This is a genomic window from Allorhizobium ampelinum S4, from assembly GCF_000016285.1.
GTDB lineage: Bacteria > Pseudomonadota > Alphaproteobacteria > Rhizobiales > Rhizobiaceae > Allorhizobium > Allorhizobium ampelinum.
Window position 1 is genome coordinate 172,102 of sequence record NC_011988.1, and the last position, 230,686, is coordinate 402,787.

The following is a 230,686-nucleotide window of genomic DNA, read 5'->3' on the forward strand; positions in this document are numbered from 1 at the left end:
AAGGGCGATGGGATGGCCCAGATTGGTTGGAACACGGTCATGGGCGAAATGGTTGAAGGCTGCTTGTGCCGCTTCAGCAACCCCAAGATAGATCGCCGTCAGCGCAAGTGTAATCGCCGCGTGGCCGCGATTATCCTGCTGGGCGATTTCTGTACCGGTCAGATCCAGAACATTTTCGAGAGGGATTTCGACATCGCTATAGTCAACATCATGCGAGCCTGTCGCCCGCATGCCGAGGCTGTTCCAGTTTTCGATGACGCTTATGCCGGGCAGTCCATTCGGCACAATAAAGGTTCCGACGCGGGTTGGCGTTTCGTCCGTATGCGCCCAGACCAGGAAATGCGTGAGGCCATGCGCACCCGTTACGAAACGCTTACGACCAGTTATCGACCAGCCTGTCGAGGTGCGGCGGGCACGTGTTGCCGGCAGGCCGCCACGGGCTGGCGATCCAAGCTCTGGCTCGACCCGGGCTGCGTTGAGCAGCAAGGGGCGCTGTTTTGCCTCGGCAAGGAGCCGTTGATAGAGATCTTCAGGCCAATGGTTTCTTGAGGCTTGGCCGAGGTGATTGAAGATCGTCATGGCGCTGATCAGAGCAACCGATGGATCGCCACGGCCAAGAGCCGCCAGAATATGTGCGGCATCGTAGAGCGTCCCACCCTGGCCGCCATATCGCGTCGCAACGGTGCTTTCGAGAAGTCCGCTTTCGTGAACGGCACGAATGCCTGCCCACGGAAACTGTCCGCTGCGGTCGGCATCCGGCGCGGCCTCTGCAACGATCCGTACGGTTGCGTCCAGCAGGGTTTGATCATGGGCCATGGTTTTGAAGCCTTTTGAATGTCTGTCTATAAAGCCGCCGGGTGAGGCTTGAGCATCGTGCAGAAATTGGAACCAGCACGATGCTCTCAGTTTTTGTTTGCGCATCGGATTTATCCGAAAACCGGTTTCCACTTTTCGGTCCGATGCTTTAATCAGGCAGCGGCCTTCTTCTTGTTCTCTTCGCGTTCACGGATGCCTTCGCGGACCAGCGGTAGGACATAGCGACCATAATCCACGGCATCATTGTAGTTGTCGTACCCACGGATCGAGATCAGATCGGCGCCGAGGTCGATATAATCAAGTATGGAATCGGCGATGGTGCGAGGCGAACCGACCAAAGCGGTGGTTGCGCCGCTGGCGTTTGTCGCCGTCACTGTCGGATACCAGAGAGCCCTGTCGTGAACATCGCCGCGTTTGGCAATATCCAGAAGACGCTGTGAGCCGACATTGGCTGGAGGAGGCGCGGACAAGGGTGTTCTGCTAAGGCCTTTCTCACGATTTTCGTTCAGCGTGTCGAGAATGCGATGCGCTTTCTGCCAGGCCAGTTCGTCCGTTTCGGCAATGATCGGACGGAATGTGACCCAGATTCGCGGACGATCCTTGCGTCCGGCCTTGGCCGCCTCGGCATAGATGCGGTCGATCTGTTGTTTGGTTTCTGCCAAAGGCTCGCCCCAAAGGCCAAAAATATCGCATAACGAGCCGCCGATCCGATAGGCCGCATCCGACGAGCCACCCAGCGAGATCGGGATCAGGCCGTTGGTCGGGCGCACGGCACTGCGGAACTGTTTGAACTGGTAGTATTTCCCATCGAAATCGAAGGGTTCTGTCGAGGTCCAGGCCAGACGCAGAATGCGGATATATTCTTCCTGACGCTCGTAGCGTTGCTCCTTGGTCAGAAAATCACCCTCGCGGGCCTGCTCCTCATCACTGCCGCCGGCGATGAAATGGACGACAACACGGCCGCCGCTCAACTGGTCCAGTGTTGCCAGCGATTTCGCCGCAACGGTCGGGTAGATGGTGTTCGGGCGCAGGGCGACAATGATCTTGATTTGCTTGGTATGGGCCAGAATGGTCGCACCCAGCGTGAAAGGATCAAAGGAAGCGGAAGAATAGGGGATCAGTGTGTAGTTGAAACCGTAATCGTCCAGCGCACGTGCGTAGCGTTGCAGGAAATCGGGGTCCACCGGCGCATCGGGGATGGGGCGAAGATCATTCGATCCGTTGGCGAAACTTGCGCTAATGAATTCGGCAGCCATTCTGGGTGGTCTCCATTTCGGTTCTGAGCCTTTGGTACAACCTATGAGGATGTTTATCCGGGAGAAAGAAAATCCATTCTTTTTCTATGTATTTAATAGAATATTTTAATACGTCGTGATGCAGCCGGTTTGCTGCCGGCAACCTACAATAGCCAATAGGGGCAGGTCATTGGTCTGGTCGCCAGCCAAAATTCGGCGCGACCGTCTGGGCAAGATCGGTCAAAAGCCTGACATTTTCCGCAAGACCGAAGGCAGGCGGCAGAAACAGGATGACTTCATCGGCGCTGGCAAGGCCCGGATCGTTGAAGACCGCCTCGGTGACCTGATCGGGTGTTCCCTGAAAGACAGGCGAGATCTGGCTTCCCGATGGTTGCCGGAAAGCGGGTTGCAGGGCGCCCTTGGGCCTTGATGCCGCGATGCCCTGGGTTCGGCGTTCCAGATCGTAGGCTGCATATTTCTCTCTCAGTTCGGATGTCGTTCCAACCAGAATAGAGGCTGCGGCTGCGACCGGGGGTGGCTCGGTTGACCACGTCTTGCGCCATGTCGTGCGGTAAGCTTCGATGATACGCGCCTGGTATGCGCCGAAACTTTCGCCTTCAGCTTGGTCATGCTGGACGGTGCCGGTGATCAGCCCAATGCCAAGTTCTGCGGCCTGCACGGCAGAGGCAAGGCTTGCCGCGCCCTGCCTGATCCGTGAGCGTAGGGTTGGGCTATGCGGCGTCACTCGAAGTTCGGTACCCTCTGGCGCGCCTTGTCCGGGGCCGTCCACCGTATGAAGGACGTCGCCGGCAATGGCTGCCAGAAACCGGGCTTGTCGCCGTTTTGCCTCAGTACGGGCGTCCGTGTCACTTGTCCCGAAGATTGCGTCGAATGTGGCGTTCGCACCCGTCGAAATGGCCAGTTCCAGCCGTCCGCCGACCAGCAGGTCAGTGGTTCCTGCGGCCTCTGCCAGCAGGATAGGGTCCTGATAGCGCATCGGGATGACCGCCGACCCCAATGTGATGCGCTTGGTGTGTTGACCGGCTGCCGCAAAGAAGGGCAACGGGGAAGACAGGTAATGATCGAAGTGCCGCTGGTAGGCCCAGCCCGATTGATAGCCGAGTTGCTCGGCAATCTGATAGAGTTCAATTCCCTCGCGCAAACCGTGTGCCGGTCCGTCGATATCGTTGAAAGACACGCGGGTATTAAAGCCAAGCCGATGCTTTGTGCGGAAGGGCTGCGCCGACGTCTTGCTTTGCGCGATTACGGTCATGCGATCTCTTCTTTTTGGGAAACGGGCTCTTTGAAGTCGAGACTTGAATCCAACTGCGTCGCGTAGTTGCCACCCGACGGGATCGAAGCCAGCAGCGACCGGGTATAGGATTGGCGGGGAGTGTCGAAGACGGCTTTGACGGTGCCGTGCTCGACGATGCGCCCGCGATGCATGACCGAGACGGTATGGGCCAGCTGGCGCACCAGGGCGAGATCGTGGGAAACGAACACATAGGTCAGACCCAGATTGGCCTGTAGCGTCAAAAGCACGTCAACAATATCGGCCTGGACACTGACATCGAGCGCTGAGGTCGGCTCATCCAGCACGATAACATCCGGCTTTAAAACCAGCGATCGGGCAATGGCGACGCGCTGACGCTGGCCACCGGACAGTGCGCCCGGCTTGCGGCCAAGCAGATGCTCGCCCAGTCCGACATTGGACAAGGCTTCGCGCACCCGCTCGCTTCGCTCCCGCGCAGTGCCAATCTTGAACCGGTCCAGCGGCTCGCGTACCAGATTCTCGATTTTCCAGGTGGGATCGAGTGAGGTGAACGGGTTCTGGTAGACGAGTTGAAGATGGCGCCAGACGGCTCGTCTGGACTGGGGATTACGGCTTGAAAACTGCTCACCGGCAACCGAGATCTGGCCGGTATCGGGTTCCTCAAGGCCCAGAAGCAGCCGGATCGTCGTTGTCTTGCCAGAGCCGGATTCGCCAACCAGCGCGTGTGTGGTGCCTGATGGTACGGAGAATGTCACATTATCGACAGCTGTCAGGGATTTGCCATCGACCGTGAAGGTCTTTGTCACACATTTGACCTCGATCTTGGCATCAACGCCCGCAGTATTCTCGATGTTACGAAACCCGCTATCACGCAGCTTGGCATAGCGGTCAGGATTGAGGGCGGGAACATCGGCATGCAGCTTTCTGGCATAGGCCGAAGCCGGTGCGGCAAAGACAGCCTGGGTATTGCCCGCCTCCTGCACAACGCCATCCTTCAGCACGACCAGTTGATCTGCCCGCTCGGAAGCGATTGCGAGGTCGTGGGTGATCAGCAGGAGGCTGATATCCAGATCCTGCTGAAGTCGTGTCAGAAGGTCGAGGATGCGCTTCTGGATCGTCACATCCAGCGCGGAGGTCGGCTCGTCCGCCACCAGAAGGGCCGGGCGCGGCAGTACGGCAAGGCCGATCAGCACCCGTTGAAGCATGCCGCCTGACAGTTGATGCGGATAGGAATCGTAGACGCGACCCGGGTTGTCGAGGCCGACCTCCGCGAATGTGTCCAGGATCAGCGCTTTGCGGATGGCTTTGTCTTGTTCACCGAGAAGGGCTGCCGCTTCCATGGCTTGCGCGCCGATGGTGCGCACCGGGTTGAGCGCGTTGCCGGGATCTTGCGGAACAAAGCCGATAGCGCGCCCCCGCAGAGGCCGGAACTGACGTTCGGCAAGGCTCAAGATGTTCTGATCGTTGAACTCGATTTTTCCCGTCGCATGTCCGCCTTGAGGTAATAGCCTCAGAATGGCCCGCGCGATGGTTGATTTGCCCGAGCCGGATTCTCCAATCAACGCAAGGCTCTTGCCTCGGTCCAGCTCAAACCCGACAGTCGTCACGACTTGGCGAGCCCCGTAGGATACCGACAGGTCTTCAACTCTCAGCAGCGGAGCGGATGGCTGGAGCGCTGGAGCAGCGGTTGCAAACCAGGGGAGTGTGGAGGTCAGTCTGTCTTGCGGAGCCATCGGCTGATCCTGTTGACGGAGAGGACGGTTGCGATCACGGCGAACGCAGGCGCGTAAACCAGCCACGGCCATTTGAGATAATCCTTGCCGATTGAAATCAGCAGACCCCAGTCCGAGGCGGGTGGCGGATCGCCGTAGCCGAGGAAGGCAAGACCGGCGATCACCAGAATGGAAAGACCAAATTGCAGGACGGCGAGGGTGAGAAGGGAGCGTGAAGCATTTGGGAGCACGTGCCAAAGAAGGATATACCAACGTGACCCTCCCAGCAGAAACGACGCCTCGACGAAGGTCGCTTGCCGGGTTTTGATCACCTCTGCCCGCATCACCCGGGCAAAGACCGCCACGGCGGAGACGCCGGTCGCGATGGCGGCATTGGTGGTGGTGAAGCCGAGTGCGGTGACGACGATAATCGCCAGCAGGAAGCTGGGGATCGCCAGCAGCATATCGACCAGGCGCGCCAGCACGATATCGACCCAGCCACCGAGAAAGCCGGCCAGAAGGCCAATGAGGCCACCGACGATAACGCCAATGACAACCGCGATCAGCGCACTGGTCACCGAAGACGCCGTGCCATAGACGACGCGCGCGTAAAGGTCGCGCCCGAGCTGGTCTGTGCCGAACCAATGCTGTGCGCTGGGTGCCAGCAGTTTTTGAGCGGGAACGCCGATGACGGGGCTATGGCTTGTGAACAAGCCGGGGGCGAGCGCCCAGGCGATCACCAGGGCAATGATGGCAAATGAGATGAACACCGTTGGCGGCATGTGGACTGCCGACCATTTTTTGGCTGCCTGCAAACCACCATTCGAGGAGGAAAAAGCGATCGTCATATCGTCACCGCACGGGAGGTTTCGGTAGAGCTTGTGTCCTCAGCGGACGTGCGAGGCCGTTGGACGCCAAGCAGTTTCACACGCGGGTCAAGCAGGGGATAGACGAGGTCTGCGATCAGGTTGACGAGAACGAAGGCCACTGCTGCCAGCGATACGACCGCCTGAAGAACAGGCAGATCCTGTGTTGTGACCGAGCGCTGCACCAGGCTGCCGATGCCCGTTCGCCCAAAAACCGTTTCGGTTATCAGCGAACCACCCAGCAACTCGCCGACGGTCAGGGCGATCACTGTGACCACCGGCAATGATGAGGGCTTCAACAGGTGTTTGAAAAACATCTGCGCCTGGGAAAGACCTCGACCCCGCGCTACAGTGGCATAGTCCTGGCTTGCTTCATGGTCGAGGTTGGCAATCAGGACTTCCGCTATCTGGGCGGAGACGGGAATGCCGAGTGCAATTGACGCAAACAGGGTTGCCCAGACACTATCCGGTTCAATGACCCGGAAAACGCCCAGCTGGAAGCCGAAAATATGGATCAGGGCCAGCCCGATGACGAAATTCGGGACCGATAGGAACAGGGAGGGAAAACCCCGCAGCAGGCCCTGTCCGAACCGTTTTGGCAGAAACTGCGTGCCGTAGGCAATCACCAGCGCCAGGGCAAGCGCGAAGGCAAGGGCCGTCGATGCAAGGATCAGCGTTGAGGGCAGGACTTCGGCAATCAGCGCCGCCACCGGGCGGCTGGAGCGCATCGACAGGCCGAAATCGCCGGTGACGAAGTGAGAGAGTGACGTCCACAATTGGACCGAAATCGGCTTGTCCAATCCCTGGGCGGCGATGATCTCGGCAATCTCCGCCTCGGTGAAGCCGTTTTGCGGATCACGCAGGACGGAGGTGACCGGGTCGCCCGGCAGAATGCTGACCACCACGAATGTAAAGACATAGGCCATCAGGATGACCACAAAAGCTTGGGCCAGTCGTTTTGCAGCATATGTCAAGTAGGCGTTGCGCATACCGAGGCCTCCTTACATTGCTGGTTATTGGCTGATTTTTGCGGTGTAGTAGCTGGCATAGGCAATGCCGTTATAGACTTCGCCTGAAAGCTTCGGGGACTGGACATAAATGCGCTGAACGATCTGGGTGCGAGGGATGAAATACCCTTGCTCGATGACGTATTTCTGTAGTTCGTTCAGCAGCGGATCACGCACCTCTAACGAAGGGGCACCTGCAATTCTATCGCGTAGCTCATTGATCTTCTGGTCGCTCTGGTCCAGCGCGAACCAGTTTTCGCCATTATTGGCATCGGTCAGAATGCTGGCCACGGTGCCGGCATCGATAAAGCTGCGGGTAACTTCGTAGGCTGGTACGGCTGGGCCTGCGAACTTGACCTTTTCGGTGAAGGTCACCACGTCATAGGTGCGGATATTGACCTTCCAGCCGATCTTGCCGAGCTGTTGGGCGATCAGTTCATCCACCGCCTTCGACGTGGCAAGATAGGGGTTGGAGTAAAGCGTCAGCAGAAGCGGCTTTCCATCCTTGGCGCGGATGCCGTCGGCGCCTTTCGTCCAGCCTGCGTCATCCAGCAGCTTTTCCGCCCTCGCGGAGTCGTAGGCCAAAAGCGTGCTCTGGTCGGTTGCGCCCGGCACATTGCTCTGGATGAACGAGGTCGCCAGCTTCCAATCCGATGTATAGACCGTATCGATGATTTCCTGGCGATCGATGCCAGACTGAAGGGCTTGGCGCACCCTGACATCGTTATAGGGCTCGAGCTTGGTATTCACCGCCCAGCCATTGACGAACCCGAGATAACGCGGCGTGGCAACGGTAAAGCCCTCGTCCTTGAGCGACTTCAACTCCTGGGGCGAGGCATTATAGGCAATATCGGCCTGCCCGGATTGAACTGCCGCAACCCGAAGCGATGGTTCGGAGACCAGCTTGTAGGTGATGCTATCCAGAAACGCTGGTCCGGTATGGCCCACAGCTGCCGGTCCCCAATTGTAATCCTTGCGCTTCACCAGTTTGACGAAATCGCCTTCCTTCCAGGATTCAACCACATAAGGGCCGCTGCCAGAGGTCTTGCCGAGATCTGCCTGCTGGGTCGCCGGTTGGCTGATGGTCTTGGGGGAAATCAGGATCGAGCCGTGATAGCCGAGGGTTGGAATGAAGCCGAGCGTCGGCTTTTTGAAGACGACTTTCACCGTGGACGGATCAATCGCCTCTGCATGATCGTAGGTCTTGGGAAAAAGGCCGATCGGGTTGATGCCTTCGCTCTTGCGGCCTGCATACCAGATATCGAGATTTGCAACGACAGCGGCCGCGTCGAGTGGCGTGCCGTCAGAAAAGGTCACGCCGGTCTTGAGATGGAGGGTGAACTCGGTTGCGCCTTCATTCTGGTCCCAGCGCTCAGCAATCCACGGGCTCACTTTGCCATCGGCATCGACATAGACGAGCTTGTCGGCCACGTGGCCCCAGACATGCCCCTGAAAGCTGGAGATCGCGCTGTTGTTGGGTATCCAAGTATTGCCCAACGAGTCGATCAGGAACGTAATATCGCCGCCGTCTTTCGCGTTGCCCGCGCTATGAGCGGGCTTCAAGCCAGTTGATGCGACAAGAGCGACAGAGAGGATTGCAGAACCGGCAAGCAGCAACCTGCGTCGAGAAAGAGCCATAGAATCGGAATGTTTGATCATGAGATAGGTCCTGGTCGGGTGGCGTCTTATGTCGGGACGGACGGACAGCCTCGTTTGCGGAGGTTATTTTGATTGCGAGCGCAAACAGGTGGCACGCTTTGTCGCTGCGATGGTCACGGTGCATTCCTGCCTTGATTGGTGAGAAGCTGTGACAACAAGCTAGACGAGCATGGAAATCAGGGAAAGATTTATCATTCTTAATCTATCGATTTTATAGATTTTAATTATTCAATTGATGCGCCTGTAGCTTGGTTTTTTTCCTCTCTCAATGTGGTGAAGAGAAATGCGGACATCCGCTAAAGCGCATCGAGCGCGTACGATGGCCGTTTATCAGCGCGTGGCTCAAGGCCTGTCGCGGTCTTTCGGGTTCTTCTTTAAGGCCTAAAACCGACCCATTTCCAGCGGCCCAAACCTCAAAAATACGGCTCCGGCGCAGGCCCGGACATGCAAAGGTCGATCATTCTGCCGGGTTCGATGTCGCGTATAGCACATCTGCACTAATGGCCTCGGTCCCGTTTCTGTGCTGAATGCGACATAGACATGTCGACAAATAATATAGGCAATATTGTTATTGTGGAAAACAATGTTGCTTGCAAATGTTCACTGGAATACGGGGCGACGTAATGAGCAAGACATCCAGCAAGAATTTTGGCGGTACACTCTTAAAACATAAGAACATCTTTCCTGGCATCGTTAAATACCTCTCAAAATCCCTTGTTTTTCCATCTATTACTGTAACGGCCGTGGTTTCCTGTTCAGGCGTCAGTCTTGCTCAAGATGTCGTGCTTGATAGCGGTAACACGACCTGGACGAGTGATACGCTGGTCGATGGTGATCTCTATGTCGGATACAACAACAAAGACATCGGCCTGACGATTGCCAATGGCGCGAAAGTGTACAGCACAAATGGTTATGTAGGCTACCGGGTTGGTAGTTCAGGGACTGTCATTGTCAGCGGTCCCGGTTCTTCCTGGATCATTCCCAGGGTCAATTACGTCCTGGCAAATAATATTACGGTCAATCAAAACGGCACTCTCAATATCGAGAATGGCGGTACTGTCGACGCAAAATATTTTACGTTCGCGAGCACGTCGCAGCTGAATGTGACTGGAAGTGGCTCGACCTTGACTGCGGACCGCATTTCCAATTCCGGAACGGTCCTCATCGCGAATGGGGGCTCGATCAATGCGATCGACGCAGAGTTCAGTGGCCTCCCGGCGGACGGCACGGATAACAGCCTTGCAAATTTTGTTGTCCGCGGCGCTGGCTCGAAGGTGACAAGTACCGGAACGTTGACGGTTGGCGCCAATGCAAGCATCGAAGACGGCGGTGCTATCGTCGCCCAGGATGTTGGAATCGGCACAAGCGGTAGCTTTCAGAATTTCGTGGTCACAGGCGCCCAATCCCGCATGGACGTCAATGGCACACTGACGGTCAATGGTGGGTATGCCCCTAACTCGAATATATCCATTGCCGATAGCGCCAACTTGAATGTCAAGAACGGCATCACAATGGCAACGGGCGGTCACCTGACCATTGGCGGCAAGATCGATCTGGGAAATCTGGCCCTTGGAGGCGAGCCCAAAGGCCAAGCCGCCGCTGCTGCCGGCTATATCAATCCTGACGCGGTTATTTCCTTCGGTTCATCCGAGAGGGCATACCTGAATTTTAACCACACCCAAACCGGCTATATCTTTGCCAATGCATTGACCGGTGACGGAAACATCAAGTCCATGTCGGGCGAAACAATTCTGACGGGGGATCTCAGCAAGTTCGAGGCCACCGATAATCTCGGCGGAATCATTGTCGACGGTGGCAGTACATTGGTTCTGGCCAGCAATCTGGGAACAGCCGTTACCAATTACGACAATGTCTTCGCATGGCAGACGAATATTGATGTCAAGAACGGCACCTTCAACGTCAAGGCGGACACGGGCGCTATCAGGAAGAACTTCCTTGGAAGCGAATATTTTTCATCGAATATCGATGTCTGGGGCGATCGGAATGCTGGTACGGCATTCGGACGGCTGATCGGGTCTGGAGCCGTCGGCAATGTCACGCTGGAAAAGGGTGCGCTGATTTCACCCGGAAATTCCGACAATGCCATCGGCACCTTCACGGTGAACGGCAACATTTCTTTCGGGGAAGGCTCGGCTTATGATGTCGATATTGCCGGAAATGGCACCAGCGACAAAATCGTCGTTCAAACCCTGAAGGCATGGACCGGAACCGATGCCCAGAATAATCCGACCTATGTGGATAGCGCGGGTAAAACCTCAATCGCTAACAATGTGTCCGTGCAGGTGACAGCTCTCGATGCTGCAACCAGTTATCAAACCGGCCAGACCTATACGATTCTGTCATCGGCTGGCGGTATCCAGGGGCAATTCGCTCAAGCCATTTCGAAGTCGGCCTTTCTGGATGTGGCATTGGCTCAAACGTCAAACCAGGTCGATCTGACCATCGCTGTCAAGGATACAGGTACGCCTAACCCCGGAACACCTAATCCCGGCAATCCTGATCCTGGAACCCCAAATCCAGGTACGCCAAATCCTGGTAATCCCGATCCAGGAACACCCAATCCGGGCAATCCCGATCCGGGAACCCCAAACCCCGGAACACCCAACCCTGGCACGCCATCGCCCGGCCTGTTCGATTCTGTCGCCGTAACCGGCAACCAGCGCAATGTCGCTCGGGCTCTCAATACCTTGCAGCAGAGCGGGCAGTCGCTTGCGCTCTATAACAGCCTGTTGCCGTTAAGTGCAGAAGAAGCGCAGCATGCCTTCGAAGCGCTTTCCGGCGAGGTCCACGCATCTGCCATGAATACGCTGGTCACCAGCAGCACGTTGCTGCGCAATTCGGTCAATGACCGGATGCGGGCATCGTTCAACACGGTGGGCGCACGTCCGACACCGGTCATGGCCTATGCGGAGGGTGATAGTAAGTTCGATACGGCTTACAAGGACATCCCCCTATTTACGGCCTGGGGCCAGGGCTTCGGCACATGGAACAGCATCGACGGCAATGGCAATGCTGCGGACCTGAGTTCGTCCACCGGCGGTTTCGTGGCGGGTCTCGACGTTCCGGTCTCCGCCGATTGGAGATTGGGTGCCGTTGGCGGCTATAGCCGGTCCAGCTTCGATGCCAATGACCGCTCATCCTTTGGCCATAGCGATAACTATCATCTCGGCATGTATGCCGGAGCGCAATACGGAGAATTGTCCTTCCGCTCAGGCCTTACCTATACCTGGCATCAGGTGTCGACCAATCGATCCGTGGCATTCTCCGGTTTCAACGACCATCTGAAGGCTGATTACGACGCTGGCAGCTTCCAGGCCTTTGGTGAACTCGGTTATCGCATCGATGTCAGCACCGTGGCTTTCGAGCCCTTCGCCAACCTCACCCATGTCAATGTTCAGAGAGACGGCTTTAATGAGCGTGGTGGCATTGCAGCCTTGTCGAGCCCGAGCGACAGCCTGGACACGACACTGACGACCCTTGGCTTGCGCGCCTCTTCCGATTTCATGCTGGGCGGCTATATCGCAAAGGCCAGAGGCATGCTTGGTTGGCAGCACGCCTTCGGTGATACCGACCCAACTTCACGCCTGGCATTTGTCGGTAGCCAGAGCTACGTTGTGTCCGGTACACCTTTGACCAAGGATGCGGCCGTTGTCGAACTCGGGCTCGATGTCGGGCTCAGCGATACCGCCACGATCGGCATTGGCTATTCCGGTGAATTCGGTAGCAATGAAACCTCAAACAGCATCAACGCAAAGCTGGATGTCCGTTTCTGATGAAGATCGCCAAAATTGTTGCGATCATGGTGGCCGCGAATGCCGCGTCCACCGTCGCTTTTTCACAAGACAGCAATGGTCGCCCCAATGCTCCGTCTTCGCTTTCCGAAACCTATGAGGACTGGACGGTTGCCTGCTCGAAGCGCAACGAAAGCCGTGTCTGCTCGACATTTCAACGACAGGTGCAGCAAAATGGGCAGCAGGTTCTTGGCATCGAACTCACGCCTGCCGCCGACAAGAGCATAAAGGGTTCGCTCGTTCTGCCTTTTGGGCTCGACCTGGATAAGGGGGTCGCATTTGCGATAGACGATACGCCACCTGGCAAGTCCTCTCGGTTCTCGACATGCGTTCCCTCCGGCTGCCTCGTATCCCTGACCTTTACAGATAAGGGGGCTAACGCATTGAAAAGTGGTAAATCGTTAAAACTCATTGCTTACGCATATGGTGGCGGTGCAGAGGTTCCGTTCACGATTTCCTTGAAAGGTCTGGCAAGCGGGCTCGACAGGATCGCTGTCCTGTCGAAGTGAAGGTGTCGCATATGATACAAAGGACACGCCCGGCTGTTTTCATCCGACAGGAATGGACATTCAGCGAGACGCGTTGTGTAATGCGAAGAGTCATTGAAAGCACACTTCGTATTCCCTTTGTAAATATCTCAAGTACCTGATGCATTTGAGATATTTGCAATGCCTTTAAGGCGAGGATGCGCAAGCATCTTCAAGCCCTGGTGTACATGGAGATGAAGCGGATCATAAATTTATATGACTGACGAATTCATTATTATCGCTGATGATCACCCGATATTCCGGGAGGGCATTTTCGCTTTGGTTCGGCAGCTTTTGCCGCATTCAAAAATTGCGTCCACCGATACTCTCGACGCCGCTCTTGAAATTGCAAGAGCCAATCCTTTCCCGCCCAGCATGTTCATCCTGGACCTGTTTTTTGAGGGAAACAACATCGTATCGAATTTGCGCGCGCTTCGCGAAGAATTTCGCCTGGCGTCGATTGTCGTGGTCACCATGGCCAGCGACAAAGCTTTGGTCGATACCGTCATGAATGCCGGGATCAACGGGTTCATCAATAAAGCAGCCCTGCCGGATGAGATAAAGGAAATCCTGCGGGCGGTTCGCGAAGGTGACGTCGTTGTTCAGGTGCCGGTATCGACGAATGCCATTGCCAGTTATGCCAGCCCGGCGCTAAGCCAACGCCAGCTCGACGTTTTGCATCTCCTTGCCGAGGGCCGGACCAATAAGGAGATCGCTATCATTCTTGGTATTTCCCCGTTCACGGTTCGCATCCATGTCTCTGCTATTTTCCGTGCACTTGGCGTGGCGACCCGCGCCGGTGCCGTAACCAAGGGGATTGCCATGGGATTGGTGCCGACCTCTCCTGGCTCATCGGAGCGGAGCTCCAATTCCAGGTAGCAGGATTGCTGAACGAAGCTCGGCGGGGCGAACCGGCTTCGAGAGGATCGGTATGTCACTGTCGGCGATATCCTCGATCACTCTTGACGGAGCGTGTCCCGTCATCACCACGGCCGGAACCTTCCAACCGGCAAGCTGGCGCACCTTTGCGATACATTCCGTGCCTGTCATGCGTCCGCCGAGGTCAAAATCCGTTATCAGCAGATCGCAATGGTGCAGCACGGAGGGTATCGCTGTTTCTGCCTGAACCGTACACCCCCATTTGCGCAGCAGACTGGCTGTGGCAAGCAGCACTGCCTCATCGTCTTCAACCAGCAGCACGCGCAGGCCATGAGCCGGATTGGCAACGGGCGAGATTATCTGCTCCGCGCTCAAAACTTTCATGGGGACGGCAATCTTTAATCCCGACACGGAGATTGCCGTTCCGGCCCCGACAACCGACCGTAATGAGACCTGCAACCCCATCAGGGTGCCGAGGCGCTTGACGATTGCCAAGCCCAGGCCGACCCCGTCGACATCCTTGTCGCCACGCTCACGGACCTGATAAAACTCCTCAAATATGCGAAGGTGATGCTCTGGCGCAATGCCGGGGCCTTGGTCATAGACCTGAATGGTCAGGCTGCCGCCCCTGCGGCGGCAGCCGATCAGGATTTTACGGCCCCCGGCATATTTAATCGCGTTGCTCAGGATATTTTGCAGAATCGTATTCAGCAGAGACCGATCAACCGCAACAAAATGCGTGCAATTGACGAGCCGTATTTGTGAGCCGGCTTTTTGTGCGGCCTCCATATTCTGATCGACAACCTCGTTGAGGATATCGGCAATTGGCACCGTTTCCATCTGCGGGATCAGTTTTCCACTATCCAGGGTGGAAATATCGAGCAAGGATTTGAAGAGCCGTGACACGCTTTGCAGCGATCGATCGATATTGTCGACCATCGCCAGTTCTTCCTGTTTCAGCCCTGCGTCGCGCAGGCAAGCCGTAAACAGGCTGATGGCATGGATAGGCTGACGAAGGTCATGGCTTGCATGGGCAAGGAACCGCGATTTCGACAGGTTTGCTTCCTGCTCGGCGGCATAGGCACTTTGAAGTCGCAGCAAGAATGCCAATGTGTAGGACGGGGCGAGGATTGCCATCATTATGAATGTCAGCACGACATAAGGGTTCTGCTGCCAATAGACATTGAAATAGGTGGCGATTGCGAATGAACTCAACGCTAATGCCGTCGCTGGGAGCAAATGCCTGGGGCCGAAACGTAAGCCGCTGACAACCGTGTGCCAGACGACCAGCGCTGCAATCGGGAAAAGTGGCGCCCCGCCGACGGACATCGCAAACGTCGTGAACGTGTAGTCGAGCAGCGTCACGAGGGTTCGCCGCAGCATGTTGACGCCTGGCCGCAGAACGATCCACAGGAGCAGCAAGAAGGAATAGGGGATGTAGATCGCAAACAGCCAATAGAAACTTTGCCCTTCTGGAGGCGTCGCACCATTTGCAACCAGAGGCATGACATAGGCGGCGGTTATGAAAATAACGGCAATGCGCATGATTGCCTGCGCCCGCTCGGTATCGAATGAAGCATCGTTGCGCATGCCGAAAAGCCGAATAAAACCGTTGGATTTCAAATCATTTTTCCGTTTGGTTGACTCTACAATATCCGCTTTGGTGTCGTCTCTTGCCCAACATGCATGGCGCTATTCCTGTTTAACCCTTTGTGCAATCAGGATTCAATGGCGACGTAACCTGCTGCGTTGCTGTACCGCTAAAGTGTAGCTTATCAAGGATGGTGTGCCCGGTTTGCCAGTGCGTCTTCAAACGCTGATGCTCAATTGTGGGTAACTGGAGAAAATTGCTGCAAACACCTTTCCGGCTCAGCAATGCGCGTCCACTCGGCGCGGCAGTAAACGGTGCGCTTGGCTTTGAATGTGAGGGGGGATGCAAAAGGGGAGGGATGCGATAAGGCGCTGCATTTTTCAAAGGCGGCATTACCGCGACGTTTGACAGGTCTGCCGGCAATCTGATGGGACGCGGCATCTGCCGCGTCCCATCGATGTCATCGATCAGACCAGATCGAAACGATCGGCGTTCATCACTTTCGTCCAGGCCGCAACGAAGTCTTTGACGAATTTTTCCTTGATATCCGACTGCGCATAGACTTCCGCCAAGGCGCGAAGCTGCGAGTGCGATCCGAAGATCAGATCCACGCGCGTCCCGGTCCAAAGCAGTTCGCCGCTCTTGCGATCTCGACCTTCATAGACGCCCTCTTTGCCTGCAACTGGCGCCCACTGCGTGCGCATGTCGAGCAGGTTGACGAAGAAATCATTCGTCAGCGCCTCGGGATTGCGGGTGAGGACACCATGTTCCGGCTGGCCGGCCTTCAACACGCGCAGACCACCGATGAGAACGGTCATTTCAGGTGCCGTCAGGGTCAGAAGTCGTGCACGGTCGACAAGCGCTTCTTCCGGCTTCATGAATTGATGCCCGCTCAGATAGTTGCGGAAAGCATCGGCGCGTGGCTTCAATGCATTGAAGGAGGCGACATCGGTCTGTTCCTGCGACGCATCTGTCCGGCCTGGGGTAAACGGAACGGTGACATCGTGACCGCCAGCCTTTGCTGCTTTCTCGACACCGGCTGCACCGGCAAGCACGATCAGATCAGCCAGGGAAATCTTTTTACCCGCAGATTGGCCGGCATTGAATTCCTGCTGGAACCCTTCGAGAACGCTCAGGACCTTGGCAAGCTGCGCCGGGTGGTTGACGTCCCAGTCCTTCTGCGGAGCAAGACGGATGCGAGCGCCATTGGCACCGCCGCGCTTGTCGGAACCCCGGAAGGTCGAAGCCGATGCCCACGCTGTCGAAACCAGTTCCTGCACCGAAAGACCGGACGCGATAACCTTGGCTTTCAGATCGGCCACATCCCTATCGTCGACAAGCGGATGATCGACAGGAGGAATAACATCCTGCCAGATCAGATCTTCAGACGGCACTTCCGGACCGACATAACGAACCTTTGGCCCCATGTCGCGGTGGGTCAACTTAAACCAGGCGCGGGCGAAAGCATCAGCGAACTGATCAGGGTTTTCCAGGAAGCGGCGAGAAATCTTTTCGTAAGCCGGATCGAAACGCAGCGACAGGTCCGTCGTCAGCATGGTTGGAAGGTGCTTCTTGGACGGATCATGGGCATCCGGGATGGAGGGTTCGGCGTTCTTTGCCTTCCATTGATGGGCGCCAGCCGGGCTTTTTGTCAGTTCCCATTCGAAGTTGAAGAGGTTTTCGAAGAAGAAATTGCTCCAACGGGTCGGGGTCTGCGTCCAGGTGACTTCAGGGCCGCCGGTGATCGTGTCTGCGCCGAAACCAGTGCCGAACTTGCTTTTCCAGCCAAGGCCCTGGTCTTCGAGTGCGCCGCCTTCCGGTTCTGCCCCGATTAGCGACGGATCGCCCGCGCCGTGCGTCTTGCCGAAAGTATGACCGCCGGCGATCAATGCGACGGTTTCCTCGTCGTTCATTGCCATGCGGCTAAACGTCTCGCGGATATCACGCGCCGCAGCAATCGGATCAGGATTGCCATTGGGGCCTTCCGGATTGACGTAGATAAGGCCCATCTGCACGGCGCCAAGCGGTTCAGACAGCTGGCGTTCCCCACTGTAGCGTTCATCGCCCAACCAGGTGCCTTCTGGACCCCAGAACAGTTCTTCCGGTTCCCATGTGTCGGCGCGTCCGCCAGCGAAACCGAAGGTCTTGAAGCCCATGGATTCCAAGGCAACGTTGCCGGTCAGAATGAAGAGATCGGCCCAGGAAATCTTGTTGCCGTATTTCTGCTTGATCGGCCAGAGCAGACGGCGTGCCTTGTCCAGATTTGCATTGTCCGGCCAGCTGTTGAGCGGCGCAAAACGCTGCTGCCCGGCGCCTGCTCCGCCGCGGCCATCGGTGATGCGATAGGTGCCGGCGCTGTGCCATGCCATGCGGACGAAGAGGCCGCCGTAATGGCCGAAGTCGGCTGGCCACCAATCCTGAGAATCGGTCATCAGCGCATGAAGATCGCTCTTCAGGGCTTCATAGTCGAGCTTCCTGAATTCTTCGGCATAATCGAAGTCAGGGCCCATTGGATCGGCGATTTTGTTCTTTTGGTGAAGGATCTGCACATCGAGCTGTTCAGGCCACCAATCGCGGTTGCCCCGACCCTTCGCGCCAGCTGGCCCGTGCGCAACCGGACATTTTCCACCAGTTTCAACCTTGGTATCCATAGGATTCTCCCTTGATATCCTCATACTTTATTCAATCAGGGGCATCTTCCGTCGACCATTCAATTTCGTAGTGTCGACAATGTGCTCTCGTATGACGGCTCGCCCGATTTTAACCGGGAAATGGCATAAAGGGCCTGACGGAAATTATCCCTAGCCTCTTCATAGAGGAGGTCGATGTTAAATTTAAGTTGGATTTATTGATAGGCACGATAAGCAAAACCTATCAGCGGCGTTATGTTAAAACTGCTCCATTCTTTTGCAACCAGCGTGATCAGAATTGGTTGTTCGTACCGAGATGCGTTCGGCTGAAATTTCCGTTTGCCGCTTTCCACCCACCGCGTTATTGCGCACGACAGGGGGTATCGGGGGACTTCACACCTATGGACAGATAGCTTCCGCAAGTCGGCATTCTGCAGGCTGCGGACAGCATGCGCCAGTAAGTTGGTTTGTGCACTGAATAAAACCAAACCGGTGCTAGAAATGAAGAAAGATGATGAAAATGCTGTCACTCCCCGCCATTCTTGGTATCTCACTCGGCGCTGCTGGTTTTGCAGCTTTCAGCCGAAAGAACAAACCTTGGAGTGCTCTTAAAAGGATCGGTTATTTTATTGTGGTGGCGATCGGAATTTTGCTGGTCATGCTGGCGTTGAATTTCGGACTCTACTACTCCAATCGCGTTTCCTGATCCGGCAAGTAATTGGTAAGGCCGCTTTAATTAACCAGTAGAGCCTGTCTGGTTCAGCGCGAACCTGACAGGCGTCTAAGACGCTGTCGCACAAGCGGTGCCTTGTGCGACGAAATTATGGCCTGCGCGCTATGGCTCTATCATCCGCTTGGATCATTGAAAAAGTTAATGAGACGCCAGCAGCCTGGCATCGATCTTGATGACTGCTTTGCGGATCGCTAAGGGGGCTCCGATCTCGCAGCAGGGACGGTGAAACTCTCCCGGGAAGAACACGATGAAATCGTCGGCGCTAAGCTCCACAGAATACTCACTGGGTCGTGCGGGATAAAAGGCGATATCCTGCGTCTCCAGGCGGTCGTCAATCGGAACAAGGTGTGGGTCGGGAAAGGCCACGCCATAGGCTTCCCGTCCCTCAAGCAGGATCTGGATATCGATATAGCGGCGATGAGCCTCTGGCCGAAGCTGGTTGGCCGGTTTGGTCGACAGTTCCTGGATCAGCAGGAAAATGTCCTCGCCGTCGATCTCATGTCGTCCCGTGGGCAGGTTGGGCAGATCGAGAGCCGTGACGGCCTCTATGGCGCTGATGATACAGGCCGGCAAAGTGGCGCGGTAAAATTGCCAATGATGAAGAGAGCCGGTGATCATGGGAAATCTCCTGAAATAATAGGGAATGCGGGTTGGGGCCGAGATCAGAACGCAGTTGGCGCTTCTGATCCCGATCACGGCACTCGCCTCAGAGTTTGGCGATCCGGTTGCGGAAATGCTCGGTACCGTCGATGATTTTGTCCAGCACGGCGTCCAGTGCCCAGAAGCGCTCCCGAATGTCATAATCGATCACCCGGCAGCGAATACTGTCAAAGGTGCCAATCCGCTGATGATAGAGTTTGGCGAGTGCCGGATAGCCGAGAGCTTCCGAAACAGCCGACAGTACCAGGAAGGTGGCCAGCTCTTCAGCGAGCTGTGGATGCTTTTCACCCTCACGCCACAGCCAGTTGTAAAGATCGGGGTGGAAATTGGTGAAAACGCCGTTGAAGCCCGGCACGCCAGCCTTCATCGCATCCCAGGCAATGGCCGCATTGGCATTGAGGATTTTCAGCGGTGTGCCTTTGGTCAGTTCGAGGCGACGCTTGACCGTGTCAAGATCGCAGCTCACATCCTTGAGCATGATGAAACGACCGGTGTGGGCGCAATAGGTCAGTTCCTCATCGCTCAGCAAACGGCGATAAGGGGCCGGGCACTCGTAAAGACCAAGCGGCAGGTCCTCCGGCAGCACGGACAGCAGCTTATCCAGCGTTGCCTTGAAGACAGCTGTGCCTTCTTTCTTAGGGTCGAGATGGTTGGTCACGAGGATTAGCCCATCTGCGCCAACCCGGCTCATGGCCTGTAATTCCTCAATCTGCTTGTCCAGATCGTCGCTGATATGGCCGGACACAACGACTGGAAGGCGACCCGCTGCCTTTTCCACCACGAAACGACCCAGCGCCATACGCTCATCCAGCGACAAGAACATCATCTCGCTGGACTGGCACACTGCGAACAAGGCCCCGGAGCCGTTGGCGACATACCATTCGATGAGGCGTTCCAGACCGGGGTAATCGATCTGCCCATCCTCAAGAAAAGGCGTGAGCATGACGGGAATAATACCTTGGATAGATTGAGCTTTGCTGGTCATCATCAATGTCCGTTATTGGATTTCGAATGCGCTTTCCGGTACAATCCGGAAAGCGGTATGTCAGGGAAAGGCGTTGGGCCTCTTCACTGGTCCATCGGTTCACGAACCAGGAAGAAGTAGCTGGCGGCACCAACGAATGCGATGGCAGCTCCGGTGAGCAAGGCGGGTACGAAAGACGAGTATTCGGCAATAAACCCGGTTGCGATCGGAGCCAGGGAGCCACCCAGGAATCCGCCGAAATTCTGCAGGGAACCGAGTGACGCCACCCGGTTTTTCGGAGCAACGGCTGTCACCAGCGCCCAAGAGCAGGCAGAGGCGGCATTGGTGAGGAAAATCACCACGGAAATGCAGAAAATCGCAATGTTATTGTCGGCAACCAGCGCCGCAGGCACGGTGAAGGCGGCCATGCCGAGCATGGCGATGACAACAGGAATGCGACGACCACGGACCGGTGAAGCCTCGGTTTTCTTAATGATCTTGTCCGACAGCCAGCCAGCCACGAGGCAGCCGATAAAGCCGCAGAAGAACGGGACGGAGGCCATGAAACCGGTGCGGGCAAGGCTCATGTGCCGTTCATTGACCAGATAGGATGGCAACCAGCTGAGATAAACCCAGTTAAGGTAAACATTGCCGAAGTAGCCAAGGATCATGCCCCAGGTGGCGCGATAGGAAAACAGCTGGCCCCAATCGGCAAGCGTCACCTTCTGCTGCTTTTCTTCCGTCTCCGAAGAGAGGTACGAGCGTTCCTCAGCGGTCAGCCCCATATCCTTTGGGTCACGATACAGCATGAACCAGAATGCGGCCATGACCAGGCCAGCAGCACCGGTGATGATGAAGACCCAGCGCCAATCCAGAACGATCAGAAGCTGTGTCAGGAGCAGAGGCGCGATAGCTGTGCCCAGTGGAGAGGCTGAATTGAAGATGCCTGTTGGCACGCCGCGCTTACTCACCGGGAACCAGTTGCTGACAACCCGGGCAGCCGACGGAAATTGCGGCGCTTCACCAATGCCCAGACCGATACGGCTCAGGATAAACTGGGTAAAGGACGTGACAAAACCTCCGGCGGCCTGGGCCAGCGACCAGAACACCAGACCGAAACCCAAAAGGCGACGCGGTCCGAGACGGTCCACCATTGCTCCAACCGGAAGCTGCGCCAGCGCATAGCTCCAGGAAAATGCCGAGAGCAGCAGGCCCATTTCACCGAGGGTCAAACCCATGTCTTCGGTGATCCGATGATTGGCAACCGCCAGCGTCCCACGATCCATGTAATTGATGACGCCAGCCACCACCAGCAGGCAAAGCGAGGTGATCTGCATGCGCCGGATACGCGGCGGTGCCTTGGCTTGGGTTGACCCCAGCGGGGCCGAGGGCTCGGAACTGACAATGGTGCTCATGACGTCTCTCCTCCTTGGATGTCCGTTGCGGTTGGAGTATCCCGCGTCGCCTTTGGATTACCGTGCTGTTGGGATTGAAAGATCTCCCCCATGGCAATCGCAAGCTCCTCCCCGCGACTGAATGTAAGCGCTTACATGAAATTATTTCAGAAATCTGTCAACGGACTTTTTGGTCCAAAAGACCGGCGTTCGACTTTAAATCGGTTAGCATTGTGCCACCTTCAGATGCGGTGGCATTTCAGGCGGATGTTTTTCAAGCTAGAGTTTCCAAAGGAAAAGTGGAAACCGGCTTTCCCGAAACGATATACGGTAATGCCTTCAAGGCGAGGATGCGGGAGCATCTTCGACGCTTGGTATAAGTGGAAGACGTAATGACTGGAACGCCCGAGCAGCCTGGATCGCCTGTGAAACGCACCCGTGAAGGCAGCGGCAGGGCAAGGCTGGAGGAGGTTGCGCGACGGGCTTGCGTTTCGACAGCCACGGTTTCTCGTGCGTTCAACACGCCCGAAAGGGTTTCTCCTGAAACACGCGAGCGGATTTTCTCAACCGCCAAGGCCCTGGGTTGGGTTCCCAATGCTGCGGGCCGGGCGTTGGCATCGAACCGCACCCATATTGCCGGTGTCATCATTCCAACGCTGGACAATGAAATCTTCTCCCATCAGGTCGGTGCAATGCAGCGGGTGTTTGCCGAACACGGATTGAACCTGCTGATCGCCTGTTCGAATTACGATCCTGAACTGGGTTTCCAACAGGCAAAAGCCATGATCGAGCGCGGCGTGGAAGCGCTGGCGCTGGCTGGCGAATCCCATCCTCAGGCGCTCTATGACAATCTGGACAATCTCGACATTCCCTATGTGCTGACCTATGCCTATCGACAGGGCGCCTCGCATGCCATGGTGGGCTTCGACAATGCCGCAGCCTTTGCCCGGATGACCGATTATCTTCTCGGCCTTGGCCATCGACGCATCGCTGTCGTCATGCAGCCCAAAGACAATAATGACCGCGTGGTAGCGCGCCTCAGTGGCATCACAGCCGCTCTTAGCGCAGCAGGATTGGAACTTTCGCCCGATCATTTGATCAGCGACAAGGCTAGTCTGGATTTTGGCATCGAAAGCGCCAAGCGGCTCGCGCAAGAGCCAACGGACATCCGTCCGACTGCGATCATTTGCGGAAACGATACTCTGGCACTCGGCGTGCTGATGGGCTTGGCACAGATGGGAGCAAGCGTTCCGGGCGATTTTTCGGTGACGGGTTTCGACGATCTGGAACTCTCGTCCCGACTGTCTCCGGCACTCACCACGATGTTTGTCGATAATAAGGAAATCGGTCGCATTGCCGCAGAACAACTCGTTCTGTGTCTTGGAGGCGAGATAGCCTCGCCTCAATCCCGGGAAATATCGGTCAGCTTGCATATTCGGGAAAGTACAGCGGCCCCGCAAACGAGATAGACTGTATCAGGGGGCCGGGTGACAGACTTGCCAATCGATGGTGATTGCCCGGAGCGGCCAACGATACAAAGAGGAATGGCCGGTCAATCTAAACCTGACAGACTCTCGTGCACCCACGCATTCACTTCGTTCATGCTTTCGTGCACTCATTTTTTGTTTATGCATCGATTTTTCCAAACTCGGCTGAAGCCTCCGTTTGGATCGATGCACGAGCAGCAGAATTGCCGTTATGGGAATGGGTGACAATTTGTTTGCCCTGTAGACCGGTCTGATTGCTAATCACGATTGTACTGTGCCGATTGAATTCTGTTCCAGCCGATGCCAGTATCTGATGCCCAGTGATTTGGCCCACCGCTCGTGCTCATATCGGTAACCAGCGAGCCAACTTGATCGGTTCTCTGTTGAGTTTGGACACTTGCCGGCGGCTTCTACCATGCAACTCCATGGCACAGCTCTGGCCGTCAACACATTCAATGCCGCCTGTCGTCTCTCTTGAACGGTTTTCCACACCCTCCTTTTCCCTTGCAATTTTCCACCATCACGGGAAAAAATGAAAAACCATTTCTTATAAAACATTAAATCTACCTATTTAATGGATAAATAAGAATTGGAGCTGACGATCTACCATGAGCTATGCCCTTAGCCTGCTTGACAAAAGCCCGGTCGAACCGGGTGCTGTTGCCGCCGATGCCTTGAAAGCCACGGTCGCTCTTGCCTTGCGCGCCGAAGACCTTGGCTATCGGCGCTTCTGGCTTGCGGAACATCACAACCTGCCGGCGCTTGCCAGTTCGGCGCCAGAGGCGCTGATTGCCTATCTCCTTGCCAGGACGTCGCGGCTCAGAATCGGTTCCGGCGGCATCATGCTTCAGCATTACAGCGCCTATAAGGTTGCAGAAACCTTCAACCTGCTGGCAGCGCTGGCGCCGGGCCGGGTTGATCTGGGTGTCGGCAAGGCACCGGGTGGATTTCCCTACGCCACCCATGCCCTGCAAGCCGGTCGGAAAGCGGCTGCCCCTGCCGATTTCGAGGAACAGCTTGAGGATTTGAACCGCTATCTGCTGACGGATGCCGCTGCTGCCAATGCCTTGCTGGCAACGCCGGTGCCGCCCGTTCCGGCAGAGCGTTTCCTGCTTGGTGCCAGTGTCGCGAGCGCAAAGCTGGCGGCGGCAAAAGGCTGGACGCTGGTTTTCGCGGGCCATTTGAATGGTGACCAGCATAATCTGCAGGAGACCTTTGATGTTTACCGTCGTGAAACCGGTGGCAAAGTTCCCGTTCTGGCTCTGGCCGCTTTGGCGACCGACGCGGAAGAGACGGCGAGAAGCCTCGTGGCTGACATCAAGATCTTCAAGGTGATTCTGGCCAATGGTCAAAGCGTCAATGTCGGTAATGCCGAACAGGCCGCCGAGTTTGCTCGTCAGTCCGGTGTGTCGGATTACCGGGTTGAAGAAAAGACCCCGCATGTTCTGGCAGGCACGGGCGAGCAAGTCCGCAAGGAGCTCGATGCCCTTCATGCCACGCTTGGAGTGAGCGAATTCATCATCGACATCCCCGTTCCGCAGTCGGCTCTTCGGCTGAATGCCATTGAGTTGATTGCTGGTTCGCGCCTGTCTCTTGCCGCCTGATTTTAGAGAAAGATGTTCCCATGAGCAAGAAATCCATCAATTTTGGCGTGATGTTGCACGGTCCGGGCGGTCACATGAATGCTTGGAAACATCCAAGCGTTCCCGCTGACGCCAGCGTCAACTTTTCCTTTTATGTGGAGACGGCCCGCAAGGCGGAAGCCGCAGGCCTCGCCTTCGCCTTTGTCGCCGACGGACTGTATATCAACGAGCATTCCATTCCGCATTTTCTCAACCGGTTCGAACCGATTGCCATTCTCTCGGCGCTGGCCGCCTCCACCTCGAAAATCGGGCTGGTCGGGACGATTTCCACGTCCTATTCGGACCCATTCACCGTCGCCCGGCAATTTGCCTCTATCGATCATATCAGCGGCGGACGGGCCGGATGGAATGCGGTGACAACGCCGCTGGAAGGCTCTGGCCGCAATTACAGCCGCGAACATCCCGAGCATTCGCTGCGCTACCAGATTGCCGAGGAATATCTGGATGTGGTCAAGGGATTGTGGGACAGCTGGGACGATGACGCCTTCGTGCGCGACCGCGATACGGGTGCGTTCTTTGACCGGGAAAAGCTGCATCGGCTGGATCATAAGGGCCGCTTCTTCCGCGTCGAGGGTCCGCTCAATATTGGTCGCTCCCGGCAGGGTCAACCGGTGGTGTTTCAGGCTGGGTCTTCGGATTCAGGCATTCATCTGGCAGGCAAACATGCCGATGCCGTCTTTACCAATGGCGCGAGTTTCGAAGAAGGGCAGGCCTTTGCCAAGCAAGTCAAGCAGAGCGCCATTGCCCAAGGCCGTAGCGCCAGCGATGTGCTGATTTTCCCCGGCATCGGGCCGATTGTCGGCGCAACGCAGGAAGAAGCGGATGAAAAATATCGGGCAATCAGCGCCTTGGTAACGATTGAAGAAGCATTGCTGTTTTTGGGCCGGTTCTTCGATCATCATGATTTCCGCCGGTATCCGCTGGATGAGCCTTTCCCGGAGCTTGGTGATCTCGGCAAGAACAGTTTCCGCTCCACCACCGACAAGATCAAGAAAAACGCCAGAGAAAAGGGCCAGACCTTGCGCGAAGTGGCGCTGGAGGCCGCAACGCCGCGCAGCACCTTTGTCGGCACACCCGACCGGATTGCTGACGAGATCATCCGCTGGGTCGATGGCGGTGCTGCCGATGGTTTCATTCTGGGCTTTCCGGTCATCACGGAAGGACTGGATGACTTTGTCGCCCATGTGCTGCCACGTCTTGAAGCGCGGGGCTATTTTGATCGCACTCTACAGGGTGACACGTTGCGCGATCATCTCGGCCTGCCTTTCCGTGAAAGCCGCTATGCGGCGACATCAGCTGACAAGGCCACAACAAGGGCAGCCAGCTAGAGCATTTCCGCGTTTCCTGGAAACGCATGAATACTCTAACTGTTTTTTTAACGCATTTCTGGACGCAAAACCGCACCGCATTTTTGCTGGAAATGCTCTAAGCGCATCGGCTGAAAGCAACCATGAACATCGCCATTGACAGTCACCTGGGGCAAGACCGGGTGGCAAAGAAAATTCGTGCCTATCTGGATGAGATCATCGCCTTTCGGCGGGAACTCCATCAAAATCCGGAATTGGCCTTTCAGGAAAAGCGCACCAGCAATCTGGTCGTCTCCTATCTGGCCTCTTTTGGCTATCAGGTGGAGCATGGCATCGCTGGAACGGGTATCGTCGCCAGCCTGAAAAAGGGGAGTGGTAGCCGTATTATCGGTCTTCGCGCTGATATGGACGCCTTGCCCATTCACGAAGCGACAGGGCTTGCCCATGCCAGCCGCACCAAGGGTGTGATGCATGCCTGCGGCCATGACGGACATACCGCCATCCTGGTTGCGGCGGCCCGCTATCTGGCCGAGACAAGTAAATTCGATGGCACGGTACGGCTGATTTTTCAGCCCGCCGAAGAGATCGGCGCGGGCGCGAAGAAATTACTGGCCGAGGGGTTGTTCGAGCGCTTTCCCGTTGATGCGGTGTTTGGCCTGCACAATTGGCCGGATGTTCCCGCCGGTCATTTCGGCTTCGTGCCGGGTCCGGCCATGGCCTCCGTCGATCAGGCCCATATCACCGTGGTCGGCAAGGGTGGCCATGGGGCGGAACCGCATCGGGGCGTCGATCCAGTGCTGGCGTCGGCCTCTTTGATCACCGCCCTGCAAAGCATCGTATCGCGCAATGTCGATCCGCGTGAAATGGCGGTAATTACCGTCGGCTCGATCCATGGCGGTTCGGCGTCCAATGTCATTCCCGAAAGTGTCGATTTGAAGCTGACGGTGCGCACGTTCAGCGAAGATGTCAGGCAACAGCTCAGCGAACGCATCCCGGCACTGGCGCGTGCCCAGGCCGAAAGCTTCGGGGCGAGGGCAGAGGTCGATTATCGCTTCGGTTTTCCGCCCGTTCTCAATCATGCCGATGAAACCGCCTTTGCCCGCCAGGTGGCGGTGCAAACCTTCGGTGATGACAGGGTGATTGCCCATTTCAAACCGCGCACCGCAAGCGAGGACTTTGCTTTTCTGCTGCAGGCGCGGCCCGGCAGCTATCTGTTTGTCGGCAATGGCGACAGCGCTCCGCTGCACAGCGCGTCCTATGACTTCAACGACGAGATCATTCTGCCCGCCGCTCACTACTGGGTGCGGCTGGTGGAGAGCTACCTGTCATCCCCGGTTTCGACCGCCACTCTCTAGAGGATGTGCACCGCCATGACCGATACATTCGTTTACACCTCGCCGCTCGATCCCTTGGCAAAGCCGCTGATCGACGATCTGATCCGTGAATATGACAGCCGCTACGGGACGTTTTTCAGCGCGGAGGGCGCGGTAGAGGAAATCAACCGCTATCCTGCGGAAGCTTTTCAGCCGCCGTTCGGCACTTTCCTGTTGCTGCTGCGCGATGGCCAGCCGATCAGCGGGGGTGCCTTCAAGTTTTATGACGAGACCACCGCCGAATTCAAACGCATCTGGACCCATCCCGATTATCGGCGCCAGGGGCTTGCACGCATCGTACTGGAAGAACTGGAAGCCCAGGCAGCGCGGCAGGGCTATGAACGCATCTACCTCACCACCGGTTTTCGCCAACCGGAGGCGGTTGGGCTCTACCTGAAGAATGGCTATAGCGCCCTGTTCGATCCGGCGGTCGATCCCGAAATCCATCGGACACTGCCCTTCGAGAAGGACATCCGCCATCTCGCCGTAGGCGATGAAAAGCCGCAGCTTCGCCCGGAGCGCCGTGCGGTCTCCGTATAGTTCTTCTCAACCTTTCAGCCCACCCTCTTCAGAAAGGATGGCGTCATGGCTCTCACTTCGGACTTTCCAGGCATCCGGCATGTGGATGTCGCCAGCGATCAACCCCATGATCTTTCACGGTTGAAGATCGTTCCTGCCCGCTACCCTGCCAGGATCATCGGCACGGTGTTTGCGGCTGTTGTCATCATTGCCGGGCTCTATTCCACCTTCACCAATCCGCGCTGGGGCTGGAGCGTGTTTGCGCAGTGGTTCTTCGCGGAGCCGGTTTTGGCCGGGCTGGGTCGGACCCTGTTGCTGACTGTGCTCGCCACCATCAGCGGCTCGGTCCTGGGGACGGCGCTGGCACTGGCGCGGGTATCGCGCTCACCGCTGCTGTCTGGCCTATCCTGGGGCTATATCTGGCTGCTGCGCTCCATCCCGATGATCGTACTGTTGCTGGTGCTCAACAATCTCGGCTATCTCTATGAAACCATTCACATTGCCGTACCCTTTACCGGCTAGGTGCTGGTGGATTACCCGACCGTACAATTGCTGACACCGTTTGCCGCCGCCTTTATCGGGTTGACGCTCAATCAGTCGGCTTTCTTTGCCGAGATCGTTCGCGGCGGCATTCTCTCGGTCGATCAGGGGCAGTTGGAGGCCGCTGCTGCCCTAGGGCTGCCGCGCCGTCGTCAGGCCTTCAGGATTGTGCTGCCCCAGGCGATGCGCACCATCCTGCCGACCGGTTTCAATGAGATCATTGGCCTGGCCAAGGCCACCTCCATTGTCTATGTGCTGGCGCTGCCGGAATTGTTCTATACCGTGCAGGTCATCTATCGCCGCAATCTGGAAGTCATTCCGTTGCTGATGGTCGCTACGGCCTGGTATCTGGTGATCATGACGGTGCTTTCGGTCGCCCAGCACTATATCGAGCGGCATTTTTCCAAGGGCGCCCTGCGCAATCCGAAGCCCCTGCCATTCCGGTCTTTTTTCGGGCGTAGGGTATCGACGGTGCCAGCGGTGACGGCCAATCGCCGGTCTGCCCTCAAGGATCTGACAGCGCTTCGCCAGGGCGGTGTGGTGCGCATCCAGAATGTGTCGAAAAGTTTTGGCCATCTCAAGGTTCTGGATGGTGTCGATCTGACGCTGAAAGCCGGAAGCGTCACGGCAATTCTTGGCCCTTCAGGCTCTGGCAAATCGACGCTTTTGCGCAGCATCAACCATCTGGAGCGTGTCGATCACGGCTTCATCTCGGTCGATGGCGAACTGGTCGGTTATAACAGACGCGGCAATATGCTTTACGAGTTGAAGGAGAAGGACATCCTGAAACGCCGCGTTGAGATCGGCATGGTGTTCCAGAGCTTTAATCTCTTTCCGCATCTGACGGTGCTTGAAAACCTGATCGAAGCACCGATTGCCGTGCTTGGCCTGCCACGCGACGAGGCCATTCTGCTGGCCCAGGACCTGTTGGCCCGTGTCGGCCTTAGCGACAAGATCCATGCCTATCCCCGGCAATTGTCCGGCGGCCAGCAGCAGCGTGTGGCGATTGCCCGGGCGCTGGCGTTGAAGCCCAAGGTTCTGCTGTTCGACGAGCCGACCTCAGCACTTGACCCTGAATTGGTGGGAGAAGTGCTTGACGTGATCAAGGAACTGGCGCGCACCGGTACGACGCTGGTGATCGTCACGCATGAAATCGGCTTTGCCCGTGAAGTCGCCGATACGGTCGTCTTCATGGAAGGCGGACGTGTGCTGGAAGTCGATACCCCGGAACGGATCTTTAGCCATGCCGCTCACCCGCGCACCCAGGAATTCCTGGCCAAGGTGCTGTGAGCGTTCGCACTGAAACTCAAACTCATCAACCTCATTTCTGACTGGAGAGCAGCATGACATTTCGGAAAATCCTGCCGGGCCTGGCACTGGCGGCATTCACGGCATTTGCGGCAAACAGCGCCTTTGCCGCCGATAAATTCGATCTGAGCCCTGACATATCGAACCGGGTGCGGGCCGAGAAAAATCAGGCGGCGATTGCAGCGATCAAGCCCGGGTTCAAATTCACCACACCAGGCAAATTCACGGTGGCTGTCAGCCCTTTCGATCCGCCGGTCGTCACGTATGCTTCCGATGCCAAAACGATCCTTGGGGCTGACCCGGATCTTGCCCAATTGCTGGCGGATTCGTTGGGATTAGAGCTTGAAATTGTCCCGGTCGCCTGGGCGGATTGGCCGCTCGGCATCGCTTCTGGCAAATATGATGCTGTCATCAGCAACGTCACCGTGACGGAGCAGCGCAAGGAGAAATATGATTTTTCCACCTATCGTCGTGACTTGCTGGGCTTTTACGTCGCGAAGAACAGCCCGATTACCGACATCAAGGAGCCGAAGGATGTCGCGGGCCTGAAGCTGATTACCTCATCCGGCACCAACCAGGAAAAAATCATTCTGGACTGGGATCGCCAGAATGTCGCCGCCGGTCTGAAGCCAATCGAGGTGCAATATTACGAGGATAGCGCCGCGAGCGATCTGGCGCTCCAGTCGGGACGTGCCGATGTGCGGTTCAACACCAATGCCAGCCAGGCCTACGGTTCGCTGATCAAGGGCAACACGCGGCTGGTCGGCAATGTCAATGGCGGCTGGCCGTTGACGGCGGATATCGCCACCGTGACCCGCAAGGATGCGGGACTTGCCGATGCCTTGACCATTGCCACAAACGCTCTGATCAAAGACGGCAAATACGCCGAAGTTTTGAAGCGCTGGAACCTGACGGCGGAAGCCATTCCGGAAAGCCGCACCAACCCGCCTGGCCTGCCGAAGAGCGGTTCGTAACCTGTACAGCTTTGGGGCGGTCATCAGCTCCGCCCCATATTTTTTCAGGAGGTTTCCATGAACCATGCCACGCGGCGGATAAGCCGGGCTCTTGCCGCCTTGATGCTCTTACTGCAAGCGATTTCGCCAGTCTTGGCCGAACCCTTCGATCTGTCGCCGCAGCAGCCGGGCCGCCTGCATGTAGAACGGGATGCAAAGGCCGTAGCCGCTCTTCCGGCGAATTATAAATTCGTCTCCCCTGGAACCTTGACGGTTGCCGTTGCAGTTGGTTCGCCGCCGATTGCGGCCTATGCAACCGACGCCAGCACGGTGGTTGGCTTCGATCCAGATCTTGCCCTTCTGTTGGCGGAAAGCCTTGGTCTGAAGCTGGACCTTGTTTCGGTCGCCTGGGCGGATTGGCCGCTGGGACTAGCGTCTGGCAAATATGATGCGGTTATCTCCAATGTCGGTGTCACCGAGCAGCGCAAACAGAAATTCGACTTCTCCACCTACCGGTACGGGTTGCATGGCTTTTACGTCAAGAACGACAGCCCGATCACAGCGCTGAAAGAGCAGAAGGATGTTGCCGGTTTGCGGATCATCGTCGCCTCCGGCACGATCCAGGAGCGCATTCTTCTGGAATGGGACAAGCAGAACAGGGCAAACGGTTTGAAACCGCTGGAACTGCAATATTACGATGACGAGGCTGCCGCCGATCTGGCACTGCAATCGGGCCGGGCCGATGCCAATTTCGGACCCAATGCCATGCAGGCCTGGCAGGCGGCAACGCTGCACCGCAAGCGGCTGGTAGGCACCGTCAATGCTGGCTGGCCGTTGACAGCAGATGTCGGCGTAACCACCCGCAAGGGCAGCGGTCTGGCGGAACCGATCGCCGTTGCCATCAACGACTTGATTGCTGGCGGGACATATCAGGCAGCATTGTCGCGCTGGGGTCTTTCCCAGGAAGGACTGACGCAATCGCAGGTCAATCCGCCTGGCCTGCCAAGCTATTGAAGCGCCTGCGGCGCTCATTTCTCTCGCGTAAAAGGACCGCTCCATGGCCATTGCGATCAATCATATCGGTTTCCTGATCCCGGGTAATTATCCGGAAAGGGACCCATTGTCCGGTCTGGAAACCACGCTGAACCTGTTTGAATTCGGCGAGCATCTCGGCTTCGACTCGGCCTGGGTGCGCCATCGCCATCTGGAGCCGGGTATTTCCTCTGCTGCGGTTTTCCTGGCTGCCGCCAGTCAGCGGACCCGCCGGATCGAGATTGGTACGGCGGTCATTCCGCTGGGCTATGAAAGTCCTTTTCGGCTGGCGGAAGATCTGGCGCTTGCTGATGTGCTCTCCGCTGGCCGGTTGAATATCGGCGTCAGCGCTGGCCTGCCCGCCCATCTTGAACTGATCGGCAAAAAGGTGTTCGATGGCGATTGGACGACCTATGATTTTTCCCATAACCGTGTTTTGCGATTGATCGACAATCTGCGTAGCGACTATCTTGGCGGCGAAGATACAAGGCTGAAAACGCCGTTCGGTCCGCAGCGCCCCCGGCTGCAACCGCATGCGAAAGGGTTGATCGACCGGATCTGGTATGGCGGCGGTTCCATCGCTTCGGCCAGATGGGCAGGCAGCAACGGTCTCAACCTGCTGATCGGCAATGTCACGTCCGGTGAGGACACCGACAATTTCTATGAGGCGCAGGCCCGGCAACTCAGTCTTTACCGTGCAGCAGGCGGGAGTGCTAGCCGGGTGGCGCTAGGCCGGGTGATCGTGCCGCTCGACAGTGCCGATGCACCGACCCGGCGCAAATATCTCGATTTTGCCGCTGGGCGCCTGGAGCGAACGCTGCACCCGAATGGGGAGCGCCGTACGCTTTTCCCGCGTGATCTGGTTGGCAGTTCCGACGATATTCTCGAATGGCTCCATGCCGACCCGATCCTGAGCGAGGTGACGGAGCTGCGTCTTGAACTGCCTTATGAGTTCGAGCAGGACGAATACCGGCAGATTCTACAGGATTTTGTCACCAAAATTGCGCCGGGACTGGGATGGCAGGCCCGTAATGTAGATGGCACGCAAGCGCTTGGGTCTGCGCTGGATCACAGCCATACGCGGAGCGCACGCCAGACCCATTGAGGAAAAGCCCTTCACCATACGGTAAGAAGGGACATTTCCAATGCCATTCCGTATCACGCATCTCACGGCGTCCCTAAAGCGCGAGCTGTGGTATGTCGATCCGTACAATAAGGCCCGTCGGGTGATTGGACAGCAGGGTAATTTTGCTCTGATGGGCATGTGCTATATCTGCGACAATCGACAGGCCGAGGCCAAAACCGGCGCGTTTGCTGCGGGAAGCATCTCCTTTGAAAAACGGTTCGAAAACTTTTTCTCTGAGATCTTTGGGAATGCCTGGTCCGTCATCGATCACCAAGATCGAAAAAACCGTTCCACTGACCTGTAGTTTGACGAGGATGGTCTTTCCAAACTTGGTTGCATTGTCGCAAAGGTTGGTGACTGCCCGCATGATTGAGAGCGGTCGGCAGTTGGCGATCAGCTTGTTCGGCCCCTGATATTCGACATCGAAGCCTATGTCTGAAAAGTCACTGCAAACGGTTTGCAGGATGCTCGCAACATCAACGCGTTCAATGCCCTCGGTTGCAAAATCGTCCCGGAGATAGTTCAGGCTTTCGGTCAGAAGATCATCGATATGATCGATATCCGTCAGCAGGGCTTCCCGCAAGGCACCGGCCTCCATGCGCTCCGAGCGCAATCTGAGCCGCGTCAAGGGAGTGCGAACATCATGGCTAATCCCCCGCAGCATTCGGGTCCGGCCGTCCACCATGATGCGAATACGGTTTCGCATACCGTTTAGGGCACGGGCCAGCGACAGGATCTCAACCGTGCCGCGTTCTTCGAAGATCTGGGAGCTATTGTTGATATCCGATTTTATTGCAGCCTCGGATATTCTCTTGATCGGTTCGGTTACCGCCCTGATCGCAAAGGCAAAGAAAAAAGCGATCAAGACGACCACGGCGATAAAGTAATATGTCGTTTGACTGAGAAACGAAGTCGTCAGAATCGTATCGGGAAGACCGAAAAATACAAGCATTGTCCGGTCATCCACTTTCTCGGCAAACACACGACGGCCATCCAAAAAAGCGCGCCAGCCGCCAAGGGGCGGCTCTCCATCAGGCGGAAACAGAAAATCGACCAATGTCTCGGCAAAGCCCTGGAACTCCGGGGAGGTCTTGAACTTGTCAGCCAGCGATATCGGTTGAAGCGAAACCTCCAAGCCTGCGCGTTGCGCATTGGTTAGAATGGAGGTGCGTTCTTCAGGAGAGGCCTGTGCCAAAAGAAGGGCGAGGGTCCTGACCTGTGTGGCGGTGCTTTCCAGATTGGGAATGGCGTAATCATTCTGCGCAACATTTTCCAATGCCCTGCCGGTCGCGATGACGGTGACCAATGCCAAGAGAATGATAACGGTGATTTGGCCACGAAGGGTTCTTGGTACCGCACGGAGATTCCTAAACATGAACCTCTTCCACAGTGGCAGTGAAGACATAACCACCCAAGCGAACGGTTTTCAAAAGCGCTGGATCACGCGGGTCTTTTTCGATCTTCTGTCGCAAGCGACTGATATGGACATCAATGCTGCGTTCGATCGGGCCTGCCAGGCCCGCATGGGTCGCGCTCAGCAACTGCTCCCTGGTCAGCACCCGTCCAGGATTTTGGCAGAAGGCCAGCAGCAGATCGAATTCATGGGTCGTCATCGCAACGCGCGCATGGCTTGGATCATGAAGCTGCCGCCGAGCCGGATCGACCTGCCATCCATCGAAGCGGAAAAAGCTTTTCCGTAAACTGTCTGGCCGCTGAGAGGTCACTCTGGAGCGCCTGAGAAGGCCTTTGATCCGTGCCGTCAGCTCCCGGAGAACGAATGGCTTTGTGACATAGTCGTCTGCGCCGATTTCCAGACCGACGACACGGTCGATATCGCTGCTCACCGAGGTCAACATCAGGATGGGAATATCGCCGCTGCCTCGAAGCCGGCGGCAGATGCTAAACCCGTCTTCTCCAGGCAGCATCACATCGAGGACGACGAGATCGAATTCCAGTGCGCGCATCTTGGCGTCCATGGCGGCGCCATCCGCTGCGACCTCGACAAGCATTCCTTGCTCGTTGAGGCTATCGCGGACCATGCCGGCGATCTGCTCGTCATCTTCTACAATCAGGATCTTGGGCGCATCTGACATCGCTTATCCACTGTCGCTTGTAAAAAGGGTCGCTTCCCCTCCAAGACCTTCTCTTACCATAATCGTTTCCGGCTTCGGACGTCTTATATATTAAGATTTGTTGTAATCGACCGGAGCTGACAGCAGGTCTTTAACAAAACTTAACAGAATGAAACACCCAACCGATCATCCATGTGGGAGAGAACGGCACTCAATCTGCTGCCTCTTTTACCGGAGGCACGCCAGCAAACACTGGAGTGCTCATGCTGAGACGAATGATCCTATGTACCACAGGCGTTCTTGCCGTGTTTCTAACCGCCTGTTCGGATGAAGCCAGCACGCCAAAGACACCTCGCGCCATTAAAGGGGTCACAGTCAAATCGGAGCTTATCGGGGAAGTCTTTCGCCAGACCGGCGAGATCCGCCCACGTTATGAAACGCCGATGAGCTTCAGGATCGATGGACTGGTGGCTTTTCGCGTCGAGACGGGATCATCCGTCAAAAAAGACGATGTGCTTGCAACAGTAGAAAAGACACCGGCCTTGATCAATGTCGCGTCCGCATCCGCGCAAGTCGATGCGGCAAAATCGGATTTGGCGCTGGCGGATGTTAACGCGGCTCGCAACTGGAACCTCATCGCCAAGAATGCGGTGTCGCGCGCCCAGGTCCAGCAGAGCGATGCCAATCTGCAAGCGGCGAAGTCAAAGCTTGAAGTCGCCAACGCGACTTTGGCGAGCGCACAACAGAACCTCTCCTATACGGATCTGAAAGCGGGACGAGACGGTATCGTATCCGGCGTTTCCATCAATGTGGGTCAGGTCGTCACCACGGGGCAAACGGTCCTGACCCTCAGTTCTGATACCGAACTTGATGCCGTCTTCGATGTGCCTGAACAGATGCTAACCCAGAACCTTGGCGATAGCGAGGTTGACGTCAGCCTGATGTCCAATCCGGCCGTTGTCGCCAAGGGCAAGGTTCGCGAGGTCACGCCTTCCGCTGATACTGCAACGCGGACCTACCGTGTCAAGGTTACGTTGAATGGCACGTTGGACGGGGCGCCGTTGGGCGCTGTGGTCACGGGTAAGGTAACCCTTTCGCCAAAGCCTGTCTTCAAGGTTCCCGCGTCTGCATTAACCAGTCAGGGGCAGAACCAAGCCGTTTTCGTCTACTTACCGACCTCCAAAATGCTCCAGCTTCGCCCGGTCAAAATAGAACGATACGGCGAAAACGACATGCTCATCTCCGAAGGCCTGGCCGATGGCGATATCGTCGCGATCGCCGGTGTTAGCAAGTTGCGCGACGGCGAGGCGGTCACTCTTGAGAAAGGGGTGCAATCGTGAGCGAACAATCATCCCAGTCGCGTCCCCGTTTCAATTTGTCGAAATGGGCGCTCGACCATCAATCGCTTGTCATCTTCCTGATGCTTGCCGCAGTCCTCAGTGGCATCCTCAGCTATCAAAAGCTTTCGCGCAACGAAGATCCACCCTTCACCATCAAGACGATGGTTGTCGGTGCCCGCTGGCCAGGCGCCAGTGCAGCCGACACCGTCAATCTGCTGACCGACAAGCTTGAAAAGAAGCTCTCGGAGACGCCACATCTCGATTACACGCAAAGCTATACCAGGCCCGGCCAGTCGGTCATCATGGTCAACCTGCGTGACGACACCCCGCCCAGTGAGGTCGAGGGCGTCTGGTACACGGTTCGCAAAAAAATGGCGGACATTTCCTCGATATTGCCGGAGGGGGTCGAAGGACCAGCTTTCGACGATGAATTCGGCGATACGTATGGAAGCATTTATGCGTTTCGTGCGGAGGGCTTTAGTCAACGCGAACTGCGTGACCGCGTGGAGGCAATCCGCAGTGAAATCCTCTCCCTGCCTGACATCGGCAAAGTCAACATTCTCGGTGCGCAGGACGAACAGATCGTCATCGAATTCTCGCAGAGCAAGCTTGCCAGCCTGGACATCGATCCGTCCAGCGCAATCGAAGCCATCCGTGCCCAGAATTCCGTCAATCCGATTGGAACAGTCCAGACCAGTGAAGAGAATATCTCGGTTCGCGTCACCGGAGCGTTTGCCTCCGAAGACAGCCTGAAAGACATCACGTTAAAGCTTGGCAGCCGATATTTCCGGCTCGACTCCATCGCGACGATCTCCCGCACGATCACCGATCCGCCCGCCGCCTCGGTGCGCGTCAACGGAAAGGAGGTCATTGCTCTGGCCGTTTCGATGGCAAAGGATGGAAACCTTCTCTCTTTCGGCGAGGCCCTGAAAGATCGCATGCACGCGATTGCCTCAAAGCTTCCCTACGGGATCGAGATGATCCAGGTCGCGGATCAATCGACGGTCGTGAGGGATGCCGTCAACGGTTTCATGAAAGTTCTGGTGGAGGCGATCATTATCGTACTGGCCGTTTCCTTTATATCCTTGGGGGCAAGGGCCGGGTTGGTTATCACCGCGTCCATTCCTCTCGTTCTTGCCCTGACATTCCTTGGCATGGAGTTGACCGGCGTTGGACTTCAGCGAATTTCGCTGGGTGCTTTGATCATTGCGTTGGGCCTGCTGGTGGATGATGCGATGATCACCGTCGAAAGCATGGTCTCCTGCCTTGAAAAGGGCAGGTCGCGTCTGGTCGCGGCAACCCATGCCTATGAGACGACCGCATTTCCAATGCTGACCGGCACATTGGTGATGATCGCTGGCTTCATTCCGGTGGGTTTTGCCGCCTCAAGTGCTGGAGAATATACCTTCTCTCTGTTCATGGTGATCCTGATTGCTCTGTCATCGTCCTGGATCGTTGCCGTGCTGTTTTCGCCGATCCTTGGCACCTGGATATTGCCCCGCAGCCTCGCGCATACCCATAAGAAGACGGGTATCGTCATGGCCACCTATCGCAAAATACTGGGCTGGAACCTTCAGCATCGGTGGTTGACGATCCTGTTTGCGGTTGCCGCTTTTGCCCTGTCCCTTGCTGGGCTCGGGCAATTGAAGCAGCAGTTCTTCCCGGCTTCCGATAGACCGGAACTGCTGGTCGGTCTTACGCTTCCGCAAAATGCATCGCGGGCCGCGACAGACATCCGTGCGCGCGAATTGGAAGCGGTCTTGCGAACCGACCGCGACATCGATCATTTCATCACCTATGTCGGCTCAGGCTCCATTCGCTTTTATCTGCCAATGGATCTGCAACTCGACAACGATAATGTTACGGAAACCGTGGTCGTCGCCAAAAGCGTCGAAAAACGGGAGGCCGTCCGCCGCAAGATCGAAGCTGTGCTCAATGAGCGTTTTTCGGATCTCGTCACGCGCGTTTCGCCTCTTGAACTCGGTCCTCCCGTCGGATGGCCGCTGAAGTTTCGGGTTTCGGGGCCGGACTATCAGCAGGTCCGTGCCCTGTCGGCAAAAGTCGCTGCGATCATCGGTCAAAATCCAGATACCCGTGACGTCAATCTCACGGCGGGTGAACCGCAGAAAAGCGTGACGATCAAGGTGAACCAGATCGAGGCCCGTGCCTTGGGCATGAGTTCGGAATCGATCGCCAGTGAGATTGCGGCGGTCTTCTCGGGGTCGAAAGTCACCACGGTTCGTGACAAAGACAAACTCGTTGATGTCATGGTCAAAGGGGTTGAGGCTGACCGTAACTCGGTATCGACCACAGGCAATCTGGAACTGCGCACCGGCGATGGAAACTATGTGCCGCTTCGGCAAGTCGCTTCGGTCGCCTATGGGATGGAAGACCCGATCATCTGGCGCCAGCAAGGAAAGCCGATGATTATTGTTCAGGCTGATGTTCAAAAGAATGCCTTGGCCGCCACGGTCGCCATGCAGGCCGATGCCCAGCTTAATGCTCTGCGCTCAGAGCTTCCCATGGGGTACTCCATTATTGCGGGCGGCATCACGGAAGAATCCGAGAAAGGCAATTCGTCAATCTATGCCGTTATTCCTGTGATGCTGTTTGCCATTGCAGTTCTGTTGATGGTCCAGATGCAGAGCTTTTCCAGAATGGCCTTGGCTGTGTTCATGGCGCCTTTTGGTCTCATTGGCGTGGTTGCAGCTATGTGGCCGACCGGCACGCCCATGGGCTTTGTTGCGCAACTCGGTGTCATCGCCTTGTCCGGGATGATCATTCGCAACGCTGTCATCCTCATTCAGGAGATTGACCAGAACGTCGCGCTTGGCCAATCGCCAAAAGACGCCATCATCGCCGCCTCGATCCATCGCGCCCGTCCGATTGTTCTGACCGCCTGTGCCGCAATTCTCGGCATGATCCCGATTGCAGCCGAGATTTTCTGGGGCCCCATGGCCTTTGCGATCATTGGCGGGCTTGCGGTGGCAACCATGCTGACCCTGACGCTGCTGCCTTGTGCGATGTCGTTGTTGCTGAATGCCGAACACAAGGCGCGATCGAAAACTGACTCGGACGGCAAAGCGGAGGTTCAACCGTGAAGACGAGCGCTCGACACCTGCCGGAAACACAATTTCGAAAAACCATCCATTCCCCTGCTATCCATTCCATGAAAGTCACGAAAATGCAGACATACCTTGCCGATAGCAAAGCTCCCAACTCACCCGTTTGCCATGGTCATTCAGCAAAGGGGACGGTGGCAGGTCTCCTTCTTGTGCTGGCATTGGCTGGATGTAGCTCCGTTCCGCTCACTCAGTCCGGTACGCTGTCCTCCTATAAAGGCTTGGGGCCTGTTGAAGGTCGCTTCAGCAAATCGCGCAGTTTCGCGGATACCCCGGCTATAGTGGCGGCGCAAACGGTTTCCATTGCTCCCACACGGCTGTCGCCGCTGGCCTCTTCGAGGCTCCATGACGCCGGGAATGACAGGCTGGTCTCCAATGCTCTGGATCGCGCTATGTGTATCGATCTCAGTGATAAATACCGGATTGTCGGTCCCGGAGAGGCGGCTGATCTCATTGTTCACGCTGTAATAACCGACATAGTCCCGACCAGCAAAGCCGTGGCGGGCCTGTCGACCGCAGTCACATTGGGAACCTCCTTTGTTCTTCCCGTGGGTGTCCCGCGTCTGCCGATCGGACTAGGAGGCCTGGCTGTCGAGGCGGAAGCGGTTGATGCAAAAGGGGAACAACGAGCGGCCATCGTCTGGTCGCGCGGTGCAAATTCCATCACCAATACTGCACGTGTTTCAGAAGTCGGTGACGCCTATGGCCTTGCATCTTCATTTGCCAGCCAGTTCTCAGAGATACTCGTAAAAGGCCGGAAGTCCTCTGGTTTGGACCTTTCCTTGCCCTCAGGCCAAAAAATGAAGTCACAGCTGGGTGGAAAGCCTAAAAATGCGGCGTGTGAGGTGTTCGGGCGGGCGCCGGGTCTCGGTGGTGTTCTGTCTGGTGTCGTTGGTGCTCCACCGTCCTGGACAGATCATCCAACCAAGTGATGTCTGCTTTTGGTTGAGTGAACCAGAGGGGCGCCATTGTCGATTGTTTCGGCCAGTAGGCGGTGCCGCAAGCGCCGCCTACTGGCCCCGATAGTCGCGAGGAGCCACTCCGAAATGGTGCCTGAAGGTTTTACTGAAGTGTGAAAGGTCGTTGAATCCCCACCGGAACGCGATTTCACTGATTGAAATTGCGGCCTCAGCACGGAGATCGTCGGCACATCGCTCCAAACGCCGCTTGAGCAGCAGGCGGCTGAAGGTCTCCCCGCTCTCCTCAAGAAGACGGTGGACGTAGCGGACCGATATTTTGAAGTGCTGTGCCGCTTTGGCGGGGGTCAGTGTGGGGTCTGCGGCATGCGCGCCGATAAACTGAATAACCGACCGTGAAAGTTGCGATCTGAGTGTTCCACGGGCGCGGTCTTCTTCGGTCGTGGACACGCCTGCCGCCATGGCGACGAGATCGACGATGTGATTTGCAATCGGCGTCGAGGCAGTCCCGATGTGTTCCGCATTCTGCGCGACGGATTTCAGATAGTCGATGGCAACGGACGCTATGGGATGCGCACTGGTAAAGCGGATTGCCGTTTGCTTGTCTGCCTGTTTCAGCAATGGTTTCAGCATGGCTCGCGGGATGCGGAAGGAATATTGGGTCCAGTCATCGCTACAGTAATCGTTGAGATAAGGCTCGGTTGAATCCACAAGCGAAAAATCACCCGGCTCCAGCAGCGCTTCCCGCGATCCTTGCATCATCCGGCACTGTCCCTTTACCTGAAGATTGAGGAAGTAGACTTCGTGCGGCATACGGCTGATATCCAGACGTCTGCGATGTATCTTCTGCCGGCTTGACGAAATGGTTGTCACGTTGATGCAATCGAGCAGATTGGCCTTAACCTCTCCCTTGAAGCGCTGCTCGCCCTCAAGAATGGGATTGAGGGCAATATAGGCTTCGCACAGAACCTCCCTCCAATAGGGAAAGCGGTCCCGTTCCGGCATTTCGTTCGCGTTCCAGACTGCCATGTCATCGCCTCCGGGGCACTATCCCCGAATTTAAAGCAATTATCATGCCAATCATATCGCGGAGCGCTCAAGAGAGGCGACGGTGAATTTTGGCCACGCGCAGGCAAACGGCAGTGCTGCGAATTCTAAAGGCTGGCGGCCTCCCTGCACGGTCAGCATAGTCGGTGTTCACTGTCAGCCAAGACGCAACGCGACCTGTCTCATAGTCTTTGTCCTGGGAGGAGCAACAAAGATCAACAGGAGCAGCAGACATGCGCAAACGGCTTATATTCAATTGCTTCACGATGAATGTTCCCTCGCATATCTACCACGGGACATGGCGACATCCGAACAATCAACTTGCTCACTTCAATGAGTTCGAGACCTGGTCAAAGCTGGCAACAAAACTGGAAGAGGGGCGGTTCGACGCGATGTTCTTCGCGGATATTCTTGGCATCGATCCGGCCTATGATGGCAAGTGGGATGCTTATTTCGAGCAAGGCCTCCATATGCCTTGCAACGATACCTTCACCTTGTGCGCGGCCCTTGCAGGGGTGACGAAAAACCTTGGTCTCGTTTTCACTAGTTCGATCCTGTCCGAGCATCCTTTCGCGTTTGCAAAGAAGGCCTCGACCCTCGACCATATCAGCGGCGGCCGTATCGGTTGGAACATTGTCACAAGCGTGACGGACAATGCCGCCCGCAACTTCGGTTACGACAAGATCGTCCCGCATGACCAGCGCTACGACTGGGCGGACGAATATATGTCCGTTCTCTACAAGCTCTGGGAAGGGTCCTGGGAGGACGGCGCGATGATCGCGGACCGTGAAAGCGGCGTGTTCAGCGATCACACCAAAGTGCATCGGATCAACCATGTCGGAGAGCGTTACAAGGTGCAGGGGCCGCATCTGGTCAGCCCCTCTCCGCAACGGACGCCGATGCTCTATCAGGCCGGTGCCTCCAAGCGTGGCAGCCAGTTCGCGGCGCAGCATGCAGAAGGAACTTTCGTTCTCTATCCGAATGTCGACGGTGCCCGGATCGGGATTGCTGGCACCAAGGCGGTGGCGGCGCAGGTGGGACGCGGTGCCGAAGACCTCAAGTTCATTCAGGGCCTGTCCTTTGTCGTCGGCAGCACGATGGAAGAGGCGGAGCGGAAGGCTGCGGAGATCGACGAATGGGTCAGCTATGAAGGCCTTGCCGCGCATGTCAGCCGCGACATGGGTGTCGATCTCTCCAATCTCGACCCGGACAAGCCGGTCGATGAGTCCGGTCTCGATGGCCTGCAAGGTTACGCACGCATGATCGAGATGGGCAAGCCCAATGGCGAGAAGGCCACTGTCAAGGAGGTCGCAAACGCGCTTTCCTACAATTGCCGCATTGTCGGCACGCCGGACAGTATCGCCGACGAATTGGCGCTTTGGCAGGATGCAGGTGTTGATGGCATCAACATGATCTGCCAATTGCATCCCGACACCTATATCGATTTCATCGATCACGTCACGCCGGTCTTGCAGGACCGTGGCCTTGCCCAGCGCGACTATGCCGAAGGTCCTTTACGGCAAAAACTGTTCGGTCACGGCCCGCGCCTTCCAGACAACCATCCGGGTGCCGCACATCGCGGTGCGTTTTCCCAATCCACTCAGGTTGCTGCTGAATAATGTCGCAGGGGAGCCTGACCAAGCCGGGCTCCCCGCTTTGTCAGATCTGGAGGGATAGAATGTGTGAAACAATCCATAGGGTGACTGCGGACGACGCGCAGTTTAAGGACGCAATGGCTATGATGGCCGCAGCCGTAAAAGTGGTCACAACCAGCGGTCCCGCCGGTCGGGCCGGTTTGACCGTAACCGCCGCCTGTTCGGTATGCCAGGATCCGCCACGATTGCTGGTCTGCGTGAACGGGACCGCCTCGGCACATCCGTTTTTGCTACAAAATGCGAGGCTAACGCTGAACATCCTTGCCACCGATCAGCAGGAGATCGCAATGGCTTTTGCTGGCAAGGTCACTCAGGAAAAGCGCTTCGACATTGGAGAATGGACAGAGGATGAATGTGGGCAACCATCGCTTCGCGGTGCCTGTGCGCATTTCACCTGTTCTGTGCATGAAACGATGCAGTCAGGCACGCACACGATCTTCATCTGCAATGTCCATGTCGCATCCGGTGATAAGGACAAGCTGCCGCTGATCTATTTCGACCGCAACATGATGCCCCTTGCAAAAGTAGCGTGATACCAAAGCATTGAAGACCCTACCGCATTTTCAGTCATGAAGAGATTGAAAATAGCTCAATTCTATCAGCTGTTTGAGACCTTTTCAAAGGAATACCTGGAGTCATTTTCAATGACTCCAGGTATTATGTAAATAAGCGTGCTGCTGGGTTGGCCCGGATTTAACGAATGATGCGGGAGAAAGATACTCGTTCTTCAGGCAAATCGAGCCACCCATCCCGTTTCAACAACGCCCTTTCGGGTCAAGCCACAAATGCTAGGGTTATGAGGTCGTCGTTGTCGCCCGATCGGGCAGGGCGTCACCTGAGGGTTGATGGAGCACCCATGGTTTCGGGTATCTCGGCAGCATGGCGGCGAGAATGACCGCGACCAGGGCGATTGCAGTTAGCATCAGCAGTGGACCGACGTAGCTGCCCGAACTTGTCTTGACCACACTGACGAGGAATGGGGCCAGTGCCAGGGCCGGGGAGGTGATTGCGAGGCTGAGACCTTGCAAGGCGGCGAAGGACTTCAGTCCGAAATACCTGGCGATCAATGTCGGACCGAGAGTGGATTCTGCGCCGGTTGCGAAACCGAGAAGCGCCATGGAAAGGTAGAGAAGCGCAGGATTGCCGCTGTTGACAAGGGCAAGTGCCAGACCGATCGGCACTGTCGCCAGGAGAACCGCGACCACCCATGGATGGTTTGCCCGATCCAGAACTGCTCCGGCGGCGAGCAAACCGATAACCGATGTACTGAAGCATAAGGACAGCGCGAGAGACACGGTCGCCGGATCGATGCCGGTCTGGCCATAGAAGTCCACTGCGTTCTGGCGCATGGCAATCGGCCCGGCGGCGGCGAATGCGATGAACAACGTGATCGAGATCCAGGCGCGCGTCGGAATTGCCTCCTTGAACGGGACGCCGGGCAGATTGACATCCACGGTCTTCGGCACTTCCGCAGTCGTACTCACCTTCGGTTCGGAGATAAGCCAAAAGGCAGCGGGGATCCCGATGACGGCGATCGCGATTGCGATCACGTAATAGGCGCCATTCCAGCCAAGCCCGGCATATATTCCGGGGTCGATGGCCGCAACCACCGCGGCGGATTTGGATGGGGCTTCAGTACTCATGCCCGGCATCATTGGTAGTGACACCGGCGCATTGCCGTTTACGAGCCATTGGAACAGGGGAGAAAAAATTGCGCTGAACAGACTGGATGCGACCCCGATAAGACCGAAACCGACGCCCCGATGCTTGGGGAACCACTCGGAAATCACCTTGAACGCTATACCCAAACTGGACCCGAATCCAAAAATCGACGCGAGAACGAGAAGTATTCCCATCAGCCAGAGCTTGCCGGCAGCAAGTGGTATGATCGCCGTGACAAGTGCATAGAGGATGATCCCGGGAAGAGCGACGCGTCGGGCACCCAACCGATCGACCCATTGTCCGGCGAAAGGCAGGACGAGCGGACCGATAATCAGCGGCAAAGCGACAAACATCAGCATAGCTTCCGGCAGCGGTGTCCCGGTTTTCATCGCGAAGGCGGGCACCACGAACGGAGTGAGTGCCGAGAGGCCAGCCGGCCCCATGGCCACAAGAAGAAGACTGCCGGCAAGTGCGGCCTTGGCCCGGCTGGGGGCCTTTACGAAGTCGGCGATATACTGTTTCCAGCTGACTTTCGGCGGAGCGCCATCGCGCGCCGGCATTGTTCCACTTGAATAGGGCGTAGTGGGAATCCCCTTCGCCATAGATAGATCCGTTTGAGACATCGGAACTCCTTGAACTCAGTGAAGGCGGACGCCGACGGTGATGACCGCGCTATCCGAAATTGATGATGGCGACCCTCAGGGAGGCTTAACCTCGCACGGGTGTCATACCTGGTGGGGGCGCCATACCTGGTGGTGGGGCCATGCCTGCTGGAGGTGTCATGCCCGGAGGAGGCATATGCGATGGACCCTTACCAGCAGGAGGTGAGCCCGGAGGAGGTGAACTCAGGGCGGCAATCATCGGGAAAGGTTCGAGACCGAACATGTCGCGTCCGTTGATTTCTGCCATTGGATCGATCCGGAAGGCACCATGCGTCGCCAGCACATGGATATCGCGCAAGGCGCGTTGCAACGGATTGCTGAGGACGACAGCCGAAGACCCAAGTGCAAGCAAGAGGCCATCGACCACGCGCAGGCATTCGTGGATCTGGTGGACGAGGTCCATGGTGATCTCGGGTTCGTTCCAGGGGAAGAAGTCTTCACCTGCAATCGCACGCCGGTCGATTTCGTCGGCGTGGCGCCAGAGCACGGCGTTCGCCCCATTGATGACGGCCCGCGCTTTACCGGCAACCATTTGGATCGAGGCCATTTCCGACATCGTCTTATAGGGAAGGTTGAAGGGCGGTCGCTTCTTTGCCTGTTCGAGGAAAGAGTCGAGGGCGCCTTGCGCGATACCGACTGCAAGGGCCGCAAAGGTGCATGTCATGGCGACCATACCGCCAATCGGGCTGTGCTTGAAAGCCAGTCCAGAATATTTGCCCTTCAATGAGTCCATTATCCGCGGCAGGTCATTGGTGTGTACGACGCGGTAGTCGGGAACAAAAATCTCCTGGTCGGCCCGGACGCTGTTTGAATTTGTCGCTTGCAGGCCCATCACATGCCAGTCATCGACGATTTCATATTGATCGCGTGACAGGATACCCATGGCGCGCAACCGTGCGCCGCTTGCCGGGTCGTCATATTCGAAACCGACTGCTCCCCAGGCAGCATGTTTGCAACCACTGCCGAAGGACCATTTGCCCTTCACCATGTAGCCTCCGTCGACCTTGCGGCCATCGCCAACCTTTGGCGCAAAGACGGTGGCACCAAACATGATTGGCCCAACCCAGTCCTGGATGCCGGCGAAGACTTCGTCGCGAGCCTTTGGATCGAAGCCCAGAGCGTTTCTGGCTGCGCTCGAGACGATCACCAGCCAACCGGCGGAAGCATCGCCCTGGCCGAGCGCTTTGACGATTTCCGCAGCATCGCGTGCGCCCAGTGCATAGCCTCCAAGCTCGACCGGGATGGTGATCTTGAAGGCACCAGAGCGATCGACGGCCGCTAGCGTCGCTGGCGCAAGCGCGCCGAGCTGTTCGCTCTCAGCCGCATGTTTGCGCAACAGCGGCAGCATATCGAGGATGTCGTCGCGTATCCGACGCCCAACGTCGCTGAGATACGGCGAGTCCGGGAACTTCGGCTGGTGAGGAGGGCCGCCTGCCTGCGGTGGAAACTCCGGAGGAAGACCCCCTACAGGTGGTTTGTTTTGCAAGGTCATCGGTTGCTCCACTTTACGAGTGTCTGTCAAGTTCATATTGAACCGAACAAACTCTCGGTTCTCTTGTTTTCGTTTGTCTTTTCGGAAAAATCGGGTTTCACTTTTCCTAAGGCAAACTCTCATCGGCGATGTCTGCGACCCCCGGTAAAAGGCGTCCCTAGATCCCGGCTGCGATCGGTTTCGACATTCTCAATTCCCCATCGGGTTTTGACCGGGGGCGACCTTGCGGAAGGTGCTCCAATGTTCCGCAATCTTGCCGTTATGGACACGGAAGACAGTCAGGATGTTCCACTCGTAAACCGCACCCGGCACGACCGGATCCGGCGCGAGTTCGCGCATCATGAGGCAACCGACCTCGCCGTCGAGAATGACGCTGACCACGGGTGGCGGAGTCGAGCCGGCTATCGGCACCAGTCGGAACTGCTCGATGAGTTTTTCACGGCCATGGCCGAATGCATTCGGGTCGTGCTGGATGTAGTCCTCGGCGATGTACTTCGTCATCACCTCAACGACCCGCTCTTTCACGACATTGTCGCGGACGATCCGGGAAAGATCGGCTTCAAACTCGATCAGCAAGCGCTTGATCGCTGTGCGCTCTGGCGATGGATCCGCCGCGACCGCGGCTTTGAACTCTTCGTTGTCAAGCCAGTTCGTGTAGATAGCAGGATCGCTGATCTCAGCGATGCCGTTGACAATTGTGAATCCGCTCACTGTCTTGGGTCCTTTATTTCTGGTATTGTAAGGCGCTAAAGCGCAATGACGACATCTAAGTCGGCGCACAAATCCGCTCACCGTGACACGGCGTCGGCATAGTGGGTCATGATTTGTCCTAGGCTTTTCGCGGACGTCGCGATTCAATCCGGTCAATTATATTGACTGGCATTTCAGCTGAAGGGCATCGCCGGACAACGCACGGCTTACCAAGCATAGGGCGCATATTGCGCGACTGTGTGGACATTTGAACTCCTCCTTTGATTGATCGCACCCAAAGGCGCTTTTTAGATCAATCCCTCCGAAACTGATCTAAACGGTACAGTACAGAAATGTCAAGCGCTTTTTGCCGGCGTTGGCCCTCGTGAAAACAGCGCCGTGCCGAGCGTTTACTGGTGAGGCTATGGGCGCGCCGACATAGACATTGTCCACCTTTTGGTGTTCGTCAGTTTGCTGTCAAAACACAGAAGGGTCGACCTATTCCAGATCTTATAGCTGTTCGAATTGGCTGAACCGGCCACGAATAAGACGTCGATAATCATCAATGATCACGGCGCCTTTTTCTTCACTCTCATGCAAAGCCAAACGAATTGCAGCGCTGGCGAGCTGGAACAGCAAATAGACGGCGCGCGCATATTCCTGCCTGCAACTTTCCGCCAGAAAGACCTGTGTGCTCCGACTGAACTGATCGGCTTGCCTATGGGTTTCCTCGATATCGAGATCATGAAGCGCTTTGTCGGCATGAATGGCATCCAGCAGGTCCTGCACGGCTGGATCGCCCCGAAGGCGGTTATAGTAAAAATCAACGATCATTTCGGCAGCATCCCCAATACCAGACGCATCCTTGATATCCTGAAGAGCCGTATCGATGACTTCGCGCGTTCCCTTTGAATATCGCTCGAAAAGCGTCGCGATGACTGCGGTTCTGTTTGGAAAGTAATGATAGACCGTCGCCAGAGACATGTCGCTTGCGGTGGCAATGCCGCGCATGGTGACAGCAGCGCTGCCTTTTTGACCAATGAGCTGCATTGCTGCCGAAAGGATATCGTCAATACGGTCTCTGCTGCGCTCCTGGCGGGGCTGCCTCCGCAATGCCTTTTGGTCGCTCGTCATAGCGTGCTCCGCTTTCGAGTTGACAAATTTGTGACATACGCCAAAGTAAAAATTGACACAGTGTCAGCTTTTCTCAATTACCATAATAAATGGCATGCCGATGCATAGCGAGAAAGCGAAAATGATTGGAGTTGCATGACTATGGCCTCAAGGCTTGCCTGTCGGCGTGGCCAAAGAGGACTCTTATAAACAGGGGAGGTTACGATGATTCCAGGCGACAATCTGTCTTGGAGTAATTGGTCGGGCAGCGTGGAGACCAAACTGAAAGCAATTCTTCGTCCCAGGACCAAGGAAGAGCTACAGGACGTGATCCGATCAGCGCCGGGACCGCTAAGGCTCGTTGGCTCGGGCCATTCATTTACGCCGCTTGTCTCGACCCCTGGAACAATTGTCGATCTGTCGGCTCTATCCGGTTTGATCGATTATGACAGTGATGCTCTGACAGCAACGATTGCAGCGGGTACCAAGCTGAGCGATCTGACGGAATTGCTCGCCGGGATCGGCCAAGCACTGCCCAACATGGGCGATATCGACAAACAGTCTGTCGCTGGCGCCCTCGGTACGGCAACGCATGGCTCGGGCCTTGGCCTGGGGGCTTATCACACCCTGCTGAAAGGCATGCAGTTCATCGATGGTCGCGGCACGCACCGGGAATTTACAGCCGGACGTGATGACGAGATGATCCATGCGACCGGCGTGACGCTTGGTAGTTTCGGAGCCTTGACTGCCGTTACCTTTCAGAATGTCCCGGCTTATAATCTACGCCGCAAGCGGACAATGCTGTCGATTGGTAATACGCTTGAAAACTTCGAAACCCTGATGTCAGCCCATCGATCGGCGGAGATTTTCTTTGTTCCCTTTGCCAATCATGCGCTTTTTCAGACACTGGATATCACTGACGAAACGGGTGATTTTCAAGTGACCTCGGAGGACGAAGACGGTCTTGCGACGCTGAAGAAACTCAGAACCTTTCTGCGGTGGTTTCCCGGCTTGCGGCGCAAATTGATCGGCAATGCCATGGCGAAGCTGTCTGACGAGGAAGCCGTGGGTGAATGGATGAAGGTCTATGTCACCGACCGCCAGACCAAGTTCAATGAAATGGAATATCATCTGCCGTTTGAAGAGGGAGCCGGAGCTCTGGCGGAGATCATCGAACTGATTGAGAAGCGCTTTCCGGAAATCTACTTTCCCATTGAAGTCCGCAGTGTCAAAGGGGACGAATTCTGGCTCAGTCCCTTCTACAAGCGTGACACGTGTTCCATAGCCATTCATCACGGCATCGGTGAAAATCCGGCAGCGTTCTTCCTTGCTGCGGAGGCTGTGTTCCGCAAGCGGGGTGGGCGACCGCATTGGGGTAAATTGCATAACCTCAGGGCTGCCGATCTGGTCGGCATCTATCCGCGATTTAAGGATGCAATGGAGATCAGATCAGAAATAGATCCCGAAAATCGCTTTATCTCGCCTTACATGGCGACGCTGCTTGGGGTTCGATAATGGTTGATGCCGATTATTTTCGGATGCTCTCCGAAGCGCTTTCTCAAGCCGAATTGTTTCGTCCTGTGCTTGTTGTCGACCGAGATCGGCTTGATGCAAATATTGCCACGATTGCGGGCGGTCTCGCGCCGGGTCTTGGCTTACGGGTCGTTGATAAATCTCTGTCATCAATCCCATTGCTCGAGCGCATTCTGACACAAGCCGGAACGATGAGCCTCATGAGCTTCCATCTGCCGATGACCTGTGCCGTATTGGAAGCCTTCCCGAAGGCAGAAATTCTTTACGGCAAACCGCTCCCTACAAGAGCGCTTGCGGCATGGATGCGGCTCGCTTCTCCGCATCTGGTCGAGGATCTTCTGCGACGCACGGTGTTTCTGATCGATAGCCCGGACCGGCTCGACCAATATGCGGCACTGGCGCGCGAAGCTGGACAAACAATCAGAATAGCTTTTGAGACGGATACCGGCATGCATCGCGGTGGGTTCGAAACGCCAGATGCGCTGGCTGCCATCTGCGCACGTGCCATTCAGCAAAAGGAGTTGAGAATAGAGGGTCTTGTCGGCTATGAGGCGCATATCCCGGAGGTTGCTCGTCTCATCGGAGGCGCTGCGGAAAGGGAGAAAGTCATATCCCGCGTCAAGGCATTTGTTTCGGTATTTCCGCATGGCACGTGCGCCATCGCCAATACGGGCGGCAGTAAAACTGCGCTTTCCTATCATGATGCCGGTGCCGCGAATGAAGTTTCCGTGGGCTCGGCTTTCCTGAAGCCGACGGATTTCGATATGCCGTCTCTTGAGGCTGTGCAGCCTGCCGTCTTTATTGCCACGCCTGTGTTGAAAGTGGAGGAGGTTCGCCTGCCGGGGCCTCCGTTGCTGACAAGTCTAATGCAGGCTATCGGCCTTTTCCCGCGCAAGGGGTGTTTTCTCTATGGCGGCAAGTGGATGGCCAAACCGGTTTTTCCCAAAGGCATGCGGGAAAACAAGATCTGGGGGCTTTCATCCAATCAGCAAATGATGGCTCTGCCTTACGAAAGCACCTTGAAACCTGATGATTTTGCTTTCTTTCGCCCGACGCAGAGCGAGGCGGTGCTGCAACATTTCGATGGAATTCACGTTCTTTCCAAAGGCCGGATTATCGAAACCTGGCCCACTCTTCCGCCGGGTTGACGGAAGAGGTTTGTGATCCTTTTAGACTTGGGTTTTATTCCAAGCGACCATTGACATGCTCAGAATTCGATCAGATACCCCAATCCAACGGCGACCGCCCAATCATGCTTGGCGGTTGCGTCATAAGTCGCTCCGGCGCTGACGCTCTGTGAACCGGCAGTGAGGTAAGAGACGGAGGTTCCGAGATCGAATTTACCGAATTTGGTTTTGTACTCGGCGCCTAGTCCAAGCGACCATGTATCGGTCGTAATGTCTGCTCCTGTCCCTACGCCTTCATCCCAGGTCACGTTGACCGTTCCAGACAGTTTTTCTGTAAATTCATGACCAACACCAATCTGCACCGTGTAGCCGTCCTTATAGTTGAAGGCCTTGTTGCTTGTGCCAAGCCCGGTGACGTCATATCTGAAGTTTTGAAGAACGCTCCAGTCTGTCCAGGTCAAGGAACCGTAAACCAGCCAACCCGGCGCGACGCCGGTCTGGGCAGAGAGCTTGATCGACTGCGGTAGGGTTCCGGTTCCGTTAGCAGGTGCTGTGTCTGTCACACCGGCAGCAGCGGCCAGCGCTGAGGGCGTGAATGTCCCTTCCGCATCATGCGAGACTTGCGATCGGTACATGAGCTGGAAGCGCATGGCATATTCGGGAATGTCGTAAGCGGCGCCCACTCGGTAGCCTAAGGCACCGTCATCCTTCAACCGAATGTTACCGTAAAGGGTGTTTTCTTTGTATTCGAAGCTTTCCAGAAAGACGCCGCCGATCACGTAAAAGCGGCCCGGCCCGGCGTCCACCCGCACATCGCAGGTTGCACCATATTCATCCGTCGAAAACTGCATTTTTGAGGTTGGATTGACGAGAGGCAATCCCTGGCTCACAGCTGTGGTATATTCGGCGTTCTGCGCCTGGCTTCCATACGTTGCAGATGCGCCAAATGGTTGCGTATATGTCAAAGCGCAGGCGATACCGGAACCAAGCGTTGCCTTGACGGCGACGCTTGGTATCCAAAACTCATCCGAATAGGCTTTATCAGAAGCACGGGCGCCGTTCAGGGTTGAAAATGAGCGGCTTGGTGAGACATATATTGCTCCGGTGCGTAAACTATAGTTTCCATCCGTAAACAGAATATCAGTGTCTGCCTCGCCTCTGCTGAAGCCGCCCGCGATTGCAACGCAAGGCGCAAACGATAGTGCGCCCACCCATATTGCCAGCGCAAATTGAGGCGCTCGCCAAGAATATTGACTGCTCATTTCGTTCCCTTTTTTTATGTAGCATCGACGACATCGAGTTCCCGAAATTATTTTTCCCAGTTTTCGGTTTGATGCTTTCCTGCATTCTCAGTATCGATCACCCCCGGGTATTGTTTAGGGTGATATTCATTCGGTGCCTGTCTCGATTCATGTCTTTAAACAGGTCGCGTCCTCCAGCGGAGGGATGGCCGAACTGCAACATATCAAAGACCGGTAATTCGTTGCTTTCTCCCTCGTCAAAGCGAACTGAAATTGCTCAGCATATGGCGGTTCCCCAATTTAACCACGATAAATTGGACCTCGTTTCCATCAAGGGAAAACCTGGTCATATTGGTGTCATATGAGGCCAAGTCTTACCTAACGGGCAGGACGATGCTGCTTGTGTGGTATTGGGTTCAGACGCTTGCTCCAACCAATGACGCGGCAAGGTCATCATCAGTCTTCAAGGAAACCGATAGCTTACGCAGAAGTGTGCCGCAGTGGACCCTATACTCACCGGCATGACACGAAAAATGATGGAAAATGACTCTTCATATTAGTCACGCATCATAAACCTGGCCAGAACTTGTGCCAGCCATCCGTAAGGAGGCATGGCGAGGCGTGCGGGATTGAAAAGACGGACTTTCGCAATGCCGCGGGCGTGCGAAAAACGCTTGAAGCCCTCATGACCATGATAGGCCCCCATGCCGCTTGGCCCGATACCGCCAAAGGGCAGGTCGTTTTGAGCGATATGCAGAAGGGTACCGTTGATAGTGACATTGCCGGAAATCGTGTTCGACAGTGCTTTTTTCTCGGTCGCCCGGTTTCCCGTGAAGATATAGAGCGCCAGAGGGCGCGGGCGCTCGCGGACAAATTTCAACGCTGTGTCAAAATCCTCATAGGGAATAAGGGGCAGGATTGGCCCGAAGATTTCTTCCTCCATCAGCAAGCAGTCCGCAGGCGGGTCGATTACCAGCGTGGGTGCGATCACGTGTCCTTGAGAGGGCATGGCGATATCAGCAGTGATGAGTTTGGCCCCACGGGCGCGGCATTCCTCAATGCCTTTCAGCAACCGTTCATGCGCTCGAGCGCCGACAAGGCTTGAATACTGTTCTTGCCCTGCGTGTTGTGGCCCCGCATGTTGTGGTCCCGCCTGTCGTGGATAAAAAGCCTCTGCCTGAGAGATCAGGGCGGATGCAAGGTCTCCAAGTTTTGATTTCTCGACCAGAACATAGTCAGGTGCAATGCAAGTCTGGCCCGCGTTCATCAGCTTTCCAAAGGCGATGTCACGGGCTGCATCGGCAATGGGATAATCCGGGGCGATGAGTGCGGGCGACTTGCCACCCAGTTCCAGGGTGAGCGGTGTCAGGTTAGCAGCTGCTGACGCCATAACCTTGCGACCGACTGCCGTTGAGCCGGTGAAAATCAGATGATCGAACGGCAGGGCAGAAAAGGCTGCGGCAATCTCCACCCCTCCTTCGATAACGGCAACCTCCTCCGGGGAGAAATAAGCCTCGACGAGCTTTGAAAGAAGAGCCGAGGTTTCCGGCAGCAATTCCGACGGTTTGATGATCGCCCGGTTTCCCGCAGCCAAAATGTCAATCAGCGGTCCGAGTGCCAGTAGAAGCGGATAGTTCCACGGCACCATAATACCAATCACCCCGAGCGGCTGGTATTGGACCCAATTTGCAAGCTGCAGAAACTCAATCGAGCGTCCACGGCGTTCGCGTTTCATCCATCGGCGTAGATGAGACCGTGTATGGCGAAGCGCGCTCATGAGCGGAGCAATCTCCAATTGCACCGTTTCATGATCGGATCTATGACCAAAATCCCGAGAAACCACATCGCACAGCGCTTGCCGGTTCTCCTTCAGCAATCGGCCGATCCGGTTCAGGCGGTCCCGACGCAAGGACAGTGACGGATAACTGTCATGCTGGAAGGATTGTCGCTGGCGTTCCAGAATAGACTGGAGAGTTTCAATGGCCATATCGAACAAGTTTCACTCCGCTATTTTGTTTATTACAGTCGCTGGAAAGCTACGGTGCAGATGGCCAAAGATGATTGCTGCACAGACCGCCGCGATTGCCAGGGGCAAGAGACAGGACCAGGCGAAGAGGCTCGAATCGTAGCCTTCAAAGATTGGCCCGGCAATTGCGGTTCCCAGCGTGCCCCCCACGACGGCAACCACTAAGGTTCGTGACATCACTGACCCGTCGGGGTCGTTTTCGGTCAGTATACCTGTGATAAACGGGGTCACGATATAGAAACCGATATTGACCAGAACCTGTGTCGTGACGAAAATCAGGGGTGTCAGCATGGTGAACAGGAAATAGATCGACATCGCCATGATCAGGAAACCCAGCAGCACGGCTGGCAGTCTTTTGGCCTTGTCATGGGTGAAAGAAGGAATGATCGCTCCCAGGAAGCCCACCAGCGATGATAGGGCGAGATAGAATCCAACTTCACCATTGCTCAGCCCCACTTTTTCCCCCACATAACCGCAGACTGCCCATTGCGCCGCCTGCACCCCATAAACGAGAAATACAACCATCATTGCAAGCAGCATTTTCCCATTGTTGAGTTTGGTGTGACGGCTTGCCACAGGGAGCCGGGACGAGCGCCTGGCAACGAAAACCAGGAGCGGCGCCATGATGGCGGTAAACGCGCCCAACATGAGAAAGACAGGCGCTCCCGCTTCTTCCGGTGGCACGAGTGATACCACGAAGAGCAGCAACCCCATGGCGGTTCCGCCAATCAGGCTAAGCGCGCCCCAGTATCTTTCGGCATTGGCAAGCGAGGCAAGGCTCATCGAAACCAGACTGAACAAGGCGCCCTCGCCAAGTCCGGTCGCAAATCTTGCAGTGGCAAGGCTGTAAGGGTTTTGAAGCCAGAAACTCAGCGCTTCGCCGGCCATGACCGCGACAATGCCGCCAATCGCCACTGCTTTCCACGATCTGAGCGCCAGTTTGGGTAAGAATATTCCATAAAACGCAATGCCCGCGAGTTCCGCGCTGGCGACGATTGTCGCCATTGCTTCGTTATAGCCGGTCAGTTTGCTCATCGATAGAACGACGACGGGCATGACCATTGTCCCATTCAGCGCGACCGCATAGGCAGCACTCAAGCCGAGTATCCACAAAAGCATCGTCATTCTCCCAGAGAAGTGCGCCCCCGGAGAGGTTGGTCCCCAGAGAGGCCGGGCAGCTTTTCGCATACCCATTGTTCCGCCTGTTATTATTGTCCGGCCCTTAAAGAACGCGGTGAAGTTCAGAATAGGAGGACGACACTGCATCACAAGGGAGTTCGGGGACACTGTGGTGTCATCTCCGGCCAATCTATCTCCCAGGACCTCCCTGGCATTGACTGTCGTCATGGAGGTGTCTTTGTATCTCATGCTCCGCGCAGCGGATATACTCGGCCCGAATGGACAACAGTATGCGGAGGAATATTGTACGGTTGGGGCAAATGCCGCATAATCCCTGATATTTCCGGTCATAACCGGCTCTGTTGGAGGAGAATGGAGCAGGATGCCGACATGGCTGTCGCAGCAGAAATGGACGTGAAGGTTAAGTCATAAGGGGGGTCTGATGAAGACAGTCGATGCGCGTTACGTGACTGCCAATATCCCGGCGTTTCTCATTCGCAGCCTCGTGATGACGCTCACGGATTTTGGTCTCGACGCCTCGCGATTAACGGCTGGCCTCGGCATTCCCATGGAGGATCTTGCCGACCCAGCCTGTCGGGTTTCTTTTCGCCAGGGACGTGAGGCGATCCTGCGGGCCATGAAAATGACCAGGGGCAAGGCGCTTGGATTGGAGACCGGGATTCGCGAAAAGATTACCTCTGTGGGCCTCGTCGGTTATGTGATGGTAACGGCAGCGACTGTGGGTGACGCGGTCAAGCTTGGCCTTGATCTGCAAAAAGATACCGGCAGCATGCTGGAATTCGACACCAGGGAAAGCCCGGAGGGCGTCGTCGTCACGGCGGCGAGCCGTTTTCACGATCCCGACATCTATGTTTTCCTGGTGGAAGAGGCTTTTGCCAGTTTCATGGGGGTCGCCCACGGCCTTGTCGGTGAGGGCTTCAAGCCTGTCCGGGTCGATTTTGCTTACCCTGCGCCAGCGCATACGGAAGCATATCAACGGGTTTTCGGCTGCCCGGTCCGATTTGGCCAGATGGAAAACGCCTTCATCTATGATGCCGCCTGGTACAAGCAACCGCTGCTGACATCCGATCCTCTTAGCCATCGCCAGCTTCTTGAATTCATGGCCTATAACCGGGCCCGAAGCCGCGAGGCGGCTGAAATCATCGAATCCGTCGAAAGGGTCCTGCGACAGAAGCTGCACAGCCGCATGCATATTTCCAAGGTGGCCCGTGCGCTTGGCATGAGCGAGCGCACCTTGCGTCGCAGACTTGCCGAGAGCGGGGTTTCCTTCCAATCGCTTCTGGATGATCTTCGCAAGAACCGCACGCTCGAACTGTTGGGCAACAGGAACATGTCTGTCGAGCAGATCGCATTTGCGGTCGGATTTTCGGACCCTCATAATTTCCGGCGCGCCTTCCGCCGTTGGACTGGCACCACGCCTGGCGCGCTTCGTGCGGATCTATCGCCTATTTGACCGGTAAAGACCCCTCAAAGGACAGCTTCACCGCTACGCAAATGGCGGTTTTTTCCCCTATTATAGGTGCAATATCCAATAAAAATGGGGAGCGACCTGGAAGCTATCCAGGCTGCATGCACGGCGATAGATGGCCAATTCTGACCAATATGTTTTATCGATCGATCTTGGCACCAGTGGCTGCAAAGTTGGATTGGTGTCGATTACCGGACACGTGGTTGCCTGGGCATTCCGGTCGGTGCCGCTCCAGGTAATCGATACGATCGGGGCAGAGCAGGATCCCTCTCAGTGGTGGAACGCCTTCATCGAAGCAAGCCAGGATGTGCTCAGCCAGAGTGCCGCGCTGCGTGAGAATATCGTCGCCATCTGCTCATCTACCCAAGGCGAGGGAACTGTTGCCGTTGACCGTGACGGCAATGTGTTGATGAACGCGATTATCTGGCTCGATATGCGCGGCGCCCGCTATCTGAAGAAGGAAATGCGCGGTGCAATGAAGGTCGCGGGCTATGACGCGATCAAGTTGCAGAAATGGTTGAGGCTATGTGGCGGTGCCCCGGCTCTGTCCGGCAAGGACCCAGCGGGCCACATGCTGCTGATCCGCGATGCTTTCCCTGATATCTACGAGAAGACCTACAAGTTTCTCAACGTTCTCGATTTCTTCAATCTGCGTCTGACAGGCCGGTTTTGCGCCACGCAGGATTCCATTCTCACCTCCTGGGTGACTGACAATCGCGATGTCAACCATATCCGCTATGATGACGGGTTGATCGGTGCCAGCGGTATCGACAAGGCGAAATTTCCCGATCTCGTCAGGTGTACGGATATCGTTGGAACTCTGCTTCCTTCCGTTGCCGATCTGTTGGGCCTGTCACCGAAAACGCCGGTCGTTGCCGGTGCCATCGACAATTCAGCCGCCGCGATTGGCGCTGGAACGCTGGCCGATTATGATACCCATCTTTACATGGGATCATCTTCCTGGATCTCGGCCCATGTGCCTTTCAAGAAAACCAGTGTGATGGACCAGATCACATCGGTTCCTTGTCCGGTACCATCGAAATACCTGATGATCGCCATGCAATCGAGCGGGGCGAGCAATATCGCTTTCCTGAAGGACCGTATTGTCTTCCATGACGATGGCCTGATCGATTCCGAACCGACGCCTGATACTTACAGGCTTCTCGATGAGATTGCCGCCCGCACACCTGCCGGAGCGGCTGGCATGATGTACCTGCCCTGGCTTTTCGGCGAACGCTGCCCGGTGGATGACCCGACTCTTCGGGCCGGGATCTTCAACATGAGCATGGAGCATAACCGCGAGACACTGGTGAGGGCGGTCTTCGAAGGCGTGGCGCTCAATACACGCTGGATGATGAAGCCGGTCTCCCGCTTTCTTGGCCGAAGGCCTGAGGCAATCACCATGATCGGCGGCGGTGCGATGTCGCCCGCCTGGTGCCAGATCTTCGCGGATGTTCTGGGCGTCCAGATCCGCCAGCCACATGATCCGATGAAAGCCAATGCACGCGGTGCGGCCTTCATCGGGGCTGTGGGGCTCGGCCTCATCCAGTTTGACGAGGTCGCGCGCCATGTGGTGATCGATAGGGTTTACGATCCTGATCCGGCAACGCAGCGGCTCTATGACGAGCGCTTCGGTATCTTCACGGAACTCCATCGGCGCCTGGCGCCGCTTTACAAACGTCTGAACGGATCGAAGGGCAAGATTCATGGCTAAATTCATGGCCCAGCGGCAGGAGATTGCCGATATGTGCCGCTATTTCGCGGATAATGGCTATTTTGCCGGAACCGGCGGCAATATCGGCGTCCGCGTCGATAAGCAATTGATGGCGGTCACCCCCTCGGCCTCCGACTATTACACGGTCGAGGCGAAAGACGTGGTGATCCTCGATATCGAGACCCTCGACATTGTCGAGGGCGACAAGACGCCGACCATTGAAAAGGGACTGCATGCCAGGATGCTCCTTATGCATCCTACCCGCCATGCCAGTGTTCATACACACCAGCCTATCGCAAGCGCTGTCGCCCTGCTGCATGAAATCCTGCCCTGGCCAAGGGGAAGCGATCTTGGGGCACTGGGTCCCCACGTCGCGCTTATTCCCTACAGGCCGTCAGGCACGGGAATGCTGGCAAAGATTTTTGCGAAGTCCCTGCGGCCCGACATCTTTGCATATCTTCTGGCCAGTCACGGCGTCATCTGCGCGGGGGCCGATCTCAAGACCGCCGCGGGCATGATCCGCAAGATCGAAGCCGCCGCCGCCGCCCACCTGCGCGAACGCATCAACAAACACGTCAATCTGGATCGGCAACTCCAGGCGTTCATTCTGAACGTTCTGGACAAGGCTGAGACCAAGGGAGCTTGAAATGAACATGGCAGCTCGTAACTCTGAACTTTCCTACAGCATCAGTGCCTGGCCGGATAACAAAGACCTCATGGATCGGCTGAACGCTCTGCTCAAGCAGCCGCCCAAAGGCATCTCCAAGACCAATATGCCCAAGGTGCTCGATTATTTCGAACAGAAATGCCAGACCTCCAAGGCCTGGGCCGCACGGGCGGCGGAGGTTATTCCGGGCGGGGTCCAGCATAATCTCGCCTTCAATTATCCGTTTCCCATTGCAGCCACCAAGGTCGATGGCGCTTATATGTGGGATGCGGACGGCAATCGCTATACTGACTTTCTGCAGGCGGGCGGACCGACATTGCTTGGCTCCAACTATCTGCCGGTGCGCGAAAAAGTGCATCATCTGATCGACGAATGTGGTCCGGTGACGGGCCTCCTTCACGAATACGAATTCAAGCTCGCCGAGATCATCCGCAAATTTATGCCGGGTATCGAAATGTTCCGCATGCTCGGTTCCGGTACGGAAGCCTGCATGGGGGCCATCCGCTTAGCCCGTGCCCATACCGGCAAGAAATGGGTGATCAAGGTCGGCGGCGACTATCATGGCTGGAGCGACCAGATGGTCTACGGCATGCGTGTGCCCGGTACCGGTCGGCGCGAAGCTACGGGCATTCCGAAAGGTGTCACGGGTTATACTCAGGAAGTCTTCCCCAATGAGATTGGCACGCTCCGGCGCAAGCTGATGCTGAACCGTATTCGCGGTGGCACGGCAGCGGTTATTCTCGAGCCTCTGGGGCCGGAAAGCGGCACGCGGCCTGTGACGCCCGAATACAACCGCGAAGTTCGCAAACTCTGCGACGAATTCGGCGCTTTGCTGATCTTCGATGAGGTCGTCACCGGTTTTCGTGTCGGCATGGGTGGCGCACAAGGCTATTTCAACGTGACGCCCGATATCACCGTGTTCGGCAAGTGCCTCACCGGTGGTTATCTGATGGCTGGCGGGATCGGCGGCCGCAAGGACATCATGATGACCCTGGTCGGGGGTATCGGCACCTCGAGCAAGCGGGCCTTCGTTGGCGGCACGCTTTCGGCCAATCCGCTGTCCTGCGTTGCCGGTTACTATGCAATCGAGGAAATGGCGCGCACCAATGCGCCGGTTGTTGCCGGACGAGCTGGCGACCGTCTGGCCAAGGGCTTGAAGGAGATCCTCAACCGGCTCGGCCTTCCCTATGTGGTCTATAATATGGGCTCCATCGTTCATCTGCAGACGTCCGCCGTGCTGTTGATGAGCATGCGCAACCCGATCAAGCTGATGCGCGAGGCCAATCCCCGTAAACACCTGATGGAAGAGATGGGTGCAGCCTATATGGCCCATGGCATTCTAACCCTGGCGGGCAGCCGCATCTATACCAGCATGGCGGACACCGATGAGGTGATCGACGATGCCCTTGAGCGTTTTGAAACCGTTTTCCGTTTGGTGTGACATGCTTATGAAAGTCAATAATGCCTATATCGAAGAGGTTCTTGGCCGGGCGGCGGCACGCCTGGCGGGAAAAGGGCTTCTCAAACCGGGTGATGTGCTGTCGCAGCGTATTCCCGAACAAAATGCCTTTGTGAGTGTCCGGATCAACTCCGGACAGGACGTGCCCGATGAATTCGAATGGACAAGTCTTTCCGCGACGCCGGGCCTGACCGCGACACCGGGCCTTTCCGCGATACCGGGGGACTTGCATCATCGCATATACCGGGCACGGCCGGATGTGGGTGCCATTGCCTCGGGCGGCTTGACCTGGACATCAGCACTGGCGCGCCTCGATCTTTCCCTGCCGGCGGTGTTCGATGAGCAGATCCGTCACCTCGGCCTTGAGGCAAAACGTTTAGGCATGTGCTCGACCGATGACCCGACAAAGGCCTTGTCGAACGGCGCCAACGCCTATTGCCTTGATGACATGGCGCTGTGCTTCGGCATGGGGCTTGAGCGCCTGCTGCTCAATATCGAGATCCTGGAAAAATGCGCTGAATGTTTCATTCTTGCGCAAAGTGCCACAGTCAAGGTCAAGCAGATCCCATGGCTCATCAGGTTCATTGCCAATGGGCGTCTGAAGAAAGATCAGAAGGAGGCCGCAGCCCGGCATCTTCGCGGGGAACGATCGATCATGAAGGCCGGATACTGACTAAAGCGCGACAGCGCCTTTCCAACCTTGGTGGGCGGCAGGCCAATGGTGCGATTGCTGCGTGGAAGCTATCTTTTTGCATCGCCGGACACCCGCAGAGGATCTTTTGCGGTCATTTTTTGATCAGCTAAGGCCAAGCCGGTATCCGCATATTTCGAACCGTTTCTTCCATCTGTTACGATCATTCCCATAAGAAAAACAGGGGTTCAGAATGCAAGAGACCATGCTCGTCACGGGCGGGAGCGGATTTGTCGCCAGCCATCTCATTCTTCAACTTCTTGAAATGGATGCCACTGTGCACACCACGGTCAGAAGCCTGCGCAATGTGGCCAAGATCAAGCCTTTGACCGATATGCAGGCCCGCTTTCCGGGGAAGTTGACGCTCTATGAGGCCGACCTTCTGACCCCTGGTTCTTTCGATGCCGCAATGGCTGGCTGCGCGATTGTTTTCCACGTCGCATCGCCTTTCAAGCTGCCGGAAAAAATCAAGGATGGGCAGCGCGAAATGGTGGAACCTGCCCTTCAAGGCACCCGTAATGTTCTTGGCAGCGTCAACAGGACTGAAAGTGTCCGGCGCGTGGTGATGACATCGACGATTGGCGCGATTTTTGGCGATTATATCGATATCCGGTCGATGAAGAATAACACGGTTGCCGAGGACTATTTCAATACGTCAAGCAATGTTCAAAACAATCCATACCATTATTCCAAGGTTCTGGCGGAAAAGGAAGCCTGGAAAATCCAGGGTGAGCAAAGCCGCTGGAGCCTGACAACCATCAATCCAGGCATGATCCTCGGCCCTTCCTTGACGCCTGCTTCTGAATCCGGCTCGCTTTTTCTGCTGGACGAGATGTTCAAGGGATATTTTTTCTACGGCATGCCGGACCTCAGTCTCGCATGTGTGGATGTTCGCGACGTGGCGCAGGCGCATATCCGGGCGGCGCTGAATCCGGACGCAAAGGGGCGTTATATTCTCGCGGAAAACCGCACCCGGACCTTCCTGGAAATCGCCGGTTACGCACGCCGGGTTCACCCCAAGCCCTATCTGTTGCCCTCCTGGCAGATTCCCAATCTGGTGGTTCGGCTGATCGGGCCGCTGTTTGGCCTGACGCAGGCATATATGACGAACCATCTCGGCATTCGCTTTGCTCTGGATAACAGGCGCAGCCAGTCTGAGTTGGGCATCGCCTACCGGCCATTCGAGCAGACGATGGCGGATCATTATCGCGGTTGGGCGCAACAGCGTCGCGCGACTGCGTAATGCCAAGCCGAAGCCGATTTAAGGAATGATGCAGTCATCAGGCAGGAGATCAATCATGCATTTTTCAGGAAAAATTATTTTGATTGTCGGCGCTTCTTCCGGCATGGGGCGAGTGCTTGCCCAGCGGCTTGCAGGCGAGGGTGCCAAGGTGATCGTTACGGCGCGGCGCGAGCCGATGCTCATCGAAGTGTCCGAGGATATCAGCAGCGCAGGTGGCGATTGCCTCGCCATCGCGGCTGATGCAACTGATGCGGCGGCCGCCGCCGAGGTGGTGAAAACCGTGATCGATCACTATGGCCGGATCGACATGATCTATCTGAATGCAGGCGGTGCGCCAGCCCTGGATATGCGGCTGATGAGCGCCAGTGACGTCAATGCCTGCATGCGTTTGAATTACGATGTCGTGGTCAATTATCTCTTCCCGGTTTTGAAGCAGATGATGCGACAGGGTGGGGGGTATGTTGCGCATACGAATTCGCTCGCAGGCTTCCTCGGCGTGCCGCTTCAAGGCCCTTATTCCGCAGCCAAGGGAGCGGCTATGCTGCTCATCGACACCTGCCGCGTCGAATTTGCCCGCTATGGCATCAAGTTCACCACCGTTTATCCGGGGTTTGTCGCCACCGAGGCAACGGCTGGTGATGGGATGCCTGCGCCTCTTGAGATTTCAGCGGACAAGGCCGTTGACCACATTCTGTATGCGCTCAGGAATGAGAAGGCGGATTATCTATTCCCTTTCACGATGCGCTGGTTAATCCGGCTGGCCCATATTCTGCCCAAGCCTCTAACGCTCTGGATTTTGGGCAAGTCGATGCCGGTATTGCCGGAGATTGGCCACACGCAAACGATATCGACCTGATAGGCGATTTTTGAACGCCTCACCACGGGACAGATACCGCATCCACCATCAAAGCCGACAGATCAACAGTGAGGTAAGGCATCCTGATGCAAGACATCGAGTCTGCTGTTTTTGATCTTGATGAAACATTGCTCAACTGGGATTCAACCGCCGCCTGGATTCTGGAGCGGGTGGGTCAATCAGGCTGGCGCTTTGTGCTTGCGGCATTGGCATTGCCTTTCGCCGGTCCATTGATTGTGTTTCCGCCGCTGCGGCGCTGGGGAACCTCGGTCTTTCTCTGGATCGCCACGTTCGGACTTTCCGAACATGCCTTGAAAGTCTCTTTCGTGCGTTTTGCCGACAGGGTTAACGCAGGCAAACAGCCAAGGCTAGCCTGGCATGAGAAAGGCCTGGCCGAGCTTCGGCATTATTTGAACCAAGGCAGTCGGGTGGCCGTCGCAACCGGAGCGCCGCTGTGGATTGCTGCGCCGTTTGCAGCGTGCATAGACAGTCGTATTCAGGTGGTTGGATCGGGATTACACCGCGTTCTCGGTGGCTGGGTTCTCAGCGATCATTGTCGCCATGAAAGAAAATGCACAGCGCTTGGCGGCATAGGATTTCAGGGGAGATGGACTGCGGCCTACACGGACAGCTTAGATGATCTGCCGATTTTAATGCGGGCGACACGGGCGTTTGCCATTAATAGTTCCTCCAGGAAAAGAAAGAAATTCGACGCCAACGGATTGAATATTCAGTATTTGAACTGGTGAGCCGTTGTTTTGATGACGGAATGAGGACTAGGAAGATTCATTGAAAATGAATCCTCCTATCGAAACGTCAAGAGGTTCCTGCCACACTCTCGTGCCTGACATCTCTGCCGTTAGACGATTAAGCCCTTCATCGGCTGAACACTGTCCGAGCCTGGAAACACAACACTGGCCAGATGACCGGCACTGGCGCCAAGAAGATCGACCGCCATGCCTTTGATCACGGCGCGAATGTCGGTGGTGGCGGCCAGATCCCGGCCTTCGAACAGCTGGTTCTGCTTCAGCCCCGGCCAGTCGGTGATGATGCGGCCACCCCGCACGGCACCGCCAGCGAGGAAGGCGGTCGTGCCGGTGCCGTGGTCGGTTCCATCAGTGCCGTTGATCCGTGCCGTGCGACCGAACTCCGTTGCAACGATGATCGCCGTATCCTTCCATGCGGGTCCAAGTTCCTGTTCGAAGGCGGCAATAGACTTGTCGAGGCCAGCCAGAAGCTTTGCCAACCGGTCGATTTCCTGCGCGTGCGTGTCCCAACCCTCGAAGGCAAGTGCTGCGACACGCGGGCCATCCGGTTGGGCTAGCAACCGGGCAGCGCCGCGGGCCATTTGCTCCATGCCGTTCGGGTCGCCGGGGCCGCCTTTCGACTTCATGTCGAGGCCGGATGCGATCTTGCCGGTCTGGATGCCTTCAATCAAAAGTTTCGACAGCATCGGGTCCGTGCGGCCATAAAGGTCCATCAGGCGTGGCGCAAGGTCGCCATCGGCGGGTCGCAGTACGGACGGTGCCCAGCCGAGCACAGGTGCCTTGCCGCGAATGACCAAGGGCGCGGTTGCTCCTACGGAAAGCCCCTGCACGCGCTCTGCCGCACCGGGAGCAATCTTGTCCCCAGCTGGCAATCCCTCCAGCATTCGGTTCATCCAGCCGGTTTCGACATGTCCGGGCGTCGGAAAGCCGGATTCCAGCACATCCTGTCCATCGAAATGCGAGCGCTCACGGTAGGCGGTGGCACTGGCATGGACTACGGCGGCCTGATTGGCGCGGAACAGGCGTTGGAAATTCGGCATCGAGGGATGCAATCCGAAAAAGCCGTCGAGCGGCAGCACCGGCTTGTCGCCATCCAGCCTCAGCGCGATTGACTGGCGCAGGCCCTCATAATCGGGATCACCGATGGGCGGTACGGCGGTCAGCCCATCCAGCGCGCCGCGCAGGATGATGGTGACAAAGCGGGGATCGCGTCCGCCAGCCGCATGGGCAAAGCGGGGCATGAAGGCCCAGGCAAACAAGGCACCGGATGTGCCGAGAACGGCGCGGCGGGTGGGGGAGAGGTTTTCGCAAAGCATGGTTCAGCGCCTCTGAAATTCGGGGGAAAGGAAAGCAATCGACAGGCCCTGTGGTCTGGTTTCGGCCCGGGAAATCGCCTGCAATGTATCGGCGGTGAGAAGCGGTCCCAGCCGGTCGCCAGCGAAGGAACGGGGGTCGATCTGGCCCTGGATCTGATGGGCAAACAGGTTGGCCGCATCGATGCGGGTCGCCAGAGATTCCGACGATGCCCAGGCATCGGTGACGTCGGAAAAACCGTTGGGTCCGGCGGGGTTCCACAGCGGTTGGCCAAGCGCGTTCAGCATGGAAATGATCTGCTCCGGTTTCGGCCTGATCCCGCTGCTGCGCAACATCGCCGCCACATAATCCTGTGGCATGCGCATTTTCGTCAGCGTCGGGTTCCAGGCTTCGTCGGCATCGATAAGGGCAGTGTAGACAGCCGAGAGATCGCCCTGCGACTTGGTATAGGCGGCAGCCAGTTTCGTCACCAGGGCCGGGGGCGGCTGGTCGGCGACAAAATACCGGACAAGTTTCGTGGCTATATGTCTGGCGGTTGCCGGGTGGCGAGCCAGATCGCGCAAGGCGGTGCGGCCCTGTTCCACACTGCCCTCGGCATAGGTCATGCCCATCACCGTGTGGTCGCCCGGTTCATGGGCATTGGCGTTAAAGATGAATTTGCCCTGTGGGCCTGGGCGCTTTTCATCGCGGTAGAATGTCCAGCCGGTAATGATCCGCGCCAGCGACGTCACATCTGCCTGGCTATAGCCACCATCAACGCCGAGCGTGTGCAGTTCCATGATCTCGCGGGCAAGATTTTCATTCAGGCCGCGCTTGCCATTCTTGTTGGCGGGCGAGGTCGGGCCGATCGATTGCTGGTTATCGAGGAAAACCAGCATGGCCGGATGGGTTTCGACCGCCAGCAGCATGTCTTCGAACCTCCCAAAGACATGGGGACGGATGGCCTCCCGCTCGAAGGCGCCAGCCAGAATATGCACTTCGCCACCCTTGCTGATCGCCACCGAAAAATGGTTGGCCCAGAACATCGCCAGCCGTTCGCCAAAGCCGATCAACGGTTGGTGGATCGTGCCGTTGAAACGGGCGTCGGCCTCCGCAAGCAGGATCTGCTGCGGAAAATAGGGACGCTTGGAGACCGGCATATCCGGCTTTTTGTCCATGGACTGGGGTTGGGCCTGGGCCTGAGCTTGGGCCTGCGGTTGGGGTTGCGACTGGGGCGGCATGGCACCCACCTGCATGCCATTGCCCTGCATAGCATTGCCTTGCATGCCGGCAGCTTGGGGCGGGCCGCCTGCGCCTTGCATCGCATTCGCGCCAGCCATGGCCGCGCCGGCCATGGCACCGGCTGCGGGTTGCTTGTCGCGTTCGGCTTTAACCTGTTTTTGGTATTCGTAAAGCGCCACCAGCAGATCGGAACTGGAGCGCAATTGCGCGCCGACGGGCGTTGGCACAGCACGCTCTGTGATCTCTTCCTTTAAGAGATCGCGGGGGGCATCCTTGATAGCGGTGATCCCGCCATCCGCAGCGCCAAGGCCGAAGCGCCAGAGCGCCAATGCGGCATCGACATCGTTGGAATTGGACATGGCCGATATGAACTCCGTTTCATCATCGGCCTTTCAACGTCGCTATAGGTTCAAATCCGTCGCTTTTGAAATATGATCATTTCGTGGCAGGCCGGGGTGCCTCCCGCTGGATCAATCCATCCGCCAGACGGCGTCGTTCATCGACCGACAGGCTGGCTACAAAATCGATCGCCTTCTGCTCGGTGGCGGCTCGCACCGCATATTCGGCCTCGCGAGCGCGTTTTAACGCATCGGCCAGCGCCACACCGTCGAGTTCAGGTTTGCCCATCAGGGCTGCGGCTTCGACACGCGCTTGGCGCGCTTCAAGCCCGGTGGAGCGCACATCACGGCGCGCATCGTTCAGGGCCTTCTGAAACTCACCGCGCAATTTTGAAGGCAGCTGCTCGCCCGCCAGCGGCAGACGCGAAGGCGGGATCGTGGCAGTGTCATAGAGATAGAAAAACCCGGCACCGGCAAGGGCGCAGATCAGGAAGGTGTTGAGCACCAGAAGGCCGATGGCCAGCCGCTTGAAACCGTGTTCCGTCATTGTATCTCCTGAGCAATCTCGCCTTCGGTCATGATATTGCCAAACGCCGTCGCGGTATCGGTCATCGGGATCTGGGTGGGCGGTGCAACTATTGCAACCGCCAGCGCACCGGTCAGGCCACCCGCAAGGCCGACGCCGAGAAGCCCCGCTCCGACCAGCCAGCGATGCAGCCTGCGGCGCAGTGTAACGCGCTTGTCAGCCGATTGCAGGATGCGGCCCGTCAGGGCAGCGGACGGAGACGGTGGGGCTGACAGGGCGAGAAACGCATCCAGGCGGGAAGCCTCCTCCACCATGGCGCGACCGGCTTCGGTTGCGGCAAAAATGTCAGCCGCCCTGCGCCGGTCTTCGGGCCAGCGTTTGCGGTCGCCGCCATAGGCTTCGGCAAGCGCGCGAAACCGTTCCGCATCCATGCTTTGCTTGCTGTCGTCACTCATTCCCATCTCCGTTCATCCCGTCGCTGGTCAGGCCTTCTGCGGTCAGCGTCTTCTGCAAAGACCGTCGTCCACGCGCCAAAAGGCTTTCCAGCGCATCGACGCTGATCTGCATCACGCTGGCTGCCTCCAGGTTCGACATGTCCTGATAGTAAACCAGGACGATTGCTTCCCGTTGCCGGGGTGCGAGCGCCTGCAAGGCCGCATTGACCCGCTGGCTGTCTGCTTCGCCTCCCGTCAACCCGGCATCCGGCAGAGGCGCGTCGTCCATCCGATCCGGCGGCTCGGCCATCAGCACGTCGCGCCGCTTGCGCAGCCGGTCGTAGCAAAGGTTGATTGCCACGCGGTGCGCCCAGGTATCGAAGCGGGCACGGCCTTGTCGCCAGCCACCGGCATGTTTCCAGATGCGCAGAAAGGTTTCCTGCGCCACATCCTCCGCCTCCGCCGGGTCGGCGAGCATGCGATTGGCAAGCGCCAGAAATCGGGGCAGCTTGCGCGCCACCATGGTCCGCATCGCAGCCTGATCGCCCGTCGCAACTTGCCTGACCAGTTCTTCATCGGGATCGTCGGTCATGTCCTCTTCACCGCAACCCATCCACCGCAACCCCGGCAGCTCCGCAGACACGGTTGCTCTGTTTTGCCTCGTTGGAGGTCAAAATGCGCAAGGACCTGGGAAGCATCAAGGTGAGGCGGATCAAATTTTCTCCCGAAGATGAGATAGGACAGCTAGGCCAATGGATCTTCAACGCGGGGAGGCTGGAATTCCGTCGCTCATTCAGGCATTTTTTTGGCGAATATCCGGCGCTTGGCCCGGCGTCCAGGGCTGCTGCCCCGGGAATACAGGCCGGGTTTTCGCCCGGCCTGCCGATCATCAACGCTTCTTGACGAATTCCGTCCGCAGCACCAGTCCCTTGATCGCGTCGTGACGGCAATCGATCTCTTCCGGGTTGTCGGTGAGGCGGATCGACTTGATGACGGTACCCTGTTTCAGCGTCTGGCCAGCGCCCTTGACCTTCAGATCCTTGATGAGGGTGACGGAATCGCCATCCTGCAAGATGTTGCCGGACGCATCACGGACCTCCGATGCCTGAGCGGCTGCGGCCGCCACTTCGGAGGCGGGGCGCCATTCGCCGGTCGCTTCATCATAAATGTAATCGTCGTTATCGCCAGCCACGGACCCTGCTCCTGAAGTGAATGTTATCTGATCTCCGTCGCTTACAGGAGCAAGGCCCGGTGTTGCAACGAGAACATCCGTTAATTCGAACATGAGGAACGGTTTCGTCCGCTATAGCGATGACTTTTCCATGCGAGTTCGTTGTCTCTTGTCAAAAAGGCGCGGACGAAGGATAAGCGGGACAGGCAGACATGCCTCCGGCGAACCCTGTGACGGGAGGGCAGTGTCCCCGGAAATCCAACCATAGAAGGCGTTCGGGCTCGTGTCGATCTGGCGAAACCTCATGCGATCCGTTGACTGTCGATCCGACCAACCTTTCAAGGAGCTAAAATACGATGGTTCAACAAAAAGGCGCCCTCTCGGCGGTTGCCAAACTCTGGCTGATCCTGCTGGGTACGGTGCTCGTTCTCGCCGGTTTATTTCTTGCCATCGGTGGCTACCGATTGATCACGCTCGGCGGTAGCTGGTATTTCATCATCACCGGTATTGCCGTGGTCCTGTCCGGCCTGCTGGTTTTGATGAGGCGCCCGCTTGGCGCGGTGCTGTTCGTCATCGTCACGCTGTTGACCGCCGTCTGGGCGATCTGGGATGCCGGTCTTGATTTCTGGCCGCTGATCTCGCGCCTATTGGCCTTCGGCATCGGCTCCACCGTGGTGCTGCTTTCGCTGCCGCTTCTGCGCAAGGCGCGCGGCCTGGCACCCGGCTACGCCGGTTCACTCACGCTTGCGGCAGTTCTGGCCTTGGCGTCCGCAGGCGGTGTGGCCGGCATGTTCATGCCCCATCCTTCTGTGCCGTTTACCGGCACTCCGATTGCCCGTGTGCCGGTCGATCCGGCAAGCGAACAGAAGAACTGGGAACATTACGGCAATACATCAGGCGGTAGCCGCTTTGCCGCGCTGGACCAGATCAATGTCGATAATGTCAAAGCTCTGACGGTCGCCTGGACCTATCATACCGGCGATACCCCGATCAGCCCCGGCAACAACGGCGCGGAAGATCAGGAAACCCCGTTGCAGGTCGGCGAAAAGCTGTTTCTCTGCACCCCCCATAACAACGTCATCGCCGTCGATATCGATAGCGGCAAGCAGTTGTGGAAGGCCGAGATCAACGCCAAGTCGTCGGTGTGGATGCGGTGCCGCGGTCTTGCCTATTTCGACGCGACCCGTCCGCTGGATCAGCCAACGGTTCCCGGCTCGACGCCGGTCTCTGCGGTGACTGTTGCACCGGGTGCGCTTTGCGAACGCCGCATCCTGATGAACACGATCCAGGCTCAGTTGATTGCACTCGATGCGGATACCGGCGCGTTTTGCCCTGATTTCGGCACCAATGGCCGCGTCGACCTGAAGATCGGCATGGGCGATGCGCCCGATCCGCAATATGTTCTGACATCGGCACCCACGCTTGCCGGAACCACTGTCGTGGTCGGTGGCCGTATTGCCGATAACGTCCAGGTCGATATGCCAGGCGGTGTCATGCGCGGTTTCGATGCCGTCACCGGTGAATTGCGCTGGGCGTTTGATCCCGGCAATCCTGAGATCACCAAGCTGCCGCCTCCGGGCCAGACCTATACGCGCTCGACTCCGAATGTCTGGGCGGCGATGTCCTACGATCCGGCCTCCAATACGGTGTTCATGCCGGTTGGTAGCCCTTCGGTGGATCTTTACGGCACGACCCGGACACCGCTCGATCACAAATATGGTGCCTCCATGCTGGCACTCGATGCCACCACGGGCCGTGAAAAATGGGTCTACCAGACCGTTCACAACGACCTCTGGGATTTCGACGTGCCGATGCAGCCGTCCTTTATCGACTTTCCGAAGGCGGATGGCACCAAGGTTCCAGCCCTGGTTTTCGGCACCAAGGCCGGTCAGCTCTACGTTCTCGACCGGCAAACCGGCCGGGCGCTGACGGAGGTCAAGGAGATCCCGGTCAAGCCGGCCAATATTCCGAACGAGCCTTACTCTCTCACCCAGCCTTTATCGGTTGGCATGCCGCAGATCGGTACCGGTCCCTTCACCGAGTCCGACATGTGGGGTGCAACACCCTTCGACCAGCTGATGTGCCGTATCGCCTTCAAATCCATGCGCTATGAAGGCCTCTATACGGCTCCCGGCACAGATACCTCGCTGGCATTCCCCGGCTCGCTCGGTGGCATGAACTGGGGCGGTCTTTCCACTGATCCGGTCCATAACCTGATTTTCGTGAACGACATGCGCGTCGGTCTTTGGGTGAAGATGCAGGAAGCGGCACCCACGACCAAGACGTCAAATGGCGGCGAAAGCGTCAATACCGGCATGGGCCTCGTGCCGATGAAGGGGACGCCCTATGCGGTTCTCAAGGATCGCTTCCTGTCCGCCGCAGGCATTCCATGCCAGAAGCCGCCGTTTGGTACGCTGACAGCGGTGGATATGAAAACCCAGAAGATCGTCTGGCAGGTGCCGGTTGGCACTGTGATGGACCAGGGGCCGCTTGGCATCAAGATGGGCCTGCCCATTCCGATCGGCATGCCAACACTCGGCGGCACGCTTGCCACGCAGGGTGGTCTGGTCTTCATTGCAGGCACCCAGGACTATTATCTGCGTGCCTATAGTGCAGCGACTGGTGAAGAAGTCTGGAAAGCCCGGTTGCCGGTCGGTAGCCAGGGTGGTCCGATGACCTTCAAATCGCCAAAGACCGGCAAGCAATATGTGGTGATCTCGGCAGGCGGCGCGCGCCAGTCGACCGATCGTGGCGACTACGTCATCGCTTACGCCTTGCCGAACTGAAAATAATCCAATGACAGCAATCCGCCCGGAGGCAGCTCCGGGCGGTTTCTATTTTCCCATCGCCTTGGGCCTCGATGCCTTCTGGGCTTTCTCCAAATTTGGAAAGAGATCAGAGACCCGGATTGCCCGGCACGCTATGAAGGATCATAGCTGCGGCGCCAAACGCGACGGCATCGACCGCTGAGATTTGCGGGATGAGGATATCAGGTTGAATGACCCGCGCTCCATCGAACGGATTCGATGTTGAGAAATCAAGCCATGGTGCTAGCTTTTCCCTTACCAGTCTGGGCAGTGTTCCACCGATATAGATCGCCGATGGCGCAAGAACGGCTGTCACCATAAAGGCGAGCGTGGCTAATTCCGGCCCGGCTCTCCTCAGCCATGCATCAAGAACTGTCGGGTTTGCTTGCAGATATGCTGTCCATTGGTCGGAAGACCGGCCTTTCGGGATGTGTCCCTGATGCTCTTTGCACCAGGCTGCCAAGTCGTCAAAAGAGGGGCGCGATAATCCGCGCGCGCGAAGCGCGCCCACTTCGCCAGCATTTCCCAGATTGCCGCGATAAAGTTCCTTGCCAATGATGATGCCGCTGCCAATGCCCTCGGACAGGTAAAGATAGGCAAAATTATCGTGTCCGCTGGCATTGCCCAAGGCAAGCTCGCCCATGGCCGCAGCATTGGCATCGTTTTCAATCATCACCGGACAGTCAAGTGTCTCGCGCAGGGTCGAGGCCAGATCCGAGCCTGCCCAGGAAACGACTTCCTCCGCGAGATCGAGGAAGGCAGTGCCGTGACGGAAACGGGTTGGCATGGCCACAGCGGCGCCGATCAGCAGGCCTTCATCAATGCCGTTTGATGTCAGCAAGTCGGTTCTGAGCGATTTGATCGCCGTCTGAATGTCGGAAAATCTGTCGTAAGGCCCTTCAAGCTGCTGTTCGCCAATCCGGTTGCCGCAAAAATCGAGCAGCGTCACTGTCAGCGAATAGCTGTTGGCATGCACCCCAAGCGCATATCCGATGTTTCCGGCGAGCATGAGGTCGATGTGAGGCGCGCCGCGCTGGCTTTGCCGTCTGGCTCCCTGGATAACGATGCCGCGCGCGATCAAGTCACGGGTCATCATGCTGACGGCAGCCTGGGTCACGCCGCACAATTCCGCGAGTTCTGCACGCGACGCAATGCCGTTTCGCCGCAAGTGTTTCAGCACCGCCGCTTGCGTGGTGCCGATGCCGTGCAAAGGCCGTTGTCTTGTCAGCACCGGATTCGGTCCCTCTCCATCACTGATCCGGCGATGTCATAAATCAGTTACTTAAGCAAGTTAATTAAATAATCCTCACCAACTGGATCAATAGCCATGACCAAATGCCTCGCCCTTCTCGCCACCGTGGCGATTTCTGCGCTTGCCACCGGATGGGCGCATGCAGAAGACATCAAGATCAAGCTTTCGACGCTTGCCGATAAGACGGCTCCGGCGCGCATCACCAATATCGAAGCCGCCGCAGACATCATGAACAAGCAGTTCAAGGCGGCGGGCGTCGATAAACATATTGTCATCGAAGCCAATAACAGCACCGTTAAAGGCTGGGACGACCTCGCCCTCGATACGCTGAAGGCATTTGCAGTCGGTCAGGGGCCGGACATCTATGTCGTGCCGCATGAATGGATCAGCAAATTCGCCGAGGATGGCGATGCACTGCCGATGGACGAGCGGATTGCCGCTGCCCCTTGGGTCTATGGCGACATCCTGCCGGTGCTGTGGAAGGCCGCCAAGGGTAATGATGGCAAGATTTACGGCATACCGCAGGATGCCGAGATCCGTATGTTCTTCTATAACAAGGACATGCTGCGCAAGATCGGCAAGGATGAGGCCTTTATCGAAGGCTTGCCCGCCAAGGTCGAGGCTGGCGAATTCACGCTTGATGATCTGACGGCGCTCTCCAAGGAAGTGGTCGATGCCAAGGCTGCTCAATACGGCATGTTGCATCGCCCCAATGTCGGCATCGATTATCTGATGGTCTTCCAGTCCTATGGCGTCAAATTCCTGGATGAGAAAACCGGCAAGCTGGTGTTTCCGAAAGCGGAAATGACCAAGGCTCTCGGCTGGTACGAGCGCAATGCCAAGCAAGGTGTTACCCCTGTCGATAACACAGCAATGAGCTGGGATGCGATCCAGGGCGCCTTCAAGCAGGAAAAGGCATTCATCTTCCATCAAGGCGTCTGGGCGGTTGCCTGGCAGCTTGGCGAGATGAACGGTGCCACCTGGCCGACGGATCGCGACGGCTATTTCCACAAAATCGGCTGGATTCCGGCCCCGGCTGCAGAAAAGGGCGGCAAGCCCGCCAATCTTTCCCACCCGCTGCTTTATACCGTCAATGCCAAGAGCAAGAATGCAGAGATTGCCGCTGATCTCGTAGCACTTGCGACATTGCCGTATTTCAACAACCAGCACGCGGTCACATCCTACCATACAGCAATCAGCAACGCTCAGACGGCAATGCCGAAATACAAGGACAATTGGGTTCTGTCGGCGGCATCGCCGATGATGGCTCACGCTGGGTTCGTGCCGAACCACACCCAATTCGGCAGCTACAACAAGATTCTGTTCAGCGGCTTGCAGGCCGTGGAAACCGGAAAGATGAAGGCGGCCGATGCCGTTGAGTTCATTGCCGACGAATTTGAAACGCAATTCGGCTCGGACGTTGAAATCCGCGATACCGCCAGCAACTAAACTCGGCCCTGCTGCGTGCCGCCCGTCTCTTGGTCGGGCGGCACCTTTCATTCTCATTGGTAGTCCATAATGTCCCAATTCCAGATTCGAGCGCATCGACCGGCCCGGCCAATTCTTTACCTCGCGCCGGCAATCGCGCTGCTTGCCGTGTTTTTTCTGGCGCCGATCTTGGTCAACGCGGTGATCGCCTTTACGGACATGGGGTCGAACCTTCGGGTTGGCCATTTCACTTTGCAGAACTTCGAGCGGATCGTCCAGCGTGACGCGCGGATCCCCATGGTGCTGCTGACGACGCTGATCTACGTCACGGCGACACTCTTCATCTTCAATGTCGGCCTCGGCGCGCTTTTGGCGATGACCTCGACCGCTATCCCCGACCGGCTAGGTAATTTCTTTCGCGGACTATGGCTTTTGCCGCGCATGAGCCCGGCTGTGCTCTATGGGATCTTGTGGATATGGATCGCCGATCCAACGCCCTTAGGGCTGCTCAACCAGGTGACGGGCGCATTTGGCCTGCCGCCGGTCAATTTGCGCAACGATTTTCCGCTGCTGCTGGTCATTCTGGCAAATGGCGTTGTCGGGGCTTCTTTTGCGATGGTCATCCTGACCTCGTCGATCCGCTCGATCCCTTCGCATCTCGCCCATGCGGCACGTGTCGATGGTGCCAGCGAATGGGGTGTTTTGCGTCATGTCGTGGTGCCTGCGCTCGCGCAGCCGATCCGCTTCATTACCATTTACCAGGCACTCTCCCTGATGACGACCTATGAATATATCCTGCTGATCACCGGCGGCGGCCCGCTCTACGATTCCACACCCTACGCGCTCTATATCTACCGGCGCGCGTTCGAAAGCGGCGCCTATGCCTATGGTGCGGCGCTGGCACTCGGCCTGATGGTCATCGGCATTGCCGTGACCTTGGTGCAATGGCGTGTCTCCAACATGCGCTCCACCTTTGCCGCTCCAAAGATTGAGGTGTTGTGATGTCGATGCTCCAGGCCGATACCGTTCCGTCCCCCGATTGGACCCGCCTCGAACGCCGGGGCATTGTCAATCGTGCTGGCTTCCTGTCGGCGCTTATCCTCTTCCTGACGATTGTCTCTATTCCTATTCTCCTGCCTTATCTCTGGCTGTTGGTGAAATCGCTCACCTCGTCCGATGGCGCTGTTAGCCGGCTGGTTCTTTGGCACAGTACGGCCATCGCCGGGGTCGGTTATCTCGGTGCAATCGGATTGGCGTTGTTGGCAGATCGGCTGCGTAGGCCCGCCGTCAGCTGGGCTGTGCTTGCCATGGTGATCGTCATTCTGTCGGCTATTTTCCTCGTCCCGCATCTGAGCTTCGACAATTACCGCTTTCTGTGGAACCCTGACATTGCCAAAATCGGCACCAACCGCATGGACCTGATGCCATCGATCTGGTCGGCGCTTGGCACGTCACTGGTGTTTGCGATTTCCCAGACGGCAATCGTCACACTCGTCGCCACCCCAGCCGCCTATGCGCTGTCGCGGTTCGCTTTCGCGGGCCGTGAAAACATTCTGCGCGGTCTGCTTCTGCTGCACGCTTTTCCGGCGCTGGCGCTTACCGTCGCTATCTTCATCCAGCTTTACTATATGGGCCTGCTCAACAATTTGGTGGGTGTCGTGCTGGTGTTGAGTGCGCTTGAACTGCCGTTTGCGATCTTCGTTCTCAAAGGCTTTTTCGACGGCGTGCCGTGGGACATCGAGATGAGCGCGGTGACGGATGGCGCAACGCGCTTCCAGGCCTTTCGCATGGTGATCCTGCCACAGATCCGCAGCGGCCTGATTGCTGTTGCCACATTTACCTTTTTGCGTGGCTGGGAGGAATATGTCTTCGTTCAGACGCTGTTGATCGAAAAGAACCAGATGACGATGAGCCTCTACCTGTTCTTCGTCGCGCAGGACCATATGGGAGCGGATTACGGCATGATCGCTGCCGTCGGCATCGTCTATCTGTTGCCCGTGCTGGTCCTCTACATCTTCACGCAGAAGTACATCACGCAAATGAGCTTCGGCGGGATCAAAGGATAACCGACATGGCCAAGATCACTCTCGATAATATCACCAAAAGCTGGGGCGAGACCCAGGTCCTGAAGCCGATGAGCCTGACGATCGAGGATGGCGAACTCGTCGCCATTCTCGGGCCTTCCGGCTGCGGAAAATCGACCACGCTGTTTCTGCTCGCCGGTCTCTATGCGCCGACGTCTGGACAGATCGGTTTCGACGGACACAATGTCAACCGCGTCGACGCGCGCGACCGCAATGTCGGCATCGTCTTTCAGTCCTACGCGCTCTATCCGAACTTGACGGTGCGCGACAATATCGCCTTTCCGCTTCGCTTCAAAACCATGCGCAAGGACGAGATTGCCCGACGTGTCGAAGAAGCAGCCAACCTGGTGCAGATCAGCGCGCTGCTTGACCGCCGCCCCTCACAGCTTTCCGGCGGTCAGCAGCAGCGTGTCGCCTTGGCGCGTGCGCTGGTGAAGGAGCCGAATATCCTTTTGCTGGATGAACCGCTTTCCAATCTTGACGCCACCCTGCGCATCACCATGCGGGCTGAGTTGAAAAGCATACAGAAGCGGCTCGGTTTCACCACGCTGATCGTCACCCATGACCAGATCGAGGCGATCACCATGGCCGACCGGATCATCTGCATGAACAATGGCGAGATCGCCCAGGTTGGTACGCCGGATGATCTTTATCGGCGTCCGAGCAATCTGTTCGTGGCAGGCTTTATCGGCACGCCGCCGATGAACCTTCTCAAGGGACATGCCACGGGGTTCAAATTGCGTATCGGCGAGACATCCGTCGCCCTGACTGGAGAGCGTGAGGGAGAGGTGACGCTTGGCTTGCGACCCGAAGACATCACCCTTGTTTCACACGCGGATGCACCGCTCAGTGGGGAGATTATCAGCGTGGAGCCGATGGGTCGCGAAGTGTTCTACATGATCGACACGCCCGCAGGCGTCATCCATGCGCTGGAATATGGAGAAGCCGTGCGCCATGCACCCGGCGCCAGGGTTGGCATTGTCTGCAAGCCGGAACACACGCTGTTGTTCGACGCCTCCGGCAACCGCATTGTTGATCTCTACGCCAAGCTTTTGCAACATTCCGATAGGCTCGTGAAAACGTTAGAACCAGCAAACTGACAGGATTTTTCAATGACCAAGATCGTATCCCATCGCGGGGCCAACCAGTTTGCGCCGGAAAATACCTTTGCGGCTGCTGACCTCGCCCTTCAGCAGGGGGCAGACTACATCGAGCTTGATGTGCGAGAGAGTGCGGACGGTGTGCTCTACGTCTTTCACGATGAAACCTTGGACCGCACCACCAATGGCACCGGCCCCATCGGCCATGCGACATCGGAGGAAATCGATGCGCTGGACGCCGGAAGCTGGTTCTCCCCAGCCTTCAAAGGTGCTGCCGTGCCCAGGCTCGACGCCTATCTCCAGCACCTGCGTGGCCGCGCCGGTGTCTATATCGAGCTGAAATATTGCGATCCGGCCAAAGTGGTCGCACTGGTGCGAAGCCTTGGCATGGTGGGCGATACATTCTATTTTTCATTTTCCGAAGACATGCGCCGCGATCTGCAATTGATCGCGCCGGAATTCCGTAAGATGATGACGCTTGATATTGCCAAGTCGCCGTCTCTGGTCGGTGCCGTGCATCACGCCACGATCATCGAGATGACTGTTGAACACATGCGGCGGCCAGGTTTACTCGAAGCGTGCCGCAAAGCCGGGCTTGAGGTGATGATCTATTACGCAGGGGACGAGATGGCCATTCACCGCGAAATCGCCAAAGCCGGTGTCGATTACATCAATCTCGACCGTCCGGATCTGTTTAATGCTGCCCGGTGCGACCATGTGGAAGCCGCCGCCTGATGCAGATCGCAGTTGTCGCCGATGTCCATCTGCATGATCTGTACGGCGGGTATGGCATGGTGGAGGAGGGCGGTGGACTTGCCCTTCGCACGCTGGGGGACACCATGGCGTCCACCCGCGTGTTCAACGAGAGCCATGCCGCCTTTCTTGCCGTGCTTGACGATATCGTCCGGCGCGGTATCAGCGATGTCGTACTTCTTGGCGATTATTCCGATGACGGCCAGATTGGTGCGGTTGCAGCCGTCAAACGGATTCTTTCCGACTACGAAGACAGACATGGCCTGCGGTTTTTCGCCACCTTCGGCAATCATGATTGCTACGGACCAGCGCCGCGTCATCTCGCCAAGCTGCTGACACAGGCCGATGGGCTGGAACCACTAATGGTGACGAGTGACGATCGTGCGCCTGCACCCGCAATCGTTTGTCCAGGAATGCGTGGCATGTCGACAGCTGAGGCCATGGAGGCCATGGCACCCTACGGTGTCACGCGTCCCGAGACCATTCTCCATTGGGAAACCCCTCATGACACTCTGGAAGACGGTGCGTCCCGACACTTAACAACCGATGAACGCTTACATCTTGACGCATCTTATCTTGTCGAGCCGCAGGAAGGGCTCTGGCTTTTGATGCTGGACGCCAATGTGTTCCAAAAGACCGGTGAGGGCTGGAAGGTCAGGGCCGATGCTGCCTGGGATCATGTGTTGGCAGAACGCCCCTATCTGCTGGCCTGGATCAAGCAGGTGGCTGATCGCGCCAACCGTTTGGGCAAGACCTTGTTGGCCTTTTCTCACTACCCGGCCTTGCCTTTGGCATTGACAGGAGAAGGCAGCGATGTGCGGGCGGTGAGCACGCCGGACTGGTCGAAGCGCATGCCATCGCTAGAAACCAGCCGCCGCCTTGCATGCGCCGGGATTCGATGGCATTTCAGCGGCCACATGCATGTCGCCGGGCGGGTTGAACTGGATGGTCTCGTCAACATCGCCGTCCCTTCGCCCGTCGCCTATCCTGGAGGCTGCGTTGTCGTCACTGCCAAAGCCAAGCAGATTGACATCGAGACCGTTCAGATGAACGTGGCCAAAGGTTTCGATATTGCGTTCCCCGCCTATCAAGTGCAGTCCGGCGGTAACAATCGCCCCTGGTTTCCCAAGCTGCTTTCCTATGCGACCTATGCAGAGTTTCTGCGGGCCCATTTGCAAAATCTGATCGAAACGAAACATATTCCCGATGATTGGTCGCCTGAGCTTCTGGCATATCTCGACGTGACGATGGGGCATCTATTCTGTGAGGATAGCCGTTTGGCGGGGCTTACGGTCGGATACTCGGACGTTATGTCTCAGCCGTTTCGGCAGATGATCGAGGATTACTACCTGTTGCGGGCTGCCGGACGACATGCCTTGGGAGAGATTCCAGCAGAGAGGGTGGTGTTCTACCGTGATCTCGCCACGCACCTAAGATCACAAGATCGCGTAGGGATGGGAGTGTCGCGAGATGTTGCCAGGTTTTTGGAATTATTCGCCGCTTGCACAGATTTTGATGGTTGGCTGAATGATTGATTGCATCGTCTACAAGAAAAATCAGATCATGGCCGGTTCACGCTGAACTTGACCGACCTCAGCCGCCGAGGCCATTGCCTCCCGACATTTCCCTTCGATCGGGATGACCAGGAGGAAACCATGCCATGTGAATCATTGGCGGCTGAGCCTGGACGACCTGAAAACCGAGCCGCTGGTAAATCGGAAAACCGTTCGAACCGAAGACCGGCGTTGAAAGCGTCAACGGAATGTTGCCTTTTATGGCTGCCGCCTGCAATCCTCTGATGACATTGGAGCCTATTCCGCTACCTCGGGCTTGCTTTAAAACCTGTAATTCGGAAATCCGCCAATCGGCATACCCTAGGTCGATAATGGCGCGTCCGACTGCGGAACCAAGCCGCTCGATGATGAAGTCGAGATGATCGGGATAGACGCTTTCAGCACCAGCCCGCATGGTCTTGAACTGCTGCTCATAGAGATCACGAATAAAATCTGGTTTCCCCTCCGCCCATGCAAGCCATGGGCGGGTTTCGATAAACAGTTTGAAAATCAGATCCTGATCACTCGCCCGGACAAGGCGCAAATTCAAACCGTTTCCGAATGCGAAAGAGCCGGTAAAACCATTCATATATGTCTCATCCAACTCAACGCGACCATCAATTGAATGCAACTTCCAAACGGATGACGTCGGGCTGCGGGCTGAGGATACGCTCAATATACGCAAGCCCGATCTTATCCAGACTGCGATGCTCGATAGCGTAGTCTCCGCTTTGAATGTCAGGAAACGCGTTGTGCTGGACGCAGAGAAAAAGGCTGAAGGCCGTTCGCGCTGCTCCCGGTGCGGTGCTGGCTGGATATTCGACAACCTTGGCCAACACCGCGTTGATCACTGTCTCCTGCGCGGTCAGTGTGAAATCGTCCCCGATATAGGGCGTGAATTTTGCTGCATCCAGAATGAGACCAATCATGGACGAACCGGGTAGAGGCCTTGAACGCAGAAAATGAAATTGATCGCCAGGTAAGGAGGCTTGGCGTCGATAGCAGCACCGGTACCAAATGGCTGCACCGTCACAGCTCCGCCTGTGATCGCATTGGTGGCAATGCTCTGAGCCGCCGTCGGCGCATTTCCGGAAATGGTAACGCTGCTACTATCGAGAGTGACTGGTGTCGTTGAAGCAGCGCCGTAGATCCTTGTGGCTGCCGTATTTCCACCAGCAAGGGCAGAGCCCGCCGTTGGCAACTGGGAAGTTCCCGCAGCTGGGCTTGCCTTCATGGTTGCAGTCTGCGTTCCTGTCTGCGCTGGTATATTCACCGTGGCATTGCCAGTGGGCGTAAAGACAGCCGCATGGGTATGGGCCGGAATTTGGGTTGAATTCAACGAAACGGTATCATTTCCGCCTTTGTTGCCGATCGCATAATTCGGGCTGGTGGGCGTACGTTGTCCATATCCGATGGGCATTTGACCGCGCAGGTCCGGCAGGTTGAAATAGGTTTGCTGGTCCCCGCCGTAGAAATTTGAAACAAGTGAATAGACGGCATTGTATTGATTTATCGTTAGTTTTTGACCCCAGCACATGAGCCAGCCATCAGGTGCATAATTGAAGCCGACCGGTAAGATAGTCGCAAGAAACGCATCCATAATAATCCTCCACGGGGCTCGGGACATTGCGAATCGACAACTGATTCGGGTTCATGAGGTCAGAACATATTTCTCAACCATAACTTAGTAAATTATATTGTTTCAATTTTTTGGGAAGGCCTGGCGGGGTAAATTTCAGATTTTTCATGATGCCTGCCTGTACTGAACGTTCTACCCAGGCGTTTAGAGCGAGGTGTTTTAGTCACAGTTGAAAGAAAACAATGGGTGACAGCGACGCTTTCCATCTGCGGATATTGTTATTCAACCATGGCTCGAATAATGCTCGAATGACGGGCGCCTTGTGGTGGGCGCTCGTTTCAAGGGCAGCGTATTTTCGGTCGGCAAAACGACACGATCGATTATCGATGCCTTGGGCGAGCAGGGGTTTAGAGAAGAATGCAATTCGGTAAATCGTTTCGTGTCGCGCATGTTCTGGCAGATCCAAAGACGTTGGCATGGACCCGGCTCAAGCGATCGGCTGGTGCCGCCTTTCGGGCTTTCATTGGCGTCCTCACCATCCTGATTACCGGCTTGAGTTTTGCGACAACAGCCAATGCCGCACTTTCAGCGTCATGCAGCCAAGTCAATTCAGACTTCAGTTCGCCACGCTATCTCACCAACACCGACAACTTTTCCCCTGATTATCAAAATTTGACCGCAGGCGAGTATATCTCCTGGAGTTTTTCGACCACTGGAACAGCAGCTGGCGGCACCTCATCAGCAATTGTGATATACAGCGACAACTATAATAATCTTCTAGTTAATGAGAGTAATCTTGGTGGAAATATTAATAAATCTGGCAATTTTACAGCCAGCGCTTCGGTAGATAATCTACAGATGATCCTTGATGTCACTCAAGATAACTCGGCTAGCCCTTCCAACTACAACACGCTCACATTCAGTGCCGCGTGTTACGCTAGTGCGCCGACGTCTCCCGGTGCCCCGACAATCGGAACCGCCACACCTGGCAACAGCCAGGCCACGGTGTCCTTCACTGCCCCTGCCAGCGATGGCGGTGCGGCGATCACCAGCTATACCGTGACGGCAAGTCCGGGTGGCGCGACGGCAACCGGCTCGGCAAGCCCGATCACCGTGACAGGCCTGACCAATGGTACGGCCTATACATTCACAGTCACCGCCACCAACAGTGTTGGAACCGGGACGGCTTCGGCAGCAACGAGCGCGGTCACGCCGACAGTGCCAACCTTTACCTTTTCCCCTGCCTCAGGCGCGTTGACTGCGGCAACTGTTGGAACAGCCTATAGCCAGACAGTCACTGCTTCGGGCGGAACGTCGCCCTATACCTATGCTGTTTCATCAGGAACACTTCCTGCTGGCATGAGCCTAAACACATCGACCGGAGAGATCTCCGGCACGCCGTCAAGCGTGGAAAGCGCTAGCTTCACCATCTCAGCCACGGATGCCAATAGCGCGACGAGCTCGGCAAGTTATTCCCTCGCCGTGGCCGCAGGCCTTCCTGGTGCGCCGACGATTGGATCGGCTACAGCTGGAAACGGCCAGGCCACGGTGTCCTTCACCGCTCCGGTCAGCAATGGCGGTGCGGCGATCACCAGCTATACCGTGACGGCAAGTCCGGGTGGCGCGACGGCAACCGGCTCGGCAAGCCCGATCAATGTGACGGGTCTCGCCAATGGTACAGCCTATACCTTCACGGTCACCGCGACCAACAGTGTTGGAACCGGTGCGGCTTCGGCAGCAACGAGCTCGGTCACCCCGACAGCGCCAACCTTTACCTTCTCCCCCGCCTCAGGCGCGTTGACAGCAGCAACTGTTGGTACGGCCTATAGCGAGACGGTCACGGTTTCGGGCGGAACGTCGCCCTATACCTATGCGGTTACATCAGGGACACTTCCTGCTGGAATGAGCCTCAACACATCGACCGGGGCAATTTCCGGCACGCCGACGACCGCCGGAAGCGCTAGCTTTACCATCACCGCTACCGATGCCAATAGCGCGACGGGATCGGCGAACTATTCGCTTGCCGTGGCAGCAGACGTTCCAGGCGCGCCGACGATTGGGACGGCATCCGCCGGTGATAGCCAGGCGACCGTTTCGTTTACTGCCCCGGCCAGCGATGGTGGCGCGTCCATTACAAGCTATACCGTGACGGCAAGCCCGGGTGGAGCGACGGGGACCGGATCGGCAAGCCCGATCACCGTGACTGGCCTCACCAATGGCACGGCCTATACGTTTACCGTGACCGCGACCAACAGTGCCGGAACCGGGACGGCTTCAACGGCATCGAATTCGGTCACGCCGGGAGCATCACTCCAGGCTCCCATTGCTAACGCGGTCAGCGACACGGTCAGTGCGAACTCGTCGAATAACCCGATCACACTGAACATGACCGGCGGTGCGGCCTCGTCCGTTGCCATTGCCACGGCCGCGTCGCATGGTACGGCCTCGGCCTCCGGCACGTCGATCACCTATACACCGACGGCTGGCTATTCCGGTTCCGACAGTTTTACCTACACTGCCACCAATGCCACCGGAACATCCTCTCCGGCCACGGTGACCATAACGGTAACGGCCCCGGCGTTCACCCTGTCACCCGCCTCCGGCACTTTGACAGCAGCAACTGTTGGTACGGCCTATAGCGAGACGGTCACGGTTTCGGGCGGAACGTCGCCCTATACCTATGCGGTTACATCAGGGACACTTCCTGCTGGAATGAGCCTCAACACAACGACCGGGGCGATTTCCGGCACACCAACGACCGCTGCCAATACCAGCTTCACCATTACCGCTACCGATGCCAATAGCGCGACGGGATCGGCGAGCTATTCGCTTGCCGTGGCAGCAGACGTTCCCGGCGCGCCGACAATTGGGACGGCGTCTGCCGGTGATAGCCAGGCGACCGTTTCGTTTACCGCCCCGGCCAGCGATGGTGGCGCGTCCATTACAAGCTATACCGTGACGGCAAGCCCGGGTGGAGCGACGGGAACCGGATCGGCAAGCCCGATCACCGTGACTGGCCTCACCAATGGCACGGCCTATACGTTTACCGTCACCGCGACCAATAGTGCCGGAACCGGGACGGTTTCGGTCGCTTCGAACTCGGTCACCCCGTCTGCCGTTCTCCAGGCCCCGGTTGTCAACGCCGTCTCCGAAACAGTTGCGGCCAATTCGTCGGCCAACGTGATCACTCTCAACATGACCGGCGGCACGGCTTCGTCCGTTGCGGTCGCTTCAGTGGCATCGCATGGAACGGCCACAGCCTCCGGCACGTCGATCACCTACACGCCCACAACTGGCTATTCCGGTTCCGACAGTTTTACCTATACTGCCACCAATGCCACCGGAACATCCTCGCCAGCTACGGTGACCATCACGGTGACGGCGCCAACCTTGGTCCTCTCGCCCTCGGCTGGTACCCTTGCAGCAGGCACGGTGGGTGCTGCCTACAGCCAAACCGTCGCAGTATCCGGTGGCGCAGAGCCGTATGACTACGAATTCCTGTCGGGATCTTTGCCAGCTGGCCTGTCCATAACGTCAAGCGGTGGCGCCTCTGCCAGGATTCTTTCCGGCACGCCGTCGGCTGCCGGAACGAGTAACTTCACGGTTAAAGTTACCGATGCATATGGTGCAACGGTCACGGCATCTTATTCCATCACCATCAATGCAGCAGCGCCGATCGCCAACGCGCTGACGGCAACGGTGACGGCAAACTCTTCGGATAACGTTCTGGCCCCCTCCATTACCGGCGGTGCTGCAACGGCGGTCACCATTGCCTCCTCGCCAAGCCATGGGGCAGCAACGGTATCCGGCACCAATTTTATCTATACGCCGACGGCTGGCTATTCCGGCGCCGACAGTTTTACCTACACCGCCACCAATTCCACGGGAACATCCTCACCAGCCACGGTGACCATAACGGTGACGGCCCCGGCCTTCACCCTGTCACCAGCCTCCGGCACTTTGACAGCGGCAACTGTTGGAACTGCCTATAGCGAGACGGTCACCGCTTCGGGCGGAACATCGCCCTATACCTATGCTGTTACCTCAGGGACGCTTCCTGCTGGCATGAGCCTCAGCACATCGACCGGGGCGATTTCCGGCACACCAACGACAGCTGCCAACACCAGCTTCACCATCACCGCCACCGATGCCAACGGCGCCTCGGGATCGGCAAGCTATTCGCTTGCCGTCACGGAGCCATCGGTAACGCTTACTCTTTCTCCGTCGTCAGGGGCTCTCACCACAGCAACGGTGGGCACTGCCTATAGCCAGTCCGTGACGACAACGAGTGGTACCGCTCCTTATACCTACGCTGGAACCGGCCTGCCGGATGGCCTTGTCCTCGATACGAGTACCGGAACCATCAGCGGAACGCCGACGACGGCTGGAAGCTATGCTATCGCGGTGACGGTCACCGATAGTGCGTCACCCGCCAATCATGGCTCGGGCAACTATACGCTGACGGTGAACGCCGCCGCGTCCATCGCGTTCTCGCCAGCTGGTGGAGCGCTAAAAGAAGCTATGGCGGGCGAGGCTTATAGCCAGCAGATATCTGCAACAGGGGGAACAGGATCGCTGATCTACAGCCTTTCCTCTGGAAGCCTGCCGAAAGGCATGGTGCTGAATATCTCGACCGGTGCGCTCAATGGACCGCTCGATGCGGGTACGGAAGGCGATTATTCCTTTGCCATCCAGGCCCGTGACAGCAATGGTACGACTGGCACTGCAAGCTATACCGTCAAAGTGACCACGCGCGCGGTGACCGTGGCGGATCATGTGGTCGACGTTCCCGCAGGCGCCACGCCGAATAATGTCTATCTCAACAAAGACGCTACCGGAGGTCCGTTTACCGAGGCCGATATTGTCTCCGTCGAGCCACCCGAGGCAGGGACGGCAACCCTTATTCAAGGTGAGCTTGCAGCCGTCTCGTCAGCTTCACCTGTCGGCTGGTATTTGAAATTCACTCCGAATCCGGCCTATTCGGGACAGGCCCGTATCGCCTATCGCCTTGGCAGTTCGCTTGGAAATTCCAACACGGGCACCGTCATCTACAACATCAACTATAATGCAGAGCAAGTCGCGACGGATATCGACAACCTCGTACACAGCTTTGTTCAGACCCGTCAAAACATGATCTCCTCCGCGATCAAAGTGCCCGGTCTGATGGAACGAGGCCGGATGGCCAGGGCGACGACCCCGGTGACAACCAGGATGTCTCCGTCTACGCAAGGAATGACGTTCGGTTTTTCCACCAGTCTTGCACAGATGGAATCGGCCCGTGACAGTGCCGACGGCGTTGCTGGCGGCTATTCCTCGCCATTCAACATCTGGATTGATGGTGCCGTTCTGGCTCATAACGACAAGGACACCAATGGCAGCAAGTGGGGCAGCTTTGCCATGATCAACATGGGGGCCGACTATCTGCTAACCGACAAGGCGCTGCTGGGTCTTTCGTTTCACTACGACCGGATGACAGACCCGACGGATGAGGATGCGATGCTGACCGGCAATGGCTGGCTGGCTGGCCCCTATACCTCTTTCGAAGTCACCAAAGGCGTGTTCTGGGATGCGAGCCTGCTGTATGGCGGGTCCTCAAACACCATCGATACCCAGCTCTGGGACGGCAATTTCGATACCCAGCGCTGGATGTTGGATACGTCCATCAAGGGAAAATGGTCTTTGGACGAAGCGACCGTGGTGACGCCGAAGCTAAGAGCGGTTTATTTTTCCGAAACCGTCGATGATTACGCCGTGAAAAACAGCTCGGGCGACACGATCGATCTCGACGGGTTTACCTCGGAGCAGTTCAGGGTGAGCCTCGGCGCTGAAATTGCCCGTTCCTTTACACTTGCAAGCGGCTCAACCATGACGCCAAAACTTGGTATCACCACCGGCTTTTCTGGCCTCGACGGGTCCGGTTTGTTCGGATCGGTCACGGCTGGCGCGTCACTGCAAACCACTGAGGCTTGGGCGATTGAAGGCAGCCTTCTATTCAACATCGAAGGCGAGGGCGAAAAATCGGTCGGTGCGAAGGTTGGATTGTCGCGGAAGTTTTGACGCTAGTCGGAGAGGCAGAATTGTGAGCTGAGTCTGGCTGCGGATGGTCAGCCTCGGTTCACTATATGCTCTCTGGTCTGTTTTGAAACAGCACCGGTTTGCCGGGTCAGGCATTAATTTACAGGCCGTAGAGAGCTGTTATTTGGCTGGCTCTGTGATCCTCTGAGATGACAGATGGGTGTCAGCACTTTTTACTAGAGTCCGTCAGGTTCAGATTGAACAAGACAGACTTTAGCCTCTCTTGTTTTCGTTTGTCTTTTCGGGAAAACCAGATTCCACTTCCTAAGGCAAACTCAAGGGAGTTGAGGTGAACTGACGGAGGTCAGCCATTCGCAGTAATGATAACTTTGAGTTGATTATTTTTGAAATATTCTTCTTATGGATGTAATTTATTGGCAATTGAGGAGGAAAGCGCCATGGATCACATGAAAGCATCTACGGAGAGTACTGCGCCAAATGGCACAGACACGGTCATCGTGCGCGCCGCAATCCATCCAGCCATCGGCATTGCCCGTATTGGTGATGCCAAAACCGAATATTTCATCGGTCCCGAAGTCACCGATGCGCCGCCTGAAAATGCACCGCCGCCATCATTTTACCGAGACAAGACGGGCGCCATCAAGCGGCAGGCCGCTCGGTTCCGTATCTATGGCTATAATGCTGCCGGCGACGTCGTGAGCGAACTGACCAGCGACAATGCCGATATCCATTGGACCGTGCATGTCGCCAATCGCAAAGCGCAATGGTACCAGTTCCAGTATGCTCTGGATATTCCAGAGGCAATCAATGCGCCTGACAATGCCTTTCCCCTGCGTAATCCCAAAGTCATGGATCGTTCGACACTCGCCATTGATCCCGGCCCCCGCAGTATTTCAGGCCGCGGTGTGTCTGGCCCGGCCTATGCTTTCGACACTGGCACCTTCAAGGCGGCAGCTGCCGAGCCGGTTGTCGTACCGCTGGGTGAACTCCAGACAGATGCAGGAGGGCGGCTGATCTTCCTGGGCGGGCATGGTAAATCGGCCTCGCCAACCAATGCCCCGGTTTATGACCCGGATAACCCGCCAAGCTTTAACAATGCCAATGATTGGTATGACGATACGTCCGACGGCCCTGTGATGGCGGAGATTTCCATCAATGGTCAATCGATCCCTGTGGAATCGGCCTGGGTGGTGGTCGCACCGCCGAATTACGCGCCCGATATCATCAGCTGGCGCACGATGTATGATCTGATGTGCGATGTGTCGGTTCAGGCGGGCTGGATGCCGATGCCGCGTGAACCGTCCTTCTCGACGGACATCCTGCCGATATTGCAGCGTCTCAGCAATCTGCAATGGGTCAATAAGGGCTTTGCCGCTTATTTCGGCAAAGGCTGCCCGCTGGATTTCAATAATCCTGATCTGCTTGCCAAGCTGTCGCAGAAACCGGCAGGATTGAGGGAGGGCGATGACCCCTACGGCGAGTTGCGCCGCACGCTTTTCAACGGCTTCCGCCCGTCCGCGCCTATTGTGGCCGAGCCTGTGCAATGGTCGCATGTGCAGCCTTGGATCTATGGCGACGCCTTCGGCAGTTTCTCGGAAACTGGCCCCGGCAACATGCTGACTATGACGGGACTGCAAGAAGCCATTCTGCGCAAATGGGTGGAAGGCAGCTTCATTGACGATTGGCCGGAGGCAATAAAGCCGGTCTCGAAGATTGAAGAGGTCCCTCTTCCGGGGCAACCGCATATGCTGGATAAGGCCGCCTTGCATTATTGCCTCTCCGATACATTCCACCCGGGCTGCGAGATGACCTGGCCAATGCGCCACGCCAGCCTGTATTCTGCGCCCTTCCGCATCCGTCTGCGTCCAGCCGGTACTCCGGAGCCGGATTATGGAACGACCATGACGCCCATTCTGGTGGAAAAGGTCGGCGGGCCGCTCTACGATCAGCCGCCGGGCGGCATTACCCGGTGGATGGCAATCCCCTGGCAGGGCGATACGGCTTTCTGCCGCTCGGGCTATGATCCTGAATTTGATCCTTATTTGCCAACGTTCTGGGCGGCGCGCGTACCCAATCAGGTGTTGAGCGAGGAGGATTACAACAAGGTCATCGATGAAACTTTGCCGCGCGCGGAGCGTATTGCGGCCTATAGCCGCCGTGTCAACTGGCTGCGTGCGATCATGAACCACGATACAGCGCAGGTCATGATGGATATGATCGCTGAATTCGGGCAGCTTGGCATTGTCGAGGCACGGCCGGGCGTCAAGGGTGATCCTGATTTTCCTGAATATATCTATGTCGAGACATTGGCCGCCAGCAAACTCAAGCGTGCAGCCGATCATGCGGTTCGCTTGCTTGCAGAGACACCGCAGCCGCTGACCAAGCTGGAGAAGGCCGGTTGGGCAAGCCGCGAGCAACTCGAAGCATTTCGAGCTGTGCGTGTTCAAAAGCGTTAAAGACCAGACTCTCACAGCCTCGCCGCAGGGCGACGGGGCTGTGTTTGACGTCGTTGTGGCAGGGGCGGGACCGGCAGGGGCCATTGCCGCCCGTCACCTCGCCCGAGCGGGCCGATCCGTGGTCATGCTCGACCGGCTGCGTTCTCATGCGCCCCGTCTGGGCGAAACATTGCCGGGGGCTGCGCAAAGGCTTTTGGTTCAGCAGGGGCTTGCAGATCTTGCCGTGCCGGGGCCGCAGCATGCACGGGTTGGCGGTGGGCTGACGGTCTGGGGCGATGAGCACGTGGTGGCAAGCGACGCTTTGCGTGATCCTTACGGGTCTGGACTGCGCCTGGACCGCGCCCAATTCGACGCCGATCTTCGGCAGGCGAGCCTTGAAGCCAGTTGCTTCTGGTGGAAGGTGAATGTCAGCGGCGTTAAAAGGCAAGACGGGTTGTGGGTGATCGGGCTGGATGACGGCCGCATCCTCCGCGCTTCCTATATTATCGATGCGACGGGGCGCTCGGCGCGGATTGTCCGCCTGCTGGGTGTTGCGCAGCACCGCGGTACGGCGCTGGTCTCGCTGTATCAAGTCGCAAAGCCTCAGAAAAATGCTGATCTGGAGCGGACGCTGATTGAGGCCACGCCGGATGGCTGGATCTATGCGGGCCGACTTGCCGATGGCTTTTGGGCCGTTGGCTATCACACGTCGCCCCAGCAGGCTGTGCGGCTGCGGCGATCTCCCGATTACCGGGCTGCACTTTTCACCGAAGCGCCTCATCTGACCTCATGCCTTGGCGCGTTGGAATGGGCGGGGCCGGTCTTTGCCCGTGATGCCCGTAGTCTTAACGCCATCACCCCATGCGGTGAAGGTTGGTATGCTGTCGGGGATGCGGCATTGGCCTTTGATCCGATTGCAGGTCAAGGCCTGTTCAATGCCCTGCGCACTGGAATAGCCGCCGCCGAGGGCATTCTTGCTTCTCCAGCGTCTGGCTTGTCATCTTATGCCGAGGAACTAGCGCGTGTTCGCGCAATCTATAACACCCGGCGGCAAAGCCTCTATCGCTCCGAAAGCCGTTGGCTGGATCGTGATTTCTGGAAAATGCAGCAAGATCAGGTGGCTGTACCCGTTGATGTGGGTCGCCAACTTGCCGCCATATGAGGGCCGGAAAGCGGGGTCTCACTCCGCTTGAGACTTTGCAATCTGTTTGGGCGGCACATTTCCATTTCTCTCGACCCGATCACGGTGAAGGGCCGCACGGGCCAGCATCATCAGCGTCACTGGCGTTGTGACCGTGACGAGAATGCCGATCAGAATTTCATGGATCGCTAAGCGCGACGATGCCACTGAAAAAAAGATCATCGATCCAAGCATGATCCCGCCAACGCCCCAGCTGGTTCCAAGCGTGGGCGCGTGGATGCGTTCATAGAATGTTGGCAGGCGCAGAAATCCGATGGCGCCAATCAGCGCCAGCGTTGCGCCAGCCAGCAGGAAAAAGGCTACGCATATGGCGGCCCAAACGGGAATATCTGTTGCGGAATAGATCATTCGATCACCTCCCCACGCATCAGAAATTTACCCAGGGCAACGGAGGCGACAAATCCCAACATACCGATCACCAGGGCGGCTTCAAAATAAATTTGCCGGCCCGTGCCGACACCGAAAGTCACCAGCAGCAACATGGCATTGATGTAGAACGTATCAAGGCCGATGATCCGGTCCTGAGCGCGGGGTCCGATGAACATTCGCACTGACACGATGGCCATGGAGGCCACGAGCATCAATTGGGCGAGCGAGACAGCGCTGAAGAGAATAATTGCGCTCATGCGAATATCTCCAATAGCAGTTTTTCGTAGCGGTTCTTGATCGTATCGCGCCAGATGGTTTCGTCTTTGATATCGAGCACATGAAGAAGCACGGAATTGTCGTTGGAATCATATTCAAGCCAGGCCGAACCCGGGGTGCTTGTCAGGATGACCGCCAGCACAGCCAGTGCGAACTGGCTTTTGATCTCCAGTTGAATAATGACAAATCCCGGATCATGCTGTCGCGACCCGCTCCTGATGATGATAGCGGCGACGGCAATGTTTGACTTGGCAATGTCATAAAGCACGACAAGAAACAGCTTGGGGAGAAGATACCATTTTTTCAGGTGCGGCTTTTCAGGACGCAGCGACGCCATGGCCCAGCCTGCGAAGACAGCGACGAATATGCCCAGGATCAAATGGCCAAGGGTAAAACCATTCAGCAGCAGCCACATGACAACAAGTGACAGGGTGAGAACCGGATAGGGCAACATTACTCGCTCTCCTTTCCGGTGCTGGACAGGCTTTTGAAGCCGGGAATTTGCGTCGCCTTGCGGACCGCGTCGATGTAATTTGCCGGGTTGCTCAATGCGCGGATCGTGGTGTCCATATAGTGCATCGCTGGCCCAGCCTGGACAGTGAGAGCGAGCGTGAGCGCCAGCAGAAACATCACGGGAACGATTTCGATGACGAGGACAGGCGGAACAGTGCCTTCGATCGAGCTCCAGAACGTGCGGATGCCAGCGCGCGTCATGGAAATCAGCGCGGCGATGCCCGACAGGATGACCAGCACGATCAACGCCCAGATAGCCATGGTTGGCGGCGAACCGATGGCACCGGTGCCCATCATCGCCGACAGCATCGCGAATTTGGCGATGAAGCCGGACAGTGGCGGCAGGCCGGAGAGCAGTATTCCGCAGGCAGCAAAACAAATGCCAAGGATCGCCATGGTGCCGGGCATCGTGACGCCTTCTTCCTCATAGGGCGCCTGCTCATCCGCATCGCCATAGGCATCCATCGTTACCGCAAGGACATTGGCACCAGCATCCTGTCCGCGCTCGACAAGCTCGATCAGCATGAAGAATGCGCTGATGGTCAGTGTCGAACTGACAAGATAAAGCAGAGCTCCTGAGGAGACGGCCCCGTCATTGATGCCGACCACCATCAAAAGCGTCCCCGAAGACACCAGAACCGAAAACCCGGCCAGCCGCCCAAGCGCCTGCGAGGCGAGGACACCAATCGTCCCGAAAACAAGCGTTGCCATGCCGCCATAGAGCAGCACGCCCGCGCCGAAGCCAGCTGACGGGCCTTCTGCGAACAACAGCATGGTTAGCCGCAGGATGACATAGATCCCGAGCTTGCTCATGATGGCGAAAATTCCGGCCACGGGAGCCGACGCTGCACTATAGGCGGTTGGCAGCCAGAAGCAGAGCGGCCACATGCCCGCCTTGATGAGGAAGACGACACCCAATATGCCAGCGCCTGCCTCCATCAACATGCGACGGTCCGGCTCCATTTCCGGAATGCGGGCCGCAAGATCAGCCATATTGAGGGTGCCAGCCGTGCCGTAAATCAAGCTGACGCCGATCAGGAACAGCAGGGCGGCCACCAGGTTGACGGCAATGTAATGCAACCCTGCCTTAACCCGAAGGGGGCCGGACCCATGCAGCAGGAGACCATAGGAAGCGGCCAGCATCACCTCGAAAAACACGAAGAGATTGAAAAGGTCACCGGTCAGGAAAGCCCCATTGACCCCCATTAGCAGCAGTTGGAACATGCTGTGAAAATGCGCGCCGACCGCATGCCAGCGGGCGAAGGAAAATACCAAGGCCGGGATGGCGAGCAAGGCCGTCAGCAGCAGCATCAAGGCCGATAGACCATCCAGAACCAGCACGATGCCGAACGGCGCCGCCCAGTTGCCGACCAGATAGACATTCTCAAAACTGTTCGGCCCGCTCTCGATGCGAAACAGAATGATGGCGATGGCTGCCAGTGCGACTGCGGATGCAAGGCTGATCATCGCCTTGGTCAGTCTCTGCCGCTCATCGACAAGCAGAAGCACGGCACTGGCAACCAACGGCACCAGCACGGGCGCAATGATCAGATGGTGTGCCCAACCATTCATTTTGGTTCGTTCCTCCCATCGACATGGTCGCTTCCCGTCAGACCGCGCGAGGCCAGCAGCACCACCAGAAACAAGGCGGTGGTGGCAAAGCCGATGACGATAGCTGTGAGAACGAGAGCTTGCGGCACAGGGTCCGCCAGATGGCCAGCGCCGTCATCGCCAAGAATGGGTGGCACATTCGCCTTGACGCCGCCGACACCGAAGATGAACAAATTGACGGCATAGGACAGCAGCGAAAGCCCGACGATCACCTGATAGGTGCGAGGCCGCAGGATGAGCCAGACGCCGCAGCCGGTCATAACGCCGATGGCGATCGATAGAACAAGCTCCATCACCCTTCCTCCGATTTCGAGGCATCAATCATGCGCAGGCGATTGATGCGCAAGGACTGATGCGCGAGAGCGACGAGAATAAGAACCGTGGAGCCGACCACCAGGGCGAACACGCCGAGATCAAATAGCAGCGCCGTTGCCGCCGGGATCTTGCCGATCAACGGCAGATCGATATAGCGGGAATGCGAGGTGAGGAACGGATATCCGAGCAACCAGGCACCGATGCCAGTGGCGACGGCGGTCAACAGGCCAATACCCATCCAGCGCAGCGGCAGGATACGGATACGATCTTCCGCCCAGCGCGTGCCACCCGCCAGGTATTGCAGCAGAAACGCAATCGACAGCGTCAACCCCGCAGAAAAACCACCGCCCGGCAGGTCATGTCCACGCATGAACAGGTAAACCGACAACGTGACGATAACTGGAAACAGCCATTGCATGATGACCGAGGGGATCAGAAGATAATCGCGCACCGTATCGCCCGCTGACCGCTCTGGCCGCTCCTCATCGAAGCGGTTTTGCGCCTGCTGCTGTTCCGGCATGCCCATGCTGTCTTCGGCAGGGCGGAAGCGGCGCAAAAGCCCGTAGACTGTCAGTGCGACAACCCCGAGAACGGCAATCTCGCCCAGCGTATCGAAACCACGGAAATCCACCAGTATGACATTGACCACATTGCGGCCACCGCCCTGCGAATAGGCGTTTTCCAGGAAATAGCTGGCGATGGCATCGGGAACCGGCATGGTCATCACCGCATAGGCGGTGAACGACATGGCGACCCCGCAAAGAACTGCAAGAGCGAAATCCCGAAACCGGCGAAAGCGCGCGCTCAAGGTCATTGTTTCGCCAAGTCCTTCGGATCGCTTGGGAAGCCAGCGCAGGCCGAGAAGGATGAGGACTGTGGTGACGATTTCGACCAACAATTGCGTGATGGCCAGATCGGGTGCCGAGAGCCAGACGAAGGTGAGGCAGACGATAAGACCGACGCCACCGAGCATCACCAATGATGCGAGACGGTGGTATTTCGCCAGATAGGCGGTGCCGATGGCAAGGCAGATGCCGATGGCCCAAAGGGCTGCAAACACCGGATCGGCGCCGGAATAGACAAGCGGGCGAACCTCGAAGCCTCTGATATAAAGAGGCAGCATGCCCGCCGCAAAACCCACTGTCACCAGCCAGCGAAGTTGCGGCTGTAGCTTGCGGGTGCCGAGGCGACGTTCGGCGATACGCGCCCAGTGCCAGGACACTTCAACGATAACGCGCTCGAAAATACGCTGGCCTTTGAACTTGTGAAAAAACGGCGGACCATCGTGGCACCGGGCGAGATAGTCCTTCAACAGGAAATAGATCAGTCCGCCGCCGACAAGGGCGATCATGCTCATCACCAATGGCAGATTGACGCCATGCCAGATTGCCAGACTGTATTCCGGCGTATCGGCCCTGAGAACACTGACGACGGCGACGTGAAGAAAGGGACCGATTGAGATTGCCGGGATGATGCCGACAATCAGGCAGGCCAGCACAAGAAACTCCACGGGAAACCGCATCCAGCGCGGCGGCTCGTGCGGACGGGCAACGGGCAAGTCCTGAGGCGGCGGGCCAAAGAACACAGTGTGGATGAACCGCAGCGAATAGGCGACGCTGAAGGCACTGGCAAGCGTTGCGACATAGGGCAGGATGGTGTCCAGGATCGAATCCGCATGGGTTTCAACGGCTTCGGCAAAGAACATTTCCTTGGACAGAAAGCCGTTGAGAAGCGGAACGCCAGCCATGGCGGCGCTGGCGACGATGGCAAGCGTTGCGGTGAACGGCATGAACCGGAACAGGCCGCTCAGCCGTCGCATATCGCGGGTTCCGGTCTCGTGATCGATAATCCCTGCTGCCATGAACAGCGATGCCTTGAAGGTCGCATGGTTCAGCATGTGGAAAATCGCCGCCACCGTTGCCAATGGACTTCCCAGGCTGAGCAATGTTGTGATCAGTCCGAGATGACTGATAGTCGAATAGGCCAGCAGCCCTTTGAGATCCTGCTGGAACATCGCAAAATAGGCGCCGAGCAACAAGGTTGTGATCCCAGCCGCTCCGACAATCCAGAACCATTCATCGGTGCCTGATAGCACAGGCCAGAACCGCACCAGCAGAAACACCCCGGCTTTGACCATGGTCGCTGAATGGAGAAAGGCCGAAACCGGGGTTGGAGCGGCCATGGCGTTCGGTAGCCAGAAATGAAACGGAAACTGCGCGCTTTTCGTCAGTGCGCCAAGCAATATGAACACCAGGGCGGGGACATAAAGGGAATGTTCGCGAATGACATTGCCGGAGTCGAGAATGGTGTCGAGATCATAGCTGCCGACGATATTGCCGAGCAGAATAAGGCCGATCAACAGGCAGAAGCCGCCGATCCCGGTAATGGTCAGCGCCATTCGGGCACCGTCGCGCGCGTTGGGATTATTATGCCAATAGCTGATCAGCAGGAATGAAAAGATGCTTGTCAGCTCCCAGAAGACCGACAGCAGGATGACATTGCCCGAAAGCACGATGCCAAGCATCGCGCCCATGAAGGCGAGCAGGAAGGAGAAGAACCGTGGAACCGGATCTTCTTCCGACATATAATAACGGGCATAGAGCACGACCAGAAAGCCGATGGCTGCGATCAGCATGGTGAAGATCCAGGCCAGGCCATCCATCCGCAGCGTAAAATCCAGACCAAGCTGCGGTAGCCATGGCATGTTGAACCTTACGACGCCGCCATCGGCGACCGCCGGATAGAGACTTGCCGTCAGCGCCAGCGAAATGAGCATGACAATAGCGGCCGAGCCTGCCGGAAGGCGGCGAGACGGCGTATTCAGCAAAAATACAGATAAGAGACTTCCGACGAAAGGCAGAAGCAGGAGAACAACGAGCAGAGACGGTCCAGCTGTTATCCCAATGCTGTGTTCCTTTTTGATTCGAGCCCGGAATGCCTATGCCGCACAACGGATTGGCATCTAGCGACCCGCGCTTTATTGCGCTATATGATGGATATCAATCAATATGGGTGATACTTGGCGATGGGTCAAGGAAACGAGTCCAAGTTTTTAACACCAGCGTTGTGTCGCGCGGCACGCGGCCTTCTGGATTGGACCCAACAGGACCTTGCCGAGCGAGCGGGTGTCTCACGTAGCACCATTAAAGATTACGAAAACTGTCGTCACGATCTCCATCGTGCCACCGCAGCCCAGTTGAGCCTTGCATTGGAAGGGGGAGGCGTCGTCTTCCTTCACCTTGATGATGGCAAAGTTGGGCTATGCTCCAAATGATAATGACATTGATGCGACCAGAAGGTTTTCTTCCCGGCGGAAGTTAGAATTATTCCCCAAGTTTCTGGCTGAAGTTTCGTTGTCCCGTGGTCTTGCGCAGTATATCTTTCCGGTTGCAGAGCTACGAATCTGCTTATTTTATAATCGCTCAACGTGCTTGACACATTTTTAGGCCACCCTTAACAATTTCTACCAAATGGTAAAAAAAAGGGGTTCAGAATGGGTAAGCAGTTTTTGATGTCGCGTCGATCCGTACTGGCGTCGGGCATGGCTCTGGGTGTCAGCGCCTTTGCGCCATCTTTGCGGGCAGCAGCGCCGATTAAGGTGGCGGGCATTCATGGTTCTCCGGTGGAAAATGCCTGGAACTCGGTATTACACAAGGCTTTGCAGGATGCCGCCAAGGAAGGCATGATTGAATACGTGTTTTCCGAGGGCGTATCCGGCACGGATTATCCGCGCGCGATGCGCGAATATGCCGAGCAGAATGCCAAATTGATCATTGGCGAAACCTTCCCCGTCGAAAAACAGGCCCGCGAAGTCGCCGCCGATTATCCGAAGACGGCCTTTGTTATGGGCTCCAGCGGCAAGCTGTCTGGCGATAATTTTGGTGTTTTCGGCACCTGGAATTTCGATGGCGCCTATCTGGCCGGGATGCTGGCTGGCAAGATGACCAAATCCAACATCGTCGGCTCTGTCGGTGCCATGCCGATCCCGGAAGTCAATATGCTGATCAATGCATTTGGCGCAGGCGTAAAAGCCGTTAACCCCAATGCCAAGCATCTTGTGACCTTCATCGGCACGTTCTTCGATCCGCCAAAAGCACGCGAAGCGGGCCTTGCCCAGATTGATGCAGGCGCAGACATCCTGTTTGGCGAACGCATTGGCACGGCAGATGCGGCCAAGGAACGCGGCATCAAATCCGTTGGCTCGTTGATCGATTACACCCCTCGTTATCCCAATACGGTGTTTGCCAACGCGCTGTGGAACTTCCGCCCGATCCTCAATGCTGCTCTGGCCGATGTTGCAGCAGGCAAACCCACTGGGCGCGATTACACCGCCTATGGCCTGATGAAAGAAGGCGGCAGCGACATTGTTTTCGTCAAGGGTGTAGCACCCGCTGATGCCGAAGCGGCGATGGAAGCCAAGCGCGCCGAGATCAAGGCCGGAACGTTTGAAGTGCCAAAGATCATGACTGAGCCAAAGTAAGCCAACCATGCAAGCTGATGCTACTGCTCTGGCCCAAGCGATCGCACACGGTCGCTTGTCTGCCACCGAGGCAATGAAGGCCTCAATTTCTGCCGCTGAGACGCTCAACGATCTGGGTGCCATTGCCTATATGGATGCTGAAAAAGGCCTTGAGGCGGCGCGGGCACTCGATGCCCTGCCGCTGGATGCCAAGCCGCGCTCTGCCATGGCCTTTGCAGGCGTGCCAACGCTTGCAAAGGATCTGGGCGGGCCGTTTGCGGGTTTTCCGGTGGTGGCGGGATCAAGGCTCATGGCGCGCCGTGGCGGGCTGGTTGATTCCGATCTGGCAGAGCGGTTCCGCAGCAAAGGCTTTTGCGTTTTCGGCCTGACCACCAGCCCAGAATTCGGCCTTTCGCTGGCAAGCGAGCCGCAGATCGGACCCATCTGCCGCAATCCGCTGGATAGTGCCCGCACGGCTGGCGGGTCTTCTGGGGGTGCTGCGGCGGCCGTTGCTGCTGGCATTGTGGCCATTGCCCATGCCACCGATGCGGGCGGCTCCATCCGTGTGCCCGCTGCCTGCTGCGGCCTTGTTGGCCTGAAACCCAGCCGAGGGGCCATGCCGTCTGGCCCCAGCTTTGGCAATCATCTGGGCGGTATTGCCAGCGAGTTGGTCGTTTCCCGATCCGTGCGCGACACGGCAACCAGCTTTTCTGTGCTCAGTGGCAATGTGAAAGGTCCATTCCCGCCATTTTCTCCCACGCTGCCAAAGGCTGGCCGCTTGCGCATCGGCATTCTCACCGACACTGGCGATCAATATGCCACCGACAGTGAACGCTTGGTGGCCATTGATGAGGCAGGGCGGGCATTGGAAGCCGATGGTCATCAGCTTGTGCCCATTGTCTTTTCACAAATCGCCCAGCCAGCGGCGGCAAGCAACGATGCCTTTGTCAATATTGTCTGCGCCAATCTTGCCGAGACGTTTTCGAAATTCAACCTTGATGCATCCAAGACGGAAACACTGACACAGGCGACCATTGAGCGTGGGCTGGCACTGCCCGCCGCCCTCCTTTGGCGCAGCCTCAATGCCATGGTGCTTGTCAGCCGCGATCTCTGGCGGTTGTTCGACGATGTCGATTGTCTGTTGTGCCCAATGCTATCATCGGCACCCTTGCCGATTGGCTCTTTCCCCAGCGATCATCGTGATACCGATCTGCATTTCGACCGCATGGCCCGCTTTGCACCACTCGCAGCCCTTGCCAATGCTTCAGGATGCCCGGCCATCACCCTGCCCTATGGAAGCGATGCGTCCGGCTTGCCGCTTCCGGTGCAAATGCTGGCCCCGATGGGCAGTGAGCCGCTGCTTTTGCAACTGGCCGCCCGCCTTGAGAGTGACCAACGGTTCCAGCAAAGATTTCCGATTGCTGGATTTGCACCATGATGGTGCCCGTGCTGGACATTCTGGGTGTCAGCAAACGATTTGGCAGCAATCTTGCCAATGATGATATTTCGCTATCGCTGGCAAAGGGCGAAATTCTGGCGCTACTGGGGGAAAACGGTGCTGGAAAAACCACCCTGATGAGCATCCTGTTTGGCCATTATGTGCCAGATTCCGGCAAGGTTCTGGTCGAGGGCAAGGAATTGCCGCCCGGCAAGCCGCGTGCCGCCATTCGGGCAGGCATCGGCATGGTGCATCAGCATTTTTCACTGGCTCCAAACCTGACCGTTTTGGAAAACGTCACAACGGGCACGGAAAGCCTGTGGTCCGTGCGGTCGCGGCGTGCGCAGGCGCGGGAAAAGCTGATGGCCATTTCCAGCCGCTTCGGTCTGAAAGTTCATCCAGATGCGCGTCTTGGTGATCTCTCGGTGGGTGAGCAGCAGCGGGTCGAAATTCTCAAGGCGCTATACAATGATGCCCGCATTCTGGTGCTGGACGAACCGACCGCTGTTCTGACCCAGATTGAAGCAGAAATGCTGTTTACGACCTTGAAAGATATGGCGGCACAGGGCCTGTCGCTGATTTTCATTTCCCACAAACTCGATGAGGTCATGTCTGCCGCCGACCGGATCGTGGTGCTGCGCGGTGGACGGCGGGTGGCGGAGCGCAAGGCAGCGGAGACCAGCAAGGCAGAGCTTGCCGAGCTTATGGTGGGACGCACAGTGACCCGACCCGTTCGAGAGTCCTCTACACCCGGTGATATTGTTCTGGAAACGGCACACCTGAGCGTCCGCAAAGACGGCGTCAATGTGCTGAAGGCCATCGATTTCCGGCTGCGGGCTGGCGAGGTTCTTGGTATCATTGGTGTTTCCGGCAATGGTCAGGGCGTTTTGGCGCAAGTGCTCTCCGGCACTATGCCGCATACGGCTGGCGACATTCTGTTGTTTGGCACCCCGGTGGAGAACCTGTCGGTGGCGGACGTCGTGACGGCAGGCATCGGCCGCATTCCCGAAGACCGCAACAAGGAAGGAGCAATCGGCGAGATGGCGATTTGGGAAAATGCCATTCTTGAGCGGCTCCCGGCCTTTTCACGGCACGGCCTTGTCAACCGCAAGGCAGGCATGGAATTTGCCCGCACCATCATCGAGCAATTCGATGTGCGCGGCGGCACCCCCGCCAGCCGCATCCGGCTGCTGTCCGGCGGCAACATGCAAAAACTCATTCTGGGCAGAAACCTAATCAATCGCCCCCGTATTCTTCTGGCCGCCCAACCCGCGCGGGGTCTGGACGAAGGAGCCGTGGCGGCGGTACACGAGCGCATTCTCGAAGCACGCCGGGCCGGAACTGCCGTGCTGCTGATTTCCGAGGATCTGGACGAGGTCATGGCGCTTGCCGACCGCATTCAAGCCATTGTCGGTGGCAGGCTGTCGCCGCCGATCAATGCCGAAGATGCCAATGCCCGCAAACTCGGCCTGATGATGGCAGGCGAATGGCAGGCGGAGGTGTCCCATGCGGTTTGAGCGACGCGAACATCGACCTCTTGTGCTTGTCATCGCCACGCCCATCATGGCCATTGTCGCCGCGCTGGCGATCTCAGGCATTCTCATTGCCATTGCGGGTGCGCCAGTTCTGGAAGCCTATTGGCGTATCCTGATCGGCGCTTTCGGCTCGCGGCTCTCGACCACAGAAACACTGACCCGCGCAACACCTCTAATGCTGACAGGTCTTTCTGCGGCAGTGGCGTTTCGGGCGCGGCTGTGGAACATCGGGGCCGAGGGCCAGCTTTATCTCGGTGCCATCACCGTTGCGGCGGCAAGTTCGCATCTTTTGAGCGATTTTCCCCCAGTCATCCAAATTCCCGCCCTGCTGATCCTCGGTGCGCTCGCGGGCATGGTTTTGCTGCTCGTACCGCTTTGGCTGCGCCTGCGTTTTTCCGTGGACGAGGTGGTGACGACCTTGCTGCTCAATTTCGTTGCCGTGCTGTTTGTCTCAATGCTGATTGATACCGGGTTGAAAGATCCGATGGCTTTCGGTTGGCCGCAGTCGCAATCGGTGGCTGATGCTGCCATGCTGCCAAAGCTGTTGGCGCGTTCACGCCTGCATTTGGGCCTCGTTATTGCTGTGGTGCTGGCGCTTGTGCTGCATTTTGTTCAACAGCGCACGGTGTTTGGTATTCGCTCACGTGCGGCTGGCCTCAATCCGGCAGGTGCCGTTTTTGCAGGCGTCCCGCTTGGCCGCACGCTGGTCATGGTTGCTTGCATTTCCGGTGGTCTTGCGGGGCTTGCAGGGGCTGTGGAAGTCATGGGCGTTAAGGGCTATGTGACGACGGATCTCTCTCCCGGCTATGGCTATTCCGGCATAGTGGTGGCCATGCTGGCCAATCTTAATCCGCTGGGCGTTGTGCTGGCGGCGCTGTTTACCGCCACCATGTTCGTCGGTGCCGACAGCATGAGCCGCGCCATGGGCATTCCCAGCTATATTGCCGATGTGACGGTAGCTCTATCGCTGCTGACCATGTTGATCGCGCTGTTTTTCACCCAATACAGGATTGTCCGATGAGCGCTATGATGGACATCCTCGCTTCAACCGGCCTGTGGGCCGCAGTCCTCAGAATTGCGACGCCCTTGATTTTCGGCACACTCGGCGCGCTGCTGTGCGAACGGGCGGGCGTGCTTAATCTTGGCATCGAAGGCATCATGACGTTCGGTGCCATGATCGGCTGGTTATCGGTTTATCACGGTGCTGATCTATGGACTGGCCTGCTGATTGCGGCTCTGGCAGGTGGAGTTTTCGGCGCTTTACATGCGCTTTTGACGGTAACCCTCGGACTATCCCAGCATGTCTGTGGCCTCGGAATCACGCTGTTTGCCTCCAGTTTCAGCTATTACACCTTCCGTCTGGCGGTTCCAGTCGCAGGCTCCCCGCCAACCATCGTTCCGTTCAAGCCAATTGCCATTCCGGGCCTCAGCGATCTGCCCTTTGTCGGACCTGCCTTTTTCGTGCAGACCCCGCCAACCTATCTCGCCATTCTGCTGGCGATCATTCTGGCTTACGTGATCTTTCGCACGCCGCTTGGCCTTGCCATCCGCATGACCGGCGAAAACCCCCATGCGGCGGAAGCGCAAGGGATCAATCCAATGGCGGTGCGCTATGGTGCCGTGATTGCTGGCTCTGCCCTGATGGGCATGGCAGGCGCTTTCCTGACACTGTCGGCCTTCAACAGCTTTTTCCCCACCATGGTGCAGGGACGCGGCTGGATCTGTATCGCACTCGTGGTGTTTTCCTCATGGCGTCCGGGCCGGGCACTGCTGGGTGCGCTGCTTTTTGCATTTTTCGATGGCTTTCAACTGCGCCTGCAAACCGCTCTCGGTGGGGCCGTGCCCTACCAACTGTTTTTGATGACCCCCTACATCCTGTCCATCGCAGCCCTTGCAGTGATGGCGCGCCGCGCCCGCGTACCGCAAGCGTTGATGCAACCCTATCGGCGCGGCGAGCGCTGAACCAAGGAAACTCACCATGTTCGATCTCATCATCCGCAATGCCAACCTGCCAGATGGTCGCCAGGGTTTCGATATTGGCCTCTCTGGCGGAAAGATCACCGCCATCGAAAAGCGGCTGGATGCCGTGTGCGGCGAGGAGATTGATGCAACGGGCCGTCTCGTCAGCCCACCCTTTTGCGATCCGCATTTTCACATGGATGCAACGCTGTCACTTGGCATGCCGCGCATGAATGTGTCCGGCACATTGTTGGAAGGTATCGCGCTCTGGGGTGAGCTGCGACCGCTGCTGACCAAGGAAGCGCTGGTTGAACGCGCCCTGCGCTACTGCGATCTCGCCGTCTCCCAAGGCCTGCTGTTTATCCGCAGCCATGTCGATACGTCGGATCCAAGACTGGTCACAGCAGAAGCCCTGATTGAGGTGCGCGAACGGGTGGCTCCCTATATTCAATTGCAGCTCGTGGCCTTTCCGCAGGATGGCTATTACCGCGCTGAAGGCGGCGTTTCCTCGCTCAACCGCGCACTCGATATGGGCATCGACATCGTTGGCGGCATTCCGCATTTCGAGCGGACAATGGATGAGGGAAGACTTTCACTGGAGGCTCTCTGCCGCATTGCGGCCGAACGGGGCCTGCCGGTCGATATCCATTGCGACGAAACCGACGATCCGATGTCACGCCATATCGAGACGCTGGCGGCAGAAACCATTCGCCATGGGCTGCAAGGCCGCGTGGCGGGATCGCATCTCACCTCCATGCATTCCATGGATAATTATTACGTCTCCAAGCTCATTCCGCTGATGGCAGAAGCCCAGATCAACGTCATTCCCAACCCGCTGATCAACATCATGCTGCAAGGCCGCCACGACACCTATCCGAAACGCCGTGGCATGACGCGGGTGCGCGAACTGATGGCAGCAGGCCTGAACGTCTCTTTCGGTCAGGATTGCACCATGGACCCATGGTATTCAATGGGATCGGCCGACATGCTGGAGGTTGGTCACATGGCCATCCACGTCGCGCAGATGGGCGGGCTGGATGACAAGAGACAGATTTTTGACGCGCTTACCGTCAATTCGGCAAAAACCATGGGTCTCGAAGGCTATGGTCTGGAGATCGGCTGCAAGGCAGACCTTATCGTGTTGCAGGCGGCAGACGTATTTGAGGCGCTGCGCCTCAAGCCATCACGCCTGTTTGTGGTCAAGGGCGGTAAGGTAATTTCCCGCACCGCACCCCGCATTGGAGAACTGTTTCTGGAAGGCCGCCCTGCGGCTGTCGATAGCGGGCGCGATTACGTACCCGTTTACTGATCCGACATTGAATTGTAGCGGTAACGACGATAACCAGCCCCAAGGCCCAACTGTTGCAGGCTGGATTCGAGATGCGGCAGCAGGGTTTCTACCGCCTGCCAAGCATACCGTTCCGCATCCGTTTCCGGGCGTGATAGAATAGCCTCGATTTCCGCCATGACAGCATCGCGGTCCACGGTTGTCACGCGACCGCCATCGACGACCAGCCGCCCACCGACGAAGACCTGTTCTATGGCGTGACGCCCACCGCGATGCAGCAGCGCTTCCACGGGTGGCGTTCGTGAATTGATAGCCGGGCGGGCAATGCGGTCCTTGTCCATCAACACGATATCGGCCTGCCAGCCGGGCTCCAGACGTCCCGTAAATCCACCAAATCCGGCGGAGGCCGCGCCATGTTCGCTGGCCATTTGCAGCACCGCGCCCGCATCCGGTCTGTCGTTCCAAAGGCCGGTTTCCCGGTGCAGCGCCCAGACCAGTTTCATTTCCAGTGTCATGTCGCGGTCGTCGGCAATATTCGACTGGTCTATGCCGAGGGCAACCGGAATGCCGCGCCGTCGCATCTCGTTGACGGGCGCAATACCGCTGCCGAGCCTGAGGCCGGAAGAGGCATTGTGGCAGATTGTGCAGCCGCAGGAGGCGATAATGTCGAGATCCTCGCCGCTCATCCAGTTGCCGTGGCCAAGCGTTACATTGGCGTCAAGGCATTGCAGTTTTTGCAGATGCTGAACCGCGCTGCGGCCATAGGTGCGCCGGGCAAATTCCGCCTGCCGTTCGGTTTCGAGTAGATGCATGTGGACATTTCCACCTGCCGCCTTGGCCGTCTCGAAAATCGTCTGCAAGGCATTATCGCTGCACCAGTGCAGATTGGCGGGCGCAAGATTCATGCGGATATGCTGTGGGCTACCCTTCATGAAACGGGCGCGCAGATCGGTATAGAATTCCATCAGCCGGGGAACCGGAATATCGGCAGCGGCCAGTTGCGGCGCAATCCAGTCGCGCAGTTTGGCGGGCAGGCGGCTTAAGATATCCGCATCCGGCTCGTAGGACAGAATATTGCGGTCGCGGATCATGAAGCAATAGCCGAGCCGCATGCCGATTTCGCCATAGGCCGAGATTGTTGCTTCTGCCGTCTGCATCCAGCTGTCCGGCGTGCCGGAAAAGCCGCTATGGATGTGTTGCACGGTCGTCGTGCCGCTTTCCAGCATTTCGATGGCCGAATAAAGCGTATCCAGCCGCTGGTCGATCCGGCGCATGGCGCGAAATTGCGGCAGCCACAGTTCCAGCGGCGCGAAAGGCACGCCTTGCATCAGTGGTGTCACACCGAAATGGTGATGCGCGTTGACCAGGCCCGGCATGGCGATCATCCGGCGCGAGCCAAAGCGTGGCAGGTGGTCGTTGCCATAGCCGACCGCTTCCATCGGACCGATCTGTGCAATCATGCCCTTCTCGACGCGGATGCCGACATCGTGGCGCATGGTCATTTTGCCATCCGCGCCAAGGCCGGTCAGCCCGCTGCCGGCATCAAGGCCGGTCAGCACGATGCCGGCCTCGATGATGCAATCTGCGCCGGGATTGTCCGGCATCGTAATGGCCTGCGTCATATCCGATAGTCTCCAATCAGGCCGAGACGCCGCGCCGCGGCAACGCGATAGAGCGGGTCTGCATAGATCGTCATTTCCTGGGCTGCCGAATAGGCAAGGCTGATATCATGTTCGTCATAGCTCGAAGCAGCTGCTGCAAAAATCACCGGCCAATCCGGGGCAGCCAGCGCGCGCCAGCGCGAGATCTCCTCCTCTGGCGGTAGGGTTGGAAAGTCCAGTTCCCGCATCAGCGCCGCAATCGCTTGCCAGAACACGCGCAGCATTGTGTCGCGGGTTTGTCGGTCGCAAGTGGGGGTGAGCAGGCGTATCCAATGCAGGCCCGTGACCACATGCAAAGCGGCAAAATGCTGGGTGGCCGCAAATAAGCGGATGGCAACAGCGGCCATCTTTTCCATCGTATCGGGGCCAATTTCCAGCCAGTCTACAACAGGAACAAAATCCGGCAGGGCGGCGGCGTCACGCATGTTCTGCCACAGAAGATCATGAAGCGTCAGCGTGTGCATGGGGGCGATCAGCGTGACCCGGCGCAGCACTTCGGCAGGATCGTCTGTAACAGGGCTTGCGCCGGTCGCAGGCGGCAGCGCCAGATAGGTCGCCGCCCAATAGGCAAGCGCAATGGCGATATCGCCTTGGTTTTGGCGCAACACGCCATAGGCCGTGCGCATCAGGGCGTGAAAGGCGCTTGCCGCCACGCCCGGTGCCAGATCCGGCAGATAGTGCTTGAGCGCTGCCTCTATTCCAATCCGGGAGACTTCAGCGGAAAAAAACAGCCGCAGATCCGGCTCCCGTTCCCGTTGGCCGAGAACGGAGCGCCATGTTGTTGCATCGAGCGGCGTGGATGGCTGGCCGAAAGGCAGCAGTTTTTTTATACCCTTATAATGATCGAAAAAGCGGCGCATCTGGGCAGGTGTGCCGCCAATTTCGGCCAGGGCGTAGAGCACCATGGGCGCGTGGTTGGCGAAGGTGCCGGTAAATTCGGATCCCCAGGCGGGCATTTCGGCGAGCAGTGCTTCGACCTCCGCCGCTTTGGTTGGCTCCATCATGGTATTCTCCTCGCTCGGCACAGGTTCGAAAAGCGCGTCTGCGATGTCAGTTGCGAAAGGTCGAAGGCCTGTGTCGCGGCAATCAGGCTGACAAGTCCATCGGCGGCGCGATCAAGCACGATCTGGCCCTTCTGCGCGGTTGCATTGCTGGCATTGCCGCAGACGCCTGCTGGATGAAGATCCTGCGCCTGCCAGCCGAAACCCACGGCACCTTCTGCTGTCAGCATGCTGCCGGATTTCTCAATTGCCACCGTCAGGGGGACGAAATTCTCGGCTTTGTCCATGGCCACCCGCTCAGGCGCGATTGCCAGCATCATGCTGGTTTCGATGTCGCCGCCATGGATGCCGTGGTCGATTTCCGCGCGCGAAAACAGATCCTCCACCGGCGCGATGCGAAACCAGGAACAGGAAACCGCCAACATGCCAAGTTCGATGCGGATATCCCTGCAAACGATGTCCATCAGCGCCATCTGGCCGCCATGGGAATTGAACAGGATCAATTTCGCCGCACCCGCGCGCTTGACGCTGCGGGCCAGATCCAGCCACACATGGCGCAGGGTCTCGCCGGAGATCGCCAGCGTGCCGGGGAAGGCGATGTGCTCGTCGGATTTCCCGACCATCATGGGCGGCAGGAACAGGACGTCGGTGTCCGGCTGCAAGCGCGCCACCGTGCGCCGGATGATCTCCGCGTTGATGGCCGCATCGACATCGACGGGCAGATGCGGGCCGTGCTGCTCGACAGCGGCGATAGGAAGCACCACCACCGTTTTTGAGAGATCACGCTCGGCAAAGGTTTGGGTTGAATGATCCACCCAGTAGAAAGACCTAGTCATGATGCTTTTTCCATCATCCGTGCTGCATTTCGGGCAGCAATAACAGCTTCGAAATCATCACTGACCGGCAGGTCCTGCGAGCTATAAGCCTCCAGCCCCGGCAGGATTGCGTTTTCCTGATCCAGCAGCAGCCGGCGCTCAATGCCGCGCACCACCCTTGGCAGGGCATAGCGATGGCCGCTGATTGAGGTGGAATGCGGGCCATGGCTGACGAAACTCGCGCTGTTGAAGGCAAAGACCCGGCTGACCCAGCCGTCTTCCGGCACCTTCGGCAGGAATGCGTAATAGGGGTCGAGATAGGGCAATTGCGACAGCCGGGCGTCTTCCTCTCCGGCTGAAGGCGTGAAATGCTCACCCCAAACCGCGATCCTCGGGGCCAGGGTTTTCAATTCCGGGCGCGCTGAGAGATCGACATCCATGCCTGTTGCCAGCAACAGATGATCGAAGACCAGCACGCCATCGGGCGTTTTCACCGAGACTGCGCCGTCCTTTTCACACACTTCCAGCCAAGGCGTTGCGGGGCGCAGGGTAAAGCCTGGCAGGGCCATTGCTGTCTCAAAGGCGCGCACCGGTGGCGGCTGGTCGGTGCTGCGGAAAAACCGGGCGATTTGCCAGCGGGTTTGGTCGGACAGCGCCCCGAAACCACTGAGAAGCGGTGGTGCTTCCAGTGCACGGTGCGGATTGGTGCGGGGCAGTTGTTTCCGGCGAAAGCAGAGATCGACCGAGGCAGCACCGCTGTTCAGCGCGGTGACGGCATTGTCGAAGGCCGAGGCACCGTGACCGAGAATGCCGATCCGCTTGCCCTTCAAACGCTTAAAATCCACCTGTCCATTGGTATGGTCATAGCGCTGCGATGGCAAAGCGTCGGAAATGAAACGCGGCACCCGCCAGGCACCGGCACCGTCAAAGCCGGTGGCCAGAACCACGGCCCGCGCCAGATGGCGCTCGACATGGCCCTGCCGCAGAGTGGTGACGGCCATCAGGTCGCCTTCCGGCGAGACGTCCGTCACGCGGGTCTCATTGGTGATGGCAATGTCGAAAACCTCGGCATACCAGTCCAGATAGGCCTTCCAGTCGGTGCGGGGGATGCGGCCCAGCGTCTGCCAGGCCTCAATGCCATAGCGGGTTTCGAACCAGCGACGCACCGAGAGATTGGCGACGTTGAATTCGTTGCCGACCGCCGTTTTAGGGGTGCGCAATTCTTCCATGCGGGCAAAGGTGGTCCACGGCCCTTCCGAGCCGGCCGGGGCGCTGTCGAACAGGCGGATCTGCTGGACCCCATCCCATTTCAGCGCCGCCGCTATGGTGATCGCCGACTGTCCCCCGCCAACGATGGCGACATCGCAGACGGATGGTGCGGAGATGGACAGTGGCGCAAGCCAGGGAGCCGCCGGATAGGCGAGGGCGGCAAGATCGGCCCTTGCCGCGTCCTTTAAACGAGCAAGTGCGGCCACGGCATCGGGGAGAGGATCAAGCATGGTCTGAGGGTCCTGAAATACTGTGTTTGTGCCGGTTGCGGCGATAAAGCTCGCTGACAATGACGATCACGGCTGTCAGCAAAAGCACCACGACCTGCATGGCATTGAGGTCGGGCTTCAGCTCGCGCCGGAATTGCGAGGCGATAATCAACGAGAGCGGCTGGGTGCGACCGGCGAGAAACATCGAGATGGTCAGATCGGCCAGCGATAGAATAACGCCAATGGAATAGGCAGCACCGATGGCGCCCTTCAACTGCGGCAGCACGATCCGGCGAAAGCTTTGCCAAGGTGTGGCCCCCAGATCGCGGGCGGCATCTTCCAGCCGTTTGTCGAGGCGGATGACGGTGGCGGCAATGATGGTGGTGGCAAACGGGATGGCGATCAAGGTTTGCGCAGCGATAAGAGCGGCTGCTCCGCGCCCCAGTCCTATCCAGTTCATCAGCATGGCCTGGGCAATTGACAGCACCGTTTTCGGCACCAGAAATGGCAGGACAATCAGAAAGATAAAGACCGGGCGAAAGGCCAGCCTGGGCGAGGCAAGTGCCAGGGCCGCGCAAAGTCCGATCAAGGCCGCCAGGATGCCGACCGGCTGGGAGATCAGGAAACTGGTCAGGAAGCCGTTGATAAAGGTCGTATTGCTGAACAGGTCTTTGTACCAGGACAGCGTGAAGCCGCTTAAGGGAAAGGCCATCAGGCTGGAGGCATTGAAGGAAAACAGCGCCAATACGATGATCGGCAGATAGAAGAAGCCGACAGCGAGGCCAAGAGTCAGGGTGATCCGCCGGTTCATTTCAAGCCCCCCTGCAGGACGGCCCGCGCGCCTTTCAGCCGCAGCAGGAGCCAGGCCATAGCGCTTGCCGTTGCAAACAGCGCGATCAACAGGCTCAACGCCAAGGCAGAGGCAAGCGGCCAGTCGAAGGCGGTGCCGAACAGGTTGTCGATCATCGCCATCGGGGTTGCGCCGGAGGTGCCGCCCAGCATGCTTGGTGTCAGCATGTCACCGGCGGCGAGCGCAAAGACCGCCAGCAGGCCGACAGCAAGGCCCGGCACCGTCAGCGGAAAGATCACCCTTGTGAAGGCATCGAACGGGCGGGCACCGAGGTCGCGGGCCGCTTCGATCAACCGCCGATCGATCAATTCCGCCGAAATCCAGATCGGTAACACCATAAAGGGCAGGCAATTGTAGAGAAGGACGAGATGGGTGGTGAAGGGCGAAAACAGCAGGAACTTGACCGGCTGATCGACCAGGCCAAGCCCCTTCAGCACCGCATTGACCAGCCCTTCGGAGCCGAGAACCACCCGCCAGGCATAGATGCGGACGATTTCGCCGGTATAAAGCGGCGTCAGCAATACGATCTGGGCAATGCCCTTCCAGGCGGTTGGTAGGCGGGCAATGGAAAGAGCGATGGGATAGCCGAGAATCGCGGCCAGAAATGCCGTTGCCAGCCCGGACAGGACCACCTTGCCGATCAACAGGGCAAAGACCGGATTGGACATCATCTGGCCCCAGCTGTGCAGGGAGAGATCCGGCACCATGACGAAAGCATCCAGATCCACTGTGAAGAGACTGAAGGCCAACAACAGTAGAAGCGGCAAGAGACAGCCCAGAACCAGCAGCATTGAGACGGGAAGCGCCAGATGCGCGCGGCTGAGAACGAGCGTCATGATGCAAGCCTCGTGATGAAGCATGAAGCAGTGTCGAGCGCCATCGCGATTGTCGATCCTGGTTCCGCTGGCCGGTCGGCCATCAGCCGTACCGTTACGCCGGAAATATCTGCTTCGATCAGGTAGCGGTCGCCCTTGAAGACGACATGCCGAACCTTGGCGGAAAGAACAAGGCCGTGACCGTCCGCGTTGCCAAGCCGTAAATGCTCAGGCCGGATCACCAGGGCGGCGCGTTCGCCTTTCGCAAGACCATGGATGGCGGGAGCGGTGATGGTTCCAAGCGGCGTCCCGATGGTTGCCGTCTCCGTGTCTAGCGCCAGAACCTCACCCTCCACCAGGCTGGCCGAGCCGATGAAATCTGCCACGAACGTGTCGGCGGGTCGTGCATAAAGCGTGACCGGGTCGGCTTTCTGGGCGATGCGGCCCTTGTTCATCACCACGACGATATCCGACAGCGCAAAGGCTTCTTCCTGGTCATGGGTGACATAGACGAAAGCAATGCCGAGGCGGCGTTGCAGGTCTTTCAGCTCGATCTGCAGATGCCCGCGCATCTTGCGATCCAGTGCCGAAAGCGGCTCATCGAGCAGCAGCAGATGCGGCTCGGCGATGATGGCGCGGGCCACTGCCACCCTCTGCTGCTGGCCACCGGATAGCTGATGCGGATAGCGGCTGGTGAATTCGCCCATGTGAACGGCGTCCAACGCCCGCTTCACACGCGGTGCCGGGTCCTGCGCACCACGGCGCAGGGTGAGCGAAAAAGCGACATTCTCGAACACGGTCAGATGCGGAAACAGGGCGTAATTCTGGAACACCGTGTTCACCGGTCGCCGCTCCGGTGGCACGCCGGTGAGCGAGCGCCCGTCGAGCACCAGCGACCCGGCATCGGGAGTTTCAAACCCGCCGATCATCCGCAGGATCGTCGTTTTGCCGCAGCCCGAAGGTCCGAGAAAGGTGGTGAAGGCGCGTTCTGGAATGTCCAGATCCACGCCATCGACCGCACGGTTGCGGCCATAGGACTTGACGAGGCCCCTTGCGGACAAGAGCATCGGCAAACCGGTTCCGACATTTTTGTCCGTTGCTGTCGTATCCCATGCCTGCGTCATGCCTCAGCTCGCCTTGACTTCGTTCCAGATTTTCAGCCAGTCGGAATAATTGGGCGGCGCCACCGGCCACATGAAGGATTTCATCACGTCCATATCGTCAACGAAGATCGTTGCCTGTTCCTCATGCGAAAGCTTGTCTCTGATGACGGAGGAGGTGGTGGCGTAATGGCCGATCCGTGCCACATCGGTGGAATAGCTCGGTCCAAGCAGATAATTGATGAATTTATAGCCGATCTCGGTCTTTTCCGGTGAAAGATTGGCAGGCATGCCGAAGCAATCGCACCAGCCCATCACGCCAGCCTTCGGCTTGGCCATGCCCATTGGCAGCTTGGCCTGTAGCTCGTCATAAGGTACGCGCCAGGAGAAGGCGCAGGACACTTCGCCTGTGGCGAAGAGATTGGTGAGGTCGCCGATGGTCTGCCAATAGGTGCGCAGCAGCGGCTTCTGGGTAATCAGCAGTTTCTTCGCCTCGGCCAGTTCCTTGGCCTCCATCACGAACACTTTGTCACGCGGCACACCGGCAACCAGCCCGGCGATGGCGATGGATTCCAGGGCGTAATCGCGCATGGCGAGCTGGCCGGAATATTTCGCATCGAAGAGCGTGGTATAGTCCGGCTCCTTGTCGAACTTGTCCTTGCGGTAGACAATCGGGTTCAGGCCCCAGAGATAGGGAATGGCAAAGGTCTTGCCGGCCTCATCCATCACCTTCGGCGTGGATTTGAACACATCATACATCAGGCTGGCATTGGGAATTTTCGACAGGTCCAGCTCCTTCAGCAGGCCTGCCTTGATATAGCGCCAGCTGCCGTTCAGCGATGGGTTGATCATGTCCCAATCGGCGGCGGCCCCGGTTTTCAGCGCGGCAAACTGTGCATCTTCGCTGGAGAGATAGGAGAGTTTGACCTTGACGCCGGTTTCCTTTTCGAAGGCGGCGACATATTCGGGATGGCCGTTGGAGTCCCAGGTTGCCCAGACCATGTCGGAGACCGCAGCGCGTGCGATGCCCGCGTTTGAAACCACTCCTGCGGCAGCACCCGCCGCCATTCCCGCCAGCACGTCACGCCGTGTGATACCTGTCCGTTTCATGGAGCCCCATCCGGTTCTTGTTGCGATGAGGATAGTGTGCGGACTTTCGATCCAAACGGCCATAAGGCAAAGGCTATAGTGTCTATTGCCTTTGTTTGTGATGGGGCGGGTATCAGCTTGGCTGCCAACTGGGCTGCATGTGGTGCATCGGTGGAAGAGGCAAGGGACCGGGGCGGTCGAGTGTTTGCATCTCGGCTGAGGCGTGTTTGATCATCCGGCGTAGCCACGCCTGGTCTGGCGCGTGATGTTTGCGGTCGTGCCAGAGCGTATAGAAATGCATCTGCCCCAATTCCACCGGAGCGTCCAGAACCGCAAAGGGGAAGGTTTGCGCCACCTGTTCGGCAAAGTGCCGTCCGGTGGTGAAGACGAGGTCAGAGCGGGCAAGGACGTAGGGCGCGATGGAATATTCCGGCACCGTGGCGCGGATATGCCGCTTGACGCCGAGATCACGCAATCGTCCGTCAATGGGGCTGAATTGCGCGTCACGCTCTGACGTCGGTGACAGATGGCTTTCCTCAAGATATTCATCAAGCCGGATGCGATCCCGGCCCCGGCGGGCAAAACGGTGCGTGGATCTGACCATGCAGACGATATCGGTCTTCAGCATTGGCGCGATGCGCAGGTGTTCCGGCGGGTGGGGCCAATTGCCGATCACCGCATCGATCCGGCCCTCCGATAGTCCCGACAGCAGGTCATCCTGGGATGGCATTGGCGAGGCGTCGATGGAAATACCGGGGGCCATATCGGTGATCGCGCCGATCAATTGCGGCATGAACACGGTGCCGAGACAATTGCTGGCAACAATGCGAAAATGTCGAACGGATACGGCGGGATCAAAAGCAGTCGGAGAGATCAGGTGGGTATCGATCCGACCGAGAATATCATTCATCGCCGAGCGCAGCGCTAGCCCTCGCTCGGTTGGCACAAGCGCGCTGCCGGACCGCACCAGCAGCGGATCCTGGAAAATATCGCGTAGCCGCTTCAGCGAAAGGCTGACGGTCGGCTGCGCCTGGCCCAGCAGATCGGCAGTGCGCGATACGCTGCATTCCGTCAACAGCAAGCGCAGAGTGCGCATCAGACGGATATCAAGATTTGCATAGGCCTGCTCCGACATGCTCGTACTCCTTTGGGGGTGAGTAACTTGATGAAAAGCATTTTCTATGCCAGTTGCTGACCTGGAAACTGGAGCGTTTTGGCTTTTGAGCTATTGTTTATGCGCGACACAGCCGTCGCGAGCAAAGCTTCTAAAGGACACTTCGCGGCAATCTCACCCACTATTCGAGGGTCTTCAGAACGGCTTGGGTTCGGCTTTTCACACCGAGCTTGGCAAAAATGTTCTTGGCGTGCGATTTCACGGTATTCAAATTGATATCGAGCCTGGTGGCGATTTCGCTGTTGGAAAGCCCCCACCGCATCAATTGCAGCACGTCGTCTTCCCGCTGCGTCAACTCGGTGAGGGAGCCACGCAGACTGAGCCGGGCCTCCTGCCTTTGCCCTCCGCCGGGGTTCGGAGACGCGGCAACGGGTGAAATGAAATCGCGCAAGATGCGCCGGGTGGCCATGGTGTCATCCTCAAGATCCGCAGGCTGCGTCTCCTCGGCCTCATGGGCGGGCGCAATAACCTTGGCGAGCGCTTCTGCCTGTCGCGCCATCAGAATACGGCCTTCCTGCCGCGCCCCTGCGGCAAGCGTCCGAAGCTTTTCTGCTGCGGCATCGATCTGTCCGGCATTGCGCAGGATTCTGGCCTCGACAATGCGAAATGGGTCCCATATCTGCCAGGCGGAAGAGGGAAACCGGTTGCGTGCCTCGGGCAATTGCAGCGACAGCCGTTCCCATTCGCGGCGGCCCTCTGCGGGGCTGTTGAGACGAAAGGCCCTGTCGGCCCGCTCTATACCGAGCTGGAATTCGAGGCGAAAATCTTCCGCCTCATAGGCTCTCCTGCTGGCACGAACGAGAAGTGCCGTTGCCTCCTCGACCCGGCCAGTTATATCGAGAAGCCGCACGAGACCGGTTGTGGCAATCAGGATCCGTTCGCACAGCCCGGAAACATCCGTTGCCTTTTCAGCCGGGATCGCCCGTCGCCACAGGCGCTCGGCCTTTTCAAGATCATTGTCGTCATAGGCAATCAGTCCCAAAAGCGCCGATGGCAGGGCGACCATGTAGGAGTGTTCCCCGAAATTCTGCTCGGCAATCGCCAGGGCTTCGACAATCACATGCCGGGCTTCCTGAAACAGCGCACGGGCGAGGTAGGACATGGCGGCAATGCAGCGGGAATGAATCCCGCCCCAATGGCAGGCCATGTCGTCATAGACACCATTTGCCCGCCATGTCAGCCGTTCCGCCAGATCCAGCTTGCCCAGATTGAAGGCGAAATAGCTGTGAATGGAGTCGAGGTCGACCTGTCCGAAGGCCAGCCGGTCAAGCTCTTTTCCGGCCAGTTGGGAGAGGTGAAAGCTTCCGACTGTGAAATCGCCGCCATAGGCACCGATAAGCGCCCGCATGAGATGGAGCCGTCCGCTGATATCGAGACCCGTTCGGGCCGCGATGAGGGATACAGGACTATTCGGGTCGCTGGCTGCCGCCTCTATCGTCTGAAGGGTTTGTTCGGCTTGCAAGAAGCGGCGCATGTTGATGGACCGCCACACGTGCAGGAAAAGCAGCAGCGGCCTTTCCTCGCGGGCCTCTCGGGGCAGTTGCTGCATCCAGCGGGAATAGGTGTCGAAACGGCCATGGCTGAGATAGTCGTACAGGCAATAGGTTTCGATCAATTCTGCCGCCCATTTGGACTGGCGCGCGAGAAAGGCATGACGGACGGCATCGACGGGCGAACCATTGTCGATGAACCATTGCGCGGCGCGGGCGTGAATGTCTTCGACAGCAGGCCGGTCGTCGCCATAAAGGCGGGTTTGCAGAAACTCCTGAAACAGATGGTGATACTTGTACCACCGCTGCGTTCCCGGAAGCTCAACGACAAACAATTGGCTTTGCTCCAGGAAGGCCAGCATCCGGTCTCCGTCACGCTGACCGGTCACGGCGTTGCAGAGGTCGGCATTCAGCGTTTCCAAGAGGGAGGTCTTGGCGAGGAAGTCGCAAACCTCGGCAGGCAGTCCGGCAATGACTTCCTCCAGGAAATAGTCGGCAAATGCGCGATGGCTTCCAGATGGCGCAGCGGCGACGAAATTGCCCGTCGCCCGCCCTGTAACCAGGGCTGCCAGCCGCAAGCCGACCGCCCAACCCTCGGTATGATCATGCATCTGGCGGCTTTCGTCTGCCGTCAAGGCGACATTGGAGGCGGTGCGAAAAAACGCCTCGGTCTCTTCCTCGCTGAAATGCAGGTCTTCCACGGCAATGTCGATCATCTCGCCGTTGGCCCGGTACCGGCCAACGGGTATGGCAGGCCGGTTGCGGCTGGCGAGCACGACGGTCAGGCTCGGCAAGCGGCTGGCGAGGATCGTATTGATCGCCTCGCCACCATCGCCGCCTTCGGCCAGATGGTAATCGTCGATAAACAAGGCCAGCGGCTGGCGGATGGATTGATCGGTGAGCAGAGCCGTCAAGCGTTGCAGCGCGTCGGCGCGATCAAGGGAGGGCAGATGATCGCGATTATCAGCGATCGATTGCTGAAGTGCCTGGAGCAGGCCCTCGGCGAAATTGAACGGATCTTTGTCGTCTTCGCTTGCCGAATACCAGACGGTCGAAAACCCGGCATCCGACAGGCTCCGATGCCATTGGGCGAGAAGCGTGGTCTTGCCGGAGCCAGCCGGGGCATGGACGAGCGCCAGCCGGTGTTTGCTGAGAAGCTGCGACAGTCGCGTCAGGCGCGGACGGTCGATCAGGCCTGTCGAAGCGCTGGGCGGCACAGATCGTCTGTTTAAAAGGCGCGTTCGTTGCACAGGTCCCCCCTGAAAATCATTGAGTTCGCTGAGCCTATCACTCTTTAGGGTGAGATTGAAAAATTTTAGCATCTCACCCTTCGGGATCATGCCAAAAATAAGTGCTGGCCGTATTTTTAGGCAACTTCGCCATTGGAGACCGGAAAATTGCAGTTAAGCGAATATCGAACCTATGATGCAACTGGATTGGCAGAGCTTGTTGCCAAGGGTGAGGTTCAGCCAACCGAACTGCTGGAAACCGCGCTTGCCGGCGTAGCGGCGACCAATCCTGCATTGAATGCCATTGTCGCAACATTCGAAGACGAGGCTCGCCGCTTCATAAAGGAAGAGCTGAAGGATGGCCCGTTCAAAGGCGTCCCTTTCGTTCTGAAGGACCTCACCGCGCATTATGCTGGACAGCCAACGGGTGCTGGATGGCCGCCTCGCGCCTCTGTTACGCCGCAGCAAGACAGCGAATTGGTGCGTCGCTTCAAGAAGGCCGGGCTTGTCACCTTTGCCAAGACAGCCGTGCCGGAGCTGGCCATGGACTGGACGACCCGTTCGCGGGCGCATGGCGTCACCAATAATCCATGGAATCCGGGTCGCACGGCGGGGACGTCCAGCGGTGGCACCGCAGCGGCAGTTGCGGCGGGCATCGTGCCGATGGGTCACGGCAATGACGGCGGCGGTTCGATCCGTGTGCCATCCTCCGTCTGTGGATGTTTCGGCATGAAGCCAAGCCGGGGCCGCAATCCGGTTGCGCCTGCGGGAAGCACCTGGCAGGGCATGCTGGTGGAACATGCGCTAACGCGGTCCGTCCGCGATAGCGCCGCCCTTCTGGATGCGACCGCCGGACCGCATAGAGGGCAATTCTTCAACAGTCCCGCAGGGGGGCAATTCGCTGCCGAGGTGGGACGCGATCCGGGCAAGCTGAGAATTGCCGTTTCGACCAGGGCACCCTATGGCGCAGAAACCCATGCCGATTGCAAGGCCGCGGTCGCTGAGACCGTCAAGCTGCTTGAGAGCCTGGGTCATCATTGCGAGCCTTTCGATATCGACTTGCCTGATGACGGCTGGGATGCTTTTGAGACTTATATTCTCGCCGAATACGCAACCGACATGCGCCTTGAGGAAGGTGTCCTCGGGCGCAAGCTGACACAGGGTGATTTTCCGCAGATGCTGTGGGACATGATCGAGGCTGGAAACCGCATCAGCGCGGTCGGTGTCAATATCGCCACAACGCGCCTGCATGAGGTGGCCTCAGCCGTTTCCTCGACGTTTAAAACCTTCGATCTCTTCCTGTCGCCAACGCTTGCTCAACCCCCACTTCCGCATGAGGCTTTTCCGGCTTCGACTTCGATGCGCGGACACTATGCGTTTTATCTGTCGTGGATGCCTTATACGCATATCTTCAACGTCAATGGATCACCGGCCATGTCGGTGCCGCTCGTCTGGAACGACGAAGGCCTGCCGATCGGCGTTCAGTTTGCGGCTGCACCGACCGGCGAAGGTCTGTTGTTCAGGCTTGCCGCGCAGCTGGAGGCCGCTCGTCCATGGAGCAATCGGCGACCGCAGATTTCGGTCGCATGAAACTGAAACGCATAAAAATACAAAACAAAGGGAACGACGCATGAACCACAAACCAGACAAATCCCCGCTTGCCCGCAGCTGCGCAGTCGCGGTGGCGCTTGCCGCAGCTCTCACCGGGTTTTCAGCCAGCGCTGCCGAGCTGACCGTTGCGCGCTCTGTCGATGCCGACGGACTCGATCCGCAAAAGGCAAGCACGACACAGTCCTTGCAGATTACCAACCTGATCTTCGATACCTTGCTGACGATGGCCAAGGACGGCTCCGTCCATCCGGGCCTGGCCAGTGCCTGGACGATGGCGCCGGATGGCAAATCCTATGATTTCACCATCCGCGATGGCATTAAATGCCACGATGGCAGCACCTTCGATGCGGCGGCGGCCAAGGCCAGCCTCGACCGGGCGCTTGATCCCGCCACCGTCAATCCGAACCTCTCGGCCTGGGGTCCGATCACCAAAAGCAGCGTCGAGGGCAAGGTGCTGAAAGTCACTCTGTCCGAACCCTATGGTCCCTTCACGTCGTTCCTCACTAGCATCCAGGCCGGTTTTATCTGCCCGTCCTCGGCATCTGCCAAGGAATTCAAGCCGATTGGCACCGGCCCGTTCAAATTCGTCAACTGGACCCGCAATGACAGCATCCAGCTGGAGGCGAATGCCGATTACCAGAACGCCAACCCACTGATCGAAAATCCCGGCAAGCCACATATCGACAAGCTGACCTTTAAGGTCATCCCGGAAGCCGTGGCCAGGATGGCCGCCCTGCGCTCAGGCGAAGTCGATATGGTCGAGCCGTCTCTGGAAGAAGCCGCCGACCTGAAGGCTGACAGCAATTTCAAGGTCTACGCAGCAGACCTGTCCGGCCAGCAAATGCTGGCCGCCTTCACCTGGAAGATCAAGCCGCTCGACAATCCAGATATCCGCAAGGCGATCGGCATGGCCATGAACCGCGACGCCTATGCGTCGATTGCCTTTGAAGGCCTGGTCAACACCGCCAATTGCCCTGTGGCACCGAACCTGTTCTCGACCGATGAGGCGCTTTGCGCCAGCTGGGGCGTCAAATATGACCCCGAAGCCGCCAAGGCTTTGATGGCCAAGGCGGGCTACACACCGGAAAAGCCGCTGAAGGTGAAGCTTCTCGTTCACAAGCTGCCGGGCTGGGACCAGATGCATCAGATCATGCAACAGGATCTGGCTGCCATCGGCGTTCAGGCCGAGATCGAGACCCGCGAAGTGGCCGCTTATTTTGACTATATGAAGGGCGTCAACGAACGCACCGATGGCGAACCTGCCGTCTGGACCATGGGCATGTCAGGTGTCGATCCGGACTACCTCACTTTCCTTTGGAAACGTCCCGGCTTTGTCAATATGGGCATCAATGCCGACCTCGATGGCATGTTGGACGAGCAGCGCAAGCTTTCAGGTGATGCTCGCGCCGCCAAGATCCATGATATTGAAAAATATCTGATGGAGAATGCCTATGCGATCCCGCTGCTGTCACCTGGTTGGGGCTGGCTGATGGCATCGACATCGAAAGTCGATGGCTTCAAGATGGGCTTCATGGTGTCGCTGCTGTTCAACGACGTGAGCGTTAAGCCATAATGGGAGCCGCTGCTCCGGCCTGGCCGGGGCAGCCTTCCGATACAGACGGGTTCCAATGCTTGTTCTCATTTTCAAACGGCTGCTCATTGCCCTGGCGACGATTGTGTCTGTCATTATCCTGTCGGGCATTCTCATCCATATCGTCCCTGGCGATCCGGTCACTGCGATGATGGCGCAATCCGTAACCGCAAGTCCGCAAGCGATGGCGCAAATGCGGGCCAAGCTGGGGCTCGACCTGCCCGTATGGCAGCAGGTGGGGCTCTATACCTGGCACGTTTTCCAGGGTGATCTTGGCATGACAATCCGCGGCAACGAACCTGTCGCAAGATTGCTGCTCCAGCGGTTGCCAAACACCTTTGCTCTGGCGGTTTCAGGGCTCGGCGTTGCCCTTGCCATTGGCATACCGCTCGGTTTTCTGGCGGCAATCCACCGTGGAAAACTGACCGATACGGCCGTCATGGTGATTGCGGTTCTGGGTGTCTCCATCCCCGGCTTCTGGTTTGGGCTGATCATGATCCAGGTGTTTTCGCTGAAGCTCGGCTGGTTCCCAGTCGCAGGTTCGGGTTTTCGCAACATCATCCTGCCAGCCCTGACACTGGGTCTGACCTATTGCGCCTTGGTGGCGCGCATGACGCGCTCGGCCCTCGTTGAGGTCCTGGCCGAGGATTATATCCGCACGGCCCGCGCGCGCGGGCTTCGTGAGTATCAGGTGCTTTTGGTTCATGCCCTGAAGCCGGCGCTGATCAGCATCGTCACGGTTGTCGGGCTGGTCTTTGCCTATCTCCTCGGCGGTCAGGTGATCATCGAGAACGTCTTTTCGTGGAATGGCATCGGCCGGCTGGCCGTCCAGGCCATGCTGGAGCGTGACTATCCGATGATCCAGGGCTTCATTGTTGTCTTCGCCAGTTCGGTTGTCATCGTCTCGATGCTGATCGACATTCTCTACGGCTTTCTGGATCCCCGGATGAGGCAAAGATGACCAGCATCGCAAAACGCAGCATGTTCTCTCTCAGATTGCCCCTTAGTGTTTCGATAGGGCTGGCGCTTGCACTTGTCATCGTGCTGCTTTCTCTGCTGTCATCCTATATTGCTCCGTTTGATCCGATGAGGATGGCGTCAGGCCCCCGGTTGGCGGCGCCATCGGCAGCGCATCTTTTCGGAACCGACGAATTTGGCCGCGACCTTTTCAGCCGCGTGCTGCTCGGCGGACGGTTGTCGCTTGGCATCGGCCTCAGCGCCGTCGTCAGCGGTCTGGTAATCGGCGGTCTCATTGGTCTGATTGCCGCTTTCGGTGGCCGGGTTGTCGAGGCTCTGCTGTTGCGGCTTATCGATGTGCTCTATTCGTTTCCCGATACGTTGATCGCCCTTGCGCTGGTCGCTTTCCTCGGGCCAGGAATAGAGAACGCAACACTGGCAATCGCCATCAGTCTCGTTCCCTTTTATGCGCGGGTGGCCTATGGCCTTGCGGCTGCCGAGCGGGCAAAACCCTATATCGAAGCCGCCAGACTTGCAGGCACACGGTCCGCCCGGCTGGTCCGCGTCCATGTCATGCCGAATATTGTGCAAAGCCTGATCGTCATGGCAACACTCGGATTTTCGTCCGCCATCCTGTCCGCCGCCGGGCTTTCGTTTCTGGGGCTTGGGGTCCAGCCGCCATCGCCGGAATGGGGCGCTATCCTTGCCTCGGGGCGCAATTATATCACCAAAGCCCCATGGATATTGATCTTTCCCGGATTGGCGATCTGCCTCACCGTGCTTTCCTTCAATCTGATCGGTGACAGTCTCAGGGACCTCATCGACCCCCGCCGAAAGGCAAGACCATGACGGAACCTTATCTGCGCGTCCGCGATCTTAAGGTTGCCTTCCCCACCAGGCAAGGGTCGTTCGCCGCTGTCGATGGTGTTGGGTTCGACCTTGCCAGAGGTGAAATCCTCGCCCTTGTTGGCGAATCCGGCAGCGGCAAGAGCATGACGTCGCTGTCGATCATGCGTCTTCTGCCCGAGGCGGGGACAATGTCAGGCACGATCCAGATCGATGGGCAGAATATTGCCGGGCTTCAGCGCCGTGACATGGAAGATGTGCGCGGCGCCAAAATTGGCATGATCTTCCAGGAGCCGATGACGTCGCTCAATCCGGTCCTGACCATTGGTCGCCAGATGAGCGAAGGCTTGATCCGCCATAAGGGCATGGCGCGTCGTCTGGCGCTGGAGCACGCCATTGCCGCGCTTGAGGATGTCCGCATTCCCGATCCCCGGCGTATTCTCGGCCAGTATCCGCATCAACTGTCCGGCGGGATGCGCCAGCGCGTGATGATTGCTGCTGCCCTGACCCTGAAACCCGGCGTGCTGATTGCCGATGAGCCGACCACGGCGCTCGACGTGACAGTCCAGGCGCAGGTGCTGGATCTGCTTGTTGATCTCAAACTGCGCCACCGGTCAGGCATTCTGTTGATCACCCATGACATCGGTGTGGTTGCCGAAACGGCGGATCGTGTCGCGGTCATGCGCGGCGGGCGCATCGTTGAAACCGGCTCGGTCGCGCAAATTCTGTCTGCGCCGCAGCATGACTATACCAAAGCGTTGCTGGCCTCGCATCTGACCGTAGAACGGGCCATGCAGCAGCGCCGCGACAAGACAAAGGCCAATGCCAAATGACCACAGAACCAATCCTGGCCCTTGAGACTATCCGCAAGGTATTTTCCGCGAACGGGCGAGAGGTGAGGGCGCTCAACGGCGTGTCTCTCAGTCTTGGGCGCGGCGAAACGCTCGGGGTAATCGGCGAAAGCGGCTCCGGTAAATCGACGCTGGGCCGTATCGCCGTCGGGCTTGAAACCGCTGATAAAGGCACGATCCGCATCGGTGGGACCGATATTGCCGGTCTTTCAGCGCCCTTGCGCCGTGAGGCGTTTCGCCATTGTCAGATGATCTTTCAGGATCCGTATTCCTCCCTCAATCCCAGACTGAAGATCGGTCGCCAGATCGGGGAGGGGATCTACGCCACTGGCGTCGCCAATTGGAAAGAAATCGGCGAGAGCGTTGCCGATCTTCTAGAGAAAGTCGGGCTCAAGCGGGATTATGCGGATCGCTATCCGCATGAGTTTTCCGGCGGCCAGCGTCAACGTATCGCCATTGCCCGTGCACTTGCGCCAGGGCCGCAGGTGGTGATTGCCGATGAACCCGTTTCTGCCCTTGATGTCAGTATTCAGGCCCAGATTCTCGACCTTCTGGCCGATTTGCAGAAAGAGAATTTTCTCTCCTACCTGTTCATCTCGCATGACATGGCAGTCGTTGCCCATCTCTGCGACCGGGTCGCCGTGATGCATCATGGTCGCATCGTGGAATATGGCCCGGTCGAAGCGATTGTTGAACATGCCCGGCATCCTTATACGAAGAGCCTGCTGGAAGCCGTTCCGCGCCTTGGCCGCCGCCGTAGCGGCGAGAGACGTGTGCCCGTCGCGCTGCCCACCCATGGGGATGATGATCCCTATGAGGCGGTTTCGCCCGGCCATTGGGTCTTGGCGCATAGCCCTATGTAATGGATTGGGGACCCTGCGGCGTTACGGCACCTTTCTTGCATCTGTCTTTTCAAAAGAACGTGACGCGCAACAATAAGGGGTAACTCATGCCGAAATCTGTTCAAGACGATGCAATCGAGGCAGGTACGCTGCTGTCCGTGCAAGGATTGACTGTCGGCTTGCCGCCGGGCATGGATCGCCGATATGCGGTGGAAGATATGTCCTTCGACCTGAAGGCTGGAGAAATTCTCTGCATTATCGGCGAGTCCGGCTCGGGCAAATCCGTGACGGCCAATGCCACGATGGGGCTTCTGGCGCAGTCTCTCCACATTGTATCCGGCAGCATCATGCTGGAGGGCCAGGAACTGGTCGGTGCCGATGCCGCCACCTTGCGTGCGTTGCGTGGCCGGATCGTTTCGATGATTTTCCAGGACCCGTTGTCGGCGCTCAACCCTTTGATGACCGTCGGCGATCAGATCGCCGAGGTCATGGAAGCCCACGGCATTGGCACGCAGCAGGAGCGCCGGGCGCGTGTTCTCGACCTGATCACCGAAGTGGGGCTGCCGGACCCGGAACTGATGCAGCATCAATATCCCTTCCGATTGTCCGGCGGTCAACGACAGCGCGTGATGATTGCCATGGCGCTGGCGCTTGAACCGAAGGTGTTGATCGCTGATGAGCCGACCACCGCCCTCGACGTGACGACACAGGCGCAGATTCTTGAGTTGATCGCGTCTATCCAGCGCCGCAAGCAGATGAGCGTGATGTTCATCACTCATGATTTCGGCGTGGTGGCCGAGATTGCCGACCGTGTGATTGTCATGGAAAAGGGGCATGTCGTCGAACAAGGGTCGGCTTCCGTGGTGCTGAAAAGCCCTGATCATCCCTATACGCAACGGCTGATCGCCGCCGTGCCGCGGATGCGCGCAAGCGACCGTGAGAATGAGGCGGATACGCCTGTTGTTCTGGAGGCCCGCAATCTCTGCAAGACCTATGGGACTGGTTCAGGTTTCCTGTCGAAGGGCCGGGTGATCAAGGCGGTCGATGATGTCTCCTTCACGATCGCCAAAGGCCGGACGCTGGGTATTGTCGGGGAATCCGGGTCGGGGAAATCATCGCTCGGCCGTCTTCTCGTCAAACTGATGAACAGCGATTCCGGCGAAATCCTCTTCGGTGGCCGTGATATTGCACCCCTGTCGGAAGAGGCTTTCCGCTCGATGCGGCCCTATATCCAGATGATCTTTCAAGATCCTTTCGCCTCCCTCAATCCGCGCCAGACCATCGGTCGCATCTTGACCGTCGGGCCGGTGGCACAGGCGACGCCCATTCACGAGGCGCGAACACGCGCGATGCGGCTTCTGGAGCGGGTCGGCCTCGATGCAGGCGCCTATGATCGGTATCCACATGAGTTTTCAGGCGGCCAGCGCCAGCGTATCGGTATAGCCCGCGCATTGATGTTCAATCCCATGCTGATCGTAGCGGATGAAGCCGTTTCGGCGCTCGATGTTTCGATCCAGGCGCAGATCCTTCAGCTGCTGACGGAAGTGCAGCAGGAAATGAAACTGGCCATGGCCTTTATCACCCATGATCTGCGCGTCGCCAGCCAGATCTGCGATGAGATCGCGGTGATGTATAAGGGCCGTATTGTCGAATACGGACCACCCTCGCAGATCTTCCGCAACCCTACCCATGATTATACCCGCCAACTCGTTTCCGCTATTCCCGGAACCGAATGGGAGCCTGCCGTGATGGTGTAATTCCTACATTGGCTTGGCCTGGCTTCAGCTCGAAATGACCTTGAATGCCTGTCTTTGAACGAGGCGCGTCTGCTTGCCAATCGTGCAAGAAAGGGCATGCCTTCTGGCTGGGCGGCTATATTTTAGGCGGTATTGTCGGATGCGTAAATTTGCATCTTCAATGTCAAAAAAATAGTTGCAAATGTCCATTAATGGGCGTTCAATCCTCTCAAGCAAAGAATAGGCGATAGAATGGCCCTCACGCTCTTTCGTCCATATCCGGCGTTCAACGCGCTGACAAAATTGTGTTTTCGGGAGTTAACTGGAAATCGATTAATTGTGTCTTTCGCTTAAATAGCTCTGCGGCGGGGTGTTTTTGGCGATGACAATGGGACAGGGCGACCAGATGGCGGCGGTGGAACTGGATGTTCTGGAAAATGTCCTCAGCTATTACATCCGTACGATCAACATGGCGGTTTCCCGCGATCTCGATCAGAAACTTGGTAAGCTCGAGGTTGCCAAGGGGACCGGCAAGATCACCACGCTGTTGTTGGTCGATAGCCATCCAGGCATCCGGTCCTCCGCCATCGCGCAACTTATCCTGAAGGATCGTTCGGCCATGGTACGGTTGGTTGATCAGATGGAAGAGCAGGAGCTCCTGCGGCGCGAGGTGGATGACGACGACAACCGTGCCCAAGGCCTGTTCATCACGCCCAAGGGTGCTGCTCTGGCAAAGCGTGTTCGTCCCCTTGTCGTGAAACAATCGCGGGATTTCTTTCCCGATATTACCGACGAAGAACATCAGATGCTGATCTCGGTACTCGGGCGTACCTATCGGCGCATTATTGGTCTTTAGAGTTTGCCTTAGGAAAAGTGGAAGCCGGTTTTCCTGAAAAGACAAACAACAACTGCCAGCTTGAGGAGCTTTTTGACATGCCAGGTCCCTATGTTGTTCCCGTCCATGGGGATGCGGAACTACCGAGCCACGTGGATGTCGTTGTTATCGGCGGCGGCATTATCGGTACATCCACCGCACTTGAACTCGCCGATCAGGGATTGAGAGTGGCGCTCTGCGAAAAAGGCGGCATCGGCCACGAACAGTCCAGCCGCAACTGGGGTTGGGTTCGGATTTCGAGACGCGATCCGCGCGAAGTGCCGTTGATGGCCGAGTCGCTGCGCATCTGGACCGATCTTAACCGCCGCACGGGCCGGGAAACCGGCTTCAAGCGTTCAGGCATCGTGTTTACCTGCGCCACCGAGAAGGAATTTGCCGAACACGAGCGCTGGAACAGCAATCTGGACGGCTATCAGATCGAAAGCCGGATGCTGAGCGCCAAGGAGTTCCGGGAGAAATATCCAGGCTCCGACATGAATATTGCCGGTGCGCTTTACACAGCGGGTGACTGCCGCGCCGAACCGCAGAAGGCCGCACCCGCCATTGCCGAGGCGGCCCGCGACCGGGGCGCCTTCATCCTCACCGAATGCGCGGTGCGCGGTCTCCAGCTTTCCGGCGGCAAAGTGTCAGGTGTGGTGACGGAGCGCGGGGAGATCGCCTGCCAGTCCGTCGTCCTGGCGGGCGGTGCCTGGTCCAACCTGTTCTGCGGCAATAACGGCCTCGACCTTCCGCAGTTGAAGGTGATGAATTCCGTGCTGCGCACCAAGCCGCTGGAGGGTGGCCCGGAGGAGGCGATCTGGTCAAATGGATTTGCCATTCGCAAGCGGTCGGATGGCGGCTACACGATTGCCAACGGCTTTCAGAATATCGTCGATATCGTGCCAGCCTCTTTCCGGTATGCGCGCAATTTCCTGCCCGCGCTGCGCCATGAATGGCGTTCTCTCGATCTGCGGCTGACGGGCCGGTTCTTCGATGAATGGCGCATTCCGCGCCGCTGGTCGCTCGATGAGGCGTCTCCGTTCGAATACAACCGCGTGCTGGACCCTGTGCCGTCAAAGGCGATGACCGACGGTGCGCTGGCCCAGCTCAAGAAGGCTTTCCCCATCTTCGAAAAGGCGGAGATTTCGCAGCGCTGGGCCGGCATGATCGATGTGACGCCCGATGCCATTCCGGTTATCGATGCCATCGACGCCATTCCCGGCTTTCACGTCGCCACTGGCTTTTCCGGCCATGGTTTCGGCATCGGACCGGCTGCCGGTCGGCTGATGGCCGATATCGTCACGGGACGCAATCCGATTGTTGACCGCAAGGATTTCCGGTTCAGCCGCTTTAGCGATGGCTCGAAAATCGAACTGATCAGCGGCTTTTGAATGCGACATGGCTTATGCGAAGGCTTCGAAGATGCTCACGCATCCTCGCCTTCATAGTTCGAATATCTCAAATGCATCAGAGGCTTGAGATATTCGAAAATGCAATACGGCCCACCATTTTCAATGGTTTGCCATATTAAATCGCTCCGGCAGAGAGCGAGCAGGATGAAGGTCGATAACCACCAGAAAAAAGGGAACATGCAATGTCCGATAAGGAACGCAATTCGATACCGCATCCCACGCGTCGCCAGACGCTTGGCCTCATGGCGCTTGGAGCGTCCGGCGTGCTTCTCTCGGGGCTGCCAATCTCGGAGATTCGCGCGGCCAGTGCCGCGACCAAATCGATCAAGGGACAGCTGACTGTCGGCTTTTCCCAGGAGCCGACGGTTTTCAATCCGCATATGCCTCATATCGAAGTGGATGAAGGCATTCATTTCAGCATATTCGATACGCTGTTCAGCGTTGATGCCGCCGGCAAATTCGTTCCGGGGCTGGCCGTGGACGTCCCGAGCGTCGAAAACGGCGGCATCTCAGCCGATGGCCTGAAGTGGAAGATCAAGCTGCGCGATGGCGTGACATGGCATGACGGCAAGCCGTTCACCGCTGAAGACGTCAAGGCAACGCTCGAACTGCTGGTCGATGCCAATTTCCGCAGCTGGCGTAAAACCGGCCATGAATTCGTCCGTGACCTGACCGTTGTTTCTCCCACGGAAATCACCTGGCGGATGGACAAGCCCTTCGCGCCCTATCCTTCCATTCTGGCCTCGACCTTCATCACGCCGAAACATCTTCTGTCGGCCAGCGCCGATCCGAACAATGCGCCGTTCAACACCGCGCCGGTTGGCACCGGTCCGTTCAAATGGGCTGAGCGGGTCGCCGGAGACCATATCCTGCTGGCTGCCAACCCGGATTATTTTGGTGACGGCCCCTATGTCGAAAAGCTGATTTACAAATACGTTCCCGATCTGAATGTCATGTACACCCAGTTCAAGACGGGCGATATTGATGTGGTCGGGTTGCAGTGGATCACGCCCGATCACTACGAGGAAGCCAAGGGGCTGGACGGCAAGGTGGTCAATGTGGTGCCGGGTTCGACGGTTGAATCCTTCACCTTCAACATGGAGCGCCCACAGTTCAAGGAAGCGGCGGTGCGCGAGGCTCTGTATGCCGCCATCGACAAGCAGTCGATTATCGAAGCGCTCTATTACGGCCTGCCGACCCCCACCGAAAGCTATGTGCCGCAGCAATCCTTCTACTTCAATCCTGACCTGCCGAAGCATGAATATGACATCGCCAAGGCCAAGAAGCTGCTGGATGATGCCGGCTGGGTGGCTGGTAGCGACGGCATTCGCGCCAAGGGTGGGGTTAAACTGTCCTTCACCTGCTCAACGACGGCGGGCAACCATATCCGCGAACAGGTCCAGCAATTCCTGCAACAGTCCTTCAAGGATATCGGGGTGGAAATGACCATTTCCAACCTGCCGCCAGCGGTGATGTGGGGCGATTATTGGACGCTGTCGAAGTTCGACGCCGTCATCGTTGGCCTGGATTTCCTGACGGGGTCCGATCCCGACACTTCCAATTTCTTCCGTTCTACGGCGATCCCGGCCAAGGGCGGTTCCGGCCAGAACACCTGGCAGTTTTCCAACCAGCAAGTAGACGAGCTGCTCACCAAGGGCGGCGAGCTGTTCGTACCGGAGGAGCGCAAGGCCGTCTACCTGAAGATCCAGGAGATCATGCGCAAGGAACTGCCGCTCCTGCCAATGTTCCAGTATGCGACCGTGCGCGGCCACAAGCAGGGCGTCGAGAACGTGACGCCCAACGTGAATGTGCGTATCGACACCTGGAACGTCGCCACCTGGCGCTGGGCCTGACGACATAGTGTATCATTCTTTAAATCGGAATCGGTTTAAAGAGAAAATTATGCAACAAATATAAGGAGCTACAGCGATGCTTTGTGCGCATATATGGCGCACGGCGCTGTAGTGCGCCGGACGCCTCGGCGTCCGGCATGCCTGAGCCCGTTCACCCATGAAGCGGAGCCTGCCTATGCTCTCTTATCTTTTCAACCGGCTGATGCAGAGCCTTGTTCTGCTGCTGCTCGTTTCGATCATCGGATTTGCCATCCTCAATCTCGCGCCCGGCGGCCCGCTGTCGCAATATGCGCTGACTCCGGGCATGACGCGCGAGGCAATGGACCGGATCGCCCATCAGATGGGCCTCGACCGGCCATTACCCATCCAGTATCTCGACTGGGTCTGGCGGCTGCTGCAAGGCGACTGGGGAAAATCCTACCGCGACCAGCAGCCGGTGCTGTCGATCATATCAAGCCATTTCTTCGCCACCCTGCTCTTGATGGGAACATCGACCGTCATTGCCGTCATTCTCGGTGTCTGGATCGGCATCAAGGGCGCCACCCGTCGCTATTCCCTTTTCGACTATGCGGCAACTGTCGGCGCCATGGTGGCACTGTCCATTCCGACGTTCTGGTTTGGTCTCGTGGCAATCTATGTTTTCGCGTTGAAGCTGAAATGGTTGCCAGCCGGTAATATGTATACGATCGGCAATGGCTCCTTTTCCGATTATGCCATCCATCTGGTCATGCCGAGCCTTGTGCTGGCGCTGGTCGATATCGCCGTGTGGAGCCGCTATATGCGGTCTGCCACACTGGAGGTGATCAACCAGGATTTTGTGCGCACCGCTAAGGCCAAGGGCGTGTCCCCCCGCCGGGTGCTGATGAAACATGTCGTTGGCAATGCGTTGCTGCCGATGATCACGCTTGCCGGTATGCAGCTTCCCATCGTGCTCGGCGGCGCGCTTGTGACCGAGACGGTGTTTACCTGGCCGGGTATGGGACGGCTGTTTCTCGACAGCCTCGGTTATCATGACTATCCGGTCGTGATGGGCCTGCTGATGTTTACAGCCGTCTTCGCACTGATCGGCAGCCTTGTCGCCGATCTTCTTGTCGCATTCGTCGATCCCCGTATTCGGCTCGGTTGACGAAACCCTGTCGCGAACCGAAGGAGAAGCCCATGTCCATTGCTATTCCGTCTCCGGTCCCGCCCGCGCGGCCTTCGCGCTGGTGGCGGAGCCGCGTCGCACGCCGGTTCTTCCGTCACAAACTCGCCCTTGTCGGCCTGGTGATGATCACGCTGTTGGTCTTTGCCTGTGTGGCTGGTCCCTCTCTTTTGCCCTATGACGAGTTGTTTATCGATCTGCGCGCCCGCTTTGCGCCGCCCCTGACTGGCGCCCACATCTTCGGCACCGATCCGCTGGGGCGTGACATCGCCGCAAGGTTGTTCAATGCCGGGCGTATTTCGCTGTTGATTGGTTTCTTCGCCATGCTGATGTCCACCGCTATCGGTGCCGTCGTTGGCGTTGTCGCGGGATATCGCGGCGGATTGATTGGCACGGTGCTGATGCGCTTCGTCGATGCCTTCCTGTCCTTTCCGTCGATCTTTCTGCTGCTGGCACTTGCCGCCTTTATCAGGCCAAGCCCGTTGATGATCACGGTCATCATCGCGGTGACATGCTGGATGGAAGTCGCCCGGATTGTGGAAGCGGAGGTGCGTTCGCTGCGCGAGCGCGATTTCGTTATGGCCGCCCGAATGCTGGGGCTGCGCAACAGCCATATCATGATCCACGAACTCCTGCCCAATGCGGTCGGTCCGATCATCGTTGCCGCTACGCTGACGGTGGCCCGCGCCATCCTGCTCGAAGCCTATGTCAGCTTCCTCGGCTATGGTATCCAGCCACCCTTGCCGAGCTGGGGTAATATGCTCAACAGTGCGCAGCAATATCTGGGAAGTGCGCCTTGGCTCGCCATCGTGCCGGGTGTCGCCATCACGCTTGCCGTCACCAGCTTCAACTTCATTGGCGATGGTTTGCGTGATGCGCTCGACGCGCGCAGCGATAACCCATGAGCTAGCTTTCTTTTTTTGATACTCCCGCAAAGACAAACGAAAACAAGAAAAGCGAGAGTCTGTCAGGTCCAATCCGAACCTGACAGACTCTAGCTTCTTTTTTGAAAACCATTTGACTAAATAAAAGACCGGTGTCACTCTTCTGTCATCCAGGGGGCTTTCGACATGGCTTTGCGTGGCACCAATCAAGAATCAGGAAGGCCGTATAATCGGCGGATCGTTTTGGAATCGATCCGGCTGCATGGGCCGACAACACGCGGCGATATCGCCGAACGGGTGGGCCTGACGGTCCAGACTGTCTCCACCATTGTGCGCGAACTTGAGGATCAGGGGCTTCTCCTTTCGGTACGGGAAAAACCAAAGGGGCGCGGGATTCCGCCGTCGGCACTGACCATCAACCCGGAAGGCGGGCATGCTGTCGGCATTCACCTCACACCGCTCGGCATTGAAGCGGCACTCGTCAATCTTCGTGGCGAAGTGGTCGAAAGCCGCCAGCGCTCGGCGCCGAATGCCATGCCGGACGAGGCTTTTGCCTTGATCGGGGAGATGGTCGCAGACCTGAAGGCAAGCTCGCGCCGGGGCCGGTTGCTCGGTGCCGGTCTGGCCCTGCCTGGCCCGTTCGATGTGGACTCCATGAGCTTCGTTGGGCCGACCACCATGGCGGGCTGGAAGAATGTCTATATCCGTCAGCGGCTTGCCGATGCGACGGGTCTGCCAGCCTTCATGGAAAACGACATGGCAGCGGCGGCTTTGGGCGAGCAGTTGTATGGTCTCGGACAACAGTTTTCGGATTATTTCTATCTGTTTTTCAGCGTTGGTCTCGGGGGTGCCATGATGCATGACGGCGTCGTGATGCGGGGAGCCTGGGGCAATGCCGGTGAAATCGGCCATATCGCCGCCGTTCCCGATGGTGAGTTGTGTCATTGCGGAAACTGCGGCTGCCTGGAGCGCTATCTGTCGCTTGATGCATTCAAGAGAAGTGGTTTGTCTGAGGAGGATTGGGTCGATGTGATTGCGCCGATTTTCCGCAGCGCGATCCGCACGATCGAAAACCTGTTCGACCCGGAAACCATCGTGCTGGGCGGACTCGCGCCGCAATCCCTGATCGAGCGGCTGGCGACGCTTGGTGAGGGTCTCACCAACTCGATTTCCGCCCGCACTAACCGCACCGTTCCACGGGTTGTGGTTGCCAGCGACTGTCAGCGCTCGGCGCTGCGGGGGGCTGCTGCACTCGCGGTCTTCGGTGTTCTGTCGCCGCGCTTCGGTCAGATGTTTGAAACCTCAGAGAAAGGGATTGCCGTATGACCGAAAACCTCCTCGTCCTCGACGATATCCGCATGAATTTCGGCGCAATCGAAGCCCTGAAGGGCATCAGTTTCTCAATCGGCAAGGGCGAAGTCGTAGCCCTGCTCGGGGATAATGGTGCGGGAAAATCGACGCTGGTGAAAATCATTTCGGGCGGCTTGCAGCCGACCTCGGGACGCATGCTGTTCGAAGGCGAGCCTTTTCAGGCAAAGACGCCTGCCGAGGCCAAGGGTGCCGGTATCGAAACCGTCTATCAGGACCTGTCGCTCTGCACCAATGTCGATGTGGTCGGCAATTTCTTCATGGGCCGCGAGCTGACCCGCAAGGTGGCGGGCATTCCCTTTCTGGATGAACGCGCCATGGAAGACATTACAGCCAAGGCGCTGGCCAGCGCGGGAACCCGTATTCCTTCCATGCGCACCAAGGTCGAGCACCTGTCCGGCGGCCAGCGCCAGGCCATCGAGCTCAACCGCTTCGTGCATTGGGGTGGCAAGCTGGTCTTGCTCGACGAACCCTTTGCAGCGCTTGGCGTCGAACAGACCCGGCGCGGACTGGAGATGATCCGTCATGTCGCCAGCCAGGGCATCGGCGTCGTCATCATCACCCATATCATGCAGCAGGCCTTTCAGGTCGCAGATCGCATTGTCGTCATCCGCCACGGTGTTGTCGCCGGTGATGTAGAGCGAAGCCAGACAAGCCCGGATGCAGTGATCGAAATGATCACAGGGCAAACCCTCGCCGGAGCCGGACCGGTGAGCCAATAAAAATGAAAAGGGGTCCGGTGAACTGGAGAGAAACCAATGAAACGACTATTGACAGTCTTGCTGGGCATTCTGATGCTCAACCTCGCGGCGTGGACATCGGCTGCCGCCCAAACAAAAGGGATGGTTTATTACCTCGTTCCGACCTTGCTGGATGAATTCCAGACCGGCTCGGTGAACGCGCTGAGCATGTTCCTGGGGCAGGTCGGCTATGAGATGAAAACACTCAATGCCGACAACAAGACAGATGCCCAACAATCGCAGATGAATGACGTAATTGCGTTGAAGCCCGCGGCGATCATCCTGGCCGCAGTAGACTTCAACGCGCTCAAGCCGTCGATTGAGGCCGCGCGCGCCGCAGGCATTCCTGTCGTTGAATTCGACCGGCAGATCACATCGACACCCTCGGATTTCACCTCGGTTGCGGGCACGGTCGAGATTGGCCATATCGCCGGTGACCACGCGATCAGCTTGCTCAAGGGCAAAAATGGGGATGTAAAAGGGAAGATCCTTCAGGTTCCCGGCGATCCCGGCGATCCCTACACGCTCGATATCCAGAAGGGTTTTGAGGAGAAAATCAAGGCCTTTCCCGGCGTCAAAATCATCTCGGTCCCCGCCGTGCAGTGGGAAGCCAGTGCCGCCGGAACAATCGTTTCCGACCAGATGCTTGCCAATCCTGACATCGATCTGATCTTCCTGCATGCTGCCCATCTTTCGGTCGCTGCCGTTGCCTCGCTTGAGGCTGCCGGCAAGAAGCCGGGCGACGTGATGTTGATGAGTTCCAACGGTGCGCCCGTTGGCCTCGACCTGATCCGCAAGGGCTGGCTGAATGTCGAAGTCGAGCAACCGCTCTATGCACAGGCAGCAGCCATTGCGATGTTCATGGACAAGGTCGTCGGCAAAAAGCCGATCAAGGCTGGAGACTATGATGTACTTGGGCTGAAGAGCGTTGTGACCATGGAAACCTGGGGACCGAACATCAAGATCCCTGGCTCTGCCATCACCAAGGAGAATGTCGATAACCCATCCTTCTGGGGCAATCTGAAGCCGCCGACAGCTGCGATCAAATCCGTCGAGTGAACGGCCTTCATTCCGGGGCCTGATGGCCCCGGATTTCCCTTCTCCAATCCGGATGCGCCGCATGACGTCTCATACCCGTAAAACTCTTGAATTCGTCCTCGACAATCTCGTCTGGTTCATGCTCATCCTCGTGCTGGCCATGTTCTCAGTGCTGATCCCGAACTATTTCCAGATCGGTATCTTCACCAATATCATCGAAGCATCGAGCGTGCTTGGTGTGATGTCGATTGGTCTCGCTCTGGTGATCATCACCGGCCATATGGATCTTTCTGTTGAATCCGTCGCAGCTCTGTCGGCCATGGCGGTCGGCATTCTGTTCTGCTCGGCAGGCATAGGGCTTGGTATCAAGCTTTCCCCCGAATGGCTGATGATACCCGTCTCGCTGCTGGTGGCTTGCGCCATCGGTGGGCTGATCGGGCTTATCAACGGCGTTCTCGTCGTCAAACTGAAGATGAGCGCTTTCATCATCACGCTCGCCTCCTTTATCTGGGTGCGCGGTATCGTGTTGGCCGTGTCCGGCGGACGCTCGGCCCAGGATCTGGCCCCTGCCATCCGCTGGTTTGCCATCGAACGCTTTATCGGCATTCCGCTGACAGCCTGGATCGCTATTGCCTGCTTCCTGATCTTCTCGGTGATGATGGCAAAGACGCCGTTCGGTCGTCATCTGGTGATGATCGGCGGCAATGAGACGGCAACCTTTCGGGCTGGCATTCGCGTCACCCGCAATCTGATTATCGCCTTCGTCATGGCCGGTGCCATTGCCGGTCTTGCTGGCTGGCTGCTGGCCGTTCGCACATCGGGTGCGACCGCCAATCTCGGTGTTGGCCTGCTGTTCAATGCTTTTGCAGCGGTGGTGATTGGCGGTGTCAGCCTCAAGGGCGGCGTCGGCGCTCTGCCGGGCGTCTATGCCGGGGTGCTGCTGCTCTCTTCCATCAATACAGCCATCAACCTGATGGGGCTGCCGGCGAATTATACCCAGGTCATTCACGGTTTCCTGGTGCTCGCAGCCGTTCTTCTCGATACCTTCAAACAAAGGCTCCGCCAGAGGCTCGCATGACAGACAGATTGAAAGACAAGGTCGCACTGGTGATCGGTGCATCTCGCGGCATCGGCAAAGCGATTGCCGTGCGGTTCAAGGAGGAGGGCGCGAAACTCGTGCTCGCCGATTTCAATGCGGAGGAAGGCAAGGCCGCAGCCGACGAACTCGGCATCGATTTTATCCGCACCGATATCGCTAGCATGCAGGATGCGGTTGCTGCCGTGGAATTCACTGTTGAACGCCATGGTCGGATCGATATCATCGTACAGAATGCTGGCATCTATCCCTGGCAATTGATCGAGCATACCAGTCCGGATGATTGGGATCAGGTGATGGCGGTCAATCTGCGGGGCTGTTTCAATGCCGCGCGGGCGGCACTTGCGCCGATGAAGACGCAAGGATCGGGGCGCATTCTCTTTACGTCATCGATCACCGGTCCACATGTCACCAGTCCGGGCCATGGCCATTATGCGGCAAGCAAGGCTGGTATCAACGGGTTCATTCGTTCGGCCGCACTGGAATTTTCGTCCTATGGCATCAATGTGAATGGGGTCGAGCCGGGCAACATCATGACGGAGGCCATCCAACTGCATCGAAGCGCCGCCTTCATCAAGAATATGGAGGATGCGATTCCACTCGCGCGTCTTGGGTCCCCTCGGGATGTGGCCAATGCCTTCCTGTTCCTCGCCTCTGATGATGCGAGCTACGTGACCGGCACGACCATCGTTGTCGATGGGGGACAACTTCTGCCTGAGGGTGCCGACTTCAGGATCTTGCCATCCTGATCGTATTTCCGGCTGCGCTGATGCCTACTATTCAAGGCGTGAGGATGCGTTGATAGCTCCGAGCTTTGCTTTTCGCCCATTCTGACAGGATGGGCGTCACAAAACCTGGATCAATTTGGCAAGAAGCCGGTCCAAGCGGGTGCGTTCAGGCGCGGAAAGGCTGCGAATGCCGTCCAGAAAATGCGAGGACCTGGCCACCTGTACCCGCGTCTCACGCAACAGCTTTTCACCGCTTTCGGTCATTTGTACATAGACCGTGCGTTTATCTGAGAGAGACGGGACGCGCTCGACGAACCCTTTGTCTTCCAATCTGGTGATACGGCCAGTTATCGCCCCGGTCGTGACCATGCAAAGTTCGGCAAGATCGCTTGGTCGCAACCGGTAGGGTGGGGATTGATGCCGAAGATGGGTGAGAACATCGACTTCGCCGATGCCGATATCGAATGCCACCAGCACCTCCTCCAGGGAGGCCTGGTCCAGGAGGTAAAGATGCCGAAGCCTCATGGCAATCGCGATGGGACTGCTGTCTTCCCCCGGGAAATCCTCTTCCCACTGACTAATAAGGTCCGAAAATAATCCTTCGGCTTGTGGCATTGCGCTTCACTTTTATCTCATGGCTAAAACACGTCATTTTGTGACGTCCTAAACTTCTTAATGTTTTCGGGCGCTTCACGCAATGCGCCATAAGAACGCGACCCCTCCAAACATTTTCAATTGACGAAAGTTATCTTAGTGCTAAGATACTTCTAAGGAATATGGAGGAGATATTCGATGGTTTCAAGTTCGGCGAAGCTGCATGATCCGGAGGAGGGATCAGCAGCAAATTTTCCTGATATTGATAATTTGAAGATCGCGTTTGGCCAGCTTCCATCTGGCGTTGTCATCGTGACGAGCCAAGGTTGTGGCGGTGAAATGGTTGGTGCAACTGTGAGCAGTTTCGCCTCTTTGTCATTCACACCCCCTCTCGTCATGCTTGGTTTGGCGCAAAGTTCCACAACGCTTTCTGCCATCCTCGACCATGGGCATTTCGCGGTCCATGTCGTTGCTGAGCCGCAGCAGGATATTGCTATGCGCTTTGCGTCCAGCCGCGCAGACAAGTTCAGCGATATCGATTTTAAATTGTCGCCATCTGGCGTGCCAATTCTGAGTGAATTCGACACGTGTTTTCACTGTGCCCTTGAGCGGGCCCAGTCGGCAGGCGATCATCAATTGCTGATCGGCCGTATTGTCGATGTATCGACAGTTGAGCGGGACACAACACCCGTCGCATGGTTTAATCGGCGTTTTCACATCTGCGAGCCGCGCGCCCTCGTCTAGTTTTGGCGCTTAGATTTGGCACCTAGATCTGCCGCCTCGACTTGCTTCAGGAAAAGTGCAGCCAAACTTTCCTGAAAAGACAAACGAAAACAACAGACTTTAGTGCATTGATCCGAACCCGGCTGTCGCCGCGCTTGGAGACATTCGCTCAAAAACATCCGGTACACGATGGTATGGATGGCGTGCTTGCGCCAGTGCCATGGTCGTGCGCACTCGAAAATTCCTGTTTTAAAGTGAGGAAATCCCATGGAAATGAACGCAAAGCAGTTTGACTATGTACTGCCCAATCCACCCATCTCTCCTTATAGCACTGAGGTTGGCCGTGAGATCCGTGCCAAAGCTGCGGCATTGGTGCCGCTGTTGCGTAAACACGCCCAGGAAGGCGAGGAATTGGGTGCCCTGGCGCCTGAAAGCTTGAAAGCCTTGAGCGATATTGGTGCGTTCAAACTTACATTGCCAACGGATTTTGGCGGGCATGCGCTTGGAGCGCGCGATGTGGTTGAGATCGTCACCGAATTTGGCCGAGGCGATGGCGCGGCGGGCTGGATGGCATTTGTCGCCGGTGGCCTGCGCAATATCCTGGCGTTTCCCGATCAGGCTGTGAATGAAATCTTTGCGGATGGGCGTGACTGGGTTGGCCCACTGGCCGCCGGAGCGTCGATTTTTGCCACCAAGGTTGGCTCGGCGCGGCGGGTCGAGGGCGGCTGGATGGTCAGCGGCTCCTGGCATTTCGGTAGCGGTTGCAAACATGCCAAATGGATTGCCGTGGGCGTCGATTATGAGGTTGCGCCGGGCCATATGGGCCGCGCCATGGCGGTTTTGAAGGCCGAGCAGGTCAAGATCATCGATAACTGGCATGTCATGGGCATGAAGGCCACGTCCTCCAATAGCCTGACGGTGACCGAAGAGCAGTTCGTTCCCGATCACCGATTTATGGATATGGCTGATTTCCCGGTTCGCATGGATGGAACACGCAAGCGTTTCCAGGGCTTTGCCAGCAAGTTCGATGGCCGTGGTCTGATGATCATGACCAATCTCACCCATATGGCGATCGTGCTGGGGATGGCTCGTGGCGCGCTGGAATCCTACATCGACATGGCGAGAAAGCAGCAGCCCTTCAATCTGCCTTATCCCCGGGTGGCCGAAATGGCATCGACGCAGGTCTGTGCTGCAAAAGCCTATGCGATGATCAAGATGGCGGAAACCACCGCCCTTTGCGCCGCCGATCTTCTGGATCGCCACGCAACGGAAGGACGCGAGGTCTCAGAGGAGCTGGAACAGGCGACGATGATGGAAAACGTCTACGCCGCGCACACCTTGGACAATGCCGTCAGCATCCTGCAACTCAATATTGGCTCCGCAACCGCGCATGAAAGCAATCCGTTCCAACGGTTCGTGCGCGATATCCGGGTGGCAATGCTGCATGGGGCGGTCAGGCTGGAGCCAACAGCCGAGATTTTCGGGCGCCGGATGATGGGACTTGCGCCATTTTCGATGTTTGCAGGCGGATTGCCTGATCGCGCCGCTTAGCCCGCGACGGATTTGAGCTGTAGGCGGGCTGTGGAGGCGGCCCGTCGACGGTTAACAAGAGGAGGATTTTTTATGCAGTCGAATAAGACGCATGCCCCTGCCAATTTTCGGGCAAATAAAGGTTTCGAATACAGTTTTCAGGCTGCCAAGGTGTTGGGCGCGCTATGGGCAATCGTGCTGCTGGTCGTGGCGGTGCCAAGTATCGGTACCGCCGTCGTCAACGCCCGAATGATCACCGATCTCAATATGGATCGAGCGGTCTTCGGTATGGGCTTTGGCCTTTTCGTGATGATGATGGGCTTTCAGGCCCCTGTCGTCGCGGTGTTGATCCGCAAATTCGGTTATCGGTCAACAGTTGCTTTCGGATGCCTTGTGCTGTTCCTGGGATCGGTTGCCATGGCGACTGTCGTGCACAATGGCTGGCAATATGCCGTGGCATTTGGTTTGTTGGCCGGTTCCGGCGTCTGCATTGCCGGCATGCTGCCAGCCCAGACAATCGTAACGAGATGGTTTCACGCACGCCGGGCCTTGGCTGTCTCCATCGTATTTTCAGCAGTCGAAATTGGCGGTTTCTTTTCTCCACCTGCGCTTGAAAGACTGATGGCGATATCAGGCGATTGGCGCACAGCTTGGTGGCTCATTGCCGGATCGGCGATCATTGCGATGATAACGGCCTATATAGCGCTCGATGAGCGGCGGGTCGAAAATTACATTTCCCGAAATCCTGCTCCTTCCTTCGCACGCGAAAACAGCAAGGTATTCAAAAGCACGACCCACTGGACACTTCGGGAAGCACTGGGAACCAAGGCTTACTGGCTTATTCTGATTTACATGAGCATTGCCGGGGTCGCCTGGATTTTCCTGATGGCTCATGGCGTGGTGCATCTGCGTGATATCGGCTATTCGCCTGCTGAAGCCGCTAACGCCGTCGCGGTCATTATCGTCGCCTCGTTCATTGGCAATATGACCGCTGGTTTCCTGGGCGATCGTATTTCACCATCGCTCATCTCAGCCGCCAGCATGGCCTTGATCATTTTCGGCTTTTGCATGGTCATCAAGCCCGTTGGCTTTACCGGCATCCTGCTCTACGCGCTTCCTGCCGGCATTGGCTACGGTGCCTCGCAGGTCTGCCTGATGGCTCTTCTGGGCAATTATTTTGGCAAGGCATCGTTTTCCGCCATTCTGGGTTCGATGATGCCGGTATCGACGCTCTGCGCGGCGATTGGCGCGGGGTCGGCAGGGGCGGTTTTCGATCAAACCGGCACATATGAATGGGTGTTTATCACGATCATCACCCTGTGCGTGGTCGCGTTCTTTGCCATTCTTGCAGCATCACCACCGCAAAACCGGGGAAACAAAGAGGAGGTCTCCGGCAGTCCAATCGCAGCGGAATAACAAATGATAAAAATGGGAGGGTGACAATGCGAACTTTAAATCTGCTGGCAGTGCCTTTGCTGCTTGCATCCTTGCTGCCGGCCGCAGCAGCCGATACGGCGCTGCCGTCAAGCGACACACCACCTGGCGAGGGAGGCATGCCCGGTCCGGTCTATTCCGGCCCCTTGGCCAGCGTGGGTAGAACGCTGCATGACAACGGTATCGACCTTCAACTCGATTTTGTCGATTTCTATCAGAATGCGCCGTCTTTTGGGGCTGCGGGTGGCTCATCAGCCAATTACGGCATGTTCATCTTGGGCGTTACCGGTAATCTGACACCGGATCTTCGGGTCAATCTGGTTGAGACAATCAACGCCCCGACTCAAAATGTCGACAATTATCTGTTTGATCTTTCGAATGCCTTTTTCCCTGTCCCGATCGTGAATTCGGACACCGATCTGACCCGTTTCACCATTGAAGGCGACCTTTTCAACGATCGGCTGACTGTTGAAGCGGGACGGATGGGCCTTAATCGCGACTTCATGAAAAAAGGCTTCTGCGGCGGCATTGGCTGCGTGCCCTCAACGCCGGCAATCACCCTCAACATGCCAGGCGAAGCACTGTCTGTCTGGGGTGGGAGACTGGCCTATCGACTGGATCAAACAACCACGCTGGGATTTGGAGCCATCGAGGACAATTCTGACAATTGGCAGAATGGCGATGGATGGGATTGGGGAACCGGCGATGCCAAAGGCTATATCGCCATTGCCAATATCAGCCATGACGAAACCTTCATGCAGAATGCCAACCCTTTGAAATACGAGGTCGGCGCTTACCACCGTTCCACCTCCTATGAAGACGCACTTTACAATAGCGGTTGGGGCAACCCGACCTTTGGAGCCAATACAAAAATTGTTAATCATGATGGCGGAACGAGCGGCGTTTACGGGCAGGTTCGCAAGGTCGTGTGGAGTGAGGCGTCCGGTAGCCCGATTCCCGAAAACCTCGCCGTCTATGGTGGCTTGTTCCATACGTTCGGCGATGGTCAGGCTTATCCCTGGGAGGCCTATGCCGGTGTCGAGTATTCAGGCTTCTGGAAGGAAAACCCGCTCGCAACAGTCGGTGCCTCCGTTCACTACATCCGCTTGAGTGAAGAGCGCGCGCAGTATGAACAGAATGCCCGGCGGTTCTTTTCGGGCGTCAACGAGAAACAGCCGCAGGACACGTTCATGGTCGACGTGCATGCAAGTACAGGCTTCTTTGGCAACGGGATTCTCGATTTCGGCGCTGCCTATATCATCAATCCAAACAATTCCATTCTGGCTGATTACTCAACCGGAAGAGAAAAGAACGGTGTCGTCATTTACGCGGCATTGGCTTTCGACCTGGGCGGCAGCCTCGGTCTTTCCCCCCGCAAGGGGCCCTGAGCCTGGTTCGATCTGAACCGGCGGCACTTTCACAATCACTTTATCGACAGGAGATCGACGTCATGCACGACACGAAGACCCATGACCATGCGAAACTTGAACGCCACAAACATCTGGTCCGGGAATTTTACCGCCGGGTGTTCGATGGCCAGAACCCCGCAGCCGTCAAGGATTTCGTCACAGAGGATTATAAGCAGCACAGCCGCCATATTCCGACCGGCCGCGAAGGCTTGGAACGGTTTGTGCAATCGGTGTTTCCAAATGGACCAGTCCCCGAACCGGCCGAGATGCGCATCCCTCCCGCCTTCATGGTGGCGGAAGGCGACATGGTGGTGGTCGCCGCCTATCTGCCGCAGCCAGACCCCGATAAGCCGGGCGAAACCTACGACTATTTCGTTTTTGACGCCTATCGGCTTCGAGACGAGCGTCTGGCGGAGCATTGGAGCGGCGTGAACAAGATCGCGCCACCAAAACAGCCCTGACGGCACAGCGGTATGCTGTCATCGCAGGCAGCATACCGGCAACCATCGACCACCATTCATCAGGATTAAAGCATGCAACTCTACCATACGCCCGGCACCTGCTCCACGGCATCCCGCATCGTTCTGCAGGAAACCAGCATCGCTGCCTCGTCCATTCCGGTCAATCTCAGGGAGAAAACGCTTCCGGATGGAACGAGCTATCTTCAGGTGAACCCGAAGGGCCAGGTTCCCGCCCTTGTGCTCGATGATGGCAACGTGCTGACGGAAGGCGCGATCATCCTGCAATATCTGGCCGATCAGGCCCCGGAAAGCGGCCTTTTGCCACCGCCCGGCGATCTTGCCCGCTACCGCGTGCTGGAATGGACCAATTACGTGGCAACCGAATTGCACAAGACCTTCACCCCCCTGATGCGGCCCAATACGCCACCGGACTTTGCCGAAATCACCAAAACCGCCTTGTTGCCGCGGGTTTTCGGCACTCTCGATCGCCGTCTGGGGCTAAGTGATTATCTTGCCGGGGCAACATTTTCGATCGCGGATGCCTATGCGTTCGTCATTCTCGGATGGGCAAAGCTACAGGCCATCGATCTGGCTGCCTGGCCGAACATCCAGGCCTATCTCAAGCGGATAGAGAGCCGTCCATCCGTCCAATCGCTACAGTAAGTGGAGAAAGCCATGACCTATCTTATCAGACAAATGGGCCACGTGATCATCTCCTCGCCGGATCCTCTGGGCGCGGCACAGGATCTTTGCGATGTCGTTGGCTTGAGGATCACGGAAGTCGACGGCGAGACCGTCTATCTTTCCAGCAACGACCGCCACCACGAAGTCACCTATATCAAGGGCGACGGAAAAGCAGTTGCCTGCGGGCTGGAGGCTGTCAATGCGGATGCCGTAGACGAGGTCTATCGCCGCGCAAAATCCGATGGACTGGAGATATTGTCGGACAGGCCTCTGGGCAAACATTATGACCGCGCCGTTCGCCTTGTTGCGCCCGGCGGGACGATTTTCGAAGTCCATACGCCAATCGCCCGCAATCAGCCCCGTCACTACAGTTATTCGACACCGGGCGCCCGTCCGCGCCGGATCGAGCACATCAATTCCTTCGCGCCTGATACTGCGGCCTACGGGGATTTCTGCGTCAAAGTTCTGGGTCTGAAGCTGTCTGACATGACGGAAGACGGTGCCTTGCGCTGGTACCGCGCCGAGGATGGCTACCATCACACCATCGCCATGGGGCCGGGCGAAAGCGGATTGCATCACTATGCTTTTGATCTGCACTCACTTCAGGATCTTCAGACGATCGCCGACAATCTTGCCGGAAAAGAGCGCGCTCTGGTCTGGGGTCCTGGCCGTCACGGGGCGGGTGGCAATGTCTTCACCTATTATGCCGATCCGCATGGATGCCTGGTCGAGAACTCCATCGAACTCGATCGGATCGACAATGATGCAACCTATGAACCGCGCAGCTGGGATATTTCGGAGGGGTTGGCGGGTCGCTGGCTCAATCTCTGGGGCACGCCACCCACTCCCTCGTTCCTGCGTCCGGGGATCGCTTTCGATCCGACCATCTAGATTTTTTCAGGGAAGGCCGTTTCGGCGTTTTCTGGCTGAGATTTATGCGAAGTATCACTGAAAATGGTAGTTCGTATTCCGCTCTTGAATATCTCAAGGCTTTGATAGATTTGAGATATTCGAAGTTTTCCCAGGGTCTGGATGTGGTCAATCTCGTCGAGACTTGGTATTTAACGGTCGTGCCGGCGTCCTGGCTGGCTGGGAGAGGTTAAAAAATGAGTTTTACATTAAATCCTGCATTCCGATATCGAATGCCACTGTCCTTCGGACCAGCTCCTGGACCGCGCCAAAAGCCCGGCGGCGGCATGTGGGCGGCCGAGGAGACAGGTCGAATGAACGCCGAGTGGATGGCCGTTACCTACAGAACCTTGCCTGAAAAGCTGGAGGCATTGCTTCCGCCAGGCATGGAACTGCGCGGCGAGCCTCTGGTGACGGTTTCTTGCGCCTGGTTCAAAAATCTCTACTGGCTTGCGGGCCGCGGCTACGGGATTGTCGTTGTGGATTTTCCCGTCACCTATCGCGGCAAGACCGAGACGCTTGAAGGCACCTTCTGCCCCGTCCTGTGGGAAGGCGCGCCTGACGCCATCATGACCGGGCGCGATGAGCTTGGTTTTCCCAAAATGTTTGCCGACATTCCGGAAATCGAGCACGACAAGGCACAAGGCACCGCCGCCTGCTCTGCGTCCTGGATGGGCTTCAAATTCTTCGATATCGCCCTGACGGATCTGGTTGAGGCTGGCAATGAGCCAGCACTTCCCGGTGCCGATAATGGCCCGTCGATGTATTATAAATATGTACCACGCACCAGTCCCGGCGGACGCGAGGGTGCCGATATTGCTTATGTCACCACCGCAGCAGCACCGCCCGAGACTGGCGGCAGGGTCAGCAATATTAATTTCGATGGCTTTGATTTCAAACGCTGGACGGCAAAAGGCAGCGTGGCGTGGCACCGGGCGACATTCGAACAATTGCCGCTCAGCGCCCATGTCGTCAATGGAATGGCCGATCTGGATATTCTTGAGGTCACGAAAGTACAGATGGTAGCCTTTTCCGGCCCCGGTATCGCAGTTTCAGTCAATTCAATGCGCGCAGTCGATCCGTCTTAGACAGGGAATATTTTTATGAAATTGGCAAGATTCACAATCGACGGCGTCACCCGTCTGGGCAAAGTTGATAATCAGCGGATCGTCGATCTGACTGCCGTTGTTCCAGAATATGGCCATTCAATGCGCCTGCTGTTGGAGGCCTATCCCACACTGCGGCCAGCGCTGGAAGCGGTCACAGAGCCGTCTTACCTGCTTGCGGATGTGCGGCTGGAAGCGCCGATCGCCGATCCACAAAAATTCCTGGCCATCGGCATGAATTATCAGGCCCATGCCGAAGAAGCGGCTGCGGCGGGTATCAAGACCCCTGAAAGCCAATTGTGGTTCAACAAACAGGTCAGTTGCATAAACGGACCTTACGGTGACGTCGTCGTGCCTGGTGTTTCTAACATGGTGGATTACGAGGCAGAACTTGGTTTCGTGATCGGTAAACGTTGCCGCCATGTGAGCCGTGAAGATGCTCGGAGCGTGATTGCCGGCTATCTTGTCGCAAACGATGTGACCGCCCGCGACTGGCAATTCCGTTCGCCCACCTACACATTGGGCAAATCATTCGATACCCATGGCCCAATCGGCCCCTGGATCACCACGGATGACGAAATTGCCGATCCGCATGACCTGACGTTGACCTTGTCGTTGAATGGACAGGAGCGCCAGCGCTCATCGACAGGCGACATGATTTACGACATCTATGACCAGATCGTCTATTTATCGACGGTCATGACATTGGAGCCTGGTGACGTCATTATCACAGGGACACCATCAAACGTCGGAATTGTGACGCAGACATTTCTGAAGCCCGGTGACGTCGTCCGCGTTGAAGTGCAGGGCTTAGGGGGCATTGAAAACCGTTGCGTCGCGGAAAACTAGGACCCTTCTGGTTTAATCCAAACCATAACGCACTACATCCTACGAAGAGTCATTAAGATGGCATTTCGTGTTCCTTATGCACATATCTCAGGCTTCTGCCGCATCTGAGATATGTGCAATGCCTTCTTCAAGGCGAGGATGCGTTGACATCTTCGTTTTTGTATGGGGAGGAGATATGAAGTTTCTATCTGTGATGATCGTCTGGGCGGCTCTGATCACCTCGGCTCACGCACAAAGCATCAATGCTGGCAATCATCCTGTCTCCTCGACCAAGCCCTTCAGTGCTAAAGAGGTCGCACGCTTCGACACCCCATGGGCGATTGCCTTTTTGCCGGACGGTCGAATGCTGGTAACAGAAAAGCCGGGCCTGATCTTTCTTGTGCTTCAAAACGGGCGGAAAACCCCGGTTGCCAATGTCCCCGCCGTGGCCGCCGAAGGCCAGAACGGTCTTCTCGACATCGCCAGTTCACCCGGCTTTCAAAAGAACCGCGAGGTCTATTTTACGTATTCGGAACCGGGAGCGTCCGGCAGCAGTCTTGTTCTCTCCCGCGCCAAGCTGGCCGCATCCGGTACAAGCGCATCGCTGGAAGACATGACGGTGATCTGGCGCCAGACGCCAGCCGGCGGTGGCGGACAATCCGGCGGCATTATCGCTTTCGATCCTGATGGCACGCATCTTTACCTGACGGTTGGCGACCGGATGCGCCCGGATACGGCACAGGACCCCAACCAGGCGCGGGGTAAGCTTCTGCGGCTCAATCTGGATGGCTCGACGCCTGCGGATAACCCACAAGCGGATCAAGGCGGCGTGAAAGCCCAAACCTTTACGACCGGTCATCGCAATCCCTACGGTCTTGCTTTCGGGCTCGATGGAAAACTGTGGCTGCATGAAATGGGACCGCGGGGCGGCGACGAGCTTAATCTGATAAAAGCCAAGGGCAATTATGGCTGGCCGTTGGTGTCAAATGGCGACAATTACAGCGGCACACGGATACCGCGCCATTCGACGAGACCGGAGTTTATTGCCCCGGCTCTTTACTGGAACCCGGTGATCGCTCCGGCTGGGCTTGCGATCTACAATGGTCAGATGTTTCCGCAATGGCGCGGTTCGGCCCTGATTGGCGGCCTTGCATCCATGGCTTTGATTAGGGTAACATTCGACGCCTCTGGTGGAGCAGAAGAGGCGGATCGCTTCGATATGGAGGCGCGCATCCGCGATGTCGCGGTCGCCCCTGATGGGGCGGTGTGGGTTATCGAAGACGATAGTGAGGGGCGCCTATTGCGTTTGACGCCCGTCAAAGGGTGAAGAATTATTGGTGATCGTCACCCAGTTTGCCCGGCGGGGTGCATTGAGCTTAACAGCGCGCTGATCTGCACGGTGCTGAAGTTTGAATAGGTATCGGACACCGCATAGGGCAGGGCGATGAGATCGCCGTGGCGCATGGCGCCGCAGGAATAGACGACATTGGGCACATAGCCTTCACGCTCGGTTGGCTCCGGTTGCAACAAAGGCTCGACCGTGCGCGCCAGGATGATGCTGGGGTCCTCCTTGTCGAGAAGGGTGACGCCAATCGAATAGCGCCGCATCGGGCCGACCCCATGGGTGAAGAGCAGCCATCCCTCGTCAATTTCGACGGGCGATCCGCAATTGCCGATCTGAACGAACTGCCAGGCGAATTCCGGTTTCATCAGAACAAGACCCTCGTCCCAGTGATGCAGGTCGTCTGAATACAGCAGAAAAAGATTTTCGCTGTCCTGGCGCGCAATCATCGCAAAGCGCCCGTTGATGCGCCGTGGAAAAAGCGCCATGCCCTTGTTGCGGGCTGCCGGACCCCGCAGCGGCGTCAGTGTGAAACTCAGAAAATCCTGGGTTTCCAGAAGCTCCGAGCGGATCGATGAGCCGCTATACGCTGTATAGGTGGCAAAATAGACGGTCTTGCCATCGTCATCGAAAGCCACGAACCGGGCATCCTCTATCCCGTTCGATTGAGCTTCCGTGACCGGAAAGATCACACGTTCGCTGAGATCGCTTTCACTATCGAAGCTGATGCCGATGCAACCTGCCGGTGACAGGCCATCACTGGCATGGATGTGCGGCAGACCCGCGAGGCGAACCGGCGGATCGATGGTGACGGCTCCCTCGGCATCGATCATGCCGGTTCGGAAAGTCATGGAGGAAATGTGTCCTTCCCCAACCGCGCGCAGGCTGATGATCAACCGGCAGCACCCTTGCGCCATACCGGTCTGGTCGGGATGTGCTACGATGCTCGGATTGAAGAGGGCCGCGGATTCGAACGAATATTCGTTCATGAAATACGCCCCGACCAATTGTCTCTGCTGCTGACTGAAGCTTTGATGTTGGGAGAAGGCATCCTCCATCGCATCGGCCCGCAATTCGAACTGGCGCAGCAGGTTGCGATGCCGGCCTTCGAAATTGTCGAGAATGTCTCGCAGCTGGTTAGTCGTGCCGGCTGGATCGAGAGACAGGACACGGTCAACAATTTCATTGGCCCGGTTTTTGTCGCGTGGGTTCAGATGGCGTGGTTCCGTCGATGGCTTGAAGGGCCGGACGATGACACGGGTGGGATCAGGCCGGAGATAGAGGGCCTGCCGATTGAGGAGGCTTGAATTGGGCAAGGCTGATCCTTTTTTGATTGGCGCTGGAAGAGTGCTTAAGAAAGCTGCTGGAGCTCCGCCAGCTTCGGTGCGGCCTGCGTCAGGCGGGATGCCCGGCCAACTTCAAAGCAGGAGATCAAATAGCAGAGCACGGATTCCGCTCCGCGGTTTTCGTTGGCTCGATCCGGATGCAGTCCGTCCCGGCAACTGCCGGTTTCCGGATCGACAAGGGAAACCCCGTGATCATTGCTGCCGGTAAACCAGGTAAAGGTACGTGTGGCGGCCTCTAGCCATGTTTTGTCGCGGGTAGCATCATAGGCGGCAAGGCAGGCCGAAATTGTGGCTGTCGCTTCCACCGGCTGCTGGTCGAAGAGCTTGGGCGCTTCGCCCACATCGAAAAAGCCATCGGTGCCGACCGGCCTGAACTGGCCACCGGAAGCCGTCTGCTGCTGCATGAGCCAGCCTAGCGTTCTGAGGCCGGTATCCATGAGTTCGTCCGAGCCGGTTGCCATGCCTGTGGCGATCAGGGCTTGCGGAATGCGGGCGTTTTCATAGGAAAGCCCCTCTTCAAACCAATGGCGGTCGGCTGTCGATACCTGGTGCTCTAGCTTCATCAGACGCTCAGCAAGTACTGTGCGCAGCTGTGCTGCCGCGTCGTCCTCTGGCGTGACCCTGCAATAGGCATCGAGGCCGATCAGAGTGAAGGCCCAGGCCCGTGGCGAATGGAAATGTTCGACCACAGGGGCCGCCTTGGCAAACAGGGCCGCAGCCCAGCGGCGGCGCGGCCGGTCGCTGTCGGAGGACGCGCAGATGCCGAGCGACCAGAGCGTTCGGCCATGGCTGTCTTCGGAGCCTTTGTCTTCCAGCCACCGGCGGTCAAAGCTCATGAAGTTGCGAAACTGTTTCAGGTCGGGGTTCCAGGCATGCTGGATGAAGCTGGCGAAAGAGGCGGTTCTGCCGTCATGGATGCCGGTTTCTCCGGCGCCAGCCAGATGGCAAGCAAGGATCAGCGCGCGCGCATTGTCATCGACGCAGTAGCCATGCGCACGGTCCGGCACGGAGAAGACCGCATGCTGAAAGATGCCAGTGTCGTCGCACATGGTATTGAAATGACCGAGTTTCAAACTGGTGCCGTGCTGCGGGCGGGTCATGCTTTGCGTTATGAGATCGCGGATCAGGCGCGGCCGGTAGGCTGCGCGGGCCGTCTCGATGCTTTTCAGATAGAGCGATGCGATATGCGGCCAGATCATCGACCGGCCCGTCTCATAAGCGGCCTTGCGCATCGCCTGACGCGCCTGATCGTCACCCAGCAATCGTGCAATCGCCTCGCCAGTCGCCTGCGCATCGCTGAACGGGACAAGGATGCCGCGATGGTCGTCTAGAAGCTCACGGGCGTGCCAATAAGGGGTCGATACCACGGCGCTGCCCATGCCGAAACTGTAGGCGAGCGTCCCGGATGTCATTTGCGCCTCGTCACGATAGGGCGTCACATACACATCGCACATGGCGATGAAATCGAGGAGTGTCGGCACATCGACGAATTGGTTGAGAAAGACGACGGATCGTTCGACGCCGAGTTGTTCAGCGCGGATGCGCAGGCTGTCGCGATACGCTTCCTTCTCCCGGCGCAGCAGAGTGGGATGTGTCGCTCCAAGCACAATATACAGCGTGTCGGGCTGTACCTTCAGAATGGCCGGCATGGCATCGATGACCACCTCGATACCCTTGTTGGGGGAGAGAAGTCCAAAGGTCAGAATGATCTGCCGTCCGCTATAGCCCATCTTGCCTTTGGCAAGCTCCGGGTCGTGGAAGGCTTTGTCGGGAATGCCGTGGGCGATGACATCAATCTTGCCGGGATCCACGCCATAGACATTTTCGAGAAACTCTCGTCCCTTGTCTGCCATGACCACGACACGGCTCGATGCCCCAGCCACCTGTTGCAACACCCGTTTCTGGGATGGTGTCGGCTCGGCAAGGATGGTGTGAAATGTCGTGATGACGGGAATTCGCAGGTGTGACAGCAGGGTAAGAATGAACTCGCCGTCCGGGCCACCGAAGATGCCGAACTCGTGCTGCAATGAGACGGCCCTGTAATCCCCATTATTCAGGATACGGGCAGCGGTCACATAGTCCTCAATCTCACCATCGCGGACGTCAAACACCACGTTGGCCGGATAGGCGTAGTTCAGTTTGTCATCGGTCATCGCGATGATGCTGGTCTCGATACCCAGCGCCGGATTGGACATGGCGTGGCTGAGGTCGGTGGTGAACGTGGCGATCCCGCACTGCCTTGGAAGCGAATTACCGATAAATGCGATACGCTTGGTCTTGATCATCAAAGGTTCCCTTCAGAACGCCGTCGCCGGTGGGTTGACTGCCGGCTCGTCCCTGGACTGGGAGCCTGCGATGGTGTGAACAGTGAGTGTCTTTCCGGTTCCTCTTGAACCTGGCGTGGCTATCCAGTTGCGGTGATGGATGTCCCCCGATCCTTCTCGATGGCGGCGTCCAGATCCAAATTGTCGATGGCGACAAGGCTTGTTGTCGATCCCTTGGCAATTTCGATCAGCGTTGCCACCCGCCGATAGGCGAGCCAGGAAATGCCAGTAATCTGTTCCTCATCATCCTTGACCTGATAGTCACCGGCGGGCTGCGTACCCTCAAGGCCCGGAAGGGTGAAAGGGCATTCGAAATGCACGATGCGTGTCTTGGTTCTGGTAAACATCGATCTGGCTTCCTTGAACTGGCATGACAGGATAGCAAGCTGGCACAGCGGGTTCGGCACGGCATGAACCGTGTTGCGCAATTTAAAAAATGGAGGCGCCGCATCTATAGACTGTGAGCTGAAACCCGGCCGTTCCGTAGCGAGGCTGAAACTGTTTTATCGAAAGCCATCATGACCGACAAAGCGAATGTCTTGCGCAGATGGAGCCATCATAAAACGGGTGACGTTTCGGCGCAGACCCGGTTTAGTCGTGAGAGATTTCAGGCAAACGCTTTGTGAAGCCGTTGGTGTCAGGCCGAGGCGCATGTTGCAAATTGACTTGAAAGGGTCGATTGACTCGAAAAGACTGTCGGAAGACATGTTGTCCTCCTTTATTGGGGCCAGGGTGCGTGCCGCCCAGAAAATGACAGCGCCCTTACAATGGCTGACATCAGGATAGAAGTGGGGTTCTGCGTCGAGATTGCAAGGCGCGATTGTGATTTATCTCGTGGCACATCCCTCAATCATGGGTTTCCAAGTTATTCTAACCGTTTCTCGCTTGGCGTAACCGCTGACATCAGCGGTTACGCTCATTTTGGGAGCGGAGATGGGACTTTTTCCGATCAATCGTCCAGAGGCACGGATGCTTTCCCGAGTTTTACAGAAGGCTCCCGCGCCCAGACGCGCAGTTTGCCCAGCTTCTCGATGAAATCGGCAATACCATCTTCTCCGGGAAGTCCAATAGTACCTTCATCGAGATCTTCGGTTATGCCAGCCTTCTCGAAAAGGGGCATGGCGCTTTGGGTATAACCGATGAACTTGCAGTGCTGAAAGGCGTCGGCAACGAAATCCCGGGCCGTTGCTTCCTTCACAAGATCTGCCATGCCAGCATCTGAGGTCAGAACCGCCACGGCGTCAAACAGGACGGATGGTCCTCCATCGATCATATGATGCGCTTCGATCCAGGTGCCGTCGGAACCCGTCACTCCGCCAACCTTTGGGGCAATCAACTCGAATTCGGCTTTTGCCGCGGTGACAGCGTCCGTCAGCGCCTTGAGAAGCTTCACGTCGACGCCATCGGTGATCAGGATGCCGAGTTTGCGGCCTTCGAAGCGCTTGGGGCCTCGCTTGATGATGCTGAGTGCAGGGGACGGCTCAAGGTCGTCGCGTGTCGGCACAGCAGCATCAGCCGGCTTGGGCATGCTTTTAAAGCCCAGTTTTTCCGCGACGGTCGTGGCCAGCGTTTCATCGATATTCATCAGATGCGCCACCATCCGCTCCCGGATGACAGGCATTTCCACTTTGCTTAGCTCGAACGTCAGAGCGGCTGCAATGTGGCGCTGTTCCAGGGGCGTTTGGCTGATATAGAATTGCCGGGCCTGGCTGTAGTGATCGGCGAAGCTTTCCGGGCGCAGGCGGACCTTGGTACCCTGTTCCTCCGCAGGAAAGTGACGATAGCCGCGCGTTGGCGATTCCCGGGGTCCCTCGCCAAATGAGTTCGGCTGATAATTCGCTCGACCCACCGGATTGCGCATCGCCATATGGCCATCCTGCTGGAAATTCGCGAAGGGACACTTTGGTGCATTGATCGGCAGATGGGTGAAATTCGGTCCGCCCAGACGTTTCAGCTGGGTGTCGAGATAGGAGAAATTGCGGCCTTGCAGCAGAGGGTCGTTGCTGAAATCGATCCCCGGCGGAACATTCTGCGTCATGAATGCCACTTGCTCGGTCTCTGCAAAGAAGTTGTCCGGCATCCGATCCAGCACCAGCCGACCGATTGCCTTCGGTGGCAGGATTTCTTCCGGGATGATTTTTGTCGGATCGAGCACGTCGAAATCAAAGCTGTCGGCAAATTCCTGATCGAACAGCTGGACCTGCAATTCCCATTCGGGAAAGTTTCCAGACTTGATTGCATGCCACAGATCGCGTCGATGGAAATCCGGATCGGCGCCATTGATTTTGACCGCTTCGTTCCAGGCCACCGATTGAAGGCCGAGCTTCGGTTTCCAATGGAACTTGACGAAGGTGGATTCGTCATTGGCATTGACGAAGCGGAACGTATGGACGCCGAAACCTTCCATAAAGCGCAATGATCTCGGGATTGTCCGATCCGACATGATCCACATGATCATGTTCATGCTCTCGGGCGTCAGAGAAATGAAATCCCAGAAATTGTCATGGGCGGTCTGTGCCTGGGGGAATGCCCGGTCTGGCTCCTGTTTCGCGGCGTGGATAAGATCGGGAAACTTGATGGCATCCTGTATGAAAAAGACGGGAATGTTGTTGCCAACCAGATCCCAATTGCCTTCCTTCGTGTACATTTTCACCGCAAAGCCGCGTACGTCGCGGGCAAGGTCGGCTGAGCCCTTGTTTCCCGCCACCGTCGAAAACCGAACGAAAACAGGGGTTTTCTCACCGGGCCGCTGGAACACGTCGGCGCGCGTATACTCCGCAAAGGATTCGTAGGTTTCAAAGAAGCCGTGGGCACCGTAGCCTCGGGCATGAACGACGCGCTCTGGAATGCGCTCATGGTCGAAGTGGAAAATCTTTTCTCTGAAATGGAAGTCGTCAACGACAAGCGGACCACGATCCCCAATGCGAAGGGAGTTCTGATCGTCTGCGACAGGCCCTCCCTGGGCTGTGGTCAAAACCTGATCATTTTCAGCGATCTGGTGAAGTTCGCCGCCCTTGCCGCGCACAAGTTTCTGATCGTGGATGGTGGCCTCATTCGAGATTGCAGCCGCATTCTTGCCTTGGTTTTGGGACCGTTGCTTTGGCATATTCTCTCCGCGATTTTGTTGATGTACAAAAGCGAACTGAATACGCAGCTGTTGGTTCCATTCTTTTCACGCGCAACCGGTCACAATGCGACGCGGACATCTGCCGCGTCGCATTCCGTCACCATCAGAAACGGTGCCAGGCTCTCTCTGTTTGGGGTGGCTTCAAAACACTTGGCGCAGGACCACGTAAAGCACAAAGGCGATGGCAATCGAGGCAGGCAGCGTCAAGACCCAGGCCATCAGCATATTGCGGACGGTGGACCATTGCAGGCCGGACCCGTTGGCGGTCATCGTGCCGGCAACACCCGATGACAGGACATGGGTTGTCGATACCGGCAGGCCGAAATGGTCGGCGGCCCCAATCGTCACCATGGCGACGATTTCAGCGGCAGCACCCTGGCCATAGGTGAGATGGGTCTTGCCGATCTTTTCACCGACCGTGACAACGATGCGCCGCCAGCCGATCATCGTTCCCAGACCGAGCGCCAGCGCCACAGCAACCTTCACCCAGGTCGGAATGAACTTCGTCGCATTGTCGACCGCCTTGTGATAGGCGCTGACAGCAGCAAGGTCGCTTGCCTCCATCGGCAGCAGCTTCTGCTTGTCGATCAGCTTCAAAGCTTCACCGATCAGGTAAATATCGTTTCTGATATTTTGCACCAGATGGTTTGGAACGGCTTCCAGCGTTGGGAAAGCGGCGACTTCCGCGCTTGTCGCGTGGATATATTGCTGGAGGGCGAGTGTCGTGGTGTCGCTCCAGGTCTTGGTCTTGACGGCATCCGCCACGGTGGCTTTTGCATCTGCGACGGTCACGCCCGGCTTGATATATTTGCCGAGCGCGGTCTCAACCTGCGCCGAGGAAGATTTATAGGCTTCGAGATAATTCACATCCGGCGTGCGATTGAGCGCGAAAGCCGTCGGCACCAGGCCGATCAGGATCAGCATGATCAGGCCCATGCCTTTCTGGCCGTCGTTCGATCCATGCGCAAAACTGACACCGGTACAGGTGAAGATCAGCAGGCCCCGTATCCAGAGCGGCGGCGGCTGATTGGTTTTCGGCTCCTGGTAGAGCGCCTTGTTCTTCACGAACAGCTTCATGGCCAAAAGCAGGATCGCGGAAAAGCCAAAGCCAATCAGCGGTGAGATCAGCAGGGACAGGCCGATATTTGTCGCCTGCGACCAGTCTACCCCGCTCGTTGCCGAACCGGCTGGTGCCAGAAACTGATTGGCGAGACCGACGCCGATAATCGAGCCGACCAGGGTGTGTGAGCTGGAGGAGGGCAGGCCCAGATACCAGGTGCCAAGGTTCCAGACGATGGCAGCGATCAACAGGGCAAACACCATGGCAAGGCCGGAGCCGGAGCCGACCTGAAGGATCAGTTCCACCGGGAGAAGGGAAAGGATGCCAAAGGCAACGGCGCCGCTGGATGTTAGAACACCGAGGAAATTGAAAAATCCCGACCACATGACCGCGAATTCAGCGGGCATCGAGCGTGTGTAGATCACGGTGGCGACTGCATTGGCCGTATCGTGGAAGCCGTTGACGAACTCAAACCCGAGCGCGATCAGAAGCGCAAGCCCCAAAAATATCCAGGGAACCGCGACGGTGCTGGTCAGATCCTGGCCAAGAGCGTAGCCGATATAGCCTAGTCCGACCAACAGGACCACGCCGAACACCGGCATGAACCACTTGCCCGATCCATGCGCCCGGTCAAGGGGATGGCCCGCGCTGTTGAGCGGCGAATTCGAAGGCGCTAATTCAGCCATTCAAGGTCCTCACATTTGATATTTGTTAAGGAGTTTTGGCGGCTTTGAGTGAACCTTTCATGACACCCACCTCGCCACAGGCTTTCTCTTCAATGAAAGAGGTGACTACAAAAGCGCATTTATGCTAGGCGCTGGATGAGCAAAAACCTTTCCGGAAATTTGAGTAGTTGAGATGGATACAATTTAAGCGATTATTTAATTTGTGGTTGCCCAAAGTCATACAGGCGGCTTGTTTCTTCTGTTTCAAAGCGTGAGTGAGCAATAAGTATATTTATTGTCATTGTACCGTGACCTTTCACTAAACATTCGCAGATCCGTTGTTTGGCTGTCATAATGCCGCCCCATTACACGCTCCGTCGAAGGAGCGCATAATGATGCAACATTCTCTAAAACTGGCTGGAATTGGAAAAAGCTTCGCGGCTGATGATATTCTGAAGAATATTGATCTCGAGGTGCATCCCGGCGAGTTCTTGTCGCTTGTTGGCATGTCCGGCTGTGGCAAGTCGACCCTGTTGCGGATCATCGCTGGGTTGGAGCGGCCCGATCGCGGTCAGGTTCTGATCGATAATTCGGATGTGACCGACATGGATCCGAGCGACCGCAATCTGGCGATGGTGTTCCAGTCCTATGCGCTCTATCCCCATATGACCGTGCGGCAGAACATCGCCACACCGCTGCGGATGCGGCGTTTGTCGCTTGCGGGTCGATTGCCGCTGATCGGGCGTCTGGTCGCGCCTTCCGAGATTGTCAAGGACATCAAGCGCAGCGTTGAAGAGGCTGCGGAGACATTGCAGATTGCGCATCTTCTGGACCGGAGACCTGCTCAGCTTTCAGGTGGCCAGCGGCAGCGTGTGGCGCTGGCGCGGGCGCTGGTGCGTTCGCCTGCTGCCTTCTTGATGGATGAGCCACTTTCCAATCTCGATGCCAAGCTTCGCGCCCATATGCGCGATGAGCTTGTCGGCCTGCATCGCCGCCTTGGCGCTACCTTCATCTATGTCACCCATGATCAGATCGAGGCCATGACCATGTCGGATCGTGTCGCGCTGATGCATGAGGGCCGCATCGAGCAATTGGGCACACCCGATGAACTGTACCACCGGCCAGCGACATTGACGGTGGCGCGCTTCATAGGCACCCCATCAATCAACCTTCTGCCTGTCATGATCGGCATGCAGGGACAGGTTACCGCTTTCGGAAAAGACCTCGACCTGCGGGCATTAGACCAGGATGGCGGACCGGCAACGCTTGGGCTTCGGGCAGAAGACCTGCGCGTCCAAGATCTTAGGGCCCAAGATCTGCGTGCAAGCGGCAACGGCTTTGCCGTGCGCGTCCAGCGCAGCGAGACCCATGGCGCCGACCGGTTCGTAACCTGCCGCCTTATCGATGATGAAACGGTCGTGGTGACCATGCGGCAAGGCGCGCGCGACGCCCTCGGTGCTGATGCACATGGTCTGATGACCATTGGCTTTGCACCTGAGCGTGCTCATCTGTTTGGCGCAGATGGCACGCGCTGCGCCGTTTCTATTCGTGAACGGGTGGCGGCATGACTGCTGGCTCGTCCTCAATGGCGCTTACGGCTAAGCCTCGTGCAAGCTGGCAAACAGCCGAGCGCCGGATGGTTCGCCGTGGTCTGTTGTTTGCGGCCCCGGCCGTTTTGCTGTTGCTGGCGATTTATATCGTTCCAATGCTTGTGCTGGCCGCCTTTTCTGTCACGGATTACCAACTCGGTGCTCTCACCATTCACTTTGTCGGGCTCGGCAATTTCATCAAGGCGTTTCACGATCCCGTCTTTATTCGGGCAGTAATCAATACGGCGATCTATGCCGTGATCGTCATTCCTCTCGGCGTGTTCCTGGCGCTCGGCGTCGCGCTGTTGGTTCACAATCGCAAGCGCAGCCGGGCCTTCTGGGAAGTCGCCTATTTCCTTCCGGTCACCGCTACGCTTGTGGCGATGGCAACCGTCTGGCAATTCCTGCTGCACCCCTCACTCGGGCCGGTGAATGCGGCAATCAAATGGCTGGGATTCGAGCCCGTCGCCTTCCTGTCCAATCCGATGCTGCTCATTCCAACCATGGCATGGATTGGTGTCTGGCAGGTTCTCGGTTTCAACATGGTGCTGTTTCTTGCCGGGCTGACGGCCATTCCTAAAGATCTACATGAGGCGGTGCGGTTGGATGGCGCCAAAAATTCCATCGACCGGTTTTTCACCGTCACCTGGCCAATGCTGGGACCAACGACCCTGTTCGTGGTTGTCACAACATCGATCTCGGCTTTCAAGGTTTTCGAGACGGTGGCGGTACTGACCAAGGGCCGGTCCGGCTCGGAAACCTTGTTGTTCGATCTCTATCTCGAAGGGTTCGAGTATTCGAATACTGGCTACGCCGCAGCTTTGACACTGCTCTTTCTGGCCATCGTCCTGATCCTGTCGATTGGCCAGACTCTGCATATGGACCGGAAGGTACATTATTGATGACCCGGTTTCGTACCTATCTTCCGCATATCCTCCTGGCCGCTGGCGCTTTCGTCATGCTCTTGCCGTTCTACTGGATGGTTTTGACCTCGATCCGTTCGCCATCGGAAATATTCAATGTTTCCCTCTGGCCGATCCCGGAAAAATTCGAGGGCGTGGAAAACTACGCAAGGGCCGCCAGTCAGGTGCCGATGGCCCGCTTCATGCTGAATGGGGTCATCGTCTGTTTTGGCATCCTGTTCGTCCAGGTCGTGACCGCGGTTCCCGCAGCCTATGCTTTGGCTAAACTTCGCTTTCCGGGGCGAAAACTGTTGTTGACGCTGGTGATTGCCGCGCTCTGCGTGCCGATCCAGGCGCTGGCTCTGCCGCTGTTTGTCGGACTGGCGAAGGCGCAGCTCCTCAATACCTATTTCGCCATGATGGCGCCCTTCTTCCTGTCGGTTTTCGCAATCTTCCTGTTCCACCAATCCTTCCGCAGCTATCCCGATGAAATCATCGAGGCGGCGCGGATGGATGGTTTTTCCGAGATGGAAATCTGCTGGGGCCTGGTCTTGCGCGGCTCGTTGCCGTCGCTCGCAGCGTTTGCGGTCTTTTCGCTGGTTGCCCATTGGAACGATCTCTATTGGCCGATGATCGTGATTTCCGACACCAATCTGGCTCCGCCGCCTCTGGGTATGCTGTTGTTCGCGGATGTTGAATCCGGCGCGAATTACGGTGCGCTGATGGCTGGCGCTACACTGATTACCGCGCCGATGGTGCTGTGCTTCCTCCTGGCACGGCGGCACTTCATCGCGGGTATCACCATGACCGGCGTTAAGTGACGTCGTTCACATGCTCCTCCTCCCAACCTTTTCGGAGACGACAATGAAAATCAACCGACGCACCGTGGTGAGCGGTCTGGCTTTGGGCCTCGCTGCTGCCGGGCTTTCCACGCCCGTGCTGGCTGCCGACGAAGTCACGCTCAACGTGCTTTACAATCTGCCGGGCTTCACGAAATTCCATCAGCCGCTGGCCGATGCGTTCATGAAGAACAATCCGAATGTAAAGATCAATTTTCTGGCGCCCGCTCCAGGCTATAACGAGGGTCAGCAGCAGGTCCTGCGCGCTGCCGTGACCGGCAATCTGCCGGATGTTTATTTCTCAGGCTTCAACCTGACCGCGGAGCTGGTTCACACACTGGCACCCCGCAACCAGATCACCGATCTGGCGCCCTTCATCGCGGCGGAAGGCGGCCAGGCCTTCCTCGACAAAAATTACAACCCGAAAATGGCGGCCCTCGGCCAGATCGATGGCAAGCAATACGGCCTCCCCGTCAATGCCTCCTCGCCAATCATCTATATCAATGCTGATCTGGTAAAGAAGGCTGGCGGCGATCCGGACAATATGCCGAAAACCTTTCCCGGACTGATCTCGCTGGCCAAGAATATCCACGCGCTCGATCCGAAAATCTCCGGCATGGGTTACGACATCAATGGTTGGCCGGATGACTGGCTTTGGCAGGCATTGGTTCTCGAGCAGGGCGGCACATTGGTCAACGAAAAGACCAAGACTGTGGCTTTTGACAACGAGATTGGCCTCAATGCTCTGAAAATGGTTCGCCAGTTCGTGACCGAGGGTGGTCAGACCCTGCTCGACTGGGACCAGTCCCGTCAGCAATTTGGTGCTGGTCTCACTGGTTTCATATTCTCGACACCGGCCCATGTTCAGACGATCGAGGGACTGGTGGGCGACCGTTTCAAGCTGAAGACGGCAACCTTCCCGCTGGACAACCCGGAAAAGGGTGGCGTACCGACGGGCGGCAACTCAGCCGTGATCCTGACGCAGGACAAGGCCAAGCAGGACGCCGCCTGGAAATATCTGAAATGGATCACCGGGCCTGAGGCGCAGAACACCATCGTGCGGATCACCGGCTATCTGCCGACCAACAAGCTTGCCACCGGTGCCGACTATCTTGCGCCTTATTATGCCGAGCATCCGAATGTAAAGACCGCCTCGCTCCAGGCAGACCGGTCCTTGCCTTGGGCCGGTTACCCAGGCGGCGATTCCGTTCGCGTCTGGCGCACCCAGCGCGACATTATCGGCACGGTCATGCGCGGTGAAGTGACGCCGGAGGTTGGCCTGAAGCAGATGGTCGACCAGACCAACGCCTTGTTGAAATAGGCCAATCGTTAGGACATTGACGATGGTGGCGCATCGTCCTCTTTGAAGACCGGCAAGGCTGCGGGGAATGTTCTCCGCAGCCATTTTCCAGAAAGACGGATAATGAAGATCATCCAGATCACCGATACCCATCTTATGCCGCCGGGCATGGTGGTGAACGGAGTCGATCCCGAAAAACAGCTGCGTGCGGCGGTGGGCGACATTGTTAAAAAACATGCCGATGCAGATCTTCTGGTGATGACCGGTGATCTGTGTAACTACGGCGACCCCGAAGCCTACGCGATATTCTGGCGCCAATACCGTTCGACATCCGCCTGATGCTGGGCAACCATGACCGCAGGCCGGAATTCCAGGCTGCTTTTCCGGGGCAGCCATCCGATAGAAATGGTTATGTCCAGTCCTTTTTGGATACAGAATTCGGACGGCTGCTGTTCCTGGACAGTCACGAAGCGGGCGTCATCGGCGGCATGTACGGTGCCGACCGCCTTGCATGGCTCGATGCTACCTTGGAAAGCGCTGGCGATTTGCCCGTCACGGTTTTCATCCATCATCCCCCGATGGACTGCGGTATCCGGCATTTCGAAAAGATCGGCCTGCATGACGATGGCGCGCTGATGAGCCACCTCAGCGCCCACAGCGCAGGGATCCGTCATATTGTGTTCGGCCATATTCACGTGCCGCTTGCCGGCACGAGCGCCGAAGGCATCAGCTACAGTTCAGGCCAGGCCTGCGCGCACCGGTTCATCACCGATCTCGATGCGCCCGACCCGCTCTGGACCGGCGGCAATCCCTGCTATCGGATCATCTGCCTCGATAATCACGGGCTGCGTGCCTATAGCGCCGAAGTGGGTGAGGCTATCCTCGGACAAGCATCCATTTGCGAAGGGCCGTGATCGAATTCCTGCCACTCATTCCAGGATAAATCACGGGCCAGGATAAATCGCCGGTCGTCGTTTTTCTCTGCTTGCATTTTTCTAAATCCAAAAACCGCACCGCTGTCTCCAGCGGTGCGGTTTCCGGTATCGTCTTATCGCTGGACCGAGATGAAATGATCCGTTGTGAACTCTTCAACGGCCCATTTGCCATTAAAGCGTCCGAGACCGGAGTTTTTCTCTCCACCAAACATCACATGCGGATAGTCATGGATGGTGATGTCGTTGATATGGGACATTCCAGCTTCAATCTGCTGAGCAAAGGCCAATCCACGGGCCTCGTCACGGGTGAAGACGGCGCTGGAAAGGCCAAATTCGGTGTCATTGGCGAAGGCCAAAGCCTGGGCTTCATCTTGAGCGCGGATGATCGGTGCGACCGGGCCAAAGATCTCATTGCGGGCGAAGTCGGAATCGTTGGTCACATCGGCAAAGACATGTGGTGCCACCACCCGTCCCTCAATGGGGCCGGATACGCATTCGCGGAAGCCGCTGTCGCGCGCCCGCGCAATGCTTGCGGTCACGCTGCGCAGCTGGCTGTCGTTGCAAAGCGGGCCGATCAAGGTATCCGGCTCGTTCGGATTTCCGAATTTGATCGTCTTTACCGCAGCAGTAAAAGCCTCGACGAAATTGTCATAAATCGAGGCGTCGACGATGATGCGGTTCGTGCTCATGCAGATTTGGCCTTGATGCATGAAACGACCGATCAGGGCCGCTCCAACAGCCTTTTCCAGATCGGCATCATCGAGAACCACCAGCGGTGCATTGCCGCCAAGCTCAAGGCCGACACGCTTCAGCAGGGAGGATTCACCCGCCACCTGGGCGATATGGCGTCCGACGGGCGTGGAGCCGGTAAAGGTGAGGACGCGAGGAACCGGATGACGCGAGAAAGCGTCGCCGATGACGCTCGAGCTACCGACCACGACATTGAGCAAGCCTGCTGGCAGGCCAGCTTCCTCATAGATCTTGGCCAAGAGAAGGCCGCCTGTGACCGGCGTGTCGTTCGACGGTTTCAAAACGACGGCGTTTCCAAGCGCAAGCGCCGGCGCGACAGAGCGGTTCGACAGATGCAGCGGAAAATTCCACGGGCTGATAACACCGACGACGCCGACGGGCTTCTTGTAAACCCGCGCTTCCTTGCCTGGCTTGTCGACCGGAATGATATGTCCCTGGGCGGCCGCGGGCAAGGTGACGGCTTCCAGCATGCCAGCGCGCACCGCGCCCCATTCTATGCCAGCCTTGATGCGTGTACTGCCGGATTCACGGATAATCCAGCTAATGATTTCTTCCTTGCGGGCGTCAAGAATCGAGACCGCTCTCAGAAACACCGCTGCGCGCTCGCTCGGCAATACCCGCGCCCATTCGGTTTGGGCAGCCTTGGCTGCACCGAAGGCACGATTAAGGTCGTCAAGGCTTGCCTGGGATATTTCCGCCACAACCGTATCATCGTAAGGATTGCGATCAAGGGCCGTCTTTCCCTCGGTGCCTTCCACCCAGCGACCGGCAATATACTGTCCGGAAAACCCTTCATAGGCCTGTGGTTGGAATGCGGACTGACCAATATTCTGTTGCAAGACGTCTCCTCCTCTTGCCGGTTTTACGCGCCTTCGCCACGCCAATGCCGCCAGCATAGGATGGCGGTAAACGAAGGCGGTCTATCTCTTTGCGGCGGGAAGAATACGGCGAAAGCTTCAGTCAATCAATATGAATTATTGATTTATGATAAAAATGGTAATTCATAATTTTTATTGTATCAATAAATGAGTTTATAAGGCGCTTAAGCCAGAGGCTTTTGACGTCCTTAGTTTTCAAAGGCCTTCACCATCCAATCCAGGATGGCTTTGGCGTCCTTTGGTTGTGTCGTGTCGATATTCAAAACCGGAGCAAGCCCGATGGGTTCCGCACGCTGCGCGAGTTCGATAAGTTCCGGGATATAGGATGCGCCGGGATGTCCGGGAAGGCGGTTTTCAAGCCTTGATCTATAGCGCTCGCCTATCGTTTCGGCTGGGGCGTGGCACCAGAGTTCAACGATCTGTGTGATGCCAGCCATCGCGATATGCTCTTTCAGAACATCTGCTGGCTGAAATCCAAACCAGGCATCGACGATGAAGGTGGTTCCCGGTGCGGCATCGCGGATGATGGAGAAAATCGACTTATAGCTCGCGCGTCCCAGGAGGCGATTGAAGGGGCGGTCGACATCGTCAATCAATTCCAGAAAAGGGTTTTTGATCTCATCCAGGCTCAACACCTGCCAGCCGGTTTCACCGGCGATTTTATGGGAGATCGCGCTTTTGCCGGAGGCGGGTACGCCGTTTACCATGACCAGTCTCTTGCCATGGGCAGGTTTGCCAGGATGATCGGCGTTGAGGAGATCGAAGGCCGCCAGCCCGCAACCGATGACACCGGCATCGTCATCGAGGCGCGCTCCCCTGATATCCGCTTCATACCAGGTCTCGCTACGAGGCAGAAAATTGAGGGCGGCTAACGCTGCCTTGCCCATGCCTCCACCCAGCAGAACCACGTCCGGGTCGAAGGCGGCGGAGAGCGTGTTGATGGCTGACTTCAGAGGCGCGGCCCATGCTGTCATCACCTGCAATGCAACCTTATCTCCTGATTCCGCCAGAGCCAGGATGGCTTCAAATCGTGTTTCAGGTGCGTAGCCTGCCTCGCGGAGATGACGTTGCAGGGCGGTTCCTGAGGATTCCGTTTCAATACAGCCGCGTTGACCGCAGGGACATGGCTGGCCATGGAGATTGACGACAAGATGGCCCAATTGGCCAGCGCATCGTCTGCCATTGACGATCCGGCCATTTTCCATGACGGCGCCGCCAATCCCGGTTCCGATGGTCAGCATGACAGAACTGTTCATGCCCCGCGCAGCACCCACGCGGGCCTCGCCAATCAGGGCCATGCTGCAATCATTTGCAACGGTCACCGGACGACCTGATGTTGCTGACATCTCAGACTGGAGATCGCAGCCGGATAAATTCAGAAATCCACCCGATATGATCTCTCCTGTCCATCCATCGACACGGCCGGGTATTCCTATTCCAATCGCCGTGGCGCGCTCCCCATCCATCTCGTGGATCAGGCTCTTTATAAGAGTGACAGCCTTGGAGGGGTCGCGGCTGCCTGTAACCGACGTCTTACGGATGATTTCGCCTTTCGGCGAAATCTGTGCCGCACGCATGTTGGTTCCGCCGACGTCGATGCCGATAGAAAACAATGGAAGAGACATGACATCCGCCGATCTTACGCCGCAACTCTCTGCTTGTTGCGATAGCGCCCGATAATGTCTTGAATATCATGCAATCGGGACACGGCAATTGTCGAAAGCTTCTCTTTCGAGATATTTCGGTCGAGGTCGATGCAGTCTTTCCAAAGGGAGCGGCCAGCGATGACGCCGGAGGCCCCGTTCTTCATGGCCGCCTCGACCTGGAGAAGGAAGGTTTCATGGTCGACGCCAGCCGAAAGAACGGCCCAAGGGACGTCACCGGCTACTTTCGTGACCTCGGCGCAGGCTTTTTCGGAGCCGGGATAAGGAATTTTCAGAACTTTGGACCCCAGCTCCAGGCAGGCGCGTGAGCCTTCGACAATAAGTTGCGGAATCTTCGCCTGATAGTCCTCGCGGCTTTCGCCTTCAAGCTGGTAGGTCAGGAATTCGACGACCAGAAGAAAGTCCTCGCGGGCGAAATCCTCTATGGTCCTCTTCAGGGTTTCAAGGTTTGCAACATTGGCCGCCGGAGTATCCATCCGCAGATAGACCATGATTTTGCCGCCGGTGGCACCAAGAGCGCGAACGCGCCGCGCATCGACGCCTTCCACCATCTTGGAAATGCGGTAGCCTTCGGGTGAGGTGTCCCATCCGGAGGCATCGATACCGATCAGAAGTGCGGTATCCCTTGGAAGAATATCATTGTCGATCAGCCCGGGTACGGCGCAGACCGGATCAACGAGCACGCAGCCGGCATGAGAGGCCAGATAGCGTGCAATATCGGCCTTGGTTTCACCAAGAATATCATTGCCGATTTTCGCTTGTTCTTCCGGGGTCGCGGCAAGAATGGATCGCATGCCGCCGCGCTGATCACATGCAATGACCATCATGGAGCCGCTGCCATTGCAAATCTGATGGTATCCGCGTCGTTCTGCCGTTGTCATCACTGTCATATGCACACTCCGAAAGAAATTGCAGGCAAAAGCGGACAGCGCAAAGCTGGAGCCATGCGGAAGCCCTCCTGCGTCAGGTGATTTAAGGATGCCTTGGAAGCCAAAGGGCCTGGGAAGTCACAAGCCCTTGGAAGTCACAGGGAACAGCGCCGAGTTGCATTGAGTCTGCGACCGTTTCAGTGTAGCCTTCCCGCTTCGTGTAACACATTTCAGAAAGGAATTGCAAGCTGCTTCCGCAAACTTCACAGGATACGGCGTCCCGCGCGACATTGCATATGGTCGCAAAGCTGCATTACGAAGCTGAGATGTCTCAGGTTGAGATCGCTCGCAAGCTTGGAATCTCGACCGCGACCGTCTCTCGTTTGCTTCAACGGGCCAGGGTACTTGGGATCGTCAAGATCGAGGTGCTTGACCTTGTCTCGCCTGCCGGTCTGACGCAGGAACTGATCGAAGCGCTGTCCCTGAAGAGGGCGGCGGTGATCGATACGCCATCGACAGGTATTCTGGGCGCGCTGGCAAAGCCGTTGGGCGATTTGCTCAAGGAAGAAGGTCTGGCCGCCGGATCGGTCATCGGTATCGGTTGGGGTCGTGCCATACGTGAGGTTATTGCCGCAGGCTTGCCGCGTATTCCTGGCATTATCGCCGTTGCGTTGAACGGTGGTCTCCAGCAATCAGCGCCGCATTTCCAGATTAGCGAATTTGTCCGCCAGGCCGCCGATCAGTTGGGTGGCAGCGCCCATTTTCTACATGCGCCTTATCTTTCCTCCGCCGAATTGAAGGATGCCTTTCTTGCTGATTCATTCGTGCAGGAAACAACGAAGCTTTGGGATCGCCTGGATTGCGCGATTGTCGGCATAGGGCTGCCGCATGCTATCAATCCGCCCGAGGCGAGTGCCGCGACAGTGAATGAGCGCGCCATTGGAGGCGCGGTTGGTGACGTCATCAGGCACTATGTCGATATCAACGGCAAGCTTTTGTCCTGGGATGGGGAAGAGCGAATGATTGCGGCATCCAGCCAGCAGCTTTGCAAAGCCAAACTGTCTATCGGTGTGGCCGCGACCGTTGAAAAAGCGGCTGGAATCATCGGCGCTGTTCGCTCCGGAATGATCAATTCCCTGGTCACCGACGCCAATACCTGCATCGCAATTCTCAATCTTCTCCAGCAAGATGCGCCTTCCCAGGGGGCGGAAAAACAAACGAAAGCGAAAAAGAAATAAGTTTCTGAAAAAAATTTCTTGACGGCAGGCTGAAAACGGCGTGATGATGCTGTCGTGAATTGAATGCTTAATTCACGGGAGATGACTGTTTCGATTTGGGAGGAGAGAAACATGGAACGTCGGCGTTTTCTTCAATCTGCGACCGCGCTTGCCTTGTCCGCACCGGCTGTTCTGGCGGTTACGCGTGCTCAGGCCGAAAATAAAAAATTCAGAATTGCGCTGATTCCGGGTCTGACGACCGATGCGTTTTATATCACGATGCATAAGGGCGCAGAAGCAGCAGCAGCTGCCATTGGCGCACAGATTATTTTTCAAGGCGCTCCAGATTTCAACCCTGTTACACAGGTCCCGGTTCTTGATGCGGTCATTGCGAAAAAGCCGGATGCCATTCTCATCGCACCCACCGATACCACCCAGCTGGTGCAGCCGTTGAAAAAGGCCGCGGATGCGGGCATTCCAATGATCACGGTCGATACATTCATCGGGACAGGTGACTATCAAACGGGTGCAGGGGACGGGGACTTTCCGTTGTCCTATATCGCATCGGACAATGTTCTGGGCGGCGAAATTGCAGCGCGCTCTCTGGCGTTGGCCATTGGTGACAAAGGCAAGGTCTATGTCTCCAACGTTAAGCCAGGAGTTTCGACAACGGACCAGCGAGAGCAAGGGTTCAAATCCGAGATGGCCAAACATCCCGGCATTACGGTTCTCGAAACGCAATTCAATGACAATGACGCCAACAAGGCCGCATCTCAACTCCAGGCGGTCTACGCCCGCAATCCAGATTTGGCCGGGGTATTTGGTGCCAATCTGTTTTCCGGGCTTGGATCGGCGAACGGTGTCCAGCAGGCTGGCCAATCCGGTACAATCAAGGTTGTGGCTTTCGATGCGCCAGGGTCAGTGGTGGATAATCTGAAATCCGGCCTTATCGATTTTGCAATCGCCCAGCATCCTGCGGAAATCGGCTATTACGGGGTGATCTCCGCCTATGCGCACCTGACCGGGCAGTCCATCCCAACCAAGATTGGGACTGGCTTTACTGTCATCAACAAAAGCAACGTGACTGATCCAGCCGTCGCTCGGTTCATCTACGCTGAATAGACCTCCACGGCCTCGTTAAAACGTCAGCCAAGGCTGATCGGACGCCAGGATAAGGCTTCCGAGTCCCTTCATTGACAGCTGACCAGAACTCAGGATGGAATTCATGCTGGAAAACCAGACCATGGCGCCCGAGAACACCCACGCCGTCGCACCTCAGGCAGACCATGCCGACGTCACCAAGACGATCGTGCAGCGCATTGCTCAGTTGCGGGCGTGGGTCTTTCTGGCCGCACTCATTGTGATCTTCGAGATTTGGGCGCAGACAGATTTTGGAGGGACGTTCGTTGGTTCACCCTTCAATTGGCAATCGGTTGCGGTCTTTGCCGTTGCGCCCCTTCTGTTGGCAATCGGCCAGACCTTCGTCATCATCTCTGGCGGCATCGATCTTTCCGCAGGTTTCATCATGGGGCTTGCGGCGGTTGTCGCTGCCCACGCCACCAATTATTTCGGGGTTTTCATGCCTTTGCCGGCTGCCATGGTATGCGGCATCCTCGTCGCCATCCTTGCAGCGACAATTCCAGGCATCATCAACGGGCTGCTGATCTCCAGGCTGAACGTACCCCCTTTTATCGGCACGCTCGGCATGTTTGGCGTTGCCCGAGGAGCGGCTTTCCTTCTTGCCGGAGGAACAACGGTACCCGTCAAAAACTCCTATTTCGCAGCGCTTGGGAATGGACGGATAGAAGGTATCCCTTATCTCGTTCTGGTGACCGCCGTTTTCGTGCTGTTTATGCATTACATTCTCAGCCAGACACGGTTTGGGCAGCATAATTATGCGATTGGCGCCAATGCCCAGGCCTCACGCCGGGCAGGCATCGATATCAAAGGCCATATTTTGCGGCTTTATATCCTGTCCTCTGTCTGCGCGGGTCTTGGCGGCGCATTATACGCCGCGCGTTTCACGGCAGGCGCTGCCCAGGCCGGGGAACCCTTGCTTCTCGACAGCGTAGCGGCCGTGGTGATTGGCGGTGCCAGCCTGTTTGGCGGCTCGGGAACAATCATCGGAACGGTGGCGGGAGCCCTGGTCATCGCGGTCATCCAGTATGGCCTGGTGTTCATGAATGTTGAGCCATTCTGGCAATTCATTGCCGTTGGCGTCGTCATCATCATTTCCGTTCTTATCGATCAGGCGCAACGCCGCTTCAGTGGAGTCAAACATGCTGAGTAATGTCGCCCCCCTTCTCGAAGTTCGTAATTTTTCCCGGTATTTCGGCGCTGTGAAAGCCCTTGATAATTGCTCGCTGACGGTCGGTGCCGGTGAAGTCGTGGCCTTGGCCGGCGACAATGGCGCCGGAAAGACCACCATGATCAAGGCGATCTCCGGGGTCTATTCGCCCACTTCGGGTGAAATTCTGATCGATGGCTCCCCGGTTGCCTTTTCCTCGCCGCAGGATGCCCGGGAAAAGGGGATCGAGACCATTTACCAGGACCTGGCTCTCGCCGATAATCTGTCCATTGGCGCCAATATTTTTCTTGGCCGTGAGCCAATGAAACGCGCTTTTGGTTTTATTCCAGTCCTTGACCGCAAGGCGATGGCCAAGGCCGCAGCCGATACGATGGCTCTCCTGGACTTCCATGTGAAGCGACTGGATGCCCCGGTCAGCAATTTTTCGGGCGGACAGCGCCAGGCGGTGGCAATCGGTCGGGCCGTTTACTGGAATGCCAAGATCCTGATCATGGACGAACCGACAGCAGCGCTGGGCGTGCCGGAGCAGCGTAAGGTTGTTGCGCTGATCAAATCGCTGAAAGCCCAAGGTCGGGGCGTTATTTTCATCTCCCATAATTTGCAGGACATATTCGCGGTATCGGACCGTATCGTTGTCCTGAGACGGGGTGTTGTCGCGGGAACGCGCAATATTGCCGATACCAACCACGACGAAGTCGTCAAGCTGATGATTGGTGGGTAATCCTAGAAGTCAGCAAGCAAATCAACGCGGGATTATACTCATGTGGGAACTTGATGGGAAAGCAATCCTCGTCACCGGTGCCAGCGGTGGAATCGGCGGCGCGACGGTGAAAAAGCTGAAAGAAGCCGGGGCCCGGGTCTATGCGGCCGGAAGGTCACGAGACGAGCTTGACAAGCTGGCCGCGCAGACCGGTTGTGAGACGTTGATTTTCGATCTCACTTCGGAGGACGAAATTCGCAGGGCAGTAGAGGATTTGCCGTTGTGGGGCGTGGTGAACTGTGGTGGCTTTGGCGGCGAAATCGCCACCCCGCAGGAAACCGACATTTCTATCTTCGACAAAGCCATTGCCATCAATGTGAGAGGCGCGCTTCTCGTCACCAAATACGCATCGCGCTCGATGATCAAAGAAGGCAAGGGTGGCTCAATCGTCAATGTCTCGAGCCAGGCAGCACTGGCGGCATTGCCGGGCCATGTCTCCTATGCATCTTCCAAGGCGGCACTGGACAGCATTACCCGTGTCAGCGCGCTTGAACTTGGCAAATACAAAATTCGGGTCAATAGCGTCAATCCCACCGTTGTTATGACGGAGATGTCCGCATTTTATTGGGGCCGCCCGGAGATCGGCGAACCCTTCCTGGAAAAAATGCCGTTGGGACGGTGGGCTACTGTCGATGACATCGCAAAGCCGATCCGCTTCTTGTTGAGTGATGAGGCATCAATGATCACCGGTGTCTCTCTCCCCATTGACGGTGGCTTTACAGCCTGTTGATCGCCTCGTCGCTCAGGCCGTGCAAGATCCGCACCCAGGATCGGGTGCCCTTGTGAAAAGAGGTGAGGTTGTATTTTTCATTGGGCGAGTGAACGCAGTCATCGTCCAGCGAAAAGCCTACTAACAAGGAGTCCATGCCGAGCATGGACTGAAAGCTGCCGACAATCGGGATTGATCCGCCGCCGCCGACAACAATGGCCGGCTTTGGCCATTCCTGTGAAAGAGCCGCCTTGGCCGTGGCGAGGATTGGCGAGTCATAGGGCAATTGAATGGCAGGTGAGGCCCCTTCGGCCTGAAATTCAACCCGGCAATCACTAGGTAATTTTGAGGTTACATAGGCGCGAAAGCTGTCGCGGATTTTTTGCGGGTCCTGTTTTCCCACCAGACGGAAGGATACCTTGGCCATCGCCTCGGCGGCAATTACGGTCTTGAAGCCCTTGCCGGTATAGCCGCCGGACATGCCGTTGATCTCGGCGGTCGGGCGCGCCCAGAGCAATTCCAGAACGCTACGGCCTTTTTCGCCTGACGGGACGGACAGGCCGATATCGGTCAGGAACGCGGGTTGGGTCTTCTCCAGATCCGCCCAGACGGCCTTGATATCGGGCGGTGTTTCCTCGACGCCATCATAAAAGCCGGGCAGGGTCACGGCACCGGTTTGATCATGCAGGCCAGCCATGATATCGCTCAGGACATGCAACGGATTGGCTGCGACGCCACCATATCCGCCCGAATGGAGGTCACGGCTGGCGGCCTTGATGGTGATTTCCTCGCCAACCAGACCGCGCAGGCTGGCGCAGATCGCCGGTGTTTGCGTGTCCCACATGCCGGTGTCGCAGACCATGGCAAAATCAGCCTTCAACTCCTGAGCATGGGCTTCGAGAAAAGGCTGAAGCGACGGCGATCCCGATTCCTCCTCGCCTTCGAAGAGAATGGTCACACGCACCGGCAGTCCGCCCTTGGTTTCCTTGAAGGCGCGTAGAGCCTCGATGAAGGTCAGGAGCTGTCCCTTGTCATCCGAAGTACCGCGTCCGGTGATGATCTTTTCTCCGGTTGAACCGTCACGAATAGCTGGGTCGAACGGGTCGTTTTGCCATAAGTTCAGCGGGTCCACCGGCTGAACATCGTAATGGCCGTAAAAGAGCACATGCGGGCAATCCGCGGTTTGGCCCTCGTGATGCGCAACCACCATCGGATGACCTGACGTGTCGCGCACCGATGCGGCAAAGCCCAGTCCGCTCAGATAGGTCGCCAGGAAATCCGCAGCCTTGCGGCAATGCGGGCTGTAGGCCGGATCGGTGGAAATCGAGGGGATACGCACCAGATCGAACAGTGTTTCCAGACTGGAGGGCAGATTGTCATCGACATGGGCGAGGACGGTTTCAAGATCGGTCATGGGCAGATTTCCAGTCGGTCGTGGGATGGATGTTTGCAAAGATCAGTCTGTTCGAGCCGCCGCCATCGCCGCCTGCAAATCGCTCCACAGCGCCTCGGTCCCCTCAAGCCCGACATGGAGACGCACAGACAGCGGATCGACGCCGAAGGCATCCGCGAAACTCGGCGGCGCTTTCTGGTTGGCCACCACATCGCCGGGGACGACGAGACTTTCATGACCACCCCAACTGACGCCCAGTTTGAACAGTTTCAAATGGTCGCAGAAGGTTTGAATATGGATGACATCCTTGAAGATGAAGGAAAACAGCCCGGACGTGCCATGCAGGCCCGGCGGCAAGCCATTGTTCAGCGCCGGATGGCAGACTTTTTCGACGATATCGAGCGCCTGCAAACGATGGGCAATCTCCAGCGCTGAGGCCTCATGCGCCTTCATGCGGATCGGCAATGTGCGCATGCCCCGGATCAGCAGCCAGGCATCGAAGGGAGACAGTTTTCCGCCGAGATAAGGCAGCGTTTCATTGCGAATACGATTGATCAGTTCCTTGGGGCCAGCCACCACACCGGCGACAACGTCACTGTGACCGCCGAGATATTTCGAGGCCGAATGCAGGACGAGATCGACGCCGAGCGATAATGGCTTCTGGAACACCGGGCTTGCCCAGCTGTTGTCAATCATCGACAACACGCCGTGCTGTTTGGCAAGAGCGGCAAGCGCGCCAACATCATGGGCGTCCATCACCCAACTGGTCGGGCTTTCCAGATAGAGAAGCTTTGCGCCCGGAAGCGCCTTGGCCACGGCATCCTCATCGCGGCCATCGACATAAGTAACCTCGATGCGCATGCGCTTCAGCATGGTCTCAAAGAACCTGTAGGCATCGGGATAGAGGTGGCGAACGGCAACGACCCGATCTCCCGGCTCGACAAAGCTGAGGACGGTCGAGGATATCGTCGCCATGCCACTGGCAAAGGCCAGCGCATCTTCCGCGCCTTCCAGTTTGGCCAGCATATCCTCAAAAATCCGCACGGTGGGGTTCAGCCCGCGTGAATAAACCGGTCGAAGTTTTTCACCGCGATAGGTCGCGACCATCTCGTCATAGTCGCTGAAGGTGAACAGCGACGTCTGCACAATCGGCGGCACCACCGCATCATAAGCATTGGCCTCATCATGCGCCGTAATCAGCGATGCCTGTTGCAGGTAATCGAGAGCGTCGCTCATTTGGACATTTCCTTGATGTCTTCTTCCACCACGGCAAGAATTTTGAGGGTTTCACGGCGCGCACCTTCACTGTCCTGGTCAGCAATGGCGCTGAACAAGGTGCGATGAAAGGGAAAGGAGCGGCGGGCAAAATCGGGCCGGTCAAACGGCTTATGCCAGAAGCGTTCGAAGGCTTCGCGCATCTGCTCCAGAAGCTGTTTGAACAGCGGGTTATGCGTGGCATCGTAGATCGCCACATGGAAAGCCAGATCTTCCTTGCCGGATGTTCCCTTGGCCAGATGCACCCGCTCCATTTCATCGAGCTTTTCCTCGATGATCCGCAAATCCTCTTCCGTTCGGCGCATCGCAGCCAAGGCTCCGGCCTCGACTTCAATGCCACGACGCACTTCCAGCGTTTGCAAAAGAGCATCGCGTAAATTCACCGTCTCCAGCATCAACGGCATGTGGACCGTGGCAGCACTCACAGGCTGCAAAAGATAGGTCCCGCTGCCTTTTCGGGTCTCCACCACGCCCAAAGCCTGAAACCGCCCGATCACTTCACGCACTGTTGAACGGCCAACACCGAGCGCGTTCATCAATTCGCGTTCCGTCGGCAGGCGATCTCCACGCTTGAGACCGGCCTTGTTGATATAGCCGACCATGGCCCCACTCACCTGCTGAACACGGTCCAGCGGTGGCAGTGCGGCGATATGCGGATCTTGGCTCAGGGCGCGTTTGGGGAACATTGTCACGACTCTTGCTTCTCCTGCCGACCGCTTGACAATTGGTCTGACATCTTAGCAGTATGCCGCCCACGAACAATGTCAAGGCGACCGAAGGGGCATTTGGCCTACTCCAAAAACTGAATTTCATCGTCGCGGATACGGCGGAAGAAATGAAAACAATAATTTATCCGCACACATAAAAAATGAGGGTGCCGCAAAGGCGCGAACAAACAAACTGGGGATTAAAGGCATGAAATTTCGTCTATTCGGCGGAGCTGTGGCCGTGTCGGTTGCTGCTTTGCTCACCAGCCCGGCTGTTGCTTTTGAAGGCAGAAGCGTTGTGGCGCCCGATTGCAACTATGGTGGCAAGATCAAGTCCATCGTGGCGACCGATGAGCACACGGTGACCTTCTCCATGTGCTCGCCCGATCCGGCCTTCAAAGCCAAGGCGGCTTTCGTACCCTTCGGCATCCAGCCGGCCAAGCATATCGAAGAGGCTGGTCCGAAGAAGAAGCTGCTCGACAATCCGATCGGCACTGGGCCGTTCAAGCTGGAAAGCTGGAATCGCGGCGATTCCATCACCATGACCCGCAACGAGAATTACTGGGGTGCCAAGCCGGCTTTCGACAAGCTGGTGTTTCGCTGGAATCAGTCCGGCGCGGGCCGCCTGAATGAATTGCGCTCCGGCACGGTCGATGAAATCACCAATATCAGCCCGGATGATTTCGACAGTGTCAAGAACGATCCGGACCTGCAATTCCTGCCGCAGGAAAGCCCGAACATTCTCTATCTCGGCATGGTCAACACCGCCAAGCCTTTTGACAATGAGAAGGTGCGCCAGGCGATTGCCATGGGCATCGATCGCCAGCGCATCGTCGATAATTTCTATCCAAAAGGTTCGGTCGTCGCCAGCCATTTCACGCCCTGTTCGCTGCCCAATGGCTGCGCTGGCAAGGATTGGTACGGGTTTGATGCGAGCGCGGCTAAAAAACTGCTGGCCGATGCCGGATACCCGAATGGGTTCAAGACCAAGATCTACTACCGCGATGTGTTCCGCGCTTACCTGCCGGAACCAAGCGTCGTGGCTGTCGAATTCCAGACGCAGCTGAAGAAAAATCTCGGCATCGATGCGGAAGTGGTTCCGATTGAATCGGGTAAATTCATTGATGATACCTCCGCTGGCCGGATCGATGGGCTCTATCTGCTGGGTTGGGGGGCTGACTATCCGCATGTCACCAACTTCCTCGATTATCACTTCGGCAAGACATCGAAAATGTTCGGCACCACTTTCCCGGAAATTACCGAGGGGTTGACCAAAGGCGGAACGATTGCTGAGACAAAGACCGCCGAACCGATCTATGCGGCCGTCAACGATGCCATTCGCCAGCATGTGCCGATGGTGCCGATTGTCCATGGCGCCGCCGCCTATGCCGCTCGGGCGACCTTGAAGAATGCCATCGTCCGCCCCTTTGGCTCGCCGTTGTTGCAGGATTCCAATCCGGGTAAGGATACGCTGGTCTTCATGCAGAATGCCGAGCCGATCAGCCTCTATTGCGGCGATGAAACGGATGGCGAAACGCTGAATGCCTGCACGCCGATTACGGAAGCGCTGCTGGATTATGCAAAGGACAGCGGCGATATTGTTCCCGCTCTGGCCACCAGCTGTGATGCCAATGCGGATTCGACCGTTTGGACCTGCAAGCTGCGGACCGGCGTGAAATTCACCGACGGCTCTGATTTTACCGCCAATGACGTGGTGGTATCCTGGGCGGCGGGCATTGATGCATCCAATCCGGCCCATGTCGGCAATACCGGCTCCTTCGACTATTTCTCCTCCCTCTGGGGCGGATTGATGAACGCCAAGAAGTAAACGTGCGGATTTCGGCGCTTCGGGCTAGGCGTAAATGTCGGGCCCGGCGTGTCTGGCGGGGTCGTTTTTATACGTGGCTACCCCCCTCTGGCTTGCCAGCCATCTCCCCCTCACGGGGGGAGATCAGGGTGAGTTAGATCATCCATTTCCTCGAACACGCAGAAAATTTTGATGCGTGAGATTTCGAGCAAAGGGTAAACTCCAAAGCGATCTCCCCCCTTGAGGGGGAGATGCCCGGCAGGGCAGAGGGGGGTATCCTGGCGCAGCCGCCTGTTGATGACACCTGCCCAAACCAAACGGCGCTGTAAAATCTGGTAATGAGGACCTGCGATGCTTGGATATGCAGCCAAACGCCTGCTGATTTCCATCCCGGTGATTTTCGGCATTCTGATCGTGACCTTCGCGCTTGCCCGGTTAATTCCTGGCGATCCCTGCAAGGCCATGCTGGGAGAAAAAGCCACCGCCGAGACCTGCGCTGGTTTCATCACGCGCTACGGCTTCGATAAGCCGCTGCCAACGCAGTTTTTCATTTATATGGGCGATATGCTGCGGGGTGATTTCGGCACATCGGTGCGCTTCTCGCGGCCTGTGACGCAGATCATTATCGAGCGCCTGCCGATGACCGCCGAGCTTGCCGTGCTGGCGCTGATCACCGCGACCGTTATCGGTGTCGGGCTCGGGGTTATTGCCGCCCGCCGTCATAATTCAGCAGCCGATGTCGGCACCATGATTGTTGCCAATGCCGGCATTTCCATGCCGGTGTTCTGGCTGGGGTTGATGCTCGCCTATTTGTTCGGGGTGATGCTGCGCGGCACGCCCTTCTGGCTGCCGCCATCCGGGCGGCTTTCCGCCGGTGTCAATTCCATTCCCTTTTACGAGGTCTGGCACTGGCAATTGGCGGCGGAGAGCGGCTGGAGCAAGGTGCTCGAATTCTTCTCCAACTTTTATATTCTGAACGCCTTGATCACCGGCAATTGGACGGTGTTCTGGGATGCCATACGCCACATGATCTTGCCGGTCATGGCGCTCTCCACCATCCCGATGGCGGTGATTGCCCGCATGACCCGCTCCTCGCTGCTGGATGTGCTGGGGCGTGATTATGTCCGCACCGCCCGCGCCAAGGGCGTGCCGGAAAAACGTGTGGTCAGCGAACATGCGCTGGGCAATGCGCTGTTGCCGGTTGTCACCATTCTGGGCTTGCAAATGGGCGCCCTGCTCAGTGGCGCCGTGTTGACCGAAACTGTTTTTGGCCTGTCCGGCGTGGGGCGTATGCTGGTTGAGGCGATTTTTGCGCGGGACTATCCAGTCGTGCAGGCCTTCACGGTGATGATTGCCGTGTCCTACGTGGCTATCAACCTGCTGGTGGACCTTTCCTACACCTATCTCGATCCTCGCATTCGCCCACAATAGGACAGTTCATGACGCGCTTGAATAGTGTATCGGCCAGTGCAGCAGAGGCCATTCTCGAAGATGGCCTGATTGGTGAACCGGTCGCCCAATGGCGGAGAACCTGGGGACGGCTGCTCAGACTGCGCTCCGGGCAGGTCGGCTTGTTCATCATTGGCATGCTGATCCTGATTGCCATTTTCGCACCGGTTCTTGCTCCTTATGATCCCGATCAGGTGTTGATCGGTGTCGAGCAGGTCAAGCGCCGCGAGCCGCCCTGTGTGCATCTGCTTGGATGTGACGCCAGCCGTCCGCAGCATATCATGGGTATCGATGGCAATGCCCGTGATTCCTTCTCGCGTATTCTCTATGGTACGCGCGTCAGTCTGGTCATTGGGCTGACCACCGTTACCTGCGCGCTGTTCTTTGGCGTTCTACTGGGGGCGATTGCCGGGTATTTCCGGGGTTGGGTGGACAATATCATCATGCGGATCATGGATGTGATCCTCGGCTTTCCGTCTTTGCTGCTGGCGATTGCCATCGTTGCGGTTCTGGGACCGGGCATTCGCAATGCATTGTTGGCCATCTCCATCGTCTCGGTTCCTGCCTATGCCCGCGTCACCCGTGCCAGTGTGCTGTCAGTGAAAACCTTCGATTTTGTCGCGGCCACGCGGGTGCTGGGTGGCAGCAAATGGCGCATCCTGTTTCAAAGAGTGCTGCCTAATGCCATCACGCCGATTGTGGTGCTGGCTACACTTGGGGTGGCCACCGCTATTCTCGATGCGGCCGGTCTCAGCTTTCTTGGTCTTGGCGCACAGCCGCCAACGCCGGAATGGGGGACGATGCTGGGGGCCGCCCGCAACGAGATCTTTTCCGCGCCGCATCTGGTGTTCTTTCCCGGTCTTGCCATCATGCTGACCGTGCTTGGCTTCAACCTTCTCGGAGACGGGCTGCGTGATGCCCTCGATCCGCGGCTCCATACGTGAGGACAGCATGACCCGGCCTATTCTGGAGATCCGCGATCTCACCACCCATTTCCAAACCCGATCCGGCACCGCCCGCGCGGTCGATAAGGTCTCGTTGTCGCTTGAAGCGGGGCAAACGCTCTGCGTTGTCGGCGAGAGCGGCTGCGGCAAATCGATCACCGCGCTGAGCATCATGGGGCTGGTGCCCTATCCCGGCAAAATCATCGGTGGCGAAGTGCTGCTGGATGGGGCCGATCTGCGCAGCATGTCGCCGATGGACCTCAGCAAGGTGCGCGGCAACCGGATTTCGATGATTTTTCAGGACCCTTCCTCCTCGCTCAATCCGGTTCACACCGTGGGGCGGCAGATTGCCGAGGCTTACCGTCTGCACAAAAACATGGGCAAGCGCGAAGCCGAGGATGCAGCAATCGCCATGCTGAAAGCCGTCGGCATTCCCGATCCCCAACGACGCATGAAGGCCTATCCGCATGAAATGTCCGGTGGCATGGCGCAGCGGGTGATGATTGCCATGGCGCTGGCCTGCCAGCCGGAAGTACTGATTGCCGACGAGCCGACCACCGCGCTGGATGTGACCATTCAGGCGCAAATTCTGGATTTGATGCGCGATTTGCAGCGCGATTTCGGCACCGCCATCATTCTGATCACCCATGATCTCGGCGTGGTCGCCGAAATGGCCGATCATGTCGCGGTGATGTATGCGGGCCAAGTGGTAGAGCTTGCCGATGTGAGAACCCTGTTCAAATCGCCCAAGCATCCCTACACGCAAGCCTTGCTGCGCTCGGTGCCGGTGCTGGGCGAATCTCCTGATATGCTGGAAGTCATCGATGGTCGTGTGCCGCAATTAACCCACTTGCCACAGGGCTGTCTGTTCGCGCCGCGTTGCACAGCCCGGCGTGAGGCCAATGAACCGCGCTGTCTGACCGAAGTTCCAGCGCTGACCGAAATCCACAAGGCCCATCACTGTCGATGCTGGCTGAACGAACCGGCGACGCTTGCCGGTGAACAAGAGGTTCAGCCCGCATGAGCGCCCTGATCGAAATGAACGGCATCAAAATGGCCTTCGCCGTGACCGGCGGGGCGTTCCAGCGAGTGAAAGGCTATGTCAACGCCGTCAATGATGTCAGCCTCACCATCGAGCGCGGGCGCACGCTGGGTGTGGTCGGTGAAAGCGGCTGCGGAAAATCCACGCTGGCCCGCATCGTGGTGGGTCTGTTCGCGCCGACCGCAGGCGAAATCATCTTTGATGACAAGCAGATTGCCGGACCCGGCATGGGTGTTGATTTCGCCTCTTCCCGCCGCATTCAGATTGTCTTTCAAGACCCTTACTCCTCGCTGGATCCACGGTTGCCGATTGGTGACTCCATTGCCGAAGGCTTGGTCATCCACGGCATTGGCGACAAGGCCAGCCGTCGCAAGGCCGTTGCCGACATGCTGGAACTGGTCGGCCTGCCGCCGCAGGCTGCGGACCGCTATCCGCATGAATTCTCAGGTGGCCAGCGCCAGCGCATCGGCATCGCCCGCGCCCTCATTCTCCAGCCGGAATTTCTGGTTTGTGATGAGCCAACGTCTGCACTGGATGTGTCGGTACAGGCGCAAATCCTCAATCTTTTGAAACGGCTAAAAACCCAGCTTAACCTTACCATGATGTTCATTTCTCACAATCTGGCCGTGGTGCGCCACATCGCCGATGATGTGGTGGTGATGTATCTCGGCCATGCGGTGGAACTTGGCCCGGTGGAAGCGCTGTTTACCAATCCGCGCCATCCCTATACCAAGGCGCTTCTCTCCGCGACGCTGATTGCCGATCCAGACCGGCGAGGCGAGCGGATCAAGCTCGTTGGCGAAATGCCGTCTCCGCTCAATCCACCCACGGGCTGTCCCTTCCATCCTCGCTGCACGCTGGCCAATGACCGCTGCAAGGCGGAAATGCCACTGATGACCATGACGGACACCGTCCAGGTGGCCTGTCATGCCGTTGAAGAAGGTCGGGCTTAAATTACCCAAGGAAACAGACCATGTCCTCACTGCTATCAGCCCCGAAAATCTCCATGGAAGAGCGGGTTATAAGGTTGGAGACCCTTCGAAAGACCATGGCGGAAAAGGATATCGGCGCCGTGCTGATCGGCTCCACCGAGAGCCTGCGCTATTTCACCGGGCTGGCCTGGCATGGCAGCGAGCGGCTTGTGGGTGCGGTGATTACGGCATCGGATCTTGTCTATGTGGTGCCGGGCTTTGAGCGCAGCCGGGTGGAGACATTGCCGCATCTTCCCGGCGATATCAGGGTCTGGGAAGAAGATGAAAGCAGCGCCGCCCTTGTCGCGTCCTTCCTGCCCCACGCTAGCACGCTTGCGGTCGACGATTTCGTGCCACTTTTCGTCTACAATGCGCTCAAGCGCGAAATAGTAGCAGATCGGTTGATCGATGGCGGACCGTTGTTGCGCGGTCAGCGCCTGCGAAAATCCGCCGCTGAAATCGCCATCATCCAATATGCGATGAACCTGACACTGGATGTGCAGCGCAAAGCTCACGCTATGATCCGCCCCGGCATTGCCGCTTCGGAGGTCGTGCGCTTCATTGATGATGAACACCGACGCCTAGGCGCCAGCAACGGCTCCACCTTCTGCATCGTCTCCTTTGGCGAGACCACGTCCCTGCCGCATGGGGCGGATGATGAGCAATATTACCAGCCGGGCGATGTGGTGCTGGTCGATACCGGCTGCCGCATTGATGGCTATAACTCCGACATCACCCGCACCTATATGCTGGAGGAGCCAACCGCCGAGTTCGCCCGCATCTGGGATATCGAGCGAGCAGCGCAGCAGGCGGTTTTCGATGCGGCCCGGATTGGCGCGACCTGTGGTAGCCTGGATGATGCGGCCCGCGACGTGCTGACCCGCCACGGCCTCGGCCCGGATTACCAGCTTCCCGGACTGCCCCATCGCGCCGGTCATGGTCTTGGCCTTGAGGGACATGAGGAGCCCTATATCGTGCGCGGCAACACTGTTCGCCTTGACGCGGGAATGTGCTTTTCCTGCGAGCCGATGATCGTGCTGCCCGGACAATTCGGCCTGCGTCTGGAAGACATTATTTACATGACCTCGGATGGACCGAACTGGTTTACCCAACCCGCCAAGGGGCCGACGGAGCCTTTCTCGGGATAAGGGCAGCATCTGTTTGCCTAAAATAAAAGCAGTATGAAAAAATATGCAGAGTCGGATTGACTCATCTCTTCGTTCGTCTGAGTATGAACCAATTATCAATTGGTTCGAACCAATGCATGATTGACGATCACGACAATTCCAATCTCGCCCTGAACAAATTGCGTGAACTGCTGAGCTCCGGCCGGTTCAGTGCAGGGGAAAAACTGCCGACGGAGCGGTCATTGTGCGAGGAGCTTTGCCTTGGCCGCCGTTCCGTTCGCCGGGCTCTGGAGGTTCTTGAAGCAGAAGGGCTTATCTGGCGGCGGCAGGGGTCTGGTACGTTTGCTGGCGCACGCCCCGACGCATTCGATGACTATGTCGGCGCCCTGGTTGCCGGAACCGATCCTTTGGAAGTCATGGAAGTGCGCCTGCGGCTTGAGCCGCAACTGGCACAGCTGGCGGCCCTGCGGGCCAATGCGACGGATGTGCAGGCCATGTATGATCTGGTGGCAAAGATCGGCGCCAGCAAGGATGCCGATGGGCGGGAGCTTTGGGATGGGGCGCTGCATCGAAAGATTGCCCAATGCGCTGGCAACAGCCTTTTCCTGGCGCTGTTCGATGTGATGAACCGGACGCGGCAGGACCCGGCCTGGCAGAATATTCGTGAACAGGCGCGGGCGTTTGCTCAAACCCGCCCTGTCACCCATGGCCAGCATCTCGCCATTATCGACCGTATTGCCTCGCACGACCCGATCGGAGCGGGCGAAGCCATGCGGGTCCACCTTCTCACCCTGCAAGAGAGCCTGATCCGCATTACCTCGATCGATACCGCCGTCCACGTCGCAGAGGCATGACGGCCAAGAACTGCCTATCATCAGCATAAAAACAACAATGAGGGGAATGGCATGAAACTGAACAGAGTTTTGACCGCGCTGCTCGTCACCGCCGCTTTTGCCGCACCTGTGATGGCCGCTGACCTGAAGATCGGCTTGTCGGAAGACCCTGACGTGCTCGATCCGGCGCAGTCGCGCACGTTCGTGGGGCGTATTGTCTATACGGCCATGTGCGACAAACTGGTTGATGTCTCGCCCGACTTGAAAATCATCCCGCAGCTTGCCACCGGCTGGGCCTGGAGCGAGGGTGGCAAGGTTTTAACCATGACGCTGCGCCAGGGCGTGAAATTTCACGACGAAACACCCCTCAACGCCGAAGCTGTTGTCGCCACCATCCAGCGCAACATGACCATGCCGGAATCGCGCCGCAAGAGCGAGCTTGCCTCGGTTGAAAAGGTCGAGGCTATCGGCAGCGATACGGTGAAATTTACCCTCAAGGCCCCGGATTCGACCCTGCTGGCGCAATTGTCCGACCGGGCCGGGATGATCGTCTCGCCCAAGGCCGCCAAGGAATTGGGCGCTAATTTCGGCAGCCATCCCGTCTGCGCCGGTCCATTCAAATTCGTCGAGCGGGTGCAGCAGGACCGGATCGTGCTGGAGAAATTTGCCGATTACTGGAACAAGGATCAGATCTTCATCAACAAGCTCACCTATCTGCCGATTGTCGATAGCACGGTGCGCCTCGCCAATTTGCGCTCCGGTGATCTCGATATGATTGAGCGGGTGGCGCCGACCGATGCCGCCTCCATCAAATCCGATGGCAAGCTGGACTTTGAACAGGCAGTGGGCGTTGGTTACATGGCGATGTATGTTAATATCGGCAATGGTCCTCGCGCCAATAACCCGCTTGGCAAGGACAAGCGCCTGCGGCAGGCCTTCTCGCTGGCCATCGATCGCGAAGCACTGAATCAGATCGTCTTTGAGGGGACGGCTCTGGCGGGCAATCAGCCATTTCCGCCTGTGAGCCCCTGGTATGACAAGCGGATTCCCGTTCCTGCCCGCGATGTCGAAAAGGCAAAAGCCCTGGTCAAAGCCGCTGGATTTGACCGGGTGCCGATTGAGTTGCAGGTGTCCAACAGCGCGACGATGTTGCAGATGATGCAGGTCGTGCAATCGATGGTCGCTGAGGCTGGTTTTGACGTGACGCTGAAGACGATGGAATTTGCCACCATGCTCAACGAGCAGACGACTGGAAATTACCAAATCAGCCGTTCGGATTGGTCCGGGCGTGTGGACCCGGATGGCAATCTGCATCAGTTCGTCACCTGCAAGGGTGGCATCAACGATACCAAATATTGCAATCCCGCCGTCGATACGCTGTTGAACGAAGCGCGGCAATCCACCGACGACGCCGTGCGCAAGCAGAAATATGATGCGGCCGATGAAATCCTGAATGACGACCTGCCGATCATCTATCTCGGTCATCAGTCCTGGCTCTGGGCGTCGAGCAAGAAGATCACCGGTTTTGTGCCGTCACCGGATGGAATGATCCGGCTGACGGGCATGCAAAAGGCCAATTGACGTCTTGCTTTTTGCCCTGGCGATCCTGTCACGGAAGCGATCTTTGTCAGGCGGCAGGTCCGCCGCCTGACACAAACGTCTCATTCATCCGGAGACCGTCATGCCCACTTTCCTTGCCCGGCGCCTGTTGCTGGCCATACCGACGCTGCTGATCATTTCTGTCTTCGTTTTTTCGCTGCAAAAGCTTCTGCCGGGAGATCCGGTGCTGATCATGGCGGGAGAAGACCGCGATCCCGCGGTGATGGAAAGCCTGCGCGAGAAATACCACCTGAATGATCCGATGCCCGTTCAATATGTAATGTGGCTTGGCGCCGCGCTGAAGGGTGATCTCGGCATGTCGTTGCGAACCAACCAGCCCGTGCTGGAACTGATCGGCGAGAAACTGCCCGTCACCTGCCAACTGGCCATCATGTCGATGATCTTTGCTCTCACCCTCGGCATTCCCCTCGGCATTCTGGCCGCGGTCAAGAAGAATACGCTGATCGATTACCTGGCTAGCGTGGTGGCGCTATCTGGCCTGTCGATCCCGAATTTCTGGCTTGGTATCATGCTCATTCTTCTGGTTTCGGTCCGGCTCGGCTGGCTGCCGGCCTCCGGTTATCAACCATTCTTCTCCGACCCATGGATGTCGATGAAAACCATGCTGATGCCGTCTTTCGTGCTCGGCAATGCCTTGGCAGCATCGATCATGCGCCACACGCGCTCGGCCATGCTAGGGGTTCTCAGTTCGGATTATGTGCGCACCGCCCGCGCCAAGGGCATGCCCGAACGTTCGGTCATCTTGTCTCACAGTTTTCGCAATGCTGTTTTGCCCATCGTCACCCTGACCGCCTTGCTTTTTGGCGAATTGCTGGCCGGTGCGGTGCTGACGGAGCAGATTTTCACCATTCCCGGCTTTGGCAAGCTGATCGTCGATGCGGTGTTCAATCGCGACTATGCCGTCGTCCAGGGCGTTGTGCTCTGCACCGCCATCGGCTTCATCCTGATGAACCTGATGGCCGATTGTCTCTATCTTCTTCTCAATCCTCGGATGAGGGCCAGCCTATGACCGCCATGAGTGAGGCCGCAACTGGCCCGTCCCCCCTATCCGGCAGAGGCTGGCGCAAACTGAAAGCCAACAAGGCAGCGTTGGTTGGCCTTGGCATCATCCTGTTCTTTCTGGTGGTGGCGCTGCTGGCGCCGCTGCTGCCCATCGCCGATCCCTTGGCGTCGAGCTGGTCAGCCATTCGCAAGGCACCGTCGCTGGCCCACCCGTTCGGCACGGATGACCTTGGCCGCGATATTATGTCCCGGATGATCTGGGGGGCGAGGGCATCGCTTGCGGCAGGAATTTTCTCCGTGGCGATTGCCACCATCCTTGGTGTTCCGCTTGGCATCCTCTCCGGTTATTTCGGCGGCTGGATCGATATGGTGATTTCCCGCATCACCGAGGCCTTCCTGGCAATGCCTTTTCTGATCATGGCCATCGCTCTTGCCGCCTTTCTTGGGCCGAGCCTGACCAATGCGATGATCGCCATCGGCCTTTCGGCGCTGCCAACCTTCATCCGGTTGAGTCGAGGTCAGGTTTTGGCCGTCAAGACGGAAGATTACGTGGAGGGCGCACGCTCCATTGGCCTTGGACATGTGGCAATCATGAGCCGTTACATCTTTCCCAATATCCTGGCGCCGGTTCTGGTGCAGGCAACACTGACGGTTGCCACTGCGATCATCGCCGAAGCCAGCCTGTCTTTTCTGGGTCTTGGACAGCAGCCGCCAGCGCCCAGCTGGGGCTCGATGCTGAATGTCGCCAAGAATTTCCTCAGTCAGGCACCGTGGATGGCCATTTGGCCGGGCGGTGCGATTTTTCTCGTCGTCATTGGGTTCAATCTCCTGGGGGACGGGCTGCGTGACGTTCTCGATCCGCGCTCGTCCTGACGCAAACAGCTAAGATACATCATCATTTCAATTCTGGGATATATGCTATGACTGACTTTACCACCCGGCCTGAAATTCTCGGCACCTTTGGCGTTGTTACCTCCACCCACTGGATTGCCTCTGCCGTCGGCATGGCCATACTGGAAAAGGGTGGCAATGCCTTCGATGCTGCCGTCGCCACCGGCTTCGTGCTGCAAGTTGTCGAGCCGCATCTGTGTGGTCCGGGCGGCGATATGCCAGCCGTGATCTACTCGAAAAACAAGGACAAGGTGGAGGTCATCTGCGCCCAAGGGCCTGCACCGGCGGGCGCCACCATCGAGCACTACACGGAGGAAGGGCTGGATCTCATTCCCGGCGATGGCCTGCTGGCAACCGTTATCCCCGGCGCCTTCGATGGCTGGATGCTGATGCTGCGCGATTACGGCACGATGAGCGTGCGCGACGTGCTGGAACCAGCCATTTATTATGCCGAAAAAGGCCATCCGGTTCTGGCCAGAGTTTCGGCCACCATCAAGGGACTTGGCAGTTTCTTCGAACAGCATTGGCCAACCTCGCACCAGACCTGGTTGCCGGGCGGCTTCGCCCCGGAGCCGAATAGCCTGTTTACCAATCCGGTTCTGGCCGAGACCTGGAAGCGGATCATTGTGGAAGCCGAGGCCAAATCCGGTCGCGAGGCGCAGATTGAAGCAGCGCGCGACGCCTTCTACCGTGGTTTCGTCGCTGAACAGATCGATCGCTATGTCCAGTCCACGGCAGTGATGGATGCGAGCGGTGCGTGTCACAAAGGCGTGCTGACGGCTGACGATATGGCGCAGTGGTCTGCGACCATAGAGGAGCCGCAAACCTTTGATTATCATGGCTGGACCGTGGCCAAGACCGGACCATGGGGGCAGGGGCCAGTGCTGTTGCAAGCCCTGTCCCTCCTGAAAGGCTTCGATATTGCGGCAATGGCTTCGGATGGCCCGGATTTCGTTCACACCGTCACCGAGGCCATGAAGCTGGCCTATGCCGACCGGGAGATTTATTATGGCGATCCGGCCTTCGCCACCGTGCCGATGCAGCATTTGCTGAGCGAGGCCTATGCCACTGAGCGTCGCGCATTGATCGGTGAGACGGCGTCTTTCGATCTGGTGCCGGGCCGGGTTGCCGGCTTTGAAGATCAATATGCCCGCACCATGGAGATGTTGGGTGCCACGTCGAAAACCGGGGCGGTGTTTGAGCCGACCATGGCGCATTTGAGCGAAAAGCGCGGTGATACCGTGCATATCGATGTGATCGACCGCGACGGCAATATGGTGTCCGTCACGCCATCCGGTGGCTGGCTGCAATCCTCGCCGATTGTGCCGGGACTGGGCTTCTGTCTCAATTCCCGGGCGCAGATGTTCTGGCTGAAACCCGGCCTTCCCACCTCGCTGCAACCAGGCAAGCGCCCGCGCACCACCCTGACTCCATCGATCGCGCTCTATGAGGGCCGTCCCACCCTGTCGTTTGGCACGCCGGGCGGCGACCAGCAGGATCAATGGCAGCTGTCGTTCTTCCTGCGCTATGTTCACCATGGCTTCAATCTTCAGGCTGCCATCGATCGGCCGCTGTTCCACACCTCGCATTTCCCTGGCTCGTTTTATCCTCGCACCCGTGAGCCGGGCAGCCTGATGGTGGAGAAGAATTTCCCCGAGGCGACGATTGCCGAACTGGCCAGACGCGGTCATGCCCTGACCGTCGCCGAACCATGGTCTATCGGCCGGTTGACCGCAGCGCGGCGCGATGCCGATGGACTCTTGCGGGCGGCGGCCACGCCAAGGCTGATGCAGGCCTATGCGGTTGGACGATAAGTCACGCCTGGGGCTGTAGACCCGATCACCAACGAGGACCTGTCATGAGCGCGCAAACACCTGCACCGATCTTGTCCGTAGAGGGGCTGAACACCGCTTTTCTGGTGGATGGACGCTGGAAAACCGTGGTCCGCGATGTGTCATTTGATGTGATGGCGGGTGAAACGCTCGCCATTGTCGGGGAGAGTGGATCGGGCAAGAGTGTGACATCGCTATCGATCATGCGGCTGCTGGCTGAACAGAGCAGCCGGACGACCGGGAGGATCATGCTGGAGGGCCGCGATCTGATGGCTTTATCCCGAAAGGCCATGCGCAACGTACGCGGCAGGGACATGGCGATGATCTTTCAGGAGCCGATGACCAGCCTCAATCCGATTTTCACCATCGGCCGGCAGATTTCCGAGGCCTTGATTGCCCATGGCGGTCTGTCCAAAGGCGAGGCGCGGGCGCAGACCATCCACCTGCTGGACAAGGTTCGCATTCCCAATGCCAAGGCGCGGTTTGATGATTATCCGCATCAATTCTCGGGCGGAATGCGCCAGCGGGTGATGATCGCCATGGCGCTGGCGCTGAAACCGAAAATCCTGATCGCTGACGAGCCGACCACGGCCCTTGACGTGACGATCCAGGGCCAGATCCTTGATCTCATCAAGCAATTGCAGGCGGAAGAAGGCATGTCTGTGCTGTTTATCACCCATGATATGGGCGTTGTGGCCGAAATTGCTGACCGCACCATGGTGATGTTTCGCGGTGATGTGGTGGAAACCGGCACGACGAGCGATGTTTTTCACAAGGGCCGGCATCGCTATACCCGCGCTTTGCTCTCTGCTGTTCCACGCTTGGGGGAAATGGGCGATGCCGCCTGGCCACGGCGCTTTCCGGTCGTCGATATGGCGACCGGCGAACGGGTGGAGCCCACAGTCGTCGCTGACACTGTCGAGCGGGGTCTGACACCGGTTCTCCAGGTACGGGATCTGGTGACGCGTTTCGACATCAAGGGAGGGTTATTCAGTAGGAAAACCGGCGTGATCCATGCCGTGGAGAATGTCTCCTTCGATCTTTTCCAGGGCGAAACACTATCGCTTGTAGGAGAGTCGGGCTGCGGAAAATCGACCACCGGACGTTCCGTCATGCGGTTGATCGATCCACTCAGCGGCTCGGTCCAATTGGATGGCTATGATGTTCTGTCGCTGCGATGCCCCGATATCAACCGGATGCGCCGCTCCATTCAGATGATTTTTCAAGACCCTTTCGCCAGCCTCAATCCGCGCATGACGGTGGGTGCTTCGGTTGCGGAGCCGATCACCACCCATCGGCTTGCCACGCACAGGCAGGCGCGTGACAAAGCCGCCGACCTGATGGAGCGGGTGGGCCTCAGCGCCGATATGGCCAACCGCTATCCGCACGAGTTTTCCGGCGGGCAGCGCCAACGCATTGCCATTGCTCGGGCGCTGGCGTTGGACCCGAAAGTCATCGTCGCCGATGAAAGCGTGTCTGCCCTCGACGTGTCCATCAAGGCGCAGGTCTGCAACCTGCTGATGGATCTGCAAGCCAGCCTGAAAATCGCTTTTCTGTTCATTTCCCACGACATGGCGGTGGTGGAGCGGGTCAGCCATAGGGTCGCTGTGATGTATCTCGGCGAAATCGTCGAGATCGGCCCGAGAGCTGCGGTGTTCTCCAACCCGCAACATGCCTATACCCGAAAGCTGATGAAAGCCGTGCCGGTGCCTGATCCTTCCCGCCGAAATATCCGGCGCGATCTGGACAGCGAAGAGCTGAAAAGCCCGGTGCGCCCGCTCGGATACCAACCGCCCAAAAGACGCTATGAACTGGTCTCCCCGGGCCACATGGTCATGCGGGATGAAGCGAGGGTAGGATAGGATTTCGGACAAATCCGATGTAAAACTTTAGACAATCACATGCGGCACAAAGCGCGAGAGATTGGCGGTGATGCGGGATCGGTCCTCGCGGATGCCAAGGGCGCAGGCTCTGTCACCGACAATCCAGCTGCCGAGCACGGCAAAGCCCGCCTGGCTCTCGAAAAGAGGCGCATAGGCTTGAACGATAAATCCTTCCTCGCCGTAACCACCTGGGGAGACAAGAGATTCCGTGCCACCTTGGAAAAGCGTGACGTTTTCGCCCTCGCGCGACAGAAGCGGCTTTCGCACGTAGTCGCCAAGGCTTGAGGCGGCGGGATCGTCGGCAAAAAAGCTTGGCAATAGATTGGGGTGATTAGGGTGACGCTGCCACAGCAAGGGTAGCAGCCCCTTGTTGGACAGTAGTGATTTCCAGGCGGGTTCGATAAACACATCGCCGGACCGTGCCAATTGCCGGGAAAATGGCTCGCGCAGCATGAATTCCCAGGGGTAGAGCTTGAAACACTGGTCGATCACCCTGTCTTGCAGATCCGTAAAGCGCCCTTCTGCATCAATGCCGATATCGCCGATATCGAGAAGTTCGACGCGGTGCCCGGCCTGGAGGGCGCAATCCATCAGATAGACCGTGGTGCCGCGATCTTCCTCATTCTCGGTCATCGCCGCGAAATGGAAAATCGACTGTTTCGGAAACTGCTCGAATGCCTCCACAAGGCTTTCCTGCAACAGGTTATACTGGTCGGCATCGGCGGGCAGCGCGCCAAGCGCCTGCTGATCGGTGAGCCAATTGAACTGGAAATAGGCGGTCTCGAAAACGGATGTCGGCGTGTCGGCGTTATATTCCAGCAGCTTGGCGGGGCCTTCGCCATCATAGGCAAGATCGAAACGCCCATAGAGATGCCGGTCCTGGCGTTGCCAGGATCTGCGGACCACGTCGCGGAGATCGTCTGGGATGGCTAGCCGGTCGAGGACCTCCTCGTTTTCAACGATGTCACCGATCAGGTCCATGCACATATCGTGCAGCTCCTGACTTGGCGTCTCTATGCGGGTTTCAATCTCTTCCAGGGAAAACACATAGGCGGCATCGTCCACCCAATAGGGCTCGCCATACATTTCATGAAAGCCAAAGCCGACGGCGCGCGCCTTATCGCGCCAATCGGAACGTTCCGCAATGGTGATGCGCTTCATGTCAGCCGCCGAAACTGAAGGAGGATCGTCCCCCGAAGCCCTGGCGACTTACTGTGCGGGTATTAACATTGGCGGGCTTGGAGCCTTGGCTTGACGGAGCAAGGATCGTGTCGCGGCCTTTGTTGATGGTCACGGTCTGGCCGCTGCGGTTGCGATAAATCGGCGTGCCGCCCCCGCCAAAGCTGCCTCCGCCGTAGCTGCTGCTTTGCGTCGCTTCCCGCCGGTATCGATTATAGTCGCCAATATTGTTAATGGTCGAAGACAGCAGGTAGCCAGCCATGAAGGGCATGAAAAAGCTGCCACTCCCATTGCTCCCATCGGTATTGGATGCTGTCTGCTGCACGCATTGTTTTGCGCCATATTCGGCCTCGCATGCGGCCATGCCATCAAAGCGCGGTGCGTTGGCCATATGGGCTTTGACGGCATCCTGGTAGGCTGTCTGACACACTTCCCGATCCATCCCTTGAGAGATGCATTGATCGACGGAGGTGAAGGTGCGCTCAGTGGGCGCATCCTCGCCGCAGCCGGAGAGCAGCATGCTGGAGGCGGCGATGGTGCCAAGGGCGAGGATCGGGGGCCTTCGCCCGCTTAAACGTCTGCGCATTCTGGCCTCCTCAATAGGTCATGCAGGCAGCATTGAGAATGCCGACGATCAGTGCGATGCCACCGCCCCAAAGGCCTGCGGCAATATCACCGGCGGTGATTTTCTCATGCAGATCCTTCATGGTGAAATTGGCGATAAAAAACGCGAAAATCTGCACGAGAATGCCGATAAATGCCCAGAGAATATAATCGATCATGCTGACGGAATTGGCCGCCGCTGAAGCAAGCGGCAGGCTGAACCCCATGAGAGCGCCTAGAAATGCTGTGACCGCAGCCAGATTGCCCGCCCTGATCAATTCAACTTCTTTATGGGGCGTCAGCCACGTGTAAATCGCTGCAAAAACACCATAAGCCGCGATGCCAATGAAGAAATAACCCAGGAAGGCTGGCAGTCCCGCCATATAATGCAGCATGAAATATCCCCTCAGGAAAGGTTTTGGTCAGACGCGACGGACATCGGCGGCACCGATACCATAGCCAATCAGAAATTCGACAGAGCGGCCCGCCTGGGCCTGGGAGGGATCGAGATCACGTTCCACATTGATCAACAGCATTTCCTGCGTGGACCCAAGGGGCCGGTAATACAGCATGCAGGATTGATGGATCGAGCGACTGGTTTCGCCATCCTCTACCTCTTCAACGAATTGAACGGTCTCAGCCCGCTCCGGACCTTCCCCCCAGAAGCGATTGAACAGAATACCGTCAGCATCGTAAGAGGGTGCGCCAATCATGCCTGATGGCCCTGTCCAGCGGCTCCACTCGCTCTGGCTGACCGGCACGACGCTATCCCATGGCCGGTAGAAACTGATGTCGTCTACGCCATCGCCCGGCTTGCCGGATGGGGACATGACCTGGATCATCTGGTGATTTTCATCGTAATAGCGCGACAGGACCGATGCTGCATCGAGCCGGACTTCCCCATAAGCGGCAATGATGAAAGCGCCGCTTTGAGGCAGCGGCATGGCCGGTTGAGCCCCCAGCGCGTCGGCTTCCAGTGAGAGGAAATCAAGATCGAGCGCGCCACCGATCACGGCACCCAGGGGGCCGAGTTCCTTTTGCATCGGCTTTTCGGTCTTGCGTCTGCTGAACCAACCCAACATCAAGCATCTCCTATAAGGCGCAATCGATAGCTGCGGTGAATATGGCATCAAGATTGAAAAGAGCAACCTTGACCATCATTCTATCGTCGTGGAAAACCGGCAGGATTGAGCGGCAAGATGGAGATCGGCCCTTGAAAACAAGGAGAGGGAAAGACCAGCAAGGGCACAGACGTCATCACTTAGCCCCTGTCTTTACGGTGTTTTCCACGCAAACTATTTAGCATAACAGGCTTTTAACTGCCTGCCGGAATACCCAAATAATGCTCAGAATTTCAACCGATGGAGGAATGTTTGGAACCCTGGACTTTGACGAGCTTGACCCGTCTGTTTGCAGCCGATCCCGAGGCGCTGGGCGATGTCGATGTGACCGTTCCCCAGAGCGGCGACGTGATCTGCGTAACGCTAAAGGAAAAGGGAGACATGGATGTCTTCGTCGCCGTGAGCGGCGAACGTGATATTCTCGCCAGCATCGTTTTGGTGCCATGCGATGACGTACCGAACCGCGCGGATTTCGAGCGCATGGTTCTGAAGACCCATAAGTTCGTGCCGCTATCCAGTTTCGGCATTACCATTATCGACGGGGAGGAATGGTATGAGCTTTTCGGTTCGCTCTCGACCCGCTCCCGTGCCGAAACGGTCGTTGAGGAAGTGGCTATACTCGCGGCCAATGCGGTGGATGCGGCGGTGATGATCGATGAATGGAAGAACGGGGAGATGGCGGCATGAGCACCTGGGCAAAGATTTTCACCGCCATTCGCGGCGGCGTCAACGAGGTGGCAGAGGCTGCTGCCGATAGTCAGTCCATGCGTATTCTGGATCAGGAGCTTCGGGACGCCGAGCAGTCCTTGCGCCGGGCGCGCTCGGATTTGGCCGGGATCATGGCATCGAACAAAAGTGTCATGCGCCGGCTGGAAGAGGCCCGCGCCAAGGAGCTGAAGGATAGCGACAGTGCGCGCGCTGCCGTCAATGCTGGCCGTATGGACCTTGCCCAAGGCCTGGCGCAGCGCATCGCCACTATCCGCGGCGAAATTCAGCGCGATGAAGAGGAACTGAACCGTCTGCTGCCGCGCCAGCAACAGATGCTGCGCACCATCCAGGACACCGAGGCGCGCATTACCCAGATGAAGCGCGAAGTGGAAAATGTGAAGGCAAATGAATCGCTGCTGCGGGCGCAATCGGCCATTTCGCATAGCCAGTCTGGCATCAACACCCGTCTTGGCAGTGCAGTGGAAAGCCTTGAACGGATCAAGAAACGCCAGGAAATCACCGCTGGCCGTATCGAGGCCGGTGCGGAACTGGCGGCGCTGGAAAATGGCAGTGATCTTGATCGTCAACTGCGGGAAGCGGGCATCGGTGGCTCCAGCCAATCGGCGGACGATGTGCTGAAGCAGTTGATGGCCCCCAGCGGGTCCAGTGCCCAGGTTCTTCTGCCTGCGCCCGCTGAGAAGCTTGAGCGCTAAGCAGGACTCCTGCCTTCTGGCAAAGAAACCAAGTCGAGAGAACCCGAAACAATCCGGGTGGAACGCTGATATGTTCCACCCGGAATTTTAATTAAATAATGCCGGGCACAACGAACACTAGCCAGGCGATGACCGGTCCGATCAGCGCGATCAGTGCGCTGTAGATCAGCATCTGCCGCATGACCTTGTCGCGTTGGTCATCTGGCGCATTGGCGACGACCAGGGCTCCATTTGTCGAGAACGGGCTGGTATCGACAATCGTCGTCGAGATCGCAATGGCCGCAACCACGCCGACAGCGCTGATATGCCCTTGCAGCAGGAAGGGAACGGCGAGCGGGATAATAGCCCCAAGCAAAGCTGTCGATGAAGCGAAGGCCGAGACGATGGCGCCGGTGAAGCACAGCAGCAAGGCTACCAGCAGCGGCATGCCAAGGCTGGAGATGCCATGGGCGACGTAATCGATTGTGCCAGCTTTCTCCATCACGCCGACATAGGTGATGATGCCGGAGATCAGCAGTACGGTTGACCAACTGACCTTGTCGATGGCGGCCTTTTGCGTTGTGGGCGAAAGCAGAGCCAGCAGCACCGCAACGGTGATTGCCACCAGACCAACATTGAACTTGAAGACCAAGGCTCCGACGCCAAGCGCGGTAAGGCCAATAAGCGTCGTCACCTTCTCGGTCGTCAGCCGCACCTTTGACTGGGTGTCTGCGGCGGTACCATAGGCATGTTCGCGGAACGGCTTTGCAGGCGTGCCGCCATGGCCTTTTATAGAGGCCGAGATGCCTTCAGGATGAAGTTCGGGCAGGGGGCCTTTAACAGAGGATCGCTGTTTCAGGATGGAAAGGCCGCCGAAAATGAAGAAAATGAGAACCGCAATCGCCAGGTTGAAAAAGAAGCTGGAGAGAAACAGCGAGGTCGGCGCGAAGGGAAGACCAGCCTTGGCGACGATCTGGTTGGTAATGCCGCCATAGATGCTGATCGGCGAGAAGCCACCGGCCTGTGCGCCGTGAATGACCATCAACCCCATCAAAACAGGATGGATTCTGTATTGAACGGCAAAGCTGAGTGCTACGGGCGCGAGGATGGCAACGGCGGCTGGACCCAGCGCACCGAATCCGGTGATGATCGCAGCAACGAGGAACATCACCCAGGGTATCCACCCGACACGCCCGCGAACCATCCGGACAGACTTCTCCACAAGCCAGTCGATGGTTCCGTTAATCTGAGCGATAGCAAAGAGATAGGTGACGGCTACCAGTGTGAGGAACAGGTCGGCGGGAAAACCCGCAAAAATGTCGGCGGGCTTCATGCCGATAATCAGCGAGCCCAGGACGAAGGTGCAGCCAAAGGCCAGAACACCCATATTGATTGGCTGGATCGTCGCGATGATGAAGATCGCAACCAACAGCCCTATAGATAGGATTTCAATGTTCATAAGTCCCCTCCCTGCGGCGTGATGAGTGCCGGCAGCGTGTGTATATTCAGATTGGATATCTCTGCACGCGCCCCTCCCAAATGACGCGGCTTAACCTGGGAGCAATTGGAGCGCGCTCCCAGGCTTAATCAGGCTGCCGCGTAAAGATCGGCATATTGCTGGCGCAGAACATTCTTCTGGACCTTGCCCATCGTATTGCGCGGCAGGTCTTCCAGGAAAATAATGCGCTTGGGCTGCTTGTAGCGGGCAAGCCGATCCTGAAGCGCATTGAGAATTGCCTTCTCATCGAGCGAGAAGCCCGGCTTGCAGATGACAATGGCGGTTACGCCCTCGCCAAAATCCGGGTGGGGTACGCCGATAACAGCACTTTCGACGACGCCTTCAAGCTGGTCGATCTCGCTTTCGACCTCCTTGGGGTAGATATTGTATCCGCCTGAGATCACCAGGTCCTTGCCACGTCCAACAATATGGACATAGCCGTTCTCATCAATCTTGCCGAGATCGCCGCTGATGAAGAAACCGTCGGCGGTAAATTCAGCAGCGGTCTTTTCAGGCATCCGCCAATAGCCCTTGAAGACATTGGGCCCCTTGATTTCAATCGACCCTGTTTCACCCGCTGGCAAAATTGTGCCATTTGCGGGATCGGTGATGCGAACAGTCACGCCCGGCAGCGGCAGGCCGACGGTTCCTGGAACCCGGTCTCCGTCATAGGGGTTGGATGTATTCATGTTGGTTTCGGTCATGCCATAGCGCTCAAGGATCGCTTTGCCTGTGCGCTTGCCGAATTCGACATGGGTCTCGGCCAGCAGTGGCGCAGAACCGGAGATGAAAAGGCGTATATTGGCCGTAATCTCCCGGTCCAGCTTCTGGCTTTGCAGGAGGCGCACGTAAAAGGTTGGAACGCCCATGAGAAGCGTGGCATTCGGCATCAATGACAGCACTTCGTCAGGATCGAATTTTGGCAACAGGATCATTGACGCGCCAGACAGCAGGGTCACATTGGTGGCGACGAACAGCCCGTGCGTATGGAAAATCGGCAGGGCATGGATCAGCCGGTCATCGCTTGTGACGCGCCAGAAATCGCGCAGGGTCAAGGCATTCGACAGGAGATTGTCATGGGTCAGCATCGCGCCCTTGGAGCGACCGGTTGTTCCCGACGTATAAAGGATGGCGGCGAGATCGTCGGAAGCGCGGGCGACATTGGCGAAATCGGTCGGTTCGGTGCGGGCAAGATCGATCAGCGAGCCTGAGCCGTCCGCGTTCAACGTTTCAACGCGCGCACCATAGGGCTCGGCAACCTTGCGCAGCGGCTCCAGCGCGGAGGAGGAGACAACCACCAGCTTCGGCTCGGCATCACCAATGAAATAATCCAGTTCGGCAAGCGTATAGGCCGTGTTCAGCGGCAGGTAGACCGCGCCGGCGCGAAGGCAGGCCAGGTAGAGGATCAGCGCTTCCGGGCTTTTCTCGATCTGCACTGCAATCCGGTCGCCGGGCTGAATGCCGAGCTTGGCAATAGCGCCAGCAATCTGTCCGGAAAGCGCAATCGCATCGTCATACGTCCAGATCCTTCCGCCATTGGTCAGAATGAATGGTGAATCAGGCCTTGCTGCGGCCTTGATAGCATCAAAAAGATGGTTGCTCATATGACTCTACTCCTCCGATCATGGTGATCGCCGTCGGTGCCGTGGACCGTAAATCCGTCCTGGCTCCAAGCAGCATGCAGGTCTCTGGCAGGCTCATTACGAACCGGACAGGCTCTCTGCTTTTTTAATGTCCTTAGGTTTTTCGGGAAGGATGGGCTCAATCTTTCCCTGCAAAGCTTTGACGGCTGGCGACGCTGCCACTTCTCCGCGCTGTGCGAGGGCCTCGTGATTGGTCTCGATATCCTCCAGCTTGTAGAGGTAGTTGACCATCAGCCCATGCGCCTGGCGCATTGCCTTTACCGAACGATCGCCCAGAAAGTTAAGCCGCTCCAGTCTGGCGCCATTGCCAAGGTGGAAACGGGCAACGGGATCCACCGGACGATTGTCCGGCGTTCTCTCCGTGATAAAATATCGCGCCGCGAGCGGCAGCAAGATCCGCTCTACTGCGTCCGCTCTGGCCTTATCCTCAGGCCATGTCGGATCATCCAGCAAGACCAGCGTATTGCGATCTTCTGGTGACAGTGGGAAACCAGATTTCGGGTCCCTGATCTTCGAAATCCAGCGGGCGAAACCCGGAACTGGCGAGAGCGTGACGAATTCCTTGAGGCCGGGAAGATCCCGCCGCAGGTCTTCTACCACCTGCTTGATGAGAAAATTTCCGAAGGAAATGCCGCGAAGCCCGTCCTGGCAGTTGGAAATCGAATAGAAGACCGCAGTCGTTGCGGTATCGGCGCCGATATGATCCCGGCTTTCGTCCAGCACATCGGCGATGGCGCTCGGTATCGAACGGGTCAGCGCGACTTCCACGAAAACGAGCGGGTCATCCCGCAGGCGCGGATGGAAAAAGGCAAAGCAGCGCCGATCTGCCGGTGCGAGCCGCCGGCGCAATTCTTCCCACCCGGCAATCTCGTGTACGGCCTCATATTTGATGATCTTTTCCAGGATATGCGCCGGTGTCGTCCAGTCGATGGGTTGCAGCGTCAGAAAGCCACGGTTGAACCAGGAACTGAAAAGATGGGCGAAATCGGTATCGACAGCGCCAAGATCGGCGCGATCCTCCTTGGTCTCCAGCAGGCGTTCGCGCATGCGGACAAGCTTTTGCGTGCCGTTGGGCGCAAGGTTGAGGCGGCGCAAAAGTTCCTGCCGGCGCGGTTCGGCTGCATTGTGCAGCGCGATGACGGCCATGGGGCTTTTGTCGGTCCGATAGGCGTCTATCGCCTTGTCGAGCGCTGCGGCTTCCGCGCCGAAACGGTCAGACAGCATGTGCAGAAACTGGACGGCCTCTGCGGCATTGAAACGGCTCCAGCGATCCAGGATTTCCGCCGCGATTGCCATGCCCGAGGCTTCGCCGCGACTTGAAAGCAGCATTTCGCACAGGGTTTCGATGTCGGTATCGACGACCCTGTCGCGCGCCTTCGATCCCGAAAACAGCAGCGCGCGACCGCGTTCGGTGACGCCCGAAAGCAGGTCACTGAGAAAAGAGGTTCCGGCCATCCAAAATTCCTCCGATCATCAGGACGGCGCCCCCCGCGCTGCCCCTTTTATTATCATTGTCTATTCAATATCCACCGCAATATGGTATGTAAGCTGGCCCACAATGTGCACGGTGTCAACAGTCTTGTATACAAGAATGGAAAAATTGCATTATGGAGGCCAGATGCATGTCTGAAAACGCGGGGCGTTGGCTGCGGGACGAAATTGAAAATGCGATTTTGTCTCATGAATTTGCGCCCGGTCTCCGCTTGGATGAGACCTTGCTGGCCAATCGGTTCGGTGTGTCACGCACACCCGTGCGCGAAGCGCTGATGCAGCTGAACGCCATTGGCCTTATCGAGATCCGTCCGCGCCGTGGGGCCGTCGTTATCGATCCGGGACCGCACCGTATCTATCAAATGTTCGAGGTCATGGCCGAGCTGGAAGGTCTGGCCGGTTCGCTTGCTGCCCGCCGGCTGGATGAGCAATCCAAAGAGGCCATTCTTGAGGCCCATAAGCGGTGTGAAATCTCCGCGGGCGCTGGCGACAGCGATAGCTATTATTATGACAACGAAGCCTTTCACAAGGCGATCTATGCGGCAAGCCGGAGCGAATTTCTGGAGGAGCAGTGCAACCAGCTGCATCGCCGCCTGCGACCCTATAGGCGGCTGCAATTGCGGGTGCGCAACCGCTTGTCGACGTCATTTTCCGAACATGGGGCGATTGTCGAGGCGCTTTTTCGAGGCGATGTCGAGGAGACAAGACGGTTGCTCGGAATGCATGTGGCCGTTCAGGGTGAAAGGTTCAGCGACCTCGTTGCCAACATGGCTGCCCGGTGATTAGAGTATTATAATTGCAATTTGCATGCGGCCAGCGGCGATTATTGGATAGACTGTTAGGCAGACTGTAAGCGCTGATGTCGAAGCATAATGCGAAATCCATGACCGCACCACTCGATGCGCCTATTGGGCGAAGCGATCTGATCGCGCGCATTGTCCATGACATTAGCCCTGTCATCGTCGTGACTGCGCCCGCAGGCTTCGGTAAGTCCTGGTTTCTTCAGGCATTGATCGCGGCGCTTGGAGCTGATGCCGCCCTATGGACGGTCTATGATCGCCCTCCCATCTCTCCTGACCTTTCGCGGCTTGAGCAAGGACACCGCTATGCCATTGCCCTGCGCCCCGGCGAGAGCTTGCCCGGGCTGGACCGGCTGCGCCTCTATGGTCAGGTGCTGGATCTTGATGGTGAGGATCTTCTGCTGCCGCAGGGCGGATTGAGCAGACGTGACTGGGACAGATGTGCCGGCTGGCCGGTCCTGTTGTCGCCGGGGATAGAGTGTCAGGATGCGCTTGCTGGACAGAGCCGGCTTTCGACGTTTCTGGCCGAAGACTGTCTGGCTGGTCTGGATGATGCTGATATGTCGGCGCTTCTGGTCTGTGGAGAGAATTGGCCGTCCTGGCTTGCCATGCGTCTGCCGCCGCTTGCCCATCCCGCCACCGCAGCCTGCCAAAGGATCAAGAGCGCTTTGCCCGGCGCGCTGGAGCAAGAAATGCTCCGACGTCTTGCCGATCCGTTTCAGGCTGCTGATCCGTCTGGCGTTCTGGCGCAGGCTTTACGCTGCAACCCGCGAAATCTGGAGGCGGTGATCCTGCGGCTGCTGGCATGCAATCAGGGCAAGGACGCACTGTCCCTGTTTTGCAAGGCAGGGGGCTGGTTTCTCTATTATCGGCTGGGCCATGAGGCCTTCTTGCGTGTGGTGACAGGTCTTGAGGCGGGCTGTGATGACCTGCCGGAAGAACTGGCCATCAGTCGCGCTTTTCTGATGATCAAAGCCGGTGATGTGGCATGGGCAATGCAATTTCTGGTCCAGCGCTTCGGGGTGGAAATGCGCAATGTCCTGGCCGTTTTCTCGGGCGATAGCGCGCTTTCCCTGCGTGTCAGGCTGTTTCGTATCACGGTCCTGATCTATGAGGATGTTACGCCGACCGACAGATTGCTGGAAGCGCTGTTTGAGATTGGTGGCGAGCTATCCCTGGACGAGCCGGAGCAGCGCGGATCCTTTTATAACGCCATGCTGGAATTTTTCCTTCGGCTCCGGCGCTACGAAGAGGCAAATGGCATGGCCGAAAAGGCCATGAAGGCCTATCGGCAGGCGGATTGTCCCATTCTGTGCTTCTATATAGCGCTGCATCAATCGGTACTCAGCCTTTTGACCTCCGATTTCAACCGTATGGGCCAGTCTCTGCGGCTTGCCGAGGACATGCTGGCAAAAACAGGCTTTGACAGCCCCGGAGATCGTCGCTTTCTTGACCTGCTGACGGCTTGCATGGCCTATGAAAACGGCGAGCCAGCGGTGCTGCTTGGCTTTTTACAGGAAGAGATGGCCGCAATGATTGCGGGCGAGTTATGGCCAAGTCTGGCCGATGTCGCCATCTACTACGGCAGCCACGCCTTGAGTGTCCACATGTCCACCCGCGTCGCTCTTCGCTTTCTCGATGGCTGGAGCGTTTACCAGCCGATGAATCGGCAGTTTCGTCTCTCGCTGGATGTGCGTAAGGCGCAGATCCTGCAAAGCGGCAATTGCTGGGGCGATGCGACCCGGCTTCTTGCGCCGTTGCGGGCCGGATTTGATCGGGTGTGGATTGAAAGCGCGCAGGAGGCTCTGGCCCGCTTGGCGGGTCGAGACGAGATTACGCTAGCCTTGAGCTGGCTGCGGCAAATCTCCTATGAGCGCCCGGCCTTTCCCCATCTCGACCGCAAGCTTGAGGTGATGCTGACCAACCCGCATCTGCTGGTCCGGCAAGAAATTGCGGTTTCCCTCTGGCTGGCCTTCGTCTTGCGGCAAACGCAGCAAAATTCCAGAGCCCGCACTCTGCTGCGACAGGTGTTTGAACGCTGCGCAAGCCATGGCGGACTGACGGCCCTTTCAGAGGAATGGCTGTTTCTCGATCACCTGCTGCAAGACAAGCGGATAGTTGAATTCGTGATGGCGGCCACCCCGGCGCGGGCCATCCTGCGGCGGCTGGACAGGGGGCGTCACAGCAGTCTTGCGGCGGCCCGGACCCGGCTGACCCAGCAGGAGCTGAAAATCCTGACCATGCTGGCGGAAGGCGCCTCCAACAAGCTGATTGCCCGCAACAGCGGCATTTCAGAGCCCACGGTGAAATTTCATCTGAAAAATGTCTATCGCAAACTTGGCTGCTCCCGGCGTCACGAGGCGATTGCGGCGGCGAAGGCGCTGGGTTGGGTGCGCTAATGGTTCCCCGCTGACATACTTTAGCTCCTTGTCTTGCGCGCCGCCCGCAAAGCGGTTCCGATCATGGCTTGAAACGCCATAAAACCTATCCTTATTTTGTAAAAACCTATCCTTCACCCGCATTGCTCTTGCCAGTCCTTCCGCGCCACCATGGCGCAAAGAGGGAATGGCGGGATGATTTTGCATGTTGTCGAGCAGATCGTGAGGCGGGTGTTTTCCGTGGTCATGGTGCTGTTCGTGCTGTCTTTGATGATTTTTGCGCTGGCCCGCGTGGTACCCGGCGATCCGGCCCGCATGGCGCTGGGGCCGTCGGCATCGCAGGAACAGGTCACGGCGCTGGCCCGTGAAATGGGACTCGATCAGCCTGTCCTTGTGCAATATGGCCGCTACATCACGAATGCCCTGCAAGGCGATCTTGGCCAATCGCTGTCGTCGCATCGTCCCGTCATTCAGGATGTTGTTGAATTTCTCCCCGCCACGCTGGAGCTTGTGGTGGTGACGGTCATTCTCGATCTGCTGATTGCCATTCCCCTTGGCGTCATCACCGCACGTCACCGAAACACCTGGATCGATAATATCGGACGACTGTTTTCCATGGTCGGCGTCACGGTGCCGTCGTTTCTGTTTGCCATTGGTCTGCAATTGTTTGCGGCGAATTTTCTGCCGGGCTGGCCTTTGTTGGGGCAGGTGAATTTCGATCTTCACGCCCCCGCCGGGCCAACCGGCTTTCTGTTGGTTGATAGTTTGATCCATGGCCGCGCCGATGTGTTTGTGGATGCCCTGCAACATCTGATCTTTCCGGCATTGGCACTGGCCATGGCAGGCATTGGCCAGATCACCCGCATCATGCGCTCGGCAATGATTGAAAATCAGCGCAAGGACCATGTTCTAACACTGCTCAGTTTTGGCGTGCCGGATTATGTTGTGACCTTTCGCTACCTGCTCAAGTTGTCGTCTGTAGCACCGCTGACCATCATGGGGCTGGAATTTGCCTCGCTGATTGGCAATGCCTTTGTGGTGGAAATGGTGTTTGGCTGGGGTGGTTTTGCGTCTTACGGTCTCAACGCCATCCTGCAAAAAGACCTGAACGCCCTGATGGCTGTGGTGCTGATTTCCGGCCTGTTTTTCATTCTCGCCAATCTTGTCATCGATCTGATTGTCAGCCTGATTGATCCGCGCCTGCGTTTTCGGGGAGGCCAATGATGAGCGAACAAGATCTCTCAGCCGGTTACATGAGCTGGTACCGCTTTTCCCGCAATCCTGCCGCCTTGATCGGTGCGTTGATTGTGATTTCGGTGGTGGTCATGGCCATCCTTGCGCCGCTGATCACGCCGTTTCCCAGCCATATCGGCTCTGTTGTTGATTTTCGCCATCGCCACAATCCGCCAAACCTCACCAACTGGTTTGGAACCGATAAGGTGGGCCGCGATCTGTTCACCCGCACCATTTTTGGCTTTCGCGTCTCATTGCTGCTGGTGTTTGGCGTGTTGGGGATTTCGGTGCCGATTGGCGCGGTACTGGGCCTGTGCGCTGGCTATTTCGGCGGTTGGACCGAGCGGCTGATCACCGGATTTACCAATATCATGCTGGCTATACCACCACTGGTCATGGCACTGGCGATTGGCAATGTGCTGGAGCCAAACCTGATCAACGCCATGATTGCGATTACGCTTTTATGGTGGACCTGGCATGCGCGGCTTGTCTACCGCGTCACGGTCTCCATTGCCGGTGAAGATTTTATCGAGGCGGCGCGGCTAGCCGGTGCTGGCCCCATCCATATCCTGTTTCGGGAAATCCTGCCCAATTGCATTGCCGTGATTTCGGTGAAGACCACGCTGGATGCGGCCTTTGTCATCTTGTTTGGCGCAACGCTGTCCTTCCTCGGTTTTGGGGTGAAGCCGCCAACGCCAGACCTCGGCTCGATGGTGGCCGATGGCCGTCAGTTTTTGCCGGAAAAATGGTGGGAAGTGCTGGCCCCCGGTGGCGCGATTTTCTACGCCACCCTTGGCTTTAACCTGCTGGGCGATGGCTTGCGCGACATGTTTGATGTGGAGGCGTGACCATGGCTGATCCCTTGCTGTGTGTGCAGGATTTGACCGTTGCCTTCTCCGGCTATGGCCGGGTGAACCGGGTGTTGCACGACATCTCTTTCACCATCGATGCCGGAGAGCGGGTTGCGCTGATTGGCGAAACCGGATCGGGCAAATCCGTGACATCCAAGGCCATTCTTGGCACGTTGCCAAACAATGCCAAGGTGGAGGCGGGCTCGATAGCCTATCGCGGGCGGCAGTTGTTGACGCTTCCATCCGGTGAACGCAACAAGCTGAAAGGCACTGCCTTTTCCATCATCATGCAGGACCCGCTGTCCTCCTTCAATCCGGTGTTTCGCATTGGTCGGCATCTGGAAGACGTGATGCATTATGCCGATCGCAATCAGGGCATCTATGATACGCCGAAGGGGCGCAAACAGCGGATTTTCGAGGTGTTGCGCAAGGTGCAATTGGGCGATGTCGAGCGGGTGTTCAACGCCTGGCCGTTTGAGCTGTCGGGCGGTATGCGCCAAAGGGTGCTGATTGCGCTGGCGCTTTTGCATCAACCCGATCTGTTGATTGCCGACGAGCCGGGCACGGCACTGGATGTGACCACGCAGGATGAAATCTTGCGGCTGATCAATCGGCTGGTGTCGGAAGACGGTCTGTCGCTGCTGATGATCACCCACAATCTCGGTGTCGTGCGCCAGACGGCTGACCGGGTGATTGTGATGCAGCATGGCCGCATTGTCGAACACGGACCGTTGAAATCCGTCTTCCAAGCCCCGCAGCAAGCCTATACGCGTGAGCTGATGGCGGCAGTGCCGCCGCTCTATGGCGAAGGTGTAGTGGATCAGCCGGTCAGCGACAAGGCTCCGATCATTACCCTGAGCAATGTGCGTAAACTCTATGCCAAGCGGGCGCTGTTTGGCCAAAAGCGCGGCCATCTGGCGGTCAACAACATCAATCTTCAGGTCAATGAGGGCGAAATTTTTGGCCTTGCCGGAGAAAGTGGCTCTGGCAAAACCACGCTGGCGCGGATGATGATGAACCTGTTGCAGCCCAGCGATGGCGAGATTGTTGTGCGCGGCACGCCCAGAGATGGCGCTTTGCGCCTCAGCCAGATCGTCTATCAAAATCCCGGCACATCGCTGAACCCCAAGCGCACGGTGGAGCAGATTTTGGCTGTGCCGCTGGCCCATGTGGGCCTTGATAAAGGCCAGCGCAAAGCGCGCATGACCGAGCTTTTGGACCTCGTGCGTCTGCCCGCCAATTTCGTGTCAAAATATCCGCATGAGCTTTCCGGCGGGCAAAAGCAGCGGGTGGCCATTGCCCGCGCCTTGGCAGCCAATCCGCAGATCATCATTCTGGATGAGCCGACATCGGCGCTGGATGTCTCGGTGCAGAAAACCGTGATTGAGCTGCTGTTGGACCTGCGCGCAAAGCTCGGCCTGACCTATGTGATCATTTCCCATGATCTGTCTTTGATGCGCAATTTCTGCTCGCGCATTGTCATCATGTACAAGGGCGAAATCGTCGAACATGGTACACCTGCCGAAGTGTTCGCGACAGCCCGCCATCCCTATACCCGCGCCCTCATTGCCGCCATTCCGGTTCTGACCGATGCGCAAGAGGCGTTGAAACCCACCATTAGTGAAGAGGAACGAGGCCGCTTTCTGGTGCACGCCACCGGACTGTGAACCCGTTGTTGAAAGGAAAACACACGTGTACCGATTGGGAATAGATGTGGGCGGCACCAATACGGATGCCGTTGTCATGCAGGGCGGTAAGGTTCTGTCGGGTATCAAGGCTCCAACCTCGGAGGATGTCACCACGGGCGTGGTCGAGGCCATGGAAGGGGCTATCAAAGCCGCAGGCATTGACCGCAGCCTTGTGACCAATGTGATGATCGGCACCACCCATTTCACCAATGCGGTGATTGAGCGCAAGCATATGACCCCGGTTGCCGCCATCCGCCTCGGCCTGCCCGCCACCGCCTGCCTGCCGCCTGCGATAGACTGGCCGGAAGACCTGAAGCCCGTGGTGGGCAAGCATGGCTATATGGTGCGCGGCGGCTATGAGTTTGATGGCCGTGAAATTTCGCCGCTGGATGAAGATGAGATCAAGCGTATTGCCGGTGAAATCCGCGCCAACAATCTCAAGGCCGCAGCTGTCACGTGCGTGTTCGGCCCGATCAATGCCGCGATGGAGCAGCGGACCAAGGCGATTTTGCAGGAGCATTGCCCCGGCCTGCCGGTGGTGATGTCCACCGACATTGGCCGCATCGGATTGCTGGAGCGCGAAAGTGCGGCGATCATGAACGCCAGCCTGTTGGAACTGGCCTATAAAACCGTACGGGCCTTTGGCGAAGCGCTCAAAAGCGCCGGGCTGACCTGCCCCTTTCATATCACCCAGAACGACGGCACGTTGATGGCGGCTGAGACGGTGAAGGATTTCCCGGTTCTGACCTTTGCCTCCGGCCCCACCAATTCCATGCGCGGTGCGGCCTTCCTCACCGGCGTGCAGGAAGCCATTGTGGTTGATATTGGCGGCACGACGTCTGATGTCGGCGCGCTGCATCTGGGCTTTCCGCGTCAGGCGGCAACGGTGGTGGATGTCGGCGGCGTGCGCACCAATTTCCGTATGCCGGATGTGTTTTCCATTGGTCTGGGTGGCGGGTCTCTGGTGCGTGGCGATGCGGAAACAGTTACCGTTGGTCCGCAATCGGTGGGCTATCGCATCACCTCTGAGGCCAAAGTGTTTGGCGGCGCAACGCTGACGGCCACCGATATTGCCGTGGCCGCTGGCCATGCCGATGTGGGCGATAAGAGCAAGGTGGCCGATGTCTCACCCGCGCTTGCCAAGGCAGCGCTTGCCCGTATCCATCAGATGCTGGAAAATGCCATTGAGCGCAGCCGGGTCTCGCCAGAGCCAATTCCGGTCATCGCCGTTGGCGGCGGCTCTATCCTGATGCCGGATAAGCTGGGCGATTTTCAGATCATCCGGCCTGAGAATTTCTCGGTTGCCAATGCTGTGGGCGCTGCCATTGCCCAGATTTCCGGCGAAGTAGACCGGGTCTTTGCCCTTGAAAATGGCCTCACCCGCGAGCTGTGCCTGAAGCAGGCCGAAGAGGAAGCCACGAAAAACGCCGTTGCCGCAGGCGCTGATCCCACCACCATTCAGGTGATTGAGCGTGAAGATGTGCCGCTGGCCTATCTGCCCGGCAATGCCACCCGCATCCACGTGAAAGTCGTGGGTGAGATGGGAGGGCAAGCATGAGCGCGATCATTTCCCCGAAAGACTATTTTGACCCGAAAGACCTCTGGATTTTCGACCGCGATGATCTGACCTCATTGGAAATCGGCGCTGGCATTCTGGGCACAGGCGGCGGTGGCAATCCCTATATTGGCAAGCTGCGTGCCCGCCAGTTGCTGGATGAGGGCTATACGCTCTCGGTTCTGCCACACCAGAAAATCCATGATGATGCGCTTTGCGTTTCAGTGGGCGGCATTGGTGCGCCTGTCGTTGGTATTGAGCGCTTGCGTGAAGGCCGTGAGGGCCTGCGATGCATCCGCGCGCTGGAAGCGCATCTGGATATGACCATAGACGCCATTGTCTGCGAGGAAATCGGTGGGTCCAATTCCATGGAGCCGCTGGTGGTGGCAGCCCTTACCGGTGTTCCTGTCATTGATTGCGACGGCATGGGCCGAGCCTTCCCGGAAATGCAGATGACCACGTTTTCCATCTACGGCCATAGTTCCACGCCATCGGCCATGTGCGATGTGCATGGCAATGTTGTGCTGTTTCAGCATGCGGTATCCGAGCTTTGGCACGAGCGTATGGCGCGGGCCTGCGTGGTGGCCCAAGGGGGGGCATCCACATTGGCGTCCGCACCGATGACCGGGGCTTTCGTCAAGCAATTCGGCATTCCCAATTCCTACACGCAAGCCGTAAGCCTTGGGCAGGCAGTCAGGCTTGCGCAGAAAAACCACGATGACCCAATTGAAGCCATCTGCAAAAAGGAGAACGGCAAAAAGCTGTTCACCGGTAAAATCAGCGATTTGAAGCGCCATTTGCGCGGCGGCTTTGTGCGCGGCGAAGTGCAGCTTTCCGGCATTGATGCCCACAATGGCGAAACCGGCTCGGTGCTGATCCAGAATGAAAATCTGGTGTTCTTCCACGACGGTGAGATGGAATGCTGCGTGCCGGACCTGATTCTGGTGCTGGATGTGGATAGCGGCGAAGCCATCACCACCGAAATGCTGCGCTATGGCCAGCGCGTCGCCATCGTTGCCTTGCCGTGCCATGGGCTGCTGCGCTCACGCGAAGCACTGGATGTGGTTGGCCCCAAAGCCTTCGGGCTGGATGGCATTGTCTACACCCCGATGAAAGGATCGTGATCATGGCCTATCAGGTGCAAGAACATGATCTGGAGGCCATTGCCCTTGGCGGTGCCTATCTCGGCACGGGCGGCGGCGGCGATCCCTATATTGGCAAGTTGATGGCGCAGGCGGCTCTTCGCGAGCATGGGCCCGTCACAGTGGTTGCCGCAGACGAAGTGGATGACGACACACTGTGCATTTCCGTCTTTATGATGGGTGCGCCAACCGTGATGCTGGAAAAACTGCCATCTGGTGCGGAAGTGCTGAAAGCGCTGCATGAGCTGGAGCAGTTTTTGGGCCGCAAGGCCGGAGCCATTCTTTGCGTTGAGGCGGGCGGGTTGAACTCCACCATTCCCTATATGGTGGCGGCTGTGACGGGCCTTCCCTTGGTGGATGGTGATGGCATGGGCCGGGCTTTTCCGGAATTGCAGATGGTGAGTTTTACCCTGCATGGTATCTCGGCAAGCCCGCTAGTCTTGGCCGATGACAAGGGCAATTCCTCGCTGTTTTCAGCGGTCTCCAACTTGTGGACCGAGAAAATGGCCCGCGCCGTGACCATTCAAATGGGTGGTGCTGCGTTGGTTGCCGCCTATGCCATGAGTGGCAAGCAGATGAAACAGGCGCTGTTGCACGGTACGATGACGCAAATTCGCACCATCGGCGAGACCATTTTGACCGAGCGTGCCCGCTCTCGCCATGCCGGAGCGGCGCTTCGGGAAAAACTCGGTGGCACCCATCTCTTTACCGGTCGCGTGGTGGATGTGGAGCGCGCCACAACAGGTGGTTTTGCCCGTGGAAAGCTGATCTTGCGCGGTGTGGATCGCTTTGCAGGCCAGCGCTTTGCTGTGCATTTCCAAAACGAGTTTCTGCTGGCTGAGGGCGAAAATGGCGAAACCGTCTGGGCAACGCCGGACCTGATTTGCGCCCTTGATGCCGATATGGGCCTGCCTGTGACCACTGAACAGATGCGCTACGGCTTGATGGTGGAATTCACCGGCATCTCCGCCGATCCGCAATGGCATACGCCAGAAGGCTTGGCGCTCGCGGGGCCGGGCTATTTTGGCTACGGCGACAGCGCAAAGCCACTCTCTGCATGATTTTTTAAAATACAGCGAACTGTCAAAAAAGGGGAATGAGATGAACGCAACACAGACTTTAAGGCACCTTGCTGTGGTTTTGGCGATGGGAACCGCCATTGTCGCGCCACACGTGGCCATGGCAAAAACCTCCACCGTGATGAATGTAACGCAGGTGTTTGGCACCATCGATCCGGCCAAGATCACCGATTACACTCAGTATCTGGCTGCTGTGAACCTTTACGATGGCCTGACCACCGTGGACAGCACCGGCAAGATCATCCCGGAACTGGCCGAGAGCTGGGATGTGTCCAGCGATAACCTGACCTACACCTTCCATCTGCGCAAGGACGCAACATTTCAGGATGGCTCTCCGGTTGAGGCCAAGGATGTTGTTTATACCGTCCAGCGCTTGCTGGCGATCAACAAGGGACCGGCCTATCTGTTTGCAACGCTGATCAACCCCGACAATGTGAAGGCGGTGGATGCTCACACCGTGACCATCACACTCAACAAGGTCTATGCGCCGTTCCTGACCACCACGCCGCTGCTGCTTGTCATCAATGAGGATGCCGTCAAGGCCGCTTCCAAGCAGCCCTGGGGTGAGGATGTTGTTGGCGAAAAATCCATGGGCGCGGGCGCTTATGTGCTGTCCAGCTGGCAGCGCGGCTCGGAAATGGTCATCAGCCGCTATGAGAAATATTACGCGGGCTGGCCAACAAACCCGATTGATGAAGTGCGCTTTGTGCAGACCAATGACGAGGCAACCGTCAAGGCGCTGGCGACATCTGGCCAATTGGGCATTTCCTCCACCACCCAGGCCAACGAGACCTATGATGCTCTGGCCAAAACCGACGGTTATGTGGTCCAGACCACACCAACGGCCACCGGTTTTTATTTGAAACTCAACACCAAAGCCACGCCGACAGACGATGTGCATGTGCGTCGCGCCTTGCAATATGCCACCGATTACAAAACCATCCAGACACAGATTATGACCGGTGACACGCTGGCGGGGCCGCTGGCGCAGGTGTTCAAGGATGCCTATCTCGATACGCTGAAAGCGCCGGAATTTGATCTTGAAAAGGCCAAGGCCGAGCTTGCCCAATCCAAATATGCGGGAAAGCCGATCAAGCTGACGCTGACCTATGTGGCAGGCCTGTCGTTTGAAGAGGATATCGCACTTCTGATGCAATCCAATCTTTCGCAGATCGGCGTGGATGTGGACATCAAACCAGAGCCCTGGAACCGCATCACCGAACTGGCGGCCAAGCCGGAAACAACGCCTGCGGCCACGCAAGTGTTCTATGGCCCAACCTATCCCTCGCCAGATAGCGTGTTCTACGTGCAATATCATTCCAAATCGGCGGGAACATGGGCCTCCATGGAATGGTTGCAGGATGCCGAGGTTGATAAATTGATCGATGAGGCCCGCTCCACCACCGACAGTGCCAAGCAGAATGCGATCTACAAGCAGATCCAGCAGGCGATTTCTGATGAGGCACCGGACGTGAATTTGCTGACGAAAGTGCAGAAGGTGGCCTTCAGCAAGTGCATCTCGGGCTATAAATTTGTGCCAATGCAGAGCTGGGATTACAATTTCCACGATCTGACATGGACGTGCCCGGCCAAATAATCCGGGGTCTGTTTGAGACTATTTCAACCCTGGAAAATCGTTGGGCTGGGCAGCCAGATTTTCCAGGGTTGCCGTCTTCAACGCCTTGAACAGAAAGCGCGTTTCCAACAGATTGACGATACGCAAAACCGTCTCCACCGTATCGATCGGCTTGACCAGGAAGTCCTTTGCGCCCAGTGAGAGGGCGCGGCGGCGTGTTTCTGTTGTCACGTCGGCTGTCAGCACAAGGATGGGGATGAAATCATCCGGTCCGATCAGCCGCGTGAATTGGTCAAGCAGGGCAAAACCATCCAGATGCGGCATCAGAAGATCGAGCAGGATAATATCGGCTTTATGCTTTGTAAAAAGAGCGGTGGCCTCGCGCGGGTCGGTGGTCGATGCAATCCGGTCGAAACGCTCGCGCCGCAAAAGCCTTTCCAACAGGGCAATATTGGCGGGTTCGTCATCAATGATCAGTATCTGCGCCTCTGAGGCAAGGTCGAAGGGAAAATTCACGTCAGAACCTCATCCAGGGTTTTCATCAGGCGGCGTACGTCCAGCGGTTTGGTCATGTAATGCGTTGCGCCTTTTTCCATCGCCAGCATGCGTGTTTTTTCCGTGGCATCGGCGCTTATCACAACGACCGGGGTGGTTTGCGTCCGAGGATCTGAACGCAAGGCGGCAAGCACCGATAGGCCATTCATGTCAGGCAGATCGACGTCGAGCAAAACAAGATCGGGACGGTGCTCAAAGGCAAGCGTCAGGCCGAGACCACCCAACATGGCCGGAATGATCCTGGTCTTTAAACGGCGGCGCACGAGGTTTTCGATCAGGTTGAGATTGACAAGGTTGTCCTCAATGCAAAGGACCGTGGCTTTGCCTGTCGGTCCGCTTGCCACTGCCCGTTTCTCGTCTGTTTTCACCACCTCTGCCACGGCGTAAGGGGCGTGTGACACGGGAATATGGATGGAGAACACCGAGCCGGTCGCGTCACTCTCGGTCAAGAAAAGATCGCCATCCATGGCCTGCATCAGATTGACCGACAGGGCAAGGCCAAGGCCTGTGCCGGTCGTTGCATTTCGGTCGGCACCGAGCCTCTCGAACGGCTTGAAGAGCCGGTCTCTATCCACATCCGCAATTCCGCAGCCCGTGTCGGCAATATCAATTGCGATCATGGTGTTAGTCAGTAATTGAGCGGATAATCGGATCTCACCACCATCCCTGTTGAATTTCACCGCATTTGAAAGCAGGTTCAGTAGCACTTGCAAAAAACGGCGACGATCCACCGCAACAATAGTTTGGCCCGCTGCCTCCATCTCCACCCTGATCGTCAATTGCTTCGGTTCGGCCAAGGGAGCCGCAAGGGCAATGGCTTCCGTCACGATATCGTCCAATCCGACCGGCTCGATCAACAGTTCCATGCGGCCCGCCTCGATCCGGGCGATATCGAGAACTTCATCGATGAGACTGAGCAGATGCCGTCCAGCTCTGAGGATTTGCGCCAGACTTTCGCGCATGTCCCGATCTTCGATGTCCATATCGAGGATTTGTGCAAAGCCCAGAACGGAATTCAGCGGCGTGCGCAATTCATGGCTCATGCGCGACAGAAACTCGCTTTTGGCTTGGCTGGCCCGTTCGGCGTCACGCCGTGCGGTCAACAGGGCCTCTTCGGTTCGTTTCCGGTCCGTCACATCGCGGGTGATCTTGGAAAAGCCCCGCAATTGCCCTTGCTTATCGCGCAGGGCTGTCATCACCACATTGGCCCAGAAGCGGCTGCCATCCTTGCGCAACCGCCATCCCTCGTCTTCGACGCGGCCAAAGGCGGCGGCTTGCGCCATTTCCTGAAGCGGCCGTGTGTCTCGATGCTCGAGAGGATAGAAGCGAGAAAAGTGCTGACCGATGATTTCGTCTGCACGATAGCCTTTGATACGCTCTGCACCGGCATTCCAGCTCACCACAGTGCCGTCTGCATCCAACCCGAAAATACCATAGTCATGGACGCCATCGACGAGCAGCCGGAAGCGTTCCTCGCTTTCCCGCAGGGCCTCTTCGCGCGCCGTCAGCAGGCGGCTTGCCTCTTCGAGCGCGCTCGACAATTCGCCAATTTCGTCCGTTGCATGTTCTGCCAGTCTCAGGCTTTGGCCCTGGGCGAGGCGGCTGGCGGCCTGTTTCAGCCTATCGACCCGCCGGACAATGCCTTTTGACATCAAGACGATGGCACCGATGCATCCGATGACACCAGCGATCGCGCCCAATAGGGTAATTCTTTGCGACAGCGCCCGGATTTCATCGGCCTTGGCCGTTCGTTGCGCCAGAAGCGCGTCTTCCCTCAGTCGCATTTCGGCAATCTGAAGGCGTAACTCGTCCAGAAAGGCCTTGTTGGCAATCAATGTCTGCCGCAAAGCTTCGGGAATCTGGTTATTCGAAACCGAACCTTGCATCAGGGAGGCAAGACCCTTCAGCTTTTTGTCAACCAGAGGCTCCATCCGGTTCAGCCGCTCAAGTTGTTCCGCATCGATGATCAGTGGCCGCATGGCGGCAAACACCGCCGGCAATTCCGTTACGGCTTTCTTGTAGGGGGCCAGGAAGGTTTCGTCGCGGGTGAGAAGATATCCCCGCACGCCGGAGGCACCTTCGGCCAGCAAAGCGTGCAGCTCCAGAATGTCCTGTTGAATGGCGAAGGTGACGCGCACGTAATTTTCTGCCTTTCGGCTTTCACGGTCAGCGAGAAAGACGGAGCCGAGGGCAATGAGAAGACAGGCCAGAGGCAATGCGATTACGATCAGGCCTTTGACGGCCAAAGGCTGGTTGAGAAAGCGAAAGCGACTGTGGGCGGACACCACAGTCTTTGCCGGGATATCCGTCATCATGCCTCTCCTTCGACCAATCCGGCCTGGGCTGCCAGCACCGCTGCCTGGGTTCGGTCGCCCACCCGCAATTTCGCAATAATGCGCTCGACATGAACCTTGACCGTGCCCGGAGCGATGGACAGTCTGCGGGCGATTTCCTTGTTGGTCGCGCCCCGTGCCACTTCCTGTAAAATTTCCCGCTCACGGGTGGTCAGCTGAGAAATAGCGTCCTCGGCTGGCGATGTGCGCGATACGCGGGTCAGCATCCGCCGCACCAATCCGGTATCGAAAAATTCCTGACCGTCCAGAACGGCCCGGATCATCCGCAACAATGTGTCGCGCCGCACATCCTTCAACGCGTAGCCACTGGCTCCAGCCTTCACTGCCGCTTCCAGATAGTCGAGGCTGTCATGCATCGTCAGCATCATGATCCGCGTCGATGGTGATACGCGGCGGATTTCTGTCGCCGCCGTCAACCCGTCCATCGGCGTCATCCGGACATCGAGCAAGGCGATGTCAGGCAAAAGCTGTGCTGCTAGCGTGATTGCTTCCAGGCCATCTCGCGCTTCGGCCACGACCTCCAGGTCCGGCGCACCCGACAGCACCGAAATAATGCCGGATCGGGCCAAGTCGTGGTCGTCGGCAATCAGAATCCGCGCTTTGGTCATCGGCTTTCAACCTTTGTCGATAAGAGGAACCCGGGCGATCAGCCTTGTGCCTTGATTGGCGGCGCTGATGATGTCCAGCGTGCCGTTAACAAGGGACAGTCGCTCTTGCATCGCCGATAGACCGATCCCGAAGCCACGGACCGGTGTCGCATCACCTTGCGCTCCGGCAAGGGGAAAGCCGCAGCCATCGTCATTCGCCTCAAGCACGACATGGTCGGCATCGATCCGCAATTGCACATGCAGGTTTTGGCAGCCCGCATGCTTCCTGGCATTGGTGATCGCTTCCTGCGCGACACGATAAAGAACGATCTCAATGGCTTGAGGCAGACGGCCATCCGGTAGCCGGTTGTCCAGCCGACAGGCGATTTCATCGACGGTGTCCAGCTTTGCACTGATGGCGGCTGGCAGGCCAAGGTCATCAAGTTCGGCGGGCCGCAAGTCGGCAATCGCGTGGCGGATATCCTGGATCGCCAGGCGGGCAATCTCGCTGCATTGATCGACCTTATTCGCGAGGACCGCCGTCAAACCCGGGTCAGCTTCCAATGCCTGCAAGTGATGCAGCAAACTGACGAGGGTCTGGGCCACGCCATCATGCAGGTCATAGGCAATATGGGCGCGCTCCCGTTCCTGTGTGGAGAGAATGGCGGCCACCAATTGCGCGAGCTGTTTTTCGCGCTCGGCAAGCATCAGGAGCAGGGCTTCCCGCTCCTGTTCTCTGTCATCGGCGAAAACGGCTGCGGCGACAAGGTCGGCGACGATCTGAAGGCTGGTTTTATCCTCGTCGCCCATCCTTGCGATGGCCTGATCCTCGAAGATGACGAGCACCCGGCCATCCTTGCTGGCCATGGCGTTATCTGCAATCGTCTGGTGTTGATCTGCTGGGTCGCGCAAATGAATTGCCGCACCGCCGCAAAAGCTGCCGATCAATCCGGTGATATCAGTGATCGCCCGGGGGAGAGGGTATTGATCAAGGCTGGCCCGTGTTTCGACGATGAGACGTAACCGGCTGGCCCGGGCTTCCGCCTCCCGGTAAAGTGTCCGCAATTCCTGGATGGGAGAGGCAAGGTGTTCCGGGTCCGTCGCCGTCGTCATTCGTCATCATGCTCCTGTATCAAGGCGCGTTCAGGTATCCGAGGGGAGAGATAAGAAATCATGGGGCTGGTTTACATAGGCCATTCGGCATATCCTTTCGACACCATGCGGCAGACGTAACAGCTCTTCTTCATAGCCACTTTTCTAAGCAACCGACCGGCGTTGGGCTTGGCTCGGGCTTGATAAAGGAGCTGTCTCATGCAGAAAATTCTTTTGGCATTCGGTGTAACCGCCGGTCTTTCGGTATCGTCTTTTGCCGCACCCGCGATGGCACAGGAATGCGCGCCAGTGACCCAGCAGCAGGTGGAAAAATTGTTTGACCGTTGGAATGCATCCCTTGCGACGCTCGATCCGGAGAAAGTTGTCGCGAATTATGAGGATGATGCAGTTCTCCTCGCGACCCTGTCGAACCAGCCGCGGCTGACGCAGGAAGAGCGTCGCGCGTATTTTGTCGATTTTCTGAAAAAGAAGCCTCAGGGCGTGGTCGATAACCGGACGATCAAGCTGGGCTGCAACACGGCCATCGATACCGGCGTCTACACGTTCACCCTGGGGGATGGCACAAAGGTTCCGGCCCGCTACACCTTCACCTATGACTATGATGGCGGGAAATGGCTGATTTCCTCCCATCACTCTTCGGCAATGCCGGAACGCACGTCGTAAAGGCAAGTTATGGACATGTCGCCGCGCTGGGAACGCACGGCGACATGTCATGACATCTGTTTATGCTGCGGTTCTGGAACCGAGAGCGCCATAATAGGCGATATAGACGTAGCAGAGGATCGGCATCAGGAAGGCGAGGTGGATGCCGACCGTATCGGCAAGCCCGCCCTGTACCAGGGGCAACAAAGCGCCGCCGACAATGGCGAGGCAAAGAATGCCGGAACCCTGGCTGGTATGGCGACCCAGGCCCTTCAGCGCCAGGCTGAAAATGGTCGGGAACATGATCGAGTTGAAGAAGCCAATCGACAACACGCACCACATGGCGACATGGCCTGTTGTCAGCACGGTGACCAGCAGCAAAATACCGGCTGCGACCGCATTGAAGGCCAGAACCTTGCCGTCATCCATATAGCGCATCACGGCGGAACCGATGAAACGCCCGATCATGGCGCCGCCCCAGAAATAGGAGACGTAATGGGCAGCCGTCTGTTCAGGCAGCCCGGCAATGCTGGGTTCGGCCATGAAATTGACCAGGAAGCTGCCAATGCTGACTTCCGCGCCGACATAAAGAAAAATGCCGACCGCGCCGAGAACCAGGTGGCGATAGCCCCAGGCGGAGCCGGACACATCGCTGGACTTGGCATCTTCTTCTGCCTCAACCGCTGGCAATTTCAATGCTGCGAAAATGGCAGCGAGAACAAGGAAGGCGATAGCCAGCATCAGATACGGAAATTTGACCGCTGCGGCTTCCGCCATGCGCAGGGCGTCCATCTGCTCCGGTGTGGCATTTTCAACGGCAGCCGTTGCCGAAGACAGAATGAGGAAGGCACCGAAAATCGGCGCGACGGTGGTGCCCAGCGAATTGAAGGCCTGGGTTAGGGTGAGACGGCTCGATGCCGTTTCGGGTGCGCCCAGCACGGTGACATAGGGGTTTGCCGCCACCTGGAGAATAGTGACGCCCGCCGCCAGCACGAACAGCGCGCCGAGAAACAGGCCATAGACCCGCAGGCTTGCGGCGGGGATGAACAAAGCGCAACCGATGGCGGCAACGAGAAGACCCGTAACAATACCCCATTTATAGCTGATGCGTTTGACGAGAGCCCCTGCGGGCAAGGAAACGATAAAATAAGCGCCGAAGAAGCACAGCTGGATCAACATGGTCTGCGTGTAATTCAGCTGAAATACGTTTTTCAGATGTGGGATGAGAATATCGTTGAGGCAGGTGATGAAGCCCCAGAGGAAGAAAAGAGAGGTCAGCGCGATCAGCGGACCGGTATAGGAGCGGCTGGCTCCTGCGTGCGCGGTTTGCGGCGCGCCTGTTTGAATTCCTGCCATTTTCGGTTCTTTTTTCTTGATGCGGCGCAGCGGGAATACTGCGGCATGGATTAACGATCTGGCGGAGCGATGGCCGTGGCTGCGGCTTGAATACGCAAGTGCCGGCCCGCAACGCGGAGGAGAACGTGATTGTTCCGCAAAAAAGCCTGACCGTAATTTCGGCGTGTTGGCTGCGGGCAACCGCGACTGACAACTGTCCGCTTGGGAGGACGATCAGTTGTAAGCCCTGTTGGCTTATCGCTCCTGATAGGGCACCGCAAGAAGATGCAGGGTGTAATCCCGTGCAATTTGAGGGACCGAGCCTTTCGGCCCGGTTTTCTCTATGTGTTTGAGATATTGATAATTTATACAAGGCGAAGATGTGTAAACATCCTCCAGCATCGTGCGGTTTCCAGTTTGCCGCACGATGCTGGTGCCTTGTGACGCCTGGGTCAGGCGCTTGCCGGATAGACTTTCCAGCGTTTGGGGCGGAAGGATATCCCGGTTCGGGTGGCGGCGGGATGATCGACGGGAACGTCGATTTCCGCCAGATGCCGTGCGCCGCCAAGCTCCAGTTCCAGACGGCGGGTTCCCGACAGTCTTCGGCTGCTGATCACCGTTCCGGCAAAGCAGCCGCCACACCCATCGACAATCTCGACTTCCTGCGGCCTGAAGAACAGCGTCGCATTGCCGTTGCCTTCGGATTTCAACCCGGTCGGCCGGTCATCAAGCCAGATCTCGCCGGATTCGATGCGCACCGGCAGCGCCGAGGATTCACCGATGAAGCGATGAACGAATGGGGCCGCCGGATTGTCATAGACGTCGTCGGCGGTGCCGACCTGCTCGATGCGGCCCTGGCTCATCACCACGACGCGGTCGGCAAGTTCCAGTGCCTCTTCCTGATCGTGGGTGACGAATACGGTGGTATGGCCGGTGCGATCATGAATTTCCCGCAGCCAGCGCCGCAAATCCTTGCGGACCTGGGCGTCGAGAGCGCCGAAAGGCTCGTCCAGCAGCAGCACCTTTGGCTCGATTGCCATGGCGCGGGCCAACGCGACGCGCTGACGCTGACCACCGGAGAGCTGGGCCGGATAGCGTTTTTCAAGGCCCGACAGCTGCACGAAATCGAGCAGTTCCAAGGCGCGTTTGCGGATTTCCGCCTTGGGCGGACGCGACGACTTTGGTCGAACGGTGAGGCCGAAGCCGACATTTTCCAGCACGGTCATATGCTTGAACAGCGCATAGTGCTGGAACACGAAGCCGACTTGCCGTTCCTGCACGGTCTTGCGCGACGCATCGTCGTCGCCGAAGAAAATCTGGCCAGCACTTGGCCGCTCAAGCCCGGCGATTAGCCGCAGCAAGGTGGTTTTTCCCGAACCGGAGGGGCCGACAAGCGCGATCAACTCGCCGGAGCGGATGTCCAGCGACAGTTCGTGGAGGGCGGCGGTCGCGTTGAAGTCCTTGCGGATATTGCGAATATTCAGTTCCATGAGCGAATTCCCGATCAATGCCCACGGGCAGCCGACAATTGGTCGGCATAGCGCAGTTCAATGGTTGTCTTGAGGACGAGTGTGACCAATGCCAGCCCTGCCAGCAGTGAAGCGACCGCGAAGGCGGCGGCGAAGTTATATTCGTTATAGAGAATTTCGATATGCAGCGGCATGGTATTGGTTACGCCCCGGATATGGCCTGATACAACCGAGACCGCGCCGAATTCGCCCATGGCCCGGGCGTTGCAGAGCAGCACGCCATAGAGCAGCCCCCAGCGGATATTGGGCAGCGTCACCCGCCAGAAGGTCTGCCAGCCACTGGCGCCGAGGCTGATCGCGGCCTCTTCATCGCCAGTGCCTTGTTCCTGCATGACCGGGATCAGTTCGCGCGCCACGAAAGGGAAGGTGACGAAAATCGTCGCCAGCACGATGCCCGGTACGGCAAACAGGATCTCGACGCCATGCGTGCGCAACCACGGCCCAAGCAGGCTGTTGGAGCCGAACAGCAGCACATAGACCAGACCTGATATGACCGGTGACACCGAAAACGGCAAGTCGATCAGGGTAATCAGGAAGGCCTTGCCGCGAAATTCGAATTTCGCAATCGCCCATGCAGCAGCAACGCCGAAGATCACGTTGGCGGGAACGGCAATCGCTGCAACCAGCAGCGTCAACCGCATGGCCGAGAGGGCGTCTGGTTCGACAAGTGCTTCCAGCCAGGCGCTCGCGCCATTGCGGAATGCCTCGGAAAACACCGCCACCAGCGGAAGCATGAGGAACAGCAATAGGAATAGCAGCGAGACGAGGATGAGCAGACATTGGACGACGGGGGTTTCGGTCGTCGCTCGATGAAAGGTAGGGGAGCGGCGGTCAGTCATTGCCATATTTTCTCCGGCTTGCGGCCTGAATGAGATTGATCAACAGAAGCATGGCAAAGGAAATCGCCAGCATTACCGCACCGACGGCGGTTGCGCCCGCATAGTTGAACTCCTCCAGCCGGATGACGATGAGAAGTGGTGCGATTTCCGAGACATAGGGGACATTGCCGGCCACGAAGATCACCGATCCATATTCCCCGACCCCGCGCGCCAGTGCAAGGGCAAAGCCGGTCATGATGGCCGGTGCCAGACCCGGCAGCAGCACTTTGAATATTGTTGCAAAGCGGCTGGCACCCAGCGTTGCCGCGGCTTCCTCCACGTCGCGGTCGATTTCTTCCATGACCGGTTGCACGGTGCGCACCACGAAGGGCAGGCCGATAAACACCATGGCAACGACGATGCCAGCCTGGGTATAGGCGACTTTCAGGCCAAGCGGCGCAAGAAGCGAGCCGATCCAACCGTTTGGCGCGTAGAGCGAGGCAAGGGCGATACCGGCAACGGCGGTCGGCAGCGCAAACGGCAGATCGACCATCGCGTCGATGATCCGCCGCCCCCAGAAATTGTAGCGCACCAGCACCCAGGCGACCAGCACGCCGAATACGACATTGAGGATAGCCGCCAGGATGGCCGAGCCGAAGCTGACCTTCAGGGCGCCAAGCGTCCTGCGGTCGGACGCGATATGCCAGAAATCCGCCCAGCCCAATTCGGCGGAACGCCAGACCAGACCGGACAGGGGAATGAGAACGATGAGGGCGAGGTAAAACACCGTAAAGCCGAACGTCAACCCGAATCCGGGAAGAACGCTCGGCTGACGGAATTGCCACCTGCCTTGAACAGGACTATGGGCCATTCTGATTTTCTTACTTTCTGAGCAGTCTTACTTTCCGGGCTGGTAGATCTGGTCGAACAGGCCACCATCAGCGAAGAATTGCGGCTGCACTTTTGCCCAGCCACCGAAATCCTCGATGGTGACGAGATCAACCGACGGGAACCGCTTCAAGTCGGCAGGATCGGCCAATTCAGGCTTTGCAGGGCGATAGTAATGCTTGGCAGCGATCTTTTGTCCGGCGTCGGAATAGAGATAATCGAGATAGGCCTTGGCGACCGCTTCTGTCCCATGGGCTTTGGCATTGCCCTCGACGACGGCGACCGGCGGCTCCGCCTTGACCGAAACGGACGGCACGATGATGTCGAATTTGTCAGGGCCGAGTTCATCAATCGATAGGAAGGCTTCGTTCTCCCAAGCAAGCAGAACATCGCCGATGCCACGCTGCACGAAGGTGGTAGTGGAGCCGCGCGCACCGGTATCCAGCACTGGCACATGCTTGAACAGGGCGCTCAGGTATTCCTTGGCCTTCTGCTGATCGCCATTGTTGGCTTTCAGCGCCCAGCCCCAAGCGGCCAGCACGTTCCAGCGGGCACCGCCCGAGGTTTTCGGATTGGGGGTGATCACCTCAATCCCGTCCTTGGTAAGGTCGGCCCAGTCCTTGATGCCTTTCGGATTGCCCTTGCGCACCAGGAAGACGATGGTGGATGTATAGGGCGAACTGCTGCTTGGCAGTTTGGTTTTCCAGTCGGCGGGGATCTTGCCGGTCTTTTCGGCGATGGCGGAAATATCCGCTTCCAATGCCAGCGTCACCACGTCGGCCTCAAGACCGTCGATCACCGAGCGGGCCTGGGCGCCCGAACCGCCATGCGACATTCTCACAGAAACGCTGTCGCCGGTCTTTTGCTTCCAATAGGCGGCGAATGCCGGATTGAAATCCTTGTACAGCTCGCGCGTCGGGTCGTAGCTGACGTTGAGCAATGTCACATTGGCCGCAACAGCGGGCATGGCGAGGCTTGCGGCTATCGCCAGCGTGGCAATGATCTTCACGGTACGAAAACGGGACATTGCGATCTCCTTAACCCCTAAGACTTCAAAATCTATTGAGGTTGTAGAGTATGTCAACGGCCAAGGCCAATTCGAGAGAGAACATGCCCCTGGCCGCTGCTAACTTAGCAATTTCAAGCGTAATTCCAGCGAGGCGGGGAGGATTTTTGCGGCACGGTCAAGGATGATCTCAAGGCACAGTCTTATGGCAGGTCTATGTCAGCAGGTCGAAGGCATCGCTTTCGCCCGGAACCAGTTCTAGTGGCCAGAGGCGATTGCGGGCATGGGTTCTGTATGTTTCCGCATAATCCGGCATTGAGGCGAGCAAGGTTTCGGCCAGTTCCACCCCGAGATCCTCCAGGGAAAGGCGGTAGCAGGTCAGAGCGGGTTGCAGAAACCGGGCGCGGGGCGCTTCACGAAACCCGATGACGGCCATGTCCCGGCCGGGGATGACGCCGGCCTCAGCCAGCCGCCTGTAGAGGCCGATCGCCATGAGTTCGTAAATCAGGATGATGGCGGTCGGGCGCGGATCGAGCGCCAGCAGCTCGCTGCCCACGCTATAGCCGCCGCTTTCGCTGGATTTCGCCCGCAGCACCAAGGCCGGATCGAAGGCCAGGCCGTTGCGCTCCAGCGCGGCCTGATAGGCGTCGGTAAACACGGTGCCGAGGTTGATATCAGTGCAGGGGGCGGCGATGGCGATGCGACGGTGACCTTTCGACACCAGTCGATCCACGGCGGAATTGGCGACACCGGCAAAATCGAGGTCGATCCAGGTATGGCTGCCGCCCGACGTGCTGCGCCCCAAGGTTACAAAGGGTATTTTGGTTTTGATCAACAGATCAATACGCTTATCGACCCTCTGCGTAGCCGAAATGATCATCGCATCGACCAGGCGGCGGGCCACCATGCGCTGAAGATATTCCAGGGGGTCTTCGTCGGCAGGGCAGGGGAGCAGGACGAGGTCGAGATTGTGCCGGGCAAACACCGTCTGCAAACCGTCCATGACGCCGAAAAAGAAGTTGTCGCTGTTGTCGGCATTGTCCTTGCCGGACTCGATCATCAGTCCGATGACGTTGGTTGACCCCTTGCGCAGGCTGCGGCCCGACTGATTGGCGACATAGCCCAGTTCCTCAGCGGCCTCCAGTACCCGCCGTCGCGTTTCCGCGTTGACGTCGGGGCGTCCATTCAGCGCGCGCGACACGGTCCCGATAGAGATGTCGAGATGTTTTGCAAGCTGATGTATGCCCTTCATGCCAGATACTTTCTCCCTGAAGCCACCTCACCAAAAGGCGCTAAAGCGTGTTGCGGCTTATCAGCCTCAAGCAACACGCTTTAAGTTTTTGTTTTTACGCATGTCGTTACCGCAAAACCGCTGCACACTTTTGCGCGACATGCTCTAAGATGAGCAGGCCGGTTGTAAATTCCATGCCCTGCCTTGTCCGGTGTACTGCAAAATTTCGCAAGCAGGAATCGGTTTTTCCCTTGAGCTTGAAGCGGTTTATCGTGTCGCCGGGCACAATAACCAGGCCGCGTATTGACATGAGACAAAAACCGCGATTAGTATCGTAAACGTTTACGGAAGCCGATGCAAAGAGGAGTTTGCGCGGCGGGAGGTTGCCGGAAGAGCGTTTGCTGGTTCGGTCTACCGGAAACTGGAACCATGTCTGGCGCGATAGCGACCGGATGGGATGCAAGGGAGGATATCTTGCAATTCAAAGCCGTTTTATGCGGGTGCGGAGCTATGGCCAAAGGCTGGCTTCGGGCCATTGCCGACACGCCCTCGCTTGCCGAACGAATTTCTGTCGTCGGGCTCGTTGACGTCAACATCTCGGCAGCCGAGTCCCTTGCACAGGAATTCGGTCTGGAAGGTGCGGTGACGGGCAGTAGTCTTGCGGATGTTCTTGAGCGGACGGCAGCCGATCTGGTCTTCGATGTCGTCATCCCGGCTGCCCGCTTCGATATCGTCTCCACCGCGTTGAAGGCCGGATGCCACGTGCTCAGCGAAAAGCCCATGGCCAATACGCTGCAAGAGGCGAAGGCCCTGATTAAGCTTGCCACGGAGACCGGGCGTATCCACGCCGTCGTGCAGAACCGCCGCTTCGTTCAAGGGGTTCGCCGGATGCGGCAATTCCTGGACAGCGGCGCCATCGGCGAGTTGACGGCGGTGCATTGCGATTTCTTCCTGGCGCCGCATTTCGGCGGGTTCCGGGATGAGATGGAGCATGTCCTGCTGCTCGACATGGCAATTCACACCTTCGATGCGGCGCGCTTCATTGCCAATCGTCAGCCGCTGGCGGCCTATTGCGTGGAGCGCAATCCGCATGGTTCCTGGTATGCCCATGGCGCCAGCGCCAATGCGATCTTCGAGTTCACGGACGACGTGGTCTTCACCTATCGCGGCTCCTGGTGCGCTGAAGGGCGCAGGACCAGTTGGGAAAGTGCGTGGCGGCTGGTCGGCAGCAAAGGCATGCTGACCTGGGACGGAGAAGAGGCGTTTGAGGCCTCCATTGCCGCAGACGAGCCCAGCCTGTTACGTGGATATACGACCGTAAACGTTTCTGATGACGTTGCGCCAGCTGAGACGCATGGCCATGCCAGCGTGCTGGAAAGCTTCATTGCAGCGGTTGCCGGTGGCGAGCCGCCTGAGACTGCCGGTTTCGACAATATCAACAGTCTTGCCATGGTGTTTGCCGCCATCGAAAGCGCCAAGAGCGGCAAGCGTATCGACATTTCAGCTTCGCTATAAGGGACCATGACTGTGAGCAATCCTGCAAAATCCATTCGTATCGGCACCATGATCAGCGGCAATAACGGCGATGCGGCCACCCGCATCCGGGAAATCGCCGGTCTTGGCTTTGAAAGTTTTGAGCCGTTTTTCTGGCAGACCACCAAGGGCCAGAACCTTGCCGAACTTGGCAAGCGCTGCGTCGATGCCATCGGCGACCGCGATATTACCATTTCGACGCTGGGCATGTTCGGCAATCCGCTTGAGGAAACCGACATCGACCTCGAAACGCTGGAGGGCTGGAAACAATGTATCGATAATGCCCATCATTTCGGTGCGAGTTGCGTTGCCGGTTTTACCGGGCGACTGCGGGGCAAGGTGCTGACCGACAGCCTGCCACGCTACCGCGAAATCTGGAGCGAACTGGCCAAGCGCGCTGCCGACAAGGGCATTCGCATCGCCTTTGAAAACTGCGCCATGGACGGCAATTGGCAGAGCGGCGACTGGAATATCGCCCATAACCCCGACGCCTGGGAATTGATGTTCAACGAGACGCCTGATGACAATATCGGCCTTGAATGGGAACCCTGCCATCAGATGGTCTATCTGATTGATCCCCTGCCGCAGATCCGCAAATGGGCATCCAAGATTTTCCACGTGCATGGCAAGGACGCCACCATTCGCTGGGACGTTATTCGTGAACACGGCATTTTCGGCAAGGAGCCGTTCGTGTTCATGCGCACACCGGGCTTTGGCGACAGCAATTGGACGAATGTGATCAGCGAATTACGGCTGGCTGGCTATAGCGGCTCTATCGATATCGAAGGCTGGCACGATCCGGTCTACCGCGATGCCTTGGAAATGACCGGTCAGGTGCATGCCCTAAACCATCTGAAACAGGCGCGTGGCGGCGATTTTATCGACGAGATGGCAGCTTATGGCGGAGGCGATCCCTCGCTGAAATAGCATGAGGTCTCGAGATCGTCCGGCATGGAGGTGCCGGGCGATTGGAGGACGATATAGAAACGGAGGAGGAAACCCATGATCATCAACAGACGTGCCTTGATCGCTGTGCTGGCTCTTGCCACGGCTTGCCCGCTTGCATCGACCGCCCGGGCGGACGACGTGACACTCAATCTCTGGTCGCTCGACAAGGATATCCAGCCGGCACCCAATCTGGTCAAGCAATTCAACGCGCTCAACAATGGCATCAAGATCGAGTATCGGCTCCTTCAGTTCGACGATGTCGTGACGGAAGCGATGCGCGCCTATTCAACCGGTCAGGCGCCAGATATCATTGCGGTCGATAATCCGGAACATGCGCTGTTTGCCTCACGGGGCGCCTTCCTTGATCTTACCGACATGATCGCCAAGTCGGATGTGATCAAGCCCGCGAACTATTTTCCGGGGCCGTTGGCGTCTGTGACCTGGAAAGACCGCTATTTCGGCGTGCCGAAAGCCACCAACACCATCGCGCTCTACTATAACCGCGATATGTTCAAGGCTAAGGGTCTCGATCCACTCAAGCCACCGCAGACCTGGGACGAACTTCTGGCCGCTGCCCGCAAGCTGAACGACCCGGCCAAGAATGTCTACGGCCTCGCGTTTTCCGCCAAGGCCAGTGAAGAGGGAACGTTCCAATTCCTGCCCTGGGCGCAGATGGGTGGCGGCGGTTATGACCATATCAATGCTCCGGGCGCGGTAAAGGCGCTGGAGACCTGGAAAACCATCATGACCGAAAAACTGGCCTCGCCGGATACGCTAACGCGCGGCCAGTGGGATTCGACCGGCACGTTTAATTCCGGCAATGCCGCCATGGCGATTTCGGGTCCTTGGGAGCTGGACCGGATGCTGAAAGAGGCCAAATTCGACTGGGGTGTCGCTCTGTTGCCGGTGCCAAGTCCGGGTGCTGAACGGTCGTCGGGCATGGGTGACTTCAACTGGGCGATCTTTTCCAGCACCAAGCATCCGGCGGAAGCCTTCAAGGCGCTGGAGTTCTTTGCCTCGCAGGACAAGGACATGTTCAAGAATTTCGGACAGCTACCGGCCCGGTCCGATATCGCCATTCCGCCATCGGGTTCGCCCCTGAAGGATGCGGCGCTGCAAGTTTTCCTCGAGCAAATGAAATATGCCAAGCCGCGCGGGCCGCATCCGGCATGGCCAAAAATATCCAAGGCGATCCAGGATGCCATCCAGGCGGCCCTGACTGGCCAGATGACGCCCAAGGATGCGCTGGACCAGGCGCAAAAGAAGATCAAAGCCGCCCTGGGTTGAACGTCAAGACCATCTCACGTTCATGCCATTCGCTTAAAATCCGGGTGGCATGACTATCCTTTCCTCCCGGCCGGGGCTGCATGTCTCCTGTGAGAATGTGGCCCCTGGACGGCGCTCCGAATGGAGAAAGAGGTCTCATGAAACGGATCATGTCGAGTATTGTCGATGGGCGTGGCTTTGACTTCGGTCTTGCCGGGGTGCCGCTGGCCTTTCTGCTGTTCATGTCGGGTCTGCCGCTGCTCTATAATATCGTGATGAGCTTTCAGGAGGTTGATATGTTCAGCCTTGGAACCTTCTCCCGTCCCTTTGTCGGTTTTCAGAACTATATCGACTTGATGGCGCAGCCCGAAACCCTGCCTATTTTTATTAATACGGCGATTTTTGTTGTGGCATCGATTGCCGGGCAATTCCTTCTGGGCTTTGGTCTGGCGCTGTTTTTCGGGGTGGGATTTCCCGGTTCTTCCTGGCTGCGCGGCCTGTTCCTGGTGTCCTGGATCATGCCCGGCCTCGTCGTCGGCGCGACCTGGAACTGGATCCTCTCAGGTGATTTCGGCGTGTTCAATTACATGCTGCGCGAAACCGGGCTGATCAGCGCCAATATCTTCTGGCGGTCCGATCCTGCCTATGCGCTGTGGGCGGTGATTATCGCCAATATCTGGCTTGGCACGTCCTTTAACATGATCCTGCTGTCGGTCGGGCTATCAGGCATCCCCAAGGATCTCCATGAAGCGGCGCAACTGGATGGCGCCACCGTGCTGCAACGGTTCTACACCATCACCCTGCCGATGATGCGCTCGTCTATCGGTGCGCTCGTGTCGCTGGGGTTGATCTTTACCTTGCAGCAATTTGATCTGTTTGCCGCCATTACCTCCGGCGGACCGGCCAATGCCTCGAATGTGGCGCAATATTGGGCCTGGGACCTGTCTTTCCGGCAATATGACTTCGCCAAGGGTGCGACCGTGTCCGTGATCATGACCGTTTTCGTGCTTCTGGCATCGCTCGTCTATGTCCGCTCTACACGTCATGAGGTGCGAGGATGAGCGAAACAGTTCGTAACCGCCTGATGCTTGCCATCGCCCTCGTCATGGCGGCGATCTATCTCTTCCCGCTCTACTGGATGTATGTCACGGCACTGAAAACCGGCTCGGCGATGTTTGCCACCCCGCCGCATTTCTGGCCTGACGATCCGCAATGGGGCGTCTATAGCGATGTCTGGCAAAGCCGAAATATGGGCCGATATCTGTGGAATTCGACCGTGATCGCCCTGGGTTCGGTCAGCATTATCTGCGTTCTCGGCACCGGCTGCGCCTATGTGCTGGCGCGCTATCGCAATGGCTGGGTCGATGCCGGGCTGTTCCTGATCCTGATGCTCCAGGTTCTTCCGGCATCGCTGATGATTACCCCGATCTTCGTCGGCTTTTCGCAGCTTGGCCTGCTGAATACGCCGCGCTTTGCCGTGATGCTGGCGGTGGCGGCGAAAAGCATGCCGTTCTTCGTGGTTCTGGTGCGTTCCAGCTTCATGACGGTGCCGATCGAGCTGGAGGAAGCAGCCATGGTCGATGGCAATTCGAGGATCGGGGCGTTTTTCAGCATCGTCCTGCCGCTGGCCCGCAATGGCATTCTCGTCAGCGCCATCCTGATCTTCATGCAAGCCTTTGGCGAATTCGTCTATTCCAAATCAATGATCCAATCGGTGGACCTGCAACCGGCCAGCGTCGGGCTGAACAGTTTCATGGGCCCCAATACCAATGAATGGAACGGGATCATGGCCTATGCCTCGATCTATGTGACGCCGATCCTCGCCATTTTCGTTCTTTTACAGCGCCGCATCGTCTCCGGCCTCACTTCGGGAGCCCTGAAATGACCATCCAGATCGAATTGAACGGCGTCAACAAGCATTACGGCGCTTTCCATGCCCTGAAGAATATCAATCTCGCCATCGAAAAGGGCAGTTTCGTCGCCCTGGTTGGCCCATCCGGCTGCGGCAAGTCCACACTGTTGCGGTCGCTGGCCGGGTTGGAGAAGATTTCCGCTGGCGAAATGAAGATCGCTGGCAACTTGATGACCAATGTGCCGCCCCGCAAGCGCGACATTGCCATGGTGTTCCAGTCCTACGCGCTCTATCCGCATATGACGGTTGAGGAAAATCTGACCTATAGCCTGCGGATAAAGGGTATAGGCAAGGCGGAGGCGCGCCAGGCCGCCGAGGCAGTGGCGACAACAACTGGCCTGATGCCGCTGTTGAAACGCTATCCGCGTGAATTGTCCGGCGGTCAGCGCCAGCGCGTTGCCATGAGCAGGGCGATCATCCGCAATCCCAAGGCCTTCCTGTTCGACGAGCCGCTGTCCAATCTCGATGCCTCCCTGCGGGTGCATATGCGAAAAGAGATCCGGCTGCTGCATGACCGGTTGAAGGCGACCTCTGTCTATGTCACCCACGACCAAGTCGAGGCGATGACCATGGCCGATCATGTCGTGGTGATGCGCGATGGCGTCATAGAGCAGCAGGGCCGACCTCTGGACCTTTACGACCGGCCTGCAAACCGTTTCGTTGCCGGTTTTATCGG

At 57.5% G+C, this 230,686-nt stretch carries 193 protein-coding genes (2 of these 193 running past the window's edge); 115 read left to right on the top strand and 78 right to left on the bottom strand.

Going from position 1 to position 230,686, the window contains the following annotated elements; genetic code table 11:
* The 7 genes from AVI_RS18145 to AVI_RS18175 all read right to left on the bottom strand — a co-directional run.
* On the bottom strand, positions 1–816 hold the 5' portion of the coding sequence (locus AVI_RS18145; protein ID WP_012653591.1) for an acyl-CoA dehydrogenase family protein. 366 nt of this gene lie to the left of the window's left edge; only the first 816 of its 1,182 coding nucleotides appear in the window; the start codon lies at positions 814–816; its stop codon lies beyond the left edge, outside the window.
* Positions 817–968: 152 nt separating this feature from the next.
* Entirely contained in the window at positions 969–2,072 is a 1,104-nt protein-coding gene (locus tag AVI_RS18150) for an LLM class flavin-dependent oxidoreductase (protein WP_012653592.1), read from the bottom strand.
* A 166-nt stretch (positions 2,073–2,238) separates the two neighbouring features.
* Positions 2,239–3,324, bottom strand: coding sequence for an LLM class flavin-dependent oxidoreductase (locus tag AVI_RS18155; RefSeq protein WP_012653593.1), 1,086 nt, complete (start codon positions 3,322–3,324; stop codon positions 2,239–2,241).
* Positions 3,321–5,057 (bottom strand): ABC transporter ATP-binding protein, encoded by a 1,737-nt coding sequence (locus tag AVI_RS18160; protein ID WP_012653594.1) that lies wholly within the window; start codon positions 5,055–5,057, stop codon positions 3,321–3,323. Before AVI_RS18160 ends, AVI_RS18155 begins: the two co-directional genes overlap by 4 nt.
* On the bottom strand, positions 5,036–5,884 hold the full coding sequence (locus AVI_RS18165; RefSeq protein WP_012653595.1) for an ABC transporter permease: 849 nt from the start codon (positions 5,882–5,884) through the stop codon (positions 5,036–5,038). The genes AVI_RS18160 and AVI_RS18165 overlap by 22 nt, the downstream gene beginning before the upstream one ends.
* The gene (locus AVI_RS18170; protein WP_012653596.1) at positions 5,881–6,891 is read right to left on the bottom strand and encodes an ABC transporter permease; all 1,011 of its coding nucleotides are present in this window, start codon (positions 6,889–6,891) and stop codon (positions 5,881–5,883) included. The genes AVI_RS18165 and AVI_RS18170 overlap by 4 nt, the downstream gene beginning before the upstream one ends.
* A gap of 24 nt (positions 6,892–6,915) precedes the next feature.
* Entirely contained in the window at positions 6,916–8,568 is a 1,653-nt protein-coding gene (locus AVI_RS18175; RefSeq protein ID WP_012653597.1) for an ABC transporter substrate-binding protein, read from the bottom strand.
* A gap of 743 nt (positions 8,569–9,311) precedes the next feature.
* Here AVI_RS18175 and AVI_RS18180 point away from each other — a divergent pair.
* The 3 genes from AVI_RS18180 to AVI_RS18190 all read left to right on the top strand — a co-directional run bounded on the left by AVI_RS18180 (position 9,312) and on the right by AVI_RS18190 (position 13,786).
* The gene (locus AVI_RS18180; protein WP_187152397.1) at positions 9,312–12,362 is read left to right on the top strand and encodes an autotransporter domain-containing protein; all 3,051 of its coding nucleotides are present in this window, start codon (positions 9,312–9,314) and stop codon (positions 12,360–12,362) included.
* Positions 12,362–12,889: an invasion associated locus B family protein gene (locus tag AVI_RS18185; RefSeq protein ID WP_012653599.1), complete on the top strand. Its 528-nt coding sequence runs from the start codon at positions 12,362–12,364 to the stop codon at positions 12,887–12,889. Before AVI_RS18180 ends, AVI_RS18185 begins: the two co-directional genes overlap by 1 nt.
* 234 nt (positions 12,890–13,123) lie before the next feature.
* A complete protein-coding gene (locus tag AVI_RS18190; RefSeq protein ID WP_012653600.1) occupies positions 13,124–13,786 on the top strand; it encodes a response regulator transcription factor in 663 nt (220 codons plus the stop codon).
* Here the strand turns inward: AVI_RS18190 and AVI_RS18195 are convergent.
* Positions 13,757–15,376, bottom strand: a complete 1,620-nt coding sequence (locus AVI_RS18195) for an ATP-binding response regulator (protein ID WP_012653601.1) — start codon at positions 15,374–15,376, stop codon at positions 13,757–13,759. The two genes, AVI_RS18190 and AVI_RS18195, sit on opposite strands and share 30 nt — an antisense overlap.
* Positions 15,377–15,844: 468 nt before the next feature.
* Positions 15,845–18,028, bottom strand: a complete 2,184-nt coding sequence (gene katG / locus AVI_RS18200; RefSeq protein ID WP_012653602.1) for a catalase/peroxidase HPI — start codon at positions 18,026–18,028, stop codon at positions 15,845–15,847.
* 490 nt (positions 18,029–18,518) lie between these two features.
* On the opposite strand from katG, the gene AVI_RS18205 reads away from it, so the two are divergent.
* Positions 18,519–18,713, top strand: coding sequence for a hypothetical protein (locus AVI_RS18205; protein ID WP_041698435.1), 195 nt, complete (start codon positions 18,519–18,521; stop codon positions 18,711–18,713).
* A gap of 165 nt (positions 18,714–18,878) precedes the next feature.
* Here AVI_RS18205 and AVI_RS18210 read toward each other — a convergent pair whose 3' ends face one another.
* From AVI_RS18210 to AVI_RS18220, 3 genes are all read right to left on the bottom strand, one after another.
* Entirely contained in the window at positions 18,879–19,358 is a 480-nt protein-coding gene (locus tag AVI_RS18210) for a NanQ anomerase/TabA/YiaL family protein (RefSeq protein WP_012653603.1), read from the bottom strand.
* Positions 19,359–19,446: 88 nt separating this feature from the next.
* Entirely contained in the window at positions 19,447–20,388 is a 942-nt protein-coding gene (locus AVI_RS18215; RefSeq protein ID WP_012653604.1) for a dihydrodipicolinate synthase family protein, read from the bottom strand.
* An 80-nt stretch (positions 20,389–20,468) separates the two neighbouring features.
* Positions 20,469–21,779, bottom strand: a complete 1,311-nt coding sequence (locus AVI_RS18220) for an MFS transporter (protein WP_012653605.1) — start codon at positions 21,777–21,779, stop codon at positions 20,469–20,471.
* A 371-nt stretch (positions 21,780–22,150) separates the two neighbouring features.
* Here AVI_RS18220 and AVI_RS18225 point away from each other — a divergent pair, with 371 nt between their 5' ends.
* The 10 genes from AVI_RS18225 to AVI_RS18270 all read left to right on the top strand — a co-directional run bounded on the left by AVI_RS18225 (position 22,151) and on the right by AVI_RS18270 (position 33,025).
* Positions 22,151–23,227: a LacI family DNA-binding transcriptional regulator gene (locus AVI_RS18225; protein ID WP_012653606.1), complete on the top strand. Its 1,077-nt coding sequence runs from the start codon at positions 22,151–22,153 to the stop codon at positions 23,225–23,227.
* Between the two features lie 626 nt (positions 23,228–23,853).
* Positions 23,854–24,849, top strand: a complete 996-nt coding sequence (locus AVI_RS18230) for an MsnO8 family LLM class oxidoreductase (RefSeq protein ID WP_012653607.1) — start codon at positions 23,854–23,856, stop codon at positions 24,847–24,849.
* Between the two features lie 20 nt (positions 24,850–24,869).
* A complete protein-coding gene (locus AVI_RS18235) occupies positions 24,870–26,216 on the top strand; it encodes an LLM class flavin-dependent oxidoreductase (RefSeq protein ID WP_041698437.1) in 1,347 nt (448 codons plus the stop codon).
* Positions 26,217–26,338: 122 nt separating this feature from the next.
* A complete protein-coding gene (locus tag AVI_RS18240; RefSeq protein WP_012653609.1) occupies positions 26,339–27,550 on the top strand; it encodes a M20 aminoacylase family protein in 1,212 nt (403 codons plus the stop codon).
* Positions 27,551–27,553: 3 nt separating this feature from the next.
* Positions 27,554–28,108: a GNAT family N-acetyltransferase gene (locus AVI_RS18245; protein ID WP_041698438.1), complete on the top strand. Its 555-nt coding sequence runs from the start codon at positions 27,554–27,556 to the stop codon at positions 28,106–28,108.
* A gap of 45 nt (positions 28,109–28,153) precedes the next feature.
* Positions 28,154–28,609 (top strand): hypothetical protein, encoded by a 456-nt coding sequence (locus AVI_RS31840; RefSeq protein WP_071203625.1) that lies wholly within the window; start codon positions 28,154–28,156, stop codon positions 28,607–28,609.
* Between the two features lie 6 nt (positions 28,610–28,615).
* Positions 28,616–29,917, top strand: a complete 1,302-nt coding sequence (locus AVI_RS31730) for an amino acid ABC transporter permease/ATP-binding protein (protein WP_417883811.1) — start codon at positions 28,616–28,618, stop codon at positions 29,915–29,917.
* 53 nt (positions 29,918–29,970) lie between these two features.
* The gene (locus tag AVI_RS18260) at positions 29,971–30,909 is read left to right on the top strand and encodes an ABC transporter substrate-binding protein (RefSeq protein ID WP_012653611.1); all 939 of its coding nucleotides are present in this window, start codon (positions 29,971–29,973) and stop codon (positions 30,907–30,909) included.
* A 57-nt stretch (positions 30,910–30,966) separates the two neighbouring features.
* Positions 30,967–31,902 carry an ABC transporter substrate-binding protein gene (locus AVI_RS18265; RefSeq protein ID WP_012653612.1) on the top strand — a complete coding sequence of 312 codons (936 nt, stop codon included), beginning with the start codon at positions 30,967–30,969 and terminating at the stop codon, positions 31,900–31,902.
* Between the two features lie 43 nt (positions 31,903–31,945).
* A complete protein-coding gene (locus tag AVI_RS18270) occupies positions 31,946–33,025 on the top strand; it encodes an LLM class flavin-dependent oxidoreductase (protein ID WP_012653613.1) in 1,080 nt (359 codons plus the stop codon).
* Between the two features lie 73 nt (positions 33,026–33,098).
* On the opposite strand, the gene AVI_RS18275 is transcribed toward AVI_RS18270, so the two are convergent.
* Together AVI_RS18275 and AVI_RS18280 are read right to left on the bottom strand one after the other, a co-directional pair.
* Entirely contained in the window at positions 33,099–34,421 is a 1,323-nt protein-coding gene (locus tag AVI_RS18275; protein WP_012653614.1) for an ATP-binding protein, read from the bottom strand.
* Positions 34,414–35,139: a response regulator transcription factor gene (locus AVI_RS18280; RefSeq protein ID WP_012653615.1), complete on the bottom strand. Its 726-nt coding sequence runs from the start codon at positions 35,137–35,139 to the stop codon at positions 34,414–34,416. The genes AVI_RS18275 and AVI_RS18280 overlap by 8 nt, the downstream gene beginning before the upstream one ends.
* A gap of 242 nt (positions 35,140–35,381) precedes the next feature.
* Here AVI_RS18280 and AVI_RS18285 point away from each other — a divergent pair, with 242 nt between their 5' ends.
* The 3 genes from AVI_RS18285 to AVI_RS18295 all read left to right on the top strand — a co-directional run bounded on the left by AVI_RS18285 (position 35,382) and on the right by AVI_RS18295 (position 40,512).
* Positions 35,382–36,458 (top strand): efflux RND transporter periplasmic adaptor subunit, encoded by a 1,077-nt coding sequence (locus AVI_RS18285; RefSeq protein WP_012653616.1) that lies wholly within the window; start codon positions 35,382–35,384, stop codon positions 36,456–36,458.
* A complete protein-coding gene (locus tag AVI_RS18290) occupies positions 36,455–39,559 on the top strand; it encodes an efflux RND transporter permease subunit (RefSeq protein ID WP_012653617.1) in 3,105 nt (1,034 codons plus the stop codon). Before AVI_RS18285 ends, AVI_RS18290 begins: the two co-directional genes overlap by 4 nt.
* A gap of 155 nt (positions 39,560–39,714) precedes the next feature.
* Positions 39,715–40,512, top strand: coding sequence for a DUF3313 domain-containing protein (locus AVI_RS18295; protein WP_012653618.1), 798 nt, complete (start codon positions 39,715–39,717; stop codon positions 40,510–40,512).
* Between the two features lie 78 nt (positions 40,513–40,590).
* Here the strand turns inward: AVI_RS18295 and AVI_RS18300 are convergent, their stop codons facing one another.
* Positions 40,591–41,526 (bottom strand): helix-turn-helix domain-containing protein, encoded by a 936-nt coding sequence (locus tag AVI_RS18300; protein WP_012653619.1) that lies wholly within the window; start codon positions 41,524–41,526, stop codon positions 40,591–40,593.
* 251 nt (positions 41,527–41,777) lie between these two features.
* Here AVI_RS18300 and AVI_RS18305 point away from each other — a divergent pair, with 251 nt between their 5' ends.
* Positions 41,778–43,163, top strand: a complete 1,386-nt coding sequence (locus AVI_RS18305; RefSeq protein WP_012653620.1) for an NtaA/DmoA family FMN-dependent monooxygenase — start codon at positions 41,778–41,780, stop codon at positions 43,161–43,163.
* A gap of 59 nt (positions 43,164–43,222) precedes the next feature.
* The gene (locus tag AVI_RS18310; protein ID WP_041698441.1) at positions 43,223–43,732 is read left to right on the top strand and encodes a flavin reductase family protein; all 510 of its coding nucleotides are present in this window, start codon (positions 43,223–43,225) and stop codon (positions 43,730–43,732) included.
* Positions 43,733–43,993: 261 nt separating this feature from the next.
* On the opposite strand, the gene AVI_RS18315 is transcribed toward AVI_RS18310, so the two are convergent.
* The 4 genes from AVI_RS18315 to AVI_RS18330 all read right to left on the bottom strand — a co-directional run bounded on the left by AVI_RS18315 (position 43,994) and on the right by AVI_RS18330 (position 48,839).
* On the bottom strand, positions 43,994–45,484 hold the full coding sequence (locus tag AVI_RS18315) for an MFS transporter (RefSeq protein ID WP_012653622.1): 1,491 nt from the start codon (positions 45,482–45,484) through the stop codon (positions 43,994–43,996).
* 85 nt (positions 45,485–45,569) lie between these two features.
* A complete protein-coding gene (locus AVI_RS18320) occupies positions 45,570–47,015 on the bottom strand; it encodes an acyl-CoA dehydrogenase family protein (RefSeq protein ID WP_139192515.1) in 1,446 nt (481 codons plus the stop codon).
* Positions 47,016–47,204: 189 nt separating this feature from the next.
* The gene (locus AVI_RS18325) at positions 47,205–47,726 is read right to left on the bottom strand and encodes a hypothetical protein (protein WP_012653624.1); all 522 of its coding nucleotides are present in this window, start codon (positions 47,724–47,726) and stop codon (positions 47,205–47,207) included.
* Between the two features lie 489 nt (positions 47,727–48,215).
* Positions 48,216–48,839 carry a TetR/AcrR family transcriptional regulator gene (locus tag AVI_RS18330; protein WP_041698443.1) on the bottom strand — a complete coding sequence of 208 codons (624 nt, stop codon included), beginning with the start codon at positions 48,837–48,839 and terminating at the stop codon, positions 48,216–48,218.
* A gap of 204 nt (positions 48,840–49,043) precedes the next feature.
* Here AVI_RS18330 and AVI_RS18335 point away from each other — a divergent pair, with 204 nt between their 5' ends.
* Positions 49,044–50,333, top strand: coding sequence for a D-arabinono-1,4-lactone oxidase (locus tag AVI_RS18335; protein ID WP_012653626.1), 1,290 nt, complete (start codon positions 49,044–49,046; stop codon positions 50,331–50,333).
* Positions 50,333–51,499 carry an alanine racemase gene (locus AVI_RS18340; RefSeq protein WP_012653627.1) on the top strand — a complete coding sequence of 389 codons (1,167 nt, stop codon included), beginning with the start codon at positions 50,333–50,335 and terminating at the stop codon, positions 51,497–51,499. The genes AVI_RS18335 and AVI_RS18340 overlap by 1 nt, the downstream gene beginning before the upstream one ends.
* 59 nt (positions 51,500–51,558) lie before the next feature.
* Here the strand turns inward: AVI_RS18340 and AVI_RS18345 are convergent, their stop codons facing one another.
* The 3 genes from AVI_RS18345 to AVI_RS18355 form a co-directional block, all read right to left on the bottom strand.
* Positions 51,559–52,689 carry an OmpP1/FadL family transporter gene (locus AVI_RS18345; RefSeq protein ID WP_244427789.1) on the bottom strand — a complete coding sequence of 377 codons (1,131 nt, stop codon included), beginning with the start codon at positions 52,687–52,689 and terminating at the stop codon, positions 51,559–51,561.
* Between the two features lie 586 nt (positions 52,690–53,275).
* Positions 53,276–54,706, bottom strand: coding sequence for a coniferyl aldehyde dehydrogenase (locus AVI_RS18350; RefSeq protein WP_041698445.1), 1,431 nt, complete (start codon positions 54,704–54,706; stop codon positions 53,276–53,278).
* 12 nt (positions 54,707–54,718) lie between these two features.
* On the bottom strand, positions 54,719–55,864 hold the full coding sequence (locus AVI_RS18355; RefSeq protein WP_139192516.1) for an MFS transporter: 1,146 nt from the start codon (positions 55,862–55,864) through the stop codon (positions 54,719–54,721).
* A gap of 442 nt (positions 55,865–56,306) precedes the next feature.
* On the opposite strand from AVI_RS18355, the gene AVI_RS18360 reads away from it, so the two are divergent.
* The 8 genes from AVI_RS18360 to AVI_RS18395 all read left to right on the top strand — a co-directional run bounded on the left by AVI_RS18360 (position 56,307) and on the right by AVI_RS18395 (position 64,732).
* The gene (locus AVI_RS18360; RefSeq protein ID WP_012653631.1) at positions 56,307–57,338 is read left to right on the top strand and encodes an AraC family transcriptional regulator; all 1,032 of its coding nucleotides are present in this window, start codon (positions 56,307–56,309) and stop codon (positions 57,336–57,338) included.
* 130 nt (positions 57,339–57,468) lie between these two features.
* Entirely contained in the window at positions 57,469–59,067 is a 1,599-nt protein-coding gene (locus AVI_RS18365) for a xylulokinase (RefSeq protein WP_012653632.1), read from the top strand.
* The gene (locus tag AVI_RS18370) at positions 59,060–59,713 is read left to right on the top strand and encodes a class II aldolase/adducin family protein (RefSeq protein WP_012653633.1); all 654 of its coding nucleotides are present in this window, start codon (positions 59,060–59,062) and stop codon (positions 59,711–59,713) included. Before AVI_RS18365 ends, AVI_RS18370 begins: the two co-directional genes overlap by 8 nt.
* Before the next feature lies 1 nt (position 59,714).
* Positions 59,715–61,175: an aspartate aminotransferase family protein gene (locus AVI_RS18375; RefSeq protein WP_012653634.1), complete on the top strand. Its 1,461-nt coding sequence runs from the start codon at positions 59,715–59,717 to the stop codon at positions 61,173–61,175.
* Positions 61,176–61,182: 7 nt separating this feature from the next.
* On the top strand, positions 61,183–61,866 hold the full coding sequence (locus AVI_RS18380) for a hypothetical protein (RefSeq protein WP_012653635.1): 684 nt from the start codon (positions 61,183–61,185) through the stop codon (positions 61,864–61,866).
* A gap of 211 nt (positions 61,867–62,077) precedes the next feature.
* On the top strand, positions 62,078–63,127 hold the full coding sequence (locus AVI_RS18385) for an NAD-dependent epimerase/dehydratase family protein (RefSeq protein ID WP_012653636.1): 1,050 nt from the start codon (positions 62,078–62,080) through the stop codon (positions 63,125–63,127).
* Positions 63,128–63,182: 55 nt separating this feature from the next.
* On the top strand, positions 63,183–63,983 hold the full coding sequence (locus tag AVI_RS18390; protein ID WP_041698448.1) for an SDR family NAD(P)-dependent oxidoreductase: 801 nt from the start codon (positions 63,183–63,185) through the stop codon (positions 63,981–63,983).
* Positions 63,984–64,069: 86 nt separating this feature from the next.
* Entirely contained in the window at positions 64,070–64,732 is a 663-nt protein-coding gene (locus AVI_RS18395) for an HAD family hydrolase (RefSeq protein ID WP_012653638.1), read from the top strand.
* 110 nt (positions 64,733–64,842) lie between these two features.
* Here the strand turns inward: AVI_RS18395 and AVI_RS18400 are convergent, their stop codons facing one another.
* The 5 genes from AVI_RS18400 to AVI_RS18420 all read right to left on the bottom strand — a co-directional run bounded on the left by AVI_RS18400 (position 64,843) and on the right by AVI_RS18420 (position 69,175).
* Entirely contained in the window at positions 64,843–66,066 is a 1,224-nt protein-coding gene (locus AVI_RS18400) for a DUF1501 domain-containing protein (protein WP_012653639.1), read from the bottom strand.
* Between the two features lie 3 nt (positions 66,067–66,069).
* Positions 66,070–67,644 (bottom strand): DUF1800 domain-containing protein, encoded by a 1,575-nt coding sequence (locus AVI_RS18405; RefSeq protein WP_012653640.1) that lies wholly within the window; start codon positions 67,642–67,644, stop codon positions 66,070–66,072.
* A gap of 76 nt (positions 67,645–67,720) precedes the next feature.
* The gene (locus AVI_RS18410; protein ID WP_012653641.1) at positions 67,721–68,170 is read right to left on the bottom strand and encodes a periplasmic heavy metal sensor; all 450 of its coding nucleotides are present in this window, start codon (positions 68,168–68,170) and stop codon (positions 67,721–67,723) included.
* Positions 68,167–68,604, bottom strand: coding sequence for a hypothetical protein (locus AVI_RS18415; protein ID WP_012653642.1), 438 nt, complete (start codon positions 68,602–68,604; stop codon positions 68,167–68,169). The genes AVI_RS18410 and AVI_RS18415 overlap by 4 nt, the downstream gene beginning before the upstream one ends.
* Positions 68,597–69,175, bottom strand: a complete 579-nt coding sequence (locus AVI_RS18420; RefSeq protein WP_012653643.1) for an RNA polymerase sigma factor — start codon at positions 69,173–69,175, stop codon at positions 68,597–68,599. Before AVI_RS18420 ends, AVI_RS18415 begins: the two co-directional genes overlap by 8 nt.
* A gap of 83 nt (positions 69,176–69,258) precedes the next feature.
* Between AVI_RS18420 and AVI_RS18425 the strand changes: the two genes are divergently transcribed.
* The gene (locus tag AVI_RS18425) at positions 69,259–69,486 is read left to right on the top strand and encodes a hypothetical protein (protein ID WP_041698451.1); all 228 of its coding nucleotides are present in this window, start codon (positions 69,259–69,261) and stop codon (positions 69,484–69,486) included.
* On the opposite strand, the gene AVI_RS18430 is transcribed toward AVI_RS18425, so the two are convergent.
* Entirely contained in the window at positions 69,473–69,775 is a 303-nt protein-coding gene (locus tag AVI_RS18430) for a zinc ribbon domain-containing protein YjdM (RefSeq protein ID WP_041698808.1), read from the bottom strand. The two genes, AVI_RS18425 and AVI_RS18430, sit on opposite strands and share 14 nt — an antisense overlap.
* Before the next feature lie 335 nt (positions 69,776–70,110).
* Between AVI_RS18430 and AVI_RS18435 the strand changes: the two genes are divergently transcribed.
* Positions 70,111–72,540, top strand: a complete 2,430-nt coding sequence (locus tag AVI_RS18435) for a glucose/quinate/shikimate family membrane-bound PQQ-dependent dehydrogenase (protein ID WP_012653645.1) — start codon at positions 70,111–70,113, stop codon at positions 72,538–72,540.
* Positions 72,541–72,649: 109 nt separating this feature from the next.
* On the opposite strand, the gene AVI_RS18440 is transcribed toward AVI_RS18435, so the two are convergent.
* Positions 72,650–73,792, bottom strand: coding sequence for an ROK family transcriptional regulator (locus tag AVI_RS18440; protein ID WP_012653646.1), 1,143 nt, complete (start codon positions 73,790–73,792; stop codon positions 72,650–72,652).
* 96 nt (positions 73,793–73,888) lie between these two features.
* Between AVI_RS18440 and AVI_RS18445 the strand changes: the two genes are divergently transcribed.
* The 6 genes from AVI_RS18445 (at position 73,889) to AVI_RS18470 (ending at position 80,713) form a co-directional block, all read left to right on the top strand.
* The gene (locus tag AVI_RS18445; protein WP_012653647.1) at positions 73,889–75,262 is read left to right on the top strand and encodes an ABC transporter substrate-binding protein; all 1,374 of its coding nucleotides are present in this window, start codon (positions 73,889–73,891) and stop codon (positions 75,260–75,262) included.
* Positions 75,263–75,331: 69 nt separating this feature from the next.
* Positions 75,332–76,243: a carbohydrate ABC transporter permease gene (locus tag AVI_RS18450; RefSeq protein WP_012653648.1), complete on the top strand. Its 912-nt coding sequence runs from the start codon at positions 75,332–75,334 to the stop codon at positions 76,241–76,243.
* The gene (locus AVI_RS18455) at positions 76,243–77,307 is read left to right on the top strand and encodes a carbohydrate ABC transporter permease (RefSeq protein WP_012653649.1); all 1,065 of its coding nucleotides are present in this window, start codon (positions 76,243–76,245) and stop codon (positions 77,305–77,307) included. The genes AVI_RS18450 and AVI_RS18455 overlap by 1 nt, the downstream gene beginning before the upstream one ends.
* 5 nt (positions 77,308–77,312) lie before the next feature.
* Entirely contained in the window at positions 77,313–78,425 is a 1,113-nt protein-coding gene (locus AVI_RS18460; protein WP_012653650.1) for an ABC transporter ATP-binding protein, read from the top strand.
* A gap of 12 nt (positions 78,426–78,437) precedes the next feature.
* Entirely contained in the window at positions 78,438–79,160 is a 723-nt protein-coding gene (ugpQ, locus tag AVI_RS18465) for a glycerophosphodiester phosphodiesterase (RefSeq protein ID WP_012653651.1), read from the top strand.
* Entirely contained in the window at positions 79,160–80,713 is a 1,554-nt protein-coding gene (locus AVI_RS18470) for a metallophosphoesterase family protein (protein ID WP_080517035.1), read from the top strand. Before ugpQ ends, AVI_RS18470 begins: the two co-directional genes overlap by 1 nt.
* A gap of 58 nt (positions 80,714–80,771) precedes the next feature.
* Here AVI_RS18470 and AVI_RS18475 read toward each other — a convergent pair whose 3' ends face one another.
* From AVI_RS18475 to AVI_RS18485, 3 genes are read right to left on the bottom strand one after another with little or no spacing between them, the layout of a single operon-like run.
* Positions 80,772–81,320, bottom strand: a complete 549-nt coding sequence (locus AVI_RS18475) for a GNAT family N-acetyltransferase (RefSeq protein WP_049777333.1) — start codon at positions 81,318–81,320, stop codon at positions 80,772–80,774.
* Between the two features lie 28 nt (positions 81,321–81,348).
* Entirely contained in the window at positions 81,349–81,660 is a 312-nt protein-coding gene (locus AVI_RS18480) for a DUF6916 family protein (RefSeq protein WP_012653654.1), read from the bottom strand.
* The gene (locus AVI_RS18485; protein WP_012653655.1) at positions 81,657–82,331 is read right to left on the bottom strand and encodes a phage tail protein; all 675 of its coding nucleotides are present in this window, start codon (positions 82,329–82,331) and stop codon (positions 81,657–81,659) included. Before AVI_RS18485 ends, AVI_RS18480 begins: the two co-directional genes overlap by 4 nt.
* A 396-nt stretch (positions 82,332–82,727) precedes the next feature.
* Here AVI_RS18485 and AVI_RS29230 point away from each other — a divergent pair, with 396 nt between their 5' ends.
* From AVI_RS29230 to AVI_RS18500, 3 genes are all read left to right on the top strand, one after another.
* Entirely contained in the window at positions 82,728–88,367 is a 5,640-nt protein-coding gene (locus AVI_RS29230; protein WP_012653656.1) for a putative Ig domain-containing protein, read from the top strand.
* A 416-nt stretch (positions 88,368–88,783) separates the two neighbouring features.
* Positions 88,784–90,802, top strand: a complete 2,019-nt coding sequence (locus AVI_RS18495; RefSeq protein WP_012653657.1) for a LodA/GoxA family CTQ-dependent oxidase — start codon at positions 88,784–88,786, stop codon at positions 90,800–90,802.
* Positions 90,786–91,943, top strand: a complete 1,158-nt coding sequence (locus AVI_RS18500; protein ID WP_049777334.1) for an NAD(P)/FAD-dependent oxidoreductase — start codon at positions 90,786–90,788, stop codon at positions 91,941–91,943. Before AVI_RS18495 ends, AVI_RS18500 begins: the two co-directional genes overlap by 17 nt.
* A gap of 18 nt (positions 91,944–91,961) precedes the next feature.
* Here the strand turns inward: AVI_RS18500 and mnhG are convergent, their stop codons facing one another.
* From mnhG to AVI_RS18530, 6 genes are read right to left on the bottom strand one after another with little or no spacing between them, the layout of a single operon-like run.
* Positions 91,962–92,330, bottom strand: coding sequence for a monovalent cation/H(+) antiporter subunit G (gene mnhG / locus AVI_RS18505; protein ID WP_012653659.1), 369 nt, complete (start codon positions 92,328–92,330; stop codon positions 91,962–91,964).
* Positions 92,327–92,608 carry a K+/H+ antiporter subunit F gene (locus tag AVI_RS18510; protein ID WP_012653660.1) on the bottom strand — a complete coding sequence of 94 codons (282 nt, stop codon included), beginning with the start codon at positions 92,606–92,608 and terminating at the stop codon, positions 92,327–92,329. The genes mnhG and AVI_RS18510 overlap by 4 nt, the downstream gene beginning before the upstream one ends.
* The gene (locus AVI_RS18515; RefSeq protein ID WP_012653661.1) at positions 92,605–93,081 is read right to left on the bottom strand and encodes a Na+/H+ antiporter subunit E; all 477 of its coding nucleotides are present in this window, start codon (positions 93,079–93,081) and stop codon (positions 92,605–92,607) included. The genes AVI_RS18510 and AVI_RS18515 overlap by 4 nt, the downstream gene beginning before the upstream one ends.
* A complete protein-coding gene (locus AVI_RS18520) occupies positions 93,081–94,712 on the bottom strand; it encodes a monovalent cation/H+ antiporter subunit D (RefSeq protein WP_012653662.1) in 1,632 nt (543 codons plus the stop codon). The genes AVI_RS18515 and AVI_RS18520 overlap by 1 nt, the downstream gene beginning before the upstream one ends.
* Positions 94,709–95,044: a Na+/H+ antiporter subunit C gene (locus tag AVI_RS18525; protein WP_012653663.1), complete on the bottom strand. Its 336-nt coding sequence runs from the start codon at positions 95,042–95,044 to the stop codon at positions 94,709–94,711. The genes AVI_RS18520 and AVI_RS18525 overlap by 4 nt, the downstream gene beginning before the upstream one ends.
* Positions 95,044–97,965, bottom strand: a complete 2,922-nt coding sequence (locus AVI_RS18530; RefSeq protein WP_041698454.1) for a monovalent cation/H+ antiporter subunit A — start codon at positions 97,963–97,965, stop codon at positions 95,044–95,046. Before AVI_RS18530 ends, AVI_RS18525 begins: the two co-directional genes overlap by 1 nt.
* 126 nt (positions 97,966–98,091) lie before the next feature.
* On the opposite strand from AVI_RS18530, the gene AVI_RS29720 reads away from it, so the two are divergent.
* From AVI_RS29720 to AVI_RS18565, 7 genes are all read left to right on the top strand, one after another.
* The gene (locus tag AVI_RS29720) at positions 98,092–98,340 is read left to right on the top strand and encodes a helix-turn-helix transcriptional regulator (protein WP_041698457.1); all 249 of its coding nucleotides are present in this window, start codon (positions 98,092–98,094) and stop codon (positions 98,338–98,340) included.
* 219 nt (positions 98,341–98,559) lie between these two features.
* A complete protein-coding gene (locus tag AVI_RS18540) occupies positions 98,560–99,546 on the top strand; it encodes a BMP family protein (protein ID WP_012653665.1) in 987 nt (328 codons plus the stop codon).
* Between the two features lie 7 nt (positions 99,547–99,553).
* Positions 99,554–100,963, top strand: coding sequence for an amidase (locus AVI_RS18545; RefSeq protein WP_012653666.1), 1,410 nt, complete (start codon positions 99,554–99,556; stop codon positions 100,961–100,963).
* Complete coding sequence (locus AVI_RS18550) at positions 100,960–102,480, top strand: ABC transporter ATP-binding protein (protein ID WP_012653667.1); 1,521 nt, start codon at positions 100,960–100,962, stop codon at positions 102,478–102,480. The genes AVI_RS18545 and AVI_RS18550 overlap by 4 nt, the downstream gene beginning before the upstream one ends.
* Positions 102,470–103,519, top strand: coding sequence for an ABC transporter permease (locus AVI_RS18555; protein WP_012653668.1), 1,050 nt, complete (start codon positions 102,470–102,472; stop codon positions 103,517–103,519). Before AVI_RS18550 ends, AVI_RS18555 begins: the two co-directional genes overlap by 11 nt.
* Positions 103,516–104,460, top strand: a complete 945-nt coding sequence (locus AVI_RS18560; RefSeq protein ID WP_012653669.1) for an ABC transporter permease — start codon at positions 103,516–103,518, stop codon at positions 104,458–104,460. The genes AVI_RS18555 and AVI_RS18560 overlap by 4 nt, the downstream gene beginning before the upstream one ends.
* Before the next feature lie 16 nt (positions 104,461–104,476).
* Positions 104,477–105,766: an amidohydrolase family protein gene (locus AVI_RS18565; protein WP_041698459.1), complete on the top strand. Its 1,290-nt coding sequence runs from the start codon at positions 104,477–104,479 to the stop codon at positions 105,764–105,766.
* Here the strand turns inward: AVI_RS18565 and AVI_RS18570 are convergent.
* The 10 genes from AVI_RS18570 to AVI_RS18615 all read right to left on the bottom strand — a co-directional run bounded on the left by AVI_RS18570 (position 105,760) and on the right by AVI_RS18615 (position 118,435).
* Positions 105,760–107,367 (bottom strand): amidohydrolase family protein, encoded by a 1,608-nt coding sequence (locus AVI_RS18570; protein WP_012653671.1) that lies wholly within the window; start codon positions 107,365–107,367, stop codon positions 105,760–105,762. The two genes, AVI_RS18565 and AVI_RS18570, sit on opposite strands and share 7 nt — an antisense overlap.
* Positions 107,364–108,410: a questin oxidase family protein gene (locus AVI_RS18575; RefSeq protein ID WP_012653672.1), complete on the bottom strand. Its 1,047-nt coding sequence runs from the start codon at positions 108,408–108,410 to the stop codon at positions 107,364–107,366. The genes AVI_RS18570 and AVI_RS18575 overlap by 4 nt, the downstream gene beginning before the upstream one ends.
* Positions 108,407–109,243, bottom strand: a complete 837-nt coding sequence (locus AVI_RS18580) for a creatininase family protein (RefSeq protein WP_012653673.1) — start codon at positions 109,241–109,243, stop codon at positions 108,407–108,409. Before AVI_RS18580 ends, AVI_RS18575 begins: the two co-directional genes overlap by 4 nt.
* Positions 109,240–110,721, bottom strand: a complete 1,482-nt coding sequence (locus AVI_RS18585; RefSeq protein WP_012653674.1) for a SidA/IucD/PvdA family monooxygenase — start codon at positions 110,719–110,721, stop codon at positions 109,240–109,242. Before AVI_RS18585 ends, AVI_RS18580 begins: the two co-directional genes overlap by 4 nt.
* Positions 110,714–111,511 carry an ABC transporter permease gene (locus AVI_RS18590; protein WP_012653675.1) on the bottom strand — a complete coding sequence of 266 codons (798 nt, stop codon included), beginning with the start codon at positions 111,509–111,511 and terminating at the stop codon, positions 110,714–110,716. The genes AVI_RS18585 and AVI_RS18590 overlap by 8 nt, the downstream gene beginning before the upstream one ends.
* The gene (locus AVI_RS18595) at positions 111,508–112,386 is read right to left on the bottom strand and encodes an ABC transporter permease (protein WP_012653676.1); all 879 of its coding nucleotides are present in this window, start codon (positions 112,384–112,386) and stop codon (positions 111,508–111,510) included. The genes AVI_RS18590 and AVI_RS18595 overlap by 4 nt, the downstream gene beginning before the upstream one ends.
* Positions 112,383–113,489 (bottom strand): ABC transporter ATP-binding protein, encoded by a 1,107-nt coding sequence (locus AVI_RS18600; RefSeq protein ID WP_012653677.1) that lies wholly within the window; start codon positions 113,487–113,489, stop codon positions 112,383–112,385. Before AVI_RS18600 ends, AVI_RS18595 begins: the two co-directional genes overlap by 4 nt.
* 3 nt (positions 113,490–113,492) lie before the next feature.
* Positions 113,493–114,575 carry an extracellular solute-binding protein gene (locus tag AVI_RS18605; protein WP_012653678.1) on the bottom strand — a complete coding sequence of 361 codons (1,083 nt, stop codon included), beginning with the start codon at positions 114,573–114,575 and terminating at the stop codon, positions 113,493–113,495.
* Positions 114,576–114,687: 112 nt separating this feature from the next.
* A complete protein-coding gene (locus tag AVI_RS18610) occupies positions 114,688–115,689 on the bottom strand; it encodes a LysR substrate-binding domain-containing protein (RefSeq protein ID WP_012653679.1) in 1,002 nt (333 codons plus the stop codon).
* Positions 115,690–115,849: 160 nt separating this feature from the next.
* On the bottom strand, positions 115,850–118,435 hold the full coding sequence (locus AVI_RS18615) for a winged helix-turn-helix domain-containing protein (protein ID WP_041698461.1): 2,586 nt from the start codon (positions 118,433–118,435) through the stop codon (positions 115,850–115,852).
* A gap of 180 nt (positions 118,436–118,615) precedes the next feature.
* Here AVI_RS18615 and AVI_RS18620 point away from each other — a divergent pair, with 180 nt between their 5' ends.
* The 17 genes from AVI_RS18620 to AVI_RS18700 all read left to right on the top strand — a co-directional run bounded on the left by AVI_RS18620 (position 118,616) and on the right by AVI_RS18700 (position 138,039).
* On the top strand, positions 118,616–120,037 hold the full coding sequence (locus AVI_RS18620; protein WP_012653681.1) for an amidase: 1,422 nt from the start codon (positions 118,616–118,618) through the stop codon (positions 120,035–120,037).
* Between the two features lie 40 nt (positions 120,038–120,077).
* On the top strand, positions 120,078–121,631 hold the full coding sequence (locus tag AVI_RS18625; RefSeq protein ID WP_012653682.1) for an ABC transporter substrate-binding protein: 1,554 nt from the start codon (positions 120,078–120,080) through the stop codon (positions 121,629–121,631).
* Between the two features lie 55 nt (positions 121,632–121,686).
* Positions 121,687–122,610: an ABC transporter permease gene (locus AVI_RS18630; RefSeq protein WP_012653683.1), complete on the top strand. Its 924-nt coding sequence runs from the start codon at positions 121,687–121,689 to the stop codon at positions 122,608–122,610.
* The gene (locus AVI_RS18635) at positions 122,607–123,455 is read left to right on the top strand and encodes an ABC transporter permease (RefSeq protein ID WP_012653684.1); all 849 of its coding nucleotides are present in this window, start codon (positions 122,607–122,609) and stop codon (positions 123,453–123,455) included. The genes AVI_RS18630 and AVI_RS18635 overlap by 4 nt, the downstream gene beginning before the upstream one ends.
* On the top strand, positions 123,452–124,285 hold the full coding sequence (locus AVI_RS31350; protein ID WP_012653685.1) for an ABC transporter ATP-binding protein: 834 nt from the start codon (positions 123,452–123,454) through the stop codon (positions 124,283–124,285). Before AVI_RS18635 ends, AVI_RS31350 begins: the two co-directional genes overlap by 4 nt.
* Positions 124,282–125,166, top strand: a complete 885-nt coding sequence (locus AVI_RS31355; RefSeq protein WP_012653686.1) for an ATP-binding cassette domain-containing protein — start codon at positions 124,282–124,284, stop codon at positions 125,164–125,166. The genes AVI_RS31350 and AVI_RS31355 overlap by 4 nt, the downstream gene beginning before the upstream one ends.
* An 86-nt stretch (positions 125,167–125,252) precedes the next feature.
* Entirely contained in the window at positions 125,253–126,902 is a 1,650-nt protein-coding gene (locus tag AVI_RS18650) for an ABC transporter ATP-binding protein (RefSeq protein ID WP_012653687.1), read from the top strand.
* 367 nt (positions 126,903–127,269) lie between these two features.
* Positions 127,270–127,737 (top strand): MarR family winged helix-turn-helix transcriptional regulator, encoded by a 468-nt coding sequence (locus tag AVI_RS18655; protein WP_234892451.1) that lies wholly within the window; start codon positions 127,270–127,272, stop codon positions 127,735–127,737.
* Between the two features lie 77 nt (positions 127,738–127,814).
* A complete protein-coding gene (locus AVI_RS18660; protein ID WP_012653689.1) occupies positions 127,815–129,146 on the top strand; it encodes an NAD(P)/FAD-dependent oxidoreductase in 1,332 nt (443 codons plus the stop codon).
* Positions 129,147–129,349: 203 nt separating this feature from the next.
* On the top strand, positions 129,350–131,020 hold the full coding sequence (locus AVI_RS18665; RefSeq protein WP_012653690.1) for a peptide ABC transporter substrate-binding protein: 1,671 nt from the start codon (positions 129,350–129,352) through the stop codon (positions 131,018–131,020).
* Positions 131,021–131,195: 175 nt separating this feature from the next.
* Positions 131,196–132,146 (top strand): ABC transporter permease, encoded by a 951-nt coding sequence (locus tag AVI_RS18670; protein WP_012653691.1) that lies wholly within the window; start codon positions 131,196–131,198, stop codon positions 132,144–132,146.
* Between the two features lie 32 nt (positions 132,147–132,178).
* Positions 132,179–133,069: an ABC transporter permease gene (locus AVI_RS18675; RefSeq protein ID WP_012653692.1), complete on the top strand. Its 891-nt coding sequence runs from the start codon at positions 132,179–132,181 to the stop codon at positions 133,067–133,069.
* Positions 133,070–133,234: 165 nt separating this feature from the next.
* On the top strand, positions 133,235–134,374 hold the full coding sequence (locus AVI_RS18680) for an ROK family transcriptional regulator (RefSeq protein WP_012653693.1): 1,140 nt from the start codon (positions 133,235–133,237) through the stop codon (positions 134,372–134,374).
* On the top strand, positions 134,371–135,138 hold the full coding sequence (locus tag AVI_RS18685; protein ID WP_012653694.1) for an ATP-binding cassette domain-containing protein: 768 nt from the start codon (positions 134,371–134,373) through the stop codon (positions 135,136–135,138). The genes AVI_RS18680 and AVI_RS18685 overlap by 4 nt, the downstream gene beginning before the upstream one ends.
* Positions 135,139–135,174: 36 nt before the next feature.
* The gene (locus AVI_RS18690; RefSeq protein ID WP_012653695.1) at positions 135,175–136,215 is read left to right on the top strand and encodes a sugar ABC transporter substrate-binding protein; all 1,041 of its coding nucleotides are present in this window, start codon (positions 135,175–135,177) and stop codon (positions 136,213–136,215) included.
* 61 nt (positions 136,216–136,276) lie between these two features.
* On the top strand, positions 136,277–137,272 hold the full coding sequence (locus tag AVI_RS18695) for an ABC transporter permease (RefSeq protein ID WP_041698848.1): 996 nt from the start codon (positions 136,277–136,279) through the stop codon (positions 137,270–137,272).
* A complete protein-coding gene (locus tag AVI_RS18700; RefSeq protein WP_012653697.1) occupies positions 137,269–138,039 on the top strand; it encodes an SDR family NAD(P)-dependent oxidoreductase in 771 nt (256 codons plus the stop codon). The genes AVI_RS18695 and AVI_RS18700 overlap by 4 nt, the downstream gene beginning before the upstream one ends.
* A gap of 96 nt (positions 138,040–138,135) precedes the next feature.
* Here AVI_RS18700 and AVI_RS18705 read toward each other — a convergent pair whose 3' ends face one another.
* Positions 138,136–138,489 (bottom strand): MarR family winged helix-turn-helix transcriptional regulator, encoded by a 354-nt coding sequence (locus AVI_RS18705; protein WP_234617656.1) that lies wholly within the window; start codon positions 138,487–138,489, stop codon positions 138,136–138,138.
* Between the two features lie 321 nt (positions 138,490–138,810).
* Between AVI_RS18705 and AVI_RS18710 the strand changes: the two genes are divergently transcribed.
* From AVI_RS18710 to AVI_RS18755, 10 genes are all read left to right on the top strand, one after another.
* Complete coding sequence (locus tag AVI_RS18710; protein WP_012653699.1) at positions 138,811–139,356, top strand: flavin reductase family protein; 546 nt, start codon at positions 138,811–138,813, stop codon at positions 139,354–139,356.
* A 246-nt stretch (positions 139,357–139,602) separates the two neighbouring features.
* Positions 139,603–140,886 carry an acyl-CoA dehydrogenase family protein gene (locus tag AVI_RS18715; protein WP_012653700.1) on the top strand — a complete coding sequence of 428 codons (1,284 nt, stop codon included), beginning with the start codon at positions 139,603–139,605 and terminating at the stop codon, positions 140,884–140,886.
* Positions 140,887–140,958: 72 nt separating this feature from the next.
* Positions 140,959–142,281, top strand: a complete 1,323-nt coding sequence (locus AVI_RS18720) for an MFS transporter (RefSeq protein WP_012653701.1) — start codon at positions 140,959–140,961, stop codon at positions 142,279–142,281.
* Positions 142,282–142,307: 26 nt separating this feature from the next.
* Positions 142,308–143,687, top strand: coding sequence for a carbohydrate porin (locus AVI_RS18725; RefSeq protein ID WP_012653702.1), 1,380 nt, complete (start codon positions 142,308–142,310; stop codon positions 143,685–143,687).
* Between the two features lie 62 nt (positions 143,688–143,749).
* Entirely contained in the window at positions 143,750–144,169 is a 420-nt protein-coding gene (locus AVI_RS18730; protein ID WP_012653703.1) for a nuclear transport factor 2 family protein, read from the top strand.
* 72 nt (positions 144,170–144,241) lie between these two features.
* Complete coding sequence (gstA, locus tag AVI_RS18735) at positions 144,242–144,832, top strand: glutathione transferase GstA (RefSeq protein ID WP_012653704.1); 591 nt, start codon at positions 144,242–144,244, stop codon at positions 144,830–144,832.
* Between the two features lie 12 nt (positions 144,833–144,844).
* Positions 144,845–145,744: a VOC family protein gene (locus AVI_RS18740; RefSeq protein ID WP_012653705.1), complete on the top strand. Its 900-nt coding sequence runs from the start codon at positions 144,845–144,847 to the stop codon at positions 145,742–145,744.
* A gap of 251 nt (positions 145,745–145,995) precedes the next feature.
* Positions 145,996–146,850 (top strand): acetoacetate decarboxylase family protein, encoded by an 855-nt coding sequence (locus AVI_RS18745; RefSeq protein WP_234688562.1) that lies wholly within the window; start codon positions 145,996–145,998, stop codon positions 146,848–146,850.
* Positions 146,851–146,865: 15 nt separating this feature from the next.
* A complete protein-coding gene (locus AVI_RS18750) occupies positions 146,866–147,717 on the top strand; it encodes a fumarylacetoacetate hydrolase family protein (protein WP_012653707.1) in 852 nt (283 codons plus the stop codon).
* A 175-nt stretch (positions 147,718–147,892) separates the two neighbouring features.
* Positions 147,893–149,023 (top strand): PQQ-dependent sugar dehydrogenase, encoded by a 1,131-nt coding sequence (locus tag AVI_RS18755; protein ID WP_012653708.1) that lies wholly within the window; start codon positions 147,893–147,895, stop codon positions 149,021–149,023.
* Between the two features lie 17 nt (positions 149,024–149,040).
* On the opposite strand, the gene AVI_RS18760 is transcribed toward AVI_RS18755, so the two are convergent.
* The 6 genes from AVI_RS18760 to AVI_RS18780 form a co-directional block, all read right to left on the bottom strand.
* Positions 149,041–150,354, bottom strand: a complete 1,314-nt coding sequence (locus AVI_RS18760) for a glycoside hydrolase family 130 protein (RefSeq protein WP_012653709.1) — start codon at positions 150,352–150,354, stop codon at positions 149,041–149,043.
* 35 nt (positions 150,355–150,389) lie between these two features.
* The gene (locus AVI_RS18765) at positions 150,390–152,669 is read right to left on the bottom strand and encodes a glycosyltransferase family 4 protein (RefSeq protein WP_012653710.1); all 2,280 of its coding nucleotides are present in this window, start codon (positions 152,667–152,669) and stop codon (positions 150,390–150,392) included.
* Positions 152,670–152,788: 119 nt separating this feature from the next.
* Positions 152,789–153,055, bottom strand: a complete 267-nt coding sequence (locus AVI_RS18770) for a hypothetical protein (RefSeq protein ID WP_041698468.1) — start codon at positions 153,053–153,055, stop codon at positions 152,789–152,791.
* A 156-nt stretch (positions 153,056–153,211) separates the two neighbouring features.
* The gene (locus tag AVI_RS30630; protein ID WP_139192518.1) at positions 153,212–153,415 is read right to left on the bottom strand and encodes a hypothetical protein; all 204 of its coding nucleotides are present in this window, start codon (positions 153,413–153,415) and stop codon (positions 153,212–153,214) included.
* Between the two features lie 242 nt (positions 153,416–153,657).
* On the bottom strand, positions 153,658–155,814 hold the full coding sequence (gene katE / locus AVI_RS18775; RefSeq protein WP_012653712.1) for a catalase: 2,157 nt from the start codon (positions 155,812–155,814) through the stop codon (positions 153,658–153,660).
* Between the two features lie 162 nt (positions 155,815–155,976).
* The gene (locus tag AVI_RS18780; RefSeq protein ID WP_012653713.1) at positions 155,977–157,581 is read right to left on the bottom strand and encodes an inorganic phosphate transporter; all 1,605 of its coding nucleotides are present in this window, start codon (positions 157,579–157,581) and stop codon (positions 155,977–155,979) included.
* Between the two features lie 371 nt (positions 157,582–157,952).
* On the opposite strand from AVI_RS18780, the gene AVI_RS18785 reads away from it, so the two are divergent.
* The 6 genes from AVI_RS18785 to AVI_RS18805 all read left to right on the top strand — a co-directional run bounded on the left by AVI_RS18785 (position 157,953) and on the right by AVI_RS18805 (position 163,104).
* Positions 157,953–159,128, top strand: a complete 1,176-nt coding sequence (locus tag AVI_RS18785) for an ABC transporter ATP-binding protein (protein ID WP_012653714.1) — start codon at positions 157,953–157,955, stop codon at positions 159,126–159,128.
* Positions 159,125–160,051: a carbohydrate ABC transporter permease gene (locus AVI_RS18790; protein WP_012653715.1), complete on the top strand. Its 927-nt coding sequence runs from the start codon at positions 159,125–159,127 to the stop codon at positions 160,049–160,051. Before AVI_RS18785 ends, AVI_RS18790 begins: the two co-directional genes overlap by 4 nt.
* Entirely contained in the window at positions 160,051–160,872 is an 822-nt protein-coding gene (locus AVI_RS18795; protein ID WP_041698473.1) for a carbohydrate ABC transporter permease, read from the top strand. The genes AVI_RS18790 and AVI_RS18795 overlap by 1 nt, the downstream gene beginning before the upstream one ends.
* A gap of 43 nt (positions 160,873–160,915) precedes the next feature.
* On the top strand, positions 160,916–162,211 hold the full coding sequence (locus tag AVI_RS18800; RefSeq protein ID WP_012653717.1) for an ABC transporter substrate-binding protein: 1,296 nt from the start codon (positions 160,916–160,918) through the stop codon (positions 162,209–162,211).
* Between the two features lie 102 nt (positions 162,212–162,313).
* On the top strand, positions 162,314–162,529 hold the full coding sequence (locus AVI_RS31735) for a metallophosphoesterase (RefSeq protein WP_272481460.1): 216 nt from the start codon (positions 162,314–162,316) through the stop codon (positions 162,527–162,529).
* Positions 162,529–163,104, top strand: a complete 576-nt coding sequence (locus AVI_RS18805) for a metallophosphoesterase (protein WP_272481461.1) — start codon at positions 162,529–162,531, stop codon at positions 163,102–163,104. The genes AVI_RS31735 and AVI_RS18805 overlap by 1 nt, the downstream gene beginning before the upstream one ends.
* 134 nt (positions 163,105–163,238) lie before the next feature.
* On the opposite strand, the gene AVI_RS18810 is transcribed toward AVI_RS18805, so the two are convergent.
* From AVI_RS18810 to AVI_RS18820, 3 genes are all read right to left on the bottom strand, one after another.
* Positions 163,239–164,714 (bottom strand): aldehyde dehydrogenase family protein, encoded by a 1,476-nt coding sequence (locus AVI_RS18810; protein WP_087729903.1) that lies wholly within the window; start codon positions 164,712–164,714, stop codon positions 163,239–163,241.
* Positions 164,715–164,941: 227 nt separating this feature from the next.
* A complete protein-coding gene (locus tag AVI_RS18815) occupies positions 164,942–166,378 on the bottom strand; it encodes an ROK family protein (protein ID WP_012653719.1) in 1,437 nt (478 codons plus the stop codon).
* A gap of 14 nt (positions 166,379–166,392) precedes the next feature.
* Positions 166,393–167,307, bottom strand: coding sequence for a tagatose-bisphosphate aldolase (locus AVI_RS18820; RefSeq protein WP_012653720.1), 915 nt, complete (start codon positions 167,305–167,307; stop codon positions 166,393–166,395).
* A gap of 275 nt (positions 167,308–167,582) precedes the next feature.
* On the opposite strand from AVI_RS18820, the gene AVI_RS18825 reads away from it, so the two are divergent.
* The 5 genes from AVI_RS18825 (at position 167,583) to AVI_RS18845 (ending at position 172,301) form a co-directional block, all read left to right on the top strand.
* Positions 167,583–168,524 (top strand): sugar-binding transcriptional regulator, encoded by a 942-nt coding sequence (locus AVI_RS18825; RefSeq protein WP_012653721.1) that lies wholly within the window; start codon positions 167,583–167,585, stop codon positions 168,522–168,524.
* A gap of 111 nt (positions 168,525–168,635) precedes the next feature.
* Complete coding sequence (locus AVI_RS18830) at positions 168,636–169,625, top strand: ABC transporter substrate-binding protein (RefSeq protein WP_012653722.1); 990 nt, start codon at positions 168,636–168,638, stop codon at positions 169,623–169,625.
* Between the two features lie 121 nt (positions 169,626–169,746).
* Entirely contained in the window at positions 169,747–170,793 is a 1,047-nt protein-coding gene (locus tag AVI_RS18835) for an ABC transporter permease subunit (RefSeq protein ID WP_012653723.1), read from the top strand.
* Entirely contained in the window at positions 170,783–171,532 is a 750-nt protein-coding gene (locus AVI_RS18840; protein ID WP_012653724.1) for an ATP-binding cassette domain-containing protein, read from the top strand. The genes AVI_RS18835 and AVI_RS18840 overlap by 11 nt, the downstream gene beginning before the upstream one ends.
* A 40-nt stretch (positions 171,533–171,572) precedes the next feature.
* Positions 171,573–172,301, top strand: coding sequence for an SDR family oxidoreductase (locus AVI_RS18845; RefSeq protein WP_012653725.1), 729 nt, complete (start codon positions 171,573–171,575; stop codon positions 172,299–172,301).
* Here AVI_RS18845 and AVI_RS18850 read toward each other — a convergent pair.
* From AVI_RS18850 to AVI_RS18860, 3 genes are read right to left on the bottom strand one after another with little or no spacing between them, the layout of a single operon-like run.
* Entirely contained in the window at positions 172,288–173,694 is a 1,407-nt protein-coding gene (locus AVI_RS18850) for a M20/M25/M40 family metallo-hydrolase (RefSeq protein ID WP_012653726.1), read from the bottom strand. The two genes, AVI_RS18845 and AVI_RS18850, sit on opposite strands and share 14 nt — an antisense overlap.
* Positions 173,695–173,736: 42 nt before the next feature.
* Positions 173,737–174,909 (bottom strand): PLP-dependent transferase, encoded by a 1,173-nt coding sequence (locus AVI_RS18855; protein WP_012653727.1) that lies wholly within the window; start codon positions 174,907–174,909, stop codon positions 173,737–173,739.
* Positions 174,906–175,634 carry a FadR/GntR family transcriptional regulator gene (locus AVI_RS18860; RefSeq protein ID WP_012653728.1) on the bottom strand — a complete coding sequence of 243 codons (729 nt, stop codon included), beginning with the start codon at positions 175,632–175,634 and terminating at the stop codon, positions 174,906–174,908. Before AVI_RS18860 ends, AVI_RS18855 begins: the two co-directional genes overlap by 4 nt.
* 229 nt (positions 175,635–175,863) lie before the next feature.
* Between AVI_RS18860 and AVI_RS18865 the strand changes: the two genes are divergently transcribed.
* The 12 genes from AVI_RS18865 (at position 175,864) to AVI_RS18920 (ending at position 191,035) form a co-directional block, all read left to right on the top strand.
* Positions 175,864–177,483: an ABC transporter substrate-binding protein gene (locus AVI_RS18865; RefSeq protein ID WP_012653729.1), complete on the top strand. Its 1,620-nt coding sequence runs from the start codon at positions 175,864–175,866 to the stop codon at positions 177,481–177,483.
* Positions 177,484–177,813: 330 nt separating this feature from the next.
* Positions 177,814–178,893, top strand: coding sequence for an ABC transporter permease (locus AVI_RS18870; protein ID WP_012653730.1), 1,080 nt, complete (start codon positions 177,814–177,816; stop codon positions 178,891–178,893).
* 8 nt (positions 178,894–178,901) lie between these two features.
* Entirely contained in the window at positions 178,902–179,855 is a 954-nt protein-coding gene (locus AVI_RS18875; RefSeq protein ID WP_012653731.1) for an ABC transporter permease, read from the top strand.
* 7 nt (positions 179,856–179,862) lie between these two features.
* On the top strand, positions 179,863–180,879 hold the full coding sequence (locus tag AVI_RS18880) for an ABC transporter ATP-binding protein (RefSeq protein WP_041698478.1): 1,017 nt from the start codon (positions 179,863–179,865) through the stop codon (positions 180,877–180,879).
* A complete protein-coding gene (locus AVI_RS18885; protein WP_012653733.1) occupies positions 180,876–181,850 on the top strand; it encodes an ABC transporter ATP-binding protein in 975 nt (324 codons plus the stop codon). Before AVI_RS18880 ends, AVI_RS18885 begins: the two co-directional genes overlap by 4 nt.
* A 20-nt stretch (positions 181,851–181,870) precedes the next feature.
* Entirely contained in the window at positions 181,871–183,016 is a 1,146-nt protein-coding gene (locus AVI_RS18890) for a M24 family metallopeptidase (protein ID WP_012653734.1), read from the top strand.
* A 116-nt stretch (positions 183,017–183,132) separates the two neighbouring features.
* Positions 183,133–183,849, top strand: a complete 717-nt coding sequence (locus tag AVI_RS18895; RefSeq protein ID WP_012653735.1) for a FadR/GntR family transcriptional regulator — start codon at positions 183,133–183,135, stop codon at positions 183,847–183,849.
* A gap of 51 nt (positions 183,850–183,900) precedes the next feature.
* Entirely contained in the window at positions 183,901–185,409 is a 1,509-nt protein-coding gene (locus tag AVI_RS18900) for an ABC transporter substrate-binding protein (RefSeq protein ID WP_012653736.1), read from the top strand.
* 100 nt (positions 185,410–185,509) lie between these two features.
* Positions 185,510–186,457, top strand: coding sequence for an ABC transporter permease (locus AVI_RS18905; RefSeq protein ID WP_012653737.1), 948 nt, complete (start codon positions 185,510–185,512; stop codon positions 186,455–186,457).
* On the top strand, positions 186,454–187,323 hold the full coding sequence (locus AVI_RS18910; RefSeq protein WP_012653738.1) for an ABC transporter permease: 870 nt from the start codon (positions 186,454–186,456) through the stop codon (positions 187,321–187,323). The genes AVI_RS18905 and AVI_RS18910 overlap by 4 nt, the downstream gene beginning before the upstream one ends.
* Before the next feature lie 47 nt (positions 187,324–187,370).
* Complete coding sequence (locus AVI_RS18915; RefSeq protein ID WP_012653739.1) at positions 187,371–189,155, top strand: gamma-glutamyltransferase family protein; 1,785 nt, start codon at positions 187,371–187,373, stop codon at positions 189,153–189,155.
* 44 nt (positions 189,156–189,199) lie between these two features.
* Entirely contained in the window at positions 189,200–191,035 is a 1,836-nt protein-coding gene (locus tag AVI_RS18920; protein ID WP_012653740.1) for an ABC transporter ATP-binding protein, read from the top strand.
* 27 nt (positions 191,036–191,062) lie between these two features.
* Here AVI_RS18920 and AVI_RS18925 read toward each other — a convergent pair whose 3' ends face one another.
* Genes AVI_RS18925 through AVI_RS18940 form a run of 4 tightly spaced genes read right to left on the bottom strand, consistent with a single transcriptional unit; the run spans position 191,063 to position 193,920 of the window.
* Positions 191,063–192,217 carry a glutathionylspermidine synthase family protein gene (locus AVI_RS18925; protein ID WP_012653741.1) on the bottom strand — a complete coding sequence of 385 codons (1,155 nt, stop codon included), beginning with the start codon at positions 192,215–192,217 and terminating at the stop codon, positions 191,063–191,065.
* 1 nt (position 192,218) lies between these two features.
* A complete protein-coding gene (locus tag AVI_RS18930; RefSeq protein WP_012653742.1) occupies positions 192,219–192,821 on the bottom strand; it encodes a DUF1190 domain-containing protein in 603 nt (200 codons plus the stop codon).
* 10 nt (positions 192,822–192,831) lie between these two features.
* A complete protein-coding gene (locus tag AVI_RS18935) occupies positions 192,832–193,233 on the bottom strand; it encodes a DUF350 domain-containing protein (RefSeq protein WP_012653743.1) in 402 nt (133 codons plus the stop codon).
* Between the two features lie 27 nt (positions 193,234–193,260).
* On the bottom strand, positions 193,261–193,920 hold the full coding sequence (locus tag AVI_RS18940; RefSeq protein WP_012653744.1) for a YjfK family protein: 660 nt from the start codon (positions 193,918–193,920) through the stop codon (positions 193,261–193,263).
* A 279-nt stretch (positions 193,921–194,199) separates the two neighbouring features.
* Here AVI_RS18940 and AVI_RS18945 point away from each other — a divergent pair, with 279 nt between their 5' ends.
* Entirely contained in the window at positions 194,200–194,646 is a 447-nt protein-coding gene (locus tag AVI_RS18945) for a YjfI family protein (RefSeq protein ID WP_012653745.1), read from the top strand.
* Positions 194,643–195,380 carry a PspA/IM30 family protein gene (locus AVI_RS18950; RefSeq protein ID WP_041698480.1) on the top strand — a complete coding sequence of 246 codons (738 nt, stop codon included), beginning with the start codon at positions 194,643–194,645 and terminating at the stop codon, positions 195,378–195,380. Before AVI_RS18945 ends, AVI_RS18950 begins: the two co-directional genes overlap by 4 nt.
* 91 nt (positions 195,381–195,471) lie before the next feature.
* On the opposite strand, the gene AVI_RS18955 is transcribed toward AVI_RS18950, so the two are convergent.
* From AVI_RS18955 to AVI_RS18965, 3 genes are all read right to left on the bottom strand, one after another.
* Positions 195,472–196,818, bottom strand: coding sequence for an SLC13 family permease (locus AVI_RS18955; protein ID WP_012653747.1), 1,347 nt, complete (start codon positions 196,816–196,818; stop codon positions 195,472–195,474).
* A 128-nt stretch (positions 196,819–196,946) separates the two neighbouring features.
* Positions 196,947–198,461, bottom strand: a complete 1,515-nt coding sequence (locus tag AVI_RS18960) for a malonate--CoA ligase (protein WP_012653748.1) — start codon at positions 198,459–198,461, stop codon at positions 196,947–196,949.
* Between the two features lie 96 nt (positions 198,462–198,557).
* Positions 198,558–199,955 carry a malonyl-CoA decarboxylase gene (locus AVI_RS18965; protein ID WP_012653749.1) on the bottom strand — a complete coding sequence of 466 codons (1,398 nt, stop codon included), beginning with the start codon at positions 199,953–199,955 and terminating at the stop codon, positions 198,558–198,560.
* Between the two features lie 167 nt (positions 199,956–200,122).
* Between AVI_RS18965 and AVI_RS18970 the strand changes: the two genes are divergently transcribed.
* The 9 genes from AVI_RS18970 (at position 200,123) to AVI_RS19010 (ending at position 212,314) form a co-directional block, all read left to right on the top strand.
* Positions 200,123–200,773 carry a GntR family transcriptional regulator gene (locus AVI_RS18970; protein ID WP_012653750.1) on the top strand — a complete coding sequence of 217 codons (651 nt, stop codon included), beginning with the start codon at positions 200,123–200,125 and terminating at the stop codon, positions 200,771–200,773.
* A gap of 101 nt (positions 200,774–200,874) precedes the next feature.
* On the top strand, positions 200,875–203,190 hold the full coding sequence (locus AVI_RS18975) for a response regulator transcription factor (protein ID WP_187152398.1): 2,316 nt from the start codon (positions 200,875–200,877) through the stop codon (positions 203,188–203,190).
* A 174-nt stretch (positions 203,191–203,364) separates the two neighbouring features.
* Positions 203,365–204,393: an ABC transporter permease gene (locus AVI_RS18980; protein ID WP_012653752.1), complete on the top strand. Its 1,029-nt coding sequence runs from the start codon at positions 203,365–203,367 to the stop codon at positions 204,391–204,393.
* Complete coding sequence (locus tag AVI_RS18985) at positions 204,390–205,250, top strand: ABC transporter permease (protein WP_012653753.1); 861 nt, start codon at positions 204,390–204,392, stop codon at positions 205,248–205,250. The genes AVI_RS18980 and AVI_RS18985 overlap by 4 nt, the downstream gene beginning before the upstream one ends.
* 2 nt (positions 205,251–205,252) lie before the next feature.
* A complete protein-coding gene (locus AVI_RS18990; RefSeq protein ID WP_012653754.1) occupies positions 205,253–206,920 on the top strand; it encodes a dipeptide ABC transporter ATP-binding protein in 1,668 nt (555 codons plus the stop codon).
* Between the two features lie 25 nt (positions 206,921–206,945).
* Positions 206,946–208,499 carry a hydantoinase/oxoprolinase N-terminal domain-containing protein gene (locus AVI_RS18995; RefSeq protein WP_012653755.1) on the top strand — a complete coding sequence of 518 codons (1,554 nt, stop codon included), beginning with the start codon at positions 206,946–206,948 and terminating at the stop codon, positions 208,497–208,499.
* Positions 208,496–209,620, top strand: a complete 1,125-nt coding sequence (locus tag AVI_RS19000) for a DUF917 domain-containing protein (RefSeq protein WP_012653756.1) — start codon at positions 208,496–208,498, stop codon at positions 209,618–209,620. The genes AVI_RS18995 and AVI_RS19000 overlap by 4 nt, the downstream gene beginning before the upstream one ends.
* Positions 209,621–209,622: 2 nt before the next feature.
* A complete protein-coding gene (locus tag AVI_RS19005; RefSeq protein WP_041698481.1) occupies positions 209,623–210,699 on the top strand; it encodes a DUF917 domain-containing protein in 1,077 nt (358 codons plus the stop codon).
* Positions 210,700–210,739: 40 nt separating this feature from the next.
* Positions 210,740–212,314, top strand: coding sequence for an ABC transporter substrate-binding protein (locus tag AVI_RS19010; protein WP_012653758.1), 1,575 nt, complete (start codon positions 210,740–210,742; stop codon positions 212,312–212,314).
* An 18-nt stretch (positions 212,315–212,332) separates the two neighbouring features.
* Here the strand turns inward: AVI_RS19010 and AVI_RS19015 are convergent, their stop codons facing one another.
* From AVI_RS19015 to AVI_RS19030, 4 genes are read right to left on the bottom strand one after another with little or no spacing between them, the layout of a single operon-like run.
* Positions 212,333–212,809 carry a response regulator gene (locus AVI_RS19015; protein WP_012653759.1) on the bottom strand — a complete coding sequence of 159 codons (477 nt, stop codon included), beginning with the start codon at positions 212,807–212,809 and terminating at the stop codon, positions 212,333–212,335.
* Positions 212,806–215,160, bottom strand: a complete 2,355-nt coding sequence (locus AVI_RS19020) for a PAS domain S-box protein (RefSeq protein ID WP_012653760.1) — start codon at positions 215,158–215,160, stop codon at positions 212,806–212,808. Before AVI_RS19020 ends, AVI_RS19015 begins: the two co-directional genes overlap by 4 nt.
* Complete coding sequence (locus tag AVI_RS19025) at positions 215,160–215,810, bottom strand: response regulator (RefSeq protein ID WP_012653761.1); 651 nt, start codon at positions 215,808–215,810, stop codon at positions 215,160–215,162. Before AVI_RS19025 ends, AVI_RS19020 begins: the two co-directional genes overlap by 1 nt.
* A 6-nt stretch (positions 215,811–215,816) precedes the next feature.
* On the bottom strand, positions 215,817–216,902 hold the full coding sequence (locus AVI_RS19030; RefSeq protein WP_012653762.1) for a sensor histidine kinase: 1,086 nt from the start codon (positions 216,900–216,902) through the stop codon (positions 215,817–215,819).
* Between the two features lie 267 nt (positions 216,903–217,169).
* Between AVI_RS19030 and AVI_RS19035 the strand changes: the two genes are divergently transcribed.
* Entirely contained in the window at positions 217,170–217,565 is a 396-nt protein-coding gene (locus tag AVI_RS19035; RefSeq protein WP_234617674.1) for an SgcJ/EcaC family oxidoreductase, read from the top strand.
* A gap of 60 nt (positions 217,566–217,625) precedes the next feature.
* On the opposite strand, the gene fucP is transcribed toward AVI_RS19035, so the two are convergent.
* The 6 genes from fucP to AVI_RS19065 all read right to left on the bottom strand — a co-directional run bounded on the left by fucP (position 217,626) and on the right by AVI_RS19065 (position 224,372).
* Positions 217,626–218,900 carry an L-fucose:H+ symporter permease gene (fucP, locus tag AVI_RS19040; protein WP_012653764.1) on the bottom strand — a complete coding sequence of 425 codons (1,275 nt, stop codon included), beginning with the start codon at positions 218,898–218,900 and terminating at the stop codon, positions 217,626–217,628.
* 431 nt (positions 218,901–219,331) lie between these two features.
* The gene (locus AVI_RS19045) at positions 219,332–220,369 is read right to left on the bottom strand and encodes a sulfate/molybdate ABC transporter ATP-binding protein (protein ID WP_012653765.1); all 1,038 of its coding nucleotides are present in this window, start codon (positions 220,367–220,369) and stop codon (positions 219,332–219,334) included.
* Between the two features lie 14 nt (positions 220,370–220,383).
* Entirely contained in the window at positions 220,384–221,253 is an 870-nt protein-coding gene (gene cysW, locus AVI_RS19050; RefSeq protein ID WP_012653766.1) for a sulfate ABC transporter permease subunit CysW, read from the bottom strand.
* Positions 221,240–222,097, bottom strand: coding sequence for a sulfate ABC transporter permease subunit CysT (cysT, locus tag AVI_RS19055; RefSeq protein ID WP_012653767.1), 858 nt, complete (start codon positions 222,095–222,097; stop codon positions 221,240–221,242). Before cysT ends, cysW begins: the two co-directional genes overlap by 14 nt.
* A 27-nt stretch (positions 222,098–222,124) precedes the next feature.
* Positions 222,125–223,141, bottom strand: a complete 1,017-nt coding sequence (locus tag AVI_RS19060; protein ID WP_012653768.1) for a sulfate ABC transporter substrate-binding protein — start codon at positions 223,139–223,141, stop codon at positions 222,125–222,127.
* Positions 223,142–223,334: 193 nt separating this feature from the next.
* Positions 223,335–224,372 (bottom strand): LacI family DNA-binding transcriptional regulator, encoded by a 1,038-nt coding sequence (locus tag AVI_RS19065; protein ID WP_012653769.1) that lies wholly within the window; start codon positions 224,370–224,372, stop codon positions 223,335–223,337.
* A 453-nt stretch (positions 224,373–224,825) separates the two neighbouring features.
* On the opposite strand from AVI_RS19065, the gene AVI_RS19070 reads away from it, so the two are divergent.
* The 6 genes from AVI_RS19070 to AVI_RS19095 all read left to right on the top strand — a co-directional run.
* A complete protein-coding gene (locus AVI_RS19070; RefSeq protein WP_012653770.1) occupies positions 224,826–225,866 on the top strand; it encodes a Gfo/Idh/MocA family protein in 1,041 nt (346 codons plus the stop codon).
* 12 nt (positions 225,867–225,878) lie between these two features.
* Positions 225,879–226,811: a sugar phosphate isomerase/epimerase family protein gene (locus AVI_RS19075; RefSeq protein ID WP_041698869.1), complete on the top strand. Its 933-nt coding sequence runs from the start codon at positions 225,879–225,881 to the stop codon at positions 226,809–226,811.
* 75 nt (positions 226,812–226,886) lie between these two features.
* A complete protein-coding gene (locus AVI_RS19080) occupies positions 226,887–228,119 on the top strand; it encodes an ABC transporter substrate-binding protein (RefSeq protein ID WP_041698482.1) in 1,233 nt (410 codons plus the stop codon).
* 137 nt (positions 228,120–228,256) lie between these two features.
* Positions 228,257–229,159 carry a carbohydrate ABC transporter permease gene (locus tag AVI_RS19085; protein WP_012653773.1) on the top strand — a complete coding sequence of 301 codons (903 nt, stop codon included), beginning with the start codon at positions 228,257–228,259 and terminating at the stop codon, positions 229,157–229,159.
* A complete protein-coding gene (locus AVI_RS19090) occupies positions 229,156–229,983 on the top strand; it encodes a carbohydrate ABC transporter permease (protein WP_012653774.1) in 828 nt (275 codons plus the stop codon). The genes AVI_RS19085 and AVI_RS19090 overlap by 4 nt, the downstream gene beginning before the upstream one ends.
* A protein-coding gene (locus AVI_RS19095; RefSeq protein ID WP_012653775.1) for an ABC transporter ATP-binding protein crosses the window boundary here: on the top strand, positions 229,980–230,686 show its 5' portion. Its footprint extends 394 nt past the window's final position; only the first 707 of its 1,101 coding nucleotides appear in the window; the start codon lies at positions 229,980–229,982; the stop codon falls past the right edge of the window. Before AVI_RS19090 ends, AVI_RS19095 begins: the two co-directional genes overlap by 4 nt.

What these genes read in the sequence shown, in the direction of transcription:
- AVI_RS18310 (WP_041698441.1), top strand. Translation starts at nt 43,223, where the DNA reads ATGTGTGAAACAATCCATAGGGTGACTGCGGACGACGCGCAGTTTAAG.
- AVI_RS18375 (WP_012653634.1), top strand. Translation starts at nt 59,715, where the DNA reads ATGAACATGGCAGCTCGTAACTCTGAACTTTCCTACAGCATCAGTGCC.
- AVI_RS18455 (WP_012653649.1), top strand. Translation starts at nt 76,243, where the DNA reads ATGTCGATGCTCCAGGCCGATACCGTTCCGTCCCCCGATTGGACCCGC.
- AVI_RS29720 (WP_041698457.1), top strand. Translation starts at nt 98,092, where the DNA reads ATGGGTCAAGGAAACGAGTCCAAGTTTTTAACACCAGCGTTGTGTCGC.
- AVI_RS18665 (WP_012653690.1), top strand. Translation starts at nt 129,350, where the DNA reads ATGTCCGATAAGGAACGCAATTCGATACCGCATCCCACGCGTCGCCAG.
- AVI_RS18695 (WP_041698848.1), top strand. Translation starts at nt 136,277, where the DNA reads ATGACGTCTCATACCCGTAAAACTCTTGAATTCGTCCTCGACAATCTC.
- AVI_RS18590 (WP_012653675.1), bottom strand. Translation starts at nt 111,511, where the DNA reads ATGAACCGGCGGATCACCCTGACTCTTGGCCTCGCTGTCGGCTTCTTC.
- AVI_RS18745 (WP_234688562.1), top strand. Translation starts at nt 145,996, where the DNA reads ATGCCACTGTCCTTCGGACCAGCTCCTGGACCGCGCCAAAAGCCCGGC.
- AVI_RS18260 (WP_012653611.1), top strand. Translation starts at nt 29,971, where the DNA reads ATGACATTTCGGAAAATCCTGCCGGGCCTGGCACTGGCGGCATTCACG.
- AVI_RS18800 (WP_012653717.1), top strand. Translation starts at nt 160,916, where the DNA reads ATGAAAATCAACCGACGCACCGTGGTGAGCGGTCTGGCTTTGGGCCTC.
- AVI_RS18940 (WP_012653744.1), bottom strand. Translation starts at nt 193,920, where the DNA reads ATGTTGGGTTGGTTCAGCAGACGCAAGACCGAAAAGCCGATGCAAAAG.
- AVI_RS18980 (WP_012653752.1), top strand. Translation starts at nt 203,365, where the DNA reads ATGATTTTGCATGTTGTCGAGCAGATCGTGAGGCGGGTGTTTTCCGTG.
- AVI_RS18565 (WP_041698459.1), top strand. Translation starts at nt 104,477, where the DNA reads ATGTTCGATCTCATCATCCGCAATGCCAACCTGCCAGATGGTCGCCAG.
- AVI_RS18850 (WP_012653726.1), bottom strand. Translation starts at nt 173,694, where the DNA reads ATGACCGATCTTGAAACCGTCCTCGCCCATGTCGATGACAATCTGCCC.
- AVI_RS18860 (WP_012653728.1), bottom strand. Translation starts at nt 175,634, where the DNA reads ATGTTCCCCAAACGCGCCCTGAGCCAAGATCCGCATATCGCCGCACTG.
- AVI_RS18315 (WP_012653622.1), bottom strand. Translation starts at nt 45,484, where the DNA reads ATGTCTCAAACGGATCTATCTATGGCGAAGGGGATTCCCACTACGCCC.
- AVI_RS18895 (WP_012653735.1), top strand. Translation starts at nt 183,133, where the DNA reads ATGATTGACGATCACGACAATTCCAATCTCGCCCTGAACAAATTGCGT.
- AVI_RS18175 (WP_012653597.1), bottom strand. Translation starts at nt 8,568, where the DNA reads ATGATCAAACATTCCGATTCTATGGCTCTTTCTCGACGCAGGTTGCTG.
- AVI_RS18515 (WP_012653661.1), bottom strand. Translation starts at nt 93,081, where the DNA reads ATGTTGCCCTATCCGGTTCTCACCCTGTCACTTGTTGTCATGTGGCTG.
- AVI_RS18635 (WP_012653684.1), top strand. Translation starts at nt 122,607, where the DNA reads ATGACCAGCATCGCAAAACGCAGCATGTTCTCTCTCAGATTGCCCCTT.
- AVI_RS19030 (WP_012653762.1), bottom strand. Translation starts at nt 216,902, where the DNA reads ATGACGACGGCGACGGACCCGGAACACCTTGCCTCTCCCATCCAGGAA.
- AVI_RS18215 (WP_012653604.1), bottom strand. Translation starts at nt 20,388, where the DNA reads ATGATGACCAGCAAAGCTCAATCTATCCAAGGTATTATTCCCGTCATG.
- AVI_RS18235 (WP_041698437.1), top strand. Translation starts at nt 24,870, where the DNA reads ATGAGCAAGAAATCCATCAATTTTGGCGTGATGTTGCACGGTCCGGGC.
- AVI_RS18570 (WP_012653671.1), bottom strand. Translation starts at nt 107,367, where the DNA reads ATGACGCAGGCCATTACGATGCCGGACAATCCCGGCGCAGATTGCATC.
- AVI_RS18945 (WP_012653745.1), top strand. Translation starts at nt 194,200, where the DNA reads ATGGAGGAATGTTTGGAACCCTGGACTTTGACGAGCTTGACCCGTCTG.
- AVI_RS18725 (WP_012653702.1), top strand. Translation starts at nt 142,308, where the DNA reads ATGCGAACTTTAAATCTGCTGGCAGTGCCTTTGCTGCTTGCATCCTTG.
- AVI_RS18520 (WP_012653662.1), bottom strand. Translation starts at nt 94,712, where the DNA reads ATGAATGGTTGGGCACACCATCTGATCATTGCGCCCGTGCTGGTGCCG.
- AVI_RS18910 (WP_012653738.1), top strand. Translation starts at nt 186,454, where the DNA reads ATGACCGCCATGAGTGAGGCCGCAACTGGCCCGTCCCCCCTATCCGGC.
- AVI_RS18405 (WP_012653640.1), bottom strand. Translation starts at nt 67,644, where the DNA reads ATGTCCAATTCCAACGATGTCGATGCCGCATTGGCGCTCTGGCGCTTC.
- fucP (WP_012653764.1), bottom strand. Translation starts at nt 218,900, where the DNA reads ATGGCAGGAATTCAAACAGGCGCGCCGCAAACCGCGCACGCAGGAGCC.
- AVI_RS18755 (WP_012653708.1), top strand. Translation starts at nt 147,893, where the DNA reads ATGAAGTTTCTATCTGTGATGATCGTCTGGGCGGCTCTGATCACCTCG.
- AVI_RS19000 (WP_012653756.1), top strand. Translation starts at nt 208,496, where the DNA reads ATGAGCGCGATCATTTCCCCGAAAGACTATTTTGACCCGAAAGACCTC.
- AVI_RS18765 (WP_012653710.1), bottom strand. Translation starts at nt 152,669, where the DNA reads ATGATCAAGACCAAGCGTATCGCATTTATCGGTAATTCGCTTCCAAGG.
- cysW (WP_012653766.1), bottom strand. Translation starts at nt 221,253, where the DNA reads ATGGCAATGACTGACCGCCGCTCCCCTACCTTTCATCGAGCGACGACC.
- AVI_RS31355 (WP_012653686.1), top strand. Translation starts at nt 124,282, where the DNA reads ATGACCACAGAACCAATCCTGGCCCTTGAGACTATCCGCAAGGTATTT.
- AVI_RS19060 (WP_012653768.1), bottom strand. Translation starts at nt 223,141, where the DNA reads ATGTCCCGTTTTCGTACCGTGAAGATCATTGCCACGCTGGCGATAGCC.
- AVI_RS18450 (WP_012653648.1), top strand. Translation starts at nt 75,332, where the DNA reads ATGTCCCAATTCCAGATTCGAGCGCATCGACCGGCCCGGCCAATTCTT.
- AVI_RS18805 (WP_272481461.1), top strand. Translation starts at nt 162,529, where the DNA reads ATGCTGGGCAACCATGACCGCAGGCCGGAATTCCAGGCTGCTTTTCCG.
- AVI_RS18730 (WP_012653703.1), top strand. Translation starts at nt 143,750, where the DNA reads ATGCACGACACGAAGACCCATGACCATGCGAAACTTGAACGCCACAAA.
- AVI_RS19020 (WP_012653760.1), bottom strand. Translation starts at nt 215,160, where the DNA reads ATGACGGATATCCCGGCAAAGACTGTGGTGTCCGCCCACAGTCGCTTT.
- AVI_RS18830 (WP_012653722.1), top strand. Translation starts at nt 168,636, where the DNA reads ATGGAACGTCGGCGTTTTCTTCAATCTGCGACCGCGCTTGCCTTGTCC.
- AVI_RS18435 (WP_012653645.1), top strand. Translation starts at nt 70,111, where the DNA reads ATGGTTCAACAAAAAGGCGCCCTCTCGGCGGTTGCCAAACTCTGGCTG.
- AVI_RS31350 (WP_012653685.1), top strand. Translation starts at nt 123,452, where the DNA reads ATGACGGAACCTTATCTGCGCGTCCGCGATCTTAAGGTTGCCTTCCCC.
- AVI_RS18460 (WP_012653650.1), top strand. Translation starts at nt 77,313, where the DNA reads ATGGCCAAGATCACTCTCGATAATATCACCAAAAGCTGGGGCGAGACC.
- AVI_RS18975 (WP_187152398.1), top strand. Translation starts at nt 200,875, where the DNA reads ATGACCGCACCACTCGATGCGCCTATTGGGCGAAGCGATCTGATCGCG.
- AVI_RS18560 (WP_012653669.1), top strand. Translation starts at nt 103,516, where the DNA reads ATGAGCGCTATGATGGACATCCTCGCTTCAACCGGCCTGTGGGCCGCA.
- AVI_RS18820 (WP_012653720.1), bottom strand. Translation starts at nt 167,307, where the DNA reads ATGACAGTGATGACAACGGCAGAACGACGCGGATACCATCAGATTTGC.
- AVI_RS18350 (WP_041698445.1), bottom strand. Translation starts at nt 54,706, where the DNA reads ATGGCCATTGAAACTCTCCAGTCTATTCTGGAACGCCAGCGACAATCC.
- AVI_RS18680 (WP_012653693.1), top strand. Translation starts at nt 133,235, where the DNA reads ATGGCTTTGCGTGGCACCAATCAAGAATCAGGAAGGCCGTATAATCGG.
- AVI_RS18475 (WP_049777333.1), bottom strand. Translation starts at nt 81,320, where the DNA reads ATGAATGGTTTTACCGGCTCTTTCGCATTCGGAAACGGTTTGAATTTG.
- AVI_RS18360 (WP_012653631.1), top strand. Translation starts at nt 56,307, where the DNA reads ATGAAGACAGTCGATGCGCGTTACGTGACTGCCAATATCCCGGCGTTT.
- AVI_RS18650 (WP_012653687.1), top strand. Translation starts at nt 125,253, where the DNA reads ATGCCGAAATCTGTTCAAGACGATGCAATCGAGGCAGGTACGCTGCTG.
- AVI_RS18930 (WP_012653742.1), bottom strand. Translation starts at nt 192,821, where the DNA reads ATGCGCAGACGTTTAAGCGGGCGAAGGCCCCCGATCCTCGCCCTTGGC.
- AVI_RS18780 (WP_012653713.1), bottom strand. Translation starts at nt 157,581, where the DNA reads ATGGCTGAATTAGCGCCTTCGAATTCGCCGCTCAACAGCGCGGGCCAT.
- katG (WP_012653602.1), bottom strand. Translation starts at nt 18,028, where the DNA reads ATGGATACCAAGGTTGAAACTGGTGGAAAATGTCCGGTTGCGCACGGG.
- AVI_RS18265 (WP_012653612.1), top strand. Translation starts at nt 30,967, where the DNA reads ATGAACCATGCCACGCGGCGGATAAGCCGGGCTCTTGCCGCCTTGATG.
- AVI_RS18420 (WP_012653643.1), bottom strand. Translation starts at nt 69,175, where the DNA reads ATGACCGACGATCCCGATGAAGAACTGGTCAGGCAAGTTGCGACGGGC.
- gstA (WP_012653704.1), top strand. Translation starts at nt 144,242, where the DNA reads ATGCAACTCTACCATACGCCCGGCACCTGCTCCACGGCATCCCGCATC.
- AVI_RS19035 (WP_234617674.1), top strand. Translation starts at nt 217,170, where the DNA reads ATGGCACAGGAATGCGCGCCAGTGACCCAGCAGCAGGTGGAAAAATTG.
- AVI_RS18880 (WP_041698478.1), top strand. Translation starts at nt 179,863, where the DNA reads ATGACCCGGCCTATTCTGGAGATCCGCGATCTCACCACCCATTTCCAA.
- AVI_RS18555 (WP_012653668.1), top strand. Translation starts at nt 102,470, where the DNA reads ATGCGGTTTGAGCGACGCGAACATCGACCTCTTGTGCTTGTCATCGCC.
- AVI_RS18985 (WP_012653753.1), top strand. Translation starts at nt 204,390, where the DNA reads ATGATGAGCGAACAAGATCTCTCAGCCGGTTACATGAGCTGGTACCGC.
- AVI_RS18920 (WP_012653740.1), top strand. Translation starts at nt 189,200, where the DNA reads ATGAGCGCGCAAACACCTGCACCGATCTTGTCCGTAGAGGGGCTGAAC.
- AVI_RS18625 (WP_012653682.1), top strand. Translation starts at nt 120,078, where the DNA reads ATGAACCACAAACCAGACAAATCCCCGCTTGCCCGCAGCTGCGCAGTC.
- AVI_RS18845 (WP_012653725.1), top strand. Translation starts at nt 171,573, where the DNA reads ATGTGGGAACTTGATGGGAAAGCAATCCTCGTCACCGGTGCCAGCGGT.
- AVI_RS18280 (WP_012653615.1), bottom strand. Translation starts at nt 35,139, where the DNA reads ATGTCAGATGCGCCCAAGATCCTGATTGTAGAAGATGACGAGCAGATC.
- AVI_RS18950 (WP_041698480.1), top strand. Translation starts at nt 194,643, where the DNA reads ATGAGCACCTGGGCAAAGATTTTCACCGCCATTCGCGGCGGCGTCAAC.
- AVI_RS18190 (WP_012653600.1), top strand. Translation starts at nt 13,124, where the DNA reads ATGACTGACGAATTCATTATTATCGCTGATGATCACCCGATATTCCGG.
- AVI_RS18510 (WP_012653660.1), bottom strand. Translation starts at nt 92,608, where the DNA reads ATGAGCGCAATTATTCTCTTCAGCGCTGTCTCGCTCGCCCAATTGATG.
- AVI_RS18340 (WP_012653627.1), top strand. Translation starts at nt 50,333, where the DNA reads ATGGTTGATGCCGATTATTTTCGGATGCTCTCCGAAGCGCTTTCTCAA.
- AVI_RS18385 (WP_012653636.1), top strand. Translation starts at nt 62,078, where the DNA reads ATGCAAGAGACCATGCTCGTCACGGGCGGGAGCGGATTTGTCGCCAGC.
- mnhG (WP_012653659.1), bottom strand. Translation starts at nt 92,330, where the DNA reads ATGATCTATTCCGCAACAGATATTCCCGTTTGGGCCGCCATATGCGTA.
- AVI_RS18400 (WP_012653639.1), bottom strand. Translation starts at nt 66,066, where the DNA reads ATGCTTTGCGAAAACCTCTCCCCCACCCGCCGCGCCGTTCTCGGCACA.
- AVI_RS18230 (WP_012653607.1), top strand. Translation starts at nt 23,854, where the DNA reads ATGAGCTATGCCCTTAGCCTGCTTGACAAAAGCCCGGTCGAACCGGGT.
- AVI_RS18205 (WP_041698435.1), top strand. Translation starts at nt 18,519, where the DNA reads ATGATGAAAATGCTGTCACTCCCCGCCATTCTTGGTATCTCACTCGGC.
- AVI_RS18580 (WP_012653673.1), bottom strand. Translation starts at nt 109,243, where the DNA reads ATGACTAGGTCTTTCTACTGGGTGGATCATTCAACCCAAACCTTTGCC.
- AVI_RS18195 (WP_012653601.1), bottom strand. Translation starts at nt 15,376, where the DNA reads ATGCGCAACGATGCTTCATTCGATACCGAGCGGGCGCAGGCAATCATG.
- AVI_RS18285 (WP_012653616.1), top strand. Translation starts at nt 35,382, where the DNA reads ATGCTGAGACGAATGATCCTATGTACCACAGGCGTTCTTGCCGTGTTT.
- AVI_RS18185 (WP_012653599.1), top strand. Translation starts at nt 12,362, where the DNA reads ATGAAGATCGCCAAAATTGTTGCGATCATGGTGGCCGCGAATGCCGCG.
- AVI_RS18770 (WP_041698468.1), bottom strand. Translation starts at nt 153,055, where the DNA reads ATGTTTACCAGAACCAAGACACGCATCGTGCATTTCGAATGCCCTTTC.
- AVI_RS18410 (WP_012653641.1), bottom strand. Translation starts at nt 68,170, where the DNA reads ATGACGGAACACGGTTTCAAGCGGCTGGCCATCGGCCTTCTGGTGCTC.
- AVI_RS19090 (WP_012653774.1), top strand. Translation starts at nt 229,156, where the DNA reads ATGAGCGAAACAGTTCGTAACCGCCTGATGCTTGCCATCGCCCTCGTC.
- AVI_RS18700 (WP_012653697.1), top strand. Translation starts at nt 137,269, where the DNA reads ATGACAGACAGATTGAAAGACAAGGTCGCACTGGTGATCGGTGCATCT.
- AVI_RS18720 (WP_012653701.1), top strand. Translation starts at nt 140,959, where the DNA reads ATGCAGTCGAATAAGACGCATGCCCCTGCCAATTTTCGGGCAAATAAA.
- AVI_RS18915 (WP_012653739.1), top strand. Translation starts at nt 187,371, where the DNA reads ATGACTGACTTTACCACCCGGCCTGAAATTCTCGGCACCTTTGGCGTT.
- AVI_RS18575 (WP_012653672.1), bottom strand. Translation starts at nt 108,410, where the DNA reads ATGATGGAGCCAACCAAAGCGGCGGAGGTCGAAGCACTGCTCGCCGAA.
- AVI_RS18485 (WP_012653655.1), bottom strand. Translation starts at nt 82,331, where the DNA reads ATGGATGCGTTTCTTGCGACTATCTTACCGGTCGGCTTCAATTATGCA.
- AVI_RS18370 (WP_012653633.1), top strand. Translation starts at nt 59,060, where the DNA reads ATGGCTAAATTCATGGCCCAGCGGCAGGAGATTGCCGATATGTGCCGC.
- AVI_RS18740 (WP_012653705.1), top strand. Translation starts at nt 144,845, where the DNA reads ATGACCTATCTTATCAGACAAATGGGCCACGTGATCATCTCCTCGCCG.
- AVI_RS18305 (WP_012653620.1), top strand. Translation starts at nt 41,778, where the DNA reads ATGCGCAAACGGCTTATATTCAATTGCTTCACGATGAATGTTCCCTCG.
- AVI_RS18365 (WP_012653632.1), top strand. Translation starts at nt 57,469, where the DNA reads ATGGCCAATTCTGACCAATATGTTTTATCGATCGATCTTGGCACCAGT.
- AVI_RS18245 (WP_041698438.1), top strand. Translation starts at nt 27,554, where the DNA reads ATGTGCACCGCCATGACCGATACATTCGTTTACACCTCGCCGCTCGAT.
- AVI_RS18825 (WP_012653721.1), top strand. Translation starts at nt 167,583, where the DNA reads ATGGTCGCAAAGCTGCATTACGAAGCTGAGATGTCTCAGGTTGAGATC.
- AVI_RS18390 (WP_041698448.1), top strand. Translation starts at nt 63,183, where the DNA reads ATGCATTTTTCAGGAAAAATTATTTTGATTGTCGGCGCTTCTTCCGGC.
- AVI_RS19025 (WP_012653761.1), bottom strand. Translation starts at nt 215,810, where the DNA reads ATGACCAAAGCGCGGATTCTGATTGCCGACGACCACGACTTGGCCCGA.
- AVI_RS18220 (WP_012653605.1), bottom strand. Translation starts at nt 21,779, where the DNA reads ATGAGCACCATTGTCAGTTCCGAGCCCTCGGCCCCGCTGGGGTCAACC.
- AVI_RS18670 (WP_012653691.1), top strand. Translation starts at nt 131,196, where the DNA reads ATGCTCTCTTATCTTTTCAACCGGCTGATGCAGAGCCTTGTTCTGCTG.
- AVI_RS18150 (WP_012653592.1), bottom strand. Translation starts at nt 2,072, where the DNA reads ATGGCTGCCGAATTCATTAGCGCAAGTTTCGCCAACGGATCGAATGAT.
- AVI_RS18480 (WP_012653654.1), bottom strand. Translation starts at nt 81,660, where the DNA reads ATGATTGGTCTCATTCTGGATGCAGCAAAATTCACGCCCTATATCGGG.
- AVI_RS18785 (WP_012653714.1), top strand. Translation starts at nt 157,953, where the DNA reads ATGATGCAACATTCTCTAAAACTGGCTGGAATTGGAAAAAGCTTCGCG.
- AVI_RS18885 (WP_012653733.1), top strand. Translation starts at nt 180,876, where the DNA reads ATGAGCGCCCTGATCGAAATGAACGGCATCAAAATGGCCTTCGCCGTG.
- AVI_RS18660 (WP_012653689.1), top strand. Translation starts at nt 127,815, where the DNA reads ATGCCAGGTCCCTATGTTGTTCCCGTCCATGGGGATGCGGAACTACCG.
- AVI_RS18275 (WP_012653614.1), bottom strand. Translation starts at nt 34,421, where the DNA reads ATGTTTAGGAATCTCCGTGCGGTACCAAGAACCCTTCGTGGCCAAATC.
- AVI_RS18605 (WP_012653678.1), bottom strand. Translation starts at nt 114,575, where the DNA reads ATGAAACGGACAGGTATCACACGGCGTGACGTGCTGGCGGGAATGGCG.
- AVI_RS18870 (WP_012653730.1), top strand. Translation starts at nt 177,814, where the DNA reads ATGCTTGGATATGCAGCCAAACGCCTGCTGATTTCCATCCCGGTGATT.
- AVI_RS18330 (WP_041698443.1), bottom strand. Translation starts at nt 48,839, where the DNA reads ATGACGAGCGACCAAAAGGCATTGCGGAGGCAGCCCCGCCAGGAGCGC.
- AVI_RS18595 (WP_012653676.1), bottom strand. Translation starts at nt 112,386, where the DNA reads ATGACGCTCGTTCTCAGCCGCGCGCATCTGGCGCTTCCCGTCTCAATG.
- AVI_RS18470 (WP_080517035.1), top strand. Translation starts at nt 79,160, where the DNA reads ATGCAGATCGCAGTTGTCGCCGATGTCCATCTGCATGATCTGTACGGC.
- AVI_RS18875 (WP_012653731.1), top strand. Translation starts at nt 178,902, where the DNA reads ATGACGCGCTTGAATAGTGTATCGGCCAGTGCAGCAGAGGCCATTCTC.
- AVI_RS18380 (WP_012653635.1), top strand. Translation starts at nt 61,183, where the DNA reads ATGAAAGTCAATAATGCCTATATCGAAGAGGTTCTTGGCCGGGCGGCG.
- AVI_RS18395 (WP_012653638.1), top strand. Translation starts at nt 64,070, where the DNA reads ATGCAAGACATCGAGTCTGCTGTTTTTGATCTTGATGAAACATTGCTC.
- AVI_RS18160 (WP_012653594.1), bottom strand. Translation starts at nt 5,057, where the DNA reads ATGGCTCCGCAAGACAGACTGACCTCCACACTCCCCTGGTTTGCAACC.
- AVI_RS18710 (WP_012653699.1), top strand. Translation starts at nt 138,811, where the DNA reads ATGGTTTCAAGTTCGGCGAAGCTGCATGATCCGGAGGAGGGATCAGCA.
- cysT (WP_012653767.1), bottom strand. Translation starts at nt 222,097, where the DNA reads ATGGCCCATAGTCCTGTTCAAGGCAGGTGGCAATTCCGTCAGCCGAGC.
- AVI_RS18960 (WP_012653748.1), bottom strand. Translation starts at nt 198,461, where the DNA reads ATGAGCAACCATCTTTTTGATGCTATCAAGGCCGCAGCAAGGCCTGAT.
- AVI_RS18855 (WP_012653727.1), bottom strand. Translation starts at nt 174,909, where the DNA reads ATGAGCGACGCTCTCGATTACCTGCAACAGGCATCGCTGATTACGGCG.
- AVI_RS18545 (WP_012653666.1), top strand. Translation starts at nt 99,554, where the DNA reads ATGCAAGCTGATGCTACTGCTCTGGCCCAAGCGATCGCACACGGTCGC.
- AVI_RS19010 (WP_012653758.1), top strand. Translation starts at nt 210,740, where the DNA reads ATGAACGCAACACAGACTTTAAGGCACCTTGCTGTGGTTTTGGCGATG.
- AVI_RS18210 (WP_012653603.1), bottom strand. Translation starts at nt 19,358, where the DNA reads ATGATCACCGGCTCTCTTCATCATTGGCAATTTTACCGCGCCACTTTG.
- AVI_RS18900 (WP_012653736.1), top strand. Translation starts at nt 183,901, where the DNA reads ATGAAACTGAACAGAGTTTTGACCGCGCTGCTCGTCACCGCCGCTTTT.
- AVI_RS18355 (WP_139192516.1), bottom strand. Translation starts at nt 55,864, where the DNA reads ATGCTTTTGTGGATACTCGGCTTGAGTGCTGCCTATGCGGTCGCGCTG.
- AVI_RS18715 (WP_012653700.1), top strand. Translation starts at nt 139,603, where the DNA reads ATGGAAATGAACGCAAAGCAGTTTGACTATGTACTGCCCAATCCACCC.
- AVI_RS18225 (WP_012653606.1), top strand. Translation starts at nt 22,151, where the DNA reads ATGACTGGAACGCCCGAGCAGCCTGGATCGCCTGTGAAACGCACCCGT.
- AVI_RS18550 (WP_012653667.1), top strand. Translation starts at nt 100,960, where the DNA reads ATGATGGTGCCCGTGCTGGACATTCTGGGTGTCAGCAAACGATTTGGC.
- AVI_RS18790 (WP_012653715.1), top strand. Translation starts at nt 159,125, where the DNA reads ATGACTGCTGGCTCGTCCTCAATGGCGCTTACGGCTAAGCCTCGTGCA.
- AVI_RS18270 (WP_012653613.1), top strand. Translation starts at nt 31,946, where the DNA reads ATGGCCATTGCGATCAATCATATCGGTTTCCTGATCCCGGGTAATTAT.
- AVI_RS18300 (WP_012653619.1), bottom strand. Translation starts at nt 41,526, where the DNA reads ATGGCAGTCTGGAACGCGAACGAAATGCCGGAACGGGACCGCTTTCCC.
- AVI_RS18335 (WP_012653626.1), top strand. Translation starts at nt 49,044, where the DNA reads ATGATTCCAGGCGACAATCTGTCTTGGAGTAATTGGTCGGGCAGCGTG.
- AVI_RS18905 (WP_012653737.1), top strand. Translation starts at nt 185,510, where the DNA reads ATGCCCACTTTCCTTGCCCGGCGCCTGTTGCTGGCCATACCGACGCTG.
- AVI_RS18840 (WP_012653724.1), top strand. Translation starts at nt 170,783, where the DNA reads ATGCTGAGTAATGTCGCCCCCCTTCTCGAAGTTCGTAATTTTTCCCGG.
- AVI_RS18415 (WP_012653642.1), bottom strand. Translation starts at nt 68,604, where the DNA reads ATGAGTGACGACAGCAAGCAAAGCATGGATGCGGAACGGTTTCGCGCG.
- AVI_RS31840 (WP_071203625.1), top strand. Translation starts at nt 28,154, where the DNA reads ATGGCTCTCACTTCGGACTTTCCAGGCATCCGGCATGTGGATGTCGCC.
- AVI_RS18815 (WP_012653719.1), bottom strand. Translation starts at nt 166,378, where the DNA reads ATGTCTCTTCCATTGTTTTCTATCGGCATCGACGTCGGCGGAACCAAC.
- AVI_RS18675 (WP_012653692.1), top strand. Translation starts at nt 132,179, where the DNA reads ATGTCCATTGCTATTCCGTCTCCGGTCCCGCCCGCGCGGCCTTCGCGC.
- AVI_RS18655 (WP_234892451.1), top strand. Translation starts at nt 127,270, where the DNA reads ATGGGACAGGGCGACCAGATGGCGGCGGTGGAACTGGATGTTCTGGAA.
- AVI_RS18170 (WP_012653596.1), bottom strand. Translation starts at nt 6,891, where the DNA reads ATGCGCAACGCCTACTTGACATATGCTGCAAAACGACTGGCCCAAGCT.
- AVI_RS18965 (WP_012653749.1), bottom strand. Translation starts at nt 199,955, where the DNA reads ATGGCCGGAACCTCTTTTCTCAGTGACCTGCTTTCGGGCGTCACCGAA.
- AVI_RS18865 (WP_012653729.1), top strand. Translation starts at nt 175,864, where the DNA reads ATGAAATTTCGTCTATTCGGCGGAGCTGTGGCCGTGTCGGTTGCTGCT.
- AVI_RS18750 (WP_012653707.1), top strand. Translation starts at nt 146,866, where the DNA reads ATGAAATTGGCAAGATTCACAATCGACGGCGTCACCCGTCTGGGCAAA.
- AVI_RS18165 (WP_012653595.1), bottom strand. Translation starts at nt 5,884, where the DNA reads ATGACGATCGCTTTTTCCTCCTCGAATGGTGGTTTGCAGGCAGCCAAA.
- AVI_RS18925 (WP_012653741.1), bottom strand. Translation starts at nt 192,217, where the DNA reads ATGAAGCGCATCACCATTGCGGAACGTTCCGATTGGCGCGATAAGGCG.
- AVI_RS18240 (WP_012653609.1), top strand. Translation starts at nt 26,339, where the DNA reads ATGAACATCGCCATTGACAGTCACCTGGGGCAAGACCGGGTGGCAAAG.
- AVI_RS18990 (WP_012653754.1), top strand. Translation starts at nt 205,253, where the DNA reads ATGGCTGATCCCTTGCTGTGTGTGCAGGATTTGACCGTTGCCTTCTCC.
- AVI_RS19085 (WP_012653773.1), top strand. Translation starts at nt 228,257, where the DNA reads ATGAAACGGATCATGTCGAGTATTGTCGATGGGCGTGGCTTTGACTTC.
- AVI_RS19065 (WP_012653769.1), bottom strand. Translation starts at nt 224,372, where the DNA reads ATGAAGGGCATACATCAGCTTGCAAAACATCTCGACATCTCTATCGGG.
- AVI_RS18610 (WP_012653679.1), bottom strand. Translation starts at nt 115,689, where the DNA reads ATGTCGGAGCAGGCCTATGCAAATCTTGATATCCGTCTGATGCGCACT.
- AVI_RS19080 (WP_041698482.1), top strand. Translation starts at nt 226,887, where the DNA reads ATGATCATCAACAGACGTGCCTTGATCGCTGTGCTGGCTCTTGCCACG.
- katE (WP_012653712.1), bottom strand. Translation starts at nt 155,814, where the DNA reads ATGCCAAAGCAACGGTCCCAAAACCAAGGCAAGAATGCGGCTGCAATC.
- AVI_RS18835 (WP_012653723.1), top strand. Translation starts at nt 169,747, where the DNA reads ATGGCGCCCGAGAACACCCACGCCGTCGCACCTCAGGCAGACCATGCC.
- AVI_RS18425 (WP_041698451.1), top strand. Translation starts at nt 69,259, where the DNA reads ATGCGCAAGGACCTGGGAAGCATCAAGGTGAGGCGGATCAAATTTTCT.
- AVI_RS18630 (WP_012653683.1), top strand. Translation starts at nt 121,687, where the DNA reads ATGCTTGTTCTCATTTTCAAACGGCTGCTCATTGCCCTGGCGACGATT.
- AVI_RS19045 (WP_012653765.1), bottom strand. Translation starts at nt 220,369, where the DNA reads ATGGAACTGAATATTCGCAATATCCGCAAGGACTTCAACGCGACCGCC.
- AVI_RS18525 (WP_012653663.1), bottom strand. Translation starts at nt 95,044, where the DNA reads ATGGAGCTTGTTCTATCGATCGCCATCGGCGTTATGACCGGCTGCGGC.
- ugpQ (WP_012653651.1), top strand. Translation starts at nt 78,438, where the DNA reads ATGACCAAGATCGTATCCCATCGCGGGGCCAACCAGTTTGCGCCGGAA.
- AVI_RS18685 (WP_012653694.1), top strand. Translation starts at nt 134,371, where the DNA reads ATGACCGAAAACCTCCTCGTCCTCGACGATATCCGCATGAATTTCGGC.
- AVI_RS18970 (WP_012653750.1), top strand. Translation starts at nt 200,123, where the DNA reads ATGTCTGAAAACGCGGGGCGTTGGCTGCGGGACGAAATTGAAAATGCG.
- AVI_RS19005 (WP_041698481.1), top strand. Translation starts at nt 209,623, where the DNA reads ATGGCCTATCAGGTGCAAGAACATGATCTGGAGGCCATTGCCCTTGGC.
- AVI_RS18320 (WP_139192515.1), bottom strand. Translation starts at nt 47,015, where the DNA reads ATGACCTTGCAAAACAAACCACCTGTAGGGGGTCTTCCTCCGGAGTTT.
- AVI_RS18890 (WP_012653734.1), top strand. Translation starts at nt 181,871, where the DNA reads ATGTCCTCACTGCTATCAGCCCCGAAAATCTCCATGGAAGAGCGGGTT.
- AVI_RS29230 (WP_012653656.1), top strand. Translation starts at nt 82,728, where the DNA reads ATGCAATTCGGTAAATCGTTTCGTGTCGCGCATGTTCTGGCAGATCCA.
- AVI_RS18955 (WP_012653747.1), bottom strand. Translation starts at nt 196,818, where the DNA reads ATGAACATTGAAATCCTATCTATAGGGCTGTTGGTTGCGATCTTCATC.
- AVI_RS18795 (WP_041698473.1), top strand. Translation starts at nt 160,051, where the DNA reads ATGACCCGGTTTCGTACCTATCTTCCGCATATCCTCCTGGCCGCTGGC.
- AVI_RS30630 (WP_139192518.1), bottom strand. Translation starts at nt 153,415, where the DNA reads ATGTCTTCCGACAGTCTTTTCGAGTCAATCGACCCTTTCAAGTCAATT.
- AVI_RS18540 (WP_012653665.1), top strand. Translation starts at nt 98,560, where the DNA reads ATGGGTAAGCAGTTTTTGATGTCGCGTCGATCCGTACTGGCGTCGGGC.
- AVI_RS18600 (WP_012653677.1), bottom strand. Translation starts at nt 113,489, where the DNA reads ATGACGCAGGCATGGGATACGACAGCAACGGACAAAAATGTCGGAACC.
- AVI_RS18495 (WP_012653657.1), top strand. Translation starts at nt 88,784, where the DNA reads ATGGATCACATGAAAGCATCTACGGAGAGTACTGCGCCAAATGGCACA.
- AVI_RS18690 (WP_012653695.1), top strand. Translation starts at nt 135,175, where the DNA reads ATGAAACGACTATTGACAGTCTTGCTGGGCATTCTGATGCTCAACCTC.
- AVI_RS31735 (WP_272481460.1), top strand. Translation starts at nt 162,314, where the DNA reads ATGAAGATCATCCAGATCACCGATACCCATCTTATGCCGCCGGGCATG.
- AVI_RS18155 (WP_012653593.1), bottom strand. Translation starts at nt 3,324, where the DNA reads ATGACCGTAATCGCGCAAAGCAAGACGTCGGCGCAGCCCTTCCGCACA.
- AVI_RS18935 (WP_012653743.1), bottom strand. Translation starts at nt 193,233, where the DNA reads ATGCTGCATTATATGGCGGGACTGCCAGCCTTCCTGGGTTATTTCTTC.
- AVI_RS18445 (WP_012653647.1), top strand. Translation starts at nt 73,889, where the DNA reads ATGACCAAATGCCTCGCCCTTCTCGCCACCGTGGCGATTTCTGCGCTT.
- AVI_RS18585 (WP_012653674.1), bottom strand. Translation starts at nt 110,721, where the DNA reads ATGCTTGATCCTCTCCCCGATGCCGTGGCCGCACTTGCTCGTTTAAAG.